This window comes from Geobacter pickeringii (genome assembly GCF_000817955.1).
Taxonomy (GTDB): Bacteria; Desulfobacterota; Desulfuromonadia; order Geobacterales; family Geobacteraceae; genus Geobacter; species Geobacter pickeringii.
Genome location: NZ_CP009788.1, coordinates 1 through 229,961, shown reverse-complemented (window position 1 = coordinate 229,961; position 229,961 = coordinate 1). Strand labels below are relative to the sequence as shown.

The following is a 229,961-nucleotide window of genomic DNA, read 5'->3' as shown; positions in this document are numbered from 1 at the left end:
GTGCCGGCGGTGGGGCGGTCAAAGCCGGCCATGAGATTGATGAGGGTGGTCTTGCCGCAGCCGGAGGGCCCCACGAGGCAGACGAACTCGCCGGCACCGATCTCCAGGTCGAGCCGAGAGAGGGCCACGAGTTCGTCTCCCCGGGCGGAGCGGAAGCGCTTCTCCACGCTGTCGAGGCGGATCTTCACCGGGGTTCCGGGTGCATGGGCGAAGACCGTCACGGGTTCACCCCCCAGCGGCGCCCGATCGCCCGCTCCATCCCTTTCATGCCGCGGTAGATGGCGAGGCCGAGCCCGCCGACAATCAGCATGCCGGCCATGATGGCGTCGGTGCGGAGGAAGTTGCGGGCATCGACGATCATGTAGCCGAGCCCCGACTGGGCGCCGAGCATCTCGCCGGCCACCAAATGGATCCAGGCGGTGCCAACGGCGATGTGGAGCCCCACCATAATCCCCGGAAAGGCCGCCGGGATCACCACCCGGAGAAAGACCGCCCACGGCCGCGCCCCAAAGTTGGCGGCCACCTTCAGGTAGACCGGCGGAATGGAGCGAACCGCACTGATGGTGGAGAGGAGCACCGGGTAGAAAGCGGCCAGGAAGATGATGAAGATGGCCGGGGCGTTGCCGATGCCGAACCAGAGAACCGCCAGGGGGAACCAAGCGATGGGTGAGATGGGGCGAAGCAGTTGGATCAGCGGATCCACCGCCCGGTGGCAGCGGGTCCAACGGCCGAAGAAGAGCCCCAGGGGAATCGCCGCCACCACCGCCATAAGATAGGCCACGGCGAAACGGGCGAGGCTCACGCCGATATGTCCCCAGAGGACGCCGGTCTCAGCCAGCTCACGGATGGCCTTCACCACGTCGATGGGGGACGGAAACTGCTCCGGCGGGTAGTGCCCCGCCGCCACCTGCCAGAGGGCAATGAAGGCGGCAACGGTGAGGGCCGGAAGCGCTATGGAATACAGCTTGTCGTTCATCATTACCCCTTGACGCGGGCGAAGCGGTCATCCAGGTAACCGACCAGGTCCACCTTCTGCTTGGCGATGCCGAACTTGAGCATGTAGTTCTCGGTGGCGGCGAAATCGGCACGGGCCGGGACCAGGTTTAGGAAGCTCAGGCGGTCGCGAGGGGAGGTCAGAACCTTTTCCACGATCTCGGCCTTCTGGCCGAGAATCTTCACCGACCCCCTGGCCGCCTGGACCGGATTGGCCTCGATAAAGGCGGCAGTGCGCTGCATGCCGGATACCAGCTCTTGGACCGCTTCCGGTTGTCTCGCCACCACCTGCTCGCGTAGGTTCAGAACGCAGCAGATGTGGTCGTGCCAGATGTCCTTGGAGAGGGCAAGGATCTTCCCCACCTTCTGGGCCTCGGCCTGGGCGCCGAAGGGCTCGGCCACGATGTAGCCGTGGATGCGCCCCGTGGCCAGGGCGTTCACCATCTCCGGCGGCGCCATGTCGATGATCTTCAGGTCGCGGGCCGGGTCGATCCGCTTCTCGGTGAGGGCCTTGCGGAGGAGGATGTTGTGGGTGGAGAAGGGGCTCGGAATGGCGATGGTCTTCCCCTTAAGATCCTCGATCCGGTTGATCTCGCCGCTATTCTTCACAGTGATGACGCTGCCGTTGCGGTGACCGAGGAGCACCACCTTCACCGGTACTCCCCGCTGACGCAGAGTGAGGCCCATGGGGGTGAGGAGGAAGGCGCCGTCGATGGCGCCGGCCTTGAGAGCCTCACTGATCTCGGGCCATGATGAGAACTTCACCGGCTGGATTGAGAGGGCCTTGAACTGCTCCCGCTCGGCGGCAATCATCAGGAGGTGGTCAGTGATGGGAAGGTAGCCGATCTTCAGGTTCACTTTGGCCCCGCCAGCCCAGGCGAAGCGGCTGAAAGGGGTGGCAGCGGCCGCCAGGGCGAGCCCCGAGGTCTTGAGAAAATCGCGTCTATTCATGGGCATGTCCTCCGGTCAGTGTTCATGATGGTGCGGGTGTCCGTGGGTATGGGCATGGGAGTGGGCCGCATCCTGCTGGAGCGCCATCAGTCGGTCGGTGGCAGGAGGACCGCAGGGAAACCAACCGAGCGCGGCGCGGCGCCCGTCGAAATCGGCGACGATCCTGCGGGCAAGGGCCGCCGGGTCTCCATCCACCACCATGACCGATCCCAAAGTCTCCTGGGTAGCCTCAGCGAAGAAGTTGGCGACCTTGTCCGAACCGGCCACCGGCGGGACGATGCAGTGGTAGGAGTTGAGCCCCAGGAGGCGGAAGCCGAGGGCTGCACCGAGCCCCTTCTCGTTGGACCACTCGGGGCTGGAGAAGGCGCAGGGGAGACGGCGCAGGGGTTCGTCGGAGGTGAGGGCCAAGCCCCGAAAGAGTGCCGAAGCCCGGGCGTTGTCGAGGCATTCACCCATGTGCCAGACCGGCGGCAGGTTCAGGGGACCGAGCACGCTCCGCAGCCCCTCCCCTGCCCCGGCCAGCCCCTCCGGGAGGCAGAAGCCCATCTTCAGCAGGGCGAAGGCGGCGCAGCCGTTGGTCAGGAGCACCACGTCGTGGGCGATGAGCTCCTCGGCCACCTTCACCACCGCCTCCTCGTATATTACCTTGGGATTGTTGCACCCCACGAGGTTCACCACGCCGCGGATGCGGCCGCTCTGCAGGTGCTCCAGGAGCCGGTCGGCGCCGCCGAAGGTCGCGGTGATGTTCTCCACGGAAAAGCCGACCTCGGCGTCCATCCGGACCGGGGGGATGAAGACCTTGCCGGCCTGCCGCTCGCCGAAGGCCTGGATGCCACGCCGCACGATCCGTTCGGCAAGCTGGTCGGCCTGGTCGAGGTTGGAGTGGTGGTGGTCGAAGGCGATGTGCTCGGCACCGGGAAGCCGTGCCGAGTCGCTGGTGGTGACCACCCGGGTGTGGAAGCAGGCGGCAACATCCATGATGCCGGGGAAGACGTCCTGCACGTCGGCCACCCAGAGGTCGAGGGCACCGGTGGCCAGCACCAGCTCCGCCCCCATGGCGTTGGAGAGGGGGGTGACGTCGCCGAACTTGCTCAAGGCCGAGTGGCCCGAGCAGCAGATACCGTAGAGCCGGATGGTCTCGGCCCCCGCCCCTTTCGCCTCTGCGATCAGCTCCGCCCGCCGGGCCGCCGCCACGATGGCCGCTACCAGCACCGGCGAGTGGCCGTGGACGGCGATGTTGACGGTATTATCGGTGATGGCGCCGAGGTTGGTGGAGACCCGGCTCCGCTTGGGGAGCCCGTAGAGGCAGTCCATGGCGATGGCCGACCCCACCACGCTACTCCAGGCAAAGGTGAGGCCGCAGCGGAGCACCTGGCGCATGATGTTCTCCCAGTCGCCGTCGGTGCCGGTGGTGGTGCGGTGCAGGGCCTCGAACACCTCGTGGTAGGCCCCCACGGGTAGGATGTCGAGCTCCTTCCAGACCGCCAGCCGCTCCGGAGGCGCCATAGCCTCCAGGGTCCGGTACGGGCCGGGAATGGTCCGGCAGAGGTCCTCCAGAAGGATCATGGCGATCTCACCCGCCATCCGGGGAATAGTTTTGCTCTCGTCGAAGATCCCGAAGGCCTTGGCGGTGGCGACGACCTTCTCCGAGCCGAGGATCGGCAGGTCGAGGGCACCGTCGGCCGCTCCCTTGAGGGCGAGCATCGCCTCCCGCCCCCGGGCACCGTGGGCCGCCACTCCGGCCGCCGTCCAGCGGAGGATGTTACGGGCCACGATCAGATGGGCATCGGCGCCGCAGACCCCCCGCGGGCTTTTAGGCGTGATCCGGCACGGCCCCATGTGGCAGTTCTTGCAGCAGGTGCCGGCCAGGCCGAAGCCGCAATGGGGCTTCTGGGCGTCGAAGCGGTCGAAGGGGGTCTCGATGCCGGCCTGATCCAGGTGTTCCAGCATGGCCCGGACCGCCGGGTCGGGAGTGCGGGCCATGACGTCGCCCTTGGTCGGAAAAGGGTTTTTCTTGCTCACGATCTGCCCCCTCTTGGCTCAATCAATTGATTGAAGGAATTATCGGCCCAACATATATCGTTTTTTCAAATAGCATCAACAGTCAAAATGAATCGGAACAATAATTAAAAGTCACGGGGTTGTCAACGTATACAAAACAAAAGATCTGAACGACTCCCGCGCCCCCGTGCGCTTACTTCAACCGGATCTTCTCGTTCTTGTCGATCTGGATCACCTTGCCGTCCTGGATGACGAGGGTGACCGTGCCGAAGCGAATCTCCCGCAGCGCCGCCCGGATTTTCTCCTCAAGATCGCTGCTCCACTGTTCTCCCTGATCGATGATCGCCGTAATTGCCATCTCCCACCTCCCTCTGTTCGGTCTCGCCATTTAAATCTGATAATCCCCCGCAAATGTCTGCATCTTGCGCGGCCGGGCGTAGACCGTCTCGCCTAATCCGAGGGCGAGGCGCTCCGCCCCGTCACGGGAGAGCTCCGCCTCCACCGTCTTGCCGGTCCCGCGTACGAGGAGCTCCACCCGCACCGCCGGCCCCACCGCCTGGATGTGGCGCACCTCGGCCTCCACGGCGGCATCGGTGGGGGTACGCTCCACCTCGATGTCGTGGGAGCGGACATACCCCACCGCGAGTTCCGGGGCCGCCGCCCGCGTCTGCCCCTGCTCAGACCGGCAGTGGAAGAGGTTGACGCTGCCGAGGAAGTCGAAGACGAACGGATTGGCGGGCTGATCGTAAACCTCCGTCGGTGTCCCCGCCTGTTCGATCCGCCCCCTGTTCATGACCACGATCCGGTCGGCCACTTCCAGCGCCTCCTCCTGGTCGTGGGTGACGAAGACGCTCGTCACGTGGATCTCGTCGTGGAGCCGGCGCAGCCACCGCCGAAGTTCCACCCGCACCTTGGCATCCAGGGCGCCGAAGGGCTCGTCAAGGAGGAGCACCTTCGGCTCCACCGCCAGGGCCCGGGCCAGGGCCACCCGTTGCCGCTGCCCTCCGGATAGTTGGGACGGGTAGCGGTCGGCGAGCCCTTCCAGCTGCACGAGGCGCAGGAGTTCCAAGACCCGCTCCTTTATTTCCTTCTTCGATCGCCGCTCCCTGCGCGGCTTCACCGTGAGACCGAAGGCGACGTTCTCTGCCACGGTCATGTGCCGGAAAAGTGCATAATGCTGAAAGACGAACCCCACCTGCCGCTCCCGCACGTGGCGGTCGGTGGTCTCCGCGCCGTCGAAACGAATTGCCCCCGCATCGGGGGTCTCCAGCCCGGCGATGATCCGCAGAAGGGTCGTCTTCCCCGACCCCGAGGGGCCGAGGAGCGCCGTCAGCTCCCCCGAGGGGACGGTGAGGTTCACGTCGTTCAGGGCGGTGAAGCTGCCAAAAGCTTTGTTGACACTGACAATCTCTATGCTCATGTCGTTTATCCTTTCGAATCCGCCACAGAGATGCAGAGACTCAGAGAAATACCGTTTCTGACATCAAAGCGCATCACTGCAAGGTACTTGTGGCTGTCTCAGTGTCTCGGTGCCTCTGTGGCAGGTTTCATGATTGTTCTCCCCGCATCCGCCACTCGACGAAGCTCTTCGCCACCAGGGTGACGAGGGCGAGAAGCGCCAGGAGCGAGGCGACGGCGAAGGCGGCGGCGTAGTTGTACTCGTTGTAGAGGATCTCCACGTGGAGCGGGATCGTGTTGGTCGCTCCACGGATATGGCCGGAGACCACCGAGACGGCGCCGAACTCCCCCATTGCCCGGGCGTTGCAGAGGATCACCCCGTAGAGAAGACCCCACTTGATGTTGGGGAGCGTCACCCGCCAGAAGGTCTGGAAACCGCTCGCCCCAAGCGTTATGGCCGCCTCCTCCTCGTCCTTCCCCTGGGTTTCCATGAGGGGGATCAGCTCCCGGGCCACGAAGGGGAAGGTGACAAAGACCGTGGCAAGCACAATCCCCGGCACGGCGAAGATGATCTTCAGGTCATGGGCCTGGAGCCACGGTCCGAGCCATCCCTGGAGCCCGAAGAGAAGGACGTAGATGAGCCCCGAGATGACCGGCGACACCGAGAACGGGAGGTCGATGAGGGTGATGAGGAGCTGCTTTCCCCGGAACTCGAACTTGGCGATGGCCCAGGCGGCCACCACCCCGAAGACCAGGTTCACCGGCACGCTGATCGCGGCAGTAATAAGGGTCAGCTTCACTGCCGCCAGGGCGTCAGGCTCGCGGATACCGGCCAGGTAGGCGCCCCATCCCTTCTCCAGGGCCTGGGCGAAGACCGCCGCCAGCGGCACGAAGAGAAAGAGGCCGAGGAAGAGGAACGCCGCGATGATGAGGAGCCAGCGGACCAGGGCCGGCTCGGTGCGGGTGCGGGATGATTTGTTGGACATAGCATAGTCTCCCGGTCAGGCCGCGTGGCGCCTGCTCCATTTCTGGAGGAGGTTCACGGCGAGGAGCATGAGGAACGAGAAGAGGAGCATCACCGTGGCGATGGCGGTGGCGCCGGCGTAGTCGTACTGCTCCAGCTTGGTGATGATGAGAAGCGGGGTGATCTCCGACACCATCGGCATGTTGCCGGCGATGAAGATGATGGAGCCGTACTCCCCCACCCCCCGGGCGAAGGCCAGGGCAAAGCCGGTGAGAAGCGCCGGGAGAAGCTCCGGGAACAGGACACGCCGGAAGGTCTGCCAGCGGGTGGCGCCAAGGCAGGCGGCCGCCTCCTCGATCTCCGCCTCCAGTTCCTCCAGAACCGGCTGCACCGTCCGCACCACGAAGGGGAGCCCGATGAAGGTCATGGCCACGAAGATCCCCAGCGGCGTGAAGGCGACCTTGATCCCCCGGGGCTCCAGGATCGACCCGAGCCAGCCGTTGGCCGCGTAGACCGAGGAGAGGGTGATGCCGGCCACAGCCGTCGGGAGCGCAAAAGGGAGATCGACGAAGGCGTCGATGAGGCGCTTCCCCGGCAGTCGGTAGCGCACGAGCACCCACGCCACCAGGAGGCCGAAGATTGCGTTCACCCCGGCAGCTGCCAGGGCCGCGCCGAAGGTGACCCGGTAAGAGGCCGCCACCCGCGGCGCCGCCACCGTGGCGATAAACTCTCCCCAGGTGAGGCTCGCCGTCTTGAACACGAGGGCCGAGAGCGGGAGCAGCACGATGAGGGAGAGGTAGAAGATCGTGTAGCCCAGGGTCGGTGTAAAGCCGGGGATGACGGTGTTTCGTGTGATTGGTCTTGTCGCCATGGTGGTTGGTCCTTTGCATAATCCCGATGCAGGCCTGCGGATTTTGCGCCAGATCGTCGCACCCGCAGGAGAGACTGCGGAGGCGTAGCAGCGCTACGCCGCACAAAGGAGCGACGAGGACGGCGGCGAGATGGCGTGAAAGTCGCAGCCCCTATATCACGTTATTTTCCCGGCCCGTAGATCTGGTCGAATACCCCGCCGTCGGCGAAGTGCTTCTTCTGGGCCGCCTTCCAGCCGCCGAAGGTGTCGTCGATGGTGAAGAGCTTCACCTTCGGGAAGACCTTGGCGTACCTGGCCGCCACCTTCTTGTCGATGGGGCGATAGTAGTGCTTCGCGGCGATCTCCTGCCCCGCCGGGGTGTAAAGATACTTCAGGTACTCCTCGGCCACCTTGCGGGTCCCCTTCCGGTCAACTACCTTGTCCACCACCGTTACCGGAGGTTCGGCCAGGATGCTGATCGACGGCACCACGATCTCGAACTTGTCTTTCCCCAGCTCGTTCACCGCCAGGAATGCCTCGTTCTCCCACGCAAGAAGGACATCACCCTGTCCTCGCTGGACAAAGGTGGTGGTTGAGCCCCGGGCGCCGGAATCGAGCACCGGTACGTTCTTGAAGAGCCTGGTCACGAACTCCTTCGCCTTGGCCTCGCTCCCCCCCTTCTGCTTCAGGGCGTAGCCCCAGGCGGCAAGATAGTTCCAGCGGGCACCGCCGGAGGTCTTGGGGTTGGGGGTGATCACCTTCACGTCGGGACGGACCAAGTCGTTCCAGTCTTTCACCTTCTTCGGGTTTCCCTTGCGGACCAGGAAGACGATGGTGGAGGTGTAGGGAGAGCTGTTGTGGGGCAGCCGCTTCTGCCAGCTCTCGGGGATGAGCTTCGCCTTCTCTCCGATCTCGTCGATGTCGTAGGCGAGCGCGAGCGTCACCACGTCGGCGTCAAGGCCGTCGATGACCGCCCGGGCCTGTTTGCCCGAACCGCCATGGGACTGCTTCACGGTCACCGTGTCGCCCCCCTTCCCTTTCCAGTACTTGGCAAAGGCGGCGTTGTAATCCTGGTAGAGTTCTCGAGTCGGGTCGTAGGAGACGTTGAGAAGGTTCACCTCGGCGTAGGCTGCCACTGGCGCGGCAAAGGCGATGAGTGCGGTGGTAAGTACGGCGAAGGTCTTGATCGGTTTCATGGTCTGCTCCTTTTTGCTGTTTAGCCTATCGATTTAGTAGTTTTTATGGACACAAAAAAACGCTGCTTTCAGATTGCGTAAAAAAGCGCTCCGTCGCTTTTCTGCTTTTCCTGCTCGATCCGTTCCAGCACGTCGGCAAGGGTGGCGTTGTCGAGGATCTGAGCCATGGCGTCGCGCACATCCTTCATGACGAGCCGGATGCCGCAGCTCCACTCGTCGTCACACTCCTCGCACCGGGCGTAGGCGGTCTCGCTCACGCATGGCACCGGCGCCAAGGGGCCTTCCAGAACCCGGATCACCCGCCCCATGCTGATCTCCCGCGGTGGCCGGGCCAAGGAGTAGCCGCCCCCCTTCCCCTTCTTGCTCTGGAGCACCCCGGCGTTTTTGAGCGCCAGCAGGATCAGCTCCAAAAACTTCTTGGGAATCCGCTCGTCACGGGCGAGGTCCGCAATGAGGATTGGACCCTTGTTGTACTCGCGAGCCAGGAATAGCAGCGCCTTGAGGGCATATTTGGTCTTTTTTGAAATCATTAGTCGATAATTCCTATAGGTTAAAATACAAGTTTTCTCACACTTGTCAAGAAGTTTATTCAACCCGTGATCGGAAATCAAATTTCTACAAAAGGCTCTCAATTGATCTTCGCTGACTTGAGGAATGAGATACTTTCGCTCGTTCGGACCGTTCTAGCGGTTGCCTCCTTCATTGGTGAAGGGCAATGCTTGGTCACACCCTCATTTGCCAAGGGGATCAAGGGCGCTTGCAAGCGGGTGTTGCGTCTCACTACCTGTTCACCGCACCCGGTTGTCTAGAGACAATTCGGGGCATTTCTGCAACGACTACATAACCCCTTTTTTTACCGCCCTTTCCTCCCGTCGTCGTTGCTGAGCAAGCTCCTTTAGCCCTTCTGCACCCCGCGCTCGAACCACCTGCAACAGCTCGGCTTGTCGAGTCAGGTCATTTCTTGTTAGTGTCGTCGGAGGTCCCGAACTCTGTTTTTCTTGGCCAGCTTTTATTTCCTCCAGAAGCTCCACCACCCTTCGCAATAACTCCACAACCTCTTGTCCCATCGCTTTAGCCCCCAATAGCAGGGCACTCGGCCCCCTCGATACTAGCGTATATGCAGGGGGTGTCCGGCAGACGGACGGAGTTGCCTTGGAGTTATGAGTTGAGTATGCTTGCAAGAAAGGAGAGTGGATATGAGCGTGCGTGAACACCCACGAAAAGCGGACTGGTGGATCATTGACTATTATCCAGACGGCCGGGGCGGAAAGCGCGAACGGATACCCTTTAAAGGTAGTTACGAAGACGCTCTTGTGATGGAGCAGGAGTTATTAGAAGCTCGCGCTAACCCGCCAGTTGCACCAATCGGCCTACCGCCGTTAATCTCAAAACTCGCTCCAGAGTATCTAATGTGGGCAGCAAACCACCTCGCCCCGACAACTGTCAGTGGGATCGAAACTGCACTAGAGCTATATTTGCTCCCCTTTTTCGGTAATCATCGCCCTCACCACCTCGCTCAAGCCCTTGTTGAATCTTACAAAGCAAAACGGCTGGAAGACAAAGTCAAAAAACGTACTATAAACAAAGAGTTATCATATTTTAGCGGACTATTGAAATGGGCCTTGAAACAAGGCAAAATCTCGGCTTTGCCACTCAAGATCGAGGGCTTCCCAACAAAACAAACCCTCCCGCCGGCCCCCCGTTTGCCGGAGCGAACAGAGATTGAATCCTTAATTGGTCATATGAAGGGTGATGCGAAATGGCTGGTGTCGTTGTTGTTCTTGTGTGGCTTACGTAGGTCAGAGGCCTTCGGACTGCAGGGCCATAATGTAGCTCAAAGCGGGAAACTGCTGATTGTGGTTGGAAAAGGTGGGAAGGAGCGCATCATTCCTGTCCCCCCCGAACTACAGGGCGAGTTACAATCTCGCTCTGTTTCGGTGGGACAGCATGGACTATTGTTCCCAAGCCCCAAAACGGGCAAGAAACGCGACAATATCCGTAGATCTCTAATTACTGCCGCAAAGAAGGCGGGGATACAAGTGCGGGTATATCACCATTTGATGAGGCACGGTTACGGCACGCACGCTATCGCCGCCGGGGTGCCACAACGAATTGTGCAATCCGCGATGGGGCACACATCTCCCGCTACAACCGACAAATACACACATCTCGCAGGAGCGCACCTGTCGCGGGCGTTTGAGCCCTTCACGGGCAAGGTAGATGATGGGCCGCCACCGCCAGAAAACATGGACGGAGCAGGAATTTAATTCAGTGACTACAGTGGTCACATTTTGCATAAATATATTACAATAATTACAGTACGTTACTTCGATTAATCTTGGACTGAAAATCCTCGTGTCGGCGGTTCGATTCCGTCCCTGGGCACCACTAAACACAAATTCTGTAATGATTTCAACTAGTTACAGACTTAAGAAAATGCCCTCGATTTCGTACTGGTACACTGCCGGTACACCGAAATCGGGGGTTTTTCTTTTTGCAGAATTTGCTTACTACCTCAACTGCTTCCGAAACGAATTCAAAAATACTATGACCTTCCCCCCAGAAACTGAACCATTGCAAGCTTAGTGATTTCGGTCTAGAACCTTCCGAAGGAGACTAGACATGAAAGCAAAGCGATTCACTGAAGAACAGATCATTGGCATCCTGAAGCAGGCAGAAGCTGGCATGAAGGTCGTAGACCTCTGCCGAATGCACGGCGTCAGCGATGCCACCTTCTACACTTGGCGCAAGAAGTATGGCGGGATGGATGTCTCCGACGCCAAACGCCTTAAACAGCTTGAAGACGAGAATCGCAAGCTCAAGCAGATGCTTGCCGAGGCCCTGCTTGACAACAAGATTCTCAAAGACGTCGTCTCAAAAAAGTGGTAGCACCCGCTGCACGACGGCACGTTGTGGAGTACCTGCGGCAATCCTACTCCATCAGCGAGCGGCGGGCCTGTAAGCTGTCGTGCCTTGACCGGAGCAGTTTTCGGTACCAGCCGAAACCGGACAAGAATACTGAACTGCGTATAAGACTGCGAGAACTGGCAGAGCAGCGGCGAAAATTCGGTTCTCCGCGATTGCATGTCCTGCTTCAACGAGAAGGACACCAGGTGAATCACAAGCGGATAGAACGGCTCTATCGTGAAGAAGGGCTGTCGCTACGTGGCAAGAAGCGGAAGAAACGCCTCAGCCATCTTCGAGTTGTGCTGGATTGGCCGCAGCAGGCAAACGAGCACTGGTCAATGGACTTTGTCTCCGACAGTCTGTGGAACGGCAGGCGGTTCCGTGTGCTGACCATCGTAGACGACCTGACCAAGGAATGCCCGGCACTGGAGGTGGATCACTCTCTGCCGGGGTTGCGGGTCACACGTGTTCTGGACCGACTAGCTTCGACCCGTGGCCTGCCCAAGGTCATCACCGTGGATAACGGTCCGGAATTCATAAGCAGGGCAATGGATGCCTGGGCTTACGAGAAAAAAGTAAGGTTGCGCTTCATTCAGCCGGGGAAACCGGTACAGAACGCTTATATTGAAAGCTTCAACGGCAAACTGCGCGAGGAATGCCTCAACGAGAACGTATTCATTGACTTGTACGACGCGAGAAAAAAGATCGAAGCATGGCGCAAGGACTACAACACATTCCGGCCGCACAGTTCGCTGAACAATTTGACGCCGGAAGAATTTGCCAACTCTTTACCCCAACAAGGCCAAATCACTAACTTCCAAATGGCTGAATGATGGGGGGAAGGTCACTGTAGTCAGAGAGATCTCATTTCGTAGTAGTGCGTGCAACAACCGACATACGTCTGGGTGATTTGTCAAAACCTGCTGAAGCTTGTATAGGAAGGCACCAGCCATGAGATCATTTTTTTTTTCATGCTGAGCGCTACAGAGGGCGTAAATGGATTTTGGCTCTATCACGTCCAGGTAAGGCAGTGCTGCTTCAACTACATGAAGTACGTTGAATACCTCGATATCACCGCTTAGCAGGCTGTTGAAATTGAAATAGAGAAAACGGCCTATCTGTGGTACTTTATCGCGCATAACGCTCTACAATTATTGAGGAAAGTTATGCGCGGTTTTGACAGCAATACAGAAGCACTCTTTACCTACGTAACACCTGAATCCTTTGTCCCGAAGGACCACCCGTTGCGGGCCATCCGTAAGATGGCCGACGAAGCGCTGGCAGGGATGGACAAGCTCTTTGATAGCATGTACGCCACAACCGGCCGCTCCTCAATCCCGCCGGAGAAGCTGCTCAAGGCCCAACTGCTGATGATCCTCTACTCCATCCGCAGCAACCGGCAGCTGGTGGAGCAGATCCATTACAACTTCCTGTTCCGCTGGTTTCTCGGCATGGGCCTGGACGAGAAAGTCTGGGACCATTCCAGCTTTACCAAGAACAGCGAACGATTGATTGGCTCCGAGGTCGCCGCCGAGTTTCTTTCCCGCGTTCTGGCCCAGGCAGAACGTAAGCGTCTCTTGTCTCGTGAGCACTTCACCGTTGACGGTACTCTCATCGAAGCCTGGGCCTCCATCAAGAGCTTCAAGCCCAAGGATGGACCTCCTTCAGCAGGTGGTGGCGGCAGGAACGATACCGTGGATTTCAAAGGGCAGAAACTTACCAACGAAACCCATGGTTCCACCACTGACCCTGATGCCAGGCTCTACCGCAAGGGGAAGAACAAGGAAGCCAAGCTCTGCTACCAGGGACATACCCTGATGGAGAATCGCAGTGGCCTCATCATCAGGACCAAGGTGACAACGGCAACCGGTTCCGGGGAACGCGACGCAGCTAAGACCATGGTGCAGCAATTGCCAAGGACGACTCGGCGCATCACTCTTGGCGGGGACAAAGGCTACGACACTGAGCCCTTTGTCCGAGAGCTGCGCCGGCTCAAGATTACGCCGCACGTGGCTCAGAACACCACCAACAGGAGATCAGCCATCGACGGCAGAACAACCAATCATCCGAACTACACCATCAGCCAGAAGATCAGAAAACGAATCGAAGAAGGCTTTGGCTGGATGAAGACCGTGGGCAGATTACGCAAGACGATGTACCGGGGAATCGAGAAGATCGCCATGCAACTTGACCTGCACGCTGCGGCCTACAACCTGGTTCGGATGAAAAACCTGGGGCTCGGTGTCACCTGAGAGGGGAAAACTCCCTCGGATCAGGCTACATCAGCAGTATATGAGGTTGATAAAGAGCAAAAAGAACGTAAAGCAAAGGTTCTGAGCAACGAAACGGATTCAAAAAACGAACTGCAAAGTTCAGCGAACTAAAAGAATGTCGATTTTCAACGGCCTGTTAGAGGTGGTCCCAGTTTGTAGGACAGGTTGGCGGCGGGAATAAGGTGGATTGCCGGTTGTAGTCATGCCGCCAGTGAGAGAATACGGCCGGCGTAGCCAGGCCGGGGTTTTTGCCAATATGCCTCATGCGGCGTCCGGTCGTCTAGTTTCGAGTGCGGGCGGCGCATGTTGTAGAAATTGATCCAGCGGCTCAAACCTTGACGAACCTCGCTGCCGGTCTCGAAGGCGTGCAGGTAGATGCACTCGTATTTCAGAGAACGCCATAGCCGCTCGATCATGACGTTGTCCCGCCAGCGCCCCTTGCCGTCCATCGAAATGCGGATCTCAGCGTCCTTGAGGACCTTGGTGAACGCATCGCTGGTGAACTGGCTCCCTTGGTCGGTGTTGAAGATCTCGGGTTTGCCGAAGCGAGCCAGGGCGTCTTCGAGCGCGGCAACGCAGAAATCGGCGTCCATGGTGTTGGAAAGCCGCCATGACAGGACCTTGCGACTGGCCCAATCCATGATCGCCGCCAGGTAGAGGAAACCTCGCCTCAGCGGAATATAGCTGATATCGGCGCACCAGACCTGGTTTGGCCGGTCGATGGTCACGCCACGCAGCAGGTAAGGATAGACCCTGTGCTGCGGATGCGGCTTCGACGTGTTCGGCTTCTGGTAGATAGCCGATAGTCCCATCAACTGCATCAGCCGACCGATGCGCTTGCGATTGACGGCATGACCCTCCCGGCGCAAGTGCCGGGTCATCTGTCGGGTGCCATACCACGGTGTTTCGAGATGCTGCTCGTCGATCAGGCGCATCAGTTCCAGGTTCTGTGGGCTTTCGCCCACTGGCTGGTAATAGTAGGCCGATCGTTTGATCGAGAGCAGTTCACACTGCCGGGCAATACTGAGTCGGTCATGGTCGGGTTCGACCAGGGCCTTCCTTCGGGTTGTACTCAGCGACAGCGACCGAAGGCTTTGGCCAAAAAATCCCGCTCCACGGTGAGTTGTCCGATCTTGGCGTGCAGGTCCTTGATCTGATCGTCATTCGCCTTATTGCTGTGCTCGGCGGCTCCGGAAAACACCGCTGCCATGTTCTCGATGGCCTGCCGTTTCCAGTTGGTGATCATATTGGGATGCACTTCATAGCGGGCGGCCAGATCGCTCAGGGTCTGCTCGCCCCGGATCGCTTCCAGGGCAACCTTGGCCTTGAACTCGGCGGAAAAACGACGACGGCTCTTCATGGGTGATCCTCCTTCAACAGGGTAAGGCTGTCCACCTTAACACACTGTCCGATTTTCGGGGACCACCTCTCTTTTTATAGCACTTGCCGCAATCAGGAATATGTCGTCAGTTTTATGTAATATAGCTAAAAACCTGCCTGCGACACTCTCAGAGTTTCCAATTTCATGTCGCCAGACTTCGTGTGCAACTTGCAACCACTTATTAGGATTTTGTTGAGATATTGCTCGGTTTTTATCAAATAAAGAATCCGCTAAGAACTGGTCGCGTGCTTCAATCGACGGAAAACATAACGAATTACTATCAAGTTGAAAGTTGTCAGCATTTATTTCCAGATTTTTTGAGAGATGGGGCGGTAAATTAATGATCAATTGAGTGTTACCGCAAATGTAATGATTTAACACCAAATCACCGATTGTTTTAATCTCGGTTTCCGGTTCATTTATGGGCATACCTTCTCCTTATGAGTTGCATCTAAATGGGGCACCCCCAGAAGCCGGTCAACATTTAGCTTATAAGTCACAGTTTGCGCGGAATTGAACGCAATTTTCAAAGTTTCCAGCCCTGCCCATTCCTGGGCTATCCTCTGATAATGCGTGAACATATCAGATAAACTGCTTAGTTCCGCTTGTGCAAGAAGTCTGGCAGCGTCCTCCGACACCTCTCCTCCTGTTTTTGATGGCACAACTTGCCCAAACTTAACCAAGAGATTGTACAGTCGATGATCCAGTTCTAGTAAGATTCCAGACTCCAAGAGTCGCTTTGCGCCCCGAGCAGCTATCTCAATTCCCTCGAGATCAGCATCTCCAAAATACTGAACCCGATCATGCCCATACTCCTTAACCACCGAAGCAAGACCATCAGTCATGGAAACAAATAGGTTGCCCCGACCATATGCCACAAATGCCCAGTAACCGGCCTCGCTGTTGAAGCGGCATAATGTATCAAAGGTAGTTGAGTTCTCGACGCAAATACCACTGAATTTTCTGCTATCCGGTGGCCCCGGCTTCCACGGAATTGGTTCGGGGACATAAAGACATCCGAGGGATTCCAGGCTGATCTGCCCCTGTTTGAAGGGGGTAAGACCAACGACCCTGTCTAGCGCTTTCTCATCACCAAAAATTTCAAGAGATCGCTCCCTAATCGGCTTAAATTCCAGTTTTTTCCCTCGGTACTTTTTCAGCCAGGCGTCTACTTTCACCCAAGGAGAATCCTGCCGAATGATCTGTTCTGCTAGAAACGCTAATTCTGGTGACCAAATCACCCTTGCAACATCCTTTGCCTGTTTCTTCGTCGGCAGCTTGTTTACCCATGCGGGGAGGTGCGGCACCGCGCTCCTATCCCACAACTTATCGGATCTGGGGAATTCGACAAGGCCATTTTCCCGCAACTCATCAAGTACAGCCATCAACGCTTCTCTCTGACCGCCATGTGGAAGAGTCATGACATTCGATATAGCTTGCCACATCTCAACGAGAGATGTCCGCCCGGTTGCCAGAGCGTCAATGAAATGTTGCGATTCAGGTAGCATTCGGTACCTCGGCCTTGATTCTCAGTCTGGCAGCCTCGCCATTATTGTAGATTTTCTGTTCCAACTGCACCATGGTAAAGCCCCGTTTGCTCAATCCGGACGCCCCTCCCTTCCTCAAGAGGACATTGTTCCGGTACATTCTGCGAATTTCTTCATCGACCACCGGTGTGTAGGCAACCATCTGTATCCCATACTGACGAGTCAACGCCACGATTAACCGGACAAATTCAATATGGTTGCAGGAACCGAAGGGATTATCCATCAACAGCACGCCGCCAGCAGCTTGTCCTTCAACCATCAGAAGGTTACTGAAAGCCATATAAAGAAGAACCGATCCAGAAAGCTTTTGCCCGCCTGACCATGAGCGGACACCTTCTTTGTGGGAAATCGGGTAATATTTCGTCGTCGGCAGGGGATCCGGCTTTAACGTTTCAATCTGGAAGGCGCCACTCAACATTTCGGCCAAAGCGGTCCGGACGATCGCCGCTCCGTTGGGTAGTTCTCCTTCCAGCTGTGCCAGACGGGTAACCGAGCCAGCGACCGCCAGACGGGACGATTCTGAATCTGGATCAACCCTGGTAGTAAATCTAACAAAGGGGAGTCCGAACCAGCTATGCCAGATACCGCCTAGTTCCGGGATCTTGCTTTTTTTACCGAGGTTCTGTAATAGCTTGAAGGCCTTCTTGGCCACATGCATGACCTCGTCAACGGTTGTCTGCTTGTCCTGTTCAAGCTTGGCGAGCTCGTGAGGGAGTGGGTCTGCTGCCTGTTGGATATAAACCAGCAATTCGTCTATTCCATCACGCAAGATGCCATCTTCCCGCCGGTTCTTTTCCTCTTTGATCGTGGACACCGCTATCGGCACCGACGTACAGAGTGGTTCATCCAGGAGTTTGCCCAGATCCCTGCTCTGTCTCTTTAGGGCGTCTTCGAGCCGCATCAGTTCTCCAGCAAAAGTTTCCACCTGTTTTACACTTACATGTAACTCGGTTTCAGCCTCGTCAACACAAGCAAATGGCTCTCCTCCGGTGGCTCTCTCCAGACTAACGGAATCAGCAAGGCTGGAAATATGTTTCAGCTCACCCCTGCAATGCTCGATAGCGAATCTGTGTTCCGTGATATCATTATTGGTGGTAGTGATCAGTTCCTGCAGCCTGACGATTTCTCCGTTACAGAAGCTCTCCTGTTCGACACAGGCCGTATCATCCCCGATAAATTGGACAACGGCCATGCCATGGTGTTTTTTCTTGAGATCATTGTAGATTTTCTGAGCTGATTCCTGAGTTGTTTTCGCCTGACCTTTGCGTTCTATCAGCAGATCCCGGTTAGACTGGGCATCCGAGATGTCGCCTTTGCTTACCGCCCGTTCACCGAGCTCCGCGGCTGCAGATTGCTTGTCATCTTCCGGAACCGCTCCGAAATCATCCTGGTATTCCTTGAAAACTTTCTCGTACATTTTCTTGGATATGTCGGCATTTGCCTTGACCGTTATATATTCCTTGTCAGTGCTTGCGGCTTCAAGAGCGCGCTGCTTCGTGTCCCGCAGCTCCCGGGCAGATTTTGAGCTGGTTGCCAATTGGGCAAAGGCGATATCAGGTTGCACTTTTCTCTCAATATTGAGCAGAGTGAACTCTTGCAACAGGCCGGTGGCGATTCCTTGACATTCTGTAACCGAATCCCTCCGCTGTAGAACCTTCTGTTCCGCCGCAGTGATTGCTTCCTGACCAGCAGTAATCAACAGTGATAATCCAGAAATATCTGATGCCAGTTCTGCAATGCGCAGTAGGCGTTCCTCACGATCCTGTTCGTGCCGTGCCTGGTGGGCTGACAACGCACCAAGCCGTTCCTTAACTCCCCTGAGTTCTGCTATTTTCTCTTCAATAAGCGGTTTTAAGCTGTCACGTTCCGCGATCGCTTCTTGTTCTTTTGCCTGAAGAGTAGCCAGTTCTTCCTGGCAGGTCGCCACCCGGCTTTTTGCCACGAGAATGGCATCTAGCAGAACCGTCTCAGACACCTCACTATAGGTGCCAAGAAAAACCGTAAGCTTTTCCTTGGCCGTATTAGCCGCGATCTGACTCTCCTTTATTAACGGCAACGATGCTTCATATTCTGCTATTTCCACCCGACTTCGATCACAAAAACCTTTGGAAAGATCAATATCAATGGCCAGTGCCACATCCGGAAGCACTGCCAGACCATTATACTGGGCATCAGAAGAATCATCGGTGTACACTGACACGATAACCGGTGCCAGAACCCCGCAGCCAACACCCAGAATTTCCCTGGCATTTTCGAGGGCTTTCTTGGTCTTTACTGCCACTCCGCCATATCGGGGAGGATTAAGGGCGATCAGGGCTTCGGCTTCAGCGACACTGTAATTCCGCTCGGAAAAAATCTGCCACCAGGAGAAAGCCTCAATTCCTGCTTTACCAAGGGTTTCGATAACCCGAATCACATCCTGCGCCGGTGGCTGCAATCCTCCATGGGCTTCTATCGCAGAAATTTTTTCGTTCAATTTTGTGATCTTTTCTCTGACCCTTTGGTCCTCGCGCAGGAACATATCATAACGGTCATTCAGCCTGCCGCTTAAACCTGGGTAAAACAGATCCGCCTCATCGTATTGCTCAAAACAACTCCTGATACCAGGTAAGCTGGAAACAATCGAACGAGCAGTAAGGTAATTGCTCTGATCCAGCTCTTTTTTTATCTTCTCCGCCTCCAGCCCGTTCAGCTCTTTACGCTGTCCCTTGAGCTGCTCGCCGAGCCCGGACAACCTGCTGTCCAGTTCGGCTTTCAGACTATCCAGCCGATTTTTCTCCTCCGTCAACCGTTCTTCCGCACTCAGTGAGCCTGCCAAAGCTTTTTCAACAGAATCATGAGCATCCTTCAGAATCCCTGAAAAAATCAGGTTCTCAACAGATCTTGTTCGTTCCCGTTCAAGCTTGTCGAGCCCTTCTTTCTCTCCGATCATCTGGTTATGGCTGGCAGACTGGCCCCTTTGCTTGTCTTCGTGTTCTTTTCTGATTTTCTCCGCATCCTTCAAGAGATCTTGGCGGCGGGAAAGTTCCACGGTCGCGGTGGCATAATCCTGGCGCAGATAGGAATCAAGCAGGTGACTCGCCATGGCAACTTCTTCAGATTTCTCCCTGACCGGACCGTCAAGAAGATCGAGCTGATTCAGAAGCTGATCTCTCGTCGCGCGGGCATCGTCGACTTCTCCGGACTTCAGCAAGGCTTCCAGAGCCTTGATCGTGCGGTTGGCCTGTTCGAGATCTTTCTCACATGCCCGGAAATTATCGTCTGCTGCGAGGCTGGATAAAAATGCCATCCTCTCCTGAACACCGTAGAGAGTTGCTGTGAGATGCTCCAGCCCGGCCTTGCTGTCAGCGAGGCCAATCTCAGAGTTTTCCAGTTTTTCATTGAGTTCTTTCAGTTTGGTCTCACAGGCTATTTTAGTAGCATCCAGCCGGGACGCTACAGATTGCAACTGCCGGTTGGCAGCGGCATGATTTGTCATCGAAGCTTTATAACTGTCCGCTACCGGTTTTATAAGTGACAACCGGCCGAGAAGCGCAGTGAAGGCGTCGAGCTGCGCCCTGATTTCCGGTTCCATCCGTACCGACTCACGATGTTCGCTCAACATTCTCCGGATCTGGTCAGTTGCCTTCTTGTCGATGACTTCACCACAGAGAAAATCCAGAATCAGATCATTGTCTTTGAATTTTTTTAGAAAAGACGAGGAATCGCCCTCGCTCAGGGTAAACTTCATCATCATCTTGAACTGGTCAATATTGAAGCCGATTTTCCGGAGATTGTCGTGCCAGTCGCGAATGACGTCCTTACAGTAGAATTCGCGCCCCGGCTTGTTGAATACCTCATTGAGATATTTTTTGGTCTCGCTGATAGTCCTGCAATGTTTCTCAACCCGACCCACCTGGATCGACGATGTGAGCGGTAAGTCGTCAATACCCACCTCTTCGTCAGCGATAAACGAGAAAAAATAAGTTTCATGTTTTTCTTCATCACGATTTGAATATTGGGTAAATCTTCCCACAACCCTCGTTTTCTCCATTCCCCCAAGGAGGCTGCGGTTACTGCCGGGGATAGTCCATTCCGTTACGATAAATCCGACCTCATTATCCTGGAAGTAGTAAGGAAATGACCGGCCATCTTCATCCAAATGAGTAGCCAGATCATGCTTTGCAGGCAGGAAAATGGAATACAGCAGATGGAGTTGACTTGTTTTGCCGGTAGCGTTCGACGCGATGATCATCGAATTTTCTGGACTGCCATCATCACCGGTCAAATCGTATGCTAGACCATCAAGCCTGGCCGTCGAGTGGCCGATTTTGGAGAATCGTACCGAGAGGAGTTCAGCCATGATCGGCCTCCTTGGAAATGTCTGCGTTGTCACCTTTCGTGGCCGCTATGATCGCTTCAGCAATATCCTCGGCCCCTTGCATCTGCAGCCGCACCCTTAATTCAGGGAGCGTTTTAAAGGTTCCGCCGCAGTCCTCACGGTCCTTGACCATCAGGTTGTGATCAACGAAATACTTGAATGCCTGCAGGATCTGCCCACGCAAGGTTCCTTTACGGGGCTTGGCGCTTTTATCGGAGTAGGAGTCAGCCTTCATCCGCTCGACGATCCTGGCAGCCTCGGTAAGCCCCCGGAGGTTACCGATACTATTTTCCACCTCGGTACTCAGTTTTGCAGAGGCTTCGACCAGCATTTCGTAGACCTCATCTGCAGTCACCGTCTGAACAGTATCAGAGTACAGCGACTGTTGCCGCATATACGCACAAGCCAGGATGGCGGCATTGCAAATTCCTCGAACCAGACGGGCATCAGCTCCCGCATCTTCAACAAGGTCATCACGCTTGGCCATAAAAATGGAATCGTGTTCGGGATCCTTGGAGAGAACGATGCCATCCTCGGAAACAGACATGATCAGAAGCCCAAAACCTTTCGCCATCCGGTTGGCCACGGTCTTGACACCACCGTCATTGGAGATGTAGGCTGCAACCAGCTGCAATAGCCTTCTGGGCGGTGGTCCCTTGTGCCTGGCCAACCCCATCTCTATTATCTCGACAGCCATATCTATCGCGTTAAGCGTGAAGTCCATCGGTGTCCTCCATCAGTTCTATCCTATAATCATCCCCGGCACATGCCTCGCAGGAAAAAGCCTCCGGTAACCGAGTGACCCGGTATCGGTCGGCATAATTCCGATCCCTGGCCCACGCACTGCTGATGAGGATCGCTGACACGATGCACTCTTCTGTGAACCCCTCCGGATCGAACACAGCAGTTACTTCGGAAAGGCGGGTCGGTCTGACATCTGCCATCTCGGAAATTTTACTCTTGGCTCTGTTGATAGTTTCTGTGTCGAAGATCACCAACGCCATATCTTCCTCATCCGTAAACTCGTCTTCCTCGGACATGTCAGTAGCTTCAGTTTCTGTCCGTGGTTTGAGGAGCAGTTCGGTACCGGCAATAATGTCGTGCAACACCGGTGGCGCTGGAAGAGTAAATACGGAGTCTATGACATCGCAAACCGACAGGAGTTTGTCGGGATCTGAAATATTGTAGAAGAGAGGGTCGAATACATCGTATCTCATGGATGGCAGGTTGAGGCTGATTGCCGGTCCCTGGTTAAGAATGCATGCCGAATAGAATCGCGGGAGTCCCATTGCCAATGTCTGTAGTTCCCGATACGCGTCACGACAACTCCTGATCACTATGAGAACTTTCTGCGCAAGCGGTCGCTTGGCAGGCGGTAGCTCGTCGATTCGCTCTTCCAGGAGCTCCTCCAGCATTGTATCGGCGTTTACCGCATCTTTGGCATCTTCTTGCGCAGTCAGAATGTCAGGTAGGATCACATCATTCCAGCTATATTTACCCGCATTTGACTGTAATTTTCTTTTGATACCTCGGATCTTCTCCCCGTGCTGTTTGGTAATTCGTTGGTGTTCCATGGCAGCCTGAAAAGCAGCATGGTAATCACCACGTTTGATCTGGCGTTGGATAACGGCGGTCAACGCTGTTTGGATATCGCCGATGCCCTGTGTCAGAGTACCGAGATAGAGCGTGAGACATGTTGCAGTCGGCCGCACATAAATCGCGTTGCCCCGCGCATATTCTTCCAGAAGTGAGTGCTGAAATTCATAGAATTGCTTCGAGTCTGTGTCGAACATCCGCTCAGTGCTGCTACCGTGCTCCTTTTTGCACAGAAGCTTATCAACTACACCTTTGGCCCATATTTCAATTTCTTTTGTTCCGGGCATCTCCGGAATAACGTTTTCATTCTCAAGCGCAGTGAACTGCAACCGCAGATCTTCGGCAACCTTGGCTTCCAGCTCCTTTACAGTCAGGTCACTGGTCTCGATATCGAGGAGCCTCAATGAATCGATGGCGTAACCTAAAGCGAGAAGTCCGGTGGTATGTGGATCAATGAATGAAAATGGTGGGGCTGCTGTTTGAGCAACGATAGAAGTGAGTGTGGAAAGCGTAGTTATAGTCTGTGCTCTGTTTTTAAGAGCGATCGCCTCCATTCTTTCGAATTCATCGCGATCAAGAGCTTCATCCTCATCAGGCCTGTTTTCTTCGCCTGGGTCAAAAAGTCCATTAAAGGCTAAAAGCGGCTGTTCGCTATCGTTAACTTTACGCAATAGGCACCTTCAAGATAACGTAGTATTGATTTTTTAGTCCATTTTTGCCCAGCATACATCAACAATATGTCAGAATATGTCATTTAACTTAGAAAAACATCAAACACACTATAGGGACATTACTCCCCTGCAATCCAATATCAAGCTTTTCTCTTCCCTTGCCAAACGGCAAACTCCTTGGGCCGCAGACGAAACCTGGCAATATTCCCTTCGTGCAGGCCGTGCAATTCAGCATCCACCAGATGTATAAATTGCGATCTATCGGCCTCCGGCAGACGCTCTGCTGACCAAGCGGCTACAATGTCCTCGGTCGGTCCCGCACTTCGGAGAACTACCTCTCGTATGATCTCGGTCAGTAGTGCACGGTATTTCATCCGGAAAGGATTGGGCTCTCCCAGCTCTTCTCGTGTACTCAGGTAACGTTTAACGGAACGCTCATATCCCCAGACAAAAATGTCGAGCAAGAGCTCAATGCGGTTCTGTTCATAGACTCCGAGTATTCCTTCCACATAGGACTTTTTAGGCACATCTATAAAAGAAAGCGGGCAGAGATTATGTTTGACCAACGGTATATTGGCAGCCAGTCGGGCCACCCGTTTGTTGACGTCTTCGAAAGGTTGCAAATAGGAGAGATGCACTAAGGCAAAGAAGGATTGCTCGAAAGGGTCGGTGATAGTCGCTGCCGTATCGAGAGCAATCTGGAAATATTCATCCAGGAGCTGAGGAGTGGACAATGGCGAGTAAACTGATCCGCCAATGCCGACCGCAATCTGACGGAGACGTCCGCAGGCCTCCGGGTTTGGCAGGAGGTTGTCCGACAAAATTGCGTGGAGGTTCAGTATGGAATACCTGTTAAAGCCAATTTCATCGGCAGACTCAACAAGAAACTCGATAGCCTGTTTGTGGTTCAGGATCATCTGGGTTTCCAGTGCATCCTTTCCTTCCGCTGCCTGGCCGAAGGAGATCAGGCGTTCTGTTTCCAACAGCGAATACGTATTGCCTTCCAGATAGCTGGATGCCCAGGAGAGGTCAATCAGTAACCTGCCCATGACCTGGCGCGCCATGGTACCGGCGGGGATATTTTCTTGATGGGCACGGCCAATTTGGTGCAGATGCTTGCGTGTAGTTTCATCCAGATACGGACCGCTGTTCGGGTAGGACAATAGAAAATCGCGCTGGTACCCTACCGGTTCACGTCGCTGGATTGGTTGACTGACGTAACCACGAATTTCACGCCCAGCCACTGAAAGTGGAATGACCGATTCTTCAACATCCCGATCATCAGAGACCGGCGAAGTAAGCGGCCAGTAAACACGTCCTTTGAAGGCGCCAGTAGCACGAATACGATTGTTCTCAATGAGAACACCGATCCGTCGCAGCAGCGAACGCCGGTTCATGACGACCCCGACCGCCGCAAGAGCTATCTCCAGTTCAGTTATGCCAATACCTTTGCTGTAGACCGCTATCTGCTGTTCAATGGCATCAAGATCTTGCTCATCGATTTGCTTTGGCACAGGACGTCCTTTCCGTCACAAAAAACTTCGTGACACAACAATACCCTATTTGTCACGAAAATCAATATTTGTGACAAAAAACTATTGTTAAGCGATCTGAAGTGGGAGAAAATTGAGATGCGCGTTGAATTACTGGAATCGAACCGGCTGCATATTTCGGAATTGAACGTAAAAATTTACTGTACAAAATTTGGCAGGGAATCTACATTGGGTACCAAGTACACGCGAGTACACCAAAGTACACTTTTAGTACACCGGGGTACACTCCAAAAATGGGTTCCATCAAACACTGTGTCAGGTTTTGCCTTTAATTTCAGGTGTTTGTGCTTTTGAGAAAAATGGGTTAGATTCCGTCCCTGGGCACCATAAAAATCAAGGGGTTAGGCGTTCAGCCTGACCCCTTTTCTTTAATTTCAATACTACATTGTGACTACAACCTAACCCATTGATTTTACGTAACCCTTCAGATGCTTTTACCCTCAAAGTCCCCCGATAAATAGATTTTCCTTCTTGATAGATAGCAACATAAATGTTACTTGTATTCTATGAGCTATCAGGTTGTTGAACTTTTACTTAAAGACGGAACAAGCCCTTACGGAACCTGGTTTAATTCTCTCGATCCGGTAGCAGCTGCCAAGGTGAGGATTGCCACGTTACGGATAGAGCAAGGCAATACTTCAAGCATAAAATGGTTCGAAGGCATTGGAGAATACAAAATCGACTGGGGGCCAGGTTATCGAATTTATCTCGCTCAAGACGGCTTAAAAATTATCGTCTTGCTTGGTGGTGGGACGAAAAAAGGGCAGTCAAAAGACATAGAGCGAGCGCTGGCCCTGTGGATCGACTATAAACGTCGCAAGAAAACCTTGAAGAAGAGCTAAACGCGGCAGGATTCGAGGATTCAGGAAGAGAGGATAGTAGACATGGCACTTACTCGTGATTTCAAGGAAACGGTTGTGTTTCGGGTGAAAAACGATCCTGAGTTTGCACAGGTGCTCTTAAATGAAGCGGTGACCCTTTTTCTCAGCGGTGACGCAGAGACGGCGAAACTTGTTCTCCGCGATCTCGTAAATGCGACCGTTGGCTTTGAACGTCTGGCGGAAGATATCCACAAGCCGAGCAAAAGCCTTCATCGGATGTTGTCAAAGGCCGGCAATCCAACAATGGAGAGCCTTTCTGCTATATTCGCCGCGATAACCAATTTTCTCAAAGTGAACATCAAAGCCGTTACGACACCGCTTAACGATGCACATGCATTTGGTCGCTCGCTCCGAGAGGCATAAGCCATGACCAAAGCAGACATCGCTGAAACTATCTCAGCCCGCCTTATTAGTCGTCCCTGAAAAAGTATAACCAATTGAAGTTACGAATATAATTTGCCGTTATTGTGTGATAAAATCGCCAACAATTGAATCAAGACCTTCAAAACACAGTGATTTCATGCAGCCAAAATCAGGTTCCCAGGATCAAGGTGATCTATTCCGCTCCCGGTTGGACCAGTTTCTGAACCGCCAGCATCCCCTGTTCAAACTGGCGGATTCCATCGACTGGTCGGTTTTTGAAAAAGAGTTCGGCTCCCTGTACGTCGAGAACGTCGGTCGCCCCGGCCTGCCAATCCGGTTGATGGTTGCTCTCCACTATCTCAAGCATGCGTTCAACGTCAGTGACGAGACGGTGGTTGCCCAGTTCGTTGAAAACGGCTACTGGCAGTACTTTTGCGGCTTTGAGTACTTCCAGCACGAGTTTCCGCTCAACCCGACCAGCCTGGTCAAGTGGCGCCAGCGCATTGGTCACAAAGGGGTGGAGAAACTCCTCAAAGTAACCATCGAAACCGCCAAGGCGAAAGAATACGTGACCGAAGAGCATCTGGAACGGGTCAATGTCGATACCACCGTCCAGGAGAAGGCGATTGCCTTTCCGACAGATGCCCGGCTTTACCACAAGGCCCGTCGTATCCTGGTCCGCCAGGCAAAGAAAGCCGGCATCGAACTCCGCCAAAGCTACGAGCGCCTGGGCAAGACAGCATTCATCATGCAGGGGCGTTACAGCCATGTCCGCCAGGCGAAGCGGGCCAGGCGTGAACAGAAAAGGCTTTGGCTCTACCTTGGCCGGGTCATCCGCGACATCGAGCGCAAATGTCAGGAACCGGATTCACTGCTGGCCACCATGCTGGAGCGGGCCAAGCGGATCTTCACCCAGAAGCGGGATGACAAGAACAAACTCTACAGCATGCAAGCCCCGGAAGTAGAATGCATCGCCAAGGGGAAAGCCCACAAGAAGTACGAGTTCGGCTGCAAGGTGTCACTGGTCAGCACCTCGAAAGACAACTGGATCGTCGGCATACAGGCTCTTCACGGGAATCCGTATGACGGGCATACGCTCAAAGACGCGCTTGCCCAGGCAGAACAGATCACTGGGTGGCGGCCAGGCAATGCTTACTGCGACAAAGGCTACAAGGGAGAACCAAAGTTCATCGAGAAAACAGCAGTTCACCTGGCCAATCGGAAGAAAAAGAGCATGAAGCCCAGAGAATGGGACTGGTTCAAACGGCGCAGTGCCATAGAGCCGATCATTGGGCACACGAAGTCGGATCACCGGATGAACCGTAACTATCTCAAAGGCGAAGAAGGCGACAAAATCAACGCCCTCCTGGCCGGATGCGGTTTCAACCTCAGGAAGCTCCTCCGAGCGATCCTTTTTGGGCTTTTCAAAGAACGATTCAGAGCCCTCTGCACCGAGTGGGATGACGTGCTCCAATGTTTCAACCGAAATCATCAACCCGCCTGAAGCAAAATCAGGCGTTTTTCAGGGTCGACTAAATATATTACAATAATTACAGTACGTTACTTCGATTAATCTTGGACTGAAAATCCTCGTGTCGGCGGTTCGATTCCGTCCCTGGCACCATCGAAAAAACACGGGGGTTACGCGGTTGCGTGACCCCCCTTTTCCGCTCCTCACCACAGGAAAGGACTTACCCGCCACTCCTCCGCAGGAACTCCACCAGAAGCCTGATGCCGACCCCCGTGGCCCCTTTGGGGAGGTAGGGGCGCCCCTTTTCCTCCCACGCCGTGCCGGCGATGTCGAGGTGGACCCACTTCGCCTTCCCCGCGAACTGTTTGAGGAACCACGCCGCCGAAACGGTACCGGCGTGGGGCCCTCCAGCGTTTTTCATGTCGGCCACGTCACTCTTCATCAGCTCGCCATACTCGTCCCAGAGCGGAAGCTCCCAGATCCGTTCGCCCGTCGTCTCTCCGGCCGTTTTCAACCCCCTGAGCAGGGCGGGGTCGTTCCCCATGGCGCCGGTGGCGATGGTGCCAAGGGCCACGAGGCAGGCGCCGGTGAGGGTCGCCAGGTCGATGAGGGCCGCGGGCTTGTAGCGCTGGGCGTAATGGAGGGCGTCGCAAAGAAGCATCCTCCCCTCGGCGTCGGTGTTGACGATCTCCACCGTCTTCCCCGCCATGGTCCGGACGATGTCCCCCGGCTTGTAGGCACCGCCGCCGGGGAGGTTTTCGGCCGTCGGGATGAGCCCCACGAGGTTCACCGGAAGCCTGAGCCCCGCGGCGGCCATGAGGGTCCCCATCACCGCCGCGGCCCCGGCCATGTCGTCCTTCATCCGCTCCATCCCCTCCCGGGGCTTGAGGGAGATCCCCCCCGAATCGAAGGTGACCCCCTTGCCGACGAGGACCGTGGGGCGTTTCCCCGGGGGGCCCGCCAGGTATTCGAGGATAATGAAGCGAGGGGGCTGGTGGGACCCCTTGGCCACGGAGAGGATTCCCTCCATCGAGAGCCGTTCCATCTCATCGCGGTCGAGGACGCAGCAGCTGATTCCGTGACGGCCCGAGAGCTCCAGCGCCTTTTCGGCCAGATAGGAGGGGGTTGCCACGTTGCCGGGGTGGGAGACCAGATCCCGGGCGAAACAGACCGCCTCGCAGAGCGTCGCCGCCTCCCCCGCCTCCCGTTCGCTCTCCCCCATGGCGGCTCCGGCGGGAAGGAGGAGCGTGACCCCCTCCACGGGGCGCTCGTCGGCGGGAAGCGTCTTGTAGTGGCTGAAGGAGTAGCCGCCGAGGATGAACCCCTCGACGCACGCCGCCAGGGAGCCGTCAATGGCCGCCGCGCGGTGCAGCACTGATGAGAGGCGGGTGATGCCGGCGACAGCGGCCGCCCTGACCGCGCTCCCCGCCGCCTGGCGGAGCCGTTCGGCCGTGAGCTCCCCCCGTTTGCCGACCCCCACGAGGATGAGCCGCTCCGCCGGAAGGCGCCCGAAGGTATGGAGCAGCTTCACCCGGTTGAGCCGGCCGGAAAACTCCCCGCTCGCCCGGAGGGCGGCAATCCCGCCCCCCAGCAGCCGGTCGAGGGGGGCCAGCAGCTCATCCGCCGGGAAATCGTCCTCGACGCACCCGACAACGAGCGCCGGACAGGGGTGGGCCGCGTACTCCTCGGCGGCAATGGAAATGTTCATCGTCTCTCCTCCTTCAGTGTTGAGCAGCAGTCAGATAAAAAAAGGGTGCCGTCCCGTGACGGCACCCCTCGATGCGGTTCTTCTCACTCCACCGTGAGGGCGAGGAAGTAGTTGCCGTCGCCCCGGCGGAGGAGGAAGCGGATCACGTCCCCTTTCTTGAGGGGGCCGACCGCCTTCTCATAGTCGGCAACGGTGGCCACCGGACGGCCGCCGATCTCGCGGATGATGTCCCCCGCCTGGATGCCGGCCCCGTCGGCGACGCTCCCCGGCTCCACCACGGTGACGACGACCCCCCGGCTCTCCGTGAGCCCGAGCTTCTCGGCACGGTCGCGGGTCAGCTCCCGGACCGTCATGCCGAGCTTCTCCCCGGCCACCTTCGCACCGGCCTCCTCACCATCAGCGAGGCGCCCCACCGTCACCTCAACCTCTTGCGGCTTGCCGTTCCGCAGGATTCCGACCTTCACCCTCTTCCCCACGGGAGTAGCCGCGACGATCCGGGGGAGCTCGTTCATCTCGCGGATCTTCTTCCCGTCGAACTCCAGGACCACATCGCCGCTGGCAAGCCCACCCTTCGCCGCCGGCCCCCCGCTCACCACGTCGGCAATGAGGGCACCCTTCTCACTGTCGAGACCGAAGGAGCGGGCAAGGTCGGGGGTGATCGGCTGGATGGAGACCCCGAGCCATCCCCGCACCACCTTCCCCTTTTCCTCCAACTGCGGGATCACCTCCTTGGCCATGTTGACCGGGATGGCGAAGCCGATTCCCTGCCCCCCCGCCACGATGGCGGTGTTGATCCCGATCACCTTCCCGGCGGTGCTGAAGAGGGGTCCGCCGGAATTGCCGGGGTTGATGGAGGCGTCGGTCTGGATGAAGTCGTCGTAGGGGCCGCTGCCGATGACACGGCCGGTGGCGCTGACGATGCCGGCGGTCACCGTCTGGGAGAGGCCGAAGGGGTTGCCGATGGCCATGACCCACTCGCCGACCTTGATCTCGTCGCTGTTGCCGAGTTGGGCCACCGGCAGATGGTCCTTCGCCTCGATCTTCACCAGGGCGAGGTCGAGCTTCTCGTCGGCCCCCTTCACCTGTCCCTTGAATTCGCGGCCATCGGAGAGACGGACCGTGATCTCGTCGGCGCCGGCAACGACATGGTTGTTGGTGAGGATATACCCCTCGGCGCTGATGATGACCCCGGAGCCGAGGCTCCGCTCCCGCTGGGGACGGCGGGGGGCATCCTCGAAGAACCGTTCGAAGAAATCCTGGAAGGGATCGGTCGGCTGGCCGGGGGAGCGGCGGAGCCGCCGCTGGGGTTGAGGGCTCTTGGCGGTGCTGATGTTGACCACGGTCGGCTTCAGCGTTTCCGCCAGGGTGACGAAGTCGGGAGCGACCACCGTGGCCGGCGACTGGCCAACGACGAGGAGCGACAGGCAGAGGGCAATGGCAAGCTCCTTCAGAAACCGCGACGAGATGATTTTCATACGGACCTCCGGGAGATGAAATTGCCTGATAACTGTAATGAGCAGTCGGGGCCTTGTCAACCGTCCCACCCGTCGGCGACTCTGCCGGAACCCCCGCCACGACCGGCTTTCGCCCCTATTTTCTCTTGCCTGTCGGCAGTTTTCGTGTATGGTTACAGGGGCATCACATCGGACATTCACACAAAGACGCCATGAAAAAGATTCACCTCCTCACCGCACTGCTCATCGTCCTCAACTGCCTGGCGCTCGCCCGTATCGCCGCCGGGGTGGTATCCTACCGCCTTTCGCACGCTTTCCCGAAAACCGGGGCCCCCTCCGCGGCGCCGGCCATGCCCGCCGCATCCGAAGAGCTCTCCGCCTTCGCCCCCATCCTGGAGCGGGGCCTCTTCGGCAAGGGAACCCAGGGGAAGCTGACCCCTATCAGCGCGGCGGCTCCCGCCAAAGGAGCCCCGACGCCGGCCCAGAACGATCTCACCCTCGTCGGCACCGCCCAGGGGTCGTTCCGGGAGACCTTTGCCCTCATCCGGCGGGCAACCCCGCCCGAAGAGCGGGTCTTCCGCCTCGGCGACCAGGTCTTCGGCCTCGGCCCCCTGGTATCGGTGCAGAAGGAAAGCGCGGAAATTCTCACCGGCGGCCGGCGGATCAAGCTGATGACACCGACCTCCCCCGCCGGCGAGCAACCCTCCCAGCCGGGCCAGCCCGCGGCCGGCGGCGCCGTGCAGACCGGGGCCGGCAGCTACGTCGTCGACCAGAAGGTGCTGAACGCGGCCCTGGACAACCTCGGCCAGGCCATGACCGACGCGCGGATGCTCCCGAGCGTCAAGGACGGCAAGGTGGAAGGGTTCAGGGTTTCCGAGGTGAAGCCGGCGGGAATCTTCGCCACCATCGGCATCCGCAACGGCGACGTGCTCCAGCGGATCAACGACCTGGCGGTGGACTCGCCGGAGCGGGCGATCCAGTCCCTGGCCTCCCTCAAGGGGCAGAACCGGATCAAGCTCGACCTGATCCGGGACGGCCAGCCGACAACCTTCACCTACGACATACGTTAACGCAGACTACGGGCGACGGGTGAGAAATCAGGCTCTCTGCCGCTTCCCCCCGCCCCGTGTTACCCGGAGGCATTCGTGATCATGCGCATCGGTTCAAGGCTCGCCTCGGCGGCACTCATCCTCTCGCTCCTCGCCCCCGTGCCGGCGCTGGCGAAGGGGGTCATCCTCAACTTCAACGACGTCGACATTTCCACCATGGTCAAGTTCGTCAGCGACCTCACCGGCAAGAATTTCGTCATGGACGAGCGGGTGAAGGGGAAGATCTCCGTCTACTCCCCCACCAAGCTCTCGACGGAGGAGGCGTTCAACGTCTTCACGTCGGTTCTGGAGCTCAAGGGGTTCACCATCGTGCCCGCCGGCAAGGTCTACAAGATCGTTCCGACTGCCGCGGCCAAGCAGGCGGGGATGCGGCTCATCACCGAAAAGGAGCGGCTCCCGGTGAGCGACGCCTACGTGGCGCGGGTGATCCCCCTCGAGCGGATCTCCTCCCAGGAGGCGGTGGCCTTCCTCCAGCCCCTCGTCTCCAAGGACGGCTACATCGCCGCCTTCGGTGCCAGCAACATGCTGCTGGTGGTCGATTCGGCCCTCAACATCCAGAAGCTGACCGGCATCCTCGCCCTCATCGACACCCCCCAGAAACGGGAAGGGGCCGAGATCGTCTTCCTGAAGAACGCCGCCGCCGACAGCGTCGCCAACGTCATCCGCGAATGGCTCGGCGGCAAGGACCGGACCCCGCGCGCCGCGGCTCCGGGGCAGCCGGGGCAGGCCGCAACCCCCTCCGTCTCCGGCGCCCTCATCCTCCCCGACTCCCGCCTCAACGCCCTCATCATCTTCGGCTCCGAGCGGGACAAGGAAGACATCAAGAAGCTGATCGAGATGGTGGATGTCTCCCCCCCCACCGGCAACAGCAAGATCAACGTCTACTACCTGGAGAACGCCGACGCCACCGAAGTGGCCAAGGTCCTCGACGCCCTCATCAAGGGGTCGCCGGCCATCCCCGGCCAGCCGGCGGCCGCGGCGGTCCCGATGCAGTCCGCCTTCGAGGGGGGAAAGATCTCCGTCACCCCCGACAAGGCGACCAACTCCCTCGTCGTCATGGCGTCCCCCGCCGACTACCAGAACCTCCTCCAGGTCATCCGGCAGATCGACAAGCGGCGGCGTCAGGTCTTCGTCCAGGCGGTCATCGCCGAGGTCTCCCTCGACAAGCTGAAGGAAGTGGGGGTGCAGCTCGGGATCACGGGTGGCGGGGTTACCGGCAACACCGCCGCCGCCGGCGCCTTCGACCCCTTCAACTTCGTCGGCGCGGCCGACCCGGCCCAGGCTCTCATCTTCAGCGTCCTGAAAGGGCTCGCCGGCAACACCAACATGCAGGTCGCCGGCAACCTCAAGGCGCTCTTCACCAACGGCGCGGTGAACGTCCTCTCCACCCCCAACATCCTCACCTCCGACAACAAGGAGGCAGAGATCTTCGTCGGCGAGAACGTGCCGTTCCTGACCCAGACCAATCTCAGCTCGACGGGGCTTTCCCAGCAGTCGATCGAGCGCAAGGACACCGGCATCACGCTGCGCCTCACCCCCCAGATCAGCGAGGGGGAATACGTGAAGCTCGACATCTACCAGGAGATCTCGGCGGTCAAGGAGAACAAGGGGCAGGCCAACGATCTCGTCACCACCAAGCGCTCCGCCAAGACGTCGGTGGTGGTGAAGGACAAGGATACGGTGGTTATCGGCGGCCTGATCCAGGACCGGGACACCGAGAGCGTCAACAAGGTTCCGCTTCTGGGCGACATCCCGCTCCTCGGCTGGCTCTTCAAGACCAAGTCGTCCCGGAGGGAGAAGACCAACCTGATGATCGTCCTCACCCCCCGCATCATCCGGGGGGGTGCGGAGATGGCCGAAGTCACCGATCTCCAGAAGGGGAAATTCGGTGAGGCGCTGAAACTCGACGCCCCTTTCGATCTCGATCGGGAGCTCCACCTCCAGAAAAAATGAGCGACGCGACCGACATGGAACAGATAGCCCGGCGGCTCGGCATCCCGTTCGTGGCCGAGATCGAGGAAGGGGAAGCCGATCCGGCCATCCTCGGCCGGCTCCCCCTCGCCTTTGCCCGGGGACGCCTTGTCCTGCCGCTGCGGGAGCGCGACGGCAGGCTCGTGGTGGTGGCCGGCAACCCGGCGGACCTGGCGGCCGTGGACGAGGTGCGCGGCGCCTACGGGATGCCGGTGGAGGTGGTGGCCGCTCCGCAGCGGGCGGTCCTGGAGGCGGTGAACCGCCTCTACGCCCGGCTCGGCAGCTCGGCCCAGGAGGTAGTGGAAGAACTGGAGGGGGAGGACCTCTCCGTCATCGCCACCGAGCTTTCGGAGCCCCAGGATCTCCTCGACCTCACCGAAGAGGCGCCGGTCATCCGGCTGTTGAACTCCATCCTCTCCGAGGCGGTGAAGGAGCGGGCGAGCGACATCCACATCGAGCCCTACGAGCGGGAACTGGAGGTCCGCTTCCGGATCGACGGCATCCTCTACAAGAAGCTCGCCCCGCCGAAGGTGGTGCAGGACGCCCTCATCTCCCGCGTGAAGATCATGGCGGGGCTCAACATCGCCGAGAAACGCCTCCCCCAGGACGGCCGCATCCGCGTCATCGTGGCGGGGCGCGACGTCGACATCCGGGTCTCCATCGTCCCGACCTTTTTCGGCGAGCGGGTGGTCCTCCGCCTCCTCGACAAGCAGAAGGGGATCATCTCTCTCTCCGCCATCGGGATGTCGGAGACGGGGGTGGCATCCATGGAGCGGCTCCTGTCGCGCACCAGCGGCATCGTGCTGGTCACCGGCCCCACGGGAAGCGGCAAGTCGACCACGCTCTACGCCTCCCTCAACTGGCTCAACTCCCCCGAGAAGAACATCATCACCATCGAGGACCCGATCGAGTACCAGATCAAGGGGATCGGCCAGATCCAGGTAAATCCCAAGATCGAGCTCACCTTCGCCCAGGGGCTGCGGGCCATCCTGCGCCAGGACCCGGACATCGTCATGGTCGGCGAGATCCGGGATGCCGAGACGGCGGAGATCGCCATGCAGGCGTCGCTCACCGGCCACCTGGTCCTCTCCACCCTCCACACCAACGACAGCGCCACCGCCATCGCCCGCCTCGTCGACATGGGGATCGAGCCGTTCATGGTGGCGTCGTCCCTCTCGGCGGTCCTGGCTCAGCGGCTCGTGCGGCGCATCTGCCCCCACTGCCACGAGCCCTACGCGCCGGAGCGGGAATACGCCGGCATAACCCTCCCCGCCACCCTTTACCGCGGGCGGGGGTGCGAGAAATGCTTCGGCCTCGGGACCCTGGGGCGGGTCGGCATCTACGAGCTTCTCCCCGTGGATGGCGAGATCTGCTCCATGATCATCCGGCGCACGGCGGCGGGGACCATCAAGGAGTACGCCATCTCCCGGGGGATGCGGACCCTGCGGGAGGACGGCCTCGCCAAGGTGGCCGCCGGCATCACCACCATTGAGGAGGTCCTGCGGGTGACGCAGGAGGAGTATGCCGACCTTCCGGTATAGCGCCTATACGGCCGCAGGCAAGGAGACCGCCGGGACGGTGGAGGCGGAGAACCTCAAGGAGGCACGGCTTCGGCTCAGGCGGGACGGGATCTTCCCCCGGGAGCTGGCGTCGGCCGAGGAGGAGGCACGCGGTGCGGCCCGCAGCCTTTTCGGCAAGCGGGTGGGGCTCGGCGAGCTGGCCCTGGTCACCCGGCGGCTGGCGACGCTGGTCGGCTCCCAGGTGCCGGTCTTCGAGGCGGTCACCACCCTCGGGGAGCAGGAGTCTGCCGGCGAGCTGAAAAAGGCCCTCGGCCGGGTCAGGGAACGGCTCGCCGAAGGGGGGAGCCTCTCCCGGGCCCTGGCACTGGAGCCCCGACTCTTCAGCGAGAGCTACGTCAGCATGGTGGCCGCCGGCGAGGCGAGCGGCGCCCTCGACGCGGTCCTGGAGCGCCTCGCCCAGTTCCTGGAGGAGCAGCGGGCCATCAAGGGGAAGGTGACCGCCGCCCTCGCCTATCCGCTCCTCATGACCGTCGTCGGCGGGGGGGTCATGCTCTTTCTCCTCGCCTTCGTCATTCCCAAGATCGTCACCATCTTCCAGGACAACAAGGCGGTCCTGCCGCTCATCACCATCATCGTCATCAAGACGAGCACCTTCATCCGCGGCTTCTGGTGGGCGCTGCTCGTGGCCGCCGCCGGCCTGGTCTGGCTCTACCGCCGGCTCATGGCGCGGGAGGAACACCGCCTGCGGCGCGACCGGCTCATCATCCGGCTCCCCCTGGCCGGGATGCTGGTGCAGCGGCTCGTCCTCTCCCGCTTCGCCAAGGTGCTCGGCCTGCTCCTCGCCGCGGGGGTCCCGGTGATCCGGGCGCTGGAGATCACGGGAGACGCCGTGGTGAACCGCGAGTACCGGGGGGCCCTCCACGGCATCGCGGCGGAGCTGGCCGAGGGGGGAAGCCTCTCCGGCGCCATGAAGAGCCGCCCCCTCTTTCCGCCGCTCCTCGTCCACATGGTGGCGGTGGGGGAAAAGGGGGGGGAGCTGGAAGAGATGCTCGGCAAGGCGGGGAGCGCCTTCGAGCGGGAGTTCGAGTCGTCGGTGAGCACCGTGATGTCGCTGCTGGAGCCACTCCTCGTCCTCGCCATGGGGCTCGCCGTCGGATTCGTGGTGGTGGCGGTGCTCCTCCCCATCTTTGAGCTGAACCAGCTGATCAGGTGATCCACACAGGAGGTCTTCCAATATGCAACAGCGCATGAACAACCGCGGCTTCACCCTCATCGAAATCATGGTGGTCATCGCCATCCTGGCGCTCCTGGCGGCGCTGGTGGCGCCAAAGATCATCGGCCGCTCCGACGATGCCAAGATCGCCGACACCAAGGTCCAGATCAAGAACCTGGAGACGGCGCTCAAGCTCTACAAGCTCGATAACGGCGCCTACCCCTCCACCGAGCAGGGGCTGGCGGCCCTCGTCGCCAAGCCGACGGTGGGGGTGATCCCGAAGAACTACAAGGCCGAAGGATACCTGGAGAGCAAGAAGGTTCCCCAGGACCCGTGGGGGAACGACTTTGCCTACCTCGCTCCTGGCGAACATGGCGACTACGACCTCTGCTCCTACGGTGCCGACGGCGCCAAGGGGGGCGAGGGGAAGAATGCCGACATCTGCTCCTGGAATCTCCAGTAAGGAGCGGCGACGGCACCAGGCCGGCTTCACCCTGATGGAGCTGGTGGTGGTCATCGCCGTTCTGGCGCTGGTGGCGGCCGTCGTCCTCCCGCGGCTCACGGTGAGCCACGCCGTGGAACTGAACCGCTCGGCCCGGACCCTGGCGGCAACGATCCGCTACCTGCAGGACCGCGCCATCACGAGCAAGACCCCGTACCGGACCCGGATCGCCATCGGCGCCGGCACCGTCAGGGTAACGAAGCTCTCCGCCACCGGCACGGAAGAAGGGTCGGGAGACCCCTCCCTCGACCGCCCGATCCTGGCGGAGGGGATCACCGTGATGGACGTCCTCACCCCGCGGGAGGGGAAGCTCTCCGAGGGGGAAGCGGTGCTTCGCTTCGAGATGGGGGGGCTTGCCGACTTCGCCGCCATCCACCTGAAGAACGCCGACGGCGCCATCGTCACGGTCATGGCCCTCCCCTCCTCGGGAAAGGTGACGGTGGCCGACGGCTACCAGGAGGAGCCCCGGTGACGCCGGCCGACACGGCAGGGGAACGGAGAGGGGAGAGGGGGTTCACCCTGCTGGAGGTGATGGTGGCCCTCGCCATCATTGCCGGCACCGTCTTCACGGTGATCAGCGCGGTGAATTACCATCTCTCCATCGCGGCACGGGACCGGGACGAAACCGCCGCCATCCTCCTTGCCCGGCAGAAGCTGGACGGGCTGGAGGACGAAACGGAGATCCCCGAGCGCTCGGAGGGGACCTTCGCGCCGGCCCATCCCGACTACGCATGGGAGATGGCGACGGTGCCGACGGAGATCCCCGGCTTCCGCAAGGTGACGCTTTCCGTTTCCTGGGAGGCGAAAAAAAGGAGCGTGGCGTTTGTCCGGTATCTCCAGAAGTAGGACGACGGCGGGTCGCGGTCACGGGGGGTTCACCCTGCTGGAGATGCTCGTGGCGCTGCTGCTCCTCGTCATCGTCGCCGGCGCCCTGTACAGCAGCTACTTTTCCGTGGTCCGGGCCCGGGAGCGGACGGCGGAGGGGACCGAGGAGCGGCGCGCGCTGCAGGGGACCCTCGACCGGCTCCACCGGGAGATCGATGCAGCCTTCTACCAGAGCGGCGACAAGCGGAGCCGCTTCGTGGTGGAGGACCGGGACAGCTACGGCAAGCCCGCTTCGACCCTGGAACTGGTGACCGTTGCCCCTCCGGCGGCCGACGAACGCCCCGCATCGGACCTGGTGGCCGTGAAGTACACGATCAAGGAGAAGGACGGCACCCTCACCCTCGCCCGGGAGGCGGCCGACATCTACAGCAGCATGAAAGCGATCCCCTATCCCCAGATGGAGAGCCTGCAGAGCTTTCTCGTGGAGTGCGACGACGGCTCCCAATGGGTGCGGAGCTGGGATACGGCCCTCAACCCGAAGCTCCCGAAGCGGGTGCGGATCACCCTTGCCTATCGGGACGGGGACAAGACGGTGGAATTCAGCCTCCTTGCCCGGCCGAGGATGCGATGAGGCGGAGCCGGCAGAGCGAGCGGGGATTCGCCCTCGTCCTCACCCTCGTGGTGACGGCGCTGCTGGTGGCGGTGGCGGCGGAGTTCATCCACGAGGTCTACGTGGAGACCTCCATCCACCGCAACTTCCTGAACCTCCAGCAGGCGAGCCTCATGGCCCAGAGCGGCGTCACCGGCGGGGTGGAGCTGATCCGGAACATCCGGCGGGCGGGCGATCAGGCGCCCCTCCTGCAGGTGATGGCGAAGCCGCTGGAACTGGAGGACGAGAAGGGAAGCATCTCGGTGACGATCGAGGAGGAGGACGGCAAGCTCAACCTGAACTCAGTCACCCTCCCCAACGGCCAGCCCAACGACTTCTTCGACCAGGCGGAGCAGCGACTCCTGAAGATTCTCGGCCTGCCGGCGGCGCTCCACGACACCCTGGCCGACTGGGTCGACGAAGATGACGACCCCCGCCCCGACGGCGCCGAGTCGGCCTACTACCAGAAGCTTACGTCGCCGTACCTGGCCAAGAACGCCCCCTTCGCCACCTTCGGCGAGCTGACCATGGTGAGGGGGGTCACCCCCGCGGTGCGGGACGCGCTCCGCCCCTTCGCCACCATCTACGGCACGGCGGGGGGGAGCATCGACCTCAACACCGCCCCGCCGGCGGTGATCAGGGCACTGGACGACGACATGACCGAGGGGACCGTCAAGAACATCGTGGACCACCGGCGCACCACCCCCTTCACCACCCGGGGAGAGGTGGCCAACCTGCCGGGAATGGAGACCATCGCCCCGCGGCTCGGAACGAAGATCGACGTGAAGGGGTACACCTACCGGTTCGTCTCCACCGCCACCGTGGGCGACGCAAAACGGATCGTGGAGGCGGTCTACACCTTTGACGGCGCACCCCGCTACCTCTACTGGAGAGAGTATTGATGACCTACCTGATTCTCGAATGGACCGGCGCCGAACTGATCGCCAGCCGCTTTCTGCAGCGGCGCGGCGAGTTCGTCCTCCAGGGGAGGGAACGCCACCCGGCCGGCGGCGAGCACGGGTTCGGCGAGGCCCTCCGCAACCTCTCCCCCGCCGGTGACCCCTGCCGGATCGTCCTCGCCCTCCCCCTCTCCCGCTTCTTCTCCCGGGAGATCGAACTCCCGATCCGCGAGCGGCGCAAGCTCCGGGAGATCCTCCCCCTGGAGCTGAAGGGGGAAACGGTCCTGGAGACCGACGAACTCGTCTTCGACGGCCTGCCGCTGGATGACGGAAAGGTTCTGGCGCTCTGGGGTCGAAAGCGGGAGCTGGCGCTCCTCATCGCCGATGCCGCCGCGGCCGGCTTCGAGCCGGAGGTGGTGACCGCCGCCCCCCTTTCGTGGGGGGTCCTTCTGCCGGAAGAAGGAGAGGTCGGGACGGCGGCCCTCTCCGACGGCACCGCCCTGGCCCTCTTCCGGGACGGCGCGCCGTTCTTCTTCCGCCCCATCGCCGGGGGGAGCGCCGAGATCGGCCAGACCCTGGCGGCCCTGGAACTGGGGCGGGGGATCACCGTACCGCGGCTCTGGCACATCGGTCCCCTCGCCGGGGACGCTGAGTCACCCCCGGTTTCCCCTCCCCTCCTCCCCGTGGCGGCCCCCCTTGCCGCGGCATTCGGCGGCGACCTCGCCGCCGCCGGCGAAGGGGCCGGTGCCTGGGGGGTGGCCCACGCGGTGGCCGCAGGGGAGGCGGTCGATTTCCGCAGCGGCGAGCTCGCCTGGACGAAGGGACGGGAGGAGGCCCTGAAGCGGCTCCGGCTCCCCCTCATCCTGGCGGCGCTCCTGCTCCTCCTCCTCGTCGCCGATGCCGTCGTCCGCTACACCCTGGTGCGGCGCGACCTGAACTCCCTGGATGCCTCCATCACCTCCCTCTACCGGGAGATCTTCCCGGGGCGGAAGAAGGGGGTCGACGAGGCGGCCGAGGTCCGGGCCGAGATCCGCAGGCTCGGCGCCGGTGCCGGCGGAGGATCGCCCCTCGCCACCCTGAAGAAGCTCGCCGAGGCCAAGGGGGACGACGTCGCCGGCCTCTACGAGGTGGAGATCGACGGAAGCCAGGTCCGGGCCAAGGGTGACGCCCGCTCGGCCCAGGCGGTGACCGACTTCCGCAACCGCCTGGCCGGCGCCTTCGCCACCGCCGAGATGGGCCAGATCACCTCCAAACCGGACGGGAGCGTCAGCTTCACCCTCCGGACGAGCATCAAGGAGGGGGGACGATGAGCCTCGTCGACCGTATCCGTATCACCTACGCCACCCTTTCCCCCCGCGCCCGCCTCCGGGCGGGATACTGTCTGATCGCCCTCCTGGCCACCGCCGTCGCCTACTCGACGGTCTCGGACCGGATCGACTCCCTGGAGCGGAAGCGGCGACAACGGGAAGGGGACCTGGTGGAGATGATGGGGCTGAAGGGACGCCTCATGGAGGCCCGCGCCCTCTCCCAGCGCTTCGCCAACCGCCTGGCCGCCACCCGCACAGACGACACGCCGGCAAAGCTCATCGAGGAGACCGGGATCAAGGGGAAGTCGCTCCGGATCACGCCGGTCAAGGGAGAGGAACGGCCCGGCTTCACCGAGGATGCGGCCGAGGTAAAGATTGAAGGGATCACCGCCAACGAGGCGGTCAACCTCCTCTACCGGCTCGAAAAGGGGAACCGGCCGGTCATCGTCAGGAAGGCGCTTCTGAGGAGTCGTTTCGACGACCCTTCTCGCCTCGACCTGACCCTCACCGTCGCACTCCTGAAGGCAGCACCGGGGGGGCGATGACTCCCCGCAGGGTCCTCCTCACCGCGGGAGGGGTCGTCGCCGCCACCGCCCTCACCCTCTTCTTCACTTACCTGCTGATCCCCTCCCGGGAGTTGGAAGGGGTAGTCACCCGTCTTCTGGCCCGCGAGGGGTACACCTTCCGGGCCGCGCGGTTCGGCAAGGCCTTTCCCTTCGGCGTCTCCGCGGGGGGGGTCACCATCGCCGGAGCCCGCGGCGACCTCCTCCGTCTTGACCGGGCCACGGCCCGCCTCTCCCTCCTCTCCCTCCTGGCGGGGCGGGTGACCGTCCCCTTTGCCGCCGAGATCGGTGCGGGGCGGATCCGGGGGGAGGTCTCGCCGCGGAGCGGCGCGTCCCGCGTCACCATCACCGGCGTGCGCCTCCAGGATGTCCCGTTTTTCCGGAGCGTGGCCGATGCCGACGCCAAGGGGCTCCTCACGGCCGAAATAACGGTGCGGGGGAGCGGCCCGGCGGCCGCGGGGTCGCTGAAGCTGGAGGTAAAGGGGGCCGATCTGCGCGGCGTGAAGATCGGCGAAACCCCCCTTCCCGACGCCGGCTACGACACGGTCCGGGGGATGATCCGTCTCGGAGGGGGCCGGGCGGCCATCGACAGCTTCACCCTCCAGGGGAGCGAGCTCTACGTCCGGCTCAAGGGAGAGTTCCCCCTCACCACCCCCGTCGGCGCGGCCCCCCTCAACCTGACCCTGGAGCTGATGCCGAAGCCGGGGCTCCTCGACCGGCAGAAGCTCGTCTTCGCCCTCCTGACCAAGTACCTCGTCACCCCCGGCCATTACCAGATGCCGATCCGCGGAGTCCTGGCAAAACCGCTCCTGCAGTGAGCGGAGAGTTTGCAAATTTCAAACTGAAGTTTAGAGTGTTCAAATAGAATACCGGTTGATTTTTCGACGACCTTGCCGTACATTTCTCCCGCGCAATTGGTCAGACCGTCCACCGGTTGTGGATTTTTCCGCCCCAGCGGGGCGATTTCGAGAAGGAGCACTGCATGATCCGGTTCAATGGTGTCCACAAATGGTTCAAAGATCTCCACGTGCTGAATAACGTCAACCTCCACGTTGCTCCGGGGGAGGTAGTGGTGGTCTGCGGCCCGTCGGGATCGGGGAAATCGACCCTCATCCGGACCATCAACCAGCTTGAGCCGATCGACCAGGGGCAGCTGGTGGTGGACGGCATGGACCTCTCCGACCGCAAAACCGATATCAACAAGCTGCGCGCCGAGGTTGGATTCGTCTTCCAGCAGTTCAACCTCTACCCCCACCTCTCGGTGAGGAGCAACATCACCCTGGCGCCGATCAAGATCCGCAAGATGGCGAAGAAAGAGGCCGAAGAGCAGGCCATGTCGCTCCTGGAGCGGGTCGGCCTCGCCCACAAGCACGACGCCTATCCCTCCCAGCTTTCCGGCGGGCAGCAGCAGCGGGTCGCCATCGCCCGGGCCCTCGCCATGCGGCCGAAGATCATGCTCTTCGACGAGCCGACCTCCGCCCTGGACCCGGAGATGATCGGCGAGGTGCTGGCGGTCATGCAGGACCTGGCCCGCAGCGGCATGACCATGGTGGTCGTCACCCACGAGATGGGGTTTGCCCGCGAGGTCGCCCACCGGGTCACCTTCATGGATCACGGGGTGATCCTGGAGGAGGCGGCCCCGGAGGAATTCTTCAAGAACCCGCAGCACGACCGGGCCAAGCAGTTCCTGAAGCAGCTCCTTTCACCGATGCACTGACACCGTTTCCGGCCACCGCTCGGTGGCAACTCACACCCAAAGCAAGGAGGGGACAGATGAAAAGACTGGTTGCAGGGATCATGACGGCCACTCTGGTGGCCATGACCGGGGCCGCCCTGGCGGCGCCGCCGGCCGACACGCTGGCCGAGGTGAAGAAGAAAGGGGTGCTCGTCGCCGGGGTGAAGGACTCGCTCCCCCCCTTCGGCTACATCGACGAGAAGAGCCGCCAGATCGTCGGCTATGACATCGACTTCGTGAACGCCATCGCCAGGAAGCTCGGCGTGAAGGTGGAGCTCAAGCCGGTCACCTCCGCCAGCCGGATGCCCCAGCTCCAGGAGGGGAACATCGACCTGATCGCCGCCACCATGACCAAGAACCCGGAGCGGGCGAAGCAGATCGACTTCAGCCACACCTACTTCTTCACCGGCCAGAAGTTCATCACCCGCAAGGGGTCGGTGAAGAGCCTCAAGGACCTGGAAGGGAAGAAGATCGGCACCGCGAAGGGGTCAACCTCCGAGCAGAACGCCAAGAAGGCGCTCCCCTCCTCCACGGTCCTCTCCTTCGACGACTATCCGCAGGCGTTCCTGGCGCTCCAGCAGGGTAAGGTGGCGGCGGTGACCACCGACGAGGCGATCCTCGCCGGCATCCTCGCCAAGGCCCCCAACAAGGAGCGGTTCGAGATCCCCAACGTCCAGATCTCCGACGAGCCCTATGGCATCGGGATGCGCAAGGGGGACAAGGCGTTCGTCGATTTCGTCAACAAGACCATCCTCGAGATGGAGAAGAGCGGCGAAGCGAAGAAGATCTTCGACAAGTGGTTCGGACCCCACACCCAGTTCCACCTGAAGCGGAACTTCAAGATCACCGCAGACAAGTAAGCACCATCGTCAATGAAGGGGGCGGGAGGCCTTTTCCGGCTCTTCCCGCCCCCTCCACCATCCGCATCAACCGTTACACCGAGGTCTTTCGTGCTCTCATACAAATTCGACTGGTCGGTCGTCACCTCCGGCAAGTACTTCGAGTGGCTCCTCTCCGGCGTCAAGGTGACGATCGAGCTCTCGTCTCTGTCGATCGTTCTGGCGTTTCTGCTCGGCCTCGTCATCGCCGTCATGCGGATGAGCCATATCAAGCCGGTCCGCTGGGTCGCCCTCGGCTATCTCGAGTTCTTCCGCAACACGCCGCTCCTGGTGCAGATCTTCTTCTGGTATTTCGGCTCCTACAAGCTCCTCCCCCAGGCGGTGAACGACTGGCTGACCAACACCAACTTCGAGTTCGCCGCGGCGGTGATCGCCCTCACCATCTACACCTCGGCCTTCATCGCCGAGGATATCCGCTCCGGCGTCCTCGCCATCCCGAAGGAGCAGATGGAGGCGGCCCGCAGCTCAGGCTTCAGCTACCTCCGCTCCATGCAGTACATCATCCTCCCCCAGGCGGTGCGGATCACGGTCCCCCCCCTCGTGAACCAGTTCCTCAACCTGGCGAAAAACTCGTCGCTGGCCATGAGCATCGGGGTGATGGAGGTGACGTACCAGGCGCGGCAGGTGGAGAGCTACACCTTCAAGGGGTTCGAGGCCTTCACCGCCGCGACCCTCGTCTATCTGGTGATCTCCGTCGTCATCACGGCGCTGGTCCATCTCTACAACACCCGGGTCCTGAACCCGCACCGGGCGGCTTGACATGAACGAATTCCTCAATTTCCAGGTCATCGCGGACAACATCGTCTACTTCATGGTCGGCCGCTTCCCCCACGGCCCCCTCGGCGGGCTCGGGCTCACCCTCTATCTGGCGGTGGTCTCCTGCATCCTCTCGTTCTTCGGCGGGCTCATCCTGGGGCTCCTGAGCATCGTGAAGAACCCCGTGGTCCGCTATCCGGCGGTGCTCTTCATCAACACCGTCCGGGGGATGCCGCTTCTCATGGTCATCTTCTGGATGTACTTCCTCATGCCGGCGCTCCTCGGCAAGACCGTCCCGGAGGCCCAGACCGTCATCGCCGGCCTCACCCTCTTCACCTCGGCCTACATGTCCCAGATCGTCCGGGCCGGCATCGAGGGGATCCCCAAGGGGCAGATGGAGGCGGCGATCTCCACCGGCCTCAAGCACTGGCAGGCGATGCTCTACATCATCCTGCCCCAGGGGCTGCGCAACATGATCCCCTCCTTCGTGAACCAGTTCGTGTCGCTCATCAAGGACACCTCCCTGGCGTTCATCGTCGGGGTCTCGGAGCTGACCCACGTGGCGACCCAGGTCAACAACCGGACCATGGCCTACCCGACGGAGATCTTCATCTTCATCGCCGCCGTCTACTTCGTCCTCTGCTACGCCTTCACCTCCCTCTCCCGCTGGCTTGAGCAGCGGCTCGCCTGGCGCAAGGCGATCTAACCCCCCTCAATTCGCCCCTCGCCCGCCTGCACGGGGAGGGGCACCGTCTTCTCTCCGTCACCCCTCTTTCAGGATTTCAGAGCCATCCCCATTTCCCGCAGATGCCGCACCCGCTCCACCACCGGGGGGTGCGAGTAATAAACCGCCGCGTAGAGCGGATGGGGATGGAGGTTGGAGAGGTTCTCCGTGGAGAGTTTCACCAGGGCCGCAGCAAGGGCCTCCGGGTCACCGGTGAGCTCGCAGGCGTAGCGGTCCGCCTCGCGCTCGTGGCGGCGCGACAGCCAGCTGGAGAGGGGGGTGAGGGGAAATGTGGCGAGGGAGGCAAGAAAGCCGACGATGACGAGTCGGGCGGCAAACGAGGCGGTCGGCAGGCCGACGAGGAGGGGAAGCCCGTCCCACCCCGCTGCCATCCATGCAAGCCATGCGCCGGCCAGGGCACCGGCCTCCGTCAGGATCAGCCGCCGGCGGATGTGCCCCCGCTTCCAGTGCCCGATCTCGTGGGCGAGCACCGCCAACACCTCCCGATGACTCATCTGGGCGATGAGCGTGTCGTAGAGCACGATCCGCTTCACCCGGCCGATGCCGGTAAAATAGGCGTTGGAGTGGCGACTGCGCCGCGATGCGTCCACCTGCATCACCCGGCTCACCGTCAGCCCCGCCCGCCGGGCCAGGGCGCGGATCTCCTCCTCGAGCCCCGGCTCGGTCACCGGCTCGAACCGGTGGAACAGCGGCTCGATGAGCACGGGGGAGAGAAAGATCAGGACGATGGAGACTGCGGCAAAGAGGAGCCAGACCCAGAGCCACCAGTAGCGGGGGCTCCACGCGACGAGGGTGAAGGCCCCCGCCACCAGCAGGGAGGTGAGGAGCGCCGCCAGGATGGTCGTCTTGGCGAGGTCCGCCAGCCAGAGCCCAGGCCCCGTGGTGTTGAAGCCGTAGCGGCTTTCGAGCCGGAACGTTCCGTAGATGCCGAAGGGGATTTCGAGAAGCGTCTGGGCGACGGTGAGGATCACGAAGAAGAGGACCCCGGCGCCGACGAAGGAGCCGGAGAGGGGGCCGATCCAGCGGTCGTAGGCCGCCAGGATGCCGCCGAAGAGGAAGGCGATCAGGAGGGCCGCGTCAAACAGCGTCTCCGCCACCCCGAGCCGGCTCTGGTCGATGGTGTAGGAGACGCTCTTGCGGAGCGTTTCGGCCTCCACCGCCCCCTCGAAACCGGGGGGGACGGTGGAGCCGTGGGTTTTCATATGGCGGAGATTGAGGGCCCGCAGCCAGAGGCCGACGGCAATGGTGACAAGGTAGGCGGCTGCGAGAAGCGCTCTCATGGCAGGGGAGACGGCCGCGGCGTCAGGGCTTGATGGACCCTTCTTCCATGATCACCTCGTACTTGTACCCGCCGCCGAAATCCTTGTTCTTCCGGAGGGTACCGGAGGCGGTGACCACATCCCCCACGGCCGGCAGGTCCTGGGAGGTGACGGTCAGATCGTGGGTTCCCTTCTTGGTGTCGCCGGAGCCGTCCTGGAGGTGGACCCAGTTCCGGTCCATGATCCCCGCGGCCACCTTGGTCACCTTACCCCGCACGACCGCCTTCTTGCCGTCGAGCTTCCCCTTCTGCTGATGGATCTCCGCCACCGTGTAGGCGTTGGGGCCGGAGGCCTTCTCCACCGAGATCTTCTCCGTGGGGGAAACCACGTTCGCTTTGCTCCCCGCCGAGGACTTCCCCGTGGTGTCGGCGGGCTTCACCGCCACCCCTTCGGAGAAGTAGATGCTTTCGAAGGTCCGCTTGAGCCCCTTGCTCTCGAAATTCTTCATCTCCATGCCGGGCTTGAGGGAGATCTCCCGCCCAACGGCGACGGGGGCCTCGGGGATGGCGGCCCAGACCTTCTTGCCGTCCTTTTCCAGACAGATATAGGTGTAGCCTCCCATGTTCGCCGTCTCGACGACCTTGCCCGAGAGGGGGGTGGAGGGGACCTCCGCTCCGGCCGCCGGGGCACCTTCAGCGGCAGAGGGGTCCGCCATGTGTCCGAACCCCTGCGCCGCAAGGGGAGTGAGGGGGACGAGCGTGACGACAAGCAGGCGAATCAATGCTTTCATGAATAACTCCTCGCAGGGGAAATGGCCGGGACCTTGGGCCCGCAGCCTTTTTACAGACTAGCGACTTCACCGAAAATTCACAACCCTTTTCGTCCCCGACACCCCCCCTCAGGTCATGAGGATCTTGTTCTTGAGGATCAGGATCTCGAACGCCATGATCCCCTTGCGGGCGATGCTCTGGAACTGGTCGAGCCGCTCCCCGAGCCGTTCAGGGTCGTCGGCGGCGCAGAGCACGGTCACCACGCGCCGCTTCATCACCATCGGCACGAGCAGCACCCCCCGGGGCGCCCCCCCCAGGGCGTCGAACAACCGCCTGTTGGCGGGCGTTTCCGGCACGGCGCCGAGGAAGATCCCCCGGTCGCGCACCACCGTCTGGAATGCCGACGGCTCGTCGAGGCCGATCCGCAGCGCGCCGAACCCCTCAAGCCGCTCACCGCGGGCGTACGCCTCCCACCCCTTCACCATATCCCCCGCCACCACGCAGAGCGCCGTCCGCTCGAAGAGGCTCGCACCCCAGCCGACGAGGGCCGCCGCCACGGCGTCCCGATCCCGGGCCTCTGCCAGCTCCAGGGAAACGGCATCGACGCTGCACTGTTCGAGCGCCTCGGCCCGCGCGGCCTCCCCCTCCCCTTCACCCCAGGGGAAGAAATCGGCCTCGCTCCCTGGCAACGCGGAGAAGTCCACCACCTCGCGGGGGGCTGCCGCCGCCACCTCGGCGGGGGTGACCCGGTAGGAGCAGACCCGTCTTCCTCCCAGCTCTTTCGAGACGGGCAGGTAGCGGATCTCCCGCTTGAAGCCGTAGTACTTCTCCAGCGCCGCAATGAGCCGGATCTCCGGCGTCACCATGGGCCCGATCACGTAACCGGTCCGGAAGGCGATCTCATCCACGGCCGGGAGGTCAGACGGGTCCGCCATGGCGATGCTCAGGCGGCGCCCTTCGAGACGGAGGGGGACGAGACGGTACTTTTCCGCCATCTCCGCCGGAACGAGCGCGATCACCTCGGGGGAGACCTCCATGAGCTCCTGGGGATCGACGTAGGGGACCCGCAACTGCCGGCTGAGCATCTGCGCCAGCTCCTCTTCGTCGAGGCACCCCATTTCGATGAGGTTCGTTCCGAGCCTCCCTCCAAAGATGACCTGGCTCTTGAGGGCGTCGTCGAGGGCGGCGGAGGTCACCAGTCCGGCCTTTATCAGCATTTCTCCCAGTTTTAGCGACATCGGCATCCTTTCACATCACAGTACGGAGCCGGCAGGCACCGCAAGAAGAGCACGCACCGGTAACTGTAGCGCGCGACGGACCGCAATTCAAGACCCGCCTCACCGACGGGGGGGCGTCACCACCGGAGCGGCCGGAGCGCGGGGGCCACCGGCGCCGCCGGCACAACGGGTGCCAGTGGAGCGGCGGGGAGACGCTGCGCCGCCGGCGCGGGGAATCCCCCCTCCGGAGCCACGGGAGAGCCGGAAAAGGTGCCGCCGCCCCCCGCGGCCATCCCGCCGGACTCACCCCCGCTCTCCACCGCAGCCGACCCACCAAAGGCGGTCCCGCCATCCCCCGCTGACGGTGCCAGCGTCCCCTCCACCACCGCCACTACTGCGGCAGCGACCGTGAAGCCGAGGTAGGCCCGCCTGAGCGCACCGGGCCGGCGCTCCGTCAGGTTCCAGACGACCGAAAAGAGGAACGGGACGATGATGAGCTCCAGCACTCCCCCCATCCCCCGCAGCGTGACGCCGAACCTGCCGACCGCCGCCACCGTGCAGATGCCGAGCGTCGCCAGAAAGAGGGTGTTGGGCGCCGCGCCGACAGCGAGAGGGAGGGAGGAAAACTTCGGCCAGGGGGGACTCCACCCGCCGGCACCTCCCCACCCCCGCGTCAGCGGAGTCCCGTCACCCTCGGGTGGGGAGATGATGCGTCGATGGGCCTCTATCACCAGGCGGAGTTGCTCCTCCGCCTGCCGCTGCCGCCCCGGATCGCCGGCAAACCGGTCGGGATGGCAGCGGGCAACCAGCTCGCGAAACCGGTGCCTCACCTCGCCGGCCGAGGCCCCCGGCGCAAGACCGAGCAGTTCGTAGCAGCGCTTCAGGTCATCCATCGTCACACAGCCTTTGCCCTTTCCACGCCGCTCCCCCCCGCCCCTCCCTGATCCCGGGGGGAGGGAACTGTTGCTTTTCCGGCGGCATGCTATACTTGGCGTATACGAAACAGTAACCGCACCCGCATCATGGAGGATGTCATGGGAACGAGCACTGAGCAGGATACGTGCCCCGTCTGCGGCGGCACGTCGGTCGAGACCCGGAATCAGGAGCTTTTCTGCCAGGCCTGCGGCCCGGTGGGGGAGCGGGCGGCTCCGATCCACCACGAGCATTTCCCCCACGTGGGGCAGAGCGCGGCGCCGGCCGCCGAAACGCAGCGGCAGGAGCGGGCCGTGCACCACGAAGGGTTCCCCCACGTGGTTTCCGAAGAAGCGGAACCGTGACGGCAGCAGATGCGGTGATGATACCAACTACACAAGGAGGGAGCAGCAATGACAGGACGTGAAATCGTGAACGAGATCCGCAGCGCCAAGAGGGCGGATCAGCATTTCGTCAAGTGGTGGCGCAAGGAGAACGACTTCGTCGACTTCGAACTGGTCGATTCGTTTCTGGGAGGGGCCCGCCACGACGACGAATTTTCCGGCTACGAACTCCTGACCATGGAGCAGATGTGGGAAGCCCTCAGGGAATTCACCCCCGCGGGGGTTTCCCGGGGCGAGAAGGGGGGAGAGGAGGTTATCTACTGGGAGCAGACCCTGGCGGACGGCTCCACCAAAAACCGCATCTGCCCCTTTGCCCCCGATTCGCTCATCTCGATCTTTGACGCCGTCACGAAGGGGAATCCGGTCGACTGAACCCGTTACTTCCCGCGGGGGGGAGCGGCTGCGCCCCTTCCTCCTCCGCGCCCCCCTCTTTCACGTAGCCGTAGAACTCCTCGATGATTCCGTTGCGGTCGCTCCCCGCGGTGGTGACCGTCTGGTCGGAGCCCGCCAGGGAGTCGATATCGATCTTGCGGAAGTTGAGGCCGATCCCCTCCGGGGTTGCCCGCACGACGAAGGCCTCGAGGCTGAAGGAGAGCTCCGCCGAACTGCCGTAGAAAAACATGGAAACATCCACCTGCTCGCCCAGGGAAATCGTCTGGTCGGTCCTGACGAAAAGCCCCTTGAGGCTCAGGTTTTCCACCTCACCCTTGAACGTCACCCCGCAGTGACGGATAATCGCCTCGGCCTTCAGGTCGACCCGCTCAAACATCCTCTTTTCCACTTTCCCTCCTTCCACTGCCGATTGCGGCACTCCTCACATCCTATCGTCCAATCCGGAAAAAACTTGAGCCTTTTCCCCGCCCCGGCACCCGGCATGCGCCATTCCGGCCGCTCCGCAGCGCGCCGGCGAGGGGATCGGCCGCGGCTTCAGATCCCCCACTTGTAACGGAGGTACTTGAGGGTCTGCTGGTATCCCTGCTCGTAGAGAAACTCCTTCTCCTCCCGCGTCAGGGAGAACGAGAGGGGGGTGACCATGCCGCAGTGAATGGTTATCGTGTCCTTCCACCGCCCCCCCTTGAGGAATTCCCGGTCGGTGGCGTGGCAGAAGGTGTTGAGGAGATCCGCGGCGTAGCGGCGCAGGGTGAGGACCGGCGAAGCCGGCTGGTTCATGCTCCGCTTCGAGAAGGTCTTGAAGACCAGGGTCCGCCCCCCCTCGGCACACTGGGTCTCGATGACGTTCGCCATGAGCGCCCCGTCGATGAAGACCTGCTCCCTTCCGCGAGAGGAAAACTTTTTCCAGGCAAAGACGAAGGGAATTCCCGCCGAGAACCGGACGGCGGCAGAGATGGCGAGATCGGGATGCTTGTCGGCGGAGAGGAGATGGGGGGAGTGGTTCAGGATGTCGGTGGCGACGACCGCCAGGGGGCAGCGGAGGGGGTCGCTGAAGCGCCGGCCGCCGAGCTGGCGGTCCAGCCATCCCTCCAGGGCGTCGCCGGCGCAGATCCCCATGCCGGTGAAGATCCCTCGGGGACGGAAGTCGCGAAACGACACCGGATCGGTGGCGAGGGAGAGTTGGTGGATCTCGGCGGGAGCCATCCCGGCGGCGTAGAGCGCCGCGACGATACTCCCCGTGGAGGCGCCGATGATCCGCGCGATGGGGATGCCGAGCTCCTCCGTCGCCCGGAGGGCGCCGATGAAGGCGGGGTACCGGATCCCCCCGCCGACCAGCATCAGGGTGAGGGGACCGTTCGCCGGCCCGCCGCCGGTGGTAGTGTGATGTTCGCGCATAATGCCCCGCAATCGTCGCGGCTGCTGTTTTCAGCAGATCCGCGGCAGCTGTTCTCCCGCCAGCATCTCCACGGCGCGGACCCCGCCGACGGCGGTCTCCATCTGCACCTTGCCGCCACCGTCGCCCACCTCGCCGATGATGGCCGCCCCGTGCCCCAGGGGGTGGCGCTTCATCCGGGCAAGGAGCCGCTCGGCCGCCTCCGGAGCCACCACCGCCAGGAGCTTCCCTTCGTTGGCGACGTAGAGGGGATCGAGCCCGAGGATCGAGCAGACCCCCTTTACCGCGCCGTTGAGCGGCAAGGCCCGTTCGTGGAGTGTTATTATCTTATCGGACTGAAGGGCGATTTCCTTGAGGGTTGTTGCAACGCCGCCGCGGGTCGGGTCCCGGAGGACGTGGACCGCCTCCCCCGCCTCGGCGAGGATCTCGGCCACAAGGCCGTTGAGGGGGGCGCAGTCGCTCAGGATGTCGGTCTCCAGCTCCAGCCCCTCGCGCCTGGCCATGACCGCGATGCCGTGGTCGCCGATGGTGCCGTTGACGATGACCTTGTCCCCCGTCCGGGCCCCGGCGCCGGAGATGGCGAAGGAGTGCTCGATGGCGCCGACGCCGGAGGTGTTGATGAAGATCCGATCCGCCTTCCCCCGGGGGACCACCTTGGTGTCGCCGGTGACGATCCGCACCCCGGCGGCGTCGGCGGCGCCCCGCATGGAGGAGAGGACCTCGGCCAGCTCGGTCCGGCTGAACCCCTCCTCGATGATGAGGCCGACGCTGATGAAGAGGGGGCGCGCCCCCATCATGGCCAGGTCGTTCACCGTGCCGTTCACCGCCAGGCCCCCGATGTTGCCGCCGGGGAAGAAGATCGGGTCCACCACGTAGGAGTCGGTGGTGAAGGCGAGGCGCTGGCCGCCGTGTTCCACCACCGCCGCGTCGTTCTGGCCGGCACGCGATATTCCCGACAGGGTCGGGATGATGAGGTCGTCGAGGAGCTGGTGGGAGAGCTTCCCGCCGCTGCCGTGACCGAGGAGGATGAGGTCTTTGTTCACTGGATTCTCCGCCGTGTTGTTTTTTTCGCTCTGATTACTGCCCGTACTTGTACGCCGCCGCGCAGGTCCCCTCGGAGGAGACCATGCAGGCGCCGACGGGGGATTCGGGGGTGCAGGCGCCGCCGAAGAGGGGGCAGTCGAAGGGGCTCACCTTCCCCTTGAGGATCTCGCCGCAGAGGCACCCCGCGTGCTCCCGGGTCTCCTCCACCTCGACGGGAATCGCCTTCTCGGCGTCGAACTCGGCATAGGCGTCGGCGATCCGCAGGCCGCTGCCGGGAATGACGCCGATGCCGCGCCACGGCGCGTCGAAGGGGGTGAGGACCTCGGCGATCACACCTTGCGCCTTCCGGTTCCCCTCCCGCTTCACCACGCGGCTGTACTGGATCTCCACCCGGGGTTTCCCCTCCACCACCTGACGGACGAGCATCTCCACCCCCTGCATGACGTCCACCGGCTCGAACCCGGTGACGACACACGGGACACCGCGCTCCTCCGCCAGGAAACGGTAGGCGGCGGCGCCGATGACGACGCTGACGTGGGCGGGGCAGAGGTAGCCGTCCACCTGGAGCTCGGGATCGTCGGCCAGGACCTCCATCGGGATCGGGATCGTCTTGTGGGCGGCGAGGACGAAGTAATTCGTGAGCCCCTGCTGCTTCGCCGCCAGGATGCTCCCGGCGATGGTGGGGGCGGTGGTCTCGAAACCGACGCCGAGGAAGACCACCTTCCGGTCCGGGTTCTTCGCAGCCAGGGTCACGGCGTCCAGGGGAGAGTAGACGATCCGCACGTCGGCCCCTTTGGCCCGCTCCTCGATGAGGGAGGACGAGGAGCCGGGGACCCGGACCATGTCGCCGAAGGTGGCGACGGTGACGCCCGGAAGCCGGCAGAGGGCCACGGCCCGGTCGACGTAGCCGTTGGGGGTGACACAGACCGGGCACCCCGGCCCGGAGATGAGCCGCACCTGGGGCGGCAGGAGGCTGCGCAGCCCGTACTGGTAGATCGACATGGTGTGGGTGCCGCAGACCTCCATGAAGGTCATCGGCACGGTGCGCCCCGCCACCAGCTCCCTGATCCGGGCGGCAAAGCCGAGCACCACGGTGCGGTCGCGGAATTCGTCCTGGTAGTTCACGCCATGTCCTCCGGTTTGAAGACGTCCCGCATCATGCGTAATGTCTCCTGCGCATCCTCCTCATCGAGCTTGGAGATGGCGAAGCCGGCGTGGACGATGACGAAATCCCCCACCTTCACCTCGTCGGCGAGGAGCATGAGGCTCGCCTCCTTCTTCACCCCGTCGATCTCGGCGATGATATTGCCGTCACCGATGCTCACAACCTGCATGGGTACTCCGAGACACATATTCTCTCTTCTCCTTTTTTCGCGGCAGGCGCTACGCCCCGCCGTCACGTTGTGCCGTATGTCCTGCTACGGCCGCCTGCCCCAGCGCCACCCCGCCGTCGTTGGGGGGACGAGGCGGTGGGTGAAGACGGTGAACCCGCTCTCGGTGAGAGCCTGGTGGACCCCCTCGGTGAGGAGCCGGTTCTGGAAGACGCCGCCGGAGAGGACCACCCGGTGGACCCCTTCCGCCGCGCGGATCTGTCCGCAGACCTCGGCCGCCGCCGCGGCGACGGTGCCGTGGAAGGCGCGGGCCATCTCCCCGCCGGAGCGGCCGGCGGCCGCATCCTCCGCCACGGACCGGATCATCATCCGGAAGTCGACGGTGGCGGAGCCGTTTCTCCGCACGACGGCAAAGGGGTAGATCTCCCGCGTGTCGCTCTCCTCGGCCAGGGCCTCCAGCTCGATGGCCGCCTGCCCTTCGTAGCTCACCCGCTCCCGCAGGCCGATGAGGGCCGCCACGGCGTCGAAGAGCCGGCCGCAGCTGGAGGTGAGGGGGGAGTTGATCCGCCGCTCCAGCATGGAGAGGTAGAGGCTGCGCTCGGCGGCGCCGATCCCGGCGAGCCACGGCAGCGCCAGGTCGAAGAGCCCGGCGCCGAAAGCGTCGTGGAGATGGGCCAGCGCCATCCGGAACGGCTCCCGCACCGCCGCGTCGCCGCCGGGAAGCGGTACCTGGCGCAGGTGTCCGGCGCGCCGGAAGCCGCCGTACCCCCCCACGAGGAATTCCCCCCCCAGACGGTGCCGTCCCCGCCGTAGCCGGTGCCGTCGAAGATGACCCCGATCGTCTCCCCCTCCAGGCCGTTCTCGGCCATGCAGGAGGCCATGTGGGCATGGTGGTGCTGCACCCCAATCCGCGGCAGGCCGGCGATCCCCTCGGCGTAGGAGGTGGAGAGGTAGTCGGGGTGGAGGTCGTGGGCCACCAGCGCCGGCTCGATGCCGAGGAGCTCCCGGAGGTGATCGGCGGCCTCGCCGAGGGAGGCGAGGGTGGCGGCGTTTTTCAGGTCGCCGATGTGCTGGCTCATGAACGCCCGGTCCCCGGCGGCGAGACAGAGGGCCCCCTTGAGCTCGGCCCCCACGGCAAGCACGGCGGGCCCTGCGGCGGGGAGGCGGACCTCCCGCGGGACGTACCCCCGGGAGCGGCGCAGAAAGAGCGGATTCCCCCGGAAGACCCGGATCACCGAGTCGTCGCTCCGGGTCCGGATCTCCCGGTCGTGGACGAGGAAGGCGTCGGCGATCTCCCCGAGGCGCTCCCGGGCCTCGTCGTCGCGGTGGGCGATCGGCTCGTCCGAGAGGTTGCCGCTCGTCATCACCAGCGCCGCGAACCGCTCCCGCAGCAGGAGGTGGTGGAGTGGCGTCGACGGGAGCATGGTCCCGAAGTAGCCGTTGGCCGGCGCCACCAGCGGCGCCACCGGATTGCCGGGGCGCTTGCGCAGGAGCACGATGGGGCGCTCGGGGGCGGTCAGGAGCCGCTCCTCCAGGGGATCGGCCAGGGTGAAGCGCCGCACCCCCTCCAGGTCGGGGGCCATGAGGGCGAAGGGCTTCTCGTCCCGCTTTTTGCGCCGGCGCAGCTCCGCCACCGCCGTGTCGTTCAGGGGGTCCACCGCCAGGTGGTAGCCGCCGGTCCCCTTGACGGCGACGATCTTTCCGCCGGCGAGGAGCGCGGCCGCTTCCTCCACCGGATCGCCCGGCAGTTCGCGCCCCGCGGCGTCCACCAGCCTCAGGCGCGGCCCGCAGGCAGGGCAGGCGAGGGGCTGGGCGTGGAAACGGCGGTCGCGGGGGTTTTCGTACTCGGCCCGGCAGGCGTCGCAGAGCGGGAACCCCGCCATGGTGGTGTGGGGGCGGTCGTAGGGGACGGCGGTGATGATGGAGTAGCGGGGGCCGCAGTTGGTGCAGGTAATGAAGGGGTAGCGGTAGCGGCGGTCGGCCGGATCGAAGAGCTCCCGGAGGCAGTCAGGGCAGACGTCGCCGTCGGGGGCGACCCGCACCGTCCCGGCGCTCCCCGCGCTCTCGGCGATGGCGAAGGTGGTGTCGCCGGCAGGGGGAATCTCCTCGGCGGCGATCCCGGCGATGACCGCCAGGGGAGGGGCCTCCGCTTCGAGGCCGGACCGAAAGGAGTCGAGGGGTGCGGCGTCTCCCTCCGCCTCGATCACCACGCCGGTGGTGGTATTGCGCACCCAGCCGGCAATGCCGTGGCGCTCGGCGAGCCGGAAGACAAAGGGGCGGAAGCCGACCCCCTGCACGATCCCTTCGACGGTTATCCTGATGCGCCGGGCGTCAGGCATGGGTCGATCCCCTACGCGCCACCCTTTACCGCGGCGATTCGCTCCGCGAGCCAGCCGTACCAGGCGTCCATCCCCTGGCCGGTGCGGCTCGAAATCTCGAAGATGGTGATTCCCGGACTCACCCGGCGGGCCATCTCCTTGCACTTCTCCACGTCGAAGTCGACATGGGGGAGGAGATCCACCTTGTTCAGGAGCATCACATCGGCGGCGTGGAACATGTTCGGGTACTTGAGGGGCTTGTCCTCCCCCTCGGTGACCGACAGGACCACCACCTTGTGGTGCTCGCCGAGGTCGAAGGAGGCGGGGCAGACGAGATTCCCGACGTTCTCCACCAGGAGGAGGTCAAGGGAGTCCAGATCGAACCCTTCCACGGCGTGCCCCACCATGTGGGCGTCGAGGTGGCAGCCGGCGCCGGTGTTGATCTGCTTCACCGGCACGCCGGTGGCGGCGATCCGGACCGCATCGTTGTCGGTCTGCTGGTCACCCTCGACGACGGCGCAGCGGAACCGGCCGGCGAGGTCCTTGAGGCTCCGCTCCAGGGTGGTGGTCTTCCCCGAGCCGGGAGAGCTCACCAAGTTCAGGACGAAGATCCCCTTATCTGCGAAGCGGCGGCGGTTTTCGGCGGCGAAGCGGTTGTTCCGGGCGAGGATGTCGATCTCGACGGCGATCTTCCGCGCCTCCTTCTCTTCTCCGTGGTGATGGTGATGGCCGTGGGAATGGCCGTGATCGTCATGGTGGTGATGGCTTTCGGCCTCGCAGCCGCACGTGGTACACATCGTCGGGGCGCCTCCTGTATGAATCCGGTCCGCAGGCGCCGTCTCTCCCGGGAGGAAGTCCGCGTCGCATCGGGGCCGGCGTTTTATTGCGTCGGTATGGGGGGAAATCTCAATGGGGTGGGGCGCGGGGGTGGAAGGAAAACTGCCTGAACACACCATTTACGTGCAAACGAGCCTATCGGATTTGGCGAAAAAGGTCAAGCGCCCTCCCCGCGGCGCCGGAAGCCCCGTCGGACGCGCCGTTCGGGTTTGTTTTGCCCCGCCTTTGTGCTATGCTTTTCCCGATGTCCCCCATCCCACCCCCCCACAAGGAGTTCCCGATGCGAAAGTTGCTGCTTCTGCTCATCGCCGGCACCCTCCCCCTGAGCTACGGCTGCGCCATGCTCATGTCATGGAAAAGCATCCCGCCTCCGGGGGGATGTGACCAGTGCCACACGGTGGCGATCAGCACCAACTGGCAGGTGGCGTACCAGCCGGTCGTTCTCACCGACGAGCGCGGCCACCTCTATTTCCAGACCAGTGCGCACACCATGCCCCAGACCTCCAAGCCGGCCTCCCCCCTCGATGTCAAGAAGGTGGAGGAGCTCCCCTGCTTCGAGTGCCACAAGGAACCGACCCCGGCCCACAAAGGGCGGATCGGCAAATTCCACCACTAAACCGCGTCCCTCCCCCCGACACCGGCAGCAACGGCACCGGCGCCGGGGAGGGGCGACCTCCGATTGGACCATCCATGGACAAATCACCACGCAAGACGAAAATCATCGCCACCGTCGGGCCGGTCAGCTCCTCGCCGGAGATGATCGGCAAACTGATGGAGGCGGGGGTCGATCTCTTCCGCCTCAACTTCTCCCACGGCTCCAACGACCAGCGCCGGGAGGTGATCGCGGCGATCCGCCGCCTCTCCGCCCAGCGGGGTAAGGAGTGCGGCATCCTCGCCGACCTCCAGGGGCCCAAGATCCGGACCGGCCGCATGAAGGGAGGGGCGATCCAGCTCCTGAAGGGTGAGGGACTCGATATCACCACCGACGAGGTCCTCGGCCGCCCCGGCCTCATCTCCACCATCTACCAGGCGCTCCCCCACGACGTGAAGCCCGGCTCCCGCATCCTGATGGACGACGGCCTCATCGAGCTGCGGGTCCAGTCGGTGGAGGGGAACCGGGTCCGCTGCACCGTGGTTGAGGGGGGAGTGCTCAAGGATCTGAAGGGGATCAACCTCCCCGGCGTCCATGTCTCGGCCCCCTCCCTCTCCGAAAAGGACCTGGCCGACGTCGATTTCTGCCTTGCCGAGGGGGTGGACTACATCGCCCTCTCCTTCGTCCGGACCGCCGAAGACGTGGAGGAGCTCAAGCGGCTCCTCTTCCAGCGGGAGAGCAGCATCCCGGTGGTGGCGAAGATCGAGAAGCCCGAGGCGCTGCGCAACTTCAAGAGCATCCTGGCGGTGGCCGACGCCGTCATGGTGGCCCGGGGAGACCTGGGGGTGGAGATCAGCCCCGAAAAGGTCCCCCTTCACCAGAAGAAGATCATCCGCGACTGCAACGAGGCGGGGAAGCCGGTCATCACCGCCACTCAGATGCTGGAATCGATGATCAGCCACGCCCGGCCGACCCGGGCCGAGACCTCCGACGTGGCCAACGCCATCCTGGACGGCACCGATGCGGTGATGCTCTCGGGGGAGACCGCCTCGGGGCAGTTCCCCCTGGAGGCGGTCCGGACCATGGTCAAGGTCGCCCTCGACGTGGAACGCTACGCCCAGGTGGAGGAGGGGAACCGCCCCCGGCGCCACAACCCGAGCATCGCCGAGGCGGTGGCCGAGGCCGCCTGCCAGGCCGCCACCACCCTCGGCGCCCGCTCCATCGCCGTCATGACCCAGTCGGGGAGCACCGCGGCCCTCATCTCCAAGTTCCGCCCGCCGCTGCCGATCATCGCCTTCACCCAGTCGGTGGAAACCATGCGCCGCCTCGCCCTCTACTGGGGGGTGAAGCCGTACCCCATCGGGAGCATGACCGGCACCGACCAGCAGATCCGCGCCGTGGAGGCGACGCTGCTGACCGCCGGCTACCGGAAGGGAGACGTGGTGGTGATCACCATGGGGGTCCCGGTGGAGGCCCGGGGCTCCACCAACCTGATGAAGGTGCACAAGCTCGGCACCGGCGAATTTTTCGAGATTTTCTGACCCTGTTCTGATCTGATTCCGGCGCAGCAGGAGGAAACGGGAATGCGCACTGTTTTCGACGAAACGAAGATCAATCATCTGATGCTCCACAACCGGCTGGTCCGTTCCGCCACCTGGGAAGGGATGTGCCACGACGACGGCCGTCCCTCCGACAAGCTCGCCGCCTACTACGGGACCCTGGCCCGGGGCGGGGTGGGGCTTCTCATCAGCGGCTACGCCTTTGTCCGCCCCGACGGGAAGCAGCTTCCGGGACAGCTCGGCTGCCACGACGACGATTTTGCGGCCGACGGGAGGCGCCTCGCCGAGGCGGTCCACCGGGAGGGGGGGAAGATCTGCCTCCAGCTCGTCCACTGCGGCGGCCAGAGCTCGGAGCGGGCCGCCGGACGGCAGCCCGTGGCCCCCAGCGCCGTGAAGGTCGACCAGTACCCCGAGCTCCCCCGGGAACTCCCCGAGGAGGAGATCGCCGAGCTGGTCCTGCGCTTCGCCGACGGCGCCCGCCGGGCCCGGGAGTGGGGGTTCGACGCGGTGCAGCTCCACGCTGCCCACGGCTACCTCATCAACCAGTTCCTCTCCCCCCTCACCAACCGGCGGAACGACCGCTACGGCGGGAATCCGGAGAACCGGGCCCGCTTCCTTCGGGAGATCTTCCGGGCGGTGCGCGGAGCGGTGGGGGACGACTTCCCGGTCATGGCGAAGCTCAACGGCGCCGACAACCTGGCGGGGGGGCTGGAGCTCGACGAGGCGGTGCAGGTGGCGCGGATGCTGGATGAAGAGGGGATCGACGCCATCGAGGTCTCCGGCGGCACCCCCGCCTCCGGCGCCTCCTCCCCGGTCCGCCAGGGGATCGAGAGCCGGGAGCAGGAGGCGTACAACCTCCCGCCGGCATACCGGATCAAGCAGGCGGTCTCCTGCCCGGTGATGGTGGTGGGGGGGATGCGCTCCTTCGAGATCGTGGAGGGGATCATCCGCCGGGAGGAGGCCGACTACGTCTCCCTCGCCCGCCCCTTCATCCGCGAACCGGCGCTCACCCGGCAGTGGGAGTCGGGGGACGAGAGCCGCGCCCGCTGCATCTCCTGCAACGGCTGCTTCAAGCCGGGGCTCAAGGAGGGGGGAATCTACTGCGTGGTGGACAAGATCGAGCGGGAAAGCCGGGGGATCTCCCTCTAGCGGATGGCGAACATCCTCCTCCTCATCGTCTGCTTCGTCGCCGGGATGATCCTGCGCCGCACCGGCCGCTTCCCCGAGAGCACCCCGGCGGCCCTCAACGGCTTCGTCATCCACGTTTCGCTCCCGGCGGTGGCGCTCCTCCACATCCACAACCTGCGGCTCGACCTCTCCCTCGCCTACACCGTGGCCATGGCCTGGCTCCTCTTCGGCGCCGCCTGGCTCTTCTTCCGGCCAACGGGGCGGCTCCTGGGCCTCCCCCGCGAGACCGTGGGGGCCCTCATCCTCGTGGGTGGGCTCGGCAACACCTCCTTCGTGGGTCTGCCGATGATCGAGGCGTTCTACGGCAAGGAGTTCCTCGGGGTGGGGCTCATCGCCGACCAGCTCGGCTCGTTCCTGGTCCTCTCCACCCTCGGCATCCTGACCGCCACCCTCCACTCGGCGGGAGAGCTCTCGGCGCGCCAGATCGTCCGGAAGATCCTCTACTTCCCCCCCTTCCAGGCCCTGGTGCTGGCGCTTCTTCTGCGGCCGGTGCCGTTCCACCCCTGGTTCCTCACGGTGCTGCAGAAGGTGGGCGACACCCTCACCCCCCTTGCCCTGGCATCGGTGGGGTTCCAGCTGCAGCTCGCCCACATGAGGGGAGAACTGCGGACCCTCTCCCTCGGCCTCTGCTACAAGCTCCTCCTCGCCCCGGCCCTCATCGCCCTTATCTTCGTCGGCCTCTGCGGCACGGGGGGGAAGGTGATCCAGGTGACGATCTTCGAGGCGGCCATGGCCCCCATGATCTCCGCCGGCATCATCGCCGTGGACCACCGCCTCAACCCGCCCCTGGTCTCCCTCATGATCGGCATCGGCATCCCCCTCTCGTTTCTGACCCTGGCCGGCTGGTGGTGGCTGCTGCGGGGAGTGTAGCTTTACGACATATTGTGTCGCATCAACGCCGTATCGTGTAACCATGCCCGAATTTACCCTTGCGGAAAAACTCGAAATCCTCGCCGACGGCGCCAAGTACGACGTCTCCTGCGCCTCCAGCGGCAGCTCCCGCCGGAACAGCGGCGGTATCGGCAACGCCGCCCAGTGCGGCATCTGCCACTCCTGGACCGCCGACGGCCGCTGCGTCTCGCTCCTGAAGATCCTCCTGACCAACGCCTGCATCTACGACTGCGCCTACTGCGTCAACCGCCGCTCCAACGACACCCGGCGGGTGATGCTCACCCCCGCCGAGGTGGCGGAGCTCACCATCGGCTTCTACCGGCGAAACGCCATCGAGGGGCTCTTCCTCTCCACCGGCGTGGTGAGGGACCCGGACCACACCATGGAGCTTTTGATCGAAGCGGTTTGGCAGCTGCGGGAGGAACACCGCTTCAACGGCTACATCCACGTGAAGGTGGTCCCCGGCGCCGACCTGCTGCTGGTGGAGCGCCTCGGCCGCCACGCCGACCGGGTGAGCATCAACATGGAGCTCCCGACCCGGGAGAGCCTGAAGCTCCTGGCTCCGGACAAGAGCCGCGAGGCGATCGTCGCCCCCATGCGGCGAGTGGGGGAGCTCATCGTCCAGACGAAGGAGGAGCGGAAGTGCTCCCGGAAGATTCCCCCCTTCGCTCCGGCGGGGCAGAGCACCCAGCTCATCGTGGGGGCCAGCGGGGAGAGCGATCTGCAGATCGTCTCCCTGGCTGCCGGGCTCTACGGACGGCTGGCCATGAAGCGGGTCTACTACTCTGCCTTCGTGCCGGTGAACCGGGACGAGCGTCTCCCCGTCGTCGTCGGCACCCCGCCCCTGGTGCGGGAGCACCGTCTCTACCAGGCCGACTGGCTCATGCGCTACTACGGCTTCGCCGCCGGCGAGCTTTTGGACGAAGAGCGCCCCAACCTGGATCTCGCCCTGGACCCGAAGGTGGGGTGGGCCCTGCGCAACCTCCACCTCTTCCCGCTGGAGGTGAACCGGGCCGACTACGAGTCACTCCTGCGGGTGCCGGGGATCGGGGTCCGCTCAGCCCAGCGGATCGTCCGGGCCCGGCGCGGCGGCCACCTCACCCTGGACGATCTGCCGAAGCTCGGGGTGGTGATGAAGCGGGCCCGCTACTTCGTCACCGCCCGGGGGCGCTTCGCCGCCGACCTTGCACCGGACGCGCCGGGGCTCCGGGGGCGGCTGCTGGAAAAGCCCGCCCCGCCCCCCCGCTGGAGCCAGCCGTCACTCTTTGCCGGTACCGCCGGCATCGACCTCCGGTCGGCCATCACGGGAGAGCTCTAGGATGATCTATCGCTACGACGGCACCTGGACCGGGTTCCTCACCACCGTGGCCATAATTCGGGAGCGGGGGGGGACGCCCGCCGCCATCACCCGCGCCGAACCGGAGCAGGCCGGACTCTTCGACCCGGTCGTCACCGTCGAGACCGACCCGGAGCGGGCCGGGGAGCTGCGCGAACTCCTTGCCCGGACTCTCTCCCCCGGGACTCGGCACGTGCTCCGCTCTGCCTTCCAGGCCGAGGAGCCGGGGATGGAACTCCTCCTGTTCCATTTTCTGGAGTTGGGGCTCGCGGTGGGATGCCAGCTCGACGGGATGCTTGCCCACGAGCGGGTCCTGCCGGTCTGGAAGCTCGCCCGTGCCGTGGGTCGCGAGGCCCACCGCTACAAGGGGCTCGTCCGCTTCCAGGAGGTCGAGGGGGGCTTCTGGTACGCCGCCATCGAGCCTGACCACCGGATCCTTCCCCTCATCGCCCCCCACTTCGCCGCTCGGTTCGCCGACCAGCAGTGGATCATCCACGATCCGCGGCGGGGGGAGTCGGTCGCCTTCGACCCGGCCCGCCGGAAGTGGGCCGAGGTGCCGCTGGCGATGGCCGCCCCCCTCACCCTCTCGGCCGGGGAGGAGCTCTTCCGTGACCTCTGGCGCCGCTACTTCGACCGCCTCGCCATCGGGGAGCGCCTCAACCCGAAGCTCCAGCGCCAGCAGCTCCCCCTCAAGCACCGGCGGCACCTTCCGGAGTTCGAGCGGGGAGCTGACTGACATTGACGTAAGCTGCTTGCTCCCATCTGGATTTTTCCCGCAATACTGGTATGCTGACGTAACGTGCATCATGGCCGGCATGACCGGAAGACGAGAAGGAGACGAGACGTGAAACCGACAAAGGAAGAACTGGCGCTGCAGGTGGATGTGGCGGAGTGGAGCTGGCTCCGGGCCCATCTGGAACGCGGGGGGCTGATCGTCGTTGCCCCGGAGCTGGAAATAGCCGAGGTGGGTGAGCGGATCGCCCGGGACGACACCGCCGCCGTGGGGGGGTGGATCGAAGCCGGCAAGCTCTCCAAGCCGACCGACGGGCAGATTGCCGCCTGGGACGCCGACGGTGCGGCCCGCTTCAGCACCCTCATCATCAGTCCCTACATTCTCATGAAGGAGCAGTGACCATGGCCCACGACGAAACGCACCCCTCCTGCGCCAACTGCAGCGCCGTCTGGGGAAAGAGCGGCGCAACCAACTGCTGGAGCACGGCGGAGAACCGCCCTCCCCGCCCGGCCAACTGCCCGACGAAGGCCCACGGCGATATCATCGAGGCGAGCTTCACCGAGTACCGCGCCGAGGAGAGCGGGGACGCCCGCCTTGCCCGGATGGCGGCGAAGGTCGAAGGGCTCTGCTACCAGAAGATGCCGGGAAGCGAGGCGGTGGTGGCCCGCTGGACCCGGGTGGAGGACACCGTCGCCCTGGCGAAGCTCATGGGGTGGAGGTCCATCGGCATCGCCACCTGCATCGGGCTTCTGGAAGAAACGCGGCAGCTGGCGGCAATCCTGGAGGCCCAGGGGCTGGAACCGGCCAGCGTCTGCTGCAAGTCGGGAAGCATCGACAAGCTGGAGCTCGGCCTCGTGGAGAACGACAAGGTCCGTCCCGGCACCTTCGAGCCGGCCTGCAATCCCATCGCCCAGGCGGAGATCCTGAACCGCATCGGCACCGACATGAACATCATCGTGGGGCTCTGCGTGGGGCACGACATGCTCTTCACCAAACACTCGAACGCCCCGGTCACCACCCTCATCTGCAAGGATCGGGTCACCGGCCACAATCCGGCGGCGGTCCTCTATGGGCAGAATTTCTACTTCAAGCGGCTCCAGAAGCAGCCGGTGGTGGCCCCCGGCGGCGAAGAGTGACCCTTCGGGACGCACCCGTCACGGAAGCCGCGGGTGCGTCCTTCCGTATACCCCCTTGAAATCCCCGCGCCGTATTCAGTATAGTTCCCCCAAATTTTCATGAAAACACCGACGATTCAGGAGGTATCCATGGACGAACAGAAGGAGCGGTGGCTGGGATGGCTCGCCCTCTCCACCGCCACCATAGCGGTCCTTGCCGCCATCACCACCCTCTACATGGGGAAGTTTTCCACCCGGGCCGTGCTGCTCCAGGGGGTGGAGAGCAATCAGTGGGCCTACTACCAGGCCAAGAGCATCAAGCAGCATACCTTCGAGATCCAGAAGGAACGGCTGGAGCTGGAGCTTGCCACCCAGGAGAAACTCTCGCCTGCGGCCCGGGAACGCTACGGGAAGGCCATCGCCACGTACGGCAGCGAGGTGAAGCGCTACGACGCCGAGAAGAAGGAGATCAAGACCAAGGCCGAGGGGCTGGCGCTCCAGAAGGAGAAGGCCCAGTTCATGGGGGGAAATTTCGGTTACAGCCTCATCTTCCTCCAGATCGCCATCATGCTCTCCTCCATCGCCAGCCTCACCAAGCGGCACTATCTCTGGTACCTCGGCATATCGGCCTGCGCCGGCTGGCTCCTCTTCTTTCTCAACGCCACCTTGCACCTCTTCTGACATGAAAAAGGGGGCGATGCCGCCATCGCCCCCCTCCCTCCTACCCCTCCCTCTGCCGCCCCCTTCGGCCGGCAAACGCTTCGTACCCTTTCCAGACCACCCATCCCGAGCAGATCCCGACCACCGCGCCAGCCGTCACATCCAGGGGATAGTGGGCCCCCACGTAGACCCGCGAGTAGGCCACCAGCACGGCAAAGGCATAGAGCGGCACCTTCCACCCCGCCCCCCGCCGCCACGAGAGGGTGAAGGCGGTCACGAAGGCGAAGATCGCGTGCCCCGACGGAAACGAGTTCCGAAGCTTCACCTCGCCGAGGACCATGATCCGGTCGAGGCCGATGGCGAGCCCCGGGCGTGGGACCTGGGCGATTCCTTTCAGCAGCTCTTCGAGGCCGAGGCCGAGGACCGTGGCGAGACAGAAGAGCCCCACGTAGCGCAGCGGCAGCCACTGGCGCCGCGCCAGCCCCACGCAGAGGAGGATCGCCGCGTAGAGGTAGACGATTTTCGAACCGCCGAGAGAGATCATCGCCTCCATCACCGGGTCCAGCAGCGGGTGGTGGGCGTGGTTGATCGCCATGAAGAGCTTAAAGTTGAGGCTTTCGGGGCCGTAGAGGGTGTGATAGAGGTGAGGGTTCATCTACTCTCCTTCAGAATTAACGGTTCGCCAGCGCGGCAGCCACATCACGAAACGAGTTCAGCGCCGCTTCCAGGTGCTCGATGATCTCTTGCGCCAGGACGTCAGGCGGTGGGAGTTCATCCAGATTATCCAGGTTGTCATCCTTCAGCCAGAAGAGGTCGAGACTGGCCTTGTCCCGGGCCATAAGTTCTTCGTAGGAGACGTATTTGAAGCGCTCGGTCTCGGTGCGCTCGTGCCGGTTGTCGGGGTTGTAGCAGGCGATGAAATCCTGAAGGTCGTCGAATTTGAGCGTCTTGGTCTTCAGCGTAAAGTGCTTATTGGTGCGAAGATCGTAAAACCAGATCCCCTTGGTGTGAATGGTGCCGTCCTTGGGCCTGGCGTCGAAGAACACCACGTTCGCCTTCACCCCCTGGGCATAAAAGATGCCGGTGGGCAGGCGCAGGATGGTGTGGACGTCGCAGTTTTCCAAAAGCTTCTTCCGGATCTTCTCCCCGGCCCCCCCTTCGAAGAGGACGTTGTCGGGTAGCACCACGGCGGCCTTGCCGGTTTCTTTCAGCATCGAGGCGATATGCTGGAGGAAGTTGAGCTGCTTGTTGGAGGTGGTTTCCCAGAAATCCTGGCGCTCATAAGTCAAGGCGTCCCTGTCCTCCTCCCCTTCCTCGTTGGTGAAGGTCATGCTGCTCTTCTTGCCGAACGGCGGGTTGGCCAGCACATAGTCGAAGCGCTGTTTCGGCTCGGAGATGAGGGCATCGGAACGGTCAACCGTCGGCTCGCCGTCCAGTTCACCGATGTTGTGCAGGAACAGATTCATCAGGCAGAGGCGGCGGGTGTTCGGGACGATCTCGTTGCCGAAAAAGGTCTTGTGCCGCAGAAACTCCTTCTGCTTCTTGTCCAGCGTATTCCCTTCACGGGTGAGCCATTTGTGAGCGCCGAGGAAAAAACCGCCGGTACCGCAGGCCGGGTCAGCGATGGTCTTCAGCGGCTCCGGCCTGATGCAGGCCACCATGGCGTCGATCAGATGCCGGGGGGTGAAGTACTGGCCCGCGCCGCTCTTGGTGTCTTCCGCGTTTTTCTGCAGCAGACCTTCGTACAGATCGCCCTTGGTGTCGGTATCCATGCCGACCCACTTCTCCGCGTCGATCATCTGCACCAGGCGGGCCAGCTTGGCCGGGTCCTGAATCTTGTTCTGGGCCTTGAAGAAGATTGCCCCCAGCATGCCGGGTTCGGTGCCCAGTTTATGGAGAATGGCCAGATAGTGCGCCTCCAGCGGCTCGCCGGATTTGCCCCGGAGCGAGGCCCAATCGAACCCCTTCGGAATCTTCGTATCCCGGTTGTACGGCTCCTGCGCGTATTCGTCCGCCAGCTTCAGGAAGAGCAGGTAGGTGAGCTGTTCAAGGTAATCGCCATACCCCACGCCGTCGTCGCGCAGGGTGTGGCAGAAATTCCAGACTTTCTGGATGAGGGCACTGCTGGTCATGCGTCTATATCTCCCGTTCGGCACTCAAGGCGTGGTATCCCCGGTGCCTCAATTCGCTTGATCGTTAGTGAACAGCATACCCGCTGAACGGACGAGCAACCTTTGCCGTCTGTTTGTGTCCGGCGGGGGAGTATCAATCTTATTTGTGTCCGACAAAACAAGATTAACAGGACACAAAATCATCTTGTGTATGCAGGATCGGACTCAAAGCACATGCCGCCCTTCCGCCCGGTTGAGCAGTTCGCGAAATGCCAGAACGGCCGGCCGGCGTCCGCTTTGCTCGCGCAATGCATGCAGGATACCGGCATCGCGCAAGGTTCTCAGGAAGGGTAAGGCCGTCTGCTTTGGGATGCCGGAGCGTTCGACAAAATCGCTGGAGCGGAAAATGGGGCGATCAAATAGTGTATCAAGCACCGTTATTGCGTGCTGCGAACGGGTTAGCACCGTAATCTGCTGCTTCATCTCCTCGTATAACGCCAGGATTGCGCGCACCCGGTCAGTGTTGGCCCGAGCCTGGTCGGTCACCGCTTCGAGGAAAAAAGCCACCCACCCTGTCCAGTCATCACCCCGGCTGATGGCCTGCAGCCGCCCGTAATACTGGTCACGGTGTGCCTCCAGATACTCGCTCAGGTAGAACATGGGGCTGCCAAGCGCCCTTTTCTGATACAGAAACAGCGGGATGAGCAGACGACCGATACGACCGTTCCCGTCCTTGAAGGGGTGAATGAGCTCGAACTGCGCATGTGCCACCGCCGTCTGCACCAGAATGTCCACGTCATCGACAGCCAGATAGTTTTCCCAAGTCTGAAGATGATCGAGCAACTGCAGGGGCGAGGGGGGGACAAAGCTCGCCTGTTCGATGGTGCAACCGGCGGGGCCGATCCAGTTCTGGTCGCGGCGGAACTCACCCGGTGTCTTGTTGGCCCCGCGGACGCTGTCCAACAGGACGGCATGCATCTGTTGCAGCAGCGACAGCGTGATCGGGCGGTGCTCAAGGAATTCCGACGCCATGGCCAACGCCTTGCGGTAATTCACAATCTCCTGGATGTCCTTGACCTTCTCGCTTTCGAATTCCAGGCCGGCCTCGAACTCCAGCACCTCATCCACAGTGGCCTGCGTTCCTTCGATCTTTGATGAAAGCACGGCTTCGCGCTGGGTTAGCGGCGAGAGCATCACCGCAGGATTGACCACGCTTTGCAGCAGGCCGTCGTATCGCGCCAGCGCCGCGTTAGCCGGTCCGATCCAAGAAATCAGCCGTGCGAAATCGAGGTTGCCAAGAGGCAATATGTTCGGAATGTACGGTTGCATCAGTCCGTCTCCTTGCGTTTGCGTCCACGCAGGCTGGTTGTCCCCTTGCGTGTTGCCCGCTCGGCGCGAATGCGCTCCAAGAGCACGCTGGCCGGTTCGTCGGCCGGGTCTTGCGGGACGAGCTGGCCAGAAAAGGCGGCTTTGAGGATGTTTTTGCGTTGGGCGGCGGCTTGGGCGAGGGAGTACTTGATCGCTGTTGATTGCTCAGTCGCTAAGTTGAGAGCGAATTCGACTAATCGAACGATCTCTTTCATTTCTTCAAGGGGAGCCATCGGAAATAGAAGTCGCTCAACAATCGATTTGTTCATAGCAGGTTGATTGTTTCCGCTACTCCCACGGCGTGTTTGCTCGTACTGTGACCATAGCCAATAATAGACGTACTCTGAAGGCACATCTGTTTCACTCCCCAAAATCGCCGCACAGTTTTGATTGTTTGCAGCTTCTATATCGAGAATTGCAACCTGGCCTCTTGTTTTCCCCTCGCCAATCATGCCAAGCAGAACACTGCCGACCGGGTTGATCTGCGTACTGCTGTTATTTAGCCCTTCTTCCGTGATCGTTTCTTTAGTCACCGTGATTCGTGAGAATTGTACCTCGCCGGAACTTACCCAAGGGATACTTCCATTCCAGTATGTAGGCTCCTTCCTACTGGGTGTTGCTCCTACCGCGACCCGAAAGCACTCTCCAATTGAGCTCCACACCCACCCCTCCGGCAATTCCGGCAGATTGGCGGTATCCGGCGGCACCGGCTCGGGGTACTTGTCCCGCCATCCTTTGGGCGGGGTTTTGCCCTGCTCCCTGAACCTGGCGAGCTGCTTCTCTTCCCAGCGGGCGCGACGCTCTTTCAGGATGCGCTCAAGCAGTTGGGCGCCGGATTCCCCCTCACCCCAACCCCTCTCCCCAAGGGCGAGGGGCTTTTCTTGCTCCCCTCTCCCCGCGGGAGAGGGGATGGGGGTGAGGGGGGCTTTCCTCCGCCACTCCGCCGTCAGTTCCCCCTCCACGGCCGCTTTCAGCAGCGATTGGCGGTACTGGGCCAGCTTCTTCTGGGCGGCCTTGAGTTCGGCTACTCCGGCGTCCAGGTCGGAGAGGAGTTCTTCGAGTTTTTCGACGATGCGGATTTGTTCTTTTCTTGGTGGAATGGGAAGTGGCAGAGTTGACAGATTTCCACGAGAAATTCGCTTGCGAGTAGAGCCACTTTGAAGAGAATGGATTCGTTCTCTGAACTCAGGTGCATTCACGAAATGCATTAGCCAGCGATGGTCGAAATTATCCGACACAGAAGACCTCACAACACAAACATCTACTACAGTCACGCTGTCTCTGACATCGCCAGGGAAGATACATGCTCTACCGAGGGGGTCTGGCATCCGCGCAACTAAAACATCACCTTTTTTCAGGAGAGTGCAGCCGAGATCTACAGCCTTGTTTTTTGTGAGGAATCTATTGGATTTATTGACAAAGTAGCCATCACCAATATCCGCAAGCTGCACTAATCGCACATCGCCATTAGGGTCTTGGTCTTTACTTTCAACCCAATCACCATCTACAAATAAACCATCAGCACCAATCAACTCTGGGATAGTTGCTTCTATCCATCCTGCCGGTAAATTTTTGTGATTACTCACGCCACCAACTCCCCATTCATCTCATCCATCACCTCATCCAACTCCTTCCCGAACAGCCCCCACGCCTTCTGCAAGCCCCCCTTGTTGGCAAACTCGGCGTAATCGAAATCATCGCGGGTTATGCAGCAACTGGAGGAGATATGATCCTTCATCATCCGGAGCCATTCGGTCTGCTCGGCGGTGAAGGCGGTGGTGCGGCGGGCATTGTGGCGGAAGATCCATTCCTGGAAGCGTTTGTCCACTTGGTCACGAAACGGCTTCAATTCAGCATCCAGACCGATGGCAAAGCGAACCAGGGCGACCAGGTCGGTCAGCTGGCGCTTGGAGTCGGAGCCGTTTACCTGCGAACTCTTCACCCGGGCATAGGCACTCCAGAGCCGTTCGGTGGTGAGCAGCAGCGGCGGCCGGGAAAGGGTGTCGTGCAGCTCCTCGATCATCTCGAAGGTCAGGGCCCGGCGCCGGAACGGCTGCTGGTAGAAGAAACCCAGGGCCTGGATTTCGTCCTTGTGCCGGCTGATGTAGTCGGTAAAGGTCTGGATCACCTTCCGTGCCCGCTCCTCGGCCTGGGCGCTGAAGCCGGTGAAGGTGACCTGGTCCAGGTTGATGTGGTCGATGATCTGCTCCCGCTCCCGTCGGGCCGTTTCGATCTCGTCCCGCAGTTCGGGATTGTCGAAGGGGGCGCAGGCAGTGGCCACGCACTGGAGGCGGGCAGCAGTCAACTCATCCTCGGTCAGGGTCTCTTCGGTGCGGGTGATCCCCCTGGCCTGGGCGGCGGCGATGGCGGCCTCCACGATCCGGTCCGGGTCGAGGGCGGTCAGGAGTGCCTTCCCCAGCATCCCCACCGATACCCCGTCCGATTTCTTCTCGATCCGCCGGAGCGCCTTGTCGTCCAGCTCCTTGGCCAGCCGCACCAGGCGATTGGCCAGGCTGAGGAGGGTGTCTTCATCCCGGTGCCCCAGGGCCACCCCCATCATCAGGTCTTTCAGCGGCACCGACGGCTTTTTCTCCAGGGGGCGGCTTTCGGTCTTGAGCGACTTCTCCACCCCCACGGCATCGATCAGCACGAAGCGGCTCTTGGCGCTGTCGGCGCTGTTGGAGACCCGCTTCAGATCGTCATGGCCGAGGCTGCGTACGCCGCGTCCCTTCATCTGCTCGTAGTACCCCCTGGAGCGGACGTCACGCATGAAGAGGAGCACCTCTAGCGGCTTCACGTCGGTGCCGGTGGCGATCATGTCCACGGTGACGGCGATGCGCGGGTTGTAGTCGTTGCGGAAGCTGGAGAGGATGCTGTCCGGGTCTTCCTCCGCCTTGTACGTGACCTTTTTGCAGAAGGCGTTCCCCTGATTGTATACCTCGCGGACGATCTGGATGATGTCGTCGGCGTGGCTGTCGGTCTTGGCGAAGATCAGCGTCTTGGGGGTCTCCGTGCGGCTGGGGAAGATCTCGGTCTCCACCGCCGTCTTCATGGCTTGGATAACTTTGCGGATCTGGCTGGGGTTGACCACCGACTTGTCCAGCTCCTTGCCGTTGTAGAGAACGCCCTCCTCGGCCTCGGCCCAGCGCTTCTTCCGGGTCTGGCGGTCCCGATGATCGACCCATTCCCTGGCCTTTACCTCGGCCCCCTTCCTGGTGATTTCGGTTTCGATCTCGTAGACGTCGTACCCGACGTTCACGCCGTCGGCGACCGACTGCTCGTAGGTGTACTCGGCGACGATGTTTTCGCTGAAGAAGCCGAAGGTCCGCTTGTCCGGGGTGGCGGTGAGGCCGACCAGAAAGGCGTCGAAGTAGTCGAGCACCTGTTTCCAGAGATTGTAGATGCTGCGGTGGCATTCATCGATGATGATGACATCGAAGGTTTCCACCGGCACGGCCGGGTTGTAGCGCATCATCTTGGCCTGCCTGTCGGCCTGCTGCACGTCGAAGAGGGAGATGTCCTCCGCGGAGTCGTCAATGGGCTCGCCCGAAAGGATGGAATACATCCGCTGAATGGTGCTGATGCAGACCTTGGCCGCCGGGTCGATGGCGGGACCGTTGAGGCGCTGGACGTTGTAGAGTTCGGTGAATTTTCGGGCGTCGTCGGGTGGGGTGTAGGCCATGAACTCCTGGTGGGCCTGCTTCCCCAGGTTGCGGGTATCCACCAGAAACAGGATCCGCTTGGCGCCGCCGTACTTCAGCAGGCGGTAGACCGAGGTTATGGCGGTGAAGGTCTTGCCGGCCCCGGTTGCCATGTGCACCAGGGCGCGTGGTTTGTTCAGGGCGAGGGACTTCTCCAGCCCGGTGACGGCGCCGATCTGGCAATCGCGCAGGTTCCGGGTCGGTAGCTCCGGCATCTGCTCACAGAGACGGCGGCGGAAGGAGTCCTGCTGGTTCAGCCATTCGGCAATCTGTTCGGGCTTGAAGAAATGGAAGATCTCTCGGGCGCGGGGAGCGGGATCACGGCCATCGGTAAAGTGGATGATCTGGCCGGTGCTTTCGTAAAGGAAAGGGAGCGGCGCGGCCTTGACCTGCCACTTAAGGACGCTTCTGGCGTAACGATCTGTCTGGTCTTCCACGAAGGTGAGGATGGTGTTGTCGGCCTTGGCCTCGATCACCCCCACCGGTTCACGATTCACGAACAGCACGTAGTCGGCCGGACCGGTGTCGGTTGGGTATTCGCGTACGGCAACGCCGAGGCTCGCGCTCAGATTGATCTTCTTGAGGTCCTGGACAGCCCAGCCCGCCTGTTCGAGCTTTTGATCTATCCTCTGCCGCGCCTTGGCTTCAGGTGTCATTTCCGGCCTCGTGTCGTGTCATCATCACCGCACCTCCAGCCGCGGCCCCTCGATCTTCCCGAAATCCCGCCGGCTGGCGGTGACGCCGGAGTGTAGCAGCTGGATTGTCATTCAATCAAGAGAATCCACAGGAGACGTTCGCCGTGAAAGCCCACCGAGTCAAGGAGGATTTTCAGGGTGCTCACAACATTTTGCGCAAATACTGGCCGGTGTACGACCGCGTCACCGCCGCCACCTCCTCCGGGGTCCCGGTGGCGATGACTTCGCCGCCGCGGTCGCCCCCTTCGGGGCCGAGGTCGATGAGCCAGTCAGCGGTCTTGATGACGTCGAGATTGTGCTCGATGATGACGATGGTGTTCCCCCCCTCCACGAGCTTTCGCAGCACCTCCAGCAGCTTGGCGATGTCGTGGAAGTGGAGGCCGGTGGTGGGCTCGTCGAGGATGTAGATGGTGCGGCCCGTGGCGCGGCGGGCCAGCTCCTTGGCAAGCTTCACCCGCTGGGCCTCGCCGCCGGAGAGGGTGGTGGCCGCCTGGCCGAGGCGGATGTAGCCGAGCCCCACCTCCTCCAGGGTCTGGAGCTTCGTCTTGATCTTCGGGATGTTCTCCAGGAAGCGGAGGGCCTCGGAGACGGTCATGTCCAGGACCTGGGCGATGGATTTCCCCTTGTAGGTCACCTCAAGGGTCTCCCGGTTGTAGCGGGCCCCCTTGCAGACCTCGCACTGGACGTAGACGTCGGGGAGGAAGTGCATCTCGATCTTGATGATCCCGTCGCCGGAGCACGCCTCGCACCGCCCCCCCTTCACGTTGAAGGAGTAGCGCCCCGGCTTGTAGCCGCGCACCTTGGATTCGGGGAGCTGGGCGAAGAGGTCGCGGATGTCGGCAAAGACCCCGGTGTAGGTGGCGGGGTTGGAGCGCGGCGTGCGGCCGATGGGGGACTGGTCGATGTTGATGACCTTGTCGAGCTGCTCCAGCCCCCGGATCTCTCTCACTGCGCCGGCCTTCTCGCGGCTCCGGTAGAGGCGCTGGCCCAGGACCTTGTAGAGGGTGTCGATGACCAGGGTCGACTTCCCCGAGCCGGAGACCCCGGTGACGCAGGTCATGACCCCCAGGGGGATGTCGACGGAGACATCCTTCAGGTTGTTCTCCGTGGCCCCTGCCACGGTGATAAAGCGCTTCGGCTTTCTCCGCTTCTTCGGCACGGCGATGGCGAGCTCCCCCGAGAGGTAGCGGCCGGTGAGGGATGCGGGGTCCGCCATGATCTCCGCCGGGGTCCCCTGGGCCACCACGCGGCCGCCGTGTTCGCCGGCGCCGGGCCCCATGTCGAGGACGTGGTCCGCCTCCAGGATCGTCTCCTCGTCGTGCTCCACCACGAGCACCGTGTTGCCGATGTCCCGCATGTGCTTCAAGGTCTGCAGCAGCCGCCCGTTGTCCCGCTGGTGGAGGCCGATGGAGGGCTCGTCCAGGATGTAGAGGACCCCCACGAGGCTGGAGCCGATCTGGGTGGCGAGCCGGATCCGCTGCCCCTCGCCGCCGGAGAGCGTCCCGGAGGCGCGGTCCAGGGAGAGGTAGTCGAGACCCACGTTCACGAGGAAGTTGAGCCGCTCCCGGATCTCTTTCAGGATCCGGCGGGCGATCTCCTCCTCCTTGGGGGACAGGGAGAGGTCGGCGAAGAACGCCAGGGCATCCTTGATGGAGAGGGCGGTCACCTGCCGGATGTCGCGCCCCGCCACCTTCACGTGGAGCGCCTCCTTCTTCAGGCGCGCCCCCTGGCAGGTGGGGCACGGCATCACATTCATGTAGCGCTCCAGCTCCTCGTGGACCTGCTCCGAGTCGCTCTCCCGGTAGCGCCGCTCCAGGTTCGGGATCACCCCCTCGAACTCCTTGGTGTAGGTGTGGCGGCGCCCCCCGTCCTCCTCCCACCAGAACTCGATCTTCTGCCCCCCGGAGCCGCGGAGGATCACCTCCTGCACCGTGGGCGACAGCTCCTTGAACGGGGTCCGGATGTCGAAATCGAACGCCTTGGCCAGGGCGTCCAGGGTCATGTGGTACCAGCCGGAGAGCCGCTTCTCCCACGGCACGATGGCCCCCTCGCGGATGGAGAGGTCGGGGTTCGGCACCACCAGCTCCGGGTCGAAGTACATCCGCGTGCCGAGGCCGGTGCAGTCGGGGCAGGCGCCGTAGGGGTTGTTGAAGGAGAACATCCGGGGGGTCATCTCGGGGTAGGAGATGCCGCAGTCGATGCAGGCCAGGGCCTCGGAGAAGAGGATGGTGTCTTGTAGGGGCAATTCATGAATTGCCCCTACGGGTCCCCCGACAATCGCCACCTTCACCACCCCTTCGGCATGGTTCAGGGCCGTCTCCAGGGAGTCGGCCAAGCGCCGCTCGATCCCCTCCTTGACGATGATCCGGTCCACCACGATGTCGATGTCGTGCTTTTTGTTCTTGTCGAGGGGGATCTCCTCGGTTAGCTCATATTGGACCCCGTCCACGATGACCCGGGCGAAGCCGTCCTTGCGGAGCTGGGCCAGCTCCTTCTTGTACTCCCCCTTGCGCCCCCGCACCATGGGGGAGAGGAGCTGGAGCTTGGTCCCCACCGCCAGGGCCATGATCTGGTCCACCATCTGGGAGACGGTCTGGGAGGTGATCTCCCTGCCGCACTGGTAGCAGTGGGGGCGCCCGACCCGGGCAAAGAGAAGCCTCAGGTAGTCGTAGATCTCGGTGACGGTGCCGACGGTGGAGCGGGGGTTGCGGCTGGTGGTCTTCTGCTCGATGGAGATGGCGGGGGAGAGCCCCTCGATGGACTCCACGTCGGGCTTCTCCATCTGCTCCAGGAACTGGCGGGCATAGGCCGAGAGGGACTCCACGTAGCGGCGCTGCCCCTCGGCGTAGATGGTGTCGAAGGCCAGGGTCGATTTCCCCGAGCCGGAGATGCCGGTGATGACGACGAGTTTGTCCCGGGGGATCTCCACGTCGATACACTTGAGGTTATGCTCGCAGGCGCCTTTGACGATGATGGTGTCGTGTGCCATGGGACTCCGGGGAGCTGCGCGGTGGAATGGGGCCAAGGCCCGCTGCCGGCATCGGCGCCCGGCAACGGATAACTATAGCACACACGGCACCGTTTTGGCTGCACCTACCTGGTCTGCCGTACGGAGACCATTCTTCTCCTTCGGCCGCCGGAGGGTGCCCGAAATGGGGCAGGAGATTGCGGTTATGGGACAGCCCCGGCAAAACGGAAAACCGGCCGTTGCATCAATAACGACGCATCACCGCAGCGTTACGCCCCTCGGACACTCTCTGGCACGTTCCCTGCTCCTGAAACGCTGACAACCACATAATCGCTCGATAGACGACAATACTAAACCATCCGCAAGGATGGGACGGAAAGCCTACAGGGTCTCACCGAGACAGCCGGGTCGCCGAAATATCTCACGATATTCCGCCCCGGCTGTTTCTGTTTCCGGCAGGGGCATCAATCACGAGGAGGATACGCCATGAAACGACGGACGCGCTTTGCTTTCACCGCTGCCCTGGCCCTTCTGGCCGGGACCGCCCATGCCGGAGACGTGGGGTTCACCTTTGGCATCAACGTCGGCAACCGGCCGGTACCGGTCCGTTACGAGCCAGCCTACGCCCCGGTCTATACCCCGGCGCCGGCCCCCATCATAATTTCGGAGCCGCCGGAGTTCGTGGTGCCGCCCCGGCTGGGGTTCCGGGTCGCGGTGGACCTCCCGTACGACCTCTTTGCGGTGGGGGGAAACTATTATCTCTTCCGTGACGCTTCCTGGTACTGCGCCCCGTCTTACCGGGGGCCCTGGCGGACGGTCGAATACCGCAGGGTGCCCTGGGAACTGCGGCGCTACCCCCTTGCCAGGGTTCGGGACTGGCGGGATCGGGAATGGCGTCATCGCTGCGATGACGGCGACCATGACCGGTCGGACTGGCGCGGGGAGGAGCGGCGGCACTGGAGGGAGGCAAGGGAGTGGGATCATGGGGGGTGGCGCCACGCCCGGCACGATGAGGACGACGACTGATTGGCGGAAGTCCCCTATTTCAGGTTGCGCCGCACGACCCCCACGGCCTTTTTCTTCTTGAGGCGCGCCCCCTGACGGGCCCGCTTCTCGGCCATTGCGATGAGGATTTCGTGGCTGCCGCGGGGGTCCTCCGCGCCGGCTGGCTGCAACTGCCGGCAGGTGCCGTCGGGATTCATTTCCCAGGCGCAGCGCCGGTCGTTCAGGTTGGTGTCGAGGATGGAGCGGAGCTCTTTCCGCAGCTCCGGGGCTTCCACCGGGGCCAGCACCTCCACCCGGTATTCGAGGTTGCGCTTCATGGCGTCGGCCGAGCCGAGGAAGTATTCCTCGTCGCCGCCATTGCGGAAATAGTAGATGCGTGAGTGCTCCAGAAAACGCCCCACAATGCTCACCACCCGCACCGTTTCCGAAAGTCCCGGCAGACCCGGCCGCAGGCGACAGCTGTCGCGCACGATGAGGTCAATCCGCACCCCCCGACGGGCCGCCCGGTAGAGGGCTGCCACGATGTCCGCGTCCTCCAGGGCGTTCATCTTGAACTGGATCTGTCCCGGCATGTCGGCGGTATGGAGCAGCGCCTCCCGCTCGATCTTGGCCAGGAGCTCCTTCTTCAGGTGCTTGGGGGCCGGCAGGAGCTTCCGGTAATTTCGCTTGGGAGTGTAGCCGGTGGTGAGGTAGTTGAAGAGCTCGGTGGCATCCTGACCAATGACGTCGTCACTCGTGAGGAGCCCCAGATCGCTGTAGATTCGCGCGGTGCCGGGGTGATAGTTGCCGGTACCGATGTGGACGTAGCGCCGCAGTCCGTTATAGTCCTGCCGCACCACCAGGATCACCTTGCAGTGGGTCTTGAGCCCCACCACCCCGTAGGTCACGTGGACACCGGCCTCCTCCATCCGTTCCGCCAGCCTGATGTTGGCCGCCTCGTCGAAACGCGCCTTGAGTTCCACGGCCACCGCCACCTGCTTGCCGTTGTTGGCCGCCTCAACCAGGAAATCGATGAGCCGGCTGTCCGGGGCGGTCCGGTAGAGGGTCATCTTGATGGCCCGCACCTTGGGGTCCTCGGACGCTTCCTGAAGAAACCGCTCTACCGAGGTGGAGAACGACTCATAGGGGTGCTGGAGGAGGATGGAGCCCGCGTCGCGGATGATGTGAAAGATGTTGCGCCGTGTCTGGAAGCGGGGATTGTCAACGGGGTGATGGGGCGGGTCCCTCAGGAGCGGATATGGCAGGCCGGCCACCTCCAGGAGGTCGCGCAGGGCCAGCATTCCCTCCACCTCGAACACGTCCGACGACTCGTCCAGTTCCAGCTCGGCGGCGAGCATCCCCCGATGGACCGGATCCATGCCGTCTCCCACCTCCAGCCGGACGATGGGGGCGAAACGGCGGTCCTGGAGTTCGGACTCGATGAGGGAGAGGAGATCGTCGGCCTGCTCTTCGGATCGCTCCGTGTTGGCGTTTCGGGTAACCCGGAAAAGCTCGCACGCCATTACTTCCATCTCGGGAAAGAGCATCTCCAGGTTGTGGCGCATCACCTCCTCCAGGGGGACGAAGCGCTCGCCGTTCCCCACGCGGAGAAAGCGCGGGATGCCGGCTCCCACCGGAACCTTCACCCGGGCGAGGGAGGTCTCGCGATCGCCCGAATAGCGCAACGTCACCAGAAGATTGAGGGAGAGGTTTGAGATGAAGGGGAATGGGTGGGCCGGATCGATGGACTGGGGGGTCAGAAGGGGGTAGATGTTGCGGTAGTAATGCTGACGCAGCACCGTTCGCTCAGTTTCGGACAGCTCGCTGTAGCCAAGGATTTCGATGCCCGCCCCCTTCAGGAGCGTCAGCAGCTCTCCGAACGCTCTCCGCTTGCGCTCGACCAGCTCCCGGACCACGGCGTAACACTCGGCAATCTGTTGCAGGGGGGGGCGGCCATCCACGGTGGGGTTCTGCACCCCGGCCCCCACTTGCTGTTTGAGGCCGCCGATCCGCTTCATGAAGAACTCATCCAGGTTCGAGCCCACAATCGCCACGAACTTGGTCCGCTCCAGAAGCGGGGTTCGCGGATCCTCTGCTTCGTGGAGAACCCGCTGGTTGAACTCAAGCCAGGTGAGTTCGCGGTTCAGGTAGAGTTCGGGCGCCGCGAGATCGATCTCTGCTTCCCCCGTGGCAATCGGATCGAGGATGTCGCTTTTCGGCAGTCGACCTTTGTGCACCATGTTACAGCCATCCCTTCTCGTTGAAGATGTTGAGCGGCAGGAGCGCCGGGAACGGTCGTCGTGGACGATGTCAGCGTTTGGCCAGGTACTTGGCGATCAGTCGCTCCACCAGATGCTCCACGCTTTTTTCCTTACGGGCGGCCTCAATCGTGAGCCGGGCGAAGACCTCCGCGTCGAGTCGCAGCACCAGTGTCGCTTCGTCCGACGCGGCCACAGGCCGGCCTTCGGCCCCTCCCTCGGCGAAACGGATGGCCGTCGCCGGGTCGAACAGCGGTTTCGCCACCGTCGGTTTTGTCTTCGAGCGGGTCATGGACGCCTCCCTTTGAGTATGGCGCGCACCTCGTCGACCAAGGCGCGCATTTCAGCATGTGCGGTTCGATCGAGCCATTCGTCGACGGAGAGTCCCCGCGCCAGTGCCTCGCTGTAGGCCACCCGGTAACCGAGTCGTGTGGCCATTTCGGAGAGATTCAGTTCATCGCGTGCAGCGGCGCTCAGCTCCTGGGCCTCCCGGGTGTTCCCGCGGAACCGGTTCCAGACGATTCGGGCATCCACGTCGGAGCGGACCTGGCGGGCCTCTTCCACGGTCCTGACAAGGTCTGCCGTGGACCAGATTTCGGCAGCGCTGGCGTTGAGGGGGACGAGACAGAGCTGGCTCATGACGATGATCGCCCGCGTCATGGCGGCGAGCCGCGGAGGCCCGTCGATGACGACGTAGCGGTGTCCCCCCGACAGTTCAGCAACCCGGCTGACCAACTCCCGGTGATCCCGCGCCGCGGCAAGGGTGAGGTTTTCGGGCGGCATTTCCCCCTTGCGCACCTCGTACCATGAGGCGCTTGTCCCCTGGGGAAGGTCGCAGTCCACCAAGGCGGTCGGTTTTCGGAGCGAGAGGATGGCCGCCAGGTTGGTGGCGATCGTCGACCGCCCAACGCCTCCCTTCACCTGAACGATGCCGATGATGTCTGCCATGGGACTCCTCCTCGTACGGTGGGCGCCGATGGCGGCTCAGACCCGGGCGATCTCCCGCGCCGCCGCCAGAAGCCCGGTGACGACCTCCGGGTCACCGGCCTCGCTGTAGAGGCGGAGCACCGGCTCGGTGCCGGATGGGCGGATCAGGAGCCAGGAGCCGTCCTCGAAGATGAACTTGAAGCCATCGCGGAAATTGGTGGAGGCCACCGCATGGCCCGCAATGGTGTCGATCCGATCCTGTCTGAGCCGTGCGATGAGGTCCGCCTTGGATTTCTCGTCGATGGGGAGGTCGAGACGGCGGTAAGAGAAGTGCCCGATCTCGTCCATGGTCTCGTCCAGGAGCTGGCGAAGCCCCTTGCCGGACATCGCCATCGCCTCCAGGAGGAGGAGCCCCATGAGAACCCCGTCGCGCTCCGGGATATGCCCCTTGACGCCGAGCCCCCCCGACTCCTCCCCACCCATGAGGATGTCGTGCTCCAGCATCAGCTCGCAGATATGCTTGAAGCCGATGGGGGTCTCGAAGAGGGGAAGGTCGTATTTCTCCGCCAGGAGATCGATCATCCGCGTGGTGGAGACGGTCTTCACCACCCCTCCGCGGAGCCCCTTCCGCTCGAAGAGGTGACGGAGGATCACCGTAAAGATCCGGTGGGAGGAGAAGAACGCGCCGGTCTCGTCCACCGCGCCGATCCGGTCGGCGTCGCCGTCCAGGGCGAGCCCCACCCGAAAGCGGCCGCTTTCCACAAGCCGGCAGAGCTCCTCAAGATGCTCCTCCGTCGGCTCCGGCGGCTGGCCGCCGAAGTTCGGGTTCTCCTCCCCGTGGATCTCGAACGCCCCGGGGAGGAGCGCGGGGAGAAGGCCGGCGCCGGCGCCGTACATCGGGTCGACGGCCACCGGTATCTCCGCACGGCGGATCAGGTCGAGGTCGACGTAGCGGGCAAGCTGGGCAAAGTACCCCCCGGTGGCGCCAAAGAGGGTAACGGTGCCGGCGGCGCGCGCCTCGGCCAGGGGGAGCGCCTCCACCCCCCGCCCCGCCCCCCGGTTCGCCGCCACCAACTCCTCCAGGATCTTGGTGGTGGCGGGGCGGGCCGAGCCGCCGAAGGATTCCTTCACCTTGAAGCCGTTGTAGACCGGCGGATTGTGGCTCGCGGTGATCATCACCCCGCCCCCCGCCCCGAGTTCCCGCACCGCCCAGGAGACGGCCGGCGTCGGGGCGTAGCCGTCGGTGAGCCAGACCCGGATCCCGTTGCCGGCGGCGATCTCCGCCACCCGCTCGGCGAAGTCGCGGGAGAGGAAGCGGCGGTCGTACCCGATGACGAGCCCCTTGTCCGCGAGCCCTTCCCGCTTCAGGTAGTCCATGGTGGCCTGGGCCACGAGGGAGAGGTTGTCGAAGGTGAACTCCCGGGCGATGACGCCGCGCCACCCGTCGGTCCCGAACTTTATCTGCATGGAATGTATCCTCCCGGTTCGTCGCATCGCGAAATGGAAACCGGATAATTTTCCGCACTCTCCCGGCGCAAGTCAACCTTTTGTTTGTTTCCATCCGCCGGCAAATGGGGTAAGGTGGCGATTCATCACCCCTTACGGAGCTGTGCCATGTACGGACGCATCTTCACCCCCTTCCGCGTCGGGGGGTTCATCATCGTGCCGGAGGATCACCCCATCCCCGCGGGAGCCGGCCTCCCCCTCGTCATGGGGAAGAAGGGGGCCTTCGGCTCCGGCGAGCACGAGACCACCGCCTCCTGCCTGGAGGAGCTGGAGAAGTTCCCCTCCCTGGTCGGGGCGCGGGTCCTCGATCTCGGGAGCGGCACCGGCATCCTGGCGGTGGCAGCGGTGCGGCTCGGCGCCGCATCGGTGGTGGCGGTGGACATCGAGCCGGCGGCGGCACGCTCCTGCGCCGCCAACGTCCGGCTGAACGGGATGGAGGGGAGGGTCCACACCGTCTGCGGAGAGCTGGCCACCGTGGGGGGGAGCGGGTACGATCTCCTCCTCGCCAACATCTACGCCGACATCCACCTGGCCCTGGCCGACGAGATGGTCCGCCTCGTCCTCCCCGGCGGCACCCTCATCCTCTCGGGCATCCCGCTGCAGGACAAGTTCGACGTCCAGCGCCGCTTCGAGCGCCTCGGCTGCACCCTGGCCGACCTGCGCATCCTTGAGGAGTACACCACGTTCGTCATGAAGAAGGGTTGACCCGGCCGTCATTTTCCCCTATAAAGTGACAGACTTAGAGCCTACACGCGGAGGTATCCAAACAATGGTCAAAAGAATCATTTTCGCCCTCATCCTCGGGGGAATCTTCAGCGCCCTCGTCATCGCCGGCAATGCCGACGCCGCCGAAAAGGGGAAAAACCCGGTGGTGCTCATGGAGACGACCCTCGGCAACGTGAAGATCGAGCTCAACCAGGAGAAGGCGCCGGCCAGCGTCAAGAACTTCCTCGAATACGCGAAGGCGGGCTTTTACAACGGCACCATCTTCCACCGGGTCATCCCCGGCTTCATGGTCCAGGGGGGAGGCTTCACCACCGACCGGAAGCAGAAGGAGACCCGGGCCCCGATCAGGAACGAGGCGGACAACGGCCTCAGGAACGACCGGGGGACCATCTCCATGGCCCGCACTGCCAATCCTGACAGCGCCACCGCCCAGTTCTTCATCAACGTGGTGAACAATGACGGCCTCAACCGCCCGAGCCCCGACGGCTACGGCTATGCCGTCTTCGGCAAGGTGATCGAGGGGATGGAAGTGGTGGACAAGATCGCCGCCACCCCCACCCAGCGCCTCAACATGCTCTTCGCCAACCTCCCCGTGACGCCGGTGGTCATCACCGCGGTGAAGGTGATCAAGTAACGGCGTGCGGCACAACGAACGTTTCGAGAAGGGGGTCCTGGCGGGCCCCCTTTTTTGTGGTATATCCCTGTAAGGTCGCCAACCAACCCCGTGAGGTACGCCATGAAACGTCAGATGATCCCTCTCCTCGCCCTCCTCGCCCTCTCGCTCCCCCGCTGGCCGCCGCGGCGCCGGTCGTCTCCACCGTGGCCGACCAGAAGGGGGTCGAGCTCACCATCTACAACCAGAACCTCGGCCTGGTGAAGGACCGCCGGGAGATCCGCCTCGGCGCGGGGAGCGGTGAACTCCGCTTCATGGACGTGGCGGCCCAGGTCATCCCGACGAGCGTCGCCATCTCCTCCCCCGACGGCGGCCTCCGGGTGCTGGAGCAGAACTACGAATACGACCTCCTCTCCCCCCAGAAGCTGATGGAGAAGTACGTGGGGAAGGAGGTGAAGCTCTACCAGAAGAATCCCCAGACCGAGCGGGAAGAGAGCCTCACCGCCACGCTCCTCTCCACCAACGGCGGGCCGGTCTTCCGGATCGGCGACGAGATCACCTTCGGCCACCCGGGGCGGCTCATCTTCCCCGGCGTCCCGGAAGACCTCATCGCCCGGCCGACGCTGGTCTGGCTCCTGGAGAGTGCCGCCGCGAAGAGCCCGACGGTGGAGGCCTCCTACCTTACCGCCGGCATCTCCTGGCGGGCCGACTACATCCTGACTCTCGACGAGAAGGACCAGAGGGGGGACCTCGCCGGCTGGGTCACCATCGACAACCGGAGCGGCACGGCCTACCGCAATGCCACCCTCAAGCTGGTGGCCGGCGACATCCACCGGCTCCCCGAGGAGGAGCCGCGGCTGGAGAAGACCCTGCGCGCCGCGGCCATGGCGGCCCCCGCCCCGCAGTTCCGAGAAGAGGGGTTCTTCGAGTACCACCTCTACACCCTCCAGCGCCCCTCCACCATCAAGGATAACCAGACCAAGCAGATCAGCCTCGTCACCGCCGACGCCATCCCGGTGACGAAGGAGTACCTCTTCCGCGGCGACGGCTTCTCCTACACCACTCCCGTCGGCGATGCCGCCGGGAATCGGAAGGTGGGGGTCTACGTGGAGCTGGAGAACCGGCGGGAGCACCATCTCGGGATGCCGCTGCCGAAGGGGGTGGTGCGGGTCTACAAGCGGGATGCGGCGGGAAGCCTCCAGTTCGTGGGCGAGGACGCCATCGACCACACCCCGGAGAAGGAGAAGGTGCGGGTGAAGCTCGGCGACGCCTTCGACGTGGTGGGGGAGCGGAAGCAGGCCGAATGGAAGAAGATCGCTGCCGACACCTACGAAGCGGCCTTCGAGGTGCGGCTCCGCAACCACAAGCGGGAGGATGTCACGGTGAAGGTGGTGGAGCCGGTTCCCGGCGACTGGCAGATGCTCGCGTCATCCCACCCCCATGTCAGGGGGGACGCCCACGGTGCCGAATTCCGCGTCCCGGTGCCGAAGGAGGGCGAGGCGACCCTCACCTACCGGGTGCGGATGCGGTACTGAAATTTCCGGAAACGAAACGAGAAAAGGCGGTGGAGACACCGCCTTTTCTCATGAAAAGAAGAGGTCCGCCGCCGTCAGCGGCACGTCACCGGCTCGAAGCTCCCGTCATAGACCCCGACGCACTTCACGATCCCGCTGGTGGCGGGAGCTCCCCCTTCGAGGCGGGTGTTGGCGACGCGGGTCGTGGTGCCGGTGCCGGTGTAGATGGTGATGAGGGAGCCGGCAACCGACGATCCCTCCACGGTGGCCGTTCCGGAGTAGAAGCTGGAGACGCCGGTCCCCGCGGTCACCGCGGAGTTTTTCACCATCGGCGAGGAGTGGAGGTTGAAGATCCCGAAGGTGGCGCCGCTCCCCCCCGTCGTCACCGTGACGTCCGAGATGACCGGCGACGCCATGAGGTTGTAGATGCCGTAGGCGTTCTTCCCCCCCTCGGCGCGGACGGTGACGTGGGTCAGGCGGGGCGAGGCGCTCCCGCTGAAGATGCCGACGATGTTCCCCTCGGAGCCGCTCGCCTCCACCGCCAGGTTCCGCAGCTCGGCATGGGAGGCGCCGGCCACCACGCCGGCATCGGCCGCGCTCCCCCGGAGCAGCGTGGTGAGCTCCCCCGCCCCCTCCAGGTCGACGTACTCCTTCATGACGAGGGTGGCGAGCCCCAGATCGTAGCTGCCGGGCATGATCTTCACCAGGTATGGCTTGTCGGCCGAGGCGTCGGTGATGGCGTTCAGGGCATCGAGGGGGGAGGTGAAGTCGCCGCCGCTCGGGGCGACGATGACGAGGTTGGCCGGTTTTTTCAACAGCCCTTCGTGGGTATGGTCGCCGGCGGCCACGGTGCCGGGGCCGGTGCCGACGGGGAGCCGGGCCGCGTCGATGGTGCCGGTGACGATGTCGGCGCCGTCATGGCCGTGGCGGCCGATCTTGAAACCGGAGATGGGGCCGGTGATCTTGGCGTCGCTCACGGCGCCGTCGGCGAGTTTCGGGGAGGTGACGGCGCCGAAGCCGAGCTTGGCGTCGTTCACGGCCCCGTCCACGATCTTGCTGTTGGTGACCGCGTTGGGGGCGATGGCACGGTAGGTGACCGCGCCGTCGGCAAGCTGGTCGGCGCCGACCGTTCCCCCGGCGGCCCGGGCAGTGCCGCCGGCCAGCGGCAGGGTTGCCACCAGGGCGATGAATGCCGCTTCGGTTATCCGTCCCATCGTCTCCTCCCGTCCTGAAAAACAGCCGCGGTCCACGGTGCCGGAAAAGCCGGCGCCACCCGCGACAGAGGGCTATAGTACCACACGAATCGGTCGATGCAACAAGGATTTACCCCGCCAGGGGCCTCCCCCGACGCACCGCCAGAAGGGCGACGTTGCCGGCCGTGAAGAGGAGCGCACCCGCCAGGGCCCACCCTGCCCCCGGCTCGTAGTGGAGCTCCACGTAGCCGACCGGCACGGGGAACGGCTCCACGTGCTTGAGATAGATCCCCACCCCGTCGTGGAAGAAGGGGTGGTTGGGGCGGAGGATGGTCGTTGTCTGGCGCCCCCCCGCCGTCGCCACGATGCCGGCGCTGAAATCGACCGGCATCCCCATGGGCCCCGGCGTCGTCGCGAGGGCCGTGACCCGGACGCTGCTCCCGTCGGGAAACGAGAGGACACTCCCCTGGTCGACCTGCATCGCCTCCTTCGCGCCCCCCCGGGCGCTCAGGAGATGGGCCAGCACGATCAGCAGGAAGCCGAGGTGCATCAGCTGGGGGGCGAGGAGCTGGAGGAGACGCCGCTCCCCCCACCCCTGCCGGAGGGTCTCGACGCTGCAGAGCACCGTATTGCACACCAGCAGCCCCAGGAGCGCGAGGGCCCCCCAGAGCCACCAGGAGGCGGCGACGGGAGCCTGGCCGAGCCAGGCGAAGAGCGGCATGGCGTTGAGGGCGCTCTGCTCGCCCCCCACGAAGGAGCCCGCCGCCAGGAGCGCCATGACCCCCCCCATGAGCCAGAGGCCAAAGGAGAGCGAGGCGAGGAATGCATAGGTTTTTCTGATCATGGAGCCGTTCCGGCATCCTTTCTCCCGTCGGCGGGTTTGTCACCCGGGCGGGTTACGGTAGACTGTTGGTACGAGGAGGTTTCCCCATGCCCGACAGCCACGACATCGTCATCCTCGGTTCCGGCTCCACCGCCTTCGCCGCGGCGCTCCGGGCCCACGCCCTGGGAGCCCGGGTGCTCATGATCGAGAAGAGCGTCCTGGGCGGAACCTGCATCAACTGGGGGTGCGTGCCGAGCAAGACCCTGATCCACGCGGCGCTATTCTATCAGGAGGGGGTGCTCGGGGCAAGGCTCGGCGTCGGCTCCGGCGGCGGCCCCGTGGACATCCCTCGCCTCATGGCCCACAAGGACGAGGTGGTCGGCTTCCTCCGCCGGAGCAAGTATCTGGAGATCCTCCAGAGCGTGCCGGGGCTGGAGCTGGTGCGGGGGACCGGACGCTTCGCCGCCCCCGACCGGATCGAGGTGGAGGGGCGGATCATCCGGGGAGAGCGCTTCCTCATCGCCGTCGGCGGATTCCCCCGGATTCCGCGGATCCCCGGCCTGGACGGGACCCCCTTCCTCACGAGCCGGGGGGCGCTCCTGCTGAAGGAATTCCCCCGGTCGTTGGTCATCGTCGGCGGCGGGGTCATCGCCCTGGAACTGGGGCAGATGTTCCAGCGCCTCGGCACCCGGGTTACCGTCCTGGAGCGGGGCCCCCGCATCCTGCCGCCGGTGGATCTGGAGCCGGCCCTCGCGGTGGAGGAGGCGCTCCGGGGGGAGGGGATGGAGATCGTCGTGAACGTCGCCATCTGCGCCGTATCGGGGAACGCCGCGGAGGTGCGGGTGGAGACGGAACGGGAGGGACGGCGGGAGACCTTCGCCGCCGAAAAGCTCCTCGTCGCCGTCGGCACCGCCCCCGCCACGGCAGGGATCGGTCTCGACGCGGCAGGGGTCGCCACCGATCCCCGGGGGTTCGTCACCGTGGACGGGCAGATGCGGACCACGGCACCGGGGATCTGGGCCGCGGGGGACGCCGTGGGCGGCATGATGATCGCCACGGTGGGGGCCCGGGAGGGGATCGTGGCGGTGGACGACATGCTCACCCCCGGCTGCGGCTGCACCATCGACCGGCTCTCCGCCCCCATGGCGATCTTCACCGACCCCGAGGTGGGGATGGTGGGGCAGACCGAGGCGGAGGCCCGGGACGCCGGGTACGAGGTGGCGGTGAACGTCATGCCGGTGGCCGCCATCCCCAAGGCCCACATCACCGGCCACACCGCCGGCGTCATCAAGCTCGTGGCCGACCGCGCCACCGGCCGCCTCCTCGGCGCCCACCTCGCCTGCCACCGGGGGGCCGAGCTGATCAACGAGGCGGCCCTTGCCATCCGCCTCGGGGCAACGGTGCAGGATCTGGCAAACGCGTTGCATGTCTACCCTTCGATGGGAGAGGGGCTGCGCCTCTGCGCCCAGGGATTCAGCCGCGACGTCAACAAACTCTCGTGCTGCGCGGAATAGCCGCCAGCGGAAAACGGACCGACCATGACCCCCGAGAGCTCCGCAAATAGTGCACCGCTCGACCGCGAATTGTCACTGCGCCTCCACCACGCCCTCACCTGCGGCAAGGAGGAGCTGTTCCAGGTGATGCTCGACCCCGTCATGGAGGTGCTGGGGGCGTCACTGCGGAACCCCTCCCTCGATGAGAACCACCTCCTGGCCCTCCTGGGGCGGCGCGACCTGACCGAGGAGCTCCTCAGGACCCTCTCCCGGCACGATACGGTGGCGGAGAGCCACCAGCTCAAGGTCGCCCTCCTCCATAACCCGGGGACGCCGGCCACGGTCTCCCTCCCGTTCCTCCCCCACCTCTACCTCTTCGAGCTCGTCGCCCTCGCCGAGCTTCCCGGCACCACCCCCGACCAGCGGCTGGCGGCGGAGCGGGCCATCATCCAGCGGCTCCCCACCACCCCCCTCGGCAACCGGATCACCCTCGCCCGCCGGGCCACCGCAACGGTGCTGGACGCCCTGATGAAAGAGGGGGACGTGCGGGTGGTGGAGCCATGCCTCGGCAACCCCCGTCTCAAGGAGGCGTCGGTATTCCAGCTCGTCGCCAGCCCCCGGGCGTCGGGAGAGTCGATCACGGCGGTGGCCCGCAATCCCCGCTGGGGGAACCGGCCGAACCTGAAGGGGGCCATCCTGAAGAACCCCGGCACCCCCCTCCCCCTCTTCGGCTCCCTCCTGCCGGGTGCCCCCGTCCACGAACTGCGGGACCTGGCCGCCTCGGGGCGGCTCACCGGCGAACGGAAGCGGCTCGTCGCCGAGGAGCTCCGGCGGCGGGGACTGTAGCCGCTACCGGCCGTACCACCTCCGGACGACGAAGCTCTTCCCCCCCGTCCCCCCGCTCTCCGGGTACCGGTCCGCCGGCATCCTCCCCCGCAGCACCTCGGCCAGCACCTCCCGCAGCGGGCGCACTGCCACCCCGTCCCGCTCCCCCGGCACCGGGCCGAGGCGGCTCTCGATGGTCCGCTCCCGGTCGAGAACGATGATGACGTGGCCCTTCCAGACGATGAGGTCCAGGGGCTCCAGCCGCTGCCGGATCGCATCCGCGCCGAGCCCCGCGATGGGGACCCCGGTGCCGAAGGCGAGCAGGGCGCTCGTGTTGCGGGGGGTAACGCCATTGGTGGCCTCGTAGAGAAGCCCCGAGCAGTCCACCCCCTGCAGCCGCCAGCGCCGCGCCGTCTCGGCGGAGAGTTTTCCCGCCGGCGGGAAGAGCTCCGTCATGGCGGGCACCCCGGCCCGGACGTTCCCCCCCCAGACGTAGCGGCTCCCCCGGGCCGCCAGGAGCCGGGCGACGATCCCGTCGCGGGGGGGGAGCATACGGGGACGGGGCGGGGGCGCTACCTCCGCAAGCCGCACGAAGCGGTCCTCCACGAAATAGCCGGTGGCCGAGGGGGAGGGGTAGTCGTCGGTGGTGACGCGGTGGACCACCGACGTCCCTCGAAGCAACGTTTCGTGGACCGTGAAGGCGGTCCCCGGCAGGGCGATGAACTCCAGTTGCCGGATCTGCCCTTGGCGGTCGGTCCGGAGGGTCCGGCCGTCGCGGCCGCCGAAGACCCCGGGGAAGTCGGCGGTATTGAGGACCGGCGCCGGGAGCACCGCCACGGCGTAGCGCGTCGCCTCCCCCGCCCGCGCCGGGAGCACCGCCGCCAGCAAAACGAAAAAGGCCGCAGCTGCGCCCCTCAACCATCCGGACATACGTTTCCTTTCATGCCTACTTGAGAAAATACTGATGCACCGCCGCTCCGGCCAGCCAGACGCCGAAGCTGGCCGTCAGCACCACCGGCAGGGGGAACTGGCGGCGGAAGAGGAAGAGCGCCGCCACGAAGAAGAGGATTGTCGGGATGATCCCCCAGAGGACCCCCTTCGTGTACCCCTCCATGAGCCGGTAGTCCCCCGGCGCGTCGCTCCAGAGCCAGAGCATCACCAGGAGGCTCGTGAGGGGCATGGTGGCGATGAGCCCCCCCAGGGTCGGCAGCCACCTGCCGACCTGGGCGCAGACGATGATGATCGCCAGGCTTGCCAGCGCCTTGACCAGTAACTGCATGATGGATCTCCTCGGGATTCGGATCGAAACGCGGCGTCAGCGAAGGATCGTCGCCACCAGCTCAAAGAGGGGACCCGGAAAGATCCCGATCCCCACCACGGCAAGTCCCACCAGGGCCAGCACCACCCCTTCGGCCACGGTGGGCCCCTCCCCCGTGGCTCCCTCTTCCGCGGGATGCAGGTAGAGGTTCACCACCACCCGCAGGTAGTAGTAGGCCGACACGGCGGCGGTCAGGATGCCGATCACCGCCAGCGGCACCGCCCCCCCCTTCAGCGCCGCGAAGAAGATGGCGAACTTGCCGGCGAAACCGACCGTGGGCGGAATCCCCGCCAGGGCGAACATGGCCAGCGCCAGCACCCCCCCCTGGAACGGGCGGCGGTAGCCGATCCCCCGCAGCTCCTCCACCCCCTCCAGCACCGTTTCCCCCTCCAGGGAGGCGACGGCGCCGAAGGCGGCCAGGTTCATCACCGTGTAGGCCACGGCGTAGAAGGCGGCCGCCTCGTACCCCCGCTCTCCCCCCGCCAGCAGCGCCAGGGCCACGTACCCCATCTGGGCGATGGAGGAGTAGGCGAGCATCCGCTTCAGGTTCGGCTGCAGCAGCGCCGCCAGGTTCCCGACCACCATGGAGAGGAGCGCCACCCCCCCGAGCGCCACCCGCAGGGGAGCCGGGTCGGCCAGGTGGGGGAGGAGAAGGAGGAAGAAGGCGATGGCCGCCCCCTTGGAGCCGGTGGAGAGGAAGGCGACCACCGGCGTCGGTCCCCCCTGGTAGACGTCGGGGGTCCAGAGGTGGGCCGGCACCAGCGACATCTTGAAGGCGAGCCCCGCCAGGAGGAACCCCCACCCCGCCCGGGCCACCCCGCCGGTGGCCCCATTCACCGCCCCGGCGATGTCGAGGGTCCCCGCCGCCCCGTAGAGGAGGGCGATGCCAAAGGCGATGAAGGCGGCGGAGATGGCGCCGAGGAGGAGGTACTTCAGCCCCGCCTCCCCCGACGCCGGGCGGCGGTGGTCGTAGGCAACCAGGATGTAGAAGGCGAAGGTGAGCGCCTCCAGCCCCAGGAAGAGGATCAGGAGATTCGTCGCCGCGGCGAGGGTCGCCATGCCGAAGACGGCGAAAAGGACCGTGGCCGGATACTCCTCCCCCCCGAGCCGATGCCGGACGCCATAGTCGTGGGAGAGGAGGAGGACCGCCGCCGCCGTCAGCGCGAAGAGGACGATGAAGAAGCGGGCGAAGGGGGTGAGGGCCACCCCGAGGGCCGTGGCCGCCACCGGCGGGGCCTGAACGGCCCAGAGGGCCGCGCCGAGGGCGGCCGCCACCCCGACGGCGGTCCCGGAGCGCCCCGGCACGACTGCACCGAGGAGGAGCACCGTCACGCTCCCCCCGGCGAGGATCAGGAGCGGCATGATGGTCCAGAGATCGGCGGTGGTCATGGCGCCCCCCCCGTCAACAGCGCCACCGGCACCGTCAGCAGATCCAGGAGCGGCTTCGGATGGAAGCCGATGGCAACGTCGATTCCTGCCAGCACCGCCAAGAGCGCCCCTTCCCGCAGGGTCACGTCGGACAGCTGCAGCGGCTGCCGCTCCGTCTGGAAGAGCAGCTCCTGCACGAGCCGCACCGTATAGACCAGCGGCAGGATGATCCCGACGAAGGCGAGCACCACCGCCAGCGGCGTGGTCCGGAAGGCCCCTGCCAGGATCAGGAACTCGCCGGTGAAGTTGTTGAGCCCCGGCAACCCCGCCGACGCCATGGCAAAGAGGAGGAAGAAGAAGGAGTAGACCGGCACCTTCCCCCAGAGCCCCCCGTAGGCCGCCACCTCCCGGGTATGGGCCCGCTCGTCCAGCATCCCCACCAGGGCGAAGAGGGCGCCGGTGGTGATGCCGTGGTTCACCATCTGGAGGATGGAACCCGAGAGGGCCACCGGGCTCCAGGAGGCGATGCCGAGGGCCACGAACCCCATGTGCCCCACGCTGGAGTAGGCCACCATCCGCTTCATGTCCTCCTGGGCAAAGGCGACCCACGAGGCGTAGAGGATGCCGGCCACCGCCAGCGCCATGAGGAGCGGGGCAAAACTCCGGGCAGCCGCCGGGAAGAGGGGGTAGCCGAAGCGGACCAGGCCGTAGGCCCCGGTCTTCAGCAGCAGCGCCGCCAGGATCACACTCCCCGCCGTGGGGGCGTCGGTGTGGGCATCGGGAAGCCAGGTGTGGAGCGGGAAGAGCGGGAACTTGATGGCGAAGGCGAGGAGAAACGCCCCGAAGAGCCAGGGGGCCGCGGCGTGGGTAATGGGGGCCCGGGCCAGGAGCGGAAGGGCGAAGGTGTAGACCCCGCTCCCGGCGCCGTGGACGAGATAGACCCCGATGATGGCGAGGAGCATGAGCAGCGAACCGACCAGCGTGTAGAGGAAGAACTTCACCGCCGAGTAGACCCGCCGGCCGTGCCCCCAGATCCCGATCAGGAAGAACATCGGGATCAGCATCAGTTCCCAGAAGAGGTAGAAGAGGACTAGGTCGAGGGAGAGGAAGACCCCCACGATCCCGCTCTCCATCAGGAGGATCAGGAAGTAGTGGAGCGCCGTCCGCTCCGTCACCCCCCGCCACGAGACGAGCATCGCCACCACCGTGATGAAGGCGGTGAGCCCCACCATGAGGAGGCTGATCCCGTCCATCCCGAGGAGGTAGCGGATGCCGAACCGCTCGATCCAGGCGGCATCCTCCCAGAGGAAATACCCCGCCGGCGCGCCGGGTGCCACGGACATCCCCGGCGCCGTCAACAGGAGCCAGCCGGCCAGGGCCAGCTCCGCCACGGCAAACCCCAGGGCGAGGGGGCGCACCGACTTCCGGCAGTTCCAGACCGGCGCCAGGCAGAGGCACCCCGCCAGGGGGAGGAGGATGAGAATGGTCAGTATCGGGTAGTCGGCCACGATGGTATCCCTGTTCCCTGCGCCACGGTTCGCCGCGGGACCATTACTCCTTCTCCTCGGTGCTTTTTTCCATCCCCGCCAGTTTCAGGGCCTGCTCGTAGGCGGCGACCATGCCGCCATTTTTCTTGATGAACGCCTGCGCTTCCTGGCCGTTGGAAAAAGCCAACTGCGCGACGCCTGCCATGGAGCCTTTCTCCCTGCTGCCGATCACCCAGACCGCCGTCCGGGCATCGATCAGCCGGCCGGTTCTGAAATCGGCGACCTTGACCGAGGCGATCTGTCTGCCATGGGGTTCATTCATGACAGCGGCGAGACAGTGCAGGCTGCAGGTCCCGAAGGTGCTCCCGTCGGCATAGACAATCAGGACCCGGCTGTGGGCCGAGCTCGTCCTGCTCATCCCGCACACCTGGCACGACTTGGGAGCCTCCACCTTCTCCACCGCGAAGGCCGGAGCACCGGCAACGAGTAGCGAAAGCATGACGCCGAAGACCAGTTTAATCATGATGCGTTCTCCTCTTCAGACAACAGACTCTCCCGGTTCCCACGGGAAAGATTCAATTTATTCCGGCTGTGGCGGGCCGGGGCGCGGCAGTTCCAGGTTCTTCCTCCGGCTCCACTCCTTCCGGTCGTTGGGATGGTCGAATTTCACCGCCAGATGCAGCACCAGTACCCGGCCGTACTCGGCAAAAAACTCCCGGCACTCCCCGATGGACGGCACCGCCGGCGGGCACCCCCCTTTCTTGCCATAGGTGTCGCAGCCAATAGGTGCATTTGAAGCGGACTCACTGGCGCACCTGGACATCTGCACCGGAGATCCAGGCAAAATCATCGCCGCCGTGCTGGCGGGCGATGGTTTCTATGGTTTACTGGTCGGGCATGGGGGGCCTTTCATTGGGTGCTTGACACTATTACTTCCTTCCTTTTGTAGCCTCCAGTTCGACTGTATGCCAACGGGCATGGCTTTGACCTGCCGGGTTTCCAGTAATCTCAACCGTGTTTATCTGCACAAAGTAGCCTGTCCCCCTATTCGCTTCTAGTTGGACCTCCCATTAAATTTCAAATTGACTTTATACGTCATTGCCGTATATTGAGACTATGATCACATTCGTTGAATCGCCGCTGTTTACCAAGCAAGTGCATGATTACCTGACTGACGACGAATATCGGGTTTTTCAGGCGTTTCTTGCAGTTTCTCCAGATTCAGGCGATGTGGTCCGCGGTTCCGGCGGAGTTCGCAAGGTTCGCTGGAACCGTCGCGGCACCGGCAAAAGCGGCGGCGTGAGGGTCCTATATTTTGCCCGCTCAGAAGCCGGCGAGATCTGGTTGCTACTGATTTATGCCAAAAGCGCTGTTGACAGCATTCCCGGGCACATTCTCAAAGCACTCAAAGAGGAGATGGAACATGCCACTCGATGAAAAAGAACTATTGGCACGCGATGCAAAGCGTAACATTGGTGAAGAACTGCTCCAGGCCGTGCGGGACATCAAAGCCGGCAAGGCCGGCCGTGTTTCTACGCTGGAAGTTTCTCCTATAGCTACGGCACGTCAAAAGATCGGTCTTTCCCAGAGTGAGTTTGCAAAAATGCTCGGTGTATCGCTTCGCACTCTCCAGGAGTGGGAGCAAGGGCGACGGACCCCCTCCGGAGCCGCGAAGTCCCTTATCACTATTGCCATTAAAAAGCCAGAGATTATAAAGGAACTTCTGGCCGCTTGAGATTTTAAAATTCATTGCCGGTTCATCTTATCTCGACCTTTATTCATCAGATAGAGACCGACCATCATCGTAATTGCGCCTAAATATCCGCAGCCAAAGGTGCATTTGAAGCGGACCCACTGGCGCACCTGAACGTCTGCGCCGGAGATCCAGGCAAAATCCTCGCAGCCATGCTGGCGGGCGATGGTTTCTATGGTTTGCTGGTCGGGCATGGGTGGCCTTTCTTTGGGTGATTAACGCATCACGGCGTGACCTGCGTGGCAGCGTTTGTCGCGTCAGAGTCTACGCCGATGTCAGCCCCATCGCCAAGTATCCGTGGATGGGCCTTAACATATGCGGCAAACAATGAATCCTTGAATCTGTAGTATCTGTCCCTTAAATTCTCTATTTCAGCACCATATTGTTCAGTGACTAACTGGCCAACATATTGACTCGGATTATCTACACCCCTGTCAATTGCTATCTTATACGCATTAGATGTCCACACCTCTCCTTGTGCATCTTGTGACTCTGCAAGTGCTCTTAAAACTATCTCTCGTTGTGGGGATGATGATACAGCTTTTCTATAACGGCCTTCCAAAACAGGATCTGCCCCTCTTTCGGCTATAGATTTTAATGTTAAATCTATATCTAATTTAGTTATACTCTGTTTGTCTTCCTGATATGCGTGACGTAAGGAATATTTACCTATCAAATGGACCATATAAGGATGACCTTGCGCTAAAGTAACAATCTGTTCGCGAGCATCTGGTTCAAAAATTATGTAATTGTCAATTTCATGTTCGGCTATAGTTATAATTTCTTTTAGTTCGTCGGAGGACATTGATGGTAGAGAAATAATGCTCCCAGCAAAAAGCCTGTCTGACGAAGCGTGCTCTTTCATCAGCGCCTGAATATCTTTTGCAACACCGACAATACAAAATCTAACTTTAGTTGCATTTGTAGATAGCGCTTTAAGGAAAGATGCAAAACCTGATACGTCTCCAATTTGGTCAAATTCGTCAATAACAATAAGCAGACCATCTTCAGCAATTTTTTGTTCAGATAAAGCATTAGCAACATTAGTGAATACAGTGTCTATACTATGAGAATTGATTACTGGCTCTGCACAAACTTCTTCTTTTTTTTCGGCACCTAATTCAATTCCTACGGCCAATGCTTTAGCACTGAATTTCGGCGAATAACCACTTAATAATTTCTTTGCTTTCGGAATATCGTACGCCCAATCGGCGAGACAATTCGAGTTTGTCAGCAATTTCTCCAGTAATTCATTCGTAGAACCTATCGCTTTTCCACAAGCAAAATATATAGTAAGAAAATCTAATTTCCTGTCGTTGTTTATTCCCAATTTTTCTAAGATTGAATTTTCACCTGTACCAATATTAGAAATCTGCCTTGCTAGTGATGTCTTTCCGATGCCGCGATTTCCAACGACGGCAATATTTGCTCCATCAGATAAGAGTGCATAGTAAGAGTCTCTCACCGCCTCTTTCCTTCCAGCAAAACGAACTGCATCAATAATTTCCCTTGACGGCTGAAATGCATTTTCAATTTGAGTAATTGTAGGTCTAGTAGTCATTACTCTCCTCCATACTTAAGGATAACTGACAGTGGATTAACAGAAGTGTTGTAGCGCAGCGCGCTACTCACTGCCTGCTGAATCCGATTGTTGTGACTGTTCCTCTTTTTTAGAGTCTGGTGGCTCAAGCCTCATAAGGCTAGATAACTTTTCGCCGACCGTGGGATCACGAAGAAGCACATCGAGAGCGATCTCAAGTGACTCTCGATCCGCGCACGAACGGTCAACATTCGCAAAAGCAATTTTGCAAGGATATCCAGAACGACCTTGGGTCCAAGTGGCCAGTTCTTTCGTAGGGCTATCAGGGATCAAAGGATTTTCTGCGACAACAGCCCAGTATGTTTCCCTTTTCCTGCCACCCAACACGTAAGGGAGCGTTGCCAAGGCTGCGAATGCTGGTGCCATTCCTTGGTCACGAACATAATACTCTTTCCTGTCAATTGATATTTTGCCTTCGCTTCCCGCCCTCATCTGTATGTCTAATTCACGAAATATCTCATTAATTTCTTGCTTGGCCCTCTCTGCTGCTTCAGCAGCTGCTAATCCTTGCTTGAACGCGTCAATATAGTCAGCCATTTACAACCTCCTTTTCAATGACACTTATAACTGGGTAATGGTCGAATATATCCAGGTCTGAACTGGTTCTGGTGGGAAGTAGTGGGAATTTAAGTATTTGAGTGTATTCCTCGTTCAAGTGCCACTCACCCTTTCCTATAAATGCTGATGAGAACATTATTTGGTCGAACGTTCTCCAACGAGTCTCTAACCCTGAAGAATGGAAGCAGCTCCCACTATGACTGTCACCCGGATCGTTTCTCTGGTATGGGAGAGCCTCCCCAAGGTGTCGCCAGAAAGGGTTATACAGCAGGGTGGGGTTTTTTAGAGCAAGTCTTCTGTCTCTGACCGCTAACAACTGTTCTGCCAGAGACGAATCAAACGGTTCATCGTTGTAATCACCAAGTAGCACAATGTTGGCAGGTTTAGGATGTATTCCGTTAATTTCATCCACAGCATCGCGCAGTCTAATGCCGAGAAGATGCCTATCTGCACTGTTTTTATCGCACCATAGCCTGCTGGGCCAGTGAGAAATGAAAATATGGAGCGGCTCATCTGTCTCAGTAATAATAAGATCAACACGATTTGCAACTTTAAGGGAGCGGCTTCCCCTTGAGGCTATTAAGGACGTTGTGTCAACCAGCCTAAAGGTTTCCTTCCGAAAGATAGCACCAGTATCAAATTTGAGACGCCCTGTTTTTAGAGTTCCGTCGTATATGCTGTATTCGTTGAGATCAAGGTGGTTCACGAAGTCATTTAAATCGTCAGCAGTGACCTCCCCAAGAGCCAAAAAGTCTACTTTTAGATCCCTCGTCAGGTACTTTATGATTTCTAACGCGACTTCTTTTTGTTTTCCAGTTGCTCTTGTAGGGTCTGTGGTTGGTGACAGGCCTGTATTCCACCAAGCTAGTGATCGAAGCATAATTGGCTCTTATTCGTTTTCAGTTTATATTGCACAACTCATTTATTGCGCAGTTAGATACGACCATCTACTTATCATATGCTCGCATCTACATATAGATGAGAGGTGGTCCCAGTTTGTAGGACAGGTTGGCGGCGGGAATAAGGTGGATTGCCGGTTGTAGTCATGCCGCCAGTGAGAGAATACGGCCGGCGTAGCCAGGCCGGGGTTTTTGCCAATATGCCTCATGCGGCGTCCGGTCGTCTAGTTTCGAGTGCGGGCGGCGCATGTTGTAGAAATTGATCCAGCGGCTCAAACCTTGACGAACCTCGCTGCCGGTCTCGAAGGCGTGCAGGTAGATGCACTCGTATTTCAGAGAACGCCATAGCCGCTCGATCATGACGTTGTCCCGCCAGCGCCCCTTGCCGTCCATCGAAATGCGGATCTCAGCGTCCTTGAGGACCTTGGTGAACGCATCGCTGGTGAACTGGCTCCCTTGGTCGGTGTTGAAGATCTCGGGTTTGCCGAAGCGAGCCAGGGCGTCTTCGAGCGCGGCAACGCAGAAATCGGCGTCCATGGTGTTGGAAAGCCGCCATGACAGGACCTTGCGACTGGCCCAATCCATGATCGCCGCCAGGTAGAGGAAACCTCGCCTCAGCGGAATATAGCTGATATCGGCGCACCAGACCTGGTTTGGCCGGTCGATGGTCACGCCACGCAGCAGGTAAGGATAGACCCTGTGCTGCGGATGCGGCTTCGACGTGTTCGGCTTCTGGTAGATAGCCGATAGTCCCATCAACTGCATCAGCCGACCGATGCGCTTGCGATTGACGGCATGACCCTCCCGGCGCAAGTGCCGGGTCATCTGTCGGGTGCCATACCACGGTGTTTCGAGATGCTGCTCGTCGATCAGGCGCATCAGTTCCAGGTTCTGTGGGCTTTCGCCCACTGGCTGGTAATAGTAGGCCGATCGTTTGATCGAGAGCAGTTCACACTGCCGGGCAATACTGAGTCGGTCATGGTCGGGTTCGACCAGGGCCTTCCTTCGGGTTGTACTCAGCGACAGCGACCGAAGGCTTTGGCCAAAAAATCCCGCTCCACGGTGAGTTGTCCGATCTTGGCGTGCAGGTCCTTGATCTGATCGTCATTCGCCTTATTGCTGTGCTCGGCGGCTCCGGAAAACACCGCTGCCATGTTCTCGATGGCCTGCCGTTTCCAGTTGGTGATCATATTGGGATGCACTTCATAGCGGGCGGCCAGATCGCTCAGGGTCTGCTCGCCCCGGATCGCTTCCAGGGCAACCTTGGCCTTGAACTCGGCGGAAAAACGACGACGGCTCTTCATGGGTGATCCTCCTTCAACAGGGTAAGGCTGTCCACCTTAACACACTGTCCGATTTTCGGGGACCACCTCTATGCTTCTCCAGTTCCGTTTCAGCAATTTCACCATGCCTGACGGACCAGAATCGCTTCTCCAGATCTCATTTTCCGCTCCGAATCCTTCCTCGTACCCGAGTGATCACCCCAACCACCCCCACGCCAGCCACCCCAAAATCAGCGCCAGCCCCGCCGCAAAGCTCAGAATGTAGACCGACACCCGCCCGCAGCTCCACCGGCCGAGCGCCTGGCCAGCCGCACCGGTCACCCCGGCGAGGCGGTCGAGGGAGTCGTCGATCACCCCTTCGTCCACCCGGCGCCAGAGGAAGCCGGCCAGGGTCTCGTAGGGGCGGACGATGAGCGTGCGGTAGAGGGAATCGACGTACCAGCCGTTCAGGAGGAAGGCGGTGATCCCCCGGGGCTCGGCGGCGGCATCTTCGAGTCGTTTCTGCCTTCTGGCCCCGCCGTAGCGGAGGTGGGCGACGGCGAGCCCCGCCAGGGAGACGGCGGCAGCGATCCCCTGAAGCGCCAGCTCGCCTCCGGGGGAGAGGTGCGGCGCGCCATCCTTCAGAGCGGTGGCGAAGAAGCGCCCGAGCCACCCTTCCGCGACGTATTCCGGCAGGTTCAGGAGGCCGCCGAAGAGCGCCAGCAGCGCCAGGGGGGGGAGCATGTACTCCATGATCCGGGGGAAGCGGTGGGGGCGCTCCCCCGTGCCGCCGAAGACGAGGTAGAGCATCCGGAAGGTGTAGACCGCAGTGATGAAGGCGGTGACGAGGCCGGCGCCGTAGAGCCCGCCGTAGAGGAGCCCCCCTTTCGCCCAGGCCGCCGCCAGGATGGCGTCTTTGCTGAAGAAGCCGCCGGTGAGCGGCACCCCGGCGAGGCAGAGGGCGCCGGCCAGGAAGGCGCCGAAGGTGACCGGCAGCCCCGTGCGCAGCCCCCCCATCTTGAAGATGTCCTGCTCGTGGTGCATGGCGGCGATGACGCAGCCGGCGCCGAGGAAGAGGAGCGCCTTGAAGAAGGCGTGGACCAGGAGGTGGAAGGTGGCGGCGGTGACGGCGCCGCAGCCGACCCCGAGCATCATGTAGCCGATCTGGCTGATGGTGGAGTAGGCGAGCACCCGCTTCAGGTCCCGCTGGGCCAGGGCGCAGGTGGCGCCGAAAAAGGCGGTGGCGGCGCCGGTGACGGCCACGGCGGCCATGACCACGGTCGATGCGCCGAAGAGGGGGTACATCCGCGCCATGAGGTAGACCCCGGCGGTGACCATGGTGGCGGCGTGGATCTGGGCCGAGACCGGGGTGGGGCCGGCCATGGCGTCGGGAAGCCAGACCATGAGCGGCACCTGGGCCGATTTCCCCATGGCGCCGGCCAGGAAGAGGAGCCCCAGGGCCGTGACGACCCCCGCCGGCACGAGCCCCCCCATCTGGTTGATCTGGGTGATGGACTCGGTGCGGAAGAGCTGGAAGCACCAGACGATGCCGATGCCGAAGGCGGTGTCGCCGATGCGGGTGGTGATGAACGCCTTGCGGCCGGCGTCGGCGTTCTTCGTCTCGGTGTACCAGAAGCCGATGAGGGCGTAGGAGCAGAAGCCGACCCCCTCCCACCCGAGGTAGAGGAGCGGCAGGTTCTCCGCCAGCACCAGCACCAGCATGGCGAAGACGAAGATGTTGAGCAGGGCGAAGAAGCGGGCGTGGCTCCCCTCCCCCGCCATGTACCCCACGGCGTAGACGTGGATCAGTCCGCAGACGAAGGTGATCATGAGGGTCATCACCAGCGACAGGGGGTCGAGGGAGAGATCGATCCCGGCCGTGAAGTCAAAATCGGCCAGCCAGGTGGCAAGCCTCACCGTCTCCGGCGCCCGGTACGCCCCGAAGGCGAGGAGCGCGCAGACGAACGCCCCCCAGACCGCGGCACAGGCCAGCGTCTCACTCAGCCGGCGCGGGAGCGTGCGGCCAACGAGGGCGTTGATGGCGCCGCCGAGGAGGGGGAGCAGGAGTATGAGGGTGAGGTAGAGTTTCATTTTAATTCACAATCTGCCACGGAGACACAGAGACACGGAGGAAAACCAGTAAAAAACGAAAGTATTGAGGTTTTGACCGAATCATTTTGTTTGATTCCCGCATTTCTCCGTGCCTCTGTGTCTCCGTGGCAGGTTTTCCTAACCTTTCAACTCCCTGAACTCATCCGCCTCCACCGTTTTCTTCCGCCGGTGGAGGTAGACCACCATCGCCAGGGCGAGGGAGACCTCGGCGGAGGTCATGGCCATGATGACGAGGGAGAAGACCTGGCCGTCGGCCATCCCCCACCGGGCGGCGCCGCCGACGAAGGCGAGCATGGCGGCGTTGAGCATGATCTCGATGCCGATCAGGAGCATGATCAGGTTCATCCGCCAGACCATGACGCAGACGAGCCCCAGGGCGAAGAGGATGCCGGCGAGGGCCAGGACGTGTTCGAAGGGGACGATCATCGGTTCGGCTCCTCCTGCGGGAGAGCGTCCCCCTCACCCGACCTTCGGCCACCCTCTCCCGCGGGGAGAGGGGGTGGGGGTGAGGGGAGATTTCGCCGCCTGGCCAGGTAGAGCGCCCCGACCAGCGCGAAGAGGAGCTGCATGGAGACCACCTCCACCGCGACGCCGTATCTCCCGAAGAGGGCCAGGGCGAACTCCTTGACGCCGATGGCCTTCCCCGTCGCCGTCACCGCCGGGGGGCGGGAAGCGAACAGCGTCAGGGCGGACGCCAGGATGACGGCGCCGAGGACCAGGGCCGGCCACCAGTCGCGGCCGCCGGGGAGCCGGGCCCGCTCCGGGTGCCCCAGGTCGAGCATCATGATGACGAACATGAAGAGGACCATGATGGCGCCGGCGTAGATGATCACCTCGAAGACCGCCACCACCGGCGCCCCCAGCAGGAAGAAGATCACCGACAGGGCGAAGAAGGAGGTGACGAGGTAGACGATGGCGTGCACCGCGTGCTTCTCGGCGATGGCGAAGAGCGTGGCGATGACGGTCACGGCGGCGAGGATGTAGAAGATGGCTGCTTCCATAAAAAGTCAAAATCCGCCACAGAGGCACGGAGACCCGGAGAAAACCGGGAATCTACGACTGGCGGCCAAAAGAGGACCTTTTCTTTGCTCCGTGTCTCTGTCTCTCCGTGGCAGGTTCTTTGTTGAAATCACGGCATTAATCCCCGCACGTCCACCGGCTCTTCTTCTCGCCCCCCCGTCCCCCGGGGCTGGGCAATGCCGATGCCGGCGTGGCGGTAGAAGTTGTACTCCGCGTCCTTGCCGCAGCCGTCGATGAGGAGCTCCTCCTTCTCGTAGACCAGCGACATGATGTCCCGCTCGCAGATCTCGTAGTCGGGGGTCATCTGGATCGCCAGGGTGGGGCACGCCTCGGCGCAGAGGCCGCAGAAGATGCAGCGGGAGAAGTTGATCCGGAACCACCGGGCGTAGCGCCGCCCCCCCTCCCCTTCCGCCGCCTCCATGGAGATGCAGTCCACGGGGCAGGCGGCGGAGCAGAGGTAGCAGGCGACGCAACGCTCGCCGCCGTCGGGGTCGCGGGTCAGGACGATCCGCGCCCGGTAGCGGGGGGCGGGGGTCCGTTTCACCTCGGGGTACTCCACCGTCACCGGGGGGCGGAAGATATGCTTCCAGGTGACGAAGAGGCCGGTGGCCAGGGCTTTGAGATCGTTCAGTATCGGCATGGTTCTGTGGGGGAGGGGGCGGCGCAACGGCCCCCCCTCCGTGTCGTCTCCGTTATGCCGGCGCCTTGGCGCGCAGCGCCTTCCTCATGAGGTCGAGGGTCTCGGGGTGGCCGTTGGTCTCCGCATAGGTGAGGGCGGTGTTGCCGAGCTTCATCTTGGCGGCCGGGTCGGCGCCGGCGCCGAGGAGGTCCTGCACGCATTCGTCGCAGCCGTAGTTGGCCGCCAGCATCAGCGGGGTGTGCCACTCGTTGTCCCGGGGGTCCACCGCGGCCCCCGCCTCAAGCAGCGCCTTGATGGCCCAGGCGTGGCCGCTGGCCGCCGCGTAGTGGAGCGCCGTCTTCCCCTTCTCGCTCTTGGCCTCCAGCTCCGCGCCGCGGGAGACCAGATCCCGGATCGCTCCCACATCCCCTGCCTTGGCCGCCTCGATGAGCGGCGTGTGCCCGTCCTTGTCCCTCGAATTCACATTCTCCACCATGACACGTCCTCCTTTGCTTCGTTCGTTGCGTGAGCGTTCACTACGACGACTTGCCGGCGTGTTTGCGTACGGAGACCCCGTGAATCCCCCCTTTCCTCAGTATAGTTCCCGAGCCATGAGCCACCAGCCGGTGGCCAGGATGTTGACGAGCGCCAGGGGGGTCAGGACCTTCCACCCCAGGTGCATGAGCTGATCGTAGCGGAGCCGCGGCAGGGTCCCCCGCATCCAGATGAAGAAGAAGGCGAAGGCGAGGGTCTTGGCGGCGAACCAGACGAACGGCGGGAGCCACGGCCCGTGCCACCCGCCGAGGAAGAAGGTCGTGGCCAGCCCGCCGAGGACGATGATGTTGATGTACTCCCCCACGAAGAAGAGGCCGAAGCGCATCCCCGAGTACTCGGTGTGGAACCCGGCCACCAGCTCCCCCTCCGCCTCGGGGATGTCGAAGGGGATCCGCTTGCACTCCGCCGCGATGCTGACGAGGAAGATGGCGAAGGCAAGGGGCTGGTAGACGATGAACCAGACCCCCTTCTGGGCCGCCACGATGTCCGAGAGCCGGAGCGACCCGGCGAGCATCACCGTCGGCACCAGCGACAGCCCCATGGAGAGCTCGTAGGAGATGAGCTGCGCCAGCCCCCGGATTGAGCCGAGGAGCGCGTACTTCGAGTTGGACGCCCACCCCCCCAGGGCCACACCATATACCGCGATGGAGGAAAGCGCCATAAAGAAGAGGAGCCCCACGTTCAGGTCCGCCACCTGCAGCGGCACCTCCCGGCCGAGGAGCGTCACCGGCCTCCCGAAGGGGATCACCGCGAAGGTGAGGATCGCCGGGATCGCCGCCATGGCCGGGGCCAGATAGAAGAGCCACCTGTCCGCCTGGGGGGGCCGGAAATCCTCCTTGGTCAGGAGCTTGATGAGATCCGCCAGCGGCTGCAGGAGGCCGAACGGCCCCACCCGGTTCGGCCCCTTCCGGTCCTGGATCCAGGCCAGCAGCCGCCGCTCGGCGAAGACCAGATACGCCGCCAGGGTCAGCACCACGAAGAAGATCAGGGCGATCTTCGCCAGGTGGATGGCTATGTCGAGGGTGAGGTCGGTCATCTACGCCTTTTTCACAAACTCCGACTTCAACTGCATGGCGCCGATGCCGTCGATCCTGCAGTCGATGTCATGGTCGCCTTCGATGAGACGGATGTTCCGCACCTTGGTCCCGACCTTGACCACCGAGGACGAGCCTTTGATCTTCAGATCCTTGATCACCGTGACGGAGTCGCCGTCGCTGAGCACGTTCCCGAAGGCATCGCGCACCACGCGCTGCTCTTCCGTACTCTCTCCCGGCGCCGCTGTCGGCCATTCGTGGGCGCATTCCGGGCAGACGTACATGGTGCCGTCTTCGTAGGTGTATTCTGAACTGCATTGAGGACATTTCGGATAACTGCTCATGGTGCTCCTTTTTCTGGTTATGTCGTTATGGGATCAACGTTACTTGTTGTGCCCTCTCCCCCGCCCTTTTCCCTTGCCCGGCCTCTCATCCTGCTCACCAGCCGGCTGGCCGCTAAACGTGAGATCACCGCGCTTCAGGGCATGGAACTCGGTGGAGCCCGGCTTGATCCCCATGCTTTTCGCGATCACTCCCCACCCTTTGCCCTGATTGGCCTTGTAGACGCGCACCACCTGCTCGGTCGGCTTCTGGGTCCATTGCCCGAGCTGGAGACACATGAATGCGTCGGCCGGTTCCTTGACCGTCCCGATAACCGCGCGTACCTGCACCTCCGGAATGCCGAACTGGGTGCTGAGCCTGGCTGAAAAGCCCTTCAGGTCGGCCTGTGCCTGGACGTTGAGGCTCCTCAGAAAACCGTCGAGGCCTCCTCCCGCCATTGCCGCTGCGTTAACGATGAACAGCGTCAGTAATGCGAAAAATAGTTTCTTCATAGAACTGCCTCCTTTTTTGGCTATGGCGCTGAATTTGCGAATTCAAATTTCACTCAACGGCTCGTGCCCTTGACCCGCACCGGGGCGTTTCTCAGCCCCGGTCGGCGTCCAAGGGCCCGGTTGGCTCTACTCTTCAAACATTGAATGTATCTTGTCGTCAAAATTGAATGTATTGAGGACCCACTTGCCATTCGGCCCATAAAATATGAAGTTCCACCGCATTATGTGTTTTTCGAATTTTTGTATCTGAACAATTTGCAGTAATGATTTCCCGACTGACTTTTCCTTAATAAATTCTGATCCGATGATCCTGCCGAACCGTCCCTGTATTACCGGCAATTGAAGCTTTGATTGCTCCACCATCACATTAAATTCTGATTCTGGTATTATTAAATATGGTTTCATCAAGAGAAGACCACCTTCAATGTCACCTGATGCAACCTTGGCCATAATTTGGTCAGTTAATTTTTTTGCTGCATCCTTGGATTCTAGGGTGGCTGCGCCTGCAGCGGTTGTCATCAGGAAAAACATTACGACAGCAATAATTTTCATTTTTTTCTCCTTCGTCATTCATTGAGACAACTCTTATTGAGCGGTTCACGCGCACACGTGAACCGCTCATCCACAAAACGGAGCATCTAGCCCGGCCCCAGTCTCACTCCTTCCCCTTCCGGATCCAGGTCCCGCAGCGGCTCCCACCGCCCCTCGAAGGGATCCGCCACCGCTTCCCCGCTGCAACGCTCAATCAGGTCGGCCACGATCCGCGCGGCGGAGCGGAGGTTTCCCCCGGGGGGGATGCTCCGGTGCAGCCGGGGTGGATGGAACGGCGACGGCTTGTCGGGGGAGGCGTGGTAACGGGCCGGGAGACCCCGGATCGGGAGTCCGGGCGCCATGGCCTTCCTGAACCGCTGGGCCCGCCCCTCGAAATTGACGAAGGTGCCGTCGGTCTCCACCCAAGCGGTGGTGGGGAGGACGATCTCGGCCCGCCGGACGGCTTCCGTCGGGAGCCAGTCGGCGGCCACCACGAACGGCACGCCGTCCAGAAGCGCCGCTGGGATGTCGGCCTCCACGGTGATGATCCCCTTCACGTTCCCGGAGGCGATGGCCCCTTCCAGGGTGACCGCTCCGTGCTCCTGCGCCAGGAGCGCCGCACCGGCGGCGTTGGGGCCGGGGAGGAGGCACGCGATTCCGGCCTCGGCCCGGGCGAGCAGTCCGATGGCGGCGGGGGCGTTGTTCCGGGTGCCGCAGATGACCACGGGGCGCGCGAAGATCGCCAGCGGCACCTCTTCGATGATGCTCAGCTCGATGGCTTCGATGGAGACGGCCCGGGCCTGCTCCAGCGGCGCGTGTTTCCCCACCAGGAAGACCGGCGCGCCGCTGCGCCATGCCTGCCGGACCGCCAGGAGCATCATCGGCCCCTCGTCCCGGAGGTCCGATTCGAGGATGACGACACAGTCGGCCTTCCGCACGTCGGCCATGGAAGCGGCTTTGCCGCCGTCGAGGAGGGATACGGCCGCGGCGACCCGCTCCCCCTCCTCCCTGTCGGCGAAGTAGCAGAGATGCCCCGCGCCGAGGAGTTCGGCCAATCGCGCCAGCAGGAGGTTCCCCTCCAGCGGGAGCCGCAGCGAGCCGACCACCGCCAGGCTGCCGGGGCCGTATACCTCCGCCAGTTCGGCGATCCGCAGCATGAGGGCGTCGAGGGCCGCGTCCCACGGAACCTCTTTCCCGTCCACCAGCGGCACCCGTGGCCGCGCCGGGTCGTTCACTGGGGCGTTGGTGAACCTTCCCCGGTCGCAGAGGAACGGGCCGTTCACGGCGGGATTCTCCCGGGCAATGGTCTTCAGCAGCTCCCGGTAGCGGGCCGCCGGCACGGTGTTGCACCCCAGCGAACAGTGGGGGCAGACCGAGGGGGCCATCTCGTAGTCCCAGTAGCGGGCACGGAAGCGGGCGGTCTTGTCGGTAAAGACGCCAGTGGGACAGATATCCACCAGGTTCCCGGAGAAGGGGGATTCCAGCTTCCCCTCCTCGAACCGGCCGTAGTAGACCCGCCGGGCGCTCCCCATGACGCCGAAGTCGCTCCCGCCGGCGAACTCCTGGTAGAACCGGACGCAGCGGTAGCACTGGATGCAGCGGTTCATCTCGTGCTCGATATACGGCCCCAGGTCCTGGTTCACGTGGGTCCGCTTTTTCCCCTCGAAGCGCCGGATGCCGTGGCCGCCGGCGACGGTGTAGTCCTGCAGGAGGCACTCCCCCCCCTCGTCGCAGACCGGGCAGTCATGGGGATGGTTGGTCATGAGCCACTCGATGACCAGGCTCCGCATCTTCAGCGCCTCGGGGTCGGTGGTGGAGACCACCATCCCGTCCTGTGCCGGGAGCATGCACGACATCTGGATCCCCTTCACCGGGCCGTCCAGCAGCTTCACGGCGCAGAGCCGGCACGCCCCCACGCTCCCCAATGCCGGGTGGTAGCAGAAGTGCGGAATCCAGATCCCGACGGACTTGGCCGCCTCAAGGACGCTGGTGCCGGCGGGGACTTCCACCGGTATGTGGTCGATGATCAGTTTGGGCATAATGTCAAAATCTGCCACAGAGGCACAGAGACTCAGAGAACAACACGAGTTACCCCATCTCTCAGTACGGGAACATTGAAATTGATCAAAAGGCCGACCTTTTTTTCGGTAAGCTTCAAGTAACTCAGTAACTGGGCCTTGAAAACCGGTTCGAGCCTTTCGGTCGCTTTCAGCTCAACAATCACTCGATTTTCGACGAGCAGGTCGATCCTGTGTTCACCGAGCTTGCTTCCCTTATAAACTATCGGTACGACCGCCTGATTCTCATAGTGCAAGCCACGTGATCCAAGCTCATGACACAGCGCTTTTTCATATATCGACTCCAGAAGACCCGGCCCGAGATTTCGATGAACCTCGATGGCACAGCCGATAATTTTATCAGTTATCGCGTTTATGGCTTTCCTCCGTGTCTTTGTGCCTCTGTGGCAGATGTTATTTTTGTATCGGGCAACGCCCCAAGATGATGTGCTCCCGGATCTCATCCTCGAAGAGCCGCAGAAGCCCCTCCACCGGCCCCATGGCGCCGGGAGCCAGGGGGCAGAAGGCGTAATTGAGGTACTGCACGTGCTCCCGGAGGATGCCGATATGCTCCTCCCGCCCCGCCCCTGCCTCGATCCGGGCGAGGACATCCTGCACGAAGGGGAGCCCCTCCCGGCAGGGGGTGCACCAGCCGCACGACTCGCGGGCGTAGAACGCGATCAGGTTCAGGGTCGCCGCCACCATGCAGGTGTTCCGGTCGAAGACCACGATGCCGCCGGTGCCGAGCCGCGAACCCGCCTTGGCCACGGTGTCGAAATCCATCGGGACGTGCCAGTGGGCCGTGGTGAAGAACGGGGTCGATGCCCCGCCGGGGATGCACGCCTTGAACTCCCGGCCGGGGAGCATGCCGCCGCAGGGGCCGTCGATGATCCCCCCCAGCGTCATCCCCAGGGGAAGCTCGAAGCAGGAGGCGTTTTTCACATGGCCGCTCACGCAGAAGAGCTTGGTGCCGGCCGCCTCGGGTATCCTGGCCAGCCCATTGAACCAGGCGGCGCCATTGGCCACGATGGCCGGGATGTTGGCCAGGGTCTCCACGTTGTTCACCACCGTGGGGCGCCCCCAGAGCCCCTTCACCGCCGGGAACGGAGGCTTGCTCCGGGGGTTGGCCCGCCGTCCCTCCAGGGCGTTCATCAGGGCCGTCTCCTCGCCGCAGATGTAGCGCCCGGCGGACTGGTGGACGTCCAGCTCCAGGGAGAAGCCGCTGCCGAGGATGTTCTCCCCGAGAAGCCCCGCTTCTTTCGCCTCGACAATGGCGCGCCGGCAGTTCTCCGCCGCCTCCTCGTAGCCGCGGCGGATGAAGATGAAGGCGTGGGCCACGCCGATGGCGTAGGCGGCCAGGGTCATCCCCTCCACCAGCGAGTACGGGTTCGCCTCCAGCAGCACCCGGTCCTTGTAGGTCCCCGGCTCCATCTCGTCGCAGTTGCAGATGAGGTAGCGGGGGCCGGGGATGTCCCGCGGCACGAAGGACCACTTCTTCCCGGTGGGAAAGCCGGCGCCGCCGCGCCCCCGCAGGTTGGAGTCGATCACCACCTGCTGGACGTCGGCGGGGGACATGCCGGCAAGCGCCTTCTCCAGCGCCGCGAAGCCCCCCTCGGCCCGGTACTCGGCAAAGGTCACGCACCGGTCGGGGCGGTTATGTCGGAAGAGGAGTTGTTCCATCGGATGCTTTCACTTTTGCCACAGAGCCACAGAGACACAGAGATTCTCGCCATCAAACGGATTCAGACGTTCTCTGTGATTTCCTCCGTGTCTCTGTGTCTCTGTGGCGGACGTGCCGTTTCAGGGTTGAAGCAATTCTTCAATCACCACTGCATTGTTGTGCGCCTCATCCTTGGCGGCGAAGAGGAGCGTCACCGTCCCCTTCCCGGCCAGCGCCCGCAGGTGGTCCAGGAGTTCCGCCTTCGCTTCCAGCTCCCGTCGGTACCGCTCCCGGAACTCCTCCCAGCGGGCCGGGTCGTGGCCGAACCACTTCCGCAGCTCGTCGCTCGGGGCGATCTCCTTCAGCCACTCGTCGAGCCGGGCCTCGTCCCTGGCGATCCCCCGGGGCCAGAGGCGGTCCACGAGAATCCGCGCCCCGTCCTCCGGCGCCGGCGGGTCGTATATCCGCTTGATCCTGGCCATCGGCTTACTTGAAGGTCTTCAGGATGTATACGGCGATGGCCTTCGCTTCCTTGTCGCTGACATCCTTTTTCTCGAACTTGTTCATCCCCGGACCGGGGTTGCGCATGAGCTTGACGATATCCTTCCAGCTCTTGACCCCGTTGGCCTCCAGATCGGCCTTCTTCAGGGTCTTCTTGGGGTTGACGATGTTGCCGCCGTCGGCGTGGCAGGAGGCGCAGTGCTCCTTGAACTCGGCGGCAGCGTCGATTTTCCCCCCTTTCTTGGTATCGGCGAAACCGGCCGTTGCGAATGCCGCCAGGGCCATCATGCACACCGTTGCCATCATCCCTTTTTTCATACGATCCTCCTTGATTTTCTCCGGCCGGTGCCGGGTTTATCGAGCGGCAGAGCGCTCTTTCTCCACAATCTCGCTGGCCTGCTCCGGCGTGACCCGCCCGTGGAGGGTGTCACCGATCATCAGCGTCGGCGCCTCGCCGCAGTTGCCGAGGCAGCAGCAGGGAAGAAGCGTGAACATCCCGTCCGCCGTGGTCTCACCCGGCCCGATGCCGAGCTGCCGCGCCAGGTGCGCCATGAGGCTCTCCCCTCCCATGGCCCAGCAGGAGATGGAATCGCAGACATGGATGACGCGCTTCCCCACCGGCCGGCGGTAGATCATCTCGTAGAAGGTGGCAAGCTCCTCCACCTGGAGCGGCGTCAGCCCCAGAAGCTCCGCCGCCTCGGCAACCGCCTCGTCGGTGAGCCAGCCGTAGTGCCGCTGCAGCTCCTTCATCACGTCCACCACCGCCTCGCGGTTGGTGACGGCGTGGGCGACGCGGGCCTTCAACTCGGATTTCAGACTGTCAGGAAGCATGAATAAACCTTTTCGCCACAGAGACACGGAGAGCGTCAAAATCGAAAAACTTTTTTGGGTTTAACACCAAATCTTAAAGATTTTCTCCGTGCCTCTGTGTCTCCGTGGCGGATTCTCAAGTTCTTACCGATCCAGATCCGCCAACACGAAATCAATCGACCCGATGATCGCCAGAAAATCCGCCACCAGCCACCCCCGGCTCATGAGCGGCAGCGCCTGGATGTGCGGAAAGCTCGGCGTCTTGATCCGGACTCGGTACGGGACGTTGAGGCCGTCGCTCACCACGAAGTAGCCGTTCTCCCCCTTGGGGGCCTCGATGGCACTGTAGTTCTCCCCCCTGGGCGGCGCCATGCCGCGGGTGGCGTTGATGAAGTGGTGGATGAGGGACTCGATGTCGTGGAGCGTGTCCCGCTTCTTCGGCAGGACATAGCGGTAGTCGTCGGTGATCCACCGCCCGGCGGGCATCTCCTTCCGACACTGCGCCACGATGTGGAGCGACTGGCGGATCTCCTCGATCCTGATCCGGTAGCGGGCCCAGCAATCCCCCCCCTCCTCCGTGGGGATCTCGAAGTGGAAGTGCTGGTAGCCGTTGTAGGGGATCTTCTTCCGCAGGTCCCATGCCACGCCGCAGGCCCGCAGGTTCGGGCCGGTGACCCCCCACTCCATCGCCTCGTCCTTGGTGATGACGCCGACCCCTTTGAGCCGCGCCCGGAAGATCGGGTTCCCCTTCAGGAGGTCTTCATACTCCTTGAGCCGGGACGGCATCCATGCGAGGAATTCCTTCACCGCGCCGTCCCACCCTTCGGGCAAATCCTCGGCCACGCCGCCGATCCGGAACCAGGAGGGGTGCATCCGGCCGCCGGTGACCATCTCGATGATGTCGAAGATCTTCTCCCGGTCGGTGAAGGTGTAGAAGACCGGGGTCATGGCCCCCACGTCGGCGGCGAAGGTGCCGAGCCAGACCAGATGGCTGGCGATCCGGAAAAGCTCCGCCAGCATGACCCGGATGGCGATGGCCCGGTCCGGGACGGCGATGCCGCAGAGCCGCTCCACGCTGTTCACGTAGGCGAGGTTGTTCTGGACCCCGGCCAGGTAGTCGATCCGGTCGGTGTAGGGGATGAACTGGTTCCAGTGCTGGCGCTCGCCGATCTTCTCGGCCCCCCGGTGGTGGTAGCCGATGTCGGTGTCCATGTCCACAATCTCTTCGCCGTCGAGCTTGAGGATGAAGCGGATGATTCCGTGGGTCCCCGGATGCTGGGGGCCGAGGTTGAGGATCAGGGTTTCCTCGTCGACTCTATCGAAGAAGTCCGAGGCCGGCAGTGCCTGGTGGCGCCGGGCATCGTCGGTGGTGTAGGGGGGCATCTCCGTGGCCCGGAAGGGGTGCTCCTTCCGCAGGGGATGCCCCTCCCAGTCCGGCGGCATCAGGATACGGCGCAGGTTCGGGTGGCCGGCGAAGCGGATGCCGTACATGTCGAAGGCCTCCCGCTCGTACCAGTCGGCCGCCGGGAAGACGGTGGTCGCGGTGGGGAGTTCCGGCGTCTCACCCGCCAGCTCGGTCTTGATCCGCAGATGGCCGGGTTGGTCGAAGTTCAGGAGGTGGTAGTTGACGGTGAAATCCGAAAACTTTTCCCGCTCCCGGCGGCACGCCTCGTCCACGCAGGCCACGTCCTCCAGGCGCCGGAAGGGGGCGGCACTCCGGCTCTTCAGGTGCCGCAGCACCTCGGGAACCAGCTCCGGCGGGGAGCGGTAGGTGAGCATGTCGGTGGCGTGGTCGTCCCGCACCACTCGGTGGCCGAAGAGGGTCTCCAGCTCGCCGGCGAGGCCGAAGTCGGGGTAATCGTGCTTAGGGGCAGGGGGGCGCCACATCTCGTCGGAGCGGGGCATGGCGAAATGGGGGTGCTGCACCGACGTGCCGCGGATGGCGATCCCCTCCATGCCGGGGCCCCGGGTGTCGCGGGATTTCGTCACCCCGTCCACCAGCACCGGCCGGGTGGTCCCTTCGGTCCCGCCGCTCATGTGGAGGACCTTCCGGGCGGGGCGCTCCTCCCTCTTGATCTTCTCCTGCAGGAGCATCAGCCCCTGGAGGAACGCCTCGGGGCGCGGCGGGCAGCCGGGGACGTGGACATCCACCGGGATGATCTGGTTCACCCCCTGGACCACGCTGTAGACGTCGTACATGCCGCCGGAGTTGGCGCAGCTCCCCATGGAGATGACCCACTTGGGCTCGGCCATCTGCTCGTAGAGGCGGAGGATCGACGGAGCCATCTTCTTGAAGACCGTGCCGGCGATGACCATCAGGTCCGCCTCCCGCGGCGTTCCGCGCAGCACCTCGGCGCCGAAGCGGGAAACATCGTAGCGGGAGGTGAAGGAGGTCATCATCTCGACAAAACAGCAGGAGAGCCCGAAGAACATCGGCCAGAGGGAGTTGGCGCGACCCCAGTTGATGAGGTCATCCAGGCGGGCCAGGATGATGTTGTTCTGCGAGATTTCAGTCTCTTCCATGGGCCCTCCGTTCACGGGACGGCCCCCAGTCGAGGCCCCCTTTTACCCAGAGCCACACAAGCCCCAGGAGGAGGATGACGATGAAGAAGGTGATATGGATGAGCCCCGCCAGACCCAGTTCCCGCCAGGCCGTGGCCCAGGCGAAGATGAAGGCGGCTTCCACGTCGAAGACGATGAAGAAGATGGCGATGAGGTAGAAGGGAACCGGATAGGCGAGCCGGGCGCTCCCCGTGGGGATGGCCCCGGATTCGTAGGGGAGTTCCTTGTTGCGGTTGGTGGTCTTGGCGCCGAGCCACCAGGCCGCCAGGAGGAGGATGCCGATCAGGAGAGTGGCCGCCAGGGTATAGAGCGCCAGGGGGAGGAACTCGGGCGGCAGGGTCGGGAAGAGGGAATGTGAGGTGGCGGCTGGCTGCATTCTTCTCTCCGGCGTAGAGTGACGTGCCGAGGCTCATACTCTAGCGCAATCGGCACGCAAGTCAACGGATTTAACGGGCACGGCAAGGGCGCGGCAGGCAGCGCCCCTACCGCTTCTGCAGGAACTCCAGCACCTGCGCCGGATGGGCCTCGGCCTTGGCCACCCTGGTCCAGTGCTTCGCCACCGTGCCGTCGGGTCCCACCACGACGGTGGAGCGGATCGTCCCCATGGTGGTCTTGCCGTACTGCACCTTCTCGCCGAAGGCGCCGTAGGCGGTCATCATGGCGGCATCGGGGTCCGAGAGGAGAGTGAAGGGGATTCCCTGCTCCCGGATGAATTTGCCGTGGGAGGTGATGCTGTCCTTGCTCACCCCCAGGATGCAGATTCCCAGCTTGTCGAATTCCGGCTTCAGATCACGGAAGCCGCTGGCCTCCTTCGTTCAGCCAGGGGTACTGTCCTTGGAGTAGAAGTAGATGACAGCGGTCTTCCCGGCGTACTCCTTCAGCGAATGCTTCCTGCCGTCGCTCCCCTCCAGGGTGAAATCCGGCGCCTTCTTTCCTTCCAGCGACATCGCAGCCTCCTCGGTGGCTCAAATTTGACGGGATATCAAGACAGTTTACTTCATTTCCGGCGGATGTCATGCTTTCGGCGCGCCGCCGTTCAGGAGCGCCGCCACCTCCTCGGCGTAGACCATCTCCTCTTCGGTGGGGATGACGAAGACCGCCACGGGCGAGTCGGCGGCGCTGATCCGCTCTTCGCGGTCCCGGGAGCAGGCGGCGCGGTTCCGCTCCCGGTCGAGACGGATGCCGAACTGCTCCATCCCGGCCAGGCTCTTCTCCCGCACCAGCCATTCCCCCTCGCCGGAGCCGGAGCCGAAGACCACGGCGTCGAGCCGTCCCACGGCCACGGCGTAGCCGCCGATATGCTTTCTCAACCGGAACGCCTCCATCTCCAGGGCGAGGAGGGACCGCTCGTCCCCCTCGGCCGCCCGGGCCAGGTATGCCGGGCGCTCCCGCCGGACCCCGGTGATTCCCACCACCCCGCTCCGCTGGTTGAGGATCCGGTCCAGGTCCCGGGGGGAGAGGTTCTCCTCCTGCATGATGAAGGGGGGGATGCCGGGATCGATGGAGCCGCAGCGGGTCCCCATCATGGTCCCCTCCAGGGGGGTGAGCCCCATGCTCGTGTCGATGGAACGCCCCTCCTTGACGGCGCAGAGGGAGGTGCCGTTGCCGATGTGGACGGTGACCAGGTTGCACCCGTCCGGGTCGCGCCCCAGGAGCGCCGCCCCCCGCCAGGCCGCGTAGCAGTGGGAGGCGCCGTGGAAGCCGTAGCGCCGGACGCCGTACGTCTCGTACCACTCGTAGGGGAGTGGGTAGAGGTAGGCGTGGGGCGGCATGGTCTGGTGGAAGGCGGTGTCGAAGACCGCCACGTGGGGGATGGCGGGGAGATGCGCGAGGGCCCCCTCGAGGCCGGCCAGGTTGGGGGGGATGTGGAGCGGCGCCAGATCCTCGAACCCCCGCACCGCCTCGATGACCGCTTCATCCACCGGGACCGAGCAGGTGAACCGCTCGCCGCCGTGGACGACCCGGTGCCCCACCGCCGCGATCTGCTCTACCCGCTCCAGGGGCCCTTCCAGGGGGTGGGTCAGGGTGCGGAGGATGAGGGCGACGGCGGAGCGGAAATCGGGGCAGTCGGAGTCGAGCCCGTAGGGTTCGCGCCCCGGCACCTCCATGAGGATGGACGAATCTCCCAGCTCGATCCGGTCCACGTCCCCCCGGGCGAGGACGGTCCGTCGGGACCAGTCGAAGAGCTGGAAGTGGATGGAAAAACCCCGGCAGTTCAGTATCAGGATGTTCATAAACCTTCCAATGTCACGGGATGCGGGGGGATGGCTACCCCCAGTGGATGCAGCTGACCGGGCAGGCGTCGATGGCCTCCTGGATCTTCTCCTCGGCGGCCCCCGCGGGGTCGTATGCCTCGGCGCGATTGTCGTCGTCGAACCGGAAGACCTCGGGGACCGACTCCACGCAGAGACCGCAGCTGATGCAGACATCCTTGTCGACGTACACGTTACGGGCCATGGTTCATTCCTCCTCTCGCTTGTTGACTCAATGTTACTCCGTACTTGCCGGCGGCACCACACCCTTCTCCGGCACGATCTTCACGAAGCCGCTCCGGGCCGCGGCCATGATCCCTTCCACGGCGTCGGCTTCCTCCTCCTGGTGGGAGTGGAGCAGTTCCCGGTGGTATTTGAGCAGCAGTTCCCCGATGGCCGCCACATCCTCCTCCTCGATGTCGCGGATCTCCACCCCGGCCCCCTTGGCCAGGCGGCGGCGCAGGGCATCACGGGTGAGCCCCATGGCATCGTCCAGGTGGCAGTAGACCACCCCGCCGGTCATGCCGGAGCAGATCCAGGGGCCGGGATCGCCGAGGACCACCACGCGGCCGGCGGTCATGTACTCGAAGGCGAACCCCTTCAGGTTGGCGCGGCAGGCCATGTCCCCCCGGTCGTCGTCCAGGGGCTCCCGAATGCGGGAGCCGAAGACCACGTCGGCACCGGAGAGGCGGATGCAGGCCCGGCTGTCGGCATCCCCCTGGATGAGGAAGGTCCCCCCCTGGGCGCCATAGGCGAGCCCCTTGCCGACCCCCCCACCGACGCGGCGCCCCTCCCGGTTTTCCCCCTTGAGGATGACGATTTTCCCGCCGGAGGCGCACTTCCCGACCCCGTCCTGGGCCCCCCCCTCCACCCGGATGTTGATCCGGTCCATGGAGAAGGCGGCGAGGCCGTTGCCGGGGATGGCGTCCCGGTGGAACTGGAGGAGGGCGCTCTGCTCGGGACGGAAGCGCCCCTCGGCCACCCCCCGCACGTAGGCGCCGGCCAGGTGGGTACCGATGGCCCGGTCGGAGCTGGTGGCGTTGTCGTCATCGTAGCGGACCCGCTCCTCCCCCGCGGCAAAGGCGTCGGTCACGAGCCCCGAGATGAGGGAGGTGAGGTAGTTGAGGGGCTTGCGGATGATCCGCACCTCGGGCTCGAAGGAGGAGGCCTCCGCCGACTGGGCCGGCCGGAGGAGCTCCGCCAGGTCGAGGCGGTCGAGCCCCCGGGCCTGGATGAGAAGGTCGCTCCGCCCCACCAGATCCTGGGTCCGCCGGAAGCCGAGCTTGGCGGTGAGGATCCGGATCTCCCGGCTCATCCCCCGGAAGAAGGTGCTCATGTAAATGACGCCGTTCTCCATGACCCGCGGCACGAACCGTTTGAGCCCCTTCCCTTCCGCCTCCTCCGTGGTCTCGATCTGGGTGGCGATCCCCACGTGGCAGGTCCCCAGGTGGCACCCCCGGCAGGCGGTGCAGCCGATGACCACCATGGCCATGGTGCCGAAGCCGACCCGGTTGGCCCCCAGGAGCATCAGCTTCACCACGTCGCGGCCGGTGCGGGCGCCACCGTCGGCCCAGATCTCGACCCGCTGCCGCATGCCGGCAGAAACCAGGGCCTTGTGGGCCTCGGAGACGCCGATCTCCGCCGGGAGCCCCACGAACTTGATGGCGTGCTTGCGGGCCGCGCCGGTGCCGCCGTCGTAGCCGCTGATGGTGATGATGTCCGCCCCCGCCTTGGCCACCCCCAGGGCGATGGTGCCGATCCCCGCCACCGCCGGCACCTTCACCGAGATCCGAGCCGTGGGGTTGGCGGTGCGGAGCTCCTCCACGATCTGGGCCAGGTCCTCGATGGAGTAGATATCGTGGTTGTTGGAGGGGGAGATGAGCGACACCCCCGGCGTGGCGTGGCGCGCCGCGGCGATCTTGGCCGTCACCTTGAAGCCGGGGAGGTGCCCCCCCTCCCCCGGCTTGGCCCCCTGCCCCACCTTGATCTCCAGGAAGTCGGCGGAGTTGAGGAACGCCATGTTCACCCCGAAGCGCCCCGAGGCGATCTGCTGCCCCCGGTTTTTCCGGTACTGCCCCAGCATGTCGGCGATCTCCCCCCCCTCGCCGTTCATGCAGACGATGTTGAGGCGCTTCGCCGCCTCGGCGTAGATCCGGAACGGCGTCTCCCCCTGGGAGCCGAAGCTCATGGCCGAGAAGAGAATCGGCAGGTTGTGGTCCCCGACGCCCGTCTCCACCTCGTCCGGGTCCACGGTCAGCTCCGGGGTGTAGCGGAGGTCCAGCAGATGTCGGATGGCCAGGGGATTCTCCGCCTCGTACTGCTGGATGAGGCGCGAGAGGTCGGCGTAGGTCTCCTCCATCTTGGCCACGGCCCCCACCATCTTCCAGATCTTGGGGTAGAGGCGGAACTGCACCGGCACCGGCTGTTTCTGGCGGCTCCGGGCCACGGCGGTGCGGGAGCGGTTCTCCGCCTCCAGCCGCTCCAGGGTAAGTCCCCCCTGCCCCGATCCGCAGAAGTTGGGGGTCTCGAAGATCCCGGCCAGGTGGCGGCAGAGGCCGATGGAGGCGAAGTACTTGCCGTACCCCCCGACCTCGTGGGTCCCCATGGTGGAGATCACCTTCTCCACCCCCTTGACGAGGACCGAGAGGAGGTTCTCCAGGCCGGCGGCATCGCCGGCAAGCTCCCACATGACGTAGGGGCAGAGGGCGTCGGCCCCCATGCCGAGGGCGAAGATGAGGTCGTGGAGGCTCCGGAGCACCCCGGAGCGGAGCACCAGGGCCGTGTGCCGGTGCAGGCTCTCCCCCGCGGCGTCGGTGGCCTCCTTGAGCCCCTTGTGAAGTACCGCCGTCACCAGGAACGGGTCGATGAAGCTCTTCCCCGCTCCGAAGCAGTCGCTGTCGTCCACCAGGAGCATCGCCGCGCCGCGGTTCACCGCCTCCACCGCCTCGCAGGTGAGGCGCACCAGGGCATCGCCGAGCCCCTCGTCCTTCCCCATGAAGCAGGATATCACCCGGCAGCGCCCCTTACCCTCGCCGAAGGCGGCCGCGACCCCCTCCAGGGTGACGGTGCCGAACTCCCGGGCCGCCACCGCGTCGTCCGGGTCGGGGCCGGTGCGGCGGCCGCCGGTCAGGAGCGGCACCTCCAGCGCCACCCCCGGCCGGGCCGGACCCCGGAGCGAGGGGCGGGGGCCGAGGTAGACCCGGGTGGAGAAGTGCTCCGCCTCCCGTTCCCGGTCGATGGCCGGGTTGGTCACCACCGCCACCTGCTCCTTGAAGTAGTCGGAGAGGTTCTGGCGCTGGTTGGAGAGGGAGGCCAGGGGGCCGTCATACCCCAGGGAGGCGATGGGGTCCGAGCCGCTCCGGGCCATCTCCCGCAGGATGTTCAGGTCGCTGGACTTCCAGGCGAAGGCGGACATGAGATTGTCCTGGTGGAGCTTGGCGTTGCGCTGCCATCTGGCCTGTAGGGGCAATTCATGAATTGCCCCTACGTCGCCTGCCGCCATCAGGGATTTCCGGTGCGACTCAAGGTTCGTCCGCTTCCGGAAATTCTGGTAGACCTCGCGCCGAAGCCGTGGGTGGTCGATGAGCTCGGCCTGCCGCCCCGCCACAATCCTGATTCCCACCTTCTCGCCGGGGGCAAGGGGTTTCGGGTCGGCCAGGATCTCCTCGTGGGGGACCACCCCCAGCTCCGACGAGGCGAAGATCTCCTTGGTCGTCTCCCCCACCCAGAGGGGGCGCAGCCCCATGGCATCCACGCTGAAGACGCAGAGCTCCCGGTGCCGGGCGATGATCGCCGCCGGCCCCTGGGCGCTCGCCTTCAGGAAGCGGCGGAACCAGGTGTACATGGAGCGAATCTCCTGCCCCATCCCGTCCATGGCGCTGAAGATGGGGGGAAAGACCACCTCCATCGCCTCGAAGAGGGAGAGGCCGTAGCGGAACATGAGCCCCTCCAGGGTCCGGTTCAGGTCCTGGGAGTCGGAGCCATCGGCGAAGAGCGGAATCCCCATCATCCGCGCCTCCTCCCGGAGCCGGGCGATGGTGTTGATCTCCCCGTTGTGCCCCAGGAGCGAGAAGGGCTGGGCCCGGAGCACCGTGGGGAGGGTGTTGGTGGAGTAGCGGCTATGGCCGATGGTGACCGCGGAGAGGAACTCGCGGCGCTTCAGCTCCGGGTAGTAGCGGGGGAGGAGCTCCGGCGCGCCGTGAACCTTCCAGGCCGTCACATCGGCGGAAAGCGACGCCACGTGCACCGGGAAATCCCGCTCGATGGCGGTCTGGAACTCGAAGAGGAGCGCCGGCGCCGCCACCTTCTCGGGGCAGAGGAGCGCCACCTGCCAGAAGAGGGGCTCCCCCTCCCGGGCGCGGCTGGAGAGGACCTCGCTCCGGACGATGCCGGGGCGCTCCACCAGAAGCTGCACCCCGGCCGCGGCGAAACGGGCGAGGATCTTCTCCTGCAACTGCGGGTCGGCCGCCGTGGCCTCCTTGGGGAGCAGCAGATGCCCCACCGCGAATGCGGGGGCCTCGGCCAGGTTCGGGTCATGGCCGGCGCCGGCCAGCACCTCCCGCCAGATCATGCGCGGGATGTCGGTCAGCACCCCGCAGCCGTCCCCTTCGCCGTTGATCTCTCCCGCCCGGTGACCCATCTTCACCAGGGCATCGATGGTCCGCTGGACGTTGCCGTGGGTGGGGCGGGCTTCCTTGTTGATGTAGCAGATGATGGCGCAGGCGTCCCGCTCGGGGGGGACGAGGCCGGAGGGGTCGATGGGTTGGGTGGTCATGGGGAGTCTCCGTGGCGGTGGTTTGGGCCGGTCCTGTCGCCGGTCGGCAACTTCACCGTAACCGGTCGAACAGGTATTCGAGCCCGTTTACCTTGATTTCATAGACGGCGCGCAGCATGGTGCCCAGCTTTCCTTCGGGAAAGCCCTGCCCGGCAAACCAGACGACATAGGGCTCCGGCAGGTCGATGAGGCGGCGCCCCTGATATTTGCCAAAGGGCATCCGCATGGTGGCCAGTTCCAGCAACTGTTCGTGATCACAGGAAGGATACGGTTCCATTGTTTCCTTTTATGGGGATCAGAGGTGCTGGCCGAAAGCACGGTGGCGCTTTGATCCGCAATTCTAACGGGTCGCCCGGTTCACCGGCCTCAAGGCCGTGTGCAACCGGCTTGTTGGGAATCGTTTGTTCTATTTTCAATGGCTGACCACTCATGGGTCTTGTCGGTACTGGTCTTGTAGCAGTTGTGTTAACAACTAAATTCATGGCTTAGGCTCCCTTCCCGTTAGAGCTGTTAGCCTCTTTGTTAGCAATGATTCAAGCTCTTTCATGTTGTTGTATTCAGGGCAGTTATATGCGGCCAAATCGAAATGAATGGGTGTACCAGCCTTCCGATAAAGAATCACTCGTTTATCGATTGCATGTGCAAAACCAATTTCGTAATAAACACTTGGTCTTTCTCCTGACAAATCAGCTATCAAAAACTCAGATGTCCGAATTTCCTCTACTATCTTGGCTGTGATCACATCGCTATGCTCAATATCATCGGCTCTTAATGCGATTATGCTAAATTTATTACAGCACCTCTTTATTGTATCAACCACATCAATAAGTTCAGGGATATCCTTGGAAATCCACATCATGATAAATGCAGTGCCTGGTCTATATCCTGTCGAAGACGTGAGTTTACTTAGCGGATGATGATCCAGTTCTTTACCATCAATTGAAAATTCTACGATTGGTCTCAATTTTTCAGCTCCGTCATTGAATTGACGTCGAGAGAGCATAGGTGGATTTGGCTCACTATCATCTTGCTCTGCTCGTCTCATTCCAATGTATGTCCCCTCATCATGGAGAACTTCAGAATCCCAGAACCTGTATCGCCGTAATCTAATAGCCGCACGCATTGTTTTTAAAGCTAAACCGGCTTGCCTTTCATCTTCTTCTCCAAGAAAAGGTGAGCGACGAATTGCAATAGCCATGTCCGAGGCGAAGCTAATAATTTCATTTATGATTCCTGACCCAACATCTCTGAGAGCATCTGGCAATTGGTTCCAGAATGCATCAGACTCGCTTTCTCCATATGAAATGGAGCGGTCGATACTACTCTCTGCCGCTGAGAAAAAGGCATCAGCGTCTTTAATGATTTTTTCTAGCCTCTCTGGAGGTGATAGTTTTTGAGATTCTGACATGATAACTTCCGTTTATGCCTATCTTTTATTCAAATTGGTTCATTCACTGTAGGCCAACAAGTTGTTGACCGGTTCACGCGCGTACGCGCGTGAACCGGTGATCTACCCAATCAGAACATTTCTCTTGCGAGCTGCCTGGCCCTCTTTGGCCTCGCCGTGCTTCTGTGCGGTCACAAGTGTGGCGGGTATTCTCCTTCTGGCAGAAAACAGCACATCCAGGATTGCTGTTTTGCGGTCACAACTACAGACTCCTATGGATAGCAGTATCGGGGTGGATATCTCACTCTACATCCCGCGGCTGAAGCACAAGATTAACACCTTCGAGAATCTCACTAACCCGTTTCGGCGGCAAAGTCCCGATGTACTCATCCAGTTGCGTCTTGTCCACCGTGAAAATCTGGGACACGTTGACGACACTCTGCTTCGACAGATTGACTTCGTTCTTTTCAAGCAGCACATTGCCGGGCGCGCCTGCACGTTTGAGATTCGACGTAAGGGGGCAGACAACCACCGTCTTTATCTGGCTCCGGTTGAACAGGTTATTCTGGACGATGACATGGGGGTGCCGATAGCCGGGTTCCGAGCCTTCGGGTTCGTCAAGTTCAATCCAGTAGATGTCACCCTGATTGATTACCATTCCCCCTCCACCATGCGCCGGTGCTGCCGGCGTGATTTCCGGCGAAGGGTCTGCTCTGCCGTGTCGGAGTCGTCCGCGTAGGCCGCGTTGATCTGGGCAAGCATCTCCCTGTTTTTCTGGTGCGCGATGAAGTCTTGCAAGGCGATCACGAAAAGCCTGCTGCGCGACACCTTCATGGATTGCGCCATTTTCTCGGCCTGGTCAAAGAGATCCTTTTCGATGGATATTGCAGTTTTTATGGCTTTCATTAGTTATACCTCCTTCAATGAAAAGTATAACTCCGGTTTATACCTCGGTCAACGTCATATATCTCTGTGAAACGTGCCGTTAAGTATTCCTCTTCATGGCCACACAATTTCATAACTGACGCTCCGGCCCTTCCCCGCCGCCTGCCTGATGACCCCCCACTCCACCAACTGGCTCATCTCCCGGAACGCCGTGGCGCGACTTACGGCGGCGATGGAAGCATACTTTCGCGTGGTGAGCCCCCCTTCGAAGCCTCCTTTGCCTGCATCGAGAAGCCGGTTGACCACCTTCCGCTGCCGTTCGGTGAGGGGGAGGTGTCCGTGCAGACGCCAGAAGGCGGCCTTGTCGAGCACCACGGCCAGGAGCGTTTCCGAACGGGTGATGGCCCGGGCAAGGGCGCCGAGAAACCAGAGGAGCCACGGGGTGATGTCGCCGTCACCCTTCTGGCACCGTTCGAGGACGTCGTAGTATGCCTCCCGTTCCGCCATGATCTGGGAGGAGAGGCTGTAGGAGCGCATCCGTTGCCGGTCGTCCTGGGTGAGGGCCATGTCGGTCAAGGCCCGGGCGATCCGGCCGTTGCCGTCCTCGAAGGGGTGAATGGTCACGAACCGGAAGTGGGCCATGGCGGCCCGCAGCAGTCCCTCCATCTTCCCCAAGCTCTCATCCCACCACATCAGGAAACGGGCCATCTCCTCTTCGATACGCTCCGCCGGGGGAGCCTCGAAGTGGACGGTTTCCCGGCCGACGGGGCCGGAGACGACCCGCATCGGCTCCTCGCCGCGCCACTGGCCTACCCTGATCCTGTGCAGGCCGGAGTAGCCGGTGGGGAAGAGTGATGCCTGCCACCCCTGGAGCCGCTCCACCGTGAGCGGTTCGTCGCAGTTCTGGGTGGCGTCCATAAGCACCGCCACAAGGCCGTCCACGTGACGGTCCACCGGGAGCCCGGCGGCGGGGATGCCGAGCCGGCGGGCCACGGAGGAGCGGACCGCCTTCAGGTCGAACTGCTCCCCCTCGATGGCGGCAGTGGTCATGGTCTCTTCGGCCAGGATCTCGGCCTGGGCCTCGGTTCCGAGGGAAACTCCCAATGCTGCAATGGCGTTAAGGAGTCTCCCCTGGAGCCTGCGGCATTCACCGAGGGGGGCGAGAAGCTCTTCCGCATTCCATCGGAAATCAGGCCAGGACTGGGATTGCCAGACGTAGTGAGTCATTTCCTCTCCATAATCGCTTCAAAATATGAAGCGATTATAGTCTCTTTTCGCTTCATGGGAAGAGGAAATTACCATCCCGTCAGCCTCTTCCACCCACTCCCCGCCAGGTCCACGAGCCCGTCGATGGTGCGCTGGTAGAACTTCTTCACCGGCATCCGGTTGAGGAGGATCTGGCCGTCGCTCCGCTCCAGGCTGATCCGGTCGCCGGGGAGAAGCTTGATGAGTTGCTGGTAGTTCTCGCCGGCGATGCCGAAGAGGAAGCGGTACGATTTCCCGCTTGCCGCACGGCAGGAGACGATGGTGATGATCCCCTCGGGATCGCCGCTCTTGTAGTCGAAGCGGGTGGTGGCGGTGACGAAGGTTCCCTCCACGACGCCGCTTTCAGCCAGGAGGGCGTCGACGGTGACCTCCTTCGGCTTGAGCCGCCCCAGCGAGGGGAGCCCCCATGGTTTGTACGGCTCATGGTGACGGCGCCCGTAGTGGTCGCTCCGCTCCAGGAGGATGACGATGTTGTTGTTGATCGGCCCGCCGATGGAGTGGGAGACGCCGGCCTGGAAGCGCCCCTCGGCGATCATTTTGTGGTTCTCCACCACCTGGATCATGCCGGTGGCACCCAAGGGATGACCGCGCCCCTTGAGGCCGCCGGTGAGGTTGGTGGGGAAGAGGCCGTGCTCGCCGGTGATCCCGTCGTCCAGCAGGGCATCGAGAATTCGCCCCCGGGGGACGAAGCCGAGATCGACCATGTTGATGGGGCCGAAGCCGTTGAAGGGGTCGTGCATGTTCACGTGGATCTTCCCGGCGAAGGAACGGATGTCCCTGATGCCGGCCATGCCGTAGGCCTCGGCGGCGGCCGCCACGGTGGCGGGGAAAGAGTGGAAGTAGTTCCGGTCGGCGATGGTGGGGATGTCGGTGGCGCTCCCCACGCCGGAGACCAGCACCTCCTGGGGATCGGCGGTGAGGATCACCGCGGCGACGCCGTCGGACATGGGGCAGAAGTCGTGATAGCGCAGCGGCCACCAGTAGCGGTAGTTCTTGCCGCTGACGATCTGGCGGTAGTACTCCTCCAGGGGGATCTCCCCGTTCAGGTGGGCGTCGGGGTTGCGGGCGGCGTAGCGGTGGGCCCGCTGGGTGAGCAGCGCCGAGAAGGCGGTCCACTCGTCGATGGAGAGGCCGTGGCGCTCCATGAGCGCCCGCGCCACCAGGGCACCGCAGGCGGGCATGGTGAGCCCGAACTCCGCCTCGTCCCGGTCGATGACGCCGGCCACGATGCGGGTCGCCTCGGCGGTGGGGGCGTCGCTCATCTTCTGGATGCCGATGGCGAGGACATGGTCGCAGCGCCCCGAGGCGATCTGGAGGCAGGCGTTTTCGAAGGCCGAGGCGCCGGAGGAGGAGGCGGTGTCGATGAGGACCGACTTGGCGCCGGAGACGCCGATGACGCCGGCAATCTTGGCGGCGGTGTTGTCGACGCCGGAGAAGGCGACGGGGCTCTGGGAGCCGACCACCACCGCCTCGATGTCGCGGGGTTTCACCGGCGAGCCGTCGAAGACCGCCGTGGCCTTTTCGGCCAGGTCGAGAAAGGAGAGCTTTTCGCGGTGCCGGCCGTCGTAGCGCCCCACCGGCGCCATGTACGATGCGGCCACGTAGACGTTTCTCGGCTTGAATTCGCGCTGTTTCATGGTTCCTCCCGGGAGTGGCGGTGTCACGTACTCAATTGTAAATGAAGAGTGCCACCCCACAAGGGGCAAAGAGCGTCTCCGCAGATAACCGCTCATGTGCGGACACGTCCAAAGAAAAAGCCCGCGCCGGTTGGGGCGCGGGCGGACGGTGCCTGCTGCGGACGGTGCTATTTCACCGGGGTCGCGTCGAGGGGAAGTTCCTTGACCGGCTCCGGGGCCACCACCGGTTCCGGCGCCGACTGCGGCGCGGCGGCAGGAGCGGCCTGGGGGGCGGGGGCAGGGGCAAGGGCCGGTGCCGGCTGCGACACCGGCTGCGACACCGGCTGCGCGGCGGGCGGGGCGGGGGCCTCCTGCTCGGGCCGGGACTCCGGGGCCCCCTTGTCGCCGCCGTTGAAGAGCTTCACCGGGGGCTTGAGGAGCCCCACCATGTCGTCGAAGAGGTGATAGTACGGGGCCGTCGCCTTCCGGTCGCGGAAGAGGAGGTCCTTTTCCCTCTTGCCGAGGTAGCGGCTGATGCCGGGGATCGTCTTGAACTTCACCTCCACCTTTTCGTCCATGTTGGCGGCGGCCTGGTCGAAGTCGGGATACTGGAGTTCCGTCAGGATCGGGGTGGTGGGGCCGCCGACGCGGAAGTTGGGGTATTCCCAGAGGGTGGCGCCGCTGGCGTCCAGGATCTGGGCGGTCATGATCAGGTCGTTGTAGTCGGCGTCCAGGTACTTGAGGAGGTTGTTGGAGAAGATCCGGTCCTGTTTGACGAGGCCGCTCACCACCACGAGGAGGACGGCGTCGACGCCGTTCTGGCTGACCAGGGTCCTGATCTCCTCGGGCTTGAAGAACTGCTTGTTGTAGACCACGCCGGCGTCGTCGCGGCGCTCACTCCGCAGCAGCAGCGTCCGGAAGAGGTCGTCGGGGGAGAGGGCGTCGATGAAGCGGACCGAGAAGTAGGCCCCGGAATCCTTGAGCATCGCCGCCAGCTCTTTCTCGTTCTTCCGGTTGTACTCCTTCACCAGGGCGACGAGGGCATCCTTCTCCGGGAGGCGGATGTCGGAAGCGGCGTCGACGAAGAGGGGGGCGACGCCGAGTACCTTCACCTTCTGCTCGTAGGCGTCGCGGGGGACGTTGAAGGGGTTGTGGGCGCAGCCCAAGGCGGAAAGGGCCAGGGCGGCCAGGGCGATCCATTGGACAAACCGTTTCATCGCTTCCTCCTGAATCGATCTCGGACGTGGTTCTTCCTCAGACCTTTCCGTTTATAGCAGAAGCGTCCCTGGATGACCACCCCTTTCGCGCCCTCCGCCGGGGGAGCGCCCGCCCCCCGGGACGCAAAAAAGGCGGGGCTTTCGCCCCGCCTCGGGTGGACCGCCAAGGCCCCGCGTTACTGCTTCGCTTCTTTGCGCATCCGCTCCGCGTCTTCCTTGATCCGGGTCGCTGCCTCCTTCACCTTGGCCCAACCGTACCAGTGCATGTAGTCCGGGTTGGCGTGGAAAGCCCCCTGGAAGGCCCGCTGCCGGTATTCGAGGAAGATCAGGTAGAGCTCCTGCTCGGCGGCGGTCTTCGCCTCGTAGAACTGGAGAAGGTCCGGGGTGTACTTCCAGCCGGCCGGCTTCTTGATGATGCCGTCGTCGTAGAGGGCCTTCACCGTCCGGATGGAGTCGGCGAAGATCTTGTCCACCTCGCGGATGACCTCGTCGCCCGCCTTCAGGTTCGCCTCGGCGTAGCTCCTGGAGTGGCACTGGCTGCACGCCGCGATCATCTTCTGCCGGTCCTTCTCGAAATCCTCCTTGGTGAGACGCGCCACCTTGGCCGCCTTGACGGCATCGAGCCGCTCGGTGGGCTGTCCCTTGTCGTCCAGGACCCCGATCGCCTTGAGGATCGTCACCCGGTTGTCCAGCCACTCCTTGTCGTCCTCGGGGAGGCGCAGGGCCAGGAATCCCCAGGCGGTTTCCACGTTGTGGCCGCCGTCGGGCATGTGGCAGGTCTGGCAGGTGGGGGCGCGGCCGGTGGTCGGCTCGATCTCCCAGATGGTGCCGTGCTTGGAGGTCTGCCACATCTCCCACTGCGGGTGGTCGAATCCCATGTGACAGGTGCGGCAGGCCCGCGGATCCCGCGCCTCTTTCACCGAGAAGCTGTGGCGGGTGTGGCAGGAGTCGCAGGCGCCGGTGCCGTAACGGGTCAGGTCTCCCATCGCCTTCTCGCCGATCTTGTGGCAGGCGGAGCACCCCTTCAGGTCGCCGCCGCCGACGGCCGACGGCTGGTGGGTGATCATCGGCATCGCCTTCATGGCAGCCCAGGCGAGGGCATGCTTCCCGGCGCGGTACTCCTTCACCCGCTTCTCGTGGCACCTGGCGCAGGTGTCGGGGGTGGGGAGCTTCACCTTGGCCACGTCCTCGGCCGACTGGTGGTCGCTGCCGTGACAGCCGGAGCAGTCCATGACCTTGGCCATCTTGCCGGAGAGGAACTGTTTCACGATCCCCGGCGTCACCTTCTCGTGACAGCTGATGCACTTCGACTGCTGGGCAGCCTCCGTCGGCGCCGCGCGGAGCCCGAGCGACACCCCGCAGCCGAGGGCCGCCACGGCGGCAACGATGCCAAACCGTACAATGCGTCCTTTCATCTTTTCCTCCTTCCGTAGTCGGTTGCCTGACCGGTGGCGGTTCACTATCTATCGATTCTACCAGCCAATTGCCGCCGGTCAAAACCGGCCGGCCTCCCCCGCGCCGGCTTCCCTTCTCCGGGGGAATGTGCTATAGCCCATAGCCATGAAGTGGCTCCTGATCGTCTCGGCTCTGTTCTACCTCTTCGGCTCCTTCCGGCGCCCCCTCTTCGGGGCCGGACTGGCGGCGGGGCTCGCCTATCTGGCGTTGCGGGGGGTCGCCCTCGGGCGGCTGCCGCTGATCGGCCCCCACGACACCCTCGCCTTCTTCTCCGCAGCGATCGGCCTCATGGCGCTGCCGTTCCTCTTCGCCCCGGCGCTGCGGGACTCCGCGCTCTTTCGCTGGGGAGCAGGATGCACGGCGGCCCTCTTCGCCCTCCTGGCGCTCCCCTTCCCCTCCTTCGCCATGCCGCTGCCGCCGGTGCTCCGGACCCTCTGGTTCGAGCTCCACGTGGCGCTCGCCTTCTTCGCCTATGCCCTCTTCGCCATCGGGGCGCTCCTGGGGGGGATCTTCCTTGCCGGCGGCGAGCGGCGGCTCCTCGACCTCCAGTACCGGGCGGCGCTGGTGGGGTACACCTTCTTCTCCGCCTCCATGGTCTCCGGGGGGATCTGGGGATACTACGCCTGGGGGACCTACTGGCTCTGGACCCCGAAGGAGCTCTGGACCTCCATCCTCTGGCTCTTCTACAGCTTCTGGCTCCACCTGCGGTTCAGGGGGGCGGGGGGAGAGAAGGCCCTGGCCTGGGCCGGCATCGCCGGCTTCGCCGTGGCGCTCTTCACCTACCTGGGGGTGAGCATCCTGATGAAGAGCTCCCACAGCTTCTGATCCGACCCCACGGGAAAGGAACATCATGGAAAACAAGGATATCCTCAAAAAATCGCTCCTCTTCTCCGGCCTCGACGACGAGAACCTGGAGGAGGTGACCGCCATCGCCACCCGGCGCAGCTTCGGCAGGGGGGAGACCCTCTTCACGGAAGGGGAGCCGGCCACCGGCTTCTACCTCCTGGCCGCCGGCTCCCTGAAGCTCTGCAAGGTCTCCCCCGACGGCAAGGAGAAGGTGCTCCACTTCGTCCACCCCGGCGAGACCTTCGCCGAGGCGGCCTTCTTCGGCGACGGGAAGTACCCGGCCGAGGCCCGGGCGCTGGAGAAGGGGGAGGCGATCTTCTTCCCCCGTGAGGCATTCATGGGGCTTCTGGAGCGCAACCCCCGCTTCTCCCTCAACCTCATCGTCTCCCTGTCGCTGCTCCTGCGCCGCTTCGCCCGCCAGATCGAGGAGCTCTCCTTCGCCGAGGTACCGGCGCGGCTCGCCGCCTACCTGGTGGAACTGGCGGGACGCAAGTCGACCTCGTTCCAGGGGAAGACCTACCTGGACCTCGACATGAAGAAGGGGGAGCTGGCGTCGCGCCTCGGGACGGTGAGCGAGACCCTGTCGCGGTCGCTCCGCAAGCTGAAGGAGGAGGGGCTCATCGAGGTGGAGGGGAGCCGGGTGGTGATCCACGACATGGAGCGCCTGACGGCGCTGGCGGGGAAGCGGAGCGCGGGATAGCGGCCGCTCCGCTCTGAAGCTGCACAAAAAAAGAGGGCTGATCCGGTCACATCCGGCAGCCCTCTTCGTTTTTTTCAATGCATGGGTGGCTCAGGTCCGCTTCCAGCGCTTGTAGACCCAGAGCCACTCGGCGGGGTGGCGGGCGATGTGCCCCTCGATGGCGCGGTTCAGGCGCCGCGTGGTTTCCCGATGGTCGTCCGCCGGGGCAAGTTCCACCTCCGGGGAGATGGTGACCACGTGCCGCCCCCCTTCCCGGTGGATGAAGATCGGGAGGAGCGGGGCCCCGGTGCGGGCGGCAACCACCGCCGGCATGGTGGTGGTCCAGGCGCCGCGGCCGAAGAAGTCCACCACCGCCCCCTCGTTCTCCTGCACCGCCTGGTCGATGAGGATGCCGACGATCCCCTGCTTCCGCAACCGGAAGAAGATGCTGCGGGCCGCCCCCTCGGCATAGATGACGCTGTTGCCGAAGCCGTGGCGGAGCCGGTCCAGCAGGCCGTTGAAGTGGGGATACTTCTGGCGGCGGGCGACCACCGCCACGTCGGCGAAGCGAGCGCCGAAGGTGAGGGCCATGAGTTCCCAGTTGCCGCAGTGGCCGGTGATGAAGAAAATCCCCTTCCCCTTTGCCCGGGCCTGCTCGTAGTGCTCCACCCCCCGGAATTCCACCCCCGCCATGAGGCCGGCACCGCGGCCGTAGTAGAGCGTGAGCACCTCCACCACCGTCCGGCCGAAGTTGGCGAAGGTCCGCCGCACGATCGCCTCGGGGTCGCCGCAGGCGGGATCCCACTCGGGGAGGGTCTCAAGGTAGGGGAGGGAGTCCCGGATGTTGCCGACGGCGGTCCGCCGTACCCGGGGGAGGAAGAAGACGGTGAGGGCGCCGGCCACCCCGCCGAGCCAGACGGCGAGACGGCGGGGAAGGAGTGCCACGGGAAGCGAGACCACCACGAAGAGGGCGAGCCCCAGGCGCCATTTCACCGACCGGAAGGCCGCGCGCAGCACCTCCCGCGCCGGGAGGTCACCGGTTCCTCCCGCTGCCGGCGCTTCCGCGGCGACCGCTCCCTCAGCCGCACCCTCGTCGGCGCAGGTTATTTTGTTGCACAGGTTCGATTGCATGTGAGTCAGTTCCTCGAACGCCCGAAGGCGAACGGTCATTCATAGCACAACCTCTGCAATCATTGAACCAAAAAACCATTAATTATCGGAATTCCGCAGGGATCCAGCGGCGGCGGGCGGCATGTCAGCCGGCCGCCGGGTGCCACCAGCCGTGATAGCTGAACGGGACGTGGTGGGTGAGGTGGGCGATGGCGACGGGGCCGGCGGCGATCCGGCCGGCATCGAGGATGGCGAGGGCGCTGGTGCGGGTGCGGCTGTCGTAGCTCTCCACCAGGAGCCACCCCTCGTCGGCCCCGCCGCCGGGGCGGGGGACGAAGACCGGCTCGGTGCAGTAGACGCCGCTGCCGAAGGAGTATTCGACCATATCTCCAGTCAGAAAATCGACACGGACCACGAGGGACCAGAAGAACTGCCCGGGGAGGCACTTCAGGGCATAGCCGAAACGGTGGCGCCGGCAGCGGAGCCGCTCGTCGATGCGGGGCCACTCGCAGTTCCCCGGATTCAGGATCTCGCGCCGGAGCGCCGGGCGGGCGGGATCGATCCGGTAGCGCATGATCTCGCCGGGGAATTCATGGTTCCCCCGGCGCCCCTCCATGACGGCGGAGATGACCGGATCGTCCCCCACGAAGTGGTCGGGGTTGCGGTAGCCGATGAAGTCGGCGACGGTCTCGCCCCCCTCCTCGTAGGCGTTGAAGGCGTGCCACATGTAGCACGCCTCGGTCTCCACGAAGCGCGGCTCCCCCGCCCCCTCCCGGTCGACGATCATGAGGAGGTTCCCCTCTTCCGGCCGCCAGCGCAGCGAGGCGAAGAGGCTCCGGAAGCCGAGGAGAAACCCCCAGAATGCGATCTCCACCGGATGGAGCATGACGACGAGGTACCGCCCCGAGACGATCCAGTCGTGCATGTAGACGTAGCGGGGGAGGGGATAGGCGAGGTGGCGCCCGAGGCCGCCGTCGGCCCGGAAGGTGGTGAGGTGGAGCCGGGGGCGCGGGCCGTACTTCACCCCGAAGTGGAGCCACTCCCCCGTCTGGGGGTCGAGTTTGGGGTGGGCGGAGTAGACGGCGGTGCCGGGGGGAAGCCCCAGGTCCGACGGACCGACGGTGGCAAGGCTCTCGGGGTCGAGCTCGAAGGGGATGGTCCCCTCGTCGAAGGCATAGAGCCGGCCGCGCCAGAGGTAGACCGTGATCCCCGCCTGGGGGGGGATGGAGTCGGCCTGCCAGAAGTTGGCCCAGAACCCTCCCGGCTTCTGGGTGCTCCAGGTGGGGTAGAGGAAGCGCCCCGCCCGCTCCTCGGCCACGAACTTCGCCGTCCTGACGAAGCGGTTGCGGTAGCGGACCCCGCCGTCACGGATCGTGAACGACTGCACCATCCCGTCCCCGTCCAGCAGCGTCCGTTTGCGCATCCCCCCCCGGTCGAAGAGGGCCGGGCCGTTGCGCCAGAGGGTGCCGCGGAGAGCCGGCGGAAGCCTCCCTTCGATCCGGGTCTCGTAGTCGTACTCCTCCCGGAGCGACGTGGCGAGCCCGAGCCAGGGGCGCTCCCGGTCGCCGAAGTCAGGGAAGACCTCCTTCGGCAGCGGGAGGTTTCCCGCGCAGCCGGGAAGGGCGAGGGAGAGCCCCGCCGTGGCGGCGAGCCTCAGAAAATCGCGGCGGTCCATGGTCATGGCACGATCAAGTATAGCAGACGGAACGGGGTGCGACAGGCCCCTGGATCAGCGGTAGAACGAGATGCCGAAGAGGATCTTGCTGGAGTTGAGGGGCTCGTTGGGATCGGCGGTGCCGGCGTTGGAGACGTGGTGGTAGCGGTATTCGATGCCGAGGGCGGTCCCTGTGCGGAGAAACCACTGGAGCCCCACTCCCCCCTGGTAGGAGAAGTTGAGGCGGGTCCCCTGGGTGGCGAGCCCCAGGTCGTTGTAGAGGACGCCGCCGCCGGCGAAGAGGTAGGGGGCCACGGCGTCGGAAGAGGTGAACTTCCAGCTCCCGAGGAGGTACCCCCCGGTCATGGTCCGGACCCGGGGGTCGACGGTGAGGTGGAGGGGGAGCTCCACGAAGAGCTCGTGCCGCCCCCGGTACCACCCCGCGCCGTGCTCGTCGGAGAGGAAGTGGCCGTAGCGGAGGATGGCGTCGGCGGTCTGGACCTGGGTCCGGGTGGCGCCGAAGCCGCGGTGGGTGATGCCGTAGCCGGCGAGGAGGGCGAACTCCCCGGGGGAGCTCCGGACGACGGCGCTGTCGACGGCGCCGGCAACGGAACTGCCCAGAAGAACCATGATCAGAAGAAGCGGTGCCGCCCGTCGCATCGTTCACCTCCCGGAGAGGGTGTCAGGCTACCATTTCTGCCGCATCTCAAACCGCAGGATCTCCGGCAGGTGCCGCAGGAACCGGAGGATGCTGTCGGGGGACTTCCAGAGCATCTGCGTGTACCCCCAGTGGATGCGGGTCCGGCGGTAGAAGCGGCGGATGAACTCGTTGTAGAGCCCTTCGAGCTGCTCCCGCGTCATCCCCTTCGGGACGAAGACGAAGTTCATGCAGTTCATGAGGGGCCAGCTCTCGTCGAACTCCCCCTGCTCCCGGATGTCGCGGTAGATGGGGGCCCCGGGGAAGGGGGTGAATTTGGTGACGTTGATCTCGTCCAGGGGGAGGGAGAGGGCGTAGTCAATGGTGCGGCGGATGGACGCCTCGCTCTCCCCCGGGAGCCCGATCATGAAGAGCCCCTTCACCCGCATCCCGGCCCGGCGCACCAGGGCCAGCTTCTCCTGCACCTCGTCGAGGCCGTAGTACTTCCGGTGCTTGCGGATCACCTCCGGGTCGCCCGACTCGATGCCGAAGTTCACCTGCCAGCAGCCGGAGCGCTTCAGGAGCCGCAACAGCTCGTCGTCCACATGCTCCAGCCGGGCAATGCAATTATACCCCACCGGGAGCCGTTCGCGCTCCTTCAGCTCGCAAAATCGGGCCACGCGGCTCCGGTCGGTGGTGAAGAGGTCGTCGTAGAAGAAGGCGTGGCGGATGCCGAAGTCGCGGTGGAGCATCTTCAGGTGCTCCACGATGTACTCCGGGGAGTTGAAGCGGAATCCCCGGGAGAAGACCGAACGGTCGCAGTAGGAGCACTGGTAGGGGCAGCCGCGGCTGGAGATGATGCTCGTGTTGGGGGCCGTGGGGTAGCTGAAGAGCGGCAGGGTGTAGCGCCGGGGGAAGTCGGGGAGCCGGCGGTAGGCGGGGAAGGGGAGGGAGTCGAGGTCGGGGATCAGCTCCCGCGGCGCCGAAAGGGTGCCGACGCCCTCTTTCCGGTAGCCGACGCCGGGGATCGCCCCCCCGTTGCGGAAGCCGGCGGCGGCCAGCTCGTACAGGGTCTGCTCCCCCTCGCCAATGACGAGGTAGTCGATGGCCGGAAAGCGGTCCAGGAGCGACACCCCCACCGAACAGGCGTGGGGGCCGCCGAAGACGATGGCGGCCTCGGGAAGGCGCTCCCTGAGAGCCTCCGCCAGGGCGTACCCTTCGAGAAAAGACGAGGTGGTGCAGGAAAAGGCCACCGCATCGGGGCGCCGCCGGACGATCTCCGCCACCAGCGCCTCCCCCCGGAGCGCCGTGCCGTAGCAGTCGACGATCTCGGCCTCCATGCCGCGGGCCTCCAGGTACGCCGCAATGGAGAGTATCCCGAGGGGGGGCATCAGGTTGAAGAGGGAGGTGATATCGGTTCCCTCCCCCATCCAGTTGCTGCCGTGGGGGTGGACGAAGAGGATCTTCACAGGGACCTCGAACGGGGGTAAGATTCGGTAATTCCGGGCAAATCGGGAGTTCAGGATAGAGTCCGGCGCTCCCCCTGTCAAATGAATTCATTTTGGGTTGCCCGGCCGTCTCCTTTTCCGCTATAGTCCTCGCTGGCGCCCGCACGGCGCCGTTTTTCCTGAATAAATGCGGGGTATCCCAATGGATCTTTTAAAAAACCTCAACCCCCCCCAGAAGGAGGCGGTCCTCCACGGCGAGGGGCCGCTCCTGGTGCTGGCCGGCGCCGGCTCGGGGAAGACCCGGGTCATCGTCCACCGGATCGCCCACCTGATCCTCGAACGGGGCGTGCCGCCGTGGCAGGTCCTCGCCGTCACCTTCACCAACAAGGCGGCGGGCGAGATGCGCGAGCGGGTGGAGCGGCTCGTGGGGGGAGGGGACGCCCCCCTCATCGCCACCTTCCACTCCACCTGCGCCCGGATCCTCCGCCGCGAGGGGCACCACCTGGGGTACGACCCCGCCTTCGCCATCTACGACGACAAGGACGCCGAGAAGCTCCTCAAGGAGGTGATCGCCTCCCTCGGCCTCGACGAGAAGCGCTACCCGGCCCGCTCCTTCGCCGCCGCCATCGACGATTGCAAGAACCGCGGCATCCCCCCGGAGGAGATCCCCGCCGGCGACCACGGCGGCGAGGTCCTCGCCAAGGTCTACGGCGGCTACCAGGAGCGGCTGAAGAAGTGCAACGCCCTCGACTTCGGCGACCTCGTCATGCAGACGGTGCGGCTCTTCGAGGAGCACCCCGACGTGCTCCGCAAATTCCTTGACCGCTGGCGCTGGATCCTGGTGGACGAGTACCAGGACACCAACCCGATCCAGTACCGCCTCGTGCGGCTCCTGGCCGGGGAGCGACGCAACCTCTGCGTGGTGGGGGACGACGACCAGTCGATCTACCGCTGGCGCGGGGCCGACATCCGCAACATCCTCGACTTCGAGCAGGACTTCCCCGGCGTCGTCACCGTGAAGCTGGAGCAGAACTACCGCTCCACCCAGAACATCCTCAACGCCGCGGGGCGGGTGGTGGCGAAGAACCGGGGGCGCAAGGCCAAGACCCTCTGGAGCGACAACCCGCCGGGGGAGCGGATCGTCTACCGGCGCCTCGCCGACGAGCGGGAGGAGGCGCGCTTCGTCTGCCGGGAGATCGAGAAGCATGTCCGGCGCGGCGGCGACCTGCGGGACGTGGCGGTCTTCTACCGGACCAACGCCCAGTCCCGGGTCATGGAGGATGCCATGGTGGCCGACGCCATCCCGTACCACATGGTGGGGGGGATGCGGTTCTACGAGCGGCTGGAGGTGAAGGACATCCTTGCCTATCTCCGGGTGCTGGCCAACCCGGCCGACGAGATCTCGCTGCGGCGGATCATCAACGTCCCGGCCCGGGGGATCGGCCACGCCACCGTCGACAAGGTGGCGGAGCTGGCGGCGCGCAAGGGGTACATCCTCGCCGACGCCCTGCGGGAAGCGGCCACGGGGGGGCTTCTGGCCGCCGGGCCACGGGGGAAGATCGCCGGCTTCGTGCAGCTCATGGAGCGCTTCGCCTCCCTGGCAGAGGAGGTTCCCCTTGCGGAGCTCGCCTCCCGCATCATCGAGGAGACCGGCTACGCCGCCCGGCTGAAGGAGGAGCGGACCGACGAGGCCAACGACCGCCTCGACAACCTCCAGGAACTGGTCTCGGCCATGGAGGAGTTCGCGCGCACCAGCGAGGAGAAGGGGCTCGCCCCCTTCCTGGAGCAGGTCTCCCTGGTCTCGGACCTGGAGAGGAGCGACGGCCGGCGCGAGTCGGCCACCCTCATGACGCTCCACGCCGCCAAGGGGCTGGAATTCCCGCTGGTCTTCATGATCGGGATGGAGGAGAAGCTCTTCCCCCACGTCCGCTCCCTGGACGACCCGGAGGGGATGGAGGAGGAGCGCCGCCTCTGCTACGTGGGGATGACGCGGGCCAAGGAGCGGCTCTTCCTCACCAACGCCCGGCGGCGCCGGCTCTTCGGCCAGGACCAGGTGAACATGCCGTCGCGCTTCATCGCCGACATCCCCCGGGACCTCCTCGACCTGGAGGACGAATGGCGCCAGCCCGCCTTCGGCGGCCTCCGGGGCGAGGGGAGGGAAACGACGGCCGAAGAGCCGGCGCGCCACAACCTGGCGGCCATCTTCGAGACCGAGATGGAGCCCGACTTCACCGACGTGGAGGTGATCCCCGACGAGCCGGAGGAGGAGGGGATCTGGCTCGGGATGAAGGTGCGCCACGGCAAGTTCGGCGTCGGCACCATCCGCAAGATCGAGGGGAAGGGGGACGAGCAGAAGGTGATCGTCTGGTTCAGCTCGGTGGGGCCGAAGAAGCTGCTGGTGAGATTCGCCGGGCTGGAAAGAGCGTAATTTTTATGCTACAAACAACCTTCTATTTGCGACACTTACCGCTGACGGAGACCACCCCATGAAGATAACCAGAGCCGAAGTCGATGCCGTCGCCCTCCTCGCCCGCCTGGAGCTGACCGCGGAAGAGACGGAGACCTTCACCGACCAGATGGACGCCATCCTTGCCTACGTGGAGACGCTCAACGAGCTGAACACCGACGGCATCGTCCCCACCTCCCACGCCGTGCCGATGGAGAACGCCTTCCGCGCCGACGAGGTGCGCCCCTCCATCGGGGTCGAGAATGCGCTTCTCAACGCGCCGGACCGGGTGGAGGACTTCTTCCGGGTGCCGAAGGTTATCGAATAACACAGCGTGAGCATTGGAGACGGCATGGAACTGCACGAACTGACCATACACGAACTGCATGACCGGTTGAAGAAGCGCGAGATATCCTCGGTGGAGGCGACAAAGGCGCTGCTCGCCCGGATCGAGGCGGTGGAGCCGCGGGTGAACGCCTACATCACCGTCACCCCCGACGAAGCCCTGGCGGCGGCCGAGGCGGCCGACACGCGGATCGCCGCCGGCGACGTGACCCCCCTTACCGGGATCCCGGTGGCCCTCAAGGATATCTTTGTCACCAGGGGGGTCCGCACCACCTGCGCCTCGAAGATCCTCTCGAACTTCGCCCCCCCCTACGATGGCACTGCGGTGACGAAACTGAAGGAGGCCGGCGCGGTCATCGTCGGCAAGCTGAACCAGGACGAGTTCGCCATGGGCTCCTCCGGCGAGTCCAGCGCCTTCGGGCCGACCCGCAACCCCTGGAACCTGGAGTGCATTCCGGGCGGTTCCTCCAGCGGTTCGGCGGCGGCCATCGCGGCCCGCACCGCCACGGCGACCCTCGGCACCGACACCGGCGGCTCCATCCGCCAGCCTGCCTCCCACTGCGGCTGCGTGGGGCTCCGTCCCACCTACGGCCGGGTCTCCCGCTACGGGGTCATCGCCTATGCCTCGTCCCTGGACCAGGTGGGGCCCCTGACCCGCGACGTGACCGACTGCGCCCTGATGCTCGGCGCCGTGGCCGGCCACGACCCCCTCGACTCCACCAGCGTCGATGTGCCGGTCCCCGATTACGCCAAGGCCCTCACCGGTGAGGTGAAGGGGATGAAGCTGGGGCTGCCGAAGGAGTACTACATCCCCGGCCTCGACCCGGACGTGAAGAAGGCCATGGATGCTGCCATCGAGACCTACCGGGGACTGGGGGCCGAATTCGTGGAGATCTCCCTCCCCCACACCGACTACGCCGTGGCCACCTACTACCTGATCGCCACCGCCGAGGCGAGCTCCAACCTGGCCCGCTACGAGGGGGTCCGCTTCGGCCACCGGGCGGAAGGAGCCGCGAACCTCCTCGAGATGTTCCGCAAGAGCCGCGCCGAGGGGTTCGGCGACGAGGTGAAGCGGCGGATCATGCTCGGCACCTACGCCCTCTCCTCCGGCTACTACGACGCCTACTACCTCAAGGCCCAGAAGGTCCGCACCCTCATCATGCAGGACTTCCTGAAGGCCTTCGAAACGGTGGACGCCATCCTCACCCCGGTGGCCCCGACCCCGGCCTTCAGGCTCGGCGAGAAGACGAGCGATCCGCTCCAGATGTACCTCTCGGACATCTTCACCATCCCGGTGAACCTGGCCGGCACCTGCGGCATCTCCGTGCCGGCCGGCATGAGCGCCGCCGGCCTCCCCATCGGGCTCCAGCTCATCGGTCGTCCCTTCGGGGAGGAGACGATCCTCCGCGCTGCCCACGCCTTCGAGCAGGCGACGGAGTGGCATCGGCACAAAGCCCAACTCTAACGCTCCGGAGATTTCCATGAAATACCAAGCCGTCATCGGCCTTGAAGTCCACGTCCAGCTGAAGACCGACACCAAGATCTTCTGCGGCTGCTCGACCACCTTCGGCGCCTCCCCCAACTCCCAGACCTGCCCGGTCTGCCTCGGGATGCCCGGCGCCTTGCCGGTCCTCAACAGGAAGGTAGTGGAGTTCGCCATCAAGGCCGGCCTCGCCACCAACTGCCGGATCGCGCCGCGCAGCGTCTTTGCCCGGAAGAACTACTTCTACCCGGACCTCCCGAAAGGGTACCAGATCAGCCAGTTCGAGCTCCCCATCTGCCAGAACGGGCATCTGGACATCGAGGTGGAAGGGGAAACGAAAAGGATCGGCATCACCCGCATCCACATGGAGGAAGACGCCGGCAAGCTGGTGCACAGCGACATCCCCGGCCTGGGGAACGGCTCCGGCGTCGACCTGAACCGGGCCTGCACGCCGCTTCTGGAGGTCGTCTCGGAGCCGGATATCCGTTCGGCCGACGAGGCGGTGGCCTACCTCAGGAAGCTCCACCAGATCGTGGTCTATCTCGGCATCTGCGACGGCAACATGGAGGAGGGGAGCTTCCGCTGCGACGCCAACGTGTCGGTCATGCCGGTGGGCTCCACCACCTTCGGCACCCGCACCGAAACCAAGAACGTCAACTCCTTCCGCTTCGTGAAGCAGGCCATCGAGTACGAGATCGAGCGTCAGATCGAGCTGATCGAGGAGGGGGGGAAGGTGGTCCAGGAGACCCGCCTCTTCAACCCGGACAGCGGCGAGACCCGCTCCATGCGCGGCAAGGAGGAGGCCCACGACTACCGCTACTTCCCCGATCCCGACCTCGTGCCGCTGGTCATCTCCAACGACTGGGTGGAGGATACCCGCCTCGGGCTCCCCGAGCTCCCCGACTGCCGGCGGAGCCGCTACCGGTCGGAGCTGGGGCTTTCCGACTACGATGCCGAGGTCCTCACCGCCACCCGGGAGATGGCCGAGTACTTCGAGGCGTCCCTTGCCGCCGGGGCTCCGACAAAGGGGGCCGCCAACTGGGTGATGGGGGAGGTGACTCGCGCCCTCAACGAGGCGGGGCAGGGGATCGCCGACTGCCCGGTGACGCCTGCCCGGCTTGCGGCACTGCTTGCCCTCATCGAAAAGGGGACCATCTCCGGGAAGATCGCCAAGACCGTTTTCGACGAGATGTGGCAGAGCGACAAGACCCCCGAGGCCATCGTGGAGGAGAAGGGGCTCGTCCAGGTCTCCGACACCGGCGCCATCGAGAAGATCATCGACGAGATCATGGCCGCCAACATGGGGCAGGTGGAAGAGTTCCGCGGCGGCAAGGAAAAGGTCTTCGGCTTCTTTGTGGGGCAGGTGATGCGGGCCAGCAAGGGAAAGGCGAACCCGGCGGTGGTGAACGAGCTGTTGATGAAGAAGCTGAAGGGGTGAGATTCCAAAATCCGCCACAGAGACACGGAGACACAGAGAATGGCAGAAAAATATGATGGATTGGACATTTCTGTAAGCTGTCCGGTTCATCCTGTCCATCTCTATTTGAATAGATCTTCTTGATTTTCCCTCCGTGTCTCCGTGTCTCTGTGGCAAAAAGAGGTTTTCATGTCTTTTCGTACAATCGAATGGCGCGACGACAAGGTGATCATGATCGACCAGACCCGGCTGCCGGGCGAGGAGGTCTACTGTGAATACGCCGACTACAAGGGCGTGGCCGAGGCGATCCGCGGGATGATCATCCGGGGGGCGCCGGCCATCGGGGTGGCGGCGGCCATGGGGGTGGCCCTGGGAGCGCGGGAGATCGTCGCCGACACCCATGAGTCGTTCTTCCGGCAGCTGGACAACGTCTGCGACGTCCTGGCCCGCACCCGCCCCACGGCGGTGAACCTCTTCTGGGCCATCGAGCGGATGAAGCGGCTGGCCGAGGCGAACCGCCACCGCACCCTCGACGAGATCCGCGCGGCGCTGAAGGCCGAGGCGATCCGGGTCGAGGAGGAGGACCTGGCGCTCTGCAAGGCCATCGGCCGCCACGGGGCGGCGCTGATCCCCGCCGGGGCCACGGTCCTCACCCACTGCAACGCCGGCGGGCTCGCCACGGCCGGCTACGGGACGGCGCTGGGGGTTATCCGCGCCGCCCACGAGGCGGGGAAGAAGATCCAGGTCTTTGCCGACGAGACCCGTCCCTGGCTCCAGGGGGCGCGGCTCACCGCCTGGGAGCTGATGAAGGACGGCATCCCCGTGACCCTCATATCGGACAACATGGCCGGTTTCTTCATGAATAAGGGGGAGATCACCTGCTGCGTGGTGGGGGCCGACCGGATCGCCGCCAACGGCGACACCGCCAACAAGATCGGTACCTACAGCGTGGCAGTGCTGGCGAAGGAGAACGATATCCCCTTCTACGTGGCGGCGCCGACCTCCACCCTCGACCTCTCCCTGGCAAGCGGTGCAGAGATCCCCATCGAGGAGCGCCACGGCCGCGAGGTGACCCACCTGCAGGGATTCCCGGTGGCGCCGGAGGGGATCAGGGTCCGCAACCCCGCCTTCGACGTCACCCCGGCCCGCTACATCGCCGGCATCATCACCGAAAAGGGGGTGGTGCGGGGGAACTACGTGGAGGGACTCCGGGCCCTGGTGGGCCCATGAACCGCATCGACGAGTTCGCCCGCCGCCTGGAGGAGGCGCTGGCCACCGCTCCCGGCACCGACAACGACCAGGCGCTGGGAGCGCTCCTCGACGGGGAGGGATTCGCCTATGCCGCCCGCTCGGCCACCAACCTCCGGCTCCTCCAGCAGGTGCTCCCCGACCATCTGGTCCGCCAGGTCGCCGTCGCCTCCCTGGTCACCCCCCTTCCCGACATGGCGCTGAACGGCTTCGAGCGCGTCTGCGGATGCGTGGCGCGGGAGGAGCTCCTGGCGGTCTGCAGCCGCAAGGAACGCCTCGCCCAGCTCCTCACCATCTGCGGCTCGTCCCCCTTCCTCGTCAACATCCTCAGCCGCGACCCCTCCTACTTCCACCACCTCTTCCCGAAGAAAGGGATCGACACGGCCCGCTCCGAGGCGGAGATGCTCGCCGCGCTCCGGGTGCTGGTCCCGAAGGACGCCGACTACCCCGACATCTTCCCGGTTCTGCGCCGGTTCAAGTTCCGGGAGATCCTCCGGATCGCCAGCCGGGACCTGAACGGCCTCGCCCCCCTGGAGGAGGTGACCGCCGAGCTCTCGGCCCTGGCCGCCGCCGCTCTCCAGATGGCCTGCGAGGTCTCCCGCCGTGCCCTGGTGAAGGAGCACGGCCTCCCCATGATGGAGACCCCCGCCGGTCCCCGGGAGGCGGAGTTCACCATCATGGGGATGGGGAAGTTCGGCGGCCGGGAGCTCAACTTCTCCTCCGACATCGACCTGATCTACTTCTACTCCGCCGACCAGGGGGAGACCGAGGGGATCGCCGACGGCGGCGGGACGAAGGGGAAGCTCTCCCTCCACGCCTTTTTCGTCAAGCTCGGCGAGATGGTCTCCAAGGCGGTCTCCCAGGTGACGGAGGACGGCTTCGTCTTCCGGGTCGACCTGGGGCTGCGTCCCGAGGGGAAGAGCGGCGACATGGCCTGCTCGCTCCGCTCGGCCGCCACCTACTACGAGTACTGGGGACAGTCGTGGGAGCGGGCCGCCATGCTCAAGGCGCGCCCCGTGGCCGGTTCCCTGGAGCTCGGCAACCAGGTCCTCGCCGCCATCGAGCCGTTCGTCTACCGCAAGTACCTCGACTACAACCTCATCGAGGACATGATGGGGATGAAGAAGAAGATCGACGCCTCCCTGGCCCGGCAGCAGGAGAGCGAGCACAACATCAAGCTCGGCCGCGGCGGCATCCGGGAGATCGAGTTCTTCATCCAGGCCCTCCAGCTGGTCTATGCCGGGAAAAACCCGGGACTGCGGGTCCGCAACTCCCTCAAGGCGCTGGAGACCCTACGGGATGCCCGGCTCATCGCCGACGAGGATGCGGCCGCCCTCACCGACGCCTACCGCTTCCTCCGCACCGTGGAGCACCGGATCCAGGTGGTCCAGGAGCGCCAGACCCACTCGCTTCCCAAGAAGGAGGACGAGATGCTGGCCCTGGCCCGCCGCTGCGGTTATCTCCGCCCCAACGGGCTTGCCCGGTTCCGGGAGGTTCTGGAGCATCACCGGGGACGGGTATCCGCCATCTACGGCGGCCTCTTCCTCTCCCGGGACGAACGGCTCAAGGAGGAGGTCCGACCCGAGATCCACCTCTTCTTCGACCGGCAGGCCGACCCCGACCTGATCAAGGACATGCTGGCCGAGCGGGGGTTCGCCAACGCGGACGCCGCCTACGACAACCTGCTGCAGCTGCGCGACGGCCCTCCCCGGGCCCATCTCACCGAACGGGCGAGCCGGCTCCTGGAGAAGATCTCGCCGCTCCTTCTGCAGGAGATCTTCGCCTCCCCCGACCCGGACCTGGCCCTCACCAACCTGGAGCGGTTCCTCTGTGCCGTCGGTTCCCGCTCCTCGTTCTACGCGCTCCTGGCCGAAAACCGGGAGATCCTGAAGCTGCTGGTCTCCCTCTTCGCCACCTCGGAGTTCCTCTCCAAGATCTTCATCGGCCACCCGGAGCTTCTGGACAGCCTCGTCTCCCGCGCCTATGCCACCTCCGTCAAGGACCGGCAGGCGATGGAGACGGAGCTGAACGGGATGCTGGAGGCGGCGGGCGATTACGAGGAGCGGCTCGACATCCTGCGCCGCTACCGCTGCGAGGAGTTCCTCCGGATCGGGATGACCGACATCTACGGCAAGCTCGGCCAGTCTGAACTCACCTACCAGCTGACGGCCCTGGCCGAGGTCTGCCTCTCCGCCGCCTGCCGAATGGCGAAGAAGGAGCTCGCCCGCTTCGGCACGCCGAGGTACCGCGACGCCGACGGCGACCTCCGCCAGGCCCACTTCGCCGTGGTGGCCCTGGGGAAGATGGGGGGGAACGAGCTCAACTACCACTCGGACCTGGACATCATCTACATCTACGACCATCAGGGAGAGACCGACGGGGGGGAGAAGCAGATCTCCAACCGGGAGTACTTCGCCAAGCTCGGCCAGAAGATCATCTCCATCCTCACCACCCCCACGCGGGAGGGGTACGTCTACAAGATCGACACCCGGCTCCGCCCCTCGGGGAACGCGGGGCCCCTGGTCACCTCCCTGGAGTCGTTCCGGACCTACCACCGGGAGGAGGCCCAGATCTGGGAGCGCCAGGCCCTCACCCGGGCCCGGGTCGTCTTCGGCGACGAGCGGCTGCGCCGCTCCATCGAGGATGTCATCCGGGAGACGGTCTACGGTGCCGGCGCCGACGAAAGCGTGCGGAGCGAGATCCACCGGCTGCGGACCCGCATGGAGATGGAGCTGGCCCGGGAGACCGCCGGCAGCTACAACATCAAGACCGGGCGGGGGGGGATCGTCGACATCGAGTTCATGGTCCAGTTCCTCCAGCTCTCCCACGGCGTGAACCACCCGGAGATCCGGAGCACCAACACGCTCCTCGCCCTGAAGGCGATGCGGCTCTGCGGCGTCCTCGGCGAGGACGACTTCGCCCCTCTGCAGGAGGGGTACAAGTTCCTCCGCCGGCTCGAAAACCGGCTCCGCCTCATCCACGACTACTCCATCAACGACCTGGGGGGGGACCAGAAGTACCTGGACGCCCTGGCCCGGCGCCTCGGCTACGACCCGAAACTGCGCCATCCCGGCACGGCGCTCATGGACGAGTATGAGCGGATCACCGGCGCGGTGCGGGGGGTCTACGGGCGGATTCTGGGGGGAGGCGACGGAGGGAAGGGTGGGGAGTGAGCAGCGGCTCCGGGAGATCTTCGACCTGCTCCTCCACCGCTACGGCCCCCGCCACTGGTGGCCGGCGGAAACCCCCTTCGAGGTCTGCGTCGGGGCGATCCTGACCCAGAACACCAACTGGGGGAACGTGGAGAAGGCGATCGCGAACCTCAGGCGGGAAGGGCTTCTCTCGCCGGAGGCACTGCGGGAGGTCCCGGCGGCGCATCTGGCGGAAACGATCCGGCCGGCCGGGTACTACAACGTCAAGAGCGCGCGGCTCAAGGATTTCGTCACCTATCTCTTCGGTCGGTACGGAGGGAGCCTGGAGCGGATGTTCGCGGGGGAGTGGCGGGAACTGCGGGAGGAACTGCTGGGGGTGCGGGGGATCGGGCGGGAGACCTGCGACTCGATCCTCCTCTACGCGGGGGAAAAGCCGACCTTCGTGGTGGACGCCTACACGAAGCGCCTCTTCTCGGCCCTCGGCCTGGTGGATGCTTCAGCGGACTACGAAACGGTCCGGGCCCTCTTCATGGAAAACCTGCCGGCGGACGTCCCCCTCTTCAACGAATACCATGCCCTCATCGTGGAGCACTGCAAGGAGCACTGCCGCAAAACGCCCCGCTGCGGCGGCTGCCGGCTCCACCTACACTGCTCCGGTCAATCGCTCACCAGAATCTGAACCCCCGCCGTCCCCTTCTCCGTTACCCCTCCGGCCATGAGCTCAACCCGGTTGCGGCCGTTCTGCTTGGCCCGGTAGAGGGCCTCGTCCGCCTGCCGGAAGAGCGAGTCGATGCTCTCGACCCGGGGGGATGGGTAGGTCGCCACGCCAAGGCTGATGGTGACCACCTGCCCCTGGAGAGTCCCCTTGAAGACATGGTCCTGGACCTCTCCCCGGAGCCGCTCGGCGATGGCATATGCCTCGGAAATGGGGGTCTCGGGAAGGAGCAGCACGAACTCCTCGCCGCCGTAGCGGGCGGCGACGTCGTAGCTGCGGAGCCCTTTCGTGACGATCTCGGCCAAGGACGCCAGGACCTTGTCCCCCTCGGGGTGGCCATAGGTGTCGTTGATCTTCTTGAAGTAGTCGATGTCGAGGATGACGAGGGAGAGGTGCCCCCCCTTGCGGGCGGCCCGCTGGTATTCCTTCTCCACCATCTCCATGAGGTGGCGCCGGTTGTGGAGGTGGGTGAGGGGGTCGGTGATGGAGAGCTTGCGCAGCAGCTCGTTGGTCCGCTTGAGCTCGTCCTGGAGCGCCTTCATCTTGAGCTGGACCCGGATCCGGGCCACAAGCTCACCGGTGTCAAACGGCTTGGTGACGTAGTCGGAGGCCCCCTGCTCCAGCCCCCGGATCTTGGTCTCCCGGTCCTCGCGGCTCGTCAGCATGATGACCGGCAGGTCCTGGAACTCCTCCCGGGCCCGCATCATGGAGAGGAAGCGGAAGCCGTCCATCCGGGGCATTTCCAGATCGCAAAGGACCAGATCCACCCGGTTGTTGAGGAGGGTCTTGAAGCCGTCGAGCCCGTCACGGGCTTCCAGGTAGGTGTCGAAGAGGGAGGCTCCGCGGACGGAGCGGAGAATCTCCTCCCGCAGGGTGTCGGAATCGTCGATTATGAGGACTGTTGTCGTCATCTGCTTTCGTCAGCGGCAGCCGGCGCCGTTGGCCGCTCCGCCCGCAAACACCGCATCGAGGAACTGCTTCAGGATGGCCGCGGTGAGACCCCAGATTTCATCGGAGCCACAGGTATAGAAATAAACCGGGTGGGTTCGCCCTTTCCAGCGCCAGTCCTCGACCCGGAAAATCGCGGGTCTGAGAAGGTGGGAGAGTGGGACCGTGATGATCCGTTCGATCTCCCCCCCGTTCACCACCAGAGGATACCCGTCGGGGAAAACCCCGACGAAGGGGGTCACGAGATAGTCGTAGATCGAGTAGAAATCGTCCAACTCGCCGAGAATTTCCACATCGCCCGGCTTGATCCCCACCTCTTCCCAGGTCTCCCGCAGGGCCGTCTCCCGCAGATCGGCGTCGTCGGGGTGGCGAGACCCGCCCGGGAAGGAGATCTCCCCGCGATGGTGGTTCAGGTGCTCCGTCCGCTTGGTGAAGAGGACGTGGTACTCTCCCCCCTGCTCGAAGAGCGGCAGAAGGACCGCGGCGGGGACCGGCCCCGGCGGCAGCGCCACCTTCGTCCGGGCAGCCAGGGCCTGCCGGATCCGCTCCTTCAGTTGTTCCCGTTCCGGTGCTGTCCTGTGCATCGTGCCTCGAACGCACGGCAGAAGAGGTAGTTACAGTATCGGCTCTTTTGCCCGGCGCTTTAACTCTTTTATCGTCGCGTCGTAGTCAGGGCTGTTGAACACCGCGCTCCCCGCCACGAAGACGTCGGCCCCGGCATGGGAGATCCGGTCGATGTTGTCGATCTTCACGCCGCCGTCCACCTCCAGCTCAGCCTCGCAGCCGCGCCGGTCCAACATCGCCCGCAGTGACTGGATCTTCGGCAGGCACGCCTCGATGAACGACTGCCCCCCGAAGCCGGGATTGACCGTCATGAGGAGGACCAGGTCGAGCTCCTCGAGGAGGTAGTCGAGGTGCGCCAGCGGCGTCGCCGGGTTGAGGGAAACCCCCGCCTTCTTGCCAATGGACTTGATGAGCTGCACCGTCCGGTGCAGGTGGGGGGTGGCCTCGGCATGAACCACGATGATGTCGGCCCCGGCCGTGGCAAAGTCCGGAATGTAGAGGTCGGGATTCTCTATCATGAGGTGGACGTCGAGGGGGAGATCGGTCACCTTCCGCACGGCATCCACCACCAGCGGCCCGATGGTGATGTTGGGGACGAAATGGCCATCCATGACATCCACATGGATATAGTCGGCCCCGGCTGCGGCCACGGCCCGCACCTCGTCGCCGAGGCGGGCGAAGTCGGCGGAGAGGATGGATGGGGCGATCTTCTTCATTGCTACCTCCAGGGTCATTGCTTTCTCAGCCGGGCGGCGAAGAAACCGTCCATGCCGTGCCGGTGGGGCCAGCTGCGGAAAAACCCGCGGACGGTGAAGAGATCGGCCAGCCCGGGGAAGAGAGCATTCAAATCTTCTAACACGAAATCAGGGTGTTGCGAAAGGAAATCGTCCACCACCCCCTCATTCTCGTCCACCGTGGTGGAACAGGTGGAGTAGAGGAGCACCCCACCCGGCACGAGCCGCGGCGCCACCGCTTCGAGGATCGCCCGCTGGGTCGCCACGATGCCCGGGAGGTCGCCGGGCGCCTTCCACCATTTCCCCTCCGGGTTGCGGCGCAGGACACCGAGCCCCGAGCAGGGGGCATCCACCAGGATGCGGTCGAAGGCCCCGCCGCCGGCCGGCGCCTCGGGACGGGTGGCATCGAAGGGAGCCGTCCGGACGATCGACGCGCCGAGGCGGGCGGCGCTCTCCTCGATCCGCCGGAGTTTCTTCTCCGCAATGTCGCCGGCACAGATCTCCCCCCGGTTTTCCATCAGCTGGGCCAGGTGGGTCGTCTTCCCGCCGGGGGCGGCACAGACGTCCAGGACCCGCTGGCCGGGTTCGGGGGCGAGGAAGCGGGAGGCGAGCTGGGAGGCCTCGTCCTGGACAGTGAAGAGCCCCTCCTCAAACCCTGGCAGAAGGGTGACGGGGCTCCGGGAAAGGATCCGGAAGCCGTCGGGGGAGTAGCGCGTCGGCTCGGCGTCGATCCCCCCCTCCCGCAGCAGGGTGCGGAGGGAATCGCGGGTCGTGCGCAGCGTGTTCACCCGCAGGGTGAGGGGAGCCGGCTCGGCCATGGCCCGGGCGAGGAGTTCGGCCCCGGCGAAGTCGAGCTGGCCGAGCCATCCCTCCGCGATCCAGCGGGGCGCGGAGTACCGCGCCGCCAGGTATCCGGCCGGATCGCGCGCCGGATCGGGCCAGGCGACGGCATCCCGCTCCCGGTCGGCCCGGCGGAGCACCGCATTGACGAGGCCGGCGGCCCGGGGTGCCACCTGTTTCGCCAGGTTGACGCTCTCGTTCACGGCGGCGGAGACCGGAATCCGGTCGAGATGGAAGAGCTGATAGAGGCCGAGGCGGAGGACCAGCAGCACCGACCGTTCGAGCTTGCCGCTCTTCGTGGCGGAGAAGGTGTCCACCAGGTGGTCGAGGCTCCCCTGACGGCGGAGCACCCCGTAGACGAGTTCGGTCAGGAGCCCCCGGTCGGGCCCGGCGAGGAGTCCCCGGACGAGCTCCCGGTCGATGAGGGGCTCGGCAAAGGCGCGATCGCGCTCGACCCGCAGAAGGATCTCATAGGCCGAGCGGCGCGGATTGGGACGGGTCACGGATGCTCCTTACTGGTTCACGGCGCGGAGGAACGAAAAAAAAGGGGGGGCCGGAGTTGATGGGGAAATTTTTCTCATTATAGGAACTCCCCGCCGAAACTGCAACCGTCCCGCCATCCCTTGACTTGCCGGGGGAGTGAGCTACCCTTTGTCAAAAGCCGGCGCGGGGAGGCCGCGCCCCAACGCCCAGGAGGTGGCACCATGGCAGAGATCAGGTGGGAAACATCCCTCGATGCGGCTCTCGGCAGGGCCAAAGCGGAGAAGCGGGCCGTCCTTCTCGACTTCTTCAATCCCGGCTGAATTGGCTGCAAACAGATGGATGCGGTCTCGTATCCCAACGGCACAGTCATCGACTTCATCACCGAGCGGATGGTCCCCCTCCGGGTCCCCTCCGACGCCCAGCCGCTCTCGTCCCAGTTTCGCATCACCTGGACCCCGACCCTCGTCACCCTCGACATGTACGGCACCGAACACCATCGGACCGTCGGTTTCCTCCCCCCCGAGGAGCTGGTCCCGGCGCTCTCCCTCGCCATCGCCAAGATCGATTTCGCCGCGGAGTCGTTCAACGACGCGATCCTCAACCTCGACTTCCTCCTGAACCGCTACCCCCGAAGCGGCGCGGCCCCCGAAGCGGTCTACCTCCGGGGGGTGAGCCGCTACAAGAGCACCAAGGATGCTGGCATGCTGAAGGAAGCCTACGCCCGCCTCACGGCCGAATACCCCGACAGCGAGTGGGCACGCCGGGCCCAGCCGTACAACCTTCTCTAGCGCTTCCGGCGACGGGGAAGCCATGCATTCGCAGGGGCGACGGACGCGTCGCCCTTTTTTTCGCCCCCCGCGGCGCGGACCACCTCCACCGTTGAACGGCGGCGCGTTTTGCGATACAAGAAGATACCATTGGGACAACGACACAGGGGATCTCCACCCGGGGCCCCCGGAGACTTTCCGTGCTCGACGAACTGGCTCTCTGGGGCGGCGCGGCGCTGATCGGAGCGCTCTCGCTCTACACCGCCGGCCACGCCCTCATCATGAAGCGCGATCCCCGGTCGACCCTCGGCTGGATCATGGTCAGCCTGACCGTGCCGCTCCTCGGCCCCTTCCTCTACTGGTGCATGGGGGTAAACCGGATCTCCCGGCGCGCCCGCACCTGGCTCGAAAGCGGCCGCCGGCTGGCGGGGGCGGAACATTTCCGGGCGCTCCACGACCAGGATGCGGCTCCGGCACTCCCGCCGGGCTCCGAGTACCTGGCGCAACTGCGGAGCCTCGCCGACCGGGTGACGAACGGCCTCCTCCTGGAGGGGAACCGGATCACCCCCCTCGAGAACGGCGAGGCGGCCTATCCCGCCATGCTGGAGGCAATCGCCGGCGCCCGCCGGTCGATCCACCTCTCCACCTACATCTTTGACGGCGACGGCGCCGGCCGCCGGTTCATCGCCGCCCTGGCCGATGCGGCCCTCCGCGGAGTCGAGGTGCGGGTGATCATCGACGGCCTCGGCGAGAAATATTCCCTCCCCCGGGCCCGCGTCCTGATGGAGGGAACACGAATCCAGGCGGCCCGTTTTCTCCCCCTGCGGCAGGGGTTCTACATGAACCTGCGCAATCACCGCAAGCTGCTCATCATCGACGGGGAGCGGGGGTATACCGGCGGGATGAATATCGGCGACCGCCATCTGGCCAGCCGTTCCGGAGCGGAGGTGGTGAAGGATATGCACTTCGCGGTGGAAGGGCCGGCGGTGGGAGAGTTGCAGCGGGTCTTCCTGGAGGACTGGCACTTCGTGACCGGCGAGCTGCTGGACGACGAGCGCTACTTTCCCGCCGTCGCGCCGGCAGGGACGGCGCTGGTCCGCGCCGTGGGGGACGGGCCGGACCGGGAGTTCCGCAAGCTCCAGCTGATCATCATGGGGGCCATCTCCTGCGCCCGGCGCCAGGTGCTGATCATGACCCCCTATTTCATCCCCGACCGGGCCCTCATCTCGGCACTGATCACCACCGCCCTGCGGGGGGTGGAGGTGACGCTCATCCTGCCGGAGAAGAACAACCTCCCCTACGTCAAGTGGGCATCCCAGGCCTACCTCTGGGAGCTCCTCCAGCAGGGGATCCGGGTCTTCTACCAGCCTCCCCCCTTCGTCCACACCAAACTCCTGGTGGTGGACGGACTCTGGAGCCTCATCGGCTCCGCCAACCTCGACCCCCGGAGCCTGCGCCTCAACTTCGAGCTCAACCTCGAGATCTACGACCGCGAATTCGCCGGCACCCTGGGGCGCCACTTCTCCGAAGTCCGGGGAAGGGCACGGGAGGTGACCCTCGCCGAGATGGACGGCCGCCCCCTGCCGGTCAAGCTCCGCGACGGCGTCGCCAAGCTCTTCTCCCCCTACCTGTAAAAAAAGGCCCGCATGGCGGGCCTTTCGTCATTTCCGGTACCGCTCGACAGCCAGGAGCGCCCGGTCCAGCGCCGCCCGGCAGTGGGCCTCGATGGTCCAGGCGGCATCCGGGGCATAGCGCGCCATGAGGGAGAAGAAGAGGTCGAAATCGATCGCCCCCTCTCCCGGGGGGAGGTGGTCGTCGCGGGTGCCGAAGTTGTCGTGGATATGGGTTTCCCCGATGAAGCGCCCCACCGCGGCGAACCACTCCTCCATCCCCACGGTGTGGAAGAGGTTCCAGTGCCCCACGTCGAAGCAGTGCCGCAGGCGGGGGTGGTCCATCTCCTCGAAGAGCGCCTTCAGGGTCGAGGGCTCCTCCTCGAAGATGTTCTCAACCGCCACAATGGTGCCGATCTTCTCGGTCCGCTCCAGGACCCACCGCCAGCTCTGGATGCTGTGGGCAAGCCACTTCTCCTGGTTCTCGCCGTAGCGCCACTTGTCGTACCCCGGATGGAAGACGATGACGTCGGGACGGAGGATGTCGGCCGCAGCCAGAACCTGCTCGAACCGCCGCAGGGTCGCCTCGCGGACGAGCCGCTCCACGGAGCCGGGGTTCAGGTCGATGAAGGGGGCGTGGAAGGTGCAGTGGATGCCGGCATCGTGGAGGGTGCCGGCAATGGCGGTCACCTCCTCGGGGATGAGCCCGTCGAGGGCATCGCCGGGGAAGAAGATCTCCGGGTTGATCCGCCGCGCGACGATGGTCGGCAGGCTTTCCGCCAGCATGGAGTAGGGGACGTGGGCATAGACGCGATTAGTCATGGTTCGGGTGCTCTTTTCTCTGTCTGGTGATGATCTTGTCGGCGCAGGAGTCGCAGGCGACCAGCTGCTCCAGCTTGGCGATGGCCGCCAGCTCGCCGAGGACGATGAGGGTGTCCAGGGACTCGATCTTTGTCTGGGAGTGGGGATTGAACACCATCTTCCCCGAGGACTTCTTGATCCCGACGATGATGACGCCGGTCTCCTTCCGGAAGCCGGAGGTGACCAGGGTCTCCCCGACGAACGCCGACCGCTCGGGAATGCCGATCTCCTCCATCTGGAGGTCCAGGTGCTCCCGGCCGGTGGCGATCTCGATGAAATCCACCACGTTGGGACGAAGGATCGCCTGGGCCATCCGCCCGCCGCCGATGAGGTACGGCGAGACCACCTTGTTGGCGCCGGCCCGCTTGAGCTTGATCTCCGACCCCTCCTCTCCGGAACGGGAGAGGATGTACAGGTCAGGGTTCAGCCCCCGGGCCGTGAGGGTGATGTAGACGTTCTCGGTATCGGAGGTGACCACGGAGATGAGCCCCTTGGCCCGCTTGATTCCCGCCTTGAGCAGGGTATCATCCTCGGTGGCGTCCCCCCGGATGTGGAGGTACCCCTCCTGCCCGAGTTTCTCGATCACCTCCGGAAACTTCTCGATCACCACAAAAGAGAGGGGCTTGGCGGTGAACTCCCGGCAGATCAGGGCGCCGATCCGGCCGTAGCCGCAGATGATGTAGTGATCCTTGAGCGACTCTATCTTCCGTTCCACCTTCTTCCTCCCGATGATCCGCTGGAGCTGTCCCTCGAACATGATCTGGGCCAAGCTGCCGACGATGTAGCCGAGGACGCTCACCCCGAAGACGATCAGCAGCATGGTGAAGATCTTCCCCACGGCGTCGAGCTCGTGCACCTCCTTGAAGCCGACCGTGCCGAGGGTGATCACCGTCATGTAGAGGGAATCGAGGAATTCCCACCCCTCGAGGGTCATATAGCCGGCCGTGCCGACCGTCACGAGCACCGCCAGGATGCCGATCGATATCTTGAAATGACGTATGGGGTCCATGGCCCTCCTCTCCGGCATCAAGATACTATCGGCGCCCCCAAATGGCAAGCGTTCAGGAGCGGTGCGGGACGGGAATTTCCCCTTTTTTTAGCCACCTTTAACTCGCACTTGACAATCCATGTATACTGTATACAATAGGCCAACCCCACCGGGAGTGAGTTCTATGAAAAAGACGATGGAAAAACACCTGACCCTCCGGGAGAAGATCCTCGAGACCATCCGTGACGCCATCATGACCGGCTCTCTCAAGCCGGGGGAGAAGGTGGCGGAGCCCGATCTGGCCGAGCGTTTCGGCATCAGCCGCACCCCGATCCGCGAGGCGTTCCGCCAGCTCGAATCGGAAGGATACCTGACCGTCATCCCCCGCAAAGGGGCTGTCGTAACCTCATTCTCCCCCCGCGATGTGGAGGAGTTCTACGCCATCAAGAGCATCCTTGAAGGGTATGCGGCCCGCCGGGCATGCGAAAAACTCTCCGGCAAAGATCTCGACAAGCTCAACGCCATCAACGACAAGCTTCGCCACCTGGCCGACGACGGCGACATCAAACACTTCTTCCGGGTCCACGCCGACTTCCACGACCTCTTCCTCAAGGCGGCCGACAACGACAAGCTCAACGAGCTCGTCTCCAATCTCGTCCGCAAGTTCCAGCGGCTCCGCTTCGCCTCCCTGAGCCTCCCGGGCCGGATGCACGTCTCCGTCCAGGAGCACGACAAGATCATCGAGGCGTTCCGCGCCCGCAATGCCGATCTGGCCGAAACCCTGGTCCGCAAGAACGCCGAATACGGCGGACGGGTCCTGATGGAAGAGGGGGAAGGGCGCCCCGTCCTGAAGCCGGCCGACCGCGCCATGGCCCTCCAGCTCGACCTCTAGCCTCCCCGCCCTCCTTGACACACCCGGACCTCTTCTGGTACTGAGGAAAGTATCCCACGACCGGAGGTCCCCGACCCGTGACGCTCCTCAAACACATTCCCAAGGTTGATAAAATCCTCGAATGGCCCGGGCTCCGGGAACTCCTCGCCCGCCACCCCCGTCCGTCGGTCCTGGCCGTGGTCCGCGACGTCCTGGACACCCTGCGCGTCGCCGCCCGGGCGGAGACCCTCGGCGAAGCGGAACTGGCGGAAGCGGCGGTAACGGCCCGGATCGAACGGGAGCTGGCACGACTGGCCGCGCCGAGCCTCCGCCGCGTGGTGAACGGCACCGGCGTGGTGATCCACACCAACCTCGGACGCTCCCCCCTGGCGGTGGGGGTCCGGCCCCACCTCGACGAGATCGCCTTCGGCTACTCGAACCTGGAGTTCGACCTCGACCGGGGAGAGCGGGGAAGCCGCTATTCCCACGTGGAGAAGCTCCTCTGCGAACTGACCGGCGCGGAGGCGGCCCTCGTGGTGAACAACAATGCCGCGGCGGTGCTCCTGGCCCTCTCGGCCCTGGCCGCCGGCAAAGAGGTCATCGTCTCCCGGGGGGAACTGGTGGAGATCGGCGGCTCGTTCCGGATCCCCGACGTCATGCGCCAGGGGGGGGCCATCCTCCGGGAGGTGGGGACCACCAACCGGACCCATCCCCGCGACTATCGACAGGCGGTCACCCCCGAGACCGGCCTCCTCCTGAAGGTCCACTCCAGCAACTTCGCCGTGGTCGGTTTCACCGCCGAGGTCCCCCCCGCCGAGCTTGCCGCCATCGGCCGGGAGAGCGGGGTGCCGGTCATGGCCGACGCCGGCAGCGGCTCCCTCCTGGACCTCTCGCGGTTCGGCATCTGCGGCGAACCGACGGTGCAGGAGTTCGTCGCGGCAGGGATCGACGTTATCACCTTCAGCGGCGACAAGCTCCTCGGTGGCCCCCAGGCGGGGATCATCGTCGGCCGCGCCCACTTCATCGCCCCCCTCACGAAACATCCGCTCCTGCGGGCTCTGCGGATCGACAAGCTGACCCTGGCCGCCCTGGAGGCGACCCTGCGCCTCTACCGCGACGAGCGCCAGGCCCGCGCCGAGATCCCCACGCTCCGGATGCTGACCGCCTCGCCCGACGAGCTCGCGGCAAGGGGGAGAGCGATCCTGCGCCGCCTGCGCCGGACGCTCCCCGACATGCTCCGCTTCGCCCTCGTCGACGGCAACTCCCAGGTGGGGGGAGGCGCCTATCCCCTCCTGGAACTGCCGACCACCCTGGTGGCGGTGGACGCCGACGGCCGCTCCCCCCAGGAGCTGGAAGAGCGGCTCCGCCGGGCGCCGGTGCCGGTCATCGGCCGCATCCACCGGGGACGGTTCCTCCTCGACTGCCGGACCCTCCTCGACGACGACCTGCCGCTGCTCGTCAATGCCCTCCGGGGAGTGGCAGAGTAGCCGGCGCCATCTCCTGCGGCGCCCCGGTTTTCCGGGGCACGGCGGTGAATTTGTGCTGGTCTTTTGCCGTTCCTCTTGTATAATCGGGAAATTCCGCCGAAACCGGCGCAGAATCGCCGTTTCGACGCACCATATCCCGCCCGGAGCGCCGGGCCCCCCCGAGGTCTGAACATGGGAGTTTTTGCCCTCATCCCGGCGGCCGGTATGGGAAAGCGGATGGGCGCCTCCATCAACAAGCAGTATCTCCTGCTGGACGGCATGCCGATCCTCGCCCACACCCTGTCGGTCTTCGAGAAAGCCCCCTTTGTGGACGGCATCTTCGTCGTCATCCCCGAGGACGAGATCGCCTTCTGCCGCGAACAGGTGGTGGAGCACTACGGCTTCACCAAGGTGCGGCGGATCGTGGCCGGGGGGAAGGAGCGCCAGCAGTCGGTCCTGAACGGCCTGCGGGCCATGGAGGGGACGCCGGACGACGACGTGGTGCTGATCCACGACGGGGTCCGCCCCTTCGTCACCGCCGACATCCTCTCTCGGGCCGCCGCCATGGCCGCCGAGAGCGACGGGGCCCTGGTGGCGGTGCCGGCCAAGGACACCGTCAAGATGGTCTCTGATGGCGTTATCACCGCCACCCCTCCCCGGGAGACCCTCTGGCTCGCCCAGACCCCCCAGGCGTTCCGCTACGGGGTCATCCGCGCCGCCCACGAAGTGGCCGACGCCGAGCGGTTTCTCGGCACCGACGACGCCATGCTCGTGGAACGCCTCGGCCGGCAGGTGCGGGTCGTGCTGGGGGATTACCGCAACATCAAGATCACGACCCCGGAGGATATGATCCTCGCCGGGGCGTTCCTCAAGGAGACCAGATAAATGCGCATCGGCCACGGCTACGACGTCCACTGCCTCGTGGAGGGACGGAAACTGATCCTCGGCGGGGTCGACATCCCGTGGGAGAAGGGGCTCCTCGGCCACTCCGACGCCGACGTCCTCCTCCACGCCATCTCCGACGCCATCCTCGGCGCCCTGGCCCTCGGCGACATCGGCAAGCATTTTCCCGACACCGACCCGCAGTACAAGGGGGCCGACAGCCGCAAGCTCCTGCGTCACGTGATGGAGCTCGCCGGCCGTCAGGGGTACCGCCTCGGCAACCTGGACGCCACCATCGTCGCCCAGCGCCCGAAGCTCGCCCCTTCCATCCCGGAGATGCGCACCAACATCGCCGCCGACCTCGGGGCGGAGCTCGACCGGGTCAACGTCAAGGCAACCACCACCGAGCAGCTCGGCTTCGCCGGCCGCGGCGAGGGGATCGCCGCCTACGCCGTGGTGCTCATGGAGCGGGCATAGGCACCGGAAACCACGACCAAAAGGATCGCGTTCATGTCAACCGAAACACCCCAAGCCACCAACTTCCTCCGGAACATCATCCAGGATGACCTGCAGAACGGCAGACACGAGACCATCGTCACCCGTTTCCCGCCGGAGCCCAACGGCTACCTCCACATCGGCCACGCCAAGTCGATCTGCCTGAACTTCGGGCTGGCAAAGGAGTTCGGCGGCCGCTGCCACCTCCGCTTTGACGACACGAACCCGGCGAAGGAGGATACGGAGTACATCGAGTCGATCAAGGAGAGCGTCCACTGGCTCGGCTTCGACTGGGGAAGCCATCTCTACTACGCCTCCAACTACTTCGAGCAGCTCTATCAATGGGCCGAGCAGCTGATCCTCCAGGGGAAGGCCTATGTGGACGATCTCACCGCCGAGGAGATCCGCGCCCACCGGGGGACCCTGACCGAGCCGGGGAAGGAGAGCCCCTACCGCGGCCGCACCGTGGAGGAAAACCTCGACCTCTTCCGCCGGATGCGGGCCGGCGAATTCCCCGACGGCGCCAAGGTGCTCCGAGCGAAGATCGACATGGCCTCCCCCAACATGAACCTGCGCGACCCGGTCATGTACCGGATCATCCACGCGCCGCACCCCCACGTGGGGGACGCCTGGCGCATCTACCCGATGTACGACTACGCCCACGGCCAGTCCGACGCCATCGAGGGGATCACCCACTCCGTCTGCACCCTGGAGTTCGAGGACCACAAGCCGCTCTACGAGTGGTTCCTCGCCAACCTCCCCGTCCCCGCCCGGCCGCGGCAGTACGAGTTCGCCCGGCTCAACCTCTCCTACACGGTGATGAGCAAGCGCAAGCTCCTTCAGCTCGTCCAGGACGGCGACGTCTCCGGCTGGGACGACCCCCGGATGCCGACCATCATGGGACTGCGCCGGCGCGGCTACACGCCTGAGTCGCTCCGCTCCTTCTGCGACCGGATCGGCGTGGGCCGGAGCGACAGCTGGATCGACATGAGCATCCTGGAGGAGAGCGTCCGCGAGGACCTGAACCAGCGGGCGCCCCGGGCCATGGCGGTGCTGCACCCCGTAAAGCTCGTCATCGAGAACTACCCGGAGGGGGAGGGGGAGCAGTTCTCCCTCGCCAACCATCCCCAACGCCCCGAGCTCGGCAGCCGCACGGTCCCCTTCTGCCGCGAACTCTTCATCGAGCAGGACGACTTCATGGAAAACCCGGTCAAGGGATTCCACCGTCTGGCGCCCGGAAAGGAAGTCCGGCTGCGGGGGGCATACATCGTCACCTGCACCGGTTTTGTCAAGGATGAGACCGGAGCGGTGACGGAGATCCGCTGCAGCTACGACCCCGAGACCCGCAGCGGCCTGCCGGGGGCCGAACGGAAGGTGAAGGGGGTGATCCACTGGGTCTCCGCCCGGCACGCCGTCGCCGCCGAGGTCCGGCTCTACGACCGGCTCTTCTCGGTGCCGAACCCGGCGGGGGACGACTGGAAGGCGCTCATCAACCCCGCCTCCGTCGAGATCCTGCGCGACTGCCGGCTGGAACCGTCCCTCGCCCGGGCCGGCGCCGAAGAGCGCTTCCAGTTCGAGCGCCAGGGGTATTTCTGCGTCGACCTGCGGGAGACGCGTCCCGGCACGCCGGTCTTCAACCGGACCGTGACCCTGCGGGACTCCTGGGTCAAGGCGGACAAGGGGGCGTAACTCCACAGAAGCGGAACGAACACGGGGTGCGATGCACGCGTCCGAAACCCTCATCATCTCCAACGATGGACGACTGAGCGAGTTGCTCGCCCGGACCCTTGCGGCCGAAAAATGCGCCACGGCCACCGTCCGGACCATGGCCGAAGGGGTGGACGCCATCAGGCTCCGCCCCCCCGACCTTCTCATCCTCGACCTCCCCGACGCCACGGCCACGGCGGAGCCGTTCATCGCCCGGCTCCAGCGGGGGAGGGAGAGCCGTGCCGTGCCGGTGATCGTCGTGACCAAGGGAGCCGTGGCGGAAAATGAGCTTCTCTCCGCCTTCGATGTCCTTCCCCGCCCGCCGGATCCCGAGAAACTGCGGGAGGATCTGGCCATCCTGCGACGGCGGCGGGTGCCGTACACCACGGCGCCACGGCCGCTCGACGGGGAAGCGCACCAGCTCTTCGCCGATTTCCTCGAAGCCGAAACCGGCCTGCATTTCGACCAGCGGAACCTGAAACTCCTGGAGCGGGGGCTCCGCAGCCGGATGGCGGCGCTGAAGCTCGGCTCCTTCACCGAATATTTCGACTACCTGCTCCGCTATGCCGGGGCGCGCGGCGAGCTCTCCCGGCTCCTCACCTTCCTGACCGTCGGTGAGACCTCCTTCTTCCGCTACCCCTACCACTTCGACGCCCTGCGCCGGTTCATCATCCCGGAGATCGCGCAACGCCGGGGGGAGGGGCGGAAACGGCTCCGCATCTGGTCGGCAGGGTGCTCCACCGGTGAAGAGCCCTACTCCCTGGCGATCACCGTCATCGACACCCTCCCCGACTGGCGGGAGTGGGACATCGCCATCGTCGCCACCGACCTGAACGGCGCCTCCGTCCGGCGGGCCCAGGAGGGTATTTACGGCGATCGGACCCTCCGGGGAGCGGCGCCGGAGTGCCGGCAGCGGCACTTCACGAAGAGCGGCACCGGGTGGCAGGTCGGCGAGGAGGCGCGGCGGCTCGTGGAATTCGGCATCCTGAACCTCCAAGGGGGGCGGTTCCCCTCGTCGGGGGACGAGGAGCCGGGATTCGACGTGATCTTCTGCCGCAACGTCATGATCTACTTCGACCTCGCCACCATGGAGCGGCTCGTGGCAAAGTTCGCCGAGGCCCTCGCTCCCGGCGGCTACCTCTTTCTCGGCCACTCGGAGTCGCTGCTCCAGCTCTCCTCCCGCTTCGAGCGCCTCTCCCACGGCAGCGGCTTCTATTACCGCCGCCGGGAGGGGCATGGGACGGTGGTCCCCCGGGAGATGGCGCCGGCTCCGGTCACGCCGGGCCCCTTCGCCGTCACCCGGGAACGTGGAGCGCGCCCCGCTCTCCGCCCCCCGCTCCCTTCCCCGTTGCGCCCGGCGGAGGAAGCCGGGACGCCGGCACCGCTTCGCCCCCCCCGCGCCACCCCTGCGGAAGAGCCTCCGCGGGACCTCTTCCGGGAGGCGCGGATCCTCTTTGATGCCGAGGAGTACGGCGGGGCCGCGGCGCTCCTCGGCGAGCTCCTCCTGCGGGAGCCGCACCACACCGGCGCCCTCCTCATGCGGGGGACGATCCGGGCCAACGGCGGCCGTTTCGGCGAGGCCCTCGCCGACTGCGACGCCGCCCTGGCTGTCGACGATCTCCTCGCCGAGGCGTACCTGGTGCGGGGGCTCATCCGGGAGGCGGCCGGGGAGGTGGAGGAGGCGGCAGACGATTACCGTCGGGCGCTTCTCCTCGACATGGACGCCGTCATGCCCCACTATGCGCTGGGGAGGCTCCTCGAACGACTCGGGAGGCCGCAGGACGGACGGCGGGAGCTGCGCAACGCCCTGCGGACGCTGGAACGGCTGCCGGCAGGAGAGATGGTCCCCTTCTCGGGGGGAATGCCGCGGGAAACGCTCATGGAGCTTCTCCGCGGCGAACTGGCATAACAGGAGCGGGGTATGGACGAGAAACGGGAGGCCGGATACGATATCCTTTCCATCCTGAGCGGGATGAAGGAGGAGTACTGGCGCGGGGTTTCCGAGGTGCAGGAGGAGGGGGGGGAGACGCTGGAGTGTGTGACGCTCCTCCTCGGCGGGGAGTTCTACGCCTTCGAGACGGTCCACGCCGCCGAGGTGCTCCGGATTCCGAAGCTGATCCGGGTGCCGGGGGTGCCGGAGATCATCACCGGCATCTTCAACCTCCGGGGCGAGATCACGGCGGCGGTGGACATCCGCCCCCTGCTCGGAGTCAGCCGTCCCGACATCGGCGACGGGGGGAGGATCGTCGTCGTCAGGGGGGAGAAGTTCCTGACCGGAATCCTCACCGAGGGGATCGTCGGGATCGCCCCTTTGCCGCTGGACGACTTCGAAGCCGCCGGCGCCACCCGCAGCGAGTACGTGCGCGGCGAGATCCGCGACGGCGACCGGCTGGTCCTCCTCCTCGACCTGCCGAAACTTCTGGCGTCCCCCGCCATCACCGCCACCGGCTACTGATCCGCGCCGCACACCACACGAAGGAGCTGGCATGTTCAAAAAGCTATCCGTGAAGATCACCGCCATCCTGATCCTCGTCATGGTCGTCATCATGACCGCCTTCACCGTCTACTTCGTCCGCTCCCGCGGCGCGGCCCGGGAGGAGGAGCTCCTGGCCCGCGGCAGGATCGAGGCGCTCACCGGCGCCAAGATGGCGGAGCAGATCCTGGCCGAAGCCATCCGCAGCGGCGCCCTCACGGAGGGGGACGTCTTCGACGAGAAGTACGTCCCGATCCCCGGCACCGATCCCCCCAAATACCACACCCGCTATGACCGCTACCTCGACACGGAGCTCCAGAAGATCCTCGACGAGTACCTGCGGGACGACCAGGTGGTCTTCGCGGTCCTGGTGGACCGAAACGACTACATTCCGACCCACAACAGCCGCTACTCCCAGCCCCTCACCGGCGACCGCGACAAGGACCGGCTCAACAACCGGACAAAGCGGATCTTCAACGACGAGGTGGGGATGGCGGCGTCAAAGAACCGCCAGGAGCTCCTGAAGCAGGTCTATACCCGTGACACCGGCGAGGTGATGTGGGACATCTCGGTGCCGGTCTTCGTGAACGGGAAGCACTGGGGGGCCTTCCGGCTCGGCTACTCCATGACCAAGACCCACCAGCACGTCGCCGCCGTCCGCAACGAGATCATCATCGGCATGGCGGTGCTCCTCCTCATCACCAGCCTCACCATCTTCCTGGTCCTGGGGCATTACCTCAGCCCCCTGCAGAAGCTCACCGACACGGCGCGGCGGATCGCCGGCGGCAACCTCGACGAAGAGATCCCGGTGGAGAGCGACGACGAGATCGGCACCCTGGCCGAGGCCTTCAACACCATGACCACCGGCATCGTGAAGAACCTCAAGGGGGAGATCGAGAAGAGCAGCAGGCTCCTTTCCTCCATCAAGGAGGCGATCGTCCACCTCTCCACCTCGGCCAACGAGATGATGGCCATCAGCGCCCAGCAGTCGTCGGGGGCCGCCCAGCAGGCCACCGCCGTCCAGGAGGTGACCACCACCTCCGAGGAGATCGCCATCACCGCCAAGCAGATCACCGACAACGCCCGGTCGGTGGAGTCCATGGCGGAGGAGACCATCCGCAGCTGCACCGCCGGCAGCCTCGAGGTGACCAACGCCACCGACGGGATGCGCCGGGTGCGGGAGCAGGTCCAGGGGATCGCCGAGAGCATGCTCAAGCTCGGCGAGAACAGCCAGAAGATCGGCGGCATCGTCGGGATCATCGACGAGATCAGCGACCAGACCAACCTCCTCGCCCTCAATGCCGCCATCGAGGCGGCCGGCGCCGGCGAGGCGGGAAAGCGCTTCGCCATCGTCGCCCAGGAGGTGAAGCGCCTCGCCGAACGGACCGTAGAGGCGACCCGCCAGATCAACGGCCTCATCGAAGAGATCCAGAAGGCAACCAACACCACCATCATCGTCACCGAGGAGGGGACCAAGGCGGTGGATGCCGCCGGCGCCCTCGTCGACAAGGTGCAGATCTCCTTCGGCGACATCCTCCGGATGGTGGAGGAGACCGGCCGGGCCGCCAAGGAGATCACCTTCTCGACCCAGCAGCAGACCTCGGCCTGCGAGCAGATGGCCGAGACCATGGCCGAGGTCCGGGACGTGGCCCAGCAGGTGGCAGCCAGTGCCGAGGAGACCGAGAAGGCGGTGGCGGAGATCATTGAGCTTACCGAGCGCCTCAAGGATCTGAGCGAAGAAGAAGGTAAATGACCGACAAGTCCCGCTACCTCGATATCTTTCTGCGTGAGGCCGGCGAGCACGTCTCGGGCCTCCAGAAGGGGCTCCTGGAGCTGGAGCGCGACCCCGACGACCGCACGCGCATCCGGGAGCTGATGCGCAACGCCCACACGGTCAAGGGGTCGGCGCGCCTGCTGGGCTACGACGGGATCGGCGCCGTCAGCAGCCGCCTGGAGGACCTGCTGGATGAGATCGCCGCGGGGAAGCGCCGCGCCGACCCACCCACGGTGGACCTCCTGCTGGCGGGGACCGACGCCCTTGCCCGCCTCCTGGACGCCGTCGGCCGGGGGGAGGATTCCGCCTTCGATATCGCCGGTTTCCTCGCCGCCTTCGACCGGGGCGAGATCCCCGTCGGCGGCGTGACGAAGTCGGCCGGCGCCGACGATGGCGCTTTCGGCGACACGGTCCGAGCCGGGGTCAAGACCCTCGACCGGCTCCTGAACCGCCTGGGGGAGCTCCTCATTGGCCGGCGGCGGATCGAGGAGCGGCTCTCCTCGCTCGGGGAGATCGCCGAGGGGCTCGACGCAGCCGCGGCCGCGGCGCTGCGGCAGTTCCACCGCGGCCTCGAGGAAGAGTTCCGGGGGATATCGGCCCTGGCTCAGGAACTCCACGGCGACGCCCTGGCGCTCCGGATGCTCCCCCTCTCCACCATCACCGACGGCTTCGACCGGATGGTGCGGGACCTGGCGCGGGAACAGGGGAAAGAGGTCGAATTCCGGGTCACCGGCGGTTCCGTGGAACTGGATCGGGCGCTCCTCGAAGAGCTCCGCCCCGTCCTCCTCCACCTGCTGCGCAACGCCGTCGACCACGGCATCGAGCCTCAGGATGACCGCATCCTCTCCGGCAAGCCGCTGCGGGGGACCATCGCCGTTGCGGCCCGCCACGAGGGGAACAGCGTCCTGATCGAGGTGCGGGACGACGGTCGCGGGATCGATCCGATCATCGTGCGGGAGGCGGCGGTTCGCAAGGGGATCGTCTCCAAGGAGGAGGCGGAGCTCCTCTCCGACGATGAGGCACGGTACCTCGTCATGGCCCCCGGCTTCTCCACCCGCGACTTCATCACCGACGTCTCCGGGCGCGGGGTCGGGATGGACGTGGTCCGGCAGAACGTGGACCGGGTCAAGGGGGAGTTCGTCCTCAGAAGCGCCCCTGGCAGCTTTACCGAGATCGCCCTCAAGCTCCCCCTCACCCTCGCGGTTCTCGACGCGATGCTCGTGCAGAGCGACGGCGAGACCTACGCGCTCCCCCTCGCCTTCGTCGCCGAATCGTTCAAGGTGGCCGCCGGCGAGATCGCCACCGCCGGCGGGCGCGAGGTGGTCACCCTGAGGGGGACCACCATCCCCCTGGTCCCCCTCGCCGCGCTCCTGGCTCCGGGAGAGCGGCCGTCCATCCCCCCCTCGGGGCGGATCGAGGCGATCGTGGTGCGGTACCGGGAGCAGTTTCTCGCCTGCTCCGTGGACCGGGTCATCGGCAGCACCGAGGTGGTCGTGAAGGGGGTGGGGGACCAGCTCAAGGGGGCTTCCTCCCTCTCCGGCGCCACCATCCTCGGCGACGGAACCCCGGCGCCGATCCTGAGCGTGCCGTGGCTCTTCTCCCGGGCGGAAAAAGGGGTCCGGACCGGCTACCGCCAGGCGGCGGCCGAGCTCCAAGCCGCCCGGACGCGGGGAACAATACTGGTGGTGGACGATTCCCTCACCACCCGCGCCATGGAGCAGGGGATCCTTGTCTCCCGGGGATACGCGGCGGAGGTGGCGATCTCGGGCGAGGACGCCCTCGAAAAGATCCGCCGGCAGCAGTTCGATCTCGTGGTGACCGACATCCAGATGCCGGGGATCGACGGTTTCGAGTTGACGCGCCGCCTGCGGGCGATCCCCGACTACCGCGAGGTGCCGGTCATCGTCGTCACCTCCCTCTCCCGGGACGACGACAAGCGGGAGGCGATGGAGGCGGGGGCCCAGGCGTACATCGTCAAGGGAAATTTTGAACAAGGAACGCTCCTCGACGCCGTCGAGGCGCTGATTGGATGACCATACGATGATCCGGGTTCTGATCGCAGACGATTCGTCCCTGGTCCGGGCGATCCTCAAGGACATCCTCGCCGGCGGCGACATCACCGTGGCGGCCGAGGCGGCCAACGGCCGGGAGGCGGTGGAGCTGACGGCGCTTCTCCGCCCCGATCTGGTGGTGATGGACATCGTCATGCCGGTCATGGACGGCCTGACCGCCATCGGCGAGATCATGACCTGCTGTCCCACGCCGATCCTCGTCCTCTCCGGCACCCTCGCGGACCGGGATGTGGACTTGGCCTTTGCCGCCATCAAGGCGGGGGCCCTCGACGTGATGGAGAAGCCGGCCGAAAACCTTATCGGGAGCGGGGTCTCCTTTGCCGAAAAGCTCCGGACCACGGTTCGCATGCTCGCGCGGGTGAAGGTGATCCGCCATCACCAGCGCCGTCGAAAGGAGCCCGCCCCCCCCCCGTCATCCCCCACCGGCGGGCGGCCGAGCATCCTCGCCATCGGCGCCTCCACCGGTGGTCCCAAAGCGGTCATGAGCATCGTTAAGAGCCTCCCACCCGACTTTCCGGCGGCGGTCTGCATCGTGCAGCACATTGCCTCAGGCTTCGCCCGGGGCTTCACCCAGTGGCTCGACCGGGAGAGCTCCCTCACGGTACGCCTGGCCCGGGAAGGGGACCACCTCACGCCGGGCGAGGCCCTCGTGGCCCCCGACGACCGCCACATGACCGTGGTCGGGGGAACGGTCCATCTTCTCGACACCCCGCCGGTGAACTGCTGCCGCCCCTCCATCGACCCCCTCTTCTGCTCCCTCGCGGAGGCCCACGCGGAGGAGGTCGTCGGGGTTCTCCTCACCGGCATGGGGCGCGACGGGGCCCGGGGACTCAAGCAGATACGGGAGCGGGGGGGGATGACCATCGTTCAGGACGAGGCGAGTTCGGTCATCTTCGGCATGCCGCGGGCGGCCATCGCTCTGGACGCGGCAGGGCGGGTGGCGGCGCTCGACGCCATCCCCCCTCTCATCGCTGAATTATTCTCGCAACAGGGAGGTTAAGCGTGGAAAAACTCAGGATCCTCGTGGTAGACGACAGCGAACTGGTGCTCGCCATGGCGCGCGACGCCCTCGAGGAGGCAGGCTACGAGGTGATTACCGCGGCCAACGGCATCGAGGCGAACACCTATATCTTTTCCCGCAACAAGCCGGACCTGATCATCCTCGACGTGATGCTGCCGATGCTGGACGGCAACAAGAAGGCGAAGCTCCTCCGGGAAAAGGACTTCAGCCGCGAGATCCCCATCGTCCTCCTCTCCTCCAAGAGTGAGGAGGAGCTCCGGCGCCTCGTGACGGAGTCGGGGGGAGATGCCTATGTCCACAAGCCCTTCACCCCCTGGCAGCTGGTGACGACCGTGCGGAAGGTCCTGGAGTCCCGGCGGCGCTGATCCGCTCTTCCCAAGGGGGATTCCCCTGTGCTAGGGTAAGAAGTTTCATATCTAACGAGTTGGAGAAGACGATGGCGCTGCGAGTCTACAATACCCTCACGGGAGCCAAGGAAGAGTTTGTCCCGCTGGAGCCGGGAAAGGTCACGATGTACGTCTGCGGGGTGACGGTGTACGATCACTGCCACATCGGCCACGCCCGGGCCAACGTGGTGTTCGACATGATCTACCGCTACCTCCGCCGCAGCGGTCTGGAGGTGACCTACGTCCGCAACTATACCGACGTGGACGACAAGATCATCAACCGCGCCAACAAGGAAGGGGTCCCCTTCACCGTCATCTCCGAGCGGTTCATCGCCGAGTTCGACAAAGACATGGCGGCCCTCGGCCTTGAACTCCCCACCCACCAGCCCAAGGCGACGGAGCATATCGTCGAGATGATCGAGGTCATCGAGCGGCTCATCGCCAAGGGGCACGCCTACGCCGCCGATGGCGACGTCTACTTCTGCGTGGAAAAGTTCGCCCCGTACCTGAAGCTCTCCAAGCGCAACCTGGAGGAGATGCAGGCCGGCGCCCGGATCGAGGTGGGGGAGAAGAAGCGCCACCCGATGGACTTCGCCCTCTGGAAGGGGTCGAAGCCGGGGGAGCCGTACTGGGAATCGCCCTGGGGTGCGGGGCGCCCCGGCTGGCACATCGAGTGTTCGGCCATGAGCATGAAGTACCTGGGGGAGACCTTCGACATCCACGGCGGCGGCAAGGACCTGATCTTCCCCCACCACGAGAACGAGATCGCCCAGTCGGAGGCGGCCAACGGCAAGCCCTTCGCGCGGTACTGGATCCACAACGGCTTCGTCAACATCAACGCCGAGAAGATGTCCAAGTCGCTGGGGAACTTCTTCACCATCAAGGAAGTCCTGGAGAAGTACGACGCTGAGGTGCTCCGCTTCTTCCTCCTCTCGGCCCACTACCGCTCCCCCATCGACTTTTCCGACCAGAACCTGAAGGAGGCCGAAGCGGGGCTCGAACGGATCTACAAGACCCTGGGGGGGATCGACGCCCTTCTGGAGGGTGTGCCATCGGCGGCACAGACCCCATCGCTGGCCGACACCGAGCGGGAGCTGGCCGAGAAGGTAGAGCAGCTTCCGTCACGGTTTCGCGAGGCGATGGACGACGATTTCAACACGGCACAGGCCCTCGGCTACGTCTTCGACCTGGTCCGGAGCGCCAACAAGGCCCTGGCCGAAGGGGCGCCATCCGGGGCCGAAGCCCGGAAGGCCCTGACCGCGGCCCGTCGGGGAGTAAGCGAAATCGGCACCGTTCTCGGCATCTTCTCCTCGTCCCCCGAGGGATTCGCCGAGCGCCTCAAGGGGCGAAAGAGCACCGGCCTGACCATTACGGAGGAAGAGATCGAACGGCTCATCGAGGAGCGCACGGCGGCCCGGGCGGCCCGGGATTACCAGCGCAGCGACGAGATTCGCGACCAGCTCCTCGCCCACAGCATCGTCCTCCTCGACTCGCCCCAGGGGACGACCTGGAACGTCAAGTAAGGAGCAACGGGTCGGAACAAAACGAAAAAGCGGCGGAAGGTATCGACCTTCCGCCGCTTTTCAGTGTGTCGTGTGCGGCATCTCGTGCCGGAAAGGGTGTCGCGGCAGAGAGCGAAAATATGAGCGCAAAAAAGAAAGGGTCCCGCGGGGGACCCTTTTTCTTGTTCAGGCGGCCTTCTGATCGGCGTCCTGGGACTGTTCGAGCTTGACGGTGAAGAGGTCCATCGCCTCCCTCATGATATCGGAGACGCTCATGTGGGTGGTCTCCATGATCTGCTGCAGCCGCTCGCGCTCCTCGTCGCTGACTCTCATGGAAATGACGTTGTAGCGCGGATTTTCTCTCATTCTGCCCATGGTTGGTTTCCTCCGTGTATGGTGTGCATGTATTGGTGCCGTGCGTTATTGCGAATACACTAGCGATATACATGCCAAAATAGAGGGAACGAAAAAATTTCTGCAACCAATGAAAATCACTGCTTTTTAAAACATTGGTATAAACTAATCATTTTTTTTGTTTACATTATTGTGCCACGAATGACACACTCTGGCCAAAAGTGCACACCTTCCACTACTCCTCGTCTATCAGATGACGCCCCTTGGCGTCCCGCTCCTTGAGGCGGTACTTGTCGAGGAGGCGGTAGAAGGTGCGGCGGGGAATATTGGCCAGCTTGGCCGCCTGGGTAACGTTGCCGTTGGCCTCCGTCAGAAATCGCTGGACGAGCTTCTTTTCCAGTTTGACCACATGCCGCTCCCGCTCGGCCCGGAAGGAGCTCCGGGTGTCGAGGGTCGCCAGGGAGTCATTCTCGTGGCGTTCAGAGAAGGCCCGGGGAAGGTTCTCGAGCCGGATCACGTCGTCGTGGGTCAGGACCGATGCCCGCTCGATGACGTTCTGCATCTCGCGGATGTTGCCGGGCCACGGATACTGCACCAGCGCCTTGATGGCCCGCTCCTCGATGGCGACGATCTTCTTGTTGAGCTTGGTGCTTGCCTTTTCCAGGAAGTGGAGGGCGAGGATCGGCACCGACTCCACACGGCTTCTGAGGGGGGGCATGGTGATGGTGAAGACGTTGAGCCGGTAGTAGAGGTCCTCCCGGAACCATCCCTCCCGCACCCCTTCCTCCAGATTGCGGTTGGTGGCGGCGATGAGTCGCACGTCCACCTTCTTCGCCGCCGTCCCCCCCACGGGACGAACCTCCCCCATGTCGAGGACCCGGAGCAGCTCCGCCTGGAGCTTGGGGGTGATATCCCCGATCTCGTCGAGGAAGATGGTGCCGCCGTCGGCCGCCTCGAACAGCCCCTTCTTCTCGGCAATGGCGCCGGTAAAGGCGCCCCGCTTGTGGCCGAAGAGCTCGCTCTCCAGGAGCGAGTCGGTGATGGTGGTGCAGTTCACCGTCACGAGGGGCTTGTCGTTGCGCTTGCTGTAACGGTGGATGGCCCGGGCGGTGAGCTCCTTGCCGGTCCCCGACTCGCCGCGGATCAGAACCGTGGTGGGGGTAGGACCCACCTGCTTGATGAGGCCGAGCACCTCCAGGGTCTTGCGGTCGCTGCCGACGATGAACTCGTCGCCATACTCCCGGTCCAGCTCCCGGCGTGCCAGTTCGTACTTCTGGATCAGGCGCCCCCGGTCCTCCTCCAGTTGCTGGAGGGTGTAGGGGAGGCACATCTCGATCTCGGCCAGCCCCTGGAAGACCGCCACCGCGTACTCGCGGCAGGTCCGGTAACCGCAGGCGCGGCAGTTCAGTTCATCCTTGATGGCGTACTTGTTGGTCGCCTGGAGAATCTTCTTGACGTCGTTCGCCGTCGGCGCCTCGAGCCGCGCGTGCTTGCTGGCGAAGGTCCGCTGGAGCGCCACCGTCTCCGGGGTTCCCTCGTAGTGGGGCGCGGTGCGGTAGGGGACCGATTTCCGGTAGTGGTTGATGACGAGATTGCGGCGGTAGAACTCGGTCAGCGCCCGGTTCCGGCCGGGGCCGCCGATGCAGCCGTCGTAGCAGAAGCGGAGGTCGGCGATCCGGGGGGAGATGCGGCCGGCCGCCAGATCGTTGATGATCCCCATGACGTTCACCTCGCCGCAGGCTGCGACGATTTCGGTGTCGAAGGGATCGGCGGGGATGGAAAAGGCCCGGAAGGTCCCTTCGGAGAGGGGAAACAGCCGGCCGTTGCCCGGCTGGACCCCGTCGAACGGCTCCTCGGCGAGAGTGGAGAGAGTGATGCCGCGGCTGCGGAAGACCCCCTCCAGCTCCTTGTAGGTCAGCACCACATCGATCGCCCCGCGGGTCTCCTTCATCTGGGTCTCGAATTTCGCGGCGATGCAGGAGCTGATGTAAACCACCCGGGCCCGGGGGCCAAGGGCATCCTTGAGAAACCGCCCCATGGCCACCATCGGCGTGACCACCGGCACCAGAGACGGGAGGAGCTTCGGATAGTGGCGCTCGATCAGGTCGACGATGGCCGGGCAGTGGGACGTAATATGGGGGCGGTCGCCCGCGGCGGTGATCAGGGCATAGTCCGCGGCGACCAGCTCCGCGCCGTAGGCCCCCTCGTGGACCTCGCCGAATCCGAGCTGCTTCAGGCCGGCCACGAGCTGCCCCGGCGCCACGTTATGGAAGTAGGTGGGGAACGAGGAGCCGAGCACGGCCACCACCACCCCCTCCGCACCGAGGAGCTCCTCGGTGACCGTCACCTTGTCGGCCACCACCTTGGCCTGCTGGGGGCAGTTGCTGAGGCAGTTGCCGCAGCCGATACAGCGGTCGAAGATGATCTCGGTGTGGCTCTGCTCCACCTTGATCGCCTTCACGGGGCAGCTGCGAACGCAGCGGTAGCACTTGCGACAACTCTCCTTGATGGTAACGATCGGTTCCATGGCTCCTCGGGAATGGGTAGACGGGGATTGATTGCAGATTTCCGGTCAGGATAGTCCAAACGGAGGGATTGTGCAACCGATGACACAGCGCCTGCGCCCCGTGCCACCAACGGCACAACCATGCCGAAGGCAAAAAAACACCCTAGCGACTAGGAGGGAAAGTCAACTAGGGCATAATGAGAGCCTTGCGGCCCTCGCAATTCTTTCATACATAGTATACCCCGCCACATTGTGCTTCGCAACAAAATATATTGCCATAACTCATTAAAATTTAAAGCATTTTTATCCATCAGCACCCACAACCGGCCGGGGCCGCTGCCGGCGCGCCGCGGGGTGGCGGCGCCGATTGCCACCCCCACCTCTTTGTGATATAACCTCCACGGTATCACCCGTTTCCGCGGCGTCCCGGCGCCGACTTCCCCCAAAGGAGCCCCCCATGGAGCTGACCATTGACGAGCACAAACTGATTGTCGAATTCCGCAGGCTGGGCCCCGCCGGCAGAAAACAGCTGCTCGATCACCTCTCGCTTCTCCTCACAAAGGGTGAGCCGGAGAACGACCTCCCCCCTGCCGATCGCTGCGCCCTCCAGCAGGAGGAAGAGCGCCCCGAGGCCTCCGGAGAGCCGATCTTCACCGAGTGACCCGAACGCAGGGGAGAGACGGCGCCGCACCTTCTGCTCTCTCCCCCTGCCGCACCGAGGAACCATTCCCATGAACCGCACCTCACTCCGCGGCGCTGTCGCCGTGTTCCTCTGCCTCACCGCCACTGCCGCCGTCGCCGCCCCATCCCCCATCCCCCGTCTTGCGGCCCCTCCCCTCGGGGTCCGGTGGTTCGCCATCTCCCTCGGCGGAGAGCGGACCGGCTTTGCCCGGCAGGAGATTGCCGCCAGTGCGGAGGGATACGAGATCACCGCCGAGTCGGCCGTTAAAATGGTCGTGCTCGGCTTTTCCCGCCAGGCGATCTCCCGGGAGCGCTACCGCGTGAACCGCGACCTCTCCCTCCGCTCGTTCCACGTGGACGAGGTGCTGGACGGCACCCCCCTCACCCTGGACGGAGAGGCGACCCCCAAGGGGGTGAAGGTCACGGTGCTGTCGGAGGGGAAGCGGAAGGAGAAACTCCTGAAGGCGAAGGGGGCGGTCTACCCCCCGGCCGCCATGAACCTCTACCCCCTCATGAAGGGGATGGCACCGGGGAAACGGATCACGGTGCCGATGCTCGACGCGGAGGGGGTGAAGGTGAAGGGGGTGGCCATGGAGGTGATGGGGATGGAGCCCTTCCCCCAGGGGGGGAATGTGGTCCACCTCCAGAACGATCTCTATCCGATGGTCGACAACGACATCTGGGTCGATCCGGCGGGGAACACCGTGCGGGAATCGGTGCGGGACGGCCTGGTGGAAACTAGGGCGGAGGATGAGGGGAGCGCCCTGCGCTACCTGGCCACAGCCGCCGTTGCGCGCCGGGATGCGCTCCGGGATTTCAGCCTGGTGCCGGTGACCCCTCCCCTGGCGGAGCCGGCGGGCCTGGAGCGGCTCGTCATCGCCGTGAGCGGGATTCCCGCCCCATTCCCCCTGCCGGCAACGGCCACCCGGCGTGCGGACGGCACGGCACTCTTCACCGTCGCGGCGGCGGAGCCGGAACCGGCCGACAGCGGGGCCGCCGCGCGTTATCTCGCGCCGGCCGACCGGCTCCCTGTGGGGGACCCCGCCGTGGCGACCCGCGCCCGGGAGATTGTCGGCAACGAGAGGGAGCCGGCACGGCAGGCCCTGCTCCTGGCCCGCTGGGTTGCCACCACCGTCGGGGAGGAGGCTGTCGATCCCCCCTCACCCCTCGACACCCTCGACAGCCGGAAGGGGGACTCCCCGGCCCGGGCACGGCTCTACTGCACCCTCGCCCGGGCCACCGGCATCCCCACCCGCCTGGTCTCCGGCCTTGCCTACTTCCCCGGCACGGGGTTTTCCTTCCACATCTGGGCCGAGAGCGTGGTGGCCGGGAGCTGGCTCCCGGTGGACCCGACCACGGGCCAAGCGCCGGCCGACGTCACCCATGTGAAGCTGGTGGAGGGCGAGGAGCCCGAGACGATGGCCACCCTCGGCCGGCTCGTCGGCAGGATCGGGATCCAGGTCCTGGAGGCGCGGGCCGGAACGAAAAACGGGGAACGGGGAGCGAAGTAATACCCCGCCCCCGTCCCCCGCGCCGTGCCGTTTCGGGGATTCCGCGTCAGTATGCCGCTTCGTACCGCCTGATGATCCCCTCCAGCTCCTTCCGGACGCTCCCCTTCAGGGGGCCCACCGCCACGAGGTTCAGCCGCCGGGGGGAGAAGAGCTCCCGGGCCGTGGCCCGGAGCATGGCCCCATCCACCGCGGCAGCCTCGGTCCGGTCCTCATCGACCCCCTTCACCAGTCCCATCAGCTCGCCCCACCCGTAGCGCACCTGCATCTCGAAGGTGGAATCCCTGCTGTAGGCAAGATCGAAGAAGTACCCCTCCTTGACCCGGCGGAGCTCCTCCTCGTCGACCCCCTCCCGGGCCAGGCGGCCGGTCTCCCGGAGCACCTCCTCCACCGCCACCGTCAGGTTTTCCGGCGCCGTGGAGAGGTCCACGGAGAAGCAGCCGGTCTCGTCGTAGGCCGCCAGCTGGGCGTCGACCGAATAGACGATGCCGAGGCGCTCCCGCAGGTTCAGGTGGAGCCGCGAGCACCCCCCCCCCGCCAGTACCCGGCGGATGAGGCGGGCCGGGACCATCCGGGGATCGAGGCGGGGAAAGCCGCGGAAGGCGATCTGGAGGTCCACCTGGCTGTCGGCATCCTTCACGAAGACGGTCCGGGGTGCGTCCTGCCCGTCGGCGACCGGGAGCTGCTCCGGCGGGAGCGGGCCGCGCCACGGGCCAAAGGCGCGCTCCGCGGCGGCGAAGATCTCCGGGGCCGCGATCCTTCCCGCCGCAACCACCACGGCGTTGGCCGGCACGTAGTAGCGGGCCATCTGCTCCCGCAGATCCGCCTCGCTGAAGCCGGCGATGGTGTCGAGATAGCCGATGGTCGGCATCCCGAGGGAGTGCCCCGGCCAGAGGAGGCTGCTCGCCAGGTTGTCGGGGTTGATCTCCGCCCCCTCCTCGTTGATATCCTCCAGCGCCTCCTCGGTGACGATCTTCTTCTCCACCTCGATGCCGTGGAAGGTGGGGGAGAGGAGCATGACCGACAGAAGCCGCACCCCCTCGGCCACGTGGTCCGGATGGACCCGGGAGTAGTAGCAGGTGGTCTCGGCGTCGGTGGCGGCGTTGACGCAGCCGCCGATCGCCTCGAAGGCGGCCTCCAGCTGCAGGTTGGAGGGGTGCTCGGCGGTGCCGCGGAAGAGCATGTGCTCCAGAAAGTGGGCGAGCCCCGCCTTCTCCCGGCGGTCGTGGCGGCCGCCGACCCGGAGGTAGACGGCGATCTCGGCGCTGTGGAGGTGGGGCATCTCGACGGCCACGACCCGCAGGCCGTTGGCAAGGGTGGTCCGATGGGTGGCAATGGTCATTGGGCTTCCGTGCTGATCTGCCGGATGGCGTCGAGCACCACGGCATCGTATTTGTCCTGGGAAAGGAGCTGGGCCACGACGGGAATCCGCAGGAGCGACTTCACGAGGCCGAAGCGCATGTCCCGCGGCAGGGAGTCGATGTAACGCACCAGATGCTCCTCCTGGGCCGGGTCAAGGGTCGGAGCGGCGGTGAGGGTGGCGACGACGTCCCCCATGGTAACGGCCTGCTGGTCGTCGCGCTGGGCCGCGAGCCGCCCCCAGACCCCGACCCCGCCGGCCAGGACCTCGGCGGCGGTGACGGGACGGGCGGCGTTCTCGGTGCACCAGCGCAGGAAGGCGATGGCCGCCTCCTTCCCGACGATCCCGGCGTAGATCTCCATCTCCAGCTCCTTCGGGAAGCGGCACTCCCGGCGGAGGATGCTCACCATCTCCCACCCCCGCTCCGTCGGCTCGGCGTCCATCTCCAGGGGCCCTCCCTGGCTGGCGAGGAAGGCGCGGTTGGCGGCCAGGAACTGGCGCACCCCGGGGTCGAGCTCCCGGGCGGCGGCATAGGCGGCCCAGCAGGAGTAGTCGCTCTCCACGTAGAGCATCACCATCCGGTCGATGAGGGCACGGTCCAGGGTCGCCACCTGGTAGGTGCCGTCGGGGGGGTTGATGGTCACCACCACCTTGTGCTTCGGGTGGAGCTTGTGGATGTGGAGCGCCCGGCGCTTCCCCTCCGCCGGCGGCTCCACGAACTGGAAGATCGCCTGGAGGGTATCCTCCTGCTGGGCCCGGTTCAGCTCGTCGCAGTGGATGACGGTCTCCGGGTCGATGTCGGTGGGCCACCAGCTGGGGCGCGACCAGTGCATCACATCCTCTTCCCGGTACGGGATCCCCACGAGATCCCCCACCTCCATCTGGCCGAGCCGCAGCGGCACGTAGCGGCGCCCGAGCTCCCTGCAGAGCTGGATGATGCCGGCGGTCTTCCCCACCCCCCGGTGCCCCACCACGCAGGGGGTGAGGTCGGTCCTGGTGAGGATCTCCCGCAGGACCCCTTTCATCTGTTCGACGTTCATCGCTTCCCTTGATTCCTTTCGCCCCGCCGGGACGACAGAGTGTACGATCGGGCGGCGGGCGGGCCCGTCGCAGAAATGGCTGACAGATAATCCGGTAAAGGGTATCATGAGTGGGGGAGTGAGGTCCAGCGGGTCGTGCCGTTGGGGGGAAGCTCCTTGACAGTCCCGGCGGGAGGTGCTATAAACGCCGTCTTTTTGCCGGGCCGATCCACGCATCACGAAAGACGACGAGGTACGATACGATGATTGTTCGACGCCGCTCCGCAGGAGATATCATAGAGGCACGGTGCACCCGCTGCCGGGACGTTCTCAACCACACCATCGTGGCGATGGTGGAGGAGCGGGTGGTGCGGGTCCAGTGCAACACCTGCGGCGGCCAGCACAACTACCACCCCCCCCAGGAGGAGAAGAAATCCTCCCGCCCGGCGGCAGCAGGGAAAACGGCCTCCCCCCGCACCCGCAAGGAGGCGGCACCGGCCGCTCCCGTCATCTGGGAGGGCCGCATGGCGGAGCTGGATCCCGACAAGGCGATCCCCTACCGCATGGATGCCACGCTGCGCAACGGCACCCTCGTCTCCCATTCCACCTTCGGTCTCGGGGTCGTGACCGCCGTCATCAAGCCGAACAAGGCCGAGATCCTCTTCCGGGAGGGGACGAAGCTCCTCCGCTGCACCCTCTGATCCGTCCCTCTCCCCAACCCCGGATGATGGTGCTATTCTCCCCCCATTTCGCCTGCGGAGGACGATGATGGAGACGCGCAACGAAACCACCCTCTTCGAGGGACTCGTGATCGACGTGGAGCAGATGGAGGTGCGCATCGGCGCCAAGGGGTGGCACACCTTCCAGGTGGTGCGCCATCCGGGCGGGGTGGCCGTGGTCCCCCTCCACGACGACGGGACGGTGACCCTCATCCGCCAGCTTCGCCCCTCCGTGGCCGAAACGCTCCTGGAGATCCCGGCGGGACGCCTGGAGCCGGGGGAAGATCCGGCCGCCTGCGGCCTGCGGGAACTGACGGAAGAAACCGGGCTCTCCGCCGGCCGTCTGACCCCCCTCGGCACCATCTTCACCTCCCCCGGCGTCTTCGACGAGGCGATCCACCTCTATCTCGCCGTCGATCTCACCGACGGAGAGCCGGAGCCGGAGCAGTACGAGGAGATCGAGACGGTGCGCATGCCGCTGGAGGAGGCCCTCGCCATGGCCGCCGACGGCCGAATCCGCGACGGCAAGACCATCGCCGCCCTGCTGCGGGCCTCACGGGTGCGGCCATGATCCTCACGGCGGTCGCCGGTCCGGAACTGGCCGGGAAACGCCTCGACGACGGGGCGGTGCACCTCTTTCCCCAGCTTTCCAAGGGGCGGGTCCGCAAGATCATCGACTGGGGGGGATGCACCGTGGCCGGCCAGGTGGTGCGGGTGGCGTCGCGGCAGCTGCGGGCGGGGGACGAACTCGTCCTCGGCGTCATGGAACCGGACCAGTACCGGGAGTTTGCCTACAGCCGGGAGGAGCTTCTCTTCGAGGATGGCGACTACCTGGCGGTGAACAAGGCCGCCGGCCTCAACTGCCAGCGGACCCCGTATCAGCTGAAGGGGACGGTGGAGTACGGCGTGAGCCTCTACCTGCGGGAGATCGGCATTGCGGAGCCGGCGCGGGTGATCCACCGCCTCGACCGGGGAACCTCCGGGGTGATGATCTTCCCCAAGAGCCGGCAGGCGGCGGCCCACATCTCGGCGGAACTTCAGGCGGGGAGGGTGGAGAAGGTCTACTGGGCGCTCGTGACGGGGGAACCGGCGGCCGCGCAGTGGCATGTCGACGCCCCCATCGCCAAGGTGGGGCGCTCCCGCTACGGGGTCGCCACCCCGGGAAAAGAGTCCCGGACCCTCTTCCGCGCCGCGGCCCGAGGCGACGGCGCGACGCTGGTGGAGGCCCGCCCCCTCACCGGGCGGACCCACCAGATCCGGGTCCATCTGGCCCACTGCGGTCTCCCGATCCTCGGGGACACGACCTACGGCGGCGCCGCCGCACCGCGGATGATGCTCCACTGCCGCGCCATGTCGTTCACGGCACACGGGGGACGGACCGTGGCGGCCAACGCCCCCCTCGACGACGATTTCACCGCCGCCTGCATCTCCCGCGGCATCGTCCCGCCATCGCCCGATGACGGAACGGCAGACGTCACGCTTCCTTCCCTCAGCGGTTCCAACTCACCCTGACGAAATTATCGTCGTGGCTCCAGCGGTAGTGGAGCTCGCCCCGGTGGGCCTTGTAGATCTCCCGCCCGAGCTTCTGGGCCAGCTTGTCCTCGGTGGTGGAGACGGTGAGGACGTTCTTGTCCTGGCTGATCTCCATGATCCGCCCCAAGGGGTTCTTCACCCGCGATTTCGTCTCGATGTTCCGGATGGTGTTGAGGATATCGTCCTCGTGCGCCAGGAGATAGTCACCGGCAAAGGTGACGATCCCCGCCGGGTTGTTGTCCGCCATCCGCTGGCAGGCGGGGCAGACCACCGCGTTGAGACTCCCCTCCTCGCTCTTCGCCTTCTTCAGCTCCCCTTCATCGACGCTCCAGCGCTTGTTCCGGTAGAGCGCGTTGCATTTCCTGCAGAGGGCAGCCTCCTTGACTCCTCCCTTGGGGAGGTAGACATCGGTGCTGCGTGCGGTCCGCTGTCCCTTCTCCTCCACCGCGATCTTGTGGGAAACCCGTGCCATACGCCCATCTCCTTTCCCTGAGAAATTCGGCTCCGGTCTTCGTGAGCGGTGCATCTACACTATCAGTATACCACCCGCCCCCCACCCCGTCACCGGGTCATCGCCCGTGGGCCACGCTCCGGTTCCGCCCCCCCTCCTTGGCGCGGTAGAGGGCCTGGTCGGCGGCATCCACGAGCCCCCGGGAATCGGCGGCGTCGCCGGGGAAGGTGGCGATGCCGATACTGACCGTAAGCCTCCCCCCCGGCTGGCTCTCCCGCAGGGGGAAGGGGTAGTCCGCCACAGCCCGCCGCAGCTTCTCGCCGGCGATGAGCGCCAGATCGCGGTCGGTCTCGGGCATGATGACCATGAACTCCTCGCCGCCGTAGCGGGCCGCGATGTCCGAGGTCCGGACCGAGCTGCGGAAGACCGCCGCCGCCTCCCGCAGCACCTCGTCCCCCTTGAGGTGGCCGTGACGGTCGTTGTACTGCTTGAAGTGGTCGATGTCGATCATGACGAGGGAGCAGGGGCGGCGATTGCGGCGGGAACGGGCCAATTCGTGGTCGAGGCTGAGCCAGAACTGGCGCAGGTTGAAGAGGCCGGTGAGGGGGTCGGTGAAGGCCTCGCTGGCGGCGATCTCGTAGTTGCGCTTGAGGAAATCGTAATTGAGCTTCTGGTCGGCGAGGCTCCGCGCCTTGAGGAGGAGCTCCCCCATCTCGGCGGGGATGACGAAGAAGCCGTCCGCCCCCGCCTGGGCGCTCCGGACCTTGGCCGTCCGGTCGGGGAGGGGAGAGGTGACGATGACCGGAATCTGCTTGCTCCGCTCGTGGGACTTGAGCCGGAGGCAGACGTCGCTCCCGCTGAGCTCCGGCAGCGTCAGGGAGAGGATGCAGAGGTCCGGGGCGAGGGTGATCCCCTTGTCGAGGGCCTCCCGCCCGTCTCCCGCGGCAACGGTGGTGCAGCCGGCATCCTTCAGCCGCAACGCCAGCAGCCGCAACAGCTCCGGGTCCGGCTCGGCCACCAGCACCCGGGGAGCGCGGACGAAGCGAAGGTGCGCCCCACCCTTGGGGAGGGTGACGGTGAAGGTGCTCCCCACCCCGCTGCTGCTCTCCACCGCGATCCTGCCGCCGTGGAGTTCCACGAATCGCTTGACGAGGGGGAGGCCGAGCCCGAGGCTGCCGGGCCCCGCGGCGAGTCCCCCACCCACCTCGAAGCTCGTGAAGATATGCTCCAACTCCTCCTCCCCCATCCCCCGCCCCTCGTCGGCGACCCGGAGCTCGATCCAGCGCCGGTCCGCTCCGGCGGCGTCGGCCACCTCCCGCAGGGCGATGGTGACCCGCCCCCGCGGGGACGAAAACTTCAGGGCGTTGGTGACCAACTCCTCCACGATGAAGGAGAATTTCCCCTCGTCGGCCACGACGACGCACTCCGCTCCGGCGCACGACGTCTCGACCGCCACCTCCCGCCTGCCGGCCTCCTCCCGCACCCGCTCCACCACGCGGTCGAGCGCCTCCCGCGCCGGGAACTCCTTCGGGAGAAAGACCGCCATCCCCAGCTCGCTGCTGCAGAGTGCCAGGACCCGCTCCAGCATCCGCTGAAGCCGTTTCCCCCGGGCGATGATCGTTTCGAGGCAGATCCGCTGCTCGCGGCTCACCCCCCCCATGGCCCCGTCACGCAGACAGGTGGCGAAGTCGACGATATGGTCGAGGGGGCGCTGGAACTCCCGCGACATGTGGGCGAGGAACTCGGATTTGACCTGGCTCGCGATGAAGAGCCGCTCGTTGGCCCGCTCCAGCTCCTCGGTCCGCTCCCGGAGCAGCCGCCGCAGGAGGTCCAGCTCCCCGGCACTGACGATCTTGCGCGACCGTGCCATGAAAGCCTCGTCAGGAGAGGGGCCAGCGGGTGGTGTGGAGGTCCGGCGCCGGCCGCTCCTCGGCCGGTTCCCCGCTCCGGAGGATCGCCCGGGCCGGGGCGCCGTCCCCTCCCGCCACCTTCAGGGGGAGGCAGATAAGCTCGTAGCTCCCCGGCGGCACCCCCTCCAGGTTGAGCCCTTCGAGGATCACGACCCCGGCGTCCAGGAGGATCCGGTGGACCGTGCCGTCGCCGCCGAACCGTTCGATGGAGAGGTAGTCGATCCCGACGAGCCTGACCCCCGCCTCGACCAGATACCGTGCCCCCTCCTCCGTGAGGGCGGCGAAGTCGTCCTGGAAGCCGGGACGGTCCCAGAGGAGCGAATTGCCGGTCCGGAGCAGGAGCCGCTCCGCCCCCCGCACCGGGAGGCGGGCGAGCTCCCGCGCCCCGATGGCCCGCGCCTCCCGAACCTCCACCACCCGGGCGCCGCCGACGAGCAGCGACGGGGGGACGTGGTCCACGGTGGCGCCGCCGTCACGGCAGTGGCGGGGGACGTCGAGGTGGGTGCCGCTGTGGGTCGAGAGGGTGAGGAGCGAGACATTGGCCGGGTCCCCCCGGGAGATGCGGGTCACCGCCTCGACGCCGACGGGGGGATCGCCGGGGTAGACGGGAAGGTGGGGAGAGAGGGGGACGGTGATGTCGTAGATCTTCATGAAAGCCCTCCGGGCGGGCGCTGCCCGCACTGCACAGTATACACCCGGCGGAGGGATTTGCGAGACGGGGAAGGCCCGCTCAGGAGGGGAGGGAGGGTCTATGGGGTCAGTGGGCGGAGAGCCCCGCCAGCAGCCGCTCCAGCTCTCCCCGGTCGAACCGGTACCGCTCGCGGCAGAGCTCGCAGGTGACCTCGGCACCCCCCTGTTCGTCGATGAGGGCGGCGAGGTCGTCTTTCCCCAGGGAGACGAGGACCCGTTCGATCCGCTCCCGGCTGCAGGAACAGACAAAGGCCAGTGCCCGCTTTTCGAGGGTATTGAAGGGGATCCCCTCGAAAAGGTACTCCAGGAGCCCCTCGGGAGTCACCCCCCGGCGGAGGAGTTCCGTCACGGGAGGCATCCCCTCGATGCGTGCCATGAGCCGCTCCACCAGCTCTTCGTTCCCCGGGGGGAGGGACTGGATCAGGAAGCCGCCGGCGGCGGAGATGCTCCCGTCCGCCTCCACGTAGGTCCCGAGCCCCACGGCCGACGGGACCTGCTCCGACTCGGTGAGGTAGTAGGCCAGGTCCTCGGCAATCTCGCTCGTGTAGAGGATCACGGTGCCGGTGTACGGCTCCTTGAGCCCGAGATCCTTGGTGACGGTTAGGAGCCCCGCCTGGCCGAGGGCCCCCCCCACATCCAGCTTCCCGTCGTCGCGCACGGAGGAGACCTCCGGGTTGCCGACCCCTCCCCGCACCGCCCCGTTGGAGTCGGCCTCCACGAGGACCCGTTTCAGGGGACCGTTCCCCTCGAAGCGGAGCGCCACCCGCTGGCCGGTCTTGAGGAGCGCCCCCATGAGGGCTCCGGCGGTCAGCCCCCGCCCCAGGGCCGCCGACGCCGTGGGCCAGGTGCCGTGACGGCGGCTGGCGTCGGCCACGAGTCCCGTGGTGACGCAGGCCAGCGCCCGGATGCTGCCGTCCCGGGTGATGGCGCGGACGAGATAGTCGGTGAAGATCGATTCCGTCTTGTTTTCCATATGCTTACACCAGTCCCATGACAAAGTTGAATTCGCTCGTCCCGGCAATCGCCTCGCCCCGGGCGAAGGCGTCGAGGACCGGCCGCCATTTCTCCCGCGGCGCCTGGGAGAGGTCCACCACGAAGGAGCCGCATCCCGCCTCCTGCAGCCTCCCCCGGAAGTGGGTAAGGGAAAAACGGGGGGTGGGGGTGATGGTGGTGAGCTCGCCGCGGACCGCCACCTCGTACTCCTCCCCCCGGTCGGAGACCAGCGGCGCGTCCCCCTTCACCCCCTTGATGGCGATCCGGGTGGTCATGGCGGGGACGGCGCCGTAGACCAGGACCCGGCGCCGCAGCGGCACGTCGGCCGCCAGAAGCGCCGCCATGTTCTCGGCGTCGTCCTCGATGTAGAGGGTGGCGGCCTCGGCACCCAGTTCCCGCCAGGAGAGGAGCGCCTGGGTGTTGAGGGAGAAGAGCCGGAAATCGGTGGAGAGCTCCACGTCGCGCCCCTTGAGAAGGGCGAAGTGGGAGAGGTTCGCCAGTTCGAACCTCCGGAAGCCGTGGGCGATGATGGCGTCGATCGCCTCCTCGTAGAAGGGGAGGTCGGCGTCGAAGATGATGAAGGGGAGGTGCCAAACGATCCGCCCCTCGTCCCCCCGGAGCTTGCGCGCCGTGACGGGGAGCTGGTGGATGTTGGCCCGGGAGACGGGGAGGGCGATGGTGTCGATCCCCGGCTGGCGCAGCAGGACCGCATCCCGCAGCTGCTCCACCCGCACCGTCACCTCGGGGCGGGAAGGGCGGGCCGGCACCCCGGCGGGGACCAGGGAGGCGAGGGCCCGCTTGCGCGCCTCGCCGCGCCTCTTGCCGGCCTCGGCCGTCACCTTCCCGGCGAGCTGGGCGTAGAAGTCGCGGCGGATATCCTTGAGCCGGGCCGGCGGGATGAGGACCGCCGGGAAGCCGGGGGCCGCCAGGGAGCGGAGTTCGAAGGGGGTTTCGCCGGTCCGGGAGAACTGGGCCCGGAGCACCCCCGCCATATCCTCGGTGCGCGCCGGCTCCAGCGCGCCCAGGGGGAAGGTGGCGGCGAACGCGCCACCGCCGGCCCGGGCCGCCACGCGGAGCGTGCCGCCGTCGAGGGTGAGCTCCAGGTCGCAGGGGATCTTGCCGGTCCGCACCGCTTCCAGGCGTTTCAGGCAGGCGTTCTCGCTCATGGTGAAGGCGGTCTCGGAGGAGACCTTGAAGACCGCGTCCCCCACCTTGAAGGTGAAGGGGGCGACTACGGTGACGATGCTCTTCTCCTTTGCCGACTTCACCCGCTCCTTGCCGACGAAGAGCTCCTTCACCGTGAAGGCGCGCCCGGCCATGTCGCTCTTGGGCTGCACCCGGACCCGGTCGCCGACGAAGAGCCGGTCGCGGGTCTCGAAGGTGATCCGGTCGCCGCGCACGCTCCTGATCTCGCCGAGGAAACGGCCGGTGGCGCCGCGCAGGGTCGGGGTGGCGATGTCGGTGGGGGCGCGGGAGTCGAGGAATCCCTTGGTCGGCACCCGGCCGAAGGAGAGCTTGAGGATCTCCTTGGCTCGGGCCGCGGCCTCGGCCCGCTTCCGCTCGGAGGCGTCGAGGACGAGGCGGTAGGCCTCCACCACGCTCGCCACGTACTCGGCCGACTTCATCCGCCCCTCGATCTTGAGGGAGGCGACGCCGGCGGCGGCCATGTCGGGGATGAGATCGACGATGGAGAGGTCGTTGGTGGAGAAGTAGTACCCTTCCTTCCCCCGGTGGCGGTACTGGCGCCGGCACGGCTGGGCGCAGCGCCCCCGGTTGCCGCTGTGGCCGCCGAGAAACGACGAGAAGTAGCACTGCCCCGAGATGCCGAAGCAGAGGGCGCCGTGGATGAAGCACTCGATCTCCGCCTTCGAGGCGCGGCAGATCTGACGGATGTCGTCCAGGTGGAGCTCCCGCGCCAGCACCACCCGCTCGAAGCCGAGCTCCTCCAGCATCCGGACGCCGGGGAGGTTGTGAATGGTCATCTGGGTGGAGGCATGGCGGGGAAGGCCGGGGAAGTGGTCGCGGATGAGACGGGCGACGCCGAGATCCTGGAGGATCACCCCGTCGGCCCCCATCGCCTCCAGGGCGGAGAGGGTCTCCACGAGCTGCGGCAGCTCCCCCTCCTTCACCAGGGTGTTGAGGGTGAGGTAGACCTTGCGCCCGAGGCCGTGGGCGTAGGCGACCATCCGCTCCATCTGGGAGAGGGAGAAGTTCTTCGCCTTGGCCCGGGCGGAGAACTCCCGCAGGCCGGCGTAGACGGCGTCGGCCCCCTTCTCCATGGCGGCGAAGAACGCCTCCAGTGAGCCGGCGGGGGCGAGAAGCTCCGGTTTTTTAAGCTGTTGATATGGTTTGAGCATTCGACCAGACTACCCGAAGCGGGGGAGAGCCGTCAAGGAGATCGTCCCCCGCCACGCCGGGTTTTATATTGAGTTGGAACGGGTGAAGTGATATAAGGACGCACGGTTCCGGCGTATACCGCGCCGGGCCGGATCAACCGCCCGCAGGAGCGAACAACGGATGCAGCAGAGTGGTCACCAGGAGTCCTTCTGGGGAGGGATCATCAAGTCGATGGGTCTCGTCTTCGGCGACATCGGCACGAGCCCGATCTATACCCTCACCGTCATCATGACCCTCACCAAGCCAGATGCCGAGCATGTCCTCGGCATCCTGTCGCTCATCGTCTGGACCCTGATCCTCCTCGTCTCGGTGGAGTACGCCTGGCTCGCCATGAGCCTCGGCCGCAAGGGGGAGGGGGGGACCATCGTCCTCAAGGAGATCCTGGTCCGGCTCCTGAAATCGGGGCGCCGGATGGCCTTCGTGGGCTTTCTCTCCTTCCTCGGGGTCTCGCTCCTCCTGGGTGACGGGATCATCACCCCCGCCATCAGTATCCTCTCCGCCGTGGAGGGGATGCGGCTCATCCCGGGGATGGAGAACCTCCCCCAGGGGTTGCTGATCCTGGTGGCGGCCCTCATCGCCATCACCCTCTTCATCTTTCAGTACAAGGGGACCGACAAGGTGGCCGGCGCCTTCGGCCCCATCATGGTCGTCTGGTTCTCCGCCCTCACCGCCTCGGGGCTCCTCTCCATCGTCGGCACGCCGGAGGTAGTCGGCGCGGTGAGCCCCCACCACGCCATTCTCTTCCTGAAGCATAACGGCCTCGCCGGCTTCTTCATCCTCTCCGAGGTGATCCTCTGCGCCACGGGGGGCGAGGCGCTCTACGCCGACATGGGGCACCTGGGGAGAAAGCCCATCGTCCGTGCCTGGTACTTCGTCTTCTGCGCCCTGGTCATCAACTACCTGGGGCAGGGGGCCTTCATCCTCCGCAACCCCAAGGAGACCAACATCCTCTTCTCCATGGTGAAGAGCCAGGCGCCGCTCCTCTACATCCCGTTCCTGTTCCTCACCATCCTGGCGACCATCATCGCCTCCCAGGCCCTCATCAGCGGGGTCTTCTCCATCGTCTATCAGGGGATCACCACGCGGATACTGCCGCTCATGAAGGTCGACTACACCTCGAGCCACCTCAAGTCCCAGATCTACATCGGCTCGGTCAACTGGACCCTCCTGGTGCTCGTGATCTTCATCATGCTCGTCTTCCAGAAGTCCGAAAACCTGGCCGCCGCCTACGGCCTGGCGGTCACCGGCACCATGACCATCACCGGGATCATGATGACCATGATCTTCGCCCGCACCACCAAGAAGTGGAAGGTCCCCCTGGCAGCGGCCATAACCCTTCTCGACCTGGCCTACCTCATCGCCAACCTCCACAAGCTCCCCCATGGCGGCTACTGGTCCCTCATCCTCGCCTCGGTGCCGCTGGCGATCATGATCATCTGGACCCAGGGGCAGCGTGCCCTCTACAAGGCCCTCAGGCCCCTCGAGCTCGACATCTTCCTCCTCTCCTACGAGCAGATCTACGGCAAGGGGCGCAACATCCCCGGCACCGGCCTCTTCTTCACCCGCGAGGCGCCGGTGGTCCCCCCCTACGTCATCCACTGCATCATCCGGAGCAACATCATCTACGAGCGCAACGTCTTCGTCTCCCTCAGCCGGACCGACGAACCGTTCGGGATCAAGACCAAGCTCACCGAAGGGCTCGGCACCGGCCTCGACGCCTTCGAGATCCGGGCGGGGTACATGGAGATGGTGGACATCGAAAGGCTCCTCAAGAAGCACGGGGTCGAGGAAAAGGTCATCTTCTACGGCATCGAGGACATCGCCACCAACAACCCGATCTGGCGGGTCTTCTCCACCATCAAGCGCCAGACCGCCAACTTCGTCCAGTTCAACAAGCTCCCCGCCAGCAAGCTCCAGGGGGTCGTGACGCGGGTGGAGATGTAGGGGGCGAAAGGAAGGAGTTTTCATGCAGGAACGGCTCACCGACCTGGAGATCCATATCGCCCACCTGGAGCGGACCGTCCAGGAACTGAACGAGGTGGTCTTTCGCCAGCAGCGCTCCATCGACCGACTCGAAGGGGAGTTGAAGGGGCTCCGGGAGCAGGTCCGGGCGGGAGGAGACTCCCTCCTGAAAAAGCCCGAGGAGGAAGAGCCGCCCCCCCACTACTGAACCACCCCCCGCGACCCTGTCACGCCCCACGGAGGATTCCATGCACCACGTCACGCTCGGCGCCACCGGCATTCAGTTTTTTCCCCTCGTCTTCGGCACCCTCCCCCTGGGCCCGCTCCAGGCGGGGCTCTCGCCGGCGGACGGGGGGCGCCTCATCCGCCACGCCCTGGAGCGGGGGGTCACCATGCTCGACACCGCCACCCTCTACGACACCTACCCCCACGTGCGGGAGGGGGTTGCCGGCTGGCAGGGGGAGGTGACCATCGTCACCAAGACCCACGCCAATGACGGCCCCACGGCCCGGGCCCACGTGGAAAAGGGTCTGCGGGAGCTGGGGCGCGAGCGGCTCGACATCGTCCACCTCCACGGCGCCCGGGTGGCCGATCCGTTCACCGACCGGGCCGACGTGCTGGCGGAGCTGGCGCGGATGAAGGAGGAGGGGAAGATCGGCCACGTGGGGCTCTCGTCCCACTACATCAGCGCCATCCGGAAGGGGGTGGAGCACCCGGAGATCGAGGTGATCCACCCCCTCATCAACCGGACCGGCATGGGGATCCTGGACGGCGGCCCGGCGGAGATGGCGGAGGCGATCGCTGCCTGCGCCCGGGCGGGGAAAGGGGTCTATGCCATGAAGGCCCTGGCGGGGGGGAACCTGATCGCCGAGGCCCGGGCGAGCCTCGCCTACGTCCGGGGACTCGAAGGGGTCCACGGGGTGGCGATCGGGATGCTCTCCGAAGGGGAGGTGGGGGCGAACATCGCCCTCTTCTCCGGCTCCGCCCCCGAGGATGACGTCTGGCGGGAGCTGGAGAGCCGACGCCGCAAGCTGCGGATCATGGATAACTTCTGCAAGGGGTGCGGCGGCTGTCTCGACGCCTGCGCCAGCGGCGCCCTCTCCATCGTCGACGGCAAGGCGGTGGTGGACGAGGAGGCGTGCATCCTCTGCGGCTACTGCGCCGCCTCGTGCCCCGAGTTCATCATCCGGGTCGTCTGACGCCCCCGCACTTTACCGCGCCGAGGTCACCAGCCATGTCCGACAAAACCGCCGTCCTCCTCCTCCAGATGGGGGGCCCCGACTCCCTGGACGCCGTCGAGCCGTTCCTCGTCAATCTCTTCTCCGACCGGGAGATCATCCGGATCGGCCCGGCCTTCCTCCAGCCGTTCATCGCCCGACTCATCGCCCGGCGCCGCTCCCGGGGGGTCGAACACAAGTACGGGGAGATCGGCGGCAAGTCCCCCATCCGGGAGCTGACCGAGGCCCAGGCCCGGGCCCTGGAGGAGGCGCTGGGGACGGGGTACCGCTGCTTCGTCGCCATGCGCTACTGGAAACCGTCCACCGTGGAGGCCCTGGCGGCGATCCGGCGGGAGGGGATCTCGAAGGTCATCGCCCTCTCCCTCTATCCCCATTACTCCCGGGCCACCAGCGGCTCCAGCATCAATGAGCTGAAGCGGGTGGTGGCCGAGGCCGGCACCACCTTCGACCTCACCATCGTCGACCGGTTCTACGACCACCGCCTCTACATCGACGCCCTGGCGGAGAAGATCCGCGAGGGGCTCGACGACTTCCACCCCCTGGCGGAGGTGCAGGTCCTCTTTTCCGCCCACTCCCTCCCCCAGTCGTTCATCGACGAGGGGGACCCCTATCTTTCCCACATCGAGGAGACGGTGCGGCTCGTCATAGAGCGCTTCGAGGGGGTCACCTACCACCTGGCATTCCAGTCCCGGGCGGGGCCCGTCACGTGGCTGGAGCCCTCCACCGACCAGATGCTGGAGCACCTGGCGGCCCACGACGTGAAGAACCTCCTGATCGTCCCCCTCTCCTTCGTCTCGGACCACATCGAGACCCTCCACGAGATCGACATCGAGTACGCCCAGATGGCCCACAAGCTCGGCTACTCCCGGTTCCGCCGCAGCCCCTCCCTCAACGCCTCACCCACCTTCATCGCCTGTCTGGCGGAGCTGGTGCGGCAGGCGGAAGGACGGGGCTGACGAATCTGAAAATCCAGCGATGCACCACCAACCAGTCCATCGCGTTCGAATTTAGGTCAGATTTGGCCAGGCAGATAGAGCAAAACCGCAGGCGTAGCACGGCTACGTCGAGGATTTTGCGATTGAGGACGGGCCAGAGATGACCTGAAGTCGGACGCGAGCCTCAATGGGCGGCGTAGGGTTGCTGGCTCTTCGAGACAAGATAGTACACCACCCCCAGGATCAGGAGGGTGCCGGCCAGAAAGACCTGGGTCTCCAGGGCGTCGTGGCGCAGGGTGGAGACGAGGATCTCCCGGATGAGCGCCACGATGATCACCCCGATGAAGAAGAGGATGTTGAACCGTCCCCCCTTGAGGATCCGAATCTCGTTCTCCATCAGCTCGATCATCATCCAGAGGATGAGGAGGGAGCCGAGGGCCGAGAGGATCCCCTTTTCCACGCTCCCCTCGAAGATGTGGACGATGTCCCAGGCGAAGAGCCCCACCACCGAGAGGGAGACCCCCGCCAGGGCGATCACCAGGATCAGGTTGAGGCCGTGGGTGAAGCGCTCCGCCGCCGCGATCAGCTTCGACTCCAGGGCGTGGGAGACGAAGACCTTCCGCAACTCCTCCTCCTGGTAGGAGGCGCTCATGATATCGAGGTTGATGTCGATGATCTTCTCGCACGCCCGCCGGAAGCGGCGCCGTTCGCTCCGGTCGGGGAAGGTCTCCAGGAGGAGATCCACCACGAAGCGGCGGACCACGTTCATGGCGGCGTTGACGAAGTGGGCGTTGAGCCCCACCCGGACGTGGGCATGGCCGATCCGCTGCAGCGAGTGCAGGTACTGGTTGTCGTAGGTGCCGGTGAAGAGCGAGAGGAACCACTCCCGGTGGGTCTGTTTCAACCGCTGGAGGACGAGATCGTCCTTGAGGAACTCGGCCGTCTCGGGGATGCCGAGGAGGTAGTCGTAGAACTCGTCCGCCAGCCGCTGGCTGTTGGCCTCGGCCAGGGGGCGGAGCGTGGCGAGGAGGGCGGCGTCCTCGTCGGTGAAGAAGTAGTGGTTCCTGATTTCCTGCATGGTCAGCATGGGGCGCTCCTTGGTCTGGGATCGCTCCAAGTATAGGCAATCACGGGTCGATTGCAATTTTGTAAACGGCTGTGGTAGAGAAGGTAGTGAGGAGCGAGTCGTGAGTGGTGAGGAAAACAAGGTCTGCACCGTCTGCCGGCAGGAGTTCGCGCCGGTGCCGCCGGGGACCCTCTTCGAGGAGGCGGGGGAGTGGCTCTCGGCGGAGTTCTGGGAGGACGCCGGCTCGCTCTGCCCCCGCTGCCTCGAAAACCGGGCGCGGCTCGCCATGATGTACATTATCGACAGGTGACCCCATGGAACAGACAACGATCGACAATATCACCCTTTCCCTCGCCTCCCCCGTGGAGCTGCCGCTCCGGTGGGTCGGCCAGGAGGAGCTTCTGCAGCAGCTCCTCGCCGCCTGGATGGTGATCGACGAGCAGGACATCCCCTTCAACCCGCGCCTCATCGGCAAGCCGGGCGTGGGGAAGACGACCCTCGCCTATGCCGCCGCGAAGCGGCTCGGGCAGCCGGTATACCTCTTTCAGGCCACCATGGACACCCGCCCCGAGGATCTCATCATCACTCCGGTGGTGGGGCCCGACGGGCGGATCCAGTACGCCGCCTCGTCCCTGGTCTCCGCCATGCTGAAGGGGGGGATCCTGATCCTCGACGAGGGGAACCGGATGAGCGAGAAGGCGTGGGCCTCCCTGGCGCCGCTCCTGGACGACCGGCGCTACGTGGAGTCGATCATCACGGGGCTGCGGGTCCCGGCCCACCGGGATTTCCGGATCGTGGTCACCATGAACGAGGACGCCTCCACCTTCGAGGTCCCCGAGTACATCCACTCCCGGCTCCAGCCCCAGATCTTCATCGACTTCCCCGAGGCCGACGAGGAACTGATGATCCTGAAGGAAAACCTCCCCTTCGCCCCGGCCCGGATCCTGAAGTACGTGGTCGACTTCCTCCAGCGGGCCCACGCCGCCGACGAGCTCTACTCGGTCCGCGACGGGATCAACATCGCCCGCTATGCCCTCAAGATGATGGCCGCCACCGAAAAGGACGCCGCCGACCTCCTCCCCCTTGCCGTGGAGCGGGTGCTGGGGGACGAGGCGCTACGGTACCTGGCGTAAGCCATGCCCCATCGCCTCCACCTGGAAACCTTCGGCCCGGTCCACGCCCTCCCCGTCCTCCACTACCGGATGGAGTTCGCCTGGCTCGTCCGCGAGGCGGTGAACCGCGTCAGGCCCGACTGCATCGCCATCGAGCTCCCCCCGACTCTGGAGCCCCCCTTTCTCCGCGCCGTCGAACGACTCCCGGAGATCTCGGTGCTTCGCTACGAGACGAGGAACAATGAGCCCGTCTCCCTCCTCGTGGAGCCGGCGGACCCCCTCGTGGAGGGGGCGCGCCTCGCCCGGGAGCGGGGGATACCGCTCCACCTGATCGACGTGGACACCGACTCCTACCCCCTCCACCCGGAAGCGCTCCCCGACCCCTACGCCATCCACCGGATCGGCCTCGCCCCCTACTACGGGGAGTACCGGAAGGCCGCGGCCGCCATTCCCCCCGGCCCCGAGGACCGGCGACGGGAGCGGGGGATGGCTTTCCGTCTTCGGGAGCTCGCGAAGGAGCACGGCCGCATCCTCTTCATCTGCGGGATGTTTCACCTGGAGCGGGTGAAAGAGCTCTTCTCCCACCCCCAGGCTGCACCACTGGAGCGGCTCCGGCGCGAGGTCGCCCTCTTCAATCTCCACCCCGATTCGTGCCGGGAGGTCCTCGGCGAGTTCCCTTTCCTCTCGGCGGTGTACGAGCTGCGCCGGGGTCTCCTCCCGCCGGAGCCCGCCGACGGCGGGGCGACGCTTCGCAAGCGCTTCAGCGCCTTCGAGCTTATTTCCGGGGGAAAGCGGGAGATCCCCGAAGCGGAGCTCCTGCGCCACGCCGTGGAGCGGAGTGCCCGTCACGCCGGGCGGGAGGGGGAGTTCCCCGACCGGCAGCGGATCATCCTCCGCCTCTTCCTGGAGGCGGCCCGCCACTACCGGCAGGAGACCGGCGAGCCGGTTCACCTCTGGCAGAAGCGGGCCTTTTTCCGCTTTGCCCGCAACTACGCCCTCGTCTCCGGCATGCTCCTCCCCGATCTCTTCCAGCTCCTGGCCGCCGCCCGGGGGTGCCTCGACGACAACTTCGCCTACGCCTTCTGGCGGCTGGCCACGTACTACTCCTGGCAGCGGGAGAGCGCCGACATCCCCACCATCACCCTCTCCCCCGAGGAGCTCTGGGGGGGCGCCCGCCGCATCCGTTTCCGCCCCCGGGAGAAACGGCAGAAGGGGCTCTCGCACCTGGGATTCCTGAAGCGGAAGAAGGAGAAACGCCCCGGCGAGTGGCTGGAGGGATTCGATGACCCGTCCATCTGCTCCTATCCGCCGGAGGACCTGGTGATTGAGGAGTATGGCCGTTTCCTGAAAAAGAAGGGGGCCCGACAGCTCTCCGAGGAGCTCTCCCGGACCGAGCCGTTCACCGCATCGCTCCTGGACGGGATCGACATGCGGGAGACCCTGCGCAACCTCCACGAGGGGCGGATCTACGTCCGGGAGAACCAGCGGGCGAAGGGGGGGTCGGCGGGGTGGTGGTGATCTTCGACGAAGAGCGGGGAAACGGGAAATTCCCCTACCGGATGACCTGGCTCGGCGAGCACGACCAGGAGTCGGACATGGCCTTCTACGCCACGCCGCCGGCGGAGAACATCGTCGGCCCCGGCATCTGTCGCTGCGAGTACGGCGGCTTTCTCCTCTCCTACCCGCCGCGGCGGATGATGGACGTCTGGCGCGATCCCGACTACTCCTTCGCCCGCTCCAAGGCCGAGGTCCTCCTGCTGGCCGCCCTCGACTACTCCCCCGAGAAGCACGTGGTCTATGTCGCACCCCGCCCCCCCCGGAGCATCTTCCGCCAGATTGCCTCCCGGATGGGGAAGAAGATCGTCTTCATCCCCCTCGGGTCCCTCTCTCCGGTGAAGCTCAAAAGCCTCCGGGTGCTCCACATCCTCCACGGCCACGATAAACGGGAGATCGCCCGGGACTATATCTGGTGACCGGCCGCCGGATTCTCCCGCAGACCGGAGCCGTTGCGGCCGGGGCGCCTTGCGGGAAGCCGGACGGCCGCTATACTAAGAGGGACCGCATTGCTCGGAGGCCCCAATGCACTGGTTTGCCAGCCTGAAGATCAGCACCAAATTCAACATCATGCTCTCAGCCATCCTCGTCGCCCTCTTCCTGGCGGCGGCGTTTTTCATCTACCAGCGGGAACGCGCCCTCATCGACCGGGTGGCGGTGGACAACGCCCGCAGCATCGCCCGCCAGATCATCGAGACCCGCGACTACATATCGAGCGTGGTGAAGGGGGAACCGGAGCAGAACTACTACCTGGTCCCCCAGGTGGTGGCGACCAACGTCGCCAAGCGGCTGACCAAGGACAGCAGGTACTACGTCCGCCAGGTGTCGCTTCGCTACCGTAACCCCGACAACCGCCCCGATCCGTTCGAGACGGAGCAGCTCAAGCTCTTCGCCCAGGGGAAGGTGGTCGAAACCTTCGGCGTCGTCGGCGCGGGAAAGGAGCAGTCGTTCCGCTACCTGCTGGCGATGCGGGCCGAGAAGTCGTGCCTTGAATGCCACGGCCGCTACGACGAGGCGCCGGCGTTCGTCCGCGCCCGGTTTCCGCGGGGGCACTTCTCCTACAACTATCGGCTCGGCGAGGTGATCGGCGCCGTGTCGGTCTCGATTCCCCTCGCCGACCTCTACCGCGAGGCGGGGACCAACCTGAAGCTCGACCTGGTCTACCGCGGGCTGACCTTCTGCCTCATCATCCTCGTCATGGGATTCCTGATACGGCGTACGATCATCGATCCGATCCGGCAGGTCTCCACCTCCATCACCCGGGTGACCGCCACGGGGGCCTTCAGCGACCGGATTCCGCCGCGCCCCCGGGACGAGATCGGGGAACTGGTGGGGGCCTTCAACGAGATGATGGAAGAGCTCGACCGGAAGACCCGGCAGCAGGCCGAGTCCGAGGACCGCTACCGCAACGTCCTGGAGATGGCCCAGTCGGCCATCGTCACCTTCCTCGCCGACGGCAAGCTCGTCATCACCAACCAGAAGGCGGAGGAGCTCTTCGGGCTGCCGAAGGGGGAACTGCTCGGGGCGTCGATCTACGGTTTCATCGAAGGGGGGGAGGGGATTCGCGCCGGCATCGAGACGTATCTCCGCAGCGGCAGCGGGGGGGTGGTGGGGGAGACGACCCGCCACACGGTGCGGGACCTCCGGGGGACAGTGACGGTGGTGGAGATGGCACTCTCCATGTCGCGCTCCGACCACAATCCGCTCTTCACGGCAATCCTGCGCGAGGTCAACGGCGGCCGCCACTGACCGGGCCGGCGCCAGGCGTCAGACAAAAAAACGGGGAAGCGGCGTGCCGCTTCCCCGTTTTCGTCATCTCTCCACCATGCCGTTGGCGTCGGGGCCTCACAGCGAGTTCCCTTACAGGTGGAAGCCTCTTGGCCGCTTCAGGCAAATCCCGCGCAATGGGGCAGCTCACCACGGCTTGAAGAGACCCCCGGTGTTAGTAAATGTTCCGCTCGGGCGTGTCAGCCTCACGAGCATGGCAGAGAGAACCGAGAGTTCGTATTCAGTGTACCGTCGCCCCCGGGAGAAATCAAGGGGCATTTTCCCCCGCCGCGGCGCCGTAGCCGAGGAACGCCGCGAGCCGCCGCAGCTCCTCCATGAGCGCCTCGAAGCCAGGGATGGTAAGGGACTGGGGACCGTCGGAGAGGGCCTTGTCCGGTTCCGGATGGACCTCCACGAGGACGCCATGGGCCCCCGCCACCAGCGACGCCTTCGCCATGGGAGGGACGAGGCTCCGCTTCCCGGTGGCATGGGAGGGGTCGATCATGATCGGCAGGTGGCTCAGTTCGCGGATGAGGGGGACCACCGCCAGATCGAGGGTGTTGCGGGTGGCGGTCTCGAAGGTGCGGATGCCGCGCTCGCAGAGGATCACCTGATGGTTTCCCTCGGCGAGGATGTACTCGGCGGCGGCGAGGAACTCCTCGATGGTGGCGCTCATCCCCCGCTTGAGGAGGACCGGCTTGCGGATCCGGCCGAGCTCCTTGAGGAGTTCGAAATTCTGCATGTTGCGGGCCCCCACCTGGAGGAGGTCGGCATACTCGGCCACGAGCCCCACGGTGTCGGGGCTCATCACCTCGGTCACGATGGGAAGCCCCGTCTCCTCCCGAGCCTTGGCGAGGAGCTTCAGCCCCTCCTCCCGCAACCCCTGGAAGGTGTGGGGGCCGGTGCGGGGCTTGAAGGCCCCGCCGCGCAACAGGTCCGCCCCGGCCTTCTTCACCGCCCGGGCGGTCCGGAGAATCTGCTCCTCGCTCTCCACGGCACAGGGGCCCGCCACCACCACCGGGCGCTTCCCCTCGCCGATGGAGACGTCGCAGACCTTGACGACGGTCGGCCGCGGATGAAAGTCGCGGGAGACCAGCTTGTACGGCTTGGAGACGTGGATCACCTCCTGCACCCCCACCAGGTCGCGGATGGTTGAGTCGTCCACATACCCCTTGTTGCCGAGGACCCCGATGGCAGTCCGCTCGCTGCCCGGAATCGGTACCGCCTTGAGCCCCATCCGCTCCACCGCCTTCACGACGGCCTCGATCTGCCTCTCTCCCGCCTTGTGGTTCATGACGATCAGCACGCGCCCCTCCCTTTCCGGTTCGTAACGTTGCTCCCGGCCAACGATAGCAGAGGGGAAACGGCGCGGTCAACCCATTCCCCCTCGCACCGGCGCGGCTCTCCCCCCGGGGCCCGGTGGACAAACGGCCGGCGGCCGGTACACTATCTTCGAATCCCGCCCGCACCGCGCCGTCCCCCGAGGGAGCGTGGCGGTGCCGGCCCCGGAGGAACCGATGCCCCACTTCTACCCCCGCGACTTTGCCACCTTCATCCACGACCACTTGGAAGGGCGCCCCATCTGCCCCGACTGGCAGGAGCGCTACGCCGATACCCGGCCGGAGTCGATTCCCGGCCTGACGCAGCTCGAGCACCTCATTTCCACCTGCTACCAGGCAAGCCTCATGCGGGAGGAGGAGCGACCGGTCCGCTTCCGCCTGATCCTGCGCGATCCCGCCTCCTTCCCTCCCGATCAGGGCCCCCCCGACGGTTTCCACCGCATCGTCTTCGCCTCCCCCCGCCCCTTCGACGAGAACGAGCTGCGGCGGCTCTCCCCCACGGTGGACTTCTACCGCTCCCTCATCGGCGTTGCCCCGGACCCCGACGGGACGCTCCGGATCTGGGGGCTCGTCCAGTCGGGGCCGCGGTGGGTGCAGACGGTCCACGGCGGCGGCAAGAGCTTCAATCCCCTCCCGTCGGTCCCCGTCCTCTACGTGACCGGGCCGGGCCGGATCTCGGCCTGCATCGGCCTCACCATCATCGCCACCCTTAAGGGGGGGGAGATCGCCTGTCCGAGCCTCGACGTCTTCGACTCCCCCTGGCTCCCCGAAAGCTTCAACAATGAGCGCGCGGAGCTGCTGGCGCTCCACGAGGCGGCCCGCCGCCGCGAGGGAAACGAGTGGGCCCCCCTCGATCCGCATTTCGTGCGGACCATCGGCCAGCACGTCGTGCGGCGGATCGTCGGCATCATCCGCAACTCCCACCACGGCGGCACCATTCTCTTCGTCCCGCCGGAACGGGTCGCGGATTTCATGGCGGACAACCGCTACGTGAACTTCTCCTACACCTTCGTGGAGGAGGAGCCGCGGCAGCGCTTCCGGACGATCCTGGTCGACATCATGAACGCCCTCTGCACGGTCTTCGGCAGGGCGGGGGTGCGGGACCGGGAGGTGGGGTGGAACGATTATGTGGCCAGCGATGATCCACGCCTCTCCCTGCTGGATGAAAAGCTCTTCGAGCTCGCCCACCTCGTGGCGTCGCTTACGGCGGTGGACGGCGCGGTGGTGATGACGAGGCGGTTCGAGATCCTCGGCTTCGGCGCCGAGATCTCGGGGAAACTCGAAAAGGTCCGCTGCGTCCGCCGGGCACTGGATCTGGAGGGAACCCGCACCGAGCCCGAACACACCGAAGGGGTCGGCACCCGCCACCGCTCGGCCTACCGCCTCTGCAACGAGCTCCGTGACGCCATCGCCATCGTCGTCTCCCAGGACGGGCGGGTCCGGTTCGTCAAGTGGCGGGAGGGGTACGTCACCTACTGGGACCAGGTGGCGACGAGCATCCTCGATTTCTGACCCCCGCCCCGCACCGGCCTTGCATTTTCCCCCCGATTCAGTAGAATGGGCGGCACATTTCCCCCGCAAAGGAGAGCACCATGCAGCGCACCGTGACCTTCGGTCTCCTCCTCACCCTTGCCGCCTCCACCGCCCTTGCCGCCCCGGCGGGGGAGAAGCTCTTCCGGGAAAAATGCGCCATGTGCCATAAAGTGAAGGGAGCAGGAGGAATCCTGGGGCCCGACCTGAGCCGCATCGGCGCCTCCGTTAACGAAAAGGCGCTGCGCGAGCAGCTCGTCAATCCGAAGAAGAAAAATCCGGCCAGCACCATGCCATCCTTCAAGGGACTCCCCGCCACGGAACTCGACGCTCTCGTCGCCTACCTGAAGGGGCTCCGGTAGCCGCCTTCCCCCCACCGAGGAACCGATGCGACTCAAAGACGAACAGATCAGCAAACTGGCCGAGCGGGTCCTGGAGGCCCTTACCGCCTCCGGGCTCATCACCCTCAAGACGGAGCGGGGGAAGATCCTCGACGGAATCAGGAAGGCGGTGGCCGACGACGTGAAGGGGGAGGAGGACCTGGAGCGGGAGGCGGAGCGCCTCCTGGAGCAGACGCTCCGCTCCATGGGGGGAGGGGCCGGCATCGACCGGCACAAGATGCTGAAGATGATCAAGGACCGGCTCGCCAAGGAGAAGGGGATCGTCCTCTGATCTCCCCCGGCCTGCCCCGGTGAAGAGGGAGCACCCATCCATGTCCATATCCGAAGACCGCATTTCCCACCTGGCCCACCGGATCTACGACCGGCTCTGGAAGGACGATCTGGCCGACTTCCCGGACGAGCGCCAGTCGCTCGCCTGCATCAAGGAGACGATCACCGCCTTCTTCTCCGTCGCCGAAGAGGTGGACGCCATCGTCCGGAAGAAGCTCGCCTCCTACGCCCAGGCCAAGGTCCCCGGCAGCCGCGAGTACGAGATCCTCTACCACAAGTTCCACCAGGAAGAGATGGCGAAACGGAAATGGTGACCCCTGGACCGCGCCTGACACGGAGAGCCTTCCTCTCCTCGCTCCTCACCCTTCTCGCCGCGCTGCTGCTGGCCGGCTGCGGCCCGAAGGCGAAGGTCTCCGTCGCCCCCACCTTCAAGCCTGCCGCCGCGGAGACGATCTACATCATCCCCTTCACGGCGGCCCTGGTCCCCGAGAGCTTCAGCGAGGCGGTCTTCAACGACTTCGTCGACATCCTCAACAGCCGCCGCCGGGATACCGGCGTCGCCTCCTTCGTCATCCTGAAGGAGGAGGTGAAGGATGTGGACCCGGTCTGGCTCTCGCGGCAGCATTACATCTCGGGCGACATCTGGAGCTACGTGGAGGACTCCGGCTGCTGCGCCACCAACATCCGGGCCAAGGCCCGGGCCTACCTGACGGAGCCGGGGATGCGGGTGCCGTCGGTGGAGATCTTCCTGCCGATGGAAACCTTCTTCGACCACGACAAATCCACCATCGACCGGGAGCGGGACCGTCTCGCCCACGACATCGCCCGGGAACTCGCCCAGCGGATCATCGCCCCCCTCGCCACGCGCCGCTAGGCGGCCTGTCGGAAATAGGGACCATCCAGACGGATTTGCAGCCGATTGGTCCTGACGCCGACAGGCTTCTCGTCCTCCGAAAAATTTTTCCGCGAATGACTTGATTTTTACCAAGGCGGTGATTATAGTTACTCCGTGTTAGCACTCAGCCGGATCGAGTGCTAATTTTTTTCGATGAAATCCCGCGACACTACCTACGTGGCAAGAAAGGAGAAGAAGCAGATGAATCTCAGACCGTTGCAGGACCGCATCATTGTCAAGAGGATTGAGGAGGAGACCAAGACCGCAGGCGGCATCCTCATCCCCGACACCGCCAAGGAAAAGCCCCAGCGTGGCGAGATCGTCGCCGTCGGCAATGGCAAGAAGACCGAGGACGGCAAGGTGATCCCGGTCGACCTGAAGGCGGGCGACAAGGTGCTCTTCGGCAAGTACGCCGGCACCGAGATCAAGATCGAGGGGCAGGAGTATCTCATCATGCGTGAGGACGACATCCTCGGCGTCATCGAGTAAGGCCGACCCAAGCCCATCAGGGCAGGGCAACCTGCCGTTAGCAATCGATTATCAATACCCTATGGAGGAATAGCAGACATGGCAGCCAAGATCATCAAGTTCGACCAGGAAGGGCGCAACGCCATCCTGAAAGGTGTCAACGCCCTCGCCGACGCGGTCAAGGTGACCCTGGGCCCCAAGGGGCGCAACGTGGTCATCGAGAAGTCGTTCGGCTCCCCGCTCATCACCAAGGACGGCGTCACCGTCGCCAAGGAGATCGAGCTGGAGGACAAGTTCGAGAACATGGGAGCGCAGCTGGTGAAGGAAGTCGCCTCCAAGACCTCCGACGTTGCCGGTGACGGCACCACCACCGCCACGGTGCTTGCCCAGGCCATCTACCGCCAGGGCTCCAAGCTGGTGGCCGCCGGCCACAACCCGATGGAGATCAAGCGCGGCATCGACAAGGCCGTGGAGACCATCGTGGCCGAGCTCCAGAAGATCTCCAAGCCGATCAAGGACCACAAGGAGATCGCCCAGGTCGGCACCATCTCCGCCAACAACGACAAGACCATCGGCGACATCATCGCCCAGGCGATGGAGAAGGTCGGCAAGGAAGGGGTCATCACCGTCGAGGAAGCCAAGGCGATGGAGACCAGCCTCGAGACCGTGGAAGGGATGCAGTTCGACCGCGGCTACCTCTCCCCCTACTTCGTGACCGATCCGGAGCGGATGGAGGCGTCCCTCGAGAACGTCATGATCCTGATCCACGACAAGAAGATCTCCAACATGAAGGACCTCCTCCCGGTTCTTGAGCAGACCGCCAAGAGCGGCCGTCCGCTCCTGATCATCGCCGAAGACATCGAGGGCGAGGCCCTGGCCACCCTGGTGGTGAACAAGCTCCGCGGCGTCCTCAACATCTGCGCCGTCAAGGCTCCGGGCTTCGGTGACCGCCGCAAGGCGATGCTGGAAGACATCGCCATCCTCACCGGCGGCAAGGTGATCTCCGAAGAAATCGGCTTCAAGCTCGAGAACACCACCATGGACATGCTCGGCGTCGCCAAGCGCGTCACCATCGACAAGGACAACACCACCATCATCGACGGCGCCGGCACCGAGACCGACATCCAGGGCCGCGTGAAGCAGATCCGCGCCCAGATCGAAGAGACCACCAGCGACTACGACCGCGAGAAGCTCCAGGAGCGCCTCGCCAAGCTGGTCGGCGGCGTTGCCGTCATCAAGGTCGGTGCCGCCACCGAAACCGAGATGAAGGAGAAGAAGGCCCGCGTCGAGGACGCCCTCCACGCTACCCGCGCGGCCGTTGACGAGGGGATCGTCCCCGGCGGCGGCGTTGCCTACATCCGCGCCCTCTCCGTCATCGACGCGCTCAAGCTTGAGGCCGAGCAGCAGTTCGGCGTCAACGTCATCAAGGCCTCCCTTGAGGCGCCGATCCGCCAGATTGCCCAGAACGCCGGCGTCGACGGCTCCATCGTGGTCGACAAGGTGAGAAACGGCAAGGACGCCTTCGGCTACAACGCCGCCGACGACGAGTATGTCGACATGCTCGCCGCCGGGATCATCGACCCGACCAAGGTCTCCCGCTCGGCGCTGCAGAACGCCGCTTCCGTGGCCGGCCTCATGCTGACCACCGAGGCGATGATCGCCGAAAAGCCGCGGGAAGAAGCTGCCATGCCGGCCATGCCCGGCGGCATGGGGGGCATGGGTGGAATGGGCGGCATGATGTAGTGCGCCGCCCGGTCATCCACCGGCTGCAGACGAAAGGGAGGGGACTTCGGTTCCCTCCCTTTTTTTGATCCCCCTCGTTCCCACCGTCCTTTCACCCCACCCAATACATTGATTTAACTCATATTATTCGTTTTAAAAAAATAACCTCCTCTCCTTGGCGCCCGGGAAAATTGTGTATAATTAATAAACGACGGGGGGATGCCCCGGGATCCCGCAGCGACGAGGGAGGGGAAAAGACGATGAACGGTAACAGCATCGGGACGCTGGCCCAGCACGCGGCGGCCGTCAAGGCGGGGGAGCGCCGGTTCGAGAACGCCTTTCAGGGGGTATCCCGGATGATCCTGGAGGCGGGGATCGACAAGGTGGTGGTGAACGGCCGGATGACCTACGACTTCCGGATCTTCCGCAGCGGCCGCAAGCACCCCGTCGGGATGTACGACGAGATCAACAGCTTCGTCTCCTTCGTCAAGGACGCGGCGGAGGGGGGCTCCTCCAAGGAGATGGCCTTTGTCCTGGTGGGGGAGCCGGGCAACGGCAAGACCTTCGTCGTCGAGTATGTCTGCGCCCGTTACCGCGAATTCCTCGCCCGCCCGGAGAACCGGAAGTACACCTTCCGCTTCGTCGGGATGGAGCAGCTCGGGAGCTACGGCAGGATCGGCGTCATCGAGTCCCAGACCTACGAAGACCCCATGGTCCTCGCCATGAACCTCCTGGAGAGCCGGGACGAGACCGAGGCGTATCTGGTCCGGGAGTTCGGCTTCGACGACCGGGAGCTGGAGCGGCTCTACGCCAACTACCGGCCGCTGGGGGCCTGCAGCGGCTACATCTGGAACGACATCCGGAACTTCACCGGCGGTGACGTGGCCCAGATGCTCAGATTCATCGAGATCATTCCGGTCCCCCTCACCGAAACCCTGGGGACCGTCACCGGCAAGTACGCCGCCAAGGACAAGATCACCTCCAGCGCCGTGGACCTCCTCGGCGAGGAGTCGATCCAGCGACTGCTCCACATCACCGACATCAACAACCCCTACCGTTTCGACCTGCGCCGCGGGGCCCTGGCCCGGGTGGCCGGTGGCGGCATCCACTTCTCCGACGAGATCTACAAGAACAAGAAGGACCTGGTGCAGGTCTACCTTGGCGTCATCCAGAACCGGGTGATCGAGATCGACGGCTACCGCTGGCCCATCGACACCCTCATCATCGCCACGAGCAACAACGCCGAGTTCAACCGCTTCCTGGCCGAGAAGGAGGAGGCGCCGATCATCGACCGCTGCCGCATCTGCTACGTCTCCCACAACACCAACTACAAGATGCAGGAGAGCCTCACCGACTACGCCATCGGCGGCGAGACCAAGACCACCCTCAGCCGCGAGGAGCTCCACGAAGACCCGAACCTGAACTACGCGGCGAGCGTTTCGGCGGTGCTGACGCGGCTCCCCCGCTCTGAAAAGCTCACCCCCATCGAGACCATGAAGCTGGCGGCGGGAGAGATCGCCGGCGAGAAGAGCCTCAAGACCCTGGCCGAGGTGGTGGATCTCCTCAACCAGGAGCAGGACATCACCAAGCGTTTCGGCCAGAAGGGGCTTGGCCAGCGGAACCTGGGGCGGGCGATCCAGCTCCTGGTGGAGAGCTCCGAGACCAACGAGGGGCGCTGCATGGTGGCCCACGACGTCTTCCGGGCCATGGAGCGGATCGTCCTCGACTACGTCTCCGACCAGAACGACCGGGCCAAGTACCTGGAGGACCTCAAGACCGCCAAGAGCCTCTACCGCGAGCGGATCATGACCGAGATGTTCAACGCCTACATGGACGAGCCCTACGCCATCCGCAAGGATGTCATGAACTACGTAAACATGATCATCGGTGTCGACGCCGAGAACCTGGGACCCGACAAGATGTGGAAGTACAAGGACCCCCAGACCGGCGAGATCCGGGCCCTGAAGATCGACGAGCGCTACGTCCGCAACGTGGAGGACCGTCTCGGCCTCAAGACCGACGAGCAGCGGGAGAGCTTCCGGACCTCCATCCGCAAGATCTACGGCCAGAAGATCTCCGTCGATCCCAACTACGACTTCATGGACAACCTGGAGCTGGTGAAGGCGGTGACCGACGTGCGGCTCAAGTCCGACATCGCCGGGGCGGGGAGCCTCATCGGGGCGCTGGCCAACCGGACCAATGAGGAGAATCAGAAACTCTACGACCGGATGGTCGACACCATGCTCAAGAAGCTCGGCTACTGCCGCACCTGCGCCCAGAAGACGATAGAGTACTTCTGCACCCAAGAGGATGAAATATAGAGAGAAACGGGGCCGTTCCGCAATCCCGGCGTTGATCTTCACGATTGCGAAAAATCCACGTTTCCCAATGGTTCGAAACCACCATGAAACCCGAAGATTCCAAATCCATTGAACTATGGGAGCTCTCCTCCCTTTCCTCCGGGCCCGCGGAGTCCTACACCACCCGCATCCGTTCCCTGGACGAGCTGCTGGAGCGGGACCGGCTGCGGGAGCAGGACGGTTTTCCCCGCAAGATCCGGATCGGCAAGCTGATCAAGCCGGGGAAGGGGGGGAAGGAGAAGTTCGTGGTGGTCCCGACCACCGTGGAGGAGAAGCTGATCCACGACCGGGCCCCCACCCCGCCGGAGGAAGACGAGTCGATGGGGGGAGCCGGCGAGGGGGATGAGGGGGAGGTGATCGGCGAGCAGCCGGTCCGCCCCGAAAAGGAGGGGGGAGCGGCACGGCGGGGCACGGGGAAGGGGAGGGGCACGAGCTGGAATCCTCCGCCTACGACCTGGGACGGATCCTGACCGAGCGGTTCAACCTCCCGAACCTGAAGGAAAAGGGGAAGAAGAGCTCCCTCTCCCACTACACCTACGACCTCACCGACCGCAACCGCGGCTTCGGTCAGGTCCTGGAGAAGAAGCAGACCCTGCGGCGGATCATCGAGACGAACATCAACCTCGGGACCATCGATGACGTCTCGGAGATCGACACGACCCGTCTCCTCATCGACCCCCGGGACCGGATCTACCGCATCCTCTCCCGGGAGCTGGAGTACGAGTCCCAGGCCCTCGTCTTCTTCGTCCGTGACTACTCGGGCTCCATGGAGGGGAAGGCGACGGAGGTGATCTGCTCGCAGCACGTGCTGATCTACAGCTGGCTCCTCTACCAGTTCGCCAGGCAGGTGGAGTCGCGGTTCGTCCTCCACGACAACGACGCGCGGGAGGTGCCGGACTTCTACACCTACTACAACCTCCAGGTGGCGGGGGGAACCCGGGTGGCGGCGGCGCTGCGGCTCGTGAACGACATCGTGGAGAAAGAGAGCCTGGCCAAGGATTACAATATCTACGTCTTCCACGGCACCGACGGCGACGACTGGGACACCAACGGCGAGGAGACCATCCCCGAGCTGCGGCGGATGCTCACCTACGCCAACCGGGTCGGGATCACCATCGCCGAGCATACCTACGGCTCCAGCGGCAACACCGAGGTAGAGCGCTACCTCAAGAAATCGGGGCTCCTGGAGGAAAAGCAGGAGCTCCTCCGGCTGGACGTCATGGGGGAAGACGCCGACGAGACGCGGGTTATCGACGGGATCAGACGGCTTATTTCCTGAGATTTTGAGCTATGCAACTCATTGACCAGCATACGAAATCGATCATGGAGGGGTGCAAGGAGCGGGCTCGCGATGCGGGGCTGCGCTTCTCGGACGAAACCCTCGAATACATCGTCACCAACCGGGACATGCTGGAGCTCCACCCGAAGGTGATGATCCCGACCCTCTACGACTACTGGGTCCATGACGTGGAGGTGCTGAAGGAGAAGGGGAAGTACGAGCTCTACCCCCACAACCCCTACGAGACGGTCATCAATACCCGTCCCCCCATCTCCTTCTACAACGACAACAACCCCGACTGGCTCAACGTGATGATCTTCTATCACGTGCTGGCCCACATCGACTTCTTCCAGAACAACATCTTCTTCCGCCACACCTGGGAATACGACCTGACCGGCAAGGCCCTGGCCGACAAGCGGCTCATCGCGCGGCTGCGCTCCGAGCACGGCCGCTGGGTCGACTACGTCATCGAGTTCGCCCGCTCCATCGACAACCTGGTGGGATACTTCGATGTCCTCTCGGGGCACTTCCGGGGAGAGCGCCCCCCCTTCTCCCGACGGCTCGACTACTACTTCGACGTCTTCCTCCAGACGGTGAAGCGGGTGAAGACCGCCGCCTACGTCAAGGAGATCGAGCGCTACAACCAGTGCCTGCGGGACAACCCGGAGCTCGGCGAAGAAGCGTTCTTTGCCGACGTGGTGGTGAAGCATCCGGAGTTCGAGGCGCTCTTCCTCAAGAGCCTTAAGGAGAAGAAGGCGCAGCGGCTCGACCTCATGCAGTTCATCATGGAGCAGTCGCCGTTCCTGAACCGGGACGAGAACCGGTGGATGAAGGGGGTGCTGGAGGTGGTCCGGTCGACCTCGGTCTACTTCCAGCCCCAGATCCGGACCAAGATCATGAACGAGGGGTGGGCGAGCTACTGGCATGAGACGCTCTTCCTGACCGATGAGCGGATCGCCGGCCACGAGGTCGACTTCGCCCGGGTCCACTCGGGGGTCACCTCGTTGCCGCGGGTCGGCCTCAACCCCTACGCCATCGGGATGCGGCTCTTCCAGCAGATCGAGGAGATGGCCGACAAGGGACGGATTTCCCTTGAATTCCAGCGCCTCGCCGACATCGACTCCCGGAAGAAGTTCGATCGCGCCACCGGCACGGGGCGGGAGTTCATCTTCGCGGTGCGGGAGAACCTCTGCGACTTCTCGTTCATCACCCGCTACGTCGACCAGGACTTCGTCGACCGCCACGACCTCTTCGTGGTCGGCAAGCGGCTCGACAAGGCGCGGATGCGCTGGCAGTACTACGTTAAGAGCCGCAAGGCCGAGGCCTACCGGGAGATGCTCCTCGACGCCCTCTACCACCCGCCGCGGATCGAGGTTGATCCGAAGAAGGGGGGAGGGGAGTACCTCTACCTCAACCACACCTTCGAGGGAAAGCCGCTGGTGAAGGACTTCATTGCCAACTCCCTCATGGGGATCGAGTACCTCTGGGGGGGACCGGTGAAGCTGGAAACGACCGAGGCGGGGCTCCCCCCGCCCGAGGAGGCGGTGAAGACGACGCGGGAAGAAGAGAAGAAGATCCACTGGCGCCGGTTCGTCTACACCATGGAGAACCGGACCCTTTCGCGAACCGTTCTCTGATGGATCAGCCCATGGACACCATTGCACAGGCACTGCAGCATATCGACCGGAGCCTCGGCGGCCGGGAGCACCGGGGGGCGATCCCCTTCGAGGAGTTCCTCGGGGTTCTCGTGGCAAACCCCAGCCGCGTGGTCCGCAACGTCTTCCAGGTCTTCCACGACATGGTGATGAGTCACATCACCCGGCGGGGGGACGAGTACCCCGACGACCCGGAGTCGATCCAGTACAACTTCTACGACTGCCGCCCCCTCTTCGCGGAGGCGACCGACAACCCCTTCTTCGCCGACCGGCTCTTTGCCAACCGTTTCGTGAATCTGGTCGACTCCCTCCGGCGCGGGGCCCAGCAGAACAAGATCTACGTCTTCGAGGGGCCGCCGGGGAGCGGCAAGAGCACCTTCCTCAACAACCTCCTCCTCAAGTTCGAGAACTACGTCAACACCGACCAGGGGATGCGCTACGAGGCGATCTGGCGCCTTGACCGCCAAGCCTTTGGCGGCTTCACCCGCCACGAGACCGCGGTCTTCCTCGACAAGCTCTCCCGCCTCCTGGAGGAGCACGAGTTCAACCAGGAGGAGCTCCTGGAGGCCGAGCAGGCATTCCACGTGGGGGACGACATCATCGAGGTGCCGTGCCCTTCCCACGACAACCCGATCCTCGTCTTACCGAAGCAGCTCCGGCGCCAGTTCTTCGACGATCTCTTCAAGAACGACGAGATGAAGTGGCGGCTCTTCACCGAAAAGGAGTACGAGTGGGTCTTCCGCAACACCTCGTGCACCATCTGCAGTTCCCTCTACCAGGCGCTCCTGGCGCGGCTCGGAAGCCCCAAGGAGGTCCTGCGGATGCTCTACGCCCGCCCCTGCCGCTTCAACCGCCGTCTCGGCGAGGGGATCAGCGTCTTCAACCCCGGCGACAAGCCGATGCGCCAGAACGTCTTCACCAACGAGATGCTCCAGGGCCGCCTGAACGGGGTGCTGCGCGACTCCAACCAGGTCAAGTACCTCTTCTCCCAGTACGCCAAGACCAACAACGGCATCTACGCCCTCATGGACATCAAGGGGCACAACACCGACCGGCTCATCGAGCTCCACAACATCGTCAGCGAAGGGATCCACAAGGTCGACGACCTGGAGGAGAACGTGGACTCCCTCTTCCTCGCCCTCATGAACCCCGAGGACAAGAAGAACATCGAGAGCTATCAGTCGTTCCTCGACCGGATCGAGTACATCAAGGTGCCGTACATCCTCGACCTTAATACCGAGGTGCAGATCTACCGCACCATCTTCGGGAAGCAGATCGACCACAGCTTCCTGCCGCGGGTGCTCCACAACTTCGCCCGGATCATCATCTCCTCGCGGATGCGGGAGCGCTCCCTCGCCATGCACGACTGGATTCCCGAGCCGCACCGCTACAGCCAGTACTGCGACTTCAACCTCCAGCTCCTCAAGATGGAGATCTACACCGGCCACATCCCCCCCTGGCTCACGGAGGAGGACCGCAAGCTCCTCACCGCCAAGCGGCGGCGCCAGATCATCGCCGAGAGCGAGAACGAGGGAGACAGCGGCTTCTCCGGACGCGACGCCATCAAGATCTTCGGCGACTTCTACTCCACCTTCGCCCGCAAGGACAAGATGATCACGATGACGATCCTCACCAATTACTTCACCAAGGTGCGGCCGGAGCTCGGGCGCCAGATCCCCGACGGGTTCCTCGACTCGGTGGTGCGGCTTTACAACTTCACCATTCTCCAGGAGGTGAAGGAGTCGCTCTACTACTACAACGAGGAGCAGATCTCCCGGGAGGTGCAGAACTACCTCTTCGCCGTCAACTTCGAGCCGGGGGTGGTGGAGAAGAACACCTGGACCGGAGAGAAACTCCCGATCACCGACACCTTCTTCGAGGGGATCGAGACCCGGCTCCTGGGAAGCGAGGCGCCCCCCGAGCACCGGCTCGTCTTCCGGCGCGACACCCAGAAGGAGTACGCCTCCCGGACCCTCTCCCAGGAAATCCTCTCCGAAGGGAAAAAGATCACCGAAACCAGGCTCTACCAGACCCTCTTCGAGCGCTACGTCTTCAACCTCAAGGAAAAGGCCCTGGATCCGTTCCTCGACAACGCCAACTTCCGGCGTGCCATCAAGGATTTCGGCCGGGAGGAGTTCAAGACCTACGACAAGCGGATCCGGGACGACGTCTCCTTCCTCATCGGCAACCTCTGCACCAAGTTCCGCTACAACAAGCACGGGGCGAAAGAGGTCTGCATCTACGTCATCGACAACGACCTGGCGCGAACCTTCGGCCGCTCCTCCCCCTGAGCGCTTCCTCCGGAGCCGGACGCAAAAAAAGGGACGGTCATCTCGACCGTCCCTTTCGCGTTCTCCGCGGTTCCCTGCCGGCTACCGCTGCGACAGCCGGTGCACGCAGTCGACCATGTGGATGGCATTCTCCGGCGGCACCGAGGGGAGGATGCCGTGCCCCAGATTGAAGATATGGCCGGGGCGGCCGGCGTTTTCGTCCAGAACCCGCTTCACCTCGGACTCGATGACCCCTTTGGGGGCGTAGAGGACCGTGGGGTCCAGGTTCCCCTGGACGGCCACCTTCGGGCCGAGCACGTCCCGGGCCTTCCCCAGATTCACGTGCCAGTCGAGCCCCATGACGTCGCCACCGGCCTTCTGGACCGTCTCCAGCATGGTGCCGGCCCCCTTGACGAAGTGGATCACCGGGGTGTTCTCGCGGTTCAGGCCGTTGATGAGCTTCTGGGTGTAGGGGAGAACGAACTTTTCATAGTCGGTGGGGGAGAGGACCCCGCCCCAGGTGTCGAAGATCTGGATCGCCTGGGCGCCGGCCCGGATCTGGGCGTTCAGGTACTCCATGTCCATCACGGTCACCTTCTCCATGAGGGCGGCGTAGACCTCGGGGGCGGCGTACATCATCCGCTTGATGGTGGCCCAGTCCTTGGACCCCTTTCCCTCCACCATGTAGCAGGCGAGGGTGAAGGGCGCGCCGCCGAAGCCGATGAGCGGCACCCGGCCCGCCAGCTCCCGGCGAAGGATCTTGATGGTCTCCAGGACGTAGGGAACATCCTCCTCGGGGTTCGGGATCCGGAGCTTTTCGACATCGGCCATGGTGCGGACCGGATTCTCGAAGACCGGGCCGGGGACGAAGTCGAGCTTCAGCCCCATGGGCTCCACCGGGGTGAGGATGTCGGAGAAGAGGATCGCCGCGTCGACACCAAGAATGTCGATGGGCTGGATGGTCACCTCGGCCGCCAGCTCCGGGGTCTTGCAGAGCTCCAGGAAGGTGCACTTGGAGCGCACCGCCATGTACTCGGGGAGATAGCGCCCCGCCTGGCGCATGAGCCACACCGGGGTGCGGTCAACGGGCTTCCCCCAGCAGGCGTCGAGAAAACGATTATTCATAGGAAATCCTCCAAAATTATAGTCAAAATCTTCGCCACAGAGACACAGAGGCACAGAGAACGGCAAAATCGAAAAACCCTTTTCGGGGGTTAAAACCAAAAAAGCTTACAGCTTTTCTCCGTGCCTCCGTGTCTCCGTGGCAGATTTTCATGCTTTTTCTTGCGCCTTCTGCAACCGGATCGGCACGTAATTGCAGAACGGCTCTTCTTCCATGTAATCCCCGTGCACCGCGTCGGCTCGGGCACGGCAGCCACCGCAGACGTTGAGGTATTCGCACTCGCCGCACTTTCCCTTGTAGGCCTTGAAGTTGCGCAGGTCCCTGAAGATCTCGGAGTTTTCCCAGATCTCCCGGAAGGGGGTTTCCTTCACGTTGCCGGCGGTGCGGTGGAAGTAGGAGCAGGGCTTCACGTTGCCGAAGCAGTCGATGAGGCAGATGGTCTGGGCCGCGATGCACCCCTTGCCGCCGCCGGTGGAAAAGGTAAGCGACCGGCGCTCGAACTTGACCCCTTCGGCCTTAGCCTTCTGGGGGACGAGCCGGTAGTAGTGGGGGGCGCAGGTGGGGCGCATGAGGATGTCGTCCTCCAGCTTCTCCTGCTGGTAGTGCCACTCCAGGATCTCCTCGTAGTCCTCCTTGGTGATGAGCTCGTTCATGATCTCCTCCCCCCGGCCGGTGGGGACGATCATGAACATGTACCAGGCGGTGGCCCCCAGGGACTTGGCAAGCTTGAAGGTGTCGGCGATGTCGTGCTGGTTCCGCTTGGTGAAGGAGGAGTTGATGAGGAACTTCTGGCCATTGCGGCGGAAGATCTCGGCGGCGCGCACGACCCCTTCGAAGGAGCCGGGGCACTGGCGGAAGTTGTCGTGGACCTCGGCGGAGGAGCCGTCCAGCGATAGGGAGACCATCTTGATGTCGGCCTTCTTCATCCTGGCGCAGATCTCGTCGGTGACCAGCGCCCCGTTGGTGGCCATGCACATCCGCAGGCCGAGAGAGGTGCCGTACTCGGCCAGTTCGAAGATGTCCTTGCGCATGAGGGGCTCGCCGCCGGAGAGAACGACCACCGGCTTGGAAAAGTCGGCGATCTCCTTGAGGAGCTTTTTCCCCTCGTCAGTGGTGAAGTCCCCTTCGGAGGAGGTCATGTCGGAAGAACAGCGGCAGTGGACGCACTTGAGGTTGCATTTCTGGGTGGTTTCCCAGGCAACCCATTTGGGTATGAATTCTTCGGCCATTTGGTTCTCCGTTTGTGTGACAATCCTTTAAATCCTACTATGAACGGCGCCGGCAGCACAAGAAGTTTAGCGCCCCGCCCCTACTCTTCGATTTTCCGGTTGAAGATGGCCACGGCGCCGGCAAAGGCAACGGCGGCGGAGAGGGCGAGAATGGCGAGGGAGGAGCCGTTCAGCTCCCCCGTCAGGAGCGCCACCCGCGATCCCTCGAAGAGGGCAGTGGTCGGGATGGCCGTCACGAAGGCGCGGACGCCGGCGGGATAGGAGGAGACCGGGAAGAAGACCCCGGACATGAAGATGAGCGGCATGATCACCACCGCCTGGACCTTGCCGATGGTCTCCGGCTTATCGAGGACGGTACCGCAGACCGTGCCGATACAGGAGAAGATCATGGAACCGAGGACGATGAAGGCGAGGTACCCGGCCAGATGGGCCACCGCGACGCGGAACCCCGTCAGGAGGAAGATGACCGTAGCCACCGCCACCCCCTTGAGGGCGCCGTGGGTAAAGCCGGAGATGATCTTGCCGATGACGATGTCGTAGACCGTGATGGGGGTCACCCGGTACGCCTCGATGGTCCGCTGGACCTTACGATGGAACCACATGCTCCAGGCGCTCTCGTCGAAGGCGGCCGAAACGGCGGTCATGGTGATGAGTCCCGGCGCCATGAAGACGGTGTAGGGGACCCCCTCCACGTTGGCGATGTATCCCTTGAGGCCAAAACCGAAGGCGAGGTAGAAGGTGAGGGGGGAGGCGACCACCGCCAGCAGCTCCGAGAAGAGGCTGCGGCGGAGCACCAGCATGTCGCGGTTCCAGATGGAGAAGGCACCCTTGAACATTATTCCCGAACCTCCCGCCCCGTCAGCTCGATAAAGACATCCTCCAGGGACGGCTCCCGCAGGCAGAGCTTCCGGATATCCTCGGTACCGATGGCGTCCATGAGGGGTTTCAGGCTTTCCTCGCCGGCAAGACAGAGGCGGAAGGTGTCCCCCGCGCGCTGGAGCGACCGGACGAAGGGGAAGCCGGCGAGCATCGCCTCGTAGCGGTCGGCATGGGCCCGGAACTGGAGCTCGTAGACGTGGGCATGGGCCATCCGCTCCTTGAGCTCCGCGGAGCTCCCGTCCACCAGGGCCCGGCCGTGGTCCATGATGACGATCCGGTCGCAGAGGGCGTCGGCCTCGTCCATGTAGTGGGTGGTGAGGAAGATGGTCATGGAATCCCGCAGCGAGTCGACGTACTCCCAGACCGCCCGGCGGGACTGGGGGTCGAGGCCGGTGGTGGGCTCGTCGAGGAAGAGAACCCGGGGGCGGTGGACCAGGGCCCGGGCCACCACGAGGCGCCGCTGCATCCCACCGCTGAACGTGTCGGGGAAGTCGTGCTGGCGCCCGCTGAGCCCCACCAGCTCCAGGAGCTCGTCGATCCGGCGGTTGTAGTCGGCGGGGGCCATGCCGTGGAGCCGGGCCTGCATGGCCAGGTTCTCCCGGCAGGTGAGGTAGCGGTCCAGGTTGTTGTCCTGGGGGACGACACCGATGAGGCGGCGCACCTCTTTCCCCGCCCGCTGCACGTCGTGCCCCTCCACCAGCGCCGTGCCGGCATCGGGGCGGATGAGCGTGGTGAGGATCTTGATGATGGTGGTCTTGCCGGCGCCGTTGGGGCCGAGGAGGGCGAAGATGGTCCCCCGCGCCACCTCCAGGGAGAAACGCTCCACCGCCGCGAGGGAGCCGTAGTGCTTGGTGATGCCACGGAGTGAAAGGGCCGAATCCATGGACTCAGACCTCATTCCGTCGGGAAGATGAGGGAGAAGACGCTCCCCGTCCCGCCGGCCCCCGGCTCCACCCAGACCATCCCGCCGTGGGCGTCCATGATCCCCTTGACGATGGAGAGGCCAAGCCCCGACCCCTTGGACATGTAGCCGGTCTTTCCCGAGGAGTGGTAGGCGATGTCGCCGATGCCGTAGAACTTCTCGAAGATCCGCACCCGCTCCTCCTCGGGGATGCCGACCCCGGTGTCGGCGACGTCGAGGCGGTAGAACCCCCCCGACTTCTCCACATTCTCGGGGAACTCCCGGTAGAAGCAGCGGAGGAACTCCCGCCGGCCGAGGAGCTCGTTGCGGCCGACGGCGTGTCCGGAGATTTCGATTCGCCCGCCATCCGGCGTGACCGTGGGCGTCCATGATCCCCTTGACGATGGAGAGGCCAAGCCCCGACCCCTTGGACATGTAGCCGGTCTTTCCCGAGGAGTGGTAGGCGATGTCGCCGATGCCGTAGAACTTCTCGAAGATCCGCACCCGCTCCTCCTCGGGGATGCCGACCCCGGTGTCGGCGACGTCGAGGCGGTAGAACCCCCCCGACTTCTCCACATTCTCGGGGAACTCCCGGTAGAAGCAGCGGAGGAACTCCCGCCGGCCGAGGAGCTCGTTGCGGCCGACGGCGTGTCCGGAGATTTCGATTCGCCCGCCATCCGGCGTGAACTTGATGGCATTTTCCAGGAGATTGCGGACCACGAGCCGGCAGAACCCCTCGTCCGCCGGGATGGCGCTGGAGTCCGCGGCGATGGTCACCGCGATGTCCCGCTCCGACAGGGGGAGGAGAAGGGTATGGCGGACCTCCTCGCAGAGGGAGGTGAGGTTCACCGGCCGCTTCTGCAGCACGAACCCCTTGGCCTCGATGCGGGAGATGGAGAGGAGGTCGTCGACGATCCCCTTGAGCTGGGTCACCCCCTCATAGACCGACTCCATCATCTCCTTCTGCTCCGGGGTCATGGGGATGTCGCTGTAGTGGAGGAGGAGCTGGAGCCCCCCCATGATGGAGGTGAGGGGGGTCTTGAGCTCGTGGGAGGCCATGCCGATGAAGCTGTTCTTGGCCTGGTTGAGGCGGCCGAGTTCGATGTTGGCCCGCTTCACCTCCTCCAGGTGCTCCTTCAGTTCCCGCTTGCTCCGTTGGAGCTCCTCGTTCTTATCCTTCATCCGGTCGTAGAGGGTGTGGTTCTCGATGAGGACCGCCATCTGGTTGGCGATGGAGGAGAGGAGGAAGACCTCCCGGTCGGTGTAGTTGCGGACCGAGCGGTGGGAGACGAAGAGGACCCCGATCACCCCCGAGCCGATCATGAGGGGGAGGGCGCACCACGCCCCCATCCCCATCGCCTCGGCCGCCTCCTCCACCGCCGGGGTGAAGTGGCCGGAGATCTCGTCGGATTTGATCGATTTCCCCCCCAGGACCTCCCGGACCCAGCCGACATCCCGGCGCAGGGTCCGGAATGCAGCGGCGAACTCCCGGGAGAGGCCGAGCCAGGCGGTGAGGGTCAGGGTCCCGCGCTCCAGAAGGTGGATGCTGGAAAAATCGATCTGGAGCATGTGGTGGAGCTGGGAGAGGAGATCGACCATGATCCGCTTGGAGCCGCGGCGGGAGTTGAGGCGGTAGGCGACGGCGTAGAGGGTGAGGAGCTCCCGGTCGGTGAGCTTCTTCTCCTCCTCCATCCGCTTGCGCTTGGTGATGTCCTTGATGACGTAGACGTAGCCGTGCTTGCTCTCGGTGGGGTGCATGGGGTAGCAGGAGGCGTTGTACCACCCCTTGAGCATCGGGAAGCGGACATCCTCCTGGTCGGGCTTGAGCTCGGCGCAGAGTCTGAAGATGCTCCCGTCGGCCTCCCGGTCGCCGTAGAAGAGCGTGGTGATGTCGGTGCCGATGACGCGGTTGTAGGTGGTGCGGAAGTACTCGATCAGCTTGTTGTTGCAGCGGATCACCGTCCCCTTCGGGTCGGTGAGGACGACGAGATCGGAGACGGCGTCGAAGGCCGCCTCCCACTCGATCTTTCCCTGGCGGATCGCCAGCTCGGCCCGGCGCCGGGTCCGCCGCTCGGCCGCTTCCCGCAGCTCCCGCTCCACCGCGGGGATGAGCCGCGACAGGTTCCCCTTCATGAGGTAGTCGTGGGCCCCGGCCCGCATGGCGTCCACGAGCATCTCCTCGCCGATCTTGCCGGAGACGATGATGAAGGGGAGGTCGAGGCCGCTTTTCTTCAGGGTCTGCAGGGCGGCCGGCGCCGAGAAGTTCGGCATCCGGTAATCGGAGATGACCAGGTCCCACTCCCGGCCGGCGAGGGCCTGTTTCATGTCCGGCATGGTCTCGACCCGCTCGTGCTCCAGCTCGTACCCCCCCTTGTGCAGATCACGCAGCAGAAGGGTCGCGTCGTCCTCCGAGTCCTCAACCAGCAGCAGGCGAAGTTTCTTGGTCTCCATAAGCGTCAGTGCCACTCCATTGTCATTGATTCCCGTCTTCTGCCGCTCAGGCAGCGGGCGGGGCCCCGTCGTCGAGGGGGAGGAGGAACCGGAAGGTGCTCCCCGCGCCGATCTCACTCTCGGCCCAGATGCAGCCGTGATGCGCATCGACCACTTTCCGGCAGAAGGCGAGGCCGAGACCGCTGCCGCTCACCTTCCCCTGCCGGCGGTTCTTCGCCTGGACGAACCGGTCGAAGATGGTGACGAGGGCGTCGGCCGGAATCCCCACCCCGGTGTCCCGCACGGAGATGAGGAGGGAGCGCCCCGGGGCGGGAAAATCTGCCGCGGGACGGAATGCCGGCGGCACGAGTCGACGCGCCGCCCCCCCCTCGACGATGGCGGCATGCACCTCGATCTCTCCCCCCTCGTCGGTGAACTTGATGGCATTGGAGAGGAGGTTTCCCATGAGGCGCGCGAACTTGTTACGGTCCACCGCCACGATGACCTTCTCCGGAGGGAGGGAGAGGCGCAGGGTCAACCCTTCCCGTTGCGCCACCGGCTCGAAACGGGCCAGGACCCCCCCGAGGAGGGGCTCCAGCGCCTCGTCCCGCACGGCGAGCGCCATCCGCCCTGCCTCGAACCTGTGGACGTCGAGGAGGGTGTTGATCATCTCCACCATCTCGGTACAGCTTTCGATGGCCGAGTCGAGGTAGCTTCGCTGCTCTCCGGTCACCTTTCCCAGCCGCTCTTCCCGCACGAGGTCGACGGAACCGACGATGGCGGTGATGGGGGTCTTGAGATCGTGGGAGAGCATGCTGACGAAATCCTCCCGCTCCTGTTCCAGCGCCTTCAGGGCCGAGATGTCGCGGATGATCTCCACGCTCCCCAGCATCTCCCCGCCGGCCCCGACCAGGGGAGCGGCGCTGGCGAGGACCGGGATCGCCCGACCGGCGGCGTGGAGGGTGTAGGCAACGTCGAGGCACGGCTCCCCCGTGGCAAGGACCACCCGGGAGGGGAGCCGCTCGGCGGGGATGTCGGCCGCCAGGAGTTCCTCCACCGGCACCGCCCGGGCGGCGTCCACACTCGCCCCGAGAATCGTTTCGGCTGCCCGGTTGAGGGAGATGACCGCTCCCTGACGATCTACGGCAACGAGCATGTCGGCCATCCCCCGGAGGATCGCCTCCATCTTCCGCCGCTCCTCGTCCAGCTCCCGCTGGAGCCGCTCGTTCTCGATCCGGGTCCGGTTGTAATGGATCGCCCGCTCCACCCGCTTCTTCATGTCGTCGGAGGAGAATGGCTTGGAGATGTAGTCGGCCGCCCCCTTCTTCATCGCCTCCACGGCGATGTCCTCACTGCCGTGGGCGGTCATCATCACCACCACCAGATCGGGGTGCTCACGCCGGATCCGTTCCAGCACCTCGATGCCGTCCATGCGGGGCATCCGGATGTCAAGGAGGATCAGGTCGAAGGGTTCGCCGGAGAGTGCCTCCAGCGCCTCGACGCCGTCCCGGGCGCGGACGGTCCGGTAGCCGGAATCTTCCAGCTGCAGCTTGAGGATGAGGGCGATATCCGCCTCGTCGTCAACTATCAGGATTCGCTCGCCGGTCATTGCTGCTCCTCATGAATGGGGACCGTAAAGGTGAAGATGTTCCCCCCGCCGATCCCCTCGGTGTAGAAGATCCTGCCGTGGTGCCGCTCGACGATCTCCTTGCAGATGGCGAGACCGAGCCCCGTGCCGCCGTGCTGGCGACGGTCGGAGTTGTCGAGCTGCTGGAATTTCTTGAAGAGTTTTCCCCGGTCGGACCACTGGATCTCCCGTCCCCGGTCCGCCACGGAGACGGCGATAAAATTGTCGCTCCGCTCGGCGGTCACCGTCACCGCAGAGCCGCGGGGGGAGAACTTCATCGCGTTGGAGAGAAGATTGGTGAAGACCTGGCCGAGGCGGTCGCGGTCACAGTAGGCCGGCGGGAGATCCTCCCCCACGGCATTGGCCACCGTGATTCCGTGCTCCCGGGCATAACCCGCCAGTTCCTGGATCGCCACGGCCGTCATCTCCCGCACGCTCTGGCGGCCGCAGACGAACTCCAGTCGCCCCGATTCGATCTTGGCAATGTCGAGGATGTCGTTCACGAGCCGGATCAGCCGGTCGGTGTTGCGGAGGCAGATGGTCAGCAGTTCTCCCTCCACCTCGGTGAAGCCTCTCCCTTTGTCGAGAATCAGCTGGAGCGACCCCTTGATGGAGGTGAGCGGCGTCTTGAGCTCGTGGGAGACGGTGGAGATGAACTCGGTCTTCATCCGCCCCACCTCCTCCTCGGCGGTCACGTCCCGCATGGACATCACCACGCCGGCGAATCCTCCCCTCTCGTCGGCGAAGGGAGAAAGATTCACCTTGAGCTGTTTCCCCCCCACCAGCATATCCACGTCCCGGCGGGGCGTCGTATCTCCATTTTCTCTCATGATGGCGATATAATCAACCAGCCGGCAAAATTCTCCCCCCCCGCAGACCTGCTCGATGGTTTTCCCCATGACGCGGTGCGGCACCATCTCGACCAGTTGCTGGGCCGCCGGGTTGAAGAGGATGATCCGCCCCTCCCGGTCGGTGACGGCGATCCCTTCGGCCATGCCGATGAGAATCGCCTCCAAACGCCCCATCTCCTCCCGGAGCGCCGCGGTCCGTTCCGCAACCCGCCGCTCCAGGAGCTCGTTCATCTCCCGCAGTTTCCCGTTCAGCTCCTGCAGGTCGTGGGCCTTGGCGCGGATGGTCCGGTCACGCTCGTCGAGGGTGCGGGCCATGCGATTGAATGCCTCGGCCAGTTCCCCCACCTCGTCGGCGGAGGTGACCGCCACCCGCTGGTGCATGTCCCCCCCTTCGATCATCCGGACCCCCGTGGCAAGTTCGTTCAGGGGGGTGGTGAGCCGCCGGGCGACGAGGTACGCCGTGAGGAAGGAGAGGATGAGGCCGATTACGGCCGAAGTGACGATGTTGCCGATATTTTCCCGCAGGATGCCGTGGAAATCCTGCCCGGAGAGGGCGAGGTAGAGGGCGCCCACATACTCCCCGCGGCTGTTGGTGAGCGGCTCGAAGGCGGTCTTGTAGCGCCGGCCGCCGATGACGGCGTCGCCGTGGTACGGAAGCCCGTTCCGGAGCTGCGCCGTGACCTCGGAAGCAAGAGAAGAAGGATAGGGGACCGCTCCCCCCACGCTCCGCGGCGCCGACTCCCCCCCCGGGTGATCGCCACCACCACCTGCTTGCCGAAGATCTCCTGGACCCGTCCCGGGATCATGACGTCATCGTCGATGATGTCCCCCGCCACAATGGCCCCCACCAGCCGGCCGTCCGGTTTCACCAGCGGCACGACCACCGTAATCATCAGCTTCGGATCACCACCGGCGGGAGCCCGGCACCCCTCCTGCACCCCTTCCTGGCAGAGAAACCCCTGAGTGACGAGCTCCGTGGCCACCACCGGACGGCGCTCCCGGTAGGCCCGCTCGACGACGGGTGCGAGGGCAAAGCGGTCGCCGCTGCGGGGCGAGCCCCACCGGGCGATGACCTGCAGCGACGGATCGACAAACGTGAAGAGCTCCACATGGGGGAGGATGGCGTGCCAGCGGCGGCCCGCATCCCTGAGCCACGCCCCGTCGCGGCGCTCGAACCGTTCCTGCACCGGAGGGGCGGAGGCGGGATGCATGAGCGAGACCCTGATCTCGTTCCCCCGGGCCAGGTACTGATCCCGGGCATAGAGAAGGTTCTCGTTCAGTTCACCGGCGAGGTACTTCTCCAGGAACCCGTCGATGGTTCTGACGGTGGTGTGGATCAGGATGGCATAGGAGACGAGGAGGATGAGGAAGATCGAGAGAAAGATCTTGCTCCTGATGGTGAGTCGCGCATTCATGGGCACCCCTCCGGCACACGGAGCCGCCGGCCGCGGGGGGGCCGGCGGTGAGGGGACGGGGAAAAGGGGGGGTAGGACCGGTGGGCCTAGCCACGCTCCGCCTTCGGGTCCCGGGTCATCAGCTCCAGCACCGCCTGGCGGGCCGGCTTGTCTTCGTAGAGCACCTGGTAGACCTTCTCGGTGATCGGCATCTCCACCCCGATGCGGGCGGCGAGGCGCCAGGCCGACTCGGCGGTCTTCACCCCCTCGGCCACCATCCGCATCTCGCCGAGGATTTCGGCGAGCCGCATCCCCTGGCCGAGTTTCATCCCCACGGTCCGGTTGCGGGAGAGATCGCCGGTGCAGGTGAGCACCAGGTCCCCCATGCCGGCGAGGCCGGCGAAGGTGGCCGGATCGGCCCCCATGGCGACGCCGAGGCGGGTCATCTCCGCCAGCCCACGGGTGATGAGGGCCGCCCGGGTGTTGTGCCCGAGGCCGAGACCGTCCGAGATCCCGGCGGCCACCGCAATGACGTTCTTGAGCGAGCCGCCGATCTCGACCCCCATCACATCGCCGTTGGTGTAGACCCGAAAATAAGGGGTGGCGAAGACGCGCTGGACGAGGGCGGCCACCGTCTGGTCGGTGGCGGCCGCCACCACCGCCGTCGGCATCTCCTGGGCCACCTCCCGGGCGAAGCTCGGCCCCGAGAGGACGCAGAAGCGCCGCGCGATGGCGGCGGGAAGCACCTCCGCGCAGACCTGGTCGACGGTCATCATGGTGTCGAGCTCGATCCCCTTGGAGGCGTTGACGAGGGTGACCCCGGGACGGAGGAGCGGGGCAAGCTGCCGCAGCACCGTGCGCATCACCTGGGAGGGGGAGACGAGGAGGATGATATCCTTGCCGGCGGCCGCTTCCTCCAGGGAGTTGGTGAACGCCAGGCCGGCGGAAAGCTCGATGCCGGGGAGGAAGAGGGAGTTGACGCGGCGTTCGCGCATCTCCGCCACCAGCTCCGGCTCGTAGGCCCAGAGGGTGACGTCCGCCCCTTTCTTCGCCAGGAGGTTCGCCAGGGTGGTTCCCCAGCTCCCCGCCCCGATCACGCCGATCCGCTCGCTCATTTGCATCTCCTTCTCCTGAAGATTGTGCCGCCGGCTACTCCAGCTCGTCACCGTCATCGTCGTCATGGTCGGGGGAGGGGAATTCGTACCCCTCGGCCCGGGCCTCCCGCACCATCATGATCAGATCCACCAGCCAGCGCCGCACAAAGGGGTGCCGGTGAGGCGCCACCGTCCCGCGGGAGAGGGTGACCGCCGCCGCCAGGGTCTGCTCCACGAGGAGCTCCTCCCGCCCCGACCGCGCCAGGAGGTCGGCGGTGAGGAAGAGGCGCCGGACGAGCCGGTCCATGCGGGGAACCACCTGCTCCCGGCACCACCGCTCCAGGAACCGGTCGATTCCCGCCTCGTCCTGCCGGCCGAAGGGGTCATCCCCCTGCCGCTCCAGCTCTTCGGCCAGGAGCCGGGTGCGCCCGGTGAAGACGAACCAGCCGTCGTAGAACCAGTCCTGCAGCAGCTCCTCCGTCCCGGCCATCCGCCACGGCAGGGCGAACTGCTCAAGATCCTTCCCGGCGAAGGAGGGGACGTAGAGGGCCGGCGTCAGGTCGACGCCGGCAAAGATCCGCTGCCGGACGTAGAACTCGGGGGGGAGGTAGAAGCCGGCTGCCACGCTGCGGTGGATGGCGTCCCGGACGAGTTCCGCCCCATGGGCCGGCTCCACCGCCACCAAGGCCTCCTCGACCCGGTTTTCGGCGAGGATCTTCCCATACTCCTCGGGGGTGATCCCGCTCCATCCCCAGGCCTCCCGCATCCCCTCGCTCTCGTGGAGCTCCATGAAGAGGGTGTCGAGCCGCTCCTCGCCGCGCCACCGCGCCACCATGACGCAGCTGAGGCCGGCGGCATCCACGGGGCTCGCGTAGGCGGCATGGAAGGGGAGGAGGGGACCCTCGGCGGCAACCGGCTCCGGCCCGAGGCCGAGAAAGCTCAGGCGCCGCAGGCTCCGCTCCGCCAGGGAGCGCTGCTCCTCCGGCGCCCCCGCCACGAAGCGACGCAGCAGTGCCGCCGCCTCAGGGGTCCGGATCCGCCCGAGGGTCTCCAGCACCTCCCGGAGGGTCTCCGGCTCGTCAAAGCCGAGGAGGACGGCGAAGATCTCCACCACCCGGTGGTCGTCCACCCGGCCCAGCTCCCGGACGATGGCCCGCTGGGCCTCCACGTCGTAGGCGACGAAGTCCTCCATGAACATCATCACCCCCTTCTCCCCCTTGTCGAGGAGGCGGGGGAGGGTCACCCGCAGCGGTCCCCCCGTCTCGTCCAGGATTCGGGCGAAGGGGGGGGCGGAGACGTCGACCCCGTACCCCGCCAGGGCCGACAGGAGCACCGCACGGGCCTCATCCTCCAGATCCGTGCGGGAGATGGTGATGGTGATGAGCTGATCGAGCCACGGTTCGTCCTCGAAGAAGTCGAGGAGGTAGGTATAGCGCGAGATGAGGTCGCCGCTCCGCTCCTGCCAGAGGCGGCGGACCAGGGGGGAGAGGGCCCGGCGCCCCGCCTTCTTGAGCCGGGTGCCGATCTCCTCCATCTCGTCGACCGTTATGGATTCCTTTTTCAGCCGCTCCAGAAGGTCGAGGATATCCCGACGCTCCCGAAGGGTCGTGTCGATGGTGCGGTGTCGTTCCATAGCCAGGGACGGGTGCCGGGAGGGGTGATCCGGTTGTTCGCCGGGTGCCGCCACTCCCGTGCCGACCCTACTCCTCCACCACCTCCGCCTCGGCGATCTCATCGCCGGCGGCATCCCCCTCGTCCCCTTCATCCTTCTCGGCCAGCTTGGCCACCGCCACGATCCGCTCGTGCTGCTCGGCGGTCATGAGCTTCACCCCCTGGGTGTTGCGGCCGATGACCGAGAACTGGGCCACGGGGATCCGGAGGATCTTCCCCTGATCGGTGATGAGCATCAGGTCGTTCTCGTCGGTGACCTGCATGATGTCCACCACGCAGCCGTTGCGCTCAGTGGTCTTGATGGTGATGATCCCCTTGCCGCTGCGGGACTGGACGCGGTACTCGTCCAGCTCGGTCCGCTTGCCGAAGCCGTTCTCGGTGACGGTGAAGATGGTGGAACCGGTGGCGTTGGGGTTGATGATCTCCATCCCGATCACCACGTCGTCGTCCTCCAGGGTCATCCCCCGCACCCCGCGGGAGACCCGTCCCATGGGGCGGGCATCCTCCTCATGGAAACGGATCGACTTGCCGTTGGTTGACGCCAGGAGCACATCCTGGTTCCCGTCGGTGAGGGCGACGCTGATCAGCTTGTCGCCGTCGTCGAGGTTGACGGCAATGATCCCGCCGCTCCGGATGTTGGCGTATTCCCGCAGCGGGCTCTTCTTCACCACCCCCTGGCGGGTCGCCATGATGATGTTGCGCTCGTCGTCGAAACCCTTCACCGAGAGGATGGCGGTGATCTGCTCGGTGGCCTGGAGGTTCAGGAGGTTGACGATGGCCTTGCCGCGGGTCGCCCGACCCCCCTCGGGAATCTCGTAGACCTTGATCTGGTACACCTTCCCCGCGTCGGTGAAGAAGAGCATGAAGTCCTTGCTGGAGGCGACGAAGAGATGCTCGACGAAATCCTCTTCCTTGGTCTTCATCCCGGTCTTCCCCTTGCCGCCCCGGCGCTGGGAGCGGTACTGGGAGACGGCGGTCCGCTTGATGTAGCCGGTGTGGGAGACGGTGACCACCACGTCCTCCTCGACGATGGTGTCCTCCAGGGAGATCTCGGCGCTCCGGTCCACGATCTCGGTGCGGCGGGTATCGCCGAACTTCTCCTTCAGCTCCCGCAGCTCCCCCACGATTATGGCGAGGATCTCCGCCTCGGAGGCGAGGATCTCCTTCAGCCGGGCGATGTACTTGAGGATCTCGGCGTACTCGTTCAGGATCTTGTCCCGCTCCAGGCCGGTAAGGCGGTGGAGCCGCAGGTTCAGGATCTCCTGGGCCTGGATCTCGGTGAGCCGTACCGGTTTCTGGTACTGATCGTGGATGGCCGGGAGCGCGAGCCCCATCTTATTCAGCCACCCCTCGTCGGAAAAGAGGCCGGATATGAGCCCTTCCTTGGCCTCCGCCGGGGTCTTGGACCCCCGGATCAGCTCGATGACCGCGTCGAGCCAGTCCAGGGCGATCTTGTACCCTTCCAGGATATGGGCCCGGGCCTCGGCCTTCTTCAGATCGAAGATGGTGCGGCGGGTGACGATCTCCCGGCGGTGGTCGATGAAGTGGTCGATGGCGTCCCGCAGCGTCAGGACCCGCGGCCGTCCCGCCACGATGGCGAGCATGTTGATGCCGAAGGAGGTCTGCATCTGGGTCTGCTTGTAGAGGTGGTTGAGGATGATCTGCGGGTTCTCGTCCCGCTTCAGGTCGATAACGATCCGCATCCCGTCCCGGTCCGACTCGTCCCGGATGTCGCTGATCCCCTCGATCTTCTTCTCCCGCACCAGTTCGGCGATCTTGGTGATGAGGTTCGCCTTGTTCACCTGATAGGGGATCTCGGTGACGACGATGGACTGGCGCTCGGTCTTCTTGTGGGTCTCGATGAAGGCCCGGGCCCGCATCTGGACGATGCCGCGGCCGGTCCGGTACCCCTGGAGGATCCCCTCGCGGCCGTAGATGAAGCCGCCGGTGGGGAAGTCGGGGCCGGGGACGAGGGCCAGCAGCTCCTCGAAGGAGAGGTGGGGGTTGCCGATGACGGCAATGATCCCGTCCACCACCTCCGACAGGTTGTGGGGGGGGATGTTGGTCGCCATGCCGACGGCGATGCCGGAGGAGCCGTTCACCAGCAGGTTCGGGAACTTGGAGGGGAGGACCAGCGGCTCCTGGAGGGAGCCGTCGTAGTTGGGCCCCATCTCCACGGTCTCCTTCTCGATGTCGTTCAGGAGCTCGTGGGCCAGCTGCTCCATCCGGATCTCGGTGTACCGCATGGCCGCCGGCGAGTCGCCGTCCACGGAACCGAAGTTCCCCTGGCCGTCCACCAGCGGGTAGCGGAGCGAGAAGTCCTGGGCCATCCGGACGATGGTGTCGTAGGCGGCCGCGTCGCCGTGGGGGTGGTACTTACCGATCACGTCACCGACCACGCGGGCCGATTTCTTGTACGGCTTGTTCCAATCGTTCCCCATGTCGTACATGGCGTAGAGGCAGCGCCGGTGAACCGGCTTCAGTCCATCACGGACGTCGGGGAGAGCCCGGCCGATGATGACGCTCATGGCGTAGTCCATGTACGAGCGCTTCATCTCGTCTTCGATGTTGACGGCGGTCTTGTTCAGGGTCTGTTCAAGCATGTAGGTTCCTCGGATAGTTCCTGGTATCGGTCATCAGATGTCGAGGTTCGACACGTTCAAGGCGTTCTGCTCGATGAAGTCCCGGCGGGGCTCCACCTGGTCTCCCATGAGGATGGTGAAGATGGTGTCGGCCTCCACGGCGTCCTCGATCTTCACCTGGAGCAGCGTCCGGTTGGTGGGCTCCATGGTGGTCTCCCAGAGCTGCTCCGGGTTCATCTCGCCAAGGCCCTTGTAGCGCTGGATGGAGAGTCCCTTCTTGGCTGAGTCCATGAAGAAGGAGAGGAGCTCCAGGCCGATGGTGGTGGCGAAGAGCTCGTTCCCCTCGCTGGAGACCACGGCTCGGCCGTCGCCGAAGATCTCCCGGACCTTGCGGTGGCTCTCGGCCAGGAGCCCGTACTCGTAGGAACCGATCAGGTCCAGGGTGTGCTGGTCGAGGGCGATGCGGAGGTTGCCGAGGCGTACAATGACGCGCCCGTCCTCCAGCGGGTTGAAGTCGGCCCCTTCGTAGACCTGGGAAAGGTTCGCCAGGGCGGGGATGAGCTGGCCCATATCCTCGATGCCGGGCTTCACTCGCAGTCGCAGGAGCACCCGCACGAGCTCCTCGTTGATCCCCTTGCGCACCACCTTGTCGAGGAGCGCCCGGAACTCCACCAGCTGCTTGAGGACCGGAATGATCTGCTTGCCGCTGTAGCTCTTCTCGCCGCTCTCCAGGAAGAGAACCATATCCTCGGTCCCCTCCTCCAGGAGGTAGCTCTGAAGCGCCGCCTCGTTGCGGAGATAGAGCTCCCTGCGTCCCCGCTTCACCTTGTAGAGCGGCGGCTGGGCGATGTAGAGGTGCCCCCGTTCCACGATCTCCGGCATCTGCCGGAAGAAGAAGGTGAGGAGGAGCGTCAGGATGTGGGAGCCGTCCACGTCGGCGTCGGTCATGACGATGATCCGGTGGTAGCGGAGCTTGGCCACGTCGAAGTCGTCCTTGCCGATGCCGGTGCCGAGCGCCGTGATGAGGGTCCCGATCTCCTGGGAGGAGAGCATCTTGTCGAAGCGGGCCTTCTCCACGTTGAGGATCTTCCCCTTGAGGGGGAGGATCGCCTGGAACTTCCGGTCGCGCCCCTGCTTGGCGGAGCCGCCGGCGGAGTCACCCTCGACCAGGTAGAGTTCGCACAGCGCCGGGTCCCGCTCCTGACAGTCGGCGAGCTTGCCGGGGAGGTTGGAGATGTCGAGGGCCCCCTTGCGCCGGGTCAGTTCGCGCGCTTTCCGCGCCGCCTCCCGGGCCCGGGCCGCCTCGATGGATTTCCCGATAATGTCTTTTGCGACCTTCGGGTTCTCCTCCAGGAAGACCGCCAGCTTCTCGTTCATGAGGGATTCCACGTACCCCTTCACCTCGGAGTTGCCGAGCTTGGTCTTGGTCTGCCCCTCGAACTGCGGCTGAGGGATCTTGACCGAGATGACCGCCGTGAGCCCCTCCCGCAGGTCCTCGCCGGAGATGGCCACCTTCTCCTTCTTGAGGAGCTCGTTGGCGGTGGCGTAGGTGTTCATGGTGCGGGTCAGCGCCGCCCGGAACCCCACCAGGTGGGTACCCCCCTCGTGGGTGTTGATGTTGTTGGCGAAGGTGAAGACCTTCTCGTCGTAGGAGTCGTTGTACTGGAGGGCCACCTCTATCTCGACCCCCCCTTTTTCCCCCTTGAAGTAGATCGGCTTCGGATGGAGAGAGGTCCGGTTACGGTTCAGGTACTCCACGAAGGAGACGATCCCCCCCTCGTAGTGGAAGTCGTGGCGCTTCCCCTCCTCCCGCTCGTCGGCAATGGTAATCCGGACCCCGGCGTTGAGGAACGCCAGCTCCCGCAGCCGTTGCGACAGGACGTCGAAGGAGAATTCGGTGGTCTCGAAGATGGTGTCGTCGGGGAGGAAGGTGATCTTGGTCCCCCGCTTCTTCGTCTCTCCCGTCACCTCGAGAGGGGTCTGGGGATCGCCGCAGGAGTAAGACTGGCGATAGACCGTGCCGTTGCGGCGGATCTCCAGCTCCAGCTTCTTGGAAAGGGCGTTCACCACCGAGACCCCGACGCCGTGGAGGCCGCCGGAGACCTTGTAGGATGTGTTGTCGAACTTGCCGCCGGCGTGGAGGACTGTCAGGACCACCTCCGCCGCCGACCTCCCCTCCGTCGGATGCATATCGGTGGGGATGCCGCGGCCGTTGTCCACCACCGTCACCGAGCCGTCCAGGTGGATGGTGACGTTCACCTCGTCGCAGTAGCCGGCCAGGGCCTCGTCGATGGAGTTGTCGACGATCTCGTAGACCAGGTGGTGGAGCCCCTGGCTCGCCGTGGAGCCGATGTACATGGCGGGGCGCTTGCGGACCGCCGCGAGCCCCTCGAGGACCTTGATCTTGTCTGCACCGTAATCGTAATTCTGTTCGTCAGCCATGTTCTCCCTCTAGCAAAGCGTCACGGTTCCACGTGAAACATGAAACGACGCGCGGGTGTCGATTCCCTCCAGGCGGAGGGATGAAACATCGGTGGTGGTGATGAAGACCTGCATCCGCCTCTCCCGGAGGAACGCCATCAGGTTGGCGTTGCGCTGCCGGTCCAGCTCCGACGAGATGTCGTCGAGGAGGAGCACCGGCGGCGCGCCGTGGAGCCGCTCCAGGTAGTCGATCTCAGCCATCTTGAGGGCAAGCACGAAACTGCGCTGCTGTCCCTGGGATCCGTGGTGTCGGATCACCCGGCCGTTCAGGGCGAACTCCACGTCGTCCCGGTGGGGACCGACCACGGTGCTCCCCCGGCGAAGTTCCTCCTCGGCATGATCGGCATAGAGCCGCAGCAGCGCCCCCTTGCCGTCGTCAGCCATCTCCCCGGGGGAGAGGTGGTGGGGACGGTAGGCGAGCCCCGCCTCTTCGGCACCGTCGGCAATCTGCCGGTAGAAGTGGCGGACCAGCGGCTCGAGGTTCGCAAGGTATTCCAGGCGCTTCGCCATGAGCCGCGCCCCCGCCTCCGCCAGTTGGTCGGTCCAGATATCCAGTCCTGCCCGCTCCCCCCGTTTCAGGAAGGCGTTGCGCTGCTTGAGGAGCCGCTGGTACTCGTGGTAGAGGAGAAGATACCCGAGATCGCCGCTGAAGATGGCCCGGTCGAGGTAGCGCCGCCGCAGCTCCGGCCCCCCCCGGACCATGCCGATCTCCTCCGGGGAGAAGACCACGGCGTTCACGGCGCCAAAGAAATCGGCGAGGCGGACGACCGGTTTTCGGTCGATGCGGGCCTTGCGTCCCTCGCGCCCCAGGTAGAGGGCGATCTCCCGCCGTACTCCGTCCCGCTGAACCCACCCCTCCACCACTGAGTACGGAGTGTTCCAGGAGATCAGATCGGGGGTCCGGGCCAGCCGGAACGACTTCATGGTGCCGAGGAGGTAGATCGCCTCCAGGATCGAGGTCTTTCCCTGGCCGTTGGCGCCGTGAAGGATGTTGAACCGCTCGTTGAAGCAGATTTCCTCTTCGGCGATGTTGCGGAACGAGCGGATCTGGATCTTTGTCACGAGCATGGCGGACCGGCTGAAAAAACGGCAAAAGGCCTCTCCCGGGGAGCGGCCTTTGCCTTCCATGGCGAAAGGGGATGCTGGCCTACAGTCTCATCGGCATGATGACCGCGGTGAACCCTTCGACGCCGGCGGGCTTCACGATGGCGGGGGAGAGCTCGTCCCGCAGCACCAGCGCCACTTCGCTCTCGCTGAGGACCGAGAGGACGTCGATGAGGTACTTGGCGTTGAAGCGAATCGAGAGCGGCACGTTGCCATAGGCGGCGTCGAGCTCCTCCGATGCCTCGCCGAGCTCGGGGTTGCTGGAGGAGATCACCATCCGCTCGGTCTCGATCTCCATCTTGATCCCCTTGAATTTCTCGCTGGAGAGGATCGACATCCGGCGCAGCGAATGGAAAAACGGCTCCCGGGCGACGGTGACGATCTTGTCGTTGGCCACCGGCACGACGCGGGTGTAATCGGGAAACTCGCCATCCACGAGCCGCATCACCACCACGGTGTTACCCTTCTTGATGACGGCGCTGTTGTCCATGAAGCCGAGGGAGAGCTCCGTGGCTTCCTCCTCGCACATCTTCTTCAGTTCGAAGATCCCCTTTTTCGGGAAGATGATCCCCTTGGCCATCTCGGACTGCATTGCGCCGGCGAACTCCTTCTCGGTGATGGAGAGGCGATGGCCGTCGGTGGCCACCATCCGCAGGAGCGCCCGTCCTTCCTCCTCCACCGTCTTCACGAAGATGCCATTCAGGTTGTACTTGGTCTCGTCGAAGCAGATGGCATAGGCGGTCTTTTCAATCATCTCCGCCAGGAGGCGGCTCTCGATCCGGATGAAGCTCTCTTCGTTCACCTTCGGGAAATAGGGGAATTCTTCGGGGGAAAGGCCGACAATGCTGAAGTGGGCCTTGCCGCAACGGATCTCCACCCAGTCGTTCTCCTTGGTGGAGAACGTGATGGTTTCGTCGGGGAGTTCCTTGATGATCTCGTAGAGCTTCTTTGCCGAGACGGTGATCTTTCCCTCCCGGGTGATGGTGGTCTCATAGGAGCTCTTCATGCCCACCTCGAGATCGGTGGCGGTCAGTTCGATCCGGCCATCGTTTGCCTCGATGAGGACATTGGAGAGAATCGGCATGGTGTTGCGCTTCTCGACGATTCCCTGGATCTTCTGGAGGGCTCGCGAAAACGTATCCTTGTCAATCTTGAATTCCATCTCTCCTCCTTTTCAACAGAGCATCAGGTATTTCAATTATGTTTTTTAAAAGACAGTAGTATATAACAGTTTCCTGTGGATGTGTGGATAACCGTGCAACCCACCGGCATGAAACATCTTTTACCGACGGCACCGGTGTTGATGAGATGCCGGTTTTCCCGAGCTTCCGACTGCCGGTCCGCATTTCATCCACACCCCCGTCAGGCTGTCCACAGGGTTGTGCACGTCAGCTCAACAGCCCCTTGCGCAGGTTCTCGATGGTGCTCTTCAGCTCGAAATCCTGTGTGAGGAGCTTCTCGACCTTCTTCACCGAGTGGATGATGGTGGAGTGGTCCTTGCCGCCGAACCGCTCCCCGATCTCGGGATAGGATGCCTTGGTCAGGTCGCGGCAGAGATAGATGGCGATCTGGCGCGGCACCACGAGGACCTTGAGCCGCTTGTCCGATTTCAGCTCCGATACCTTGATGCCGAAGTGGTCAGCCACGTATTTCTGAATCATCTCGACGGTGATTTCCTTCGTCTTGTCGACGATGATGTCCTTGAGGACCTCGCGGGCCATGTCGAGGGAGATGTTCTTGCCGGTGAGGCTCGAAACGGCTCCGAGGCGGATCAGCATCCCCTCCAGTTCCCTGACGTTGGAGGTGGCGCTGGAGGCGAGAAAGAGGGCCACGTCGTCGGGAAGGGAGATGTGGTCGCTTTCCGCCTTCTTGCGCAGGATCGCGATCTTGGTCTCGGTGTCGGGGGGCTGGATGTCGGCGATGAGTCCCCATTCGAAGCGCGAACGGAGACGCTCCTCCAGTCCCGGAATTTCCTTCGGGAATTTGTCGGAGGTGAGAACGATCTGCTTGTGGGACTCGTAGAGGGAGTTGAAGGTGTGGAAAAATTCCTCCTGCGTCGCCTCCTTGCCGGCGATGAACTGGATGTCGTCGATCAGGAGGATGTCCATCTTCCGGAACTTGTTGCGGAACTGGTCCATCTTCTTGTACCGGATCGAGTTGATCATCTCGTTCATGAACTTCTCTGAGGTATAGAAGCAGACGCGGGCCTTCCGGTTCTTCGTCAGGGCATGGTTGCCGATGGCGGTGATGAGGTGGGTCTTGCCGAGCCCCACACCGCCGTAGATGAAGAGCGGGTTGTACTTGCCCGCGGGGGAGTTGGCCACGGCCTGGGCCGCCGCGTGGGCGAACTGGTTGCTCCCGCCGCAGACGAAGGTGTCGAAGGTGTATTTCGGGTTGAGGTTCGAGCTGAAGTCGCTCTCAGCCTTCGGTTCCGGGGAGGGAGCGACTTCGCCGGTCTCCGCTGGCGCAGCGGCAGCTCCCTTTGCCTCAGACGGTTCACGGGGGGCGAGTTTCAGCTCCACGACGAACAGGGAGTCGGTCAGGGTGTGGATCGACTCCTGGATCATGGAGAGGTATCCCTTTTCCGTGATCCATTCCCTGAAAAATTTGTTGGGAACTTCGAGGAGGATGGTGTTCTTCTTCGTCCCGAGGAACCGGATCGGCTTGATCCAGGTGGAAAAGGTCTGCTGGGTGAGAACCTTTTCCATATTGGATTGTGCCTGGTGCCACACTTCTTCCATGACAGACCTTCTCGGGAAACCGGTAG

General features: G+C 64.2%; 204 protein-coding genes, 1 tRNA gene, 1 other RNA gene, 5 pseudogenes and 1 riboswitch (1 of these 212 running past the window's edge). Of the genes and pseudogenes, 90 read left to right on the top strand and 121 right to left on the bottom strand.

Translation table 11 applies throughout. The features are described from left to right. The 10 genes from GPICK_RS01015 to GPICK_RS00975 form a co-directional block, all read right to left on the bottom strand. A protein-coding gene (locus GPICK_RS01015) for an ABC transporter ATP-binding protein (protein ID WP_144400017.1) crosses the window boundary here: on the bottom strand, positions 1–221 show its 5' portion. Its footprint begins 595 nt before the window's first position; the window shows 221 of its 816 coding nt (coding positions 1–221); the start codon lies at positions 219–221; the stop codon falls past the left edge of the window. Beyond that, the gene (locus GPICK_RS01010; protein ID WP_039739745.1) at positions 218–976 is read right to left on the bottom strand and encodes an ABC transporter permease; all 759 of its coding nucleotides are present in this window, start codon (positions 974–976) and stop codon (positions 218–220) included. Before GPICK_RS01010 ends, GPICK_RS01015 begins: the two co-directional genes overlap by 4 nt. 2 nt (positions 977–978) lie before the next feature. Next, positions 979–1,944: an ABC transporter substrate-binding protein gene (locus GPICK_RS01005; RefSeq protein WP_039739742.1), complete on the bottom strand. Its 966-nt coding sequence runs from the start codon at positions 1,942–1,944 to the stop codon at positions 979–981. Between the two features lie 15 nt (positions 1,945–1,959). After that, a complete protein-coding gene (gene cooS / locus GPICK_RS01000; RefSeq protein WP_039739739.1) occupies positions 1,960–3,966 on the bottom strand; it encodes an anaerobic carbon-monoxide dehydrogenase catalytic subunit in 2,007 nt (668 codons plus the stop codon). A gap of 172 nt (positions 3,967–4,138) precedes the next feature. Next, positions 4,139–4,303: a YezD family protein gene (locus GPICK_RS16790; protein WP_084201301.1), complete on the bottom strand. Its 165-nt coding sequence runs from the start codon at positions 4,301–4,303 to the stop codon at positions 4,139–4,141. A 30-nt stretch (positions 4,304–4,333) separates the two neighbouring features. Next, positions 4,334–5,365, bottom strand: coding sequence for a sulfate/molybdate ABC transporter ATP-binding protein (locus GPICK_RS00995; RefSeq protein ID WP_039739734.1), 1,032 nt, complete (start codon positions 5,363–5,365; stop codon positions 4,334–4,336). 127 nt (positions 5,366–5,492) lie between these two features. Next, positions 5,493–6,329, bottom strand: coding sequence for a sulfate ABC transporter permease subunit CysW (gene cysW / locus GPICK_RS00990; protein WP_039739732.1), 837 nt, complete (start codon positions 6,327–6,329; stop codon positions 5,493–5,495). A 15-nt stretch (positions 6,330–6,344) separates the two neighbouring features. Then, a complete protein-coding gene (gene cysT, locus GPICK_RS00985) occupies positions 6,345–7,178 on the bottom strand; it encodes a sulfate ABC transporter permease subunit CysT (RefSeq protein WP_039739730.1) in 834 nt (277 codons plus the stop codon). A gap of 161 nt (positions 7,179–7,339) precedes the next feature. Further along, positions 7,340–8,353 carry a sulfate ABC transporter substrate-binding protein gene (locus GPICK_RS00980; RefSeq protein WP_039739727.1) on the bottom strand — a complete coding sequence of 338 codons (1,014 nt, stop codon included), beginning with the start codon at positions 8,351–8,353 and terminating at the stop codon, positions 7,340–7,342. A 68-nt stretch (positions 8,354–8,421) separates the two neighbouring features. Then, the gene (locus tag GPICK_RS00975; RefSeq protein ID WP_039739725.1) at positions 8,422–8,883 is read right to left on the bottom strand and encodes an RrF2 family transcriptional regulator; all 462 of its coding nucleotides are present in this window, start codon (positions 8,881–8,883) and stop codon (positions 8,422–8,424) included. 666 nt (positions 8,884–9,549) lie between these two features. On the opposite strand from GPICK_RS00975, the gene GPICK_RS00970 reads away from it, so the two are divergent. The 4 genes from GPICK_RS00970 to GPICK_RS00955 all read left to right on the top strand — a co-directional run bounded on the left by GPICK_RS00970 (position 9,550) and on the right by GPICK_RS00955 (position 13,512). Continuing rightward, a complete protein-coding gene (locus tag GPICK_RS00970) occupies positions 9,550–10,620 on the top strand; it encodes a tyrosine-type recombinase/integrase (RefSeq protein WP_039739722.1) in 1,071 nt (356 codons plus the stop codon). Between the two features lie 4 nt (positions 10,621–10,624). Continuing rightward, positions 10,625–10,741 (top strand) — tRNA-OTHER (locus GPICK_RS17465). Between the two features lie 234 nt (positions 10,742–10,975). Next, positions 10,976–12,093 (top strand): IS3 family transposase gene (locus GPICK_RS00960; RefSeq protein WP_407920188.1). Its coding sequence is split into 2 segments (ribosomal slippage): positions 10,976–11,231 and positions 11,231–12,093, totalling 1,119 coding nucleotides; the frame shifts between segments, so codons are not numbered across the junction. A gap of 333 nt (positions 12,094–12,426) precedes the next feature. Beyond that, complete coding sequence (locus tag GPICK_RS00955) at positions 12,427–13,512, top strand: IS5 family transposase (protein ID WP_039739717.1); 1,086 nt, start codon at positions 12,427–12,429, stop codon at positions 13,510–13,512. Between the two features lie 221 nt (positions 13,513–13,733). Here the strand turns inward: GPICK_RS00955 and GPICK_RS00950 are convergent. The 7 genes from GPICK_RS00950 to GPICK_RS00920 form a co-directional block, all read right to left on the bottom strand. Next, positions 13,734–14,893 (bottom strand): IS3 family transposase gene (locus GPICK_RS00950; RefSeq protein WP_144400011.1). Its coding sequence is split into 2 segments (ribosomal slippage): positions 13,734–14,632 and positions 14,632–14,893, totalling 1,161 coding nucleotides; the frame shifts between segments, so codons are not numbered across the junction. A gap of 36 nt (positions 14,894–14,929) precedes the next feature. Then, positions 14,930–15,343 (bottom strand): hypothetical protein, encoded by a 414-nt coding sequence (locus GPICK_RS17205; protein WP_144400015.1) that lies wholly within the window; start codon positions 15,341–15,343, stop codon positions 14,930–14,932. Next, positions 15,334–16,422 (bottom strand): hypothetical protein, encoded by a 1,089-nt coding sequence (locus GPICK_RS00940; RefSeq protein ID WP_039739716.1) that lies wholly within the window; start codon positions 16,420–16,422, stop codon positions 15,334–15,336. The genes GPICK_RS17205 and GPICK_RS00940 overlap by 10 nt, the downstream gene beginning before the upstream one ends. Next, positions 16,412–20,803, bottom strand: a complete 4,392-nt coding sequence (locus GPICK_RS00935; RefSeq protein WP_039739714.1) for a coiled-coil domain-containing protein — start codon at positions 20,801–20,803, stop codon at positions 16,412–16,414. The genes GPICK_RS00940 and GPICK_RS00935 overlap by 11 nt, the downstream gene beginning before the upstream one ends. Beyond that, positions 20,796–21,545 carry a hypothetical protein gene (locus GPICK_RS00930; protein WP_039739712.1) on the bottom strand — a complete coding sequence of 250 codons (750 nt, stop codon included), beginning with the start codon at positions 21,543–21,545 and terminating at the stop codon, positions 20,796–20,798. The genes GPICK_RS00935 and GPICK_RS00930 overlap by 8 nt, the downstream gene beginning before the upstream one ends. Then, a complete protein-coding gene (locus tag GPICK_RS00925) occupies positions 21,529–23,088 on the bottom strand; it encodes a hypothetical protein (RefSeq protein WP_039739709.1) in 1,560 nt (519 codons plus the stop codon). Before GPICK_RS00925 ends, GPICK_RS00930 begins: the two co-directional genes overlap by 17 nt. A gap of 140 nt (positions 23,089–23,228) precedes the next feature. Beyond that, entirely contained in the window at positions 23,229–24,602 is a 1,374-nt protein-coding gene (locus tag GPICK_RS00920; protein WP_039739707.1) for a Fic family protein, read from the bottom strand. 545 nt (positions 24,603–25,147) lie between these two features. On the opposite strand from GPICK_RS00920, the gene GPICK_RS00915 reads away from it, so the two are divergent. The 3 genes from GPICK_RS00915 (at position 25,148) to GPICK_RS00905 (ending at position 27,389) form a co-directional block, all read left to right on the top strand. Next, complete coding sequence (locus GPICK_RS00915) at positions 25,148–25,483, top strand: type II toxin-antitoxin system RelE/ParE family toxin (protein ID WP_039739704.1); 336 nt, start codon at positions 25,148–25,150, stop codon at positions 25,481–25,483. 42 nt (positions 25,484–25,525) lie between these two features. After that, complete coding sequence (locus GPICK_RS00910) at positions 25,526–25,885, top strand: helix-turn-helix domain-containing transcriptional regulator (protein ID WP_052263221.1); 360 nt, start codon at positions 25,526–25,528, stop codon at positions 25,883–25,885. A 157-nt stretch (positions 25,886–26,042) separates the two neighbouring features. Further along, the gene (locus GPICK_RS00905) at positions 26,043–27,389 is read left to right on the top strand and encodes an IS5 family transposase (protein ID WP_039739701.1); all 1,347 of its coding nucleotides are present in this window, start codon (positions 26,043–26,045) and stop codon (positions 27,387–27,389) included. A gap of 187 nt (positions 27,390–27,576) precedes the next feature. Here GPICK_RS00905 and GPICK_RS00900 read toward each other — a convergent pair whose 3' ends face one another. After that, positions 27,577–29,064: a leucyl aminopeptidase gene (locus GPICK_RS00900; RefSeq protein ID WP_039739699.1), complete on the bottom strand. Its 1,488-nt coding sequence runs from the start codon at positions 29,062–29,064 to the stop codon at positions 27,577–27,579. Positions 29,065–29,147: 83 nt separating this feature from the next. Further along, positions 29,148–30,539, bottom strand: coding sequence for a DegQ family serine endoprotease (locus GPICK_RS00895; protein ID WP_039739696.1), 1,392 nt, complete (start codon positions 30,537–30,539; stop codon positions 29,148–29,150). Positions 30,540–30,730: 191 nt separating this feature from the next. Here GPICK_RS00895 and gspC point away from each other — a divergent pair, with 191 nt between their 5' ends. From gspC to GPICK_RS00815, 16 genes are all read left to right on the top strand, one after another. After that, positions 30,731–31,588 carry a type II secretion system protein GspC gene (gspC, locus tag GPICK_RS00890; protein ID WP_039739695.1) on the top strand — a complete coding sequence of 286 codons (858 nt, stop codon included), beginning with the start codon at positions 30,731–30,733 and terminating at the stop codon, positions 31,586–31,588. Positions 31,589–31,669: 81 nt separating this feature from the next. Continuing rightward, entirely contained in the window at positions 31,670–33,580 is a 1,911-nt protein-coding gene (gene gspD / locus GPICK_RS00885) for a type II secretion system secretin GspD (RefSeq protein WP_144400118.1), read from the top strand. Positions 33,581–33,594: 14 nt separating this feature from the next. After that, the gene (gspE, locus tag GPICK_RS00880; protein ID WP_144400014.1) at positions 33,595–35,139 is read left to right on the top strand and encodes a type II secretion system ATPase GspE; all 1,545 of its coding nucleotides are present in this window, start codon (positions 33,595–33,597) and stop codon (positions 35,137–35,139) included. Then, positions 35,120–36,331, top strand: coding sequence for a type II secretion system inner membrane protein GspF (gene gspF, locus GPICK_RS00875; protein ID WP_039739689.1), 1,212 nt, complete (start codon positions 35,120–35,122; stop codon positions 36,329–36,331). Before gspE ends, gspF begins: the two co-directional genes overlap by 20 nt. A gap of 22 nt (positions 36,332–36,353) precedes the next feature. Next, positions 36,354–36,794, top strand: a complete 441-nt coding sequence (gene gspG / locus GPICK_RS00870) for a type II secretion system major pseudopilin GspG (RefSeq protein ID WP_039739687.1) — start codon at positions 36,354–36,356, stop codon at positions 36,792–36,794. Then, entirely contained in the window at positions 36,763–37,305 is a 543-nt protein-coding gene (locus GPICK_RS00865) for a prepilin-type N-terminal cleavage/methylation domain-containing protein (RefSeq protein WP_039739686.1), read from the top strand. Before gspG ends, GPICK_RS00865 begins: the two co-directional genes overlap by 32 nt. Continuing rightward, entirely contained in the window at positions 37,302–37,679 is a 378-nt protein-coding gene (locus tag GPICK_RS00860) for a prepilin-type N-terminal cleavage/methylation domain-containing protein (RefSeq protein WP_039739685.1), read from the top strand. The genes GPICK_RS00865 and GPICK_RS00860 overlap by 4 nt, the downstream gene beginning before the upstream one ends. Further along, positions 37,657–38,289: a type II secretion system protein GspJ gene (locus GPICK_RS00855; protein ID WP_269078667.1), complete on the top strand. Its 633-nt coding sequence runs from the start codon at positions 37,657–37,659 to the stop codon at positions 38,287–38,289. Before GPICK_RS00860 ends, GPICK_RS00855 begins: the two co-directional genes overlap by 23 nt. Next, positions 38,286–39,209 (top strand): type II secretion system minor pseudopilin GspK, encoded by a 924-nt coding sequence (gene gspK, locus GPICK_RS00850; RefSeq protein ID WP_039739684.1) that lies wholly within the window; start codon positions 38,286–38,288, stop codon positions 39,207–39,209. The genes GPICK_RS00855 and gspK overlap by 4 nt, the downstream gene beginning before the upstream one ends. Next, positions 39,209–40,516 (top strand): type II secretion system protein GspL, encoded by a 1,308-nt coding sequence (gspL, locus tag GPICK_RS00845; RefSeq protein ID WP_039739683.1) that lies wholly within the window; start codon positions 39,209–39,211, stop codon positions 40,514–40,516. Before gspK ends, gspL begins: the two co-directional genes overlap by 1 nt. Beyond that, complete coding sequence (locus GPICK_RS00840; protein WP_039739682.1) at positions 40,513–41,058, top strand: hypothetical protein; 546 nt, start codon at positions 40,513–40,515, stop codon at positions 41,056–41,058. The genes gspL and GPICK_RS00840 overlap by 4 nt, the downstream gene beginning before the upstream one ends. Continuing rightward, a complete protein-coding gene (gene gspN, locus GPICK_RS00835) occupies positions 41,055–41,894 on the top strand; it encodes a type II secretion system protein GspN (protein WP_039739676.1) in 840 nt (279 codons plus the stop codon). The genes GPICK_RS00840 and gspN overlap by 4 nt, the downstream gene beginning before the upstream one ends. A 164-nt stretch (positions 41,895–42,058) precedes the next feature. Continuing rightward, positions 42,059–42,793, top strand: coding sequence for an amino acid ABC transporter ATP-binding protein (locus tag GPICK_RS00830; protein ID WP_039739673.1), 735 nt, complete (start codon positions 42,059–42,061; stop codon positions 42,791–42,793). A gap of 56 nt (positions 42,794–42,849) precedes the next feature. Further along, positions 42,850–43,671, top strand: coding sequence for an ABC transporter substrate-binding protein (locus GPICK_RS00825; RefSeq protein ID WP_039739670.1), 822 nt, complete (start codon positions 42,850–42,852; stop codon positions 43,669–43,671). A gap of 90 nt (positions 43,672–43,761) precedes the next feature. Beyond that, positions 43,762–44,469 (top strand): amino acid ABC transporter permease, encoded by a 708-nt coding sequence (locus tag GPICK_RS00820; protein ID WP_039739668.1) that lies wholly within the window; start codon positions 43,762–43,764, stop codon positions 44,467–44,469. 1 nt (position 44,470) lies between these two features. Beyond that, positions 44,471–45,172, top strand: coding sequence for an amino acid ABC transporter permease (locus tag GPICK_RS00815; RefSeq protein ID WP_039739666.1), 702 nt, complete (start codon positions 44,471–44,473; stop codon positions 45,170–45,172). A gap of 68 nt (positions 45,173–45,240) precedes the next feature. Here GPICK_RS00815 and GPICK_RS00810 read toward each other — a convergent pair whose 3' ends face one another. From GPICK_RS00810 to GPICK_RS17655, 4 genes are all read right to left on the bottom strand, one after another. After that, positions 45,241–46,491 carry a M48 family metallopeptidase gene (locus GPICK_RS00810; RefSeq protein WP_039739663.1) on the bottom strand — a complete coding sequence of 417 codons (1,251 nt, stop codon included), beginning with the start codon at positions 46,489–46,491 and terminating at the stop codon, positions 45,241–45,243. Between the two features lie 22 nt (positions 46,492–46,513). Beyond that, positions 46,514–47,260 carry a hypothetical protein gene (locus GPICK_RS00805; protein WP_039739660.1) on the bottom strand — a complete coding sequence of 249 codons (747 nt, stop codon included), beginning with the start codon at positions 47,258–47,260 and terminating at the stop codon, positions 46,514–46,516. A 108-nt stretch (positions 47,261–47,368) separates the two neighbouring features. Next, on the bottom strand, positions 47,369–48,457 hold the full coding sequence (locus GPICK_RS00800; protein WP_236685604.1) for a GspE/PulE/PilB domain-containing protein: 1,089 nt from the start codon (positions 48,455–48,457) through the stop codon (positions 47,369–47,371). Between the two features lie 137 nt (positions 48,458–48,594). Further along, positions 48,595–49,350, bottom strand: a complete 756-nt coding sequence (locus GPICK_RS17655) for a J domain-containing protein (RefSeq protein WP_039739654.1) — start codon at positions 49,348–49,350, stop codon at positions 48,595–48,597. A 141-nt stretch (positions 49,351–49,491) separates the two neighbouring features. Between GPICK_RS17655 and GPICK_RS17195 the strand changes: the two genes are divergently transcribed. Beyond that, positions 49,492–49,734 carry a hypothetical protein gene (locus tag GPICK_RS17195; protein WP_039739651.1) on the top strand — a complete coding sequence of 81 codons (243 nt, stop codon included), beginning with the start codon at positions 49,492–49,494 and terminating at the stop codon, positions 49,732–49,734. Positions 49,735–49,782: 48 nt separating this feature from the next. Next, positions 49,783–50,145, top strand: coding sequence for a hypothetical protein (locus GPICK_RS00785; RefSeq protein WP_039739649.1), 363 nt, complete (start codon positions 49,783–49,785; stop codon positions 50,143–50,145). On the opposite strand, the gene GPICK_RS00780 is transcribed toward GPICK_RS00785, so the two are convergent. The 8 genes and pseudogenes from GPICK_RS00780 to hypB form a co-directional block, all read right to left on the bottom strand. Then, complete coding sequence (locus GPICK_RS00780) at positions 50,120–50,554, bottom strand: PilZ domain-containing protein (protein ID WP_052263219.1); 435 nt, start codon at positions 50,552–50,554, stop codon at positions 50,120–50,122. The two genes, GPICK_RS00785 and GPICK_RS00780, sit on opposite strands and share 26 nt — an antisense overlap. 146 nt (positions 50,555–50,700) lie before the next feature. Beyond that, positions 50,701–51,561 (bottom strand): patatin-like phospholipase family protein, encoded by an 861-nt coding sequence (locus GPICK_RS00775; RefSeq protein ID WP_039739647.1) that lies wholly within the window; start codon positions 51,559–51,561, stop codon positions 50,701–50,703. 30 nt (positions 51,562–51,591) lie between these two features. After that, a complete protein-coding gene (gene hypE / locus GPICK_RS00770; protein ID WP_039739645.1) occupies positions 51,592–52,602 on the bottom strand; it encodes a hydrogenase expression/formation protein HypE in 1,011 nt (336 codons plus the stop codon). A 34-nt stretch (positions 52,603–52,636) separates the two neighbouring features. Continuing rightward, complete coding sequence (gene hypD, locus GPICK_RS00765; protein ID WP_039739642.1) at positions 52,637–53,728, bottom strand: hydrogenase formation protein HypD; 1,092 nt, start codon at positions 53,726–53,728, stop codon at positions 52,637–52,639. Then, the gene (locus GPICK_RS00760) at positions 53,725–53,955 is read right to left on the bottom strand and encodes a HypC/HybG/HupF family hydrogenase formation chaperone (protein ID WP_039739639.1); all 231 of its coding nucleotides are present in this window, start codon (positions 53,953–53,955) and stop codon (positions 53,725–53,727) included. Before GPICK_RS00760 ends, hypD begins: the two co-directional genes overlap by 4 nt. Before the next feature lie 66 nt (positions 53,956–54,021). Continuing rightward, entirely contained in the window at positions 54,022–54,708 is a 687-nt protein-coding gene (locus tag GPICK_RS18195) for a Kae1-like domain-containing protein (protein WP_456236258.1), read from the bottom strand. A gap of 65 nt (positions 54,709–54,773) precedes the next feature. Further along, a pseudogene (hypF, locus tag GPICK_RS00755) lies at positions 54,774–56,273 on the bottom strand (carbamoyltransferase HypF); the annotation flags it as partial. Positions 56,274–56,284: 11 nt separating this feature from the next. Next, positions 56,285–57,049 carry a hydrogenase nickel incorporation protein HypB gene (gene hypB / locus GPICK_RS00750; protein WP_039739638.1) on the bottom strand — a complete coding sequence of 255 codons (765 nt, stop codon included), beginning with the start codon at positions 57,047–57,049 and terminating at the stop codon, positions 56,285–56,287. Positions 57,050–57,369: 320 nt separating this feature from the next. On the opposite strand from hypB, the gene GPICK_RS00745 reads away from it, so the two are divergent. The 9 genes from GPICK_RS00745 (at position 57,370) to GPICK_RS00705 (ending at position 65,184) form a co-directional block, all read left to right on the top strand. Further along, positions 57,370–57,705, top strand: coding sequence for a hypothetical protein (locus tag GPICK_RS00745; RefSeq protein ID WP_039739636.1), 336 nt, complete (start codon positions 57,370–57,372; stop codon positions 57,703–57,705). Positions 57,706–57,779: 74 nt separating this feature from the next. After that, positions 57,780–59,222: a pyruvate kinase gene (gene pyk, locus GPICK_RS00740; RefSeq protein WP_039739633.1), complete on the top strand. Its 1,443-nt coding sequence runs from the start codon at positions 57,780–57,782 to the stop codon at positions 59,220–59,222. Between the two features lie 42 nt (positions 59,223–59,264). Further along, a complete protein-coding gene (locus GPICK_RS00735; RefSeq protein WP_039739631.1) occupies positions 59,265–60,389 on the top strand; it encodes an NADH:flavin oxidoreductase in 1,125 nt (374 codons plus the stop codon). Between the two features lie 3 nt (positions 60,390–60,392). Further along, on the top strand, positions 60,393–61,298 hold the full coding sequence (locus GPICK_RS00730; RefSeq protein WP_039739629.1) for an AEC family transporter: 906 nt from the start codon (positions 60,393–60,395) through the stop codon (positions 61,296–61,298). A 43-nt stretch (positions 61,299–61,341) separates the two neighbouring features. After that, on the top strand, positions 61,342–62,637 hold the full coding sequence (locus tag GPICK_RS00725) for a putative DNA modification/repair radical SAM protein (protein WP_039739627.1): 1,296 nt from the start codon (positions 61,342–61,344) through the stop codon (positions 62,635–62,637). A gap of 1 nt (position 62,638) precedes the next feature. After that, positions 62,639–63,391, top strand: a complete 753-nt coding sequence (locus tag GPICK_RS00720) for a TIGR03915 family putative DNA repair protein (protein ID WP_039739625.1) — start codon at positions 62,639–62,641, stop codon at positions 63,389–63,391. Positions 63,392–63,499: 108 nt separating this feature from the next. Further along, positions 63,500–63,787, top strand: coding sequence for a DUF2288 domain-containing protein (locus tag GPICK_RS00715; RefSeq protein WP_039739622.1), 288 nt, complete (start codon positions 63,500–63,502; stop codon positions 63,785–63,787). Between the two features lie 2 nt (positions 63,788–63,789). Beyond that, complete coding sequence (locus GPICK_RS00710) at positions 63,790–64,524, top strand: DUF1847 domain-containing protein (RefSeq protein ID WP_039739618.1); 735 nt, start codon at positions 63,790–63,792, stop codon at positions 64,522–64,524. Positions 64,525–64,653: 129 nt separating this feature from the next. Further along, positions 64,654–65,184 (top strand): DUF4337 domain-containing protein, encoded by a 531-nt coding sequence (locus GPICK_RS00705; RefSeq protein ID WP_039739616.1) that lies wholly within the window; start codon positions 64,654–64,656, stop codon positions 65,182–65,184. 40 nt (positions 65,185–65,224) lie between these two features. Here the strand turns inward: GPICK_RS00705 and GPICK_RS16500 are convergent, their stop codons facing one another. The 6 genes from GPICK_RS16500 to uvrA form a co-directional block, all read right to left on the bottom strand. Continuing rightward, positions 65,225–65,818, bottom strand: a complete 594-nt coding sequence (locus GPICK_RS16500; RefSeq protein WP_052263218.1) for a phosphatase PAP2 family protein — start codon at positions 65,816–65,818, stop codon at positions 65,225–65,227. 16 nt (positions 65,819–65,834) lie between these two features. Then, positions 65,835–67,295 (bottom strand): class I SAM-dependent DNA methyltransferase, encoded by a 1,461-nt coding sequence (locus GPICK_RS00695; RefSeq protein WP_039739613.1) that lies wholly within the window; start codon positions 67,293–67,295, stop codon positions 65,835–65,837. A gap of 204 nt (positions 67,296–67,499) precedes the next feature. Then, positions 67,500–68,603, bottom strand: coding sequence for a Fic family protein (locus GPICK_RS00690; RefSeq protein WP_039739610.1), 1,104 nt, complete (start codon positions 68,601–68,603; stop codon positions 67,500–67,502). After that, a complete protein-coding gene (locus GPICK_RS17650) occupies positions 68,603–70,228 on the bottom strand; it encodes a restriction endonuclease subunit S (protein WP_201773202.1) in 1,626 nt (541 codons plus the stop codon). Before GPICK_RS17650 ends, GPICK_RS00690 begins: the two co-directional genes overlap by 1 nt. Beyond that, complete coding sequence (locus GPICK_RS00680) at positions 70,225–72,999, bottom strand: type I restriction endonuclease subunit R (RefSeq protein ID WP_039739608.1); 2,775 nt, start codon at positions 72,997–72,999, stop codon at positions 70,225–70,227. The genes GPICK_RS17650 and GPICK_RS00680 overlap by 4 nt, the downstream gene beginning before the upstream one ends. A gap of 181 nt (positions 73,000–73,180) precedes the next feature. After that, positions 73,181–76,027 (bottom strand): excinuclease ABC subunit UvrA, encoded by a 2,847-nt coding sequence (gene uvrA / locus GPICK_RS00675; RefSeq protein WP_039739607.1) that lies wholly within the window; start codon positions 76,025–76,027, stop codon positions 73,181–73,183. Between the two features lie 318 nt (positions 76,028–76,345). After that, a riboswitch (cyclic di-GMP riboswitch) is annotated at positions 76,346–76,422 on the top strand. Between the two features lie 70 nt (positions 76,423–76,492). Between uvrA and GPICK_RS00670 the strand changes: the two genes are divergently transcribed. After that, a complete protein-coding gene (locus GPICK_RS00670) occupies positions 76,493–77,032 on the top strand; it encodes a hypothetical protein (RefSeq protein ID WP_039739606.1) in 540 nt (179 codons plus the stop codon). Between the two features lie 14 nt (positions 77,033–77,046). On the opposite strand, the gene ppk1 is transcribed toward GPICK_RS00670, so the two are convergent. The 4 genes from ppk1 to GPICK_RS00650 all read right to left on the bottom strand — a co-directional run bounded on the left by ppk1 (position 77,047) and on the right by GPICK_RS00650 (position 81,642). Then, positions 77,047–79,230, bottom strand: a complete 2,184-nt coding sequence (gene ppk1 / locus GPICK_RS00665; RefSeq protein WP_039739605.1) for a polyphosphate kinase 1 — start codon at positions 79,228–79,230, stop codon at positions 77,047–77,049. Positions 79,231–79,300: 70 nt separating this feature from the next. Continuing rightward, positions 79,301–79,540 carry a hypothetical protein gene (locus GPICK_RS00660; RefSeq protein ID WP_039739603.1) on the bottom strand — a complete coding sequence of 80 codons (240 nt, stop codon included), beginning with the start codon at positions 79,538–79,540 and terminating at the stop codon, positions 79,301–79,303. Then, positions 79,537–80,196, bottom strand: coding sequence for a ParA family protein (locus GPICK_RS00655; protein WP_039739602.1), 660 nt, complete (start codon positions 80,194–80,196; stop codon positions 79,537–79,539). Before GPICK_RS00655 ends, GPICK_RS00660 begins: the two co-directional genes overlap by 4 nt. Before the next feature lie 36 nt (positions 80,197–80,232). Next, the gene (locus tag GPICK_RS00650; protein ID WP_039739600.1) at positions 80,233–81,642 is read right to left on the bottom strand and encodes a phosphoglucomutase/phosphomannomutase family protein; all 1,410 of its coding nucleotides are present in this window, start codon (positions 81,640–81,642) and stop codon (positions 80,233–80,235) included. A gap of 147 nt (positions 81,643–81,789) precedes the next feature. Here GPICK_RS00650 and GPICK_RS00645 point away from each other — a divergent pair, with 147 nt between their 5' ends. The 3 genes from GPICK_RS00645 (at position 81,790) to GPICK_RS00635 (ending at position 84,555) form a co-directional block, all read left to right on the top strand. Beyond that, positions 81,790–82,386 carry a 50S ribosomal protein L11 methyltransferase gene (locus GPICK_RS00645; RefSeq protein WP_039739597.1) on the top strand — a complete coding sequence of 199 codons (597 nt, stop codon included), beginning with the start codon at positions 81,790–81,792 and terminating at the stop codon, positions 82,384–82,386. A gap of 64 nt (positions 82,387–82,450) precedes the next feature. Further along, positions 82,451–83,041 carry a peptidylprolyl isomerase gene (locus GPICK_RS00640; protein ID WP_039739595.1) on the top strand — a complete coding sequence of 197 codons (591 nt, stop codon included), beginning with the start codon at positions 82,451–82,453 and terminating at the stop codon, positions 83,039–83,041. A gap of 185 nt (positions 83,042–83,226) precedes the next feature. Further along, complete coding sequence (locus GPICK_RS00635) at positions 83,227–84,555, top strand: DUF4139 domain-containing protein (protein ID WP_236685603.1); 1,329 nt, start codon at positions 83,227–83,229, stop codon at positions 84,553–84,555. 74 nt (positions 84,556–84,629) lie between these two features. Here the strand turns inward: GPICK_RS00635 and GPICK_RS00630 are convergent, their stop codons facing one another. Together GPICK_RS00630 and GPICK_RS00625 are read right to left on the bottom strand one after the other, a co-directional pair. Continuing rightward, a complete protein-coding gene (locus tag GPICK_RS00630; RefSeq protein ID WP_039739592.1) occupies positions 84,630–85,748 on the bottom strand; it encodes a hypothetical protein in 1,119 nt (372 codons plus the stop codon). Between the two features lie 109 nt (positions 85,749–85,857). Beyond that, positions 85,858–86,571 (bottom strand): cytochrome c biogenesis protein ResB, encoded by a 714-nt coding sequence (locus GPICK_RS00625; protein ID WP_039739589.1) that lies wholly within the window; start codon positions 86,569–86,571, stop codon positions 85,858–85,860. 86 nt (positions 86,572–86,657) lie between these two features. On the opposite strand from GPICK_RS00625, the gene merA reads away from it, so the two are divergent. Together merA and GPICK_RS00615 are read left to right on the top strand one after the other, a co-directional pair. Continuing rightward, positions 86,658–88,064 (top strand): mercury(II) reductase, encoded by a 1,407-nt coding sequence (gene merA / locus GPICK_RS00620; protein WP_039739586.1) that lies wholly within the window; start codon positions 86,658–86,660, stop codon positions 88,062–88,064. A gap of 24 nt (positions 88,065–88,088) precedes the next feature. Further along, positions 88,089–88,889: a hypothetical protein gene (locus GPICK_RS00615; RefSeq protein WP_039739584.1), complete on the top strand. Its 801-nt coding sequence runs from the start codon at positions 88,089–88,091 to the stop codon at positions 88,887–88,889. A 3-nt stretch (positions 88,890–88,892) separates the two neighbouring features. Here the strand turns inward: GPICK_RS00615 and GPICK_RS00610 are convergent, their stop codons facing one another. The 6 genes from GPICK_RS00610 to GPICK_RS16780 are packed head-to-tail and all read right to left on the bottom strand — an operon-like array spanning position 88,893 to position 93,864. Then, complete coding sequence (locus GPICK_RS00610; protein ID WP_039739581.1) at positions 88,893–89,798, bottom strand: NlpC/P60 family protein; 906 nt, start codon at positions 89,796–89,798, stop codon at positions 88,893–88,895. 16 nt (positions 89,799–89,814) lie between these two features. After that, complete coding sequence (locus GPICK_RS00605) at positions 89,815–90,147, bottom strand: DUF3147 family protein (protein WP_039739578.1); 333 nt, start codon at positions 90,145–90,147, stop codon at positions 89,815–89,817. A gap of 36 nt (positions 90,148–90,183) precedes the next feature. Next, a complete protein-coding gene (locus tag GPICK_RS00600) occupies positions 90,184–91,575 on the bottom strand; it encodes an NADH-quinone oxidoreductase subunit N (RefSeq protein ID WP_039739576.1) in 1,392 nt (463 codons plus the stop codon). After that, the gene (locus tag GPICK_RS00595; protein WP_039739572.1) at positions 91,572–93,062 is read right to left on the bottom strand and encodes a complex I subunit 4 family protein; all 1,491 of its coding nucleotides are present in this window, start codon (positions 93,060–93,062) and stop codon (positions 91,572–91,574) included. The genes GPICK_RS00600 and GPICK_RS00595 overlap by 4 nt, the downstream gene beginning before the upstream one ends. A gap of 43 nt (positions 93,063–93,105) precedes the next feature. Next, positions 93,106–93,564, bottom strand: a complete 459-nt coding sequence (locus tag GPICK_RS00590) for a nitrous oxide reductase accessory protein NosL (protein ID WP_052263216.1) — start codon at positions 93,562–93,564, stop codon at positions 93,106–93,108. Between the two features lie 57 nt (positions 93,565–93,621). Continuing rightward, positions 93,622–93,864: a DUF2284 domain-containing protein gene (locus GPICK_RS16780; protein ID WP_158414147.1), complete on the bottom strand. Its 243-nt coding sequence runs from the start codon at positions 93,862–93,864 to the stop codon at positions 93,622–93,624. 293 nt (positions 93,865–94,157) lie between these two features. Here GPICK_RS16780 and GPICK_RS00585 point away from each other — a divergent pair, with 293 nt between their 5' ends. Both GPICK_RS00585 and GPICK_RS00580 read left to right on the top strand, forming a co-directional pair. Beyond that, complete coding sequence (locus GPICK_RS00585; protein WP_236685602.1) at positions 94,158–94,478, top strand: type II toxin-antitoxin system RelE/ParE family toxin; 321 nt, start codon at positions 94,158–94,160, stop codon at positions 94,476–94,478. Continuing rightward, positions 94,465–94,776 (top strand): helix-turn-helix domain-containing protein, encoded by a 312-nt coding sequence (locus GPICK_RS00580; RefSeq protein ID WP_039739566.1) that lies wholly within the window; start codon positions 94,465–94,467, stop codon positions 94,774–94,776. The genes GPICK_RS00585 and GPICK_RS00580 overlap by 14 nt, the downstream gene beginning before the upstream one ends. Before the next feature lie 11 nt (positions 94,777–94,787). Here GPICK_RS00580 and GPICK_RS00575 read toward each other — a convergent pair whose 3' ends face one another. The 34 genes and pseudogenes from GPICK_RS00575 to GPICK_RS00415 form a co-directional block, all read right to left on the bottom strand. Further along, positions 94,788–94,988 carry a hypothetical protein gene (locus GPICK_RS00575; protein ID WP_039739563.1) on the bottom strand — a complete coding sequence of 67 codons (201 nt, stop codon included), beginning with the start codon at positions 94,986–94,988 and terminating at the stop codon, positions 94,788–94,790. 29 nt (positions 94,989–95,017) lie between these two features. Beyond that, a complete protein-coding gene (locus GPICK_RS17185; protein WP_144400013.1) occupies positions 95,018–96,355 on the bottom strand; it encodes an ATP-binding protein in 1,338 nt (445 codons plus the stop codon). A 63-nt stretch (positions 96,356–96,418) separates the two neighbouring features. After that, complete coding sequence (locus tag GPICK_RS00565) at positions 96,419–96,931, bottom strand: hypothetical protein (protein ID WP_039739560.1); 513 nt, start codon at positions 96,929–96,931, stop codon at positions 96,419–96,421. Beyond that, positions 96,924–97,832, bottom strand: a complete 909-nt coding sequence (locus GPICK_RS17180; protein ID WP_144400012.1) for an endonuclease/exonuclease/phosphatase family protein — start codon at positions 97,830–97,832, stop codon at positions 96,924–96,926. Before GPICK_RS17180 ends, GPICK_RS00565 begins: the two co-directional genes overlap by 8 nt. Positions 97,833–97,995: 163 nt before the next feature. Beyond that, a protein-coding gene (locus tag GPICK_RS00560) for an IS3 family transposase (RefSeq protein WP_144400011.1) occupies positions 97,996–99,155 on the bottom strand; the annotation gives its coding sequence in 2 pieces (ribosomal slippage) (positions 97,996–98,894 and positions 98,894–99,155; 1,161 coding nt in all). 174 nt (positions 99,156–99,329) lie between these two features. Then, positions 99,330–101,204: an NADH-quinone oxidoreductase subunit L gene (gene nuoL / locus GPICK_RS00550; protein WP_039739550.1), complete on the bottom strand. Its 1,875-nt coding sequence runs from the start codon at positions 101,202–101,204 to the stop codon at positions 99,330–99,332. A gap of 138 nt (positions 101,205–101,342) precedes the next feature. Continuing rightward, complete coding sequence (nuoK, locus tag GPICK_RS00545; RefSeq protein ID WP_039739548.1) at positions 101,343–101,651, bottom strand: NADH-quinone oxidoreductase subunit NuoK; 309 nt, start codon at positions 101,649–101,651, stop codon at positions 101,343–101,345. A 92-nt stretch (positions 101,652–101,743) separates the two neighbouring features. Next, positions 101,744–102,226, bottom strand: a pseudogene (locus tag GPICK_RS00540) (NADH-quinone oxidoreductase subunit J family protein); the annotation flags it as partial. A 128-nt stretch (positions 102,227–102,354) separates the two neighbouring features. Further along, positions 102,355–102,885, bottom strand: a complete 531-nt coding sequence (gene nuoI, locus GPICK_RS00535) for an NADH-quinone oxidoreductase subunit NuoI (RefSeq protein WP_039739545.1) — start codon at positions 102,883–102,885, stop codon at positions 102,355–102,357. Between the two features lie 52 nt (positions 102,886–102,937). Beyond that, positions 102,938–103,360, bottom strand: a complete 423-nt coding sequence (locus tag GPICK_RS00530; RefSeq protein WP_039739542.1) for an ankyrin repeat domain-containing protein — start codon at positions 103,358–103,360, stop codon at positions 102,938–102,940. Positions 103,361–103,456: 96 nt separating this feature from the next. Next, positions 103,457–104,455 (bottom strand): NADH-quinone oxidoreductase subunit NuoH, encoded by a 999-nt coding sequence (gene nuoH / locus GPICK_RS00525; protein WP_039739539.1) that lies wholly within the window; start codon positions 104,453–104,455, stop codon positions 103,457–103,459. Beyond that, positions 104,456–104,797 carry a zinc ribbon domain-containing protein YjdM gene (locus GPICK_RS00520; RefSeq protein WP_039739537.1) on the bottom strand — a complete coding sequence of 114 codons (342 nt, stop codon included), beginning with the start codon at positions 104,795–104,797 and terminating at the stop codon, positions 104,456–104,458. 39 nt (positions 104,798–104,836) lie between these two features. Beyond that, entirely contained in the window at positions 104,837–105,286 is a 450-nt protein-coding gene (locus tag GPICK_RS00515) for a hypothetical protein (protein WP_039739535.1), read from the bottom strand. Positions 105,287–105,412: 126 nt separating this feature from the next. Then, complete coding sequence (locus GPICK_RS00510; RefSeq protein WP_039739533.1) at positions 105,413–105,838, bottom strand: hypothetical protein; 426 nt, start codon at positions 105,836–105,838, stop codon at positions 105,413–105,415. An 86-nt stretch (positions 105,839–105,924) separates the two neighbouring features. Continuing rightward, the gene (gene nuoG / locus GPICK_RS00505; protein WP_039739531.1) at positions 105,925–107,856 is read right to left on the bottom strand and encodes an NADH-quinone oxidoreductase subunit NuoG; all 1,932 of its coding nucleotides are present in this window, start codon (positions 107,854–107,856) and stop codon (positions 105,925–105,927) included. A gap of 32 nt (positions 107,857–107,888) precedes the next feature. Continuing rightward, complete coding sequence (locus GPICK_RS00500; protein ID WP_084201295.1) at positions 107,889–108,338, bottom strand: GxxExxY protein; 450 nt, start codon at positions 108,336–108,338, stop codon at positions 107,889–107,891. Continuing rightward, positions 108,289–109,554: an NADH-quinone oxidoreductase subunit NuoF gene (gene nuoF / locus GPICK_RS00495; protein WP_039739529.1), complete on the bottom strand. Its 1,266-nt coding sequence runs from the start codon at positions 109,552–109,554 to the stop codon at positions 108,289–108,291. The genes GPICK_RS00500 and nuoF overlap by 50 nt, the downstream gene beginning before the upstream one ends. 120 nt (positions 109,555–109,674) lie before the next feature. Continuing rightward, complete coding sequence (locus GPICK_RS00490; RefSeq protein ID WP_039739528.1) at positions 109,675–110,016, bottom strand: DUF488 domain-containing protein; 342 nt, start codon at positions 110,014–110,016, stop codon at positions 109,675–109,677. Positions 110,017–110,020: 4 nt separating this feature from the next. Continuing rightward, on the bottom strand, positions 110,021–110,353 hold the full coding sequence (locus GPICK_RS00485; protein WP_039739525.1) for a c-type cytochrome: 333 nt from the start codon (positions 110,351–110,353) through the stop codon (positions 110,021–110,023). Between the two features lie 36 nt (positions 110,354–110,389). After that, positions 110,390–110,866, bottom strand: coding sequence for an NADH-quinone oxidoreductase subunit NuoE (nuoE, locus tag GPICK_RS00480; RefSeq protein ID WP_039739524.1), 477 nt, complete (start codon positions 110,864–110,866; stop codon positions 110,390–110,392). A gap of 123 nt (positions 110,867–110,989) precedes the next feature. Then, entirely contained in the window at positions 110,990–113,368 is a 2,379-nt protein-coding gene (locus GPICK_RS00475; protein ID WP_039739522.1) for an NADH-quinone oxidoreductase subunit B/C/D, read from the bottom strand. Then, on the bottom strand, positions 113,355–113,783 hold the full coding sequence (locus tag GPICK_RS00470) for an NADH-quinone oxidoreductase subunit A (protein ID WP_039739520.1): 429 nt from the start codon (positions 113,781–113,783) through the stop codon (positions 113,355–113,357). Before GPICK_RS00470 ends, GPICK_RS00475 begins: the two co-directional genes overlap by 14 nt. A gap of 106 nt (positions 113,784–113,889) precedes the next feature. Beyond that, positions 113,890–114,354 carry a peroxiredoxin gene (locus GPICK_RS00465; protein WP_084201294.1) on the bottom strand — a complete coding sequence of 155 codons (465 nt, stop codon included), beginning with the start codon at positions 114,352–114,354 and terminating at the stop codon, positions 113,890–113,892. Positions 114,355–114,420: 66 nt separating this feature from the next. Then, a complete protein-coding gene (locus tag GPICK_RS00460) occupies positions 114,421–115,641 on the bottom strand; it encodes an acetate/propionate family kinase (RefSeq protein ID WP_039739518.1) in 1,221 nt (406 codons plus the stop codon). 34 nt (positions 115,642–115,675) lie between these two features. Continuing rightward, positions 115,676–115,864: a ferredoxin gene (locus GPICK_RS00455; protein WP_039739516.1), complete on the bottom strand. Its 189-nt coding sequence runs from the start codon at positions 115,862–115,864 to the stop codon at positions 115,676–115,678. A gap of 33 nt (positions 115,865–115,897) precedes the next feature. Next, positions 115,898–120,433: a glutamate synthase-related protein gene (locus tag GPICK_RS00450; protein WP_039739514.1), complete on the bottom strand. Its 4,536-nt coding sequence runs from the start codon at positions 120,431–120,433 to the stop codon at positions 115,898–115,900. A 52-nt stretch (positions 120,434–120,485) separates the two neighbouring features. Then, positions 120,486–120,710 carry a DUF3820 family protein gene (locus GPICK_RS00445; protein ID WP_039739512.1) on the bottom strand — a complete coding sequence of 75 codons (225 nt, stop codon included), beginning with the start codon at positions 120,708–120,710 and terminating at the stop codon, positions 120,486–120,488. A gap of 201 nt (positions 120,711–120,911) precedes the next feature. Then, entirely contained in the window at positions 120,912–121,841 is a 930-nt protein-coding gene (locus GPICK_RS17175) for a TIR domain-containing protein (protein WP_144400010.1), read from the bottom strand. Between the two features lie 280 nt (positions 121,842–122,121). Next, the gene (locus GPICK_RS00440; RefSeq protein WP_039739510.1) at positions 122,122–122,478 is read right to left on the bottom strand and encodes a type II toxin-antitoxin system PemK/MazF family toxin; all 357 of its coding nucleotides are present in this window, start codon (positions 122,476–122,478) and stop codon (positions 122,122–122,124) included. After that, the gene (locus tag GPICK_RS00435) at positions 122,472–122,726 is read right to left on the bottom strand and encodes a hypothetical protein (RefSeq protein WP_039739508.1); all 255 of its coding nucleotides are present in this window, start codon (positions 122,724–122,726) and stop codon (positions 122,472–122,474) included. Before GPICK_RS00435 ends, GPICK_RS00440 begins: the two co-directional genes overlap by 7 nt. A 93-nt stretch (positions 122,727–122,819) precedes the next feature. After that, on the bottom strand, positions 122,820–123,932 hold the full coding sequence (locus GPICK_RS00430) for a Fic family protein (protein ID WP_039739505.1): 1,113 nt from the start codon (positions 123,930–123,932) through the stop codon (positions 122,820–122,822). A 68-nt stretch (positions 123,933–124,000) separates the two neighbouring features. After that, entirely contained in the window at positions 124,001–125,608 is a 1,608-nt protein-coding gene (locus tag GPICK_RS00425; RefSeq protein ID WP_039739503.1) for a thiolase family protein, read from the bottom strand. A gap of 167 nt (positions 125,609–125,775) precedes the next feature. After that, positions 125,776–126,804: a hypothetical protein gene (locus GPICK_RS00420; protein WP_039739500.1), complete on the bottom strand. Its 1,029-nt coding sequence runs from the start codon at positions 126,802–126,804 to the stop codon at positions 125,776–125,778. 176 nt (positions 126,805–126,980) lie between these two features. Next, positions 126,981–128,219, bottom strand: a complete 1,239-nt coding sequence (locus GPICK_RS00415) for a multiheme c-type cytochrome (RefSeq protein WP_039739498.1) — start codon at positions 128,217–128,219, stop codon at positions 126,981–126,983. Between the two features lie 145 nt (positions 128,220–128,364). Between GPICK_RS00415 and GPICK_RS00410 the strand changes: the two genes are divergently transcribed. Next, positions 128,365–129,084: a cytochrome c biogenesis protein gene (locus GPICK_RS00410; protein WP_039739495.1), complete on the top strand. Its 720-nt coding sequence runs from the start codon at positions 128,365–128,367 to the stop codon at positions 129,082–129,084. A 25-nt stretch (positions 129,085–129,109) separates the two neighbouring features. Continuing rightward, a complete protein-coding gene (locus GPICK_RS00405) occupies positions 129,110–129,805 on the top strand; it encodes a Crp/Fnr family transcriptional regulator (protein WP_039739492.1) in 696 nt (231 codons plus the stop codon). A gap of 90 nt (positions 129,806–129,895) precedes the next feature. On the opposite strand, the gene GPICK_RS00400 is transcribed toward GPICK_RS00405, so the two are convergent. From GPICK_RS00400 to GPICK_RS00385, 4 genes are all read right to left on the bottom strand, one after another. Further along, entirely contained in the window at positions 129,896–130,915 is a 1,020-nt protein-coding gene (locus GPICK_RS00400; protein WP_084201293.1) for a lysophospholipid acyltransferase family protein, read from the bottom strand. 124 nt (positions 130,916–131,039) lie between these two features. After that, a complete protein-coding gene (locus GPICK_RS00395; RefSeq protein WP_039739489.1) occupies positions 131,040–132,575 on the bottom strand; it encodes a carotenoid oxygenase family protein in 1,536 nt (511 codons plus the stop codon). 48 nt (positions 132,576–132,623) lie between these two features. Then, positions 132,624–133,208: an acyloxyacyl hydrolase gene (locus tag GPICK_RS00390; RefSeq protein ID WP_039739487.1), complete on the bottom strand. Its 585-nt coding sequence runs from the start codon at positions 133,206–133,208 to the stop codon at positions 132,624–132,626. Positions 133,209–133,235: 27 nt separating this feature from the next. Then, complete coding sequence (locus GPICK_RS00385; protein WP_039739484.1) at positions 133,236–134,654, bottom strand: B12-binding domain-containing radical SAM protein; 1,419 nt, start codon at positions 134,652–134,654, stop codon at positions 133,236–133,238. Positions 134,655–134,835: 181 nt separating this feature from the next. Here GPICK_RS00385 and GPICK_RS00380 point away from each other — a divergent pair, with 181 nt between their 5' ends. The 7 genes from GPICK_RS00380 to GPICK_RS00350 all read left to right on the top strand — a co-directional run bounded on the left by GPICK_RS00380 (position 134,836) and on the right by GPICK_RS00350 (position 145,403). Further along, a complete protein-coding gene (locus GPICK_RS00380; protein WP_039739481.1) occupies positions 134,836–137,061 on the top strand; it encodes an ATP-dependent helicase in 2,226 nt (741 codons plus the stop codon). A 58-nt stretch (positions 137,062–137,119) separates the two neighbouring features. Continuing rightward, a complete protein-coding gene (gene gatC, locus GPICK_RS00375; protein WP_039739479.1) occupies positions 137,120–137,407 on the top strand; it encodes an Asp-tRNA(Asn)/Glu-tRNA(Gln) amidotransferase subunit GatC in 288 nt (95 codons plus the stop codon). A gap of 24 nt (positions 137,408–137,431) precedes the next feature. After that, on the top strand, positions 137,432–138,889 hold the full coding sequence (gatA, locus tag GPICK_RS00370) for an Asp-tRNA(Asn)/Glu-tRNA(Gln) amidotransferase subunit GatA (protein WP_039739477.1): 1,458 nt from the start codon (positions 137,432–137,434) through the stop codon (positions 138,887–138,889). A gap of 16 nt (positions 138,890–138,905) precedes the next feature. Then, positions 138,906–140,345 carry an Asp-tRNA(Asn)/Glu-tRNA(Gln) amidotransferase subunit GatB gene (gene gatB, locus GPICK_RS00365; protein WP_039739475.1) on the top strand — a complete coding sequence of 480 codons (1,440 nt, stop codon included), beginning with the start codon at positions 138,906–138,908 and terminating at the stop codon, positions 140,343–140,345. Positions 140,346–140,513: 168 nt separating this feature from the next. Continuing rightward, entirely contained in the window at positions 140,514–141,554 is a 1,041-nt protein-coding gene (gene mtnA / locus GPICK_RS00360) for an S-methyl-5-thioribose-1-phosphate isomerase (protein WP_039739472.1), read from the top strand. Next, entirely contained in the window at positions 141,551–144,745 is a 3,195-nt protein-coding gene (gene glnE, locus GPICK_RS00355; RefSeq protein ID WP_039739469.1) for a bifunctional [glutamate--ammonia ligase]-adenylyl-L-tyrosine phosphorylase/[glutamate--ammonia-ligase] adenylyltransferase, read from the top strand. The genes mtnA and glnE overlap by 4 nt, the downstream gene beginning before the upstream one ends. Next, the gene (locus GPICK_RS00350) at positions 144,735–145,403 is read left to right on the top strand and encodes an endonuclease III domain-containing protein (RefSeq protein WP_039739466.1); all 669 of its coding nucleotides are present in this window, start codon (positions 144,735–144,737) and stop codon (positions 145,401–145,403) included. The genes glnE and GPICK_RS00350 overlap by 11 nt, the downstream gene beginning before the upstream one ends. Here the strand turns inward: GPICK_RS00350 and GPICK_RS00345 are convergent. The 4 genes from GPICK_RS00345 to rsmB are packed head-to-tail and all read right to left on the bottom strand — an operon-like array spanning position 145,382 to position 149,028. Next, positions 145,382–146,350, bottom strand: a complete 969-nt coding sequence (locus GPICK_RS00345) for a diguanylate cyclase (RefSeq protein ID WP_039739464.1) — start codon at positions 146,348–146,350, stop codon at positions 145,382–145,384. The genes GPICK_RS00350 and GPICK_RS00345 overlap by 22 nt on opposite strands. A 9-nt stretch (positions 146,351–146,359) precedes the next feature. Then, positions 146,360–146,971 carry an NUDIX hydrolase gene (locus GPICK_RS00340; protein WP_039739463.1) on the bottom strand — a complete coding sequence of 204 codons (612 nt, stop codon included), beginning with the start codon at positions 146,969–146,971 and terminating at the stop codon, positions 146,360–146,362. A gap of 30 nt (positions 146,972–147,001) precedes the next feature. Next, positions 147,002–147,667 (bottom strand): ribulose-phosphate 3-epimerase, encoded by a 666-nt coding sequence (gene rpe / locus GPICK_RS00335; protein WP_039739461.1) that lies wholly within the window; start codon positions 147,665–147,667, stop codon positions 147,002–147,004. A gap of 14 nt (positions 147,668–147,681) precedes the next feature. Further along, a complete protein-coding gene (rsmB, locus tag GPICK_RS00330) occupies positions 147,682–149,028 on the bottom strand; it encodes a 16S rRNA (cytosine(967)-C(5))-methyltransferase RsmB (RefSeq protein WP_039739459.1) in 1,347 nt (448 codons plus the stop codon). Between the two features lie 315 nt (positions 149,029–149,343). Here rsmB and GPICK_RS00325 point away from each other — a divergent pair, with 315 nt between their 5' ends. Together GPICK_RS00325 and cls are read left to right on the top strand one after the other, a co-directional pair. Continuing rightward, positions 149,344–149,796, top strand: coding sequence for an outer membrane protein assembly factor BamD (locus GPICK_RS00325; RefSeq protein ID WP_039739457.1), 453 nt, complete (start codon positions 149,344–149,346; stop codon positions 149,794–149,796). A gap of 179 nt (positions 149,797–149,975) precedes the next feature. Continuing rightward, a complete protein-coding gene (cls, locus tag GPICK_RS00320; RefSeq protein WP_039739455.1) occupies positions 149,976–151,409 on the top strand; it encodes a cardiolipin synthase in 1,434 nt (477 codons plus the stop codon). 27 nt (positions 151,410–151,436) lie between these two features. Here the strand turns inward: cls and GPICK_RS00315 are convergent, their stop codons facing one another. Together GPICK_RS00315 and GPICK_RS00310 are read right to left on the bottom strand one after the other, a co-directional pair. Then, positions 151,437–152,207 carry a sugar phosphate isomerase/epimerase family protein gene (locus GPICK_RS00315; protein ID WP_039739454.1) on the bottom strand — a complete coding sequence of 257 codons (771 nt, stop codon included), beginning with the start codon at positions 152,205–152,207 and terminating at the stop codon, positions 151,437–151,439. Further along, positions 152,200–153,255, bottom strand: coding sequence for a potassium channel family protein (locus tag GPICK_RS00310; protein ID WP_039739452.1), 1,056 nt, complete (start codon positions 153,253–153,255; stop codon positions 152,200–152,202). The genes GPICK_RS00315 and GPICK_RS00310 overlap by 8 nt, the downstream gene beginning before the upstream one ends. Positions 153,256–153,418: 163 nt before the next feature. Here GPICK_RS00310 and GPICK_RS00305 point away from each other — a divergent pair, with 163 nt between their 5' ends. From GPICK_RS00305 to cysS, 12 genes are all read left to right on the top strand, one after another. Continuing rightward, complete coding sequence (locus tag GPICK_RS00305) at positions 153,419–154,126, top strand: GntR family transcriptional regulator (RefSeq protein ID WP_039739450.1); 708 nt, start codon at positions 153,419–153,421, stop codon at positions 154,124–154,126. A 77-nt stretch (positions 154,127–154,203) separates the two neighbouring features. After that, positions 154,204–155,592, top strand: coding sequence for an L-seryl-tRNA(Sec) selenium transferase (selA, locus tag GPICK_RS00300; protein ID WP_039739447.1), 1,389 nt, complete (start codon positions 154,204–154,206; stop codon positions 155,590–155,592). A 171-nt stretch (positions 155,593–155,763) separates the two neighbouring features. Further along, positions 155,764–156,456 (top strand): 2-C-methyl-D-erythritol 4-phosphate cytidylyltransferase, encoded by a 693-nt coding sequence (ispD, locus tag GPICK_RS00295; RefSeq protein ID WP_039739446.1) that lies wholly within the window; start codon positions 155,764–155,766, stop codon positions 156,454–156,456. Next, positions 156,457–156,930, top strand: a complete 474-nt coding sequence (gene ispF / locus GPICK_RS00290; protein WP_039739444.1) for a 2-C-methyl-D-erythritol 2,4-cyclodiphosphate synthase — start codon at positions 156,457–156,459, stop codon at positions 156,928–156,930. A 33-nt stretch (positions 156,931–156,963) separates the two neighbouring features. Then, a complete protein-coding gene (locus tag GPICK_RS00285; protein ID WP_039739441.1) occupies positions 156,964–158,637 on the top strand; it encodes a glutamine--tRNA ligase/YqeY domain fusion protein in 1,674 nt (557 codons plus the stop codon). 31 nt (positions 158,638–158,668) lie between these two features. After that, on the top strand, positions 158,669–160,564 hold the full coding sequence (locus GPICK_RS00280) for a CheR family methyltransferase (protein ID WP_039739438.1): 1,896 nt from the start codon (positions 158,669–158,671) through the stop codon (positions 160,562–160,564). Between the two features lie 12 nt (positions 160,565–160,576). After that, complete coding sequence (locus tag GPICK_RS00275) at positions 160,577–161,110, top strand: chemotaxis protein CheW (protein WP_039739434.1); 534 nt, start codon at positions 160,577–160,579, stop codon at positions 161,108–161,110. A gap of 31 nt (positions 161,111–161,141) precedes the next feature. After that, positions 161,142–162,881 (top strand): methyl-accepting chemotaxis protein, encoded by a 1,740-nt coding sequence (locus GPICK_RS00270; RefSeq protein ID WP_039739431.1) that lies wholly within the window; start codon positions 161,142–161,144, stop codon positions 162,879–162,881. After that, positions 162,878–164,935, top strand: a complete 2,058-nt coding sequence (locus GPICK_RS00265; protein WP_039739428.1) for a hybrid sensor histidine kinase/response regulator — start codon at positions 162,878–162,880, stop codon at positions 164,933–164,935. Before GPICK_RS00270 ends, GPICK_RS00265 begins: the two co-directional genes overlap by 4 nt. Positions 164,936–164,942: 7 nt before the next feature. Further along, positions 164,943–165,974: a chemotaxis-specific protein-glutamate methyltransferase CheB gene (gene cheB, locus GPICK_RS00260; protein WP_039745061.1), complete on the top strand. Its 1,032-nt coding sequence runs from the start codon at positions 164,943–164,945 to the stop codon at positions 165,972–165,974. Positions 165,975–165,976: 2 nt separating this feature from the next. After that, positions 165,977–166,360, top strand: coding sequence for a response regulator (locus GPICK_RS00255; protein ID WP_039739426.1), 384 nt, complete (start codon positions 165,977–165,979; stop codon positions 166,358–166,360). A gap of 71 nt (positions 166,361–166,431) precedes the next feature. Further along, complete coding sequence (gene cysS, locus GPICK_RS00250) at positions 166,432–167,904, top strand: cysteine--tRNA ligase (RefSeq protein ID WP_039739423.1); 1,473 nt, start codon at positions 166,432–166,434, stop codon at positions 167,902–167,904. Positions 167,905–168,069: 165 nt separating this feature from the next. Here the strand turns inward: cysS and GPICK_RS00245 are convergent, their stop codons facing one another. Beyond that, positions 168,070–168,258, bottom strand: coding sequence for a ribbon-helix-helix protein, CopG family (locus GPICK_RS00245; protein WP_039739419.1), 189 nt, complete (start codon positions 168,256–168,258; stop codon positions 168,070–168,072). A gap of 214 nt (positions 168,259–168,472) precedes the next feature. Beyond that, positions 168,473–170,764 carry a sigma 54-interacting transcriptional regulator gene (locus GPICK_RS00240; RefSeq protein WP_039739417.1) on the bottom strand — a complete coding sequence of 764 codons (2,292 nt, stop codon included), beginning with the start codon at positions 170,762–170,764 and terminating at the stop codon, positions 168,473–168,475. Between the two features lie 436 nt (positions 170,765–171,200). Between GPICK_RS00240 and GPICK_RS00235 the strand changes: the two genes are divergently transcribed. Next, a complete protein-coding gene (locus GPICK_RS00235; RefSeq protein WP_039739415.1) occupies positions 171,201–171,404 on the top strand; it encodes a hypothetical protein in 204 nt (67 codons plus the stop codon). 70 nt (positions 171,405–171,474) lie between these two features. Beyond that, positions 171,475–172,935, top strand: a complete 1,461-nt coding sequence (locus tag GPICK_RS17965; protein WP_052263215.1) for a transglutaminase-like domain-containing protein — start codon at positions 171,475–171,477, stop codon at positions 172,933–172,935. A gap of 46 nt (positions 172,936–172,981) precedes the next feature. On the opposite strand, the gene GPICK_RS00225 is transcribed toward GPICK_RS17965, so the two are convergent. Together GPICK_RS00225 and GPICK_RS00220 are read right to left on the bottom strand one after the other, a co-directional pair. Continuing rightward, entirely contained in the window at positions 172,982–174,274 is a 1,293-nt protein-coding gene (locus GPICK_RS00225) for a M16 family metallopeptidase (RefSeq protein WP_039739414.1), read from the bottom strand. Continuing rightward, positions 174,271–175,332: a hypothetical protein gene (locus GPICK_RS00220; protein ID WP_039739412.1), complete on the bottom strand. Its 1,062-nt coding sequence runs from the start codon at positions 175,330–175,332 to the stop codon at positions 174,271–174,273. The genes GPICK_RS00225 and GPICK_RS00220 overlap by 4 nt, the downstream gene beginning before the upstream one ends. Before the next feature lie 242 nt (positions 175,333–175,574). On the opposite strand from GPICK_RS00220, the gene GPICK_RS00215 reads away from it, so the two are divergent. The 3 genes from GPICK_RS00215 to GPICK_RS00205 all read left to right on the top strand — a co-directional run bounded on the left by GPICK_RS00215 (position 175,575) and on the right by GPICK_RS00205 (position 177,542). Next, positions 175,575–176,012 carry a hypothetical protein gene (locus GPICK_RS00215; RefSeq protein WP_039739410.1) on the top strand — a complete coding sequence of 146 codons (438 nt, stop codon included), beginning with the start codon at positions 175,575–175,577 and terminating at the stop codon, positions 176,010–176,012. Positions 176,013–176,079: 67 nt separating this feature from the next. Further along, positions 176,080–176,601, top strand: a complete 522-nt coding sequence (locus GPICK_RS00210) for an NUDIX hydrolase (RefSeq protein WP_039739408.1) — start codon at positions 176,080–176,082, stop codon at positions 176,599–176,601. Then, positions 176,598–177,542, top strand: a complete 945-nt coding sequence (locus GPICK_RS00205) for an RluA family pseudouridine synthase (RefSeq protein WP_084201291.1) — start codon at positions 176,598–176,600, stop codon at positions 177,540–177,542. The genes GPICK_RS00210 and GPICK_RS00205 overlap by 4 nt, the downstream gene beginning before the upstream one ends. On the opposite strand, the gene GPICK_RS00200 is transcribed toward GPICK_RS00205, so the two are convergent. From GPICK_RS00200 to GPICK_RS00180, 5 genes are all read right to left on the bottom strand, one after another. Continuing rightward, positions 177,520–178,035 (bottom strand): BCAM0308 family protein, encoded by a 516-nt coding sequence (locus GPICK_RS00200; RefSeq protein ID WP_039739406.1) that lies wholly within the window; start codon positions 178,033–178,035, stop codon positions 177,520–177,522. The two genes, GPICK_RS00205 and GPICK_RS00200, sit on opposite strands and share 23 nt — an antisense overlap. A gap of 97 nt (positions 178,036–178,132) precedes the next feature. Continuing rightward, positions 178,133–179,884, bottom strand: coding sequence for a sensor domain-containing diguanylate cyclase (locus GPICK_RS00195; protein ID WP_039739404.1), 1,752 nt, complete (start codon positions 179,882–179,884; stop codon positions 178,133–178,135). A gap of 10 nt (positions 179,885–179,894) precedes the next feature. Further along, on the bottom strand, positions 179,895–180,575 hold the full coding sequence (locus tag GPICK_RS00190) for a cyclase family protein (protein WP_039739401.1): 681 nt from the start codon (positions 180,573–180,575) through the stop codon (positions 179,895–179,897). 106 nt (positions 180,576–180,681) lie between these two features. After that, positions 180,682–181,587: an Hsp33 family molecular chaperone HslO gene (gene hslO / locus GPICK_RS00185; protein ID WP_039739399.1), complete on the bottom strand. Its 906-nt coding sequence runs from the start codon at positions 181,585–181,587 to the stop codon at positions 180,682–180,684. A gap of 4 nt (positions 181,588–181,591) precedes the next feature. Then, positions 181,592–183,964 (bottom strand): peptidase U32 family protein, encoded by a 2,373-nt coding sequence (locus GPICK_RS00180; protein WP_039739397.1) that lies wholly within the window; start codon positions 183,962–183,964, stop codon positions 181,592–181,594. Between the two features lie 160 nt (positions 183,965–184,124). Between GPICK_RS00180 and GPICK_RS00175 the strand changes: the two genes are divergently transcribed. From GPICK_RS00175 to hemH, 4 genes are read left to right on the top strand one after another with little or no spacing between them, the layout of a single operon-like run. Continuing rightward, entirely contained in the window at positions 184,125–185,948 is a 1,824-nt protein-coding gene (locus tag GPICK_RS00175; protein ID WP_039739396.1) for a KUP/HAK/KT family potassium transporter, read from the top strand. Positions 185,949–185,970: 22 nt separating this feature from the next. Then, positions 185,971–186,174, top strand: a complete 204-nt coding sequence (locus tag GPICK_RS00170) for a SlyX family protein (protein WP_039739394.1) — start codon at positions 185,971–185,973, stop codon at positions 186,172–186,174. A gap of 40 nt (positions 186,175–186,214) precedes the next feature. Continuing rightward, positions 186,215–187,165, top strand: a complete 951-nt coding sequence (locus tag GPICK_RS00165) for an aldo/keto reductase (protein WP_039739393.1) — start codon at positions 186,215–186,217, stop codon at positions 187,163–187,165. Positions 187,166–187,200: 35 nt separating this feature from the next. After that, complete coding sequence (gene hemH, locus GPICK_RS00160) at positions 187,201–188,160, top strand: ferrochelatase (RefSeq protein WP_039739390.1); 960 nt, start codon at positions 187,201–187,203, stop codon at positions 188,158–188,160. A 163-nt stretch (positions 188,161–188,323) separates the two neighbouring features. On the opposite strand, the gene GPICK_RS00155 is transcribed toward hemH, so the two are convergent. After that, positions 188,324–189,226 (bottom strand): protoglobin domain-containing protein, encoded by a 903-nt coding sequence (locus GPICK_RS00155; protein WP_039739388.1) that lies wholly within the window; start codon positions 189,224–189,226, stop codon positions 188,324–188,326. 100 nt (positions 189,227–189,326) lie between these two features. Here GPICK_RS00155 and GPICK_RS00150 point away from each other — a divergent pair, with 100 nt between their 5' ends. From GPICK_RS00150 to GPICK_RS00135, 4 genes and pseudogenes are all read left to right on the top strand, one after another. After that, the gene (locus GPICK_RS00150; RefSeq protein ID WP_039739386.1) at positions 189,327–189,515 is read left to right on the top strand and encodes a hypothetical protein; all 189 of its coding nucleotides are present in this window, start codon (positions 189,327–189,329) and stop codon (positions 189,513–189,515) included. Between the two features lie 4 nt (positions 189,516–189,519). Beyond that, complete coding sequence (locus tag GPICK_RS00145) at positions 189,520–190,338, top strand: AAA family ATPase (RefSeq protein ID WP_039739385.1); 819 nt, start codon at positions 189,520–189,522, stop codon at positions 190,336–190,338. 3 nt (positions 190,339–190,341) lie between these two features. After that, positions 190,342–192,290 (top strand): annotated as a pseudogene (locus GPICK_RS00140) (hypothetical protein). A gap of 106 nt (positions 192,291–192,396) precedes the next feature. Beyond that, a complete protein-coding gene (locus GPICK_RS00135) occupies positions 192,397–193,620 on the top strand; it encodes a c-type heme family protein (protein ID WP_039739383.1) in 1,224 nt (407 codons plus the stop codon). Between the two features lie 64 nt (positions 193,621–193,684). Here the strand turns inward: GPICK_RS00135 and ssrS are convergent. Then, positions 193,685–193,865: non-coding RNA, 6S RNA (gene ssrS / locus GPICK_RS16775), on the bottom strand. A 41-nt stretch (positions 193,866–193,906) separates the two neighbouring features. Further along, positions 193,907–194,944: a 3-deoxy-7-phosphoheptulonate synthase gene (aroF, locus tag GPICK_RS00130; RefSeq protein WP_039739382.1), complete on the bottom strand. Its 1,038-nt coding sequence runs from the start codon at positions 194,942–194,944 to the stop codon at positions 193,907–193,909. A gap of 211 nt (positions 194,945–195,155) precedes the next feature. On the opposite strand from aroF, the gene GPICK_RS00125 reads away from it, so the two are divergent. The 12 genes from GPICK_RS00125 to GPICK_RS00075 all read left to right on the top strand — a co-directional run bounded on the left by GPICK_RS00125 (position 195,156) and on the right by GPICK_RS00075 (position 207,849). Beyond that, a complete protein-coding gene (locus GPICK_RS00125) occupies positions 195,156–196,490 on the top strand; it encodes a putative sensor domain DACNV-containing protein (protein ID WP_144400009.1) in 1,335 nt (444 codons plus the stop codon). An 80-nt stretch (positions 196,491–196,570) separates the two neighbouring features. Next, positions 196,571–196,870, top strand: a complete 300-nt coding sequence (locus tag GPICK_RS00120) for a c-type cytochrome (RefSeq protein WP_039739379.1) — start codon at positions 196,571–196,573, stop codon at positions 196,868–196,870. Positions 196,871–196,895: 25 nt separating this feature from the next. After that, on the top strand, positions 196,896–197,180 hold the full coding sequence (locus tag GPICK_RS17960; RefSeq protein ID WP_039739376.1) for a DUF507 family protein: 285 nt from the start codon (positions 196,896–196,898) through the stop codon (positions 197,178–197,180). A gap of 40 nt (positions 197,181–197,220) precedes the next feature. Beyond that, entirely contained in the window at positions 197,221–197,493 is a 273-nt protein-coding gene (locus tag GPICK_RS17955) for a DUF507 family protein (RefSeq protein ID WP_039739373.1), read from the top strand. Further along, positions 197,487–198,053, top strand: coding sequence for a hypothetical protein (locus GPICK_RS00105; RefSeq protein ID WP_039739371.1), 567 nt, complete (start codon positions 197,487–197,489; stop codon positions 198,051–198,053). The genes GPICK_RS17955 and GPICK_RS00105 overlap by 7 nt, the downstream gene beginning before the upstream one ends. Positions 198,054–198,275: 222 nt before the next feature. Next, positions 198,276–198,563, top strand: a complete 288-nt coding sequence (groES, locus tag GPICK_RS00100; protein WP_039739367.1) for a co-chaperone GroES — start codon at positions 198,276–198,278, stop codon at positions 198,561–198,563. A 78-nt stretch (positions 198,564–198,641) separates the two neighbouring features. Then, positions 198,642–200,285 (top strand): chaperonin GroEL, encoded by a 1,644-nt coding sequence (groL, locus tag GPICK_RS00095; RefSeq protein WP_039739365.1) that lies wholly within the window; start codon positions 198,642–198,644, stop codon positions 200,283–200,285. Between the two features lie 239 nt (positions 200,286–200,524). Further along, complete coding sequence (locus GPICK_RS00090; protein WP_039739363.1) at positions 200,525–202,585, top strand: serine protein kinase; 2,061 nt, start codon at positions 200,525–200,527, stop codon at positions 202,583–202,585. Between the two features lie 83 nt (positions 202,586–202,668). Further along, entirely contained in the window at positions 202,669–203,094 is a 426-nt protein-coding gene (locus tag GPICK_RS18190; RefSeq protein ID WP_330217055.1) for a hypothetical protein, read from the top strand. After that, complete coding sequence (locus tag GPICK_RS00085; protein WP_330217066.1) at positions 203,058–203,903, top strand: DUF444 family protein; 846 nt, start codon at positions 203,058–203,060, stop codon at positions 203,901–203,903. The genes GPICK_RS18190 and GPICK_RS00085 overlap by 37 nt, the downstream gene beginning before the upstream one ends. Positions 203,904–203,914: 11 nt before the next feature. Next, positions 203,915–205,540 carry a SpoVR family protein gene (locus GPICK_RS00080; protein WP_039739361.1) on the top strand — a complete coding sequence of 542 codons (1,626 nt, stop codon included), beginning with the start codon at positions 203,915–203,917 and terminating at the stop codon, positions 205,538–205,540. An 11-nt stretch (positions 205,541–205,551) separates the two neighbouring features. Further along, positions 205,552–207,849, top strand: coding sequence for a serine protein kinase PrkA (locus tag GPICK_RS00075; RefSeq protein ID WP_039745053.1), 2,298 nt, complete (start codon positions 205,552–205,554; stop codon positions 207,847–207,849). Between the two features lie 81 nt (positions 207,850–207,930). Here the strand turns inward: GPICK_RS00075 and hemE are convergent, their stop codons facing one another. The 16 genes and pseudogenes from hemE to dnaA all read right to left on the bottom strand — a co-directional run bounded on the left by hemE (position 207,931) and on the right by dnaA (position 229,935). Then, a complete protein-coding gene (hemE, locus tag GPICK_RS00070) occupies positions 207,931–208,953 on the bottom strand; it encodes a uroporphyrinogen decarboxylase (RefSeq protein ID WP_039739359.1) in 1,023 nt (340 codons plus the stop codon). Positions 208,954–209,100: 147 nt separating this feature from the next. Then, entirely contained in the window at positions 209,101–210,180 is a 1,080-nt protein-coding gene (locus tag GPICK_RS00065; RefSeq protein WP_039739356.1) for a radical SAM/SPASM domain-containing protein, read from the bottom strand. 80 nt (positions 210,181–210,260) lie between these two features. Beyond that, positions 210,261–211,016, bottom strand: a complete 756-nt coding sequence (locus tag GPICK_RS00060) for an ABC transporter permease (protein WP_039739352.1) — start codon at positions 211,014–211,016, stop codon at positions 210,261–210,263. Further along, the gene (locus tag GPICK_RS00055) at positions 211,016–211,942 is read right to left on the bottom strand and encodes a daunorubicin resistance protein DrrA family ABC transporter ATP-binding protein (protein ID WP_039745051.1); all 927 of its coding nucleotides are present in this window, start codon (positions 211,940–211,942) and stop codon (positions 211,016–211,018) included. The genes GPICK_RS00060 and GPICK_RS00055 overlap by 1 nt, the downstream gene beginning before the upstream one ends. Positions 211,943–211,953: 11 nt before the next feature. After that, positions 211,954–212,538 carry a sensor histidine kinase gene (locus GPICK_RS18130; protein WP_407920205.1) on the bottom strand — a complete coding sequence of 195 codons (585 nt, stop codon included), beginning with the start codon at positions 212,536–212,538 and terminating at the stop codon, positions 211,954–211,956. Positions 212,539–212,578: 40 nt separating this feature from the next. Next, positions 212,579–214,411: pseudogene (locus tag GPICK_RS17950) on the bottom strand (histidine kinase dimerization/phospho-acceptor domain-containing protein); the annotation flags it as partial. 46 nt (positions 214,412–214,457) lie between these two features. After that, entirely contained in the window at positions 214,458–215,999 is a 1,542-nt protein-coding gene (locus GPICK_RS00045; RefSeq protein WP_039739349.1) for a response regulator, read from the bottom strand. Further along, positions 215,996–217,591, bottom strand: coding sequence for a sensor histidine kinase (locus GPICK_RS00040; protein ID WP_236685601.1), 1,596 nt, complete (start codon positions 217,589–217,591; stop codon positions 215,996–215,998). The genes GPICK_RS00045 and GPICK_RS00040 overlap by 4 nt, the downstream gene beginning before the upstream one ends. Before the next feature lie 86 nt (positions 217,592–217,677). Then, positions 217,678–218,079 (bottom strand): annotated as a pseudogene (locus GPICK_RS17690) (cache domain-containing protein); the annotation flags it as partial. Between the two features lie 290 nt (positions 218,080–218,369). Then, positions 218,370–219,377, bottom strand: a complete 1,008-nt coding sequence (locus GPICK_RS00035) for an NAD(P)H-dependent glycerol-3-phosphate dehydrogenase (protein WP_039739346.1) — start codon at positions 219,375–219,377, stop codon at positions 218,370–218,372. A gap of 34 nt (positions 219,378–219,411) precedes the next feature. Next, positions 219,412–220,989 carry a HEAT repeat domain-containing protein gene (locus GPICK_RS00030; RefSeq protein ID WP_039739343.1) on the bottom strand — a complete coding sequence of 526 codons (1,578 nt, stop codon included), beginning with the start codon at positions 220,987–220,989 and terminating at the stop codon, positions 219,412–219,414. A gap of 67 nt (positions 220,990–221,056) precedes the next feature. After that, on the bottom strand, positions 221,057–223,630 hold the full coding sequence (gene gyrA / locus GPICK_RS00025; RefSeq protein ID WP_039739340.1) for a DNA gyrase subunit A: 2,574 nt from the start codon (positions 223,628–223,630) through the stop codon (positions 221,057–221,059). Between the two features lie 33 nt (positions 223,631–223,663). Next, positions 223,664–226,051: a DNA topoisomerase (ATP-hydrolyzing) subunit B gene (gene gyrB, locus GPICK_RS00020; protein WP_039739338.1), complete on the bottom strand. Its 2,388-nt coding sequence runs from the start codon at positions 226,049–226,051 to the stop codon at positions 223,664–223,666. Between the two features lie 9 nt (positions 226,052–226,060). Next, positions 226,061–227,158, bottom strand: a complete 1,098-nt coding sequence (recF, locus tag GPICK_RS00015) for a DNA replication/repair protein RecF (RefSeq protein WP_039745045.1) — start codon at positions 227,156–227,158, stop codon at positions 226,061–226,063. 79 nt (positions 227,159–227,237) lie between these two features. Further along, positions 227,238–228,356 carry a DNA polymerase III subunit beta gene (gene dnaN, locus GPICK_RS00010; protein WP_039739336.1) on the bottom strand — a complete coding sequence of 373 codons (1,119 nt, stop codon included), beginning with the start codon at positions 228,354–228,356 and terminating at the stop codon, positions 227,238–227,240. A 226-nt stretch (positions 228,357–228,582) separates the two neighbouring features. After that, positions 228,583–229,935, bottom strand: coding sequence for a chromosomal replication initiator protein DnaA (gene dnaA, locus GPICK_RS00005; RefSeq protein ID WP_039739333.1), 1,353 nt, complete (start codon positions 229,933–229,935; stop codon positions 228,583–228,585). Positions 229,936–229,961 lie beyond the last annotated feature (26 nt).

Excerpts from the sequence above, each read along its gene's own strand:
- groES (WP_039739367.1), top strand. The coding sequence starts at position 198,276 with ATGAATCTCAGACCGTTGCAGGACCGCATCATTGTCAAGAGGATTGAG.
- uvrA (WP_039739607.1), bottom strand. The coding sequence starts at position 76,027 with ATGGCACACGACACCATCATCGTCAAAGGCGCCTGCGAGCATAACCTC.
- GPICK_RS17965 (WP_052263215.1), top strand. The coding sequence starts at position 171,475 with ATGAACCGCACCTCACTCCGCGGCGCTGTCGCCGTGTTCCTCTGCCTC.
- GPICK_RS00500 (WP_084201295.1), bottom strand. The coding sequence starts at position 108,338 with ATGAGATCCGGGAGCACATCATCTTGGGGCGTTGCCCGATACAAAAAT.
- GPICK_RS00105 (WP_039739371.1), top strand. The coding sequence starts at position 197,487 with ATGGTGACCCCTGGACCGCGCCTGACACGGAGAGCCTTCCTCTCCTCG.
- GPICK_RS00975 (WP_039739725.1), bottom strand. The coding sequence starts at position 8,883 with ATGATTTCAAAAAAGACCAAATATGCCCTCAAGGCGCTGCTATTCCTG.
- gspE (WP_144400014.1), top strand. The coding sequence starts at position 33,595 with ATGGAACAGATAGCCCGGCGGCTCGGCATCCCGTTCGTGGCCGAGATC.
- GPICK_RS00430 (WP_039739505.1), bottom strand. The coding sequence starts at position 123,932 with ATGACTCACTACGTCTGGCAATCCCAGTCCTGGCCTGATTTCCGATGG.
- GPICK_RS00710 (WP_039739618.1), top strand. The coding sequence starts at position 63,790 with ATGGCCCACGACGAAACGCACCCCTCCTGCGCCAACTGCAGCGCCGTC.
- gspG (WP_039739687.1), top strand. The coding sequence starts at position 36,354 with ATGCAACAGCGCATGAACAACCGCGGCTTCACCCTCATCGAAATCATG.
- GPICK_RS00520 (WP_039739537.1), bottom strand. The coding sequence starts at position 104,797 with ATGAGCAGTTATCCGAAATGTCCTCAATGCAGTTCAGAATACACCTAC.
- gspC (WP_039739695.1), top strand. The coding sequence starts at position 30,731 with ATGAAAAAGATTCACCTCCTCACCGCACTGCTCATCGTCCTCAACTGC.
- GPICK_RS01005 (WP_039739742.1), bottom strand. The coding sequence starts at position 1,944 with ATGAATAGACGCGATTTTCTCAAGACCTCGGGGCTCGCCCTGGCGGCC.
- GPICK_RS00210 (WP_039739408.1), top strand. The coding sequence starts at position 176,080 with ATGGAGACGCGCAACGAAACCACCCTCTTCGAGGGACTCGTGATCGAC.
- GPICK_RS00825 (WP_039739670.1), top strand. The coding sequence starts at position 42,850 with ATGAAAAGACTGGTTGCAGGGATCATGACGGCCACTCTGGTGGCCATG.
- GPICK_RS00775 (WP_039739647.1), bottom strand. The coding sequence starts at position 51,561 with ATGCGCGAACATCACACTACCACCGGCGGCGGGCCGGCGAACGGTCCC.
- GPICK_RS00180 (WP_039739397.1), bottom strand. The coding sequence starts at position 183,964 with ATGCTCAAACCATATCAACAGCTTAAAAAACCGGAGCTTCTCGCCCCC.
- recF (WP_039745045.1), bottom strand. The coding sequence starts at position 227,158 with ATGCTCGTGACAAAGATCCAGATCCGCTCGTTCCGCAACATCGCCGAA.
- GPICK_RS00415 (WP_039739498.1), bottom strand. The coding sequence starts at position 128,219 with ATGAAAGGACGCATTGTACGGTTTGGCATCGTTGCCGCCGTGGCGGCC.
- GPICK_RS00390 (WP_039739487.1), bottom strand. The coding sequence starts at position 133,208 with ATGCGACGGGCGGCACCGCTTCTTCTGATCATGGTTCTTCTGGGCAGT.
- GPICK_RS00915 (WP_039739704.1), top strand. The coding sequence starts at position 25,148 with ATGAGCTATCAGGTTGTTGAACTTTTACTTAAAGACGGAACAAGCCCT.
- GPICK_RS00195 (WP_039739404.1), bottom strand. The coding sequence starts at position 179,884 with ATGGCACGGTCGCGCAAGATCGTCAGTGCCGGGGAGCTGGACCTCCTG.
- GPICK_RS00145 (WP_039739385.1), top strand. The coding sequence starts at position 189,520 with ATGGAACAGACAACGATCGACAATATCACCCTTTCCCTCGCCTCCCCC.
- groL (WP_039739365.1), top strand. The coding sequence starts at position 198,642 with ATGGCAGCCAAGATCATCAAGTTCGACCAGGAAGGGCGCAACGCCATC.
- nuoK (WP_039739548.1), bottom strand. The coding sequence starts at position 101,651 with ATGATCGTCCCCTTCGAACACGTCCTGGCCCTCGCCGGCATCCTCTTC.
- GPICK_RS00995 (WP_039739734.1), bottom strand. The coding sequence starts at position 5,365 with ATGAGCATAGAGATTGTCAGTGTCAACAAAGCTTTTGGCAGCTTCACC.
- GPICK_RS00080 (WP_039739361.1), top strand. The coding sequence starts at position 203,915 with ATGCAACTCATTGACCAGCATACGAAATCGATCATGGAGGGGTGCAAG.
- merA (WP_039739586.1), top strand. The coding sequence starts at position 86,658 with ATGCCCGACAGCCACGACATCGTCATCCTCGGTTCCGGCTCCACCGCC.
- GPICK_RS18190 (WP_330217055.1), top strand. The coding sequence starts at position 202,669 with ATGAAACCCGAAGATTCCAAATCCATTGAACTATGGGAGCTCTCCTCC.
- GPICK_RS00655 (WP_039739602.1), bottom strand. The coding sequence starts at position 80,196 with ATGGCAGACATCATCGGCATCGTTCAGGTGAAGGGAGGCGTTGGGCGG.
- GPICK_RS00515 (WP_039739535.1), bottom strand. The coding sequence starts at position 105,286 with ATGAAGAAACTATTTTTCGCATTACTGACGCTGTTCATCGTTAACGCA.
- gspL (WP_039739683.1), top strand. The coding sequence starts at position 39,209 with ATGACCTACCTGATTCTCGAATGGACCGGCGCCGAACTGATCGCCAGC.
- GPICK_RS00400 (WP_084201293.1), bottom strand. The coding sequence starts at position 130,915 with ATGCAATCGAACCTGTGCAACAAAATAACCTGCGCCGACGAGGGTGCG.
- GPICK_RS17180 (WP_144400012.1), bottom strand. The coding sequence starts at position 97,832 with ATGCTTCGATCACTAGCTTGGTGGAATACAGGCCTGTCACCAACCACA.
- GPICK_RS17205 (WP_144400015.1), bottom strand. The coding sequence starts at position 15,343 with ATGCCCATAAATGAACCGGAAACCGAGATTAAAACAATCGGTGATTTG.
- nuoL (WP_039739550.1), bottom strand. The coding sequence starts at position 101,204 with ATGAAACTCTACCTCACCCTCATACTCCTGCTCCCCCTCCTCGGCGGC.
- mtnA (WP_039739472.1), top strand. The coding sequence starts at position 140,514 with ATGTCTTTTCGTACAATCGAATGGCGCGACGACAAGGTGATCATGATC.
- nuoG (WP_039739531.1), bottom strand. The coding sequence starts at position 107,856 with ATGCCCAAACTGATCATCGACCACATACCGGTGGAAGTCCCCGCCGGC.
- GPICK_RS00565 (WP_039739560.1), bottom strand. The coding sequence starts at position 96,931 with ATGGCTGACTATATTGACGCGTTCAAGCAAGGATTAGCAGCTGCTGAA.
- ispF (WP_039739444.1), top strand. The coding sequence starts at position 156,457 with ATGCGCATCGGCCACGGCTACGACGTCCACTGCCTCGTGGAGGGACGG.
- GPICK_RS00510 (WP_039739533.1), bottom strand. The coding sequence starts at position 105,838 with ATGAAAATTATTGCTGTCGTAATGTTTTTCCTGATGACAACCGCTGCA.
- GPICK_RS00590 (WP_052263216.1), bottom strand. The coding sequence starts at position 93,564 with ATGATTAAACTGGTCTTCGGCGTCATGCTTTCGCTACTCGTTGCCGGT.
- GPICK_RS00245 (WP_039739419.1), bottom strand. The coding sequence starts at position 168,258 with ATGGGCAGAATGAGAGAAAATCCGCGCTACAACGTCATTTCCATGAGA.
- GPICK_RS00680 (WP_039739608.1), bottom strand. The coding sequence starts at position 72,999 with ATGACACCTGAAGCCAAGGCGCGGCAGAGGATAGATCAAAAGCTCGAA.
- nuoE (WP_039739524.1), bottom strand. The coding sequence starts at position 110,866 with ATGCTTCCTGACAGTCTGAAATCCGAGTTGAAGGCCCGCGTCGCCCAC.
- GPICK_RS17175 (WP_144400010.1), bottom strand. The coding sequence starts at position 121,841 with ATGTCAGAATCTCAAAAACTATCACCTCCAGAGAGGCTAGAAAAAATC.
- GPICK_RS00395 (WP_039739489.1), bottom strand. The coding sequence starts at position 132,575 with ATGACCATGGACCGCCGCGATTTTCTGAGGCTCGCCGCCACGGCGGGG.
- gyrA (WP_039739340.1), bottom strand. The coding sequence starts at position 223,630 with ATGCTTGAACAGACCCTGAACAAGACCGCCGTCAACATCGAAGACGAG.
- ppk1 (WP_039739605.1), bottom strand. The coding sequence starts at position 79,230 with ATGGTGCACAAAGGTCGACTGCCGAAAAGCGACATCCTCGATCCGATT.
- GPICK_RS00425 (WP_039739503.1), bottom strand. The coding sequence starts at position 125,608 with ATGAAACAGCGCGAATTCAAGCCGAGAAACGTCTACGTGGCCGCATCG.
- GPICK_RS00745 (WP_039739636.1), top strand. The coding sequence starts at position 57,370 with ATGCGAAAGTTGCTGCTTCTGCTCATCGCCGGCACCCTCCCCCTGAGC.
- GPICK_RS00060 (WP_039739352.1), bottom strand. The coding sequence starts at position 211,016 with ATGTTCAAGGGTGCCTTCTCCATCTGGAACCGCGACATGCTGGTGCTC.
- GPICK_RS00310 (WP_039739452.1), bottom strand. The coding sequence starts at position 153,255 with ATGGACCCCATACGTCATTTCAAGATATCGATCGGCATCCTGGCGGTG.
- GPICK_RS00455 (WP_039739516.1), bottom strand. The coding sequence starts at position 115,864 with ATGGCCCGTAACGTGTACGTCGACAAGGATGTCTGCATCAGCTGCGGT.
- dnaN (WP_039739336.1), bottom strand. The coding sequence starts at position 228,356 with ATGGAATTCAAGATTGACAAGGATACGTTTTCGCGAGCCCTCCAGAAG.
- GPICK_RS00470 (WP_039739520.1), bottom strand. The coding sequence starts at position 113,783 with ATGCAGCCAGCCGCCACCTCACATTCCCTCTTCCCGACCCTGCCGCCC.
- GPICK_RS00815 (WP_039739666.1), top strand. The coding sequence starts at position 44,471 with ATGAACGAATTCCTCAATTTCCAGGTCATCGCGGACAACATCGTCTAC.
- GPICK_RS00345 (WP_039739464.1), bottom strand. The coding sequence starts at position 146,350 with ATGACGACAACAGTCCTCATAATCGACGATTCCGACACCCTGCGGGAG.
- GPICK_RS00650 (WP_039739600.1), bottom strand. The coding sequence starts at position 81,642 with ATGCAGATAAAGTTCGGGACCGACGGGTGGCGCGGCGTCATCGCCCGG.
- GPICK_RS00440 (WP_039739510.1), bottom strand. The coding sequence starts at position 122,478 with ATGGTAATCAATCAGGGTGACATCTACTGGATTGAACTTGACGAACCC.
- GPICK_RS00585 (WP_236685602.1), top strand. The coding sequence starts at position 94,158 with ATGATCACATTCGTTGAATCGCCGCTGTTTACCAAGCAAGTGCATGAT.
- GPICK_RS00410 (WP_039739495.1), top strand. The coding sequence starts at position 128,365 with ATGAAGTGGCTCCTGATCGTCTCGGCTCTGTTCTACCTCTTCGGCTCC.
- GPICK_RS00980 (WP_039739727.1), bottom strand. The coding sequence starts at position 8,353 with ATGAAACCGATCAAGACCTTCGCCGTACTTACCACCGCACTCATCGCC.
- GPICK_RS00645 (WP_039739597.1), top strand. The coding sequence starts at position 81,790 with ATGTACGGACGCATCTTCACCCCCTTCCGCGTCGGGGGGTTCATCATC.
- nuoH (WP_039739539.1), bottom strand. The coding sequence starts at position 104,455 with ATGACCGACCTCACCCTCGACATAGCCATCCACCTGGCGAAGATCGCC.
- gspK (WP_039739684.1), top strand. The coding sequence starts at position 38,286 with ATGAGGCGGAGCCGGCAGAGCGAGCGGGGATTCGCCCTCGTCCTCACC.
- gspF (WP_039739689.1), top strand. The coding sequence starts at position 35,120 with ATGCCGACCTTCCGGTATAGCGCCTATACGGCCGCAGGCAAGGAGACC.
- gspN (WP_039739676.1), top strand. The coding sequence starts at position 41,055 with ATGACTCCCCGCAGGGTCCTCCTCACCGCGGGAGGGGTCGTCGCCGCC.
- GPICK_RS00420 (WP_039739500.1), bottom strand. The coding sequence starts at position 126,804 with ATGAAACGGTTTGTCCAATGGATCGCCCTGGCCGCCCTGGCCCTTTCC.
- gatB (WP_039739475.1), top strand. The coding sequence starts at position 138,906 with ATGAAATACCAAGCCGTCATCGGCCTTGAAGTCCACGTCCAGCTGAAG.
- GPICK_RS00125 (WP_144400009.1), top strand. The coding sequence starts at position 195,156 with ATGCCCCACTTCTACCCCCGCGACTTTGCCACCTTCATCCACGACCAC.
- GPICK_RS00305 (WP_039739450.1), top strand. The coding sequence starts at position 153,419 with ATGAAAAAGACGATGGAAAAACACCTGACCCTCCGGGAGAAGATCCTC.
- GPICK_RS00530 (WP_039739542.1), bottom strand. The coding sequence starts at position 103,360 with ATGGTGGAGAATGTGAATTCGAGGGACAAGGACGGGCACACGCCGCTC.
- GPICK_RS00275 (WP_039739434.1), top strand. The coding sequence starts at position 160,577 with ATGGACGAGAAACGGGAGGCCGGATACGATATCCTTTCCATCCTGAGC.
- GPICK_RS00865 (WP_039739686.1), top strand. The coding sequence starts at position 36,763 with ATGCCGACATCTGCTCCTGGAATCTCCAGTAAGGAGCGGCGACGGCAC.
- GPICK_RS00045 (WP_039739349.1), bottom strand. The coding sequence starts at position 215,999 with ATGACCGGCGAGCGAATCCTGATAGTTGACGACGAGGCGGATATCGCC.
- GPICK_RS00935 (WP_039739714.1), bottom strand. The coding sequence starts at position 20,803 with ATGGCTGAACTCCTCTCGGTACGATTCTCCAAAATCGGCCACTCGACG.
- GPICK_RS00575 (WP_039739563.1), bottom strand. The coding sequence starts at position 94,988 with ATGCCCGACCAGCAAACCATAGAAACCATCGCCCGCCAGCATGGCTGC.
- GPICK_RS16780 (WP_158414147.1), bottom strand. The coding sequence starts at position 93,864 with ATGTCCAGGTGCGCCAGTGAGTCCGCTTCAAATGCACCTATTGGCTGC.
- hemH (WP_039739390.1), top strand. The coding sequence starts at position 187,201 with ATGTCCGACAAAACCGCCGTCCTCCTCCTCCAGATGGGGGGCCCCGAC.
- GPICK_RS00155 (WP_039739388.1), bottom strand. The coding sequence starts at position 189,226 with ATGCTGACCATGCAGGAAATCAGGAACCACTACTTCTTCACCGACGAG.
- rpe (WP_039739461.1), bottom strand. The coding sequence starts at position 147,667 with ATGAAGAAGATCGCCCCATCCATCCTCTCCGCCGACTTCGCCCGCCTC.
- hslO (WP_039739399.1), bottom strand. The coding sequence starts at position 181,587 with ATGGAAAACAAGACGGAATCGATCTTCACCGACTATCTCGTCCGCGCC.
- GPICK_RS00205 (WP_084201291.1), top strand. The coding sequence starts at position 176,598 with ATGATCCTCACGGCGGTCGCCGGTCCGGAACTGGCCGGGAAACGCCTC.
- GPICK_RS00660 (WP_039739603.1), bottom strand. The coding sequence starts at position 79,540 with ATGACCCGCTCGAAGACAAAACCGACGGTGGCGAAACCGCTGTTCGAC.
- GPICK_RS16500 (WP_052263218.1), bottom strand. The coding sequence starts at position 65,818 with ATGAACCCTCACCTCTATCACACCCTCTACGGCCCCGAAAGCCTCAAC.
- GPICK_RS17655 (WP_039739654.1), bottom strand. The coding sequence starts at position 49,350 with ATGGATGACCTGAAGCGCTGCTACGAACTGCTCGGTCTTGCGCCGGGG.
- GPICK_RS17955 (WP_039739373.1), top strand. The coding sequence starts at position 197,221 with ATGTCCATATCCGAAGACCGCATTTCCCACCTGGCCCACCGGATCTAC.
- ispD (WP_039739446.1), top strand. The coding sequence starts at position 155,764 with ATGGGAGTTTTTGCCCTCATCCCGGCGGCCGGTATGGGAAAGCGGATG.
- GPICK_RS00810 (WP_039739663.1), bottom strand. The coding sequence starts at position 46,491 with ATGAGAGCGCTTCTCGCAGCCGCCTACCTTGTCACCATTGCCGTCGGC.
- GPICK_RS00785 (WP_039739649.1), top strand. The coding sequence starts at position 49,783 with ATGACAGGACGTGAAATCGTGAACGAGATCCGCAGCGCCAAGAGGGCG.
- GPICK_RS00170 (WP_039739394.1), top strand. The coding sequence starts at position 185,971 with ATGCAGGAACGGCTCACCGACCTGGAGATCCATATCGCCCACCTGGAG.
- GPICK_RS00640 (WP_039739595.1), top strand. The coding sequence starts at position 82,451 with ATGGTCAAAAGAATCATTTTCGCCCTCATCCTCGGGGGAATCTTCAGC.
- GPICK_RS00970 (WP_039739722.1), top strand. The coding sequence starts at position 9,550 with ATGAGCGTGCGTGAACACCCACGAAAAGCGGACTGGTGGATCATTGAC.
- glnE (WP_039739469.1), top strand. The coding sequence starts at position 141,551 with ATGAACCGCATCGACGAGTTCGCCCGCCGCCTGGAGGAGGCGCTGGCC.
- GPICK_RS17185 (WP_144400013.1), bottom strand. The coding sequence starts at position 96,355 with ATGACTACTAGACCTACAATTACTCAAATTGAAAATGCATTTCAGCCG.
- GPICK_RS00225 (WP_039739414.1), bottom strand. The coding sequence starts at position 174,274 with ATGACCATTGCCACCCATCGGACCACCCTTGCCAACGGCCTGCGGGTC.
- GPICK_RS00405 (WP_039739492.1), top strand. The coding sequence starts at position 129,110 with ATGGAAAACAAGGATATCCTCAAAAAATCGCTCCTCTTCTCCGGCCTC.
- GPICK_RS00600 (WP_039739576.1), bottom strand. The coding sequence starts at position 91,575 with ATGACCACCGCCGATCTCTGGACCATCATGCCGCTCCTGATCCTCGCC.
- GPICK_RS00630 (WP_039739592.1), bottom strand. The coding sequence starts at position 85,748 with ATGGGACGGATAACCGAAGCGGCATTCATCGCCCTGGTGGCAACCCTG.
- GPICK_RS00900 (WP_039739699.1), bottom strand. The coding sequence starts at position 29,064 with ATGAACATTTCCATTGCCGCCGAGGAGTACGCGGCCCACCCCTGTCCG.
- GPICK_RS00605 (WP_039739578.1), bottom strand. The coding sequence starts at position 90,147 with ATGCAGTTACTGGTCAAGGCGCTGGCAAGCCTGGCGATCATCATCGTC.
- GPICK_RS00215 (WP_039739410.1), top strand. The coding sequence starts at position 175,575 with ATGATTGTTCGACGCCGCTCCGCAGGAGATATCATAGAGGCACGGTGC.
- GPICK_RS00690 (WP_039739610.1), bottom strand. The coding sequence starts at position 68,603 with ATGCAACCGTACATTCCGAACATATTGCCTCTTGGCAACCTCGATTTC.
- GPICK_RS00030 (WP_039739343.1), bottom strand. The coding sequence starts at position 220,989 with ATGGAACGACACCGCACCATCGACACGACCCTTCGGGAGCGTCGGGAT.
- GPICK_RS00805 (WP_039739660.1), bottom strand. The coding sequence starts at position 47,260 with ATGAAAGCATTGATTCGCCTGCTTGTCGTCACGCTCGTCCCCCTCACT.
- GPICK_RS00065 (WP_039739356.1), bottom strand. The coding sequence starts at position 210,180 with ATGGCCGAAGAATTCATACCCAAATGGGTTGCCTGGGAAACCACCCAG.
- GPICK_RS18130 (WP_407920205.1), bottom strand. The coding sequence starts at position 212,538 with ATGTGGAGAAGTCGGGGGGGTTCTACCGCCTCGACGTCGCCGACACCG.
- GPICK_RS00325 (WP_039739457.1), top strand. The coding sequence starts at position 149,344 with ATGGATGCGGTCTCGTATCCCAACGGCACAGTCATCGACTTCATCACC.
- GPICK_RS00165 (WP_039739393.1), top strand. The coding sequence starts at position 186,215 with ATGCACCACGTCACGCTCGGCGCCACCGGCATTCAGTTTTTTCCCCTC.
- GPICK_RS00830 (WP_039739673.1), top strand. The coding sequence starts at position 42,059 with ATGATCCGGTTCAATGGTGTCCACAAATGGTTCAAAGATCTCCACGTG.
- cysW (WP_039739732.1), bottom strand. The coding sequence starts at position 6,329 with ATGTCCAACAAATCATCCCGCACCCGCACCGAGCCGGCCCTGGTCCGC.
- GPICK_RS00285 (WP_039739441.1), top strand. The coding sequence starts at position 156,964 with ATGTCAACCGAAACACCCCAAGCCACCAACTTCCTCCGGAACATCATC.
- GPICK_RS00270 (WP_039739431.1), top strand. The coding sequence starts at position 161,142 with ATGTTCAAAAAGCTATCCGTGAAGATCACCGCCATCCTGATCCTCGTC.
- GPICK_RS01010 (WP_039739745.1), bottom strand. The coding sequence starts at position 976 with ATGAACGACAAGCTGTATTCCATAGCGCTTCCGGCCCTCACCGTTGCC.
- GPICK_RS00265 (WP_039739428.1), top strand. The coding sequence starts at position 162,878 with ATGACCGACAAGTCCCGCTACCTCGATATCTTTCTGCGTGAGGCCGGC.
- GPICK_RS00625 (WP_039739589.1), bottom strand. The coding sequence starts at position 86,571 with ATGATCAGAAAAACCTATGCATTCCTCGCCTCGCTCTCCTTTGGCCTC.
- GPICK_RS17960 (WP_039739376.1), top strand. The coding sequence starts at position 196,896 with ATGCGACTCAAAGACGAACAGATCAGCAAACTGGCCGAGCGGGTCCTG.
- GPICK_RS00135 (WP_039739383.1), top strand. The coding sequence starts at position 192,397 with ATGCACTGGTTTGCCAGCCTGAAGATCAGCACCAAATTCAACATCATG.
- GPICK_RS00220 (WP_039739412.1), bottom strand. The coding sequence starts at position 175,332 with ATGAACGTCGAACAGATGAAAGGGGTCCTGCGGGAGATCCTCACCAGG.
- GPICK_RS00615 (WP_039739584.1), top strand. The coding sequence starts at position 88,089 with ATGACCCCCGAGAGCTCCGCAAATAGTGCACCGCTCGACCGCGAATTG.
- GPICK_RS00340 (WP_039739463.1), bottom strand. The coding sequence starts at position 146,971 with ATGCACAGGACAGCACCGGAACGGGAACAACTGAAGGAGCGGATCCGG.
- GPICK_RS00175 (WP_039739396.1), top strand. The coding sequence starts at position 184,125 with ATGCAGCAGAGTGGTCACCAGGAGTCCTTCTGGGGAGGGATCATCAAG.
- GPICK_RS00240 (WP_039739417.1), bottom strand. The coding sequence starts at position 170,764 with ATGGAACCGATCGTTACCATCAAGGAGAGTTGTCGCAAGTGCTACCGC.
- GPICK_RS00235 (WP_039739415.1), top strand. The coding sequence starts at position 171,201 with ATGGAGCTGACCATTGACGAGCACAAACTGATTGTCGAATTCCGCAGG.
- GPICK_RS00035 (WP_039739346.1), bottom strand. The coding sequence starts at position 219,377 with ATGAGCGAGCGGATCGGCGTGATCGGGGCGGGGAGCTGGGGAACCACC.
- GPICK_RS00725 (WP_039739627.1), top strand. The coding sequence starts at position 61,342 with ATGCCCGAATTTACCCTTGCGGAAAAACTCGAAATCCTCGCCGACGGC.
- GPICK_RS00445 (WP_039739512.1), bottom strand. The coding sequence starts at position 120,710 with ATGGAACCGTATCCTTCCTGTGATCACGAACAGTTGCTGGAACTGGCC.
- GPICK_RS00730 (WP_039739629.1), top strand. The coding sequence starts at position 60,393 with ATGGCGAACATCCTCCTCCTCATCGTCTGCTTCGTCGCCGGGATGATC.
- pyk (WP_039739633.1), top strand. The coding sequence starts at position 57,780 with ATGGACAAATCACCACGCAAGACGAAAATCATCGCCACCGTCGGGCCG.
- GPICK_RS00485 (WP_039739525.1), bottom strand. The coding sequence starts at position 110,353 with ATGAAAAAAGGGATGATGGCAACGGTGTGCATGATGGCCCTGGCGGCA.
- GPICK_RS00800 (WP_236685604.1), bottom strand. The coding sequence starts at position 48,457 with ATGCTGATAAAGGCCGGACTGGTGACCTCCGCCGCCCTCGACGACGCC.
- GPICK_RS00940 (WP_039739716.1), bottom strand. The coding sequence starts at position 16,422 with ATGCTACCTGAATCGCAACATTTCATTGACGCTCTGGCAACCGGGCGG.
- GPICK_RS00190 (WP_039739401.1), bottom strand. The coding sequence starts at position 180,575 with ATGAAGATCTACGACATCACCGTCCCCCTCTCTCCCCACCTTCCCGTC.
- hypB (WP_039739638.1), bottom strand. The coding sequence starts at position 57,049 with ATGTGTACCACGTGCGGCTGCGAGGCCGAAAGCCATCACCACCATGAC.
- gatA (WP_039739477.1), top strand. The coding sequence starts at position 137,432 with ATGGAACTGCACGAACTGACCATACACGAACTGCATGACCGGTTGAAG.
- GPICK_RS17195 (WP_039739651.1), top strand. The coding sequence starts at position 49,492 with ATGGGAACGAGCACTGAGCAGGATACGTGCCCCGTCTGCGGCGGCACG.
- GPICK_RS00120 (WP_039739379.1), top strand. The coding sequence starts at position 196,571 with ATGCAGCGCACCGTGACCTTCGGTCTCCTCCTCACCCTTGCCGCCTCC.
- GPICK_RS00315 (WP_039739454.1), bottom strand. The coding sequence starts at position 152,207 with ATGACTAATCGCGTCTATGCCCACGTCCCCTACTCCATGCTGGCGGAA.
- dnaA (WP_039739333.1), bottom strand. The coding sequence starts at position 229,935 with ATGGAAGAAGTGTGGCACCAGGCACAATCCAATATGGAAAAGGTTCTC.
- cheB (WP_039745061.1), top strand. The coding sequence starts at position 164,943 with ATGATCCGGGTTCTGATCGCAGACGATTCGTCCCTGGTCCGGGCGATC.
- GPICK_RS00490 (WP_039739528.1), bottom strand. The coding sequence starts at position 110,016 with ATGGCCAGGATCAAGCGGATATACGACCCGCCGGCGCCGGAGGACGGG.
- GPICK_RS00475 (WP_039739522.1), bottom strand. The coding sequence starts at position 113,368 with ATGGAAGAGACTGAAATCTCGCAGAACAACATCATCCTGGCCCGCCTG.
- GPICK_RS00380 (WP_039739481.1), top strand. The coding sequence starts at position 134,836 with ATGGATCTTTTAAAAAACCTCAACCCCCCCCAGAAGGAGGCGGTCCTC.
- GPICK_RS00200 (WP_039739406.1), bottom strand. The coding sequence starts at position 178,035 with ATGGCACGGGTTTCCCACAAGATCGCGGTGGAGGAGAAGGGACAGCGG.
- GPICK_RS00705 (WP_039739616.1), top strand. The coding sequence starts at position 64,654 with ATGGACGAACAGAAGGAGCGGTGGCTGGGATGGCTCGCCCTCTCCACC.
- GPICK_RS00580 (WP_039739566.1), top strand. The coding sequence starts at position 94,465 with ATGCCACTCGATGAAAAAGAACTATTGGCACGCGATGCAAAGCGTAAC.
- cysT (WP_039739730.1), bottom strand. The coding sequence starts at position 7,178 with ATGGCGACAAGACCAATCACACGAAACACCGTCATCCCCGGCTTTACA.
- nuoI (WP_039739545.1), bottom strand. The coding sequence starts at position 102,885 with ATGCCGATACTGAACGATCTCAAAGCCCTGGCCACCGGCCTCTTCGTC.
- GPICK_RS00670 (WP_039739606.1), top strand. The coding sequence starts at position 76,493 with ATGAAACGACGGACGCGCTTTGCTTTCACCGCTGCCCTGGCCCTTCTG.
- hemE (WP_039739359.1), bottom strand. The coding sequence starts at position 208,953 with ATGAATAATCGTTTTCTCGACGCCTGCTGGGGGAAGCCCGTTGACCGC.
- nuoF (WP_039739529.1), bottom strand. The coding sequence starts at position 109,554 with ATGGAACAACTCCTCTTCCGACATAACCGCCCCGACCGGTGCGTGACC.
- gyrB (WP_039739338.1), bottom strand. The coding sequence starts at position 226,051 with ATGGCTGACGAACAGAATTACGATTACGGTGCAGACAAGATCAAGGTC.
- GPICK_RS00895 (WP_039739696.1), bottom strand. The coding sequence starts at position 30,539 with ATGAAAATCATCTCGTCGCGGTTTCTGAAGGAGCTTGCCATTGCCCTC.
- GPICK_RS00450 (WP_039739514.1), bottom strand. The coding sequence starts at position 120,433 with ATGACCACCCAACCCATCGACCCCTCCGGCCTCGTCCCCCCCGAGCGG.
- GPICK_RS00280 (WP_039739438.1), top strand. The coding sequence starts at position 158,669 with ATGCACGCGTCCGAAACCCTCATCATCTCCAACGATGGACGACTGAGC.
- GPICK_RS00955 (WP_039739717.1), top strand. The coding sequence starts at position 12,427 with ATGCGCGGTTTTGACAGCAATACAGAAGCACTCTTTACCTACGTAACA.
- GPICK_RS16790 (WP_084201301.1), bottom strand. The coding sequence starts at position 4,303 with ATGGCAATTACGGCGATCATCGATCAGGGAGAACAGTGGAGCAGCGAT.
- cysS (WP_039739423.1), top strand. The coding sequence starts at position 166,432 with ATGGCGCTGCGAGTCTACAATACCCTCACGGGAGCCAAGGAAGAGTTT.
- GPICK_RS00055 (WP_039745051.1), bottom strand. The coding sequence starts at position 211,942 with ATGGATTCGGCCCTTTCACTCCGTGGCATCACCAAGCACTACGGCTCC.
- GPICK_RS00905 (WP_039739701.1), top strand. The coding sequence starts at position 26,043 with ATGCAGCCAAAATCAGGTTCCCAGGATCAAGGTGATCTATTCCGCTCC.
- GPICK_RS00735 (WP_039739631.1), top strand. The coding sequence starts at position 59,265 with ATGCGCACTGTTTTCGACGAAACGAAGATCAATCATCTGATGCTCCAC.
- GPICK_RS00840 (WP_039739682.1), top strand. The coding sequence starts at position 40,513 with ATGAGCCTCGTCGACCGTATCCGTATCACCTACGCCACCCTTTCCCCC.
- GPICK_RS00695 (WP_039739613.1), bottom strand. The coding sequence starts at position 67,295 with ATGACCAGCAGTGCCCTCATCCAGAAAGTCTGGAATTTCTGCCACACC.
- GPICK_RS00075 (WP_039745053.1), top strand. The coding sequence starts at position 205,552 with ATGGACACCATTGCACAGGCACTGCAGCATATCGACCGGAGCCTCGGC.
- GPICK_RS00435 (WP_039739508.1), bottom strand. The coding sequence starts at position 122,726 with ATGAAAGCCATAAAAACTGCAATATCCATCGAAAAGGATCTCTTTGAC.
- GPICK_RS00460 (WP_039739518.1), bottom strand. The coding sequence starts at position 115,641 with ATGAACATCCTGATACTGAACTGCCGGGGTTTTTCCATCCACTTCCAG.
- gspD (WP_144400118.1), top strand. The coding sequence starts at position 31,670 with ATGCGCATCGGTTCAAGGCTCGCCTCGGCGGCACTCATCCTCTCGCTC.
- GPICK_RS00090 (WP_039739363.1), top strand. The coding sequence starts at position 200,525 with ATGAACGGTAACAGCATCGGGACGCTGGCCCAGCACGCGGCGGCCGTC.
- GPICK_RS00610 (WP_039739581.1), bottom strand. The coding sequence starts at position 89,798 with ATGTCCGGATGGTTGAGGGGCGCAGCTGCGGCCTTTTTCGTTTTGCTG.
- gatC (WP_039739479.1), top strand. The coding sequence starts at position 137,120 with ATGAAGATAACCAGAGCCGAAGTCGATGCCGTCGCCCTCCTCGCCCGC.
- GPICK_RS00760 (WP_039739639.1), bottom strand. The coding sequence starts at position 53,955 with ATGTGTCTCGGAGTACCCATGCAGGTTGTGAGCATCGGTGACGGCAAT.
- GPICK_RS00930 (WP_039739712.1), bottom strand. The coding sequence starts at position 21,545 with ATGGACTTCACGCTTAACGCGATAGATATGGCTGTCGAGATAATAGAG.
- GPICK_RS00910 (WP_052263221.1), top strand. The coding sequence starts at position 25,526 with ATGGCACTTACTCGTGATTTCAAGGAAACGGTTGTGTTTCGGGTGAAA.
- GPICK_RS00720 (WP_039739625.1), top strand. The coding sequence starts at position 62,639 with ATGATCTATCGCTACGACGGCACCTGGACCGGGTTCCTCACCACCGTG.